We start from the raw sequence: 171,280 nt of genomic DNA, 5'->3' as shown, positions 1-171,280 counted from the left end.
AGGTGTCCCTCCTTTACTAAGTTGGTAAAAGAATAAGGTTGCGCAACAAATGTACAACCTAATAAATATAAAATGTATATTTATACGAAACGTATTTTAAAACCTAAAAACGTCGTTTGTATATGAGATAGGGTTTTCGACAAAAAAAGCAAATGTGGACAACTATTTACCCACATGTGATTAAAACTGTCCACATGTTATACACAAATTGTGGATAAGATAAAGATGTGGAAAACTTATTCAAAGTGAAAACACAACTATAATATCAAAAAAAAGTGGCTATAGCAATGAATTTAAGAAAGTTATCCACAAAATCAATACCTTGTGGAATAAACTTGTCCACAACACGATATACTGTGTAAAAGTGTGAAAAAAGTTTGTGGATATAAAAAACGCGAAAAAATATTTATCCACAAGGAAATATAGGTGCTGTGAAAAAGTATGTGAATAGGTTCAAAATGAATATTTGATGAAAATTTCTAGAACCATTGACATTTTCCTAGTTAATTAACTATAATTTATAGGACTGTCTTTAACAGATATTCCTCAGGGAGGTGTCATATAATGAAAAGAACTTACCAACCAAATAAACGTAAGCGCAGCAAAGTACATGGTTTCCGCAGCCGTATGAGCACAGCGAACGGACGTAAAGTGCTAGCAGCTCGTCGTCGTAAAGGAAGAAAAGTATTATCTGCGTAGACCACTGATCGTTCAGTGGTCTTTTTTTCTAATAATAGTGAATTTCCGCTGATGAAATACAGGAGTGTCAATTGATATGAAGAAAAAACATCGTATAAAGAAGAATGATGAATTCCAGGCGGTTTTTCAAAAAGGAAAATCAAATGCAAATCGTCAGTTTGTTGTATACCAATTAGATAAAGAAGAACAGCCAAACTTTCGCATCGGCCTTTCTGTTAGCAAGAAAATAGGAAATGCAGTAGTTCGTAATCGAATTAAGCGCATGGTCCGTCAGGCTATTACAGAGTTAAAAGATGAGATAGCTTCTGGAAAAGATTTTGTTATAATAGCAAGGAAGCCTTGTGCAGAGATGACATATGAAGAAGTAAAGAAAAGCTTAATTCATGTCTTTAAACGCTCTGGTATGAAAAGAATAAAAAGGTAGCGTAAGGAAATGAATTACACTATATACATACCGATACAAGGAGGAGTAGGCTTTGAAAAAGAAATTAGGTTTACTAGCCATGGTCGTTGCATTAATGGCGATTGCCACCGGTTGTAGTGAAACGGGTCAGCCGATTACATCGAAAAGTACTGGGATTTGGAATGAATATTTCGTATATCCGCTTTCTCAGTTAATCACGTATTTTGCCGAATTATTTAACAGTAATTACGGTTTAGCAATTGTTATTACAACTCTTATCATTCGTTTTGCATTATTACCATTAATGATTAAACAAACGAAGAGTACAAAGGCAATGCAAGCGTTACAACCAGAAATGGTGAAGTTAAAAGAGAAATATAGTTCTAAAGATCAAGCAACACAGCAAAAACTACAACAAGAAATGATGCAGTTATATCAAAAGAATGGTGTAAATCCATTGGCAGGATGTTTACCGATATTTGTTCAGATGCCTATTTTATTCGCGTTTTATCATGCGATTATGAGAACAACAGCAATTAGTGAACATACATTTTTATGGTTTGATTTAGGAAAGGCAGATCCGTTCTATATCTTACCAGTCGTTGCAGCAATTACGACATTTATTCAGCAAAAGCTTGCAATGGCAGGAACAGCTGGTCAAAATCCACAAATGGCAATGATGCTTTGGCTTATGCCGATTATGATTTTAATCTTTGCAATTAACTTCCCAGCTGCATTATCACTTTACTGGGTTGTTGGTAATATCTTTGGTATTGCTCAAATGTACTTTATTAAAGGGCCAGAGATTAAGGCTAGTAAGGCTGGTAAAGCTGGAGGCTCAAGCAAGTGAGTGTAATTACTGCTAAAGGACAAACAGTCGAGCTGGCAGTAGAGGATGCTTTAAGGCAATTAAATACATCAAAAGATCGAGTAGATATAAATATTGTCGATGAGGGTAAAAGGGGATTCTTAGGTTTATTTGGGAATCGCCCTGCAGTAGTAGAAGTTGTATTGAAGAAAGATCCAATTCAAGAATGTGAAGAATATTTAAGAAATGTTATTCACGATATGGGTGTGGAAGTCGAGATTAGTAAAATTGTAAAAGGACGCGAAATCGAATTCACAATTTCTGGTGATAATGTAGGTGTTTTAATTGGGAAAAGAGGTAATACATTGAACTCTTTACAGTATTTAACAAAACTTGTCGCGAATCGTAACACGAAGCAGTATATCGGTATTACACTAGATGCTGAAAATTATCGTAGTAAAAGAAAAAGTACGTTAGAATCACTTTCTTATCGATTAGCGAAACAAGTATTTAATACGAAAAAAAGAGTTATTTTAGAACCGATGCCATCTTTTGAACGAAAAATTATTCATCAGGCATTATCAAATCATCAAGGTATCAATACAACTTCTGAAGGAAATGAACCACATCGGCATGTTGTAATATCTCCTAAATGACCGGTTGCTCAAATGAGTGCCGGTTTTTTTGAGCGGAAAATAGATGTGGATAACTAAAAAACACTAAACTTATCCACTGTGAATAAGTTTAGTGTTTTTTACATGGGGATATAATAAAATGAGTTATTCTTCTTTTGTAGATAGGTTCGTTATGGTATCCTAATAATTTAGTGAAAGAAATAATCATGTTGAAATAGAGATAAATAAGCAAGTGAGGTGAAAGGACATGGAATTTGATACAATTGCTGCGATTTCCACAGCGCTTGGAGAGGGTGCAATTGCCATTGTTCGAGTAAGTGGGGATGATGCGGTTGAGAAAGTTGATCGTATTTTTAAGGGGAAGGATTTAACAGAGGTTCCTTCTCACACTATTCATTATGGTCATATTGTTGATTTAGATACAAATCAAGTTATTGAAGAAGTTATGGTGTCTATTATGCGCGCACCAAGGACTTTTACACGTGAAAATATAGTGGAAATTAACTGTCACGGTGGACTTGTTTCAGTAAATAAAGTATTGCAACTTATTCTAGCACAAGGAGTACGATTGGCAGAGCCGGGCGAATTTACAAAACGTGCTTTTTTAAATGGACGTATCGACTTATCACAAGCAGAAGCTGTTATGGATTTGATTCGAGCAAAAACAGATCGTGCGATGAATGTAGCAATTAATCAAATGGAAGGGCGATTATCTAAATTAATTGGTCTTTTGCGTCAAGAAATATTAGAAACATTAGCTCATGTTGAGGTAAATATAGATTATCCAGAATACGATGATGTAGAAGAGATGACACATAATATTTTAATTGAGAAAGCGACGCATGTTCGTTCGGAAATCGAAAAAATATTAGAAACATCAAAACAAGGGAAAATTTTACGTGAAGGTATTGCTACAGCAATTATCGGTAGACCTAACGTTGGGAAATCATCGTTATTAAATAGTCTTGTTCAGGAGAAAAAGGCAATTGTAACTGATATTGCAGGAACAACTCGTGATGTTATTGAAGAGTACGTCAACGTGCGTGGTGTACCTCTTAAACTTATAGATACAGCCGGTATTCGGGAGACAGAAGATGTTGTTGAACGAATTGGTGTGGAACGTTCAAAAGAAATGATGAGCCAAGCGGATTTAGTATTAGTTGTTGTCAACTATAGCGAGGCTTTAACAAATGAGGATGAAGATCTATTCCGTGCGGTACAAGGAAAAGACTTTATTGTTATTGTGAATAAGACTGATTTACCGCAAGCGATTGATATGGAACGTGTTACAGAGTTAGCCGCGGGAAATCGTGTTATTACAACATCCTTAATTGAGGAACAAGGAATAGATGAACTCGAAAAGGCAATAGCTGATTTATTCTTTGAAGGAACAATCGATTCTGCAGATATGACATATGTTTCTAATGCGAGACATATTGGATTATTAACACAAGCAGGAAAAACAATCGGTGATGCAGTTGAGGCGATTGAAAATGGTGTACCAATTGATATGGTACAAATTGATTTAACAAGAACGTGGGAAATACTTGGTGAAATTACTGGGGACACAGTGCATGAAAGCTTAATTGACCAGTTGTTCTCTCAATTTTGTTTAGGAAAATAATATAGTGAAGTTGTAGAAAGATAGAGATTATTAGGAGGAATAAACAATGGGATACAATGCCGGTTCATACGATGTCATAGTAATCGGTGCAGGTCATGCAGGATGTGAAGCTGGTCTTGCGGCAGCACGAATGGGCTCAAAAACATTAATGTTAACAATTAATTTGGATATGGTAGCATTCATGCCATGTAACCCTTCTGTTGGTGGACCAGCAAAAGGGATTGTTGTTCGTGAAATTGATGCATTAGGCGGAGAAATGGGACGTAATATTGATAAAACTCATATTCAAATGCGTATGCTAAATACAGGTAAGGGACCAGCCGTACGTGCACTTCGAGCGCAAGCTGATAAATTCGCTTACCAACATGAATTAAAGAAAACAATTGAAGAAACACCAAACTTAACGTTGTTCCAAGGAATGGTAGAGCGTTTAATCGTTGAAGAAGGTGTATGTAAAGGGGTAGTTACACAAGCTGGTGCAGAATATACAGCAAAAACCGTTGTAATTACAACTGGAACATTTTTACGCGGCGAGATTATCATGGGCGACTTAAAATATTCAAGCGGTCCAAATAATCAGCAACCGTCTATTACATTATCTGAGCATTTAGAAGAACTTGGATTTGATCTTGTTAGATTTAAAACAGGGACACCTCCGCGTGTAAACAGTAATACAATTGACTACAGTAAAACAGAAATTCAACCAGGTGATGATAAGCCACGTGCGTTCTCTTTTGAAACAACGAAATTTATTATGGATCAAATTCCATGTTGGTTGACATATACAAGTACAGAAACACACCGTTTAATAGATGAAAATTTACATCGTTCAGCTATGTATTCTGGTATGATTAAAGGAACAGGCCCTAGATACTGTCCTTCTATTGAAGACAAAGTAGTAAGATTTAATGATAAACCACGTCATCAAATTTTCTTAGAGCCAGAAGGGCGTAATACACAAGAAGTATATGTACAAGGTTTATCCACAAGCTTACCAGAAGATGTACAACGTGACATGCTTAGAACAATTCCAGGCCTAGAAAATGTTGAAATGATGCGTACAGGTTATGCAATTGAATATGATGCAATTGTGCCAACACAACTATGGCCAACACTTGAAACGAAAAAGATTAAAAATTTATATACAGCAGGACAAATTAATGGAACTTCTGGTTACGAAGAGGCGGCCGGACAAGGGCTTATGGCTGGAATTAATGCAGCATGCCGTTCTTTAGGTAAAAAAGAAGTTGTTTTAGGTCGCGAGGATGCTTATATTGGCGTCTTAATTGATGATCTTGTAACGAAAGGTACAAATGAACCATATCGTTTATTAACGTCTCGTGCAGAATACCGTTTATTATTACGCCACGATAATGCTGATCTTCGTTTAACTGAAGTTGGTCGTGAAATTGGACTAATTAAAGAAGAGCGCTATGAGCGATTTACAAATAAAAAATTACAAATTGAACAGGAAAAGGAACGTTTAAGCAGCATTATTATTAAACCACGTCCTGAAGTTCAAGAATTAATTCGCAATATTGGCGGAAGTGAATTGAAAGATGGAATACGTGCAAGTGACTTATTACGTCGTCCAGAGATGACATATGAGCATATTCATCTTTTAGTACCAAGTGAAGTAGAATTAAGTGATGAAGTTAAAGAACAAGTTGAAATTCAGATTAAGTATGAAGGGTATATTGAAAAATCTTTACAGCAAGTAGAGCGTATGAAGAAAATGGAGAGTAAAAAAATCCCTGTAGATATTGATTATGATGCGATTTCTAGCCTTGCTTCAGAAGCTAGACAGAAATTGAAAGATGTTCGTCCACTTTCAATGGGGCAGGCTTCACGTATTTCTGGCGTAAATCCAGCGGATATTTCCATTTTACTTGTGTATATAGAACAAGGAAAAATTGCACGCGTATCGAACCAATAAATAGTAAGGAGATATTGCTAGATGAACATAGAACAATTTCAATCTATGCTAGAAGAGAAGGGAATCACCCTCTCTTCTAGACAGTTAGAGCAGTTCAAAATCTACTTTGAAACATTAGTAGAGTGGAATGAAAAAATGAACTTAACGGCTATTACAGAAAAAGAAGAAGTATATTTAAAACACTTTTTTGATTCCATTACAGCTGCTTTTTATTATGATTTTTCAAAACCATTCTCAATTTGTGATGTTGGTGCAGGGGCTGGATTCCCAAGTATTCCTTTAAAAATCTGTTTCCCGCACTTAAAAGTAACAATTGTAGATTCATTGCAAAAACGTATTAATTTCTTAAATCACTTAGCCCAAAAGTTAGAATTAAGTGATGTTGCATTTTGTCACGATCGTGCTGAAACATTTGGGAAAAAAGAAGGTGTACGTGAATCATACGATATTGTAATGGCACGTGCAGTTGCGCGTCTTTCTGTATTAAGTGAGCTATGTTTACCACTTGTAAAAGTTGGAGGAACATTCATTGCAATGAAAGGTGCAGCAGCAAACGAAGAAATTGAAAATGGCAAGTATGCTTTAGAGGTGCTAGGCGGAGAGTTGAAAGAGATGTCTACTTTCCAATTACCATTTGAAGAGAGTGAACGTAATATTTTATTAATCGAGAAAAAGCGCAAGACACCAAAGAAATATCCACGCAAACCGGGAACACCCAATAAATTACCTATTGAAAAATAAATCTTATTAGACGTAAGATTAAATTATATAAATGAAAACGTAAATGTTTCATAGGAAACATTTTATGGAGAATAGTCAATAGGCCTAAAAGGTGGTGGAATATGTATGAAAAATACGTTTTCTCGTTTATTTGGCTTTGGAGATAAAGAGAGCGAATTCGAATTACAAGACGAAAGCCATGAAGAGATAGATAAAAAGGTATATGAAGAAATACAAGAAATTCCGATAGTAAATATTACCCCTAACCGTTATCAACCAAGAACAGTTTTTGATGATGCGCGTATTGATGAGCTAGCATTAACAATTCGTACACATGGACTTATTCAACCGATTGTTGTAAGGCAATATGAGGATGATAAGTACGAGATTATTGCTGGAGAAAGACGTTTTCGCGCGGCAACAAAGTTAGGTTGGGAAAAGGTTCCTGCAATTATAAAGAATTTAAATGATACAGAGACAGCTTCTGTAGCTTTAATTGAAAACTTGCAACGTGAGGAACTAACGGCAATCGAGGAAGCTGTGGCATATCAAAAGCTGATTGAGTTACATAATTTAACACAAGAAGCATTGGCACAACGACTTGGAAAAGGACAATCTACAATCGCAAATAAGTTGCGCTTGTTAAAGTTGCCTGAAGAAATAAAAAGTGCATTATTAGAAAAAAGCATTACAGAACGTCATGCCCGCGCCCTCATTCCTTTAAAAAATGAGGAATTACAACTGAAGGTTTTACAGGAAATTGTGGAGAAACAACTAAATGTAAAGCAAACAGAAGAACGAATTGCGAAGTTACTAGAGGAAGCGAAACCGAAGCGTAAGGCAAAGCAAAAAGCAGTAAGTCGAGATACAAGGATTGCTATGAATACAATTAGACAATCTTTACAAATGGTTACTGAAAGTGGTTTGAATGTTAATTCTGAGGAAGAAGAATTTGATGAGTACTATCAAATTACAATTAAAATTCCAAAGAAAAAATAATAATGATGTGCTAGAGACCTTATCCTATTGGAGAGGTCTCTTTTACTATATTTTCTTGTTAAATGAAGAAGGAGTTTAGAAATAAATTTTGAAGTTTAATAAAGGACGTAAAAGAAAAAGTTTTATTTCATGTTACAATAAACGTAATTGTTACTAGAATAAGATAGAAAGGTTGAAAGTAGGTGACATCATGGGAAAAATCATTGCTATTGCTAATCAAAAAGGCGGTGTTGGAAAAACAACAACATCTGTTAATTTAGGGGCTGGATTGGCGCAAGTAGGTAAAAAAGTCCTTCTTGTGGATATTGATGCTCAAGGAAATGCAACGACTGGTGTGGGAATTGAAAAATCTGAATTAGATCAATGTATTTACAACGTTCTTGTGGAAGATGCAGATGTTCAAGGGGTTATACAGAAAACCGCAACTGAAAACTTAGATGTTCTACCCGCTACAATTCAATTGGCTGGTGCTGAAATTGAATTGGTACCGACTATTTCCCGGGAAGTACGTTTGCAAAGAGCATTACAGCCAGTTCGTGATGAATATGACTATATTATTATCGACTGTCCCCCATCTTTAGGGTTATTAACGATTAATGCATTAACAGCAGCAGATTCTGTTATTATTCCTGTACAGTGTGAATATTATGCACTAGAAGGGTTAAGTCAGCTATTAAATACAGTTCGACTTGTACAAAAACATTTAAATAAAAATTTAGCAATTCAAGGTGTATTGTTAACAATGTTGGATGCCCGTACAAATTTAGGGATTCAAGTTATAGATGAAGTGAAAAAGTATTTTAGGGATAAAGTATATCGCTCGATTATTCCGCGTAATGTACGCTTGAGCGAGGCTCCAAGTCATGGGAAACCTATTATGCAGTATGACGCTAAATCAAGAGGAGCAGAAGTGTATATAGATTTAGCAGAGGAAGTGATTGCAGGTGGCTAAAGGATTAGGAAGAGGAATTAATGTGTTTTTTCCTGATTTAGATGTGAAAGAAGAGGAAACAATTCAGGAGATTCTTGTAACTGAATTAAGGCCGAATCCATATCAACCGCGTAAACACTTTAATAAAGAGGCGATTCAGGAATTAGCAATTTCGATTAAGGAACACGGTATTCTACAACCATTAATTGCTAGGAAGAGTATTAAAGGATATGAAATTGTTGCAGGTGAAAGACGATTTCGTGCTGCAAAAGAGGCTGGTTTAGAAAAAGTACCTGCGGTTGTAAGACAATTAACTGAACAGCAAATGATGGAATTTGCTTTGTTAGAAAACTTACAACGAGAAGATTTAAATCCTATGGAAGAGGCAATGGCATACCAGATGTTAATGAATGAGCTAAATGTAACGCAAGAGCAATTAGCGAAACGTCTTGGTAAAAGCAGACCTTACATTGCAAATTATACTCGGTTATTAAGCCTACCTTCTTTCGTACAAGATATGATTGCAAATGGTCAACTTTCAATGGCTCATGGGAGAACTTTACTTACGATAAAAGATGAAGAACAATTGAAGTCCTTATTGAAACGCATTGAAAAAGAAGGATTAAATGTTCGTCAATTAGAGAAAATCGTCCAAGAGATTAATCAACACGTTTCACGTGAAACAAAAAAAGTGAAAAAAGAGCGAAATATATTTTTCGTAGAACGTGAAACGTTCTTAAGAGAAAAGTTTGGCACAGATGTGAAAATTAAAGAGACGAAAAAAGAAAAAGGTAAAATCGAAATTGAATTTTTTAATAAAGAAGATTTAAATCGTATTTTAGAACTATTAGCACAGAAAAATTAAAAAGCAAACCATCTTATTATTTATAGATGGTTTGCTTTTTTTAATGCGGATAATTTTTGATCCGTCTCTTTTATACTTTTTGCGATTACATCAGCCATTTTCATGACTAAACTTAATCTTGTATTTTGAAGAACGAAAAACTCCATAAACCCATTTAGATTGACGATACCGTGTATGTGCAAATCACCAACTGCAGGTAATTTCTTATTCATAGCAGCTCCAGGTTTACTAGGTCCCTTTCCAGTAGTGATTGATCCGATATTTTGGGACTTTCCTAAACATGCATCAACAGCAATTATAAATGCAGTAGGATATTCTTTCTGTATATTCTGAATTTTCTCTTCTAAATTTAGCGCATGTACTGGCTCATCTAGTGTACCGAATACTTGGAGGTTTTGGATGTCTATTTGTTCAAGTTTTGTACCAACTAATGGGCCGAGTGCGTCACCTGTAGAGCGATCTGTGCCGATACAAACGAGAATGAGTGGTATATTAGTTTTAATAGGAATATGGGTAAGTAAGAAATTACTGATTATCTCAGAGGCTTCTAGATCTTGGTGCATAACGTTTTGAGTTTCTTTCTCAAAAAATGGTAAGCGAAAACTTCCAATATTCATGAAGCACCCATCCTTTTAATAAATTTTCAATATATGTTATATGGTGAGGAAAATGGAAAGTTATAAGTGCGTAATTTTTGCAAAATGTGAATGAAAACGGAAATAATAGTACTAGTATATATCTATTCGTTCCATTTTATACCTGGATGTCGGGGATAAAATAGGATTAAAATCATAAAATTTTTTCAGCAATTAGGGGACTTCTGATACAATAATAAGGGTAACTAAAAAGAAATTTTAGCTAGAGAGGTAGAGGTACATGGATTTATTAGCGAAGTGGTTTAATTCTATGAAACAGTATTTATTAGATGCTGATCGTTGGGCTCATATTGGAGTTGCGACATTAAAAATATGTATTATTTTAACAATTGGTGCAGTTGTTGTGCGAATTGCAAGGGCGGTTGTACGAAATGCGTTTCGTATGGGGAGTCGTTCTCCAATTCAAATTTCAGAACGTCGTACAGTTACAGTAGCGAAATTACTTGAAAATATTGTAGCGTACGTTGTTATGTTCATTATGCTAATTGCGATTTTAGGTGTGTTTGATATTAATGCATCAGGTTTATTAGCGGGTGCTGGGGTAATTGGTTTAGCAGTCGGATTTGGTGCTCAAAGTTTAGTGAAAGACGTTATTACAGGTTTATTTATTTTGTTAGAAGATCAGTTTTCAGTTGGCGATTATGTTAAAATCGGTCAATTTGAAGGAGTCGTTTTAGAAATTGGACTTCGTACAACGAAAGTAAAGAGTTGGACAGGTGAAATTCATACTTTACCAAATGGAAGTATTATTCAAGTTACTAACTACTCAGTTAGTAATAGTGTAGCGTTTGTTGATGTATCTATTTCATATGAGGCTGATATTGCGAAAGCAGAGCAAGTTATTGAAGATTTATTAGTAGAATTACCTTCAAAGTACGAAAAAATGGTAACAACGCCTCAATTATTAGGTGTGCAAACATTAGCAGCATCAGAAGTTATATTACGTGTTATTGCTGAAGTAGAACCGATGCAACATGCAGTTATTGCAAGGGCACTTCGTAAAGAGATTAAAAATCGTCTTGATTTACATGGAATTGAAATTCCATATCCACGTATGGTTTTATATAATCGTGAAGAATTAGTTAGTGGAAAAGCAATTTAGTATGGAGAGGAGTTTGGAGAATGGAGCAAAAGGAATATAACTTGTATGATGTTGTGGAAATGAAGAAAGCCCATCCATGTGGCGAGAATCGTTGGAAAATTATTCGTATGGGAATGGATATCCGCATTAAGTGCGAGGGGTGTGACCATTCAGTAATGATTCCTCGAAGAGAGTTTGATCGTAAGGTGAAAAAAATACTTGTGAAGCACGAAGAATAGAGGGAGAGTAACAGTTACAGTAGGTAACTGTTACTTTTTTTCGTTTGGCGGAAACTTGTCATTTTTTTCGTTACTATCTATAATGATGAAAGATTGAGACATAGGAGTGAAAAATATGGGATTAACGGCTGGGATTGTTGGATTACCTAACGTAGGGAAGTCCACTTTATTTAATGCAATTACACAAGCAGGAGCAGAATCTGCGAACTATCCATTCTGTACAATTGATCCAAACGTAGGGATTGTAGAAGTACCAGATGAGCGTTTAAATAAATTAACGGAATTAGTAGAACCGAAAAAGACTGTTCCGACTGTATTCGAGTTTACTGATATTGCAGGTATCGTAAAAGGTGCTAGTAAAGGTGAAGGTTTAGGAAATAAATTCTTATCTCACATTCGTCAAGTAGATGCAATTTGCCAAGTTGTTCGTTGTTTTGAAGACGAAAATATTACGCACGTTTCAGGGAAAGTAGATCCAATTGATGATATTGAAACAATCAATTTAGAGCTAATTTTAGCGGACTTAGAGTCTGTTGATAAGCGTATCGAGCGTGTTGCGAAATTAGCAAGACAAAAAGATAAAGAAGCGGTATATGAGCATGAAATTTTAGTTCGTTTAAAAGAAGCTTTTGAAGAGGGAAAACCAGCTCGTACTGTTGAATTTACAGAAGAGCAGATGAAGATTGTTAAAGGCCTTCATTTACTTACAACAAAAGAAATGTTATACGTAGCGAATGTAAGTGAAGACGATATTATCGATCCTTCGGAAAATAAATACGTACAAATGGTAAAAGAATTTGCAGCAAATGAAAATTCTCAAGTAATCGTTGTATGTGCAAAAATCGAATCAGAAATCGCTGAATTAGACGAAGAAGAGAAAAAAGTATTCCTTGAAGAATTAGGAATTGAAGAGTCTGGTTTAGATCAATTAATTCGTGCAGCATATGACCTATTAGGACTTGCTACTTACTTCACAGCTGGCGTTCAAGAAGTACGTGCTTGGACATTTAAACAAGGAATGAAGGCACCACAATGTGCTGGTGTTATTCATACAGACTTTGAGCGTGGATTTATTCGTGCAGAAACAGTTTCTTACGATGACTTAATGACAAACGGTTCTATGACAGCTGCAAAAGAAGCTGGAAAAGTACGTTTAGAAGGAAAAGAATATATCGTAAAAGACGGAGATGTTATGCACTTCCGTTTTAACGTTTAATTTAATATTTCCTAGGAAAAATAAAGATATGAGCTTGGCAAATATATTATATGTTTGCCAAGTTTTTTATGTATTGGTGAGTTGATTCATATAACTTACTATGATATAATCTAAACTCGTGAGTAATTACTATAAATTAATTGCTCCTTGCCCATTACGGGCCGTTTAGACCAAAAGGAGGTGAAAGTGTAATGAGAAAGTACGAAATTATGTACATCATTCGTCCTGGCGTTGAAGAAGAAGCTCAAAAGGCTTTAGTTGAACGTTTTGCAGGTGTTTTAACAAACAATGGTGCAGAAATCATTAACACGAAAGAGTGGGGTAAGCGTCGTTTAGCTTACGAAATCAACGACTTACGTGAAGGTTTCTACATGATCTTAAACGTGAAATCTAACGCAGAAGCGATTAACGAATTCGACCGTTTAGCTAAGATCAACGAAGACATCCTTCGTCATATCGTTGTTAAAGAAGAAGAAAAATAATTGATATATAAGGGAGAGTGGTTCGATTGATGAATCGTGTTATCCTCGTTGGTCGTTTAACTAAGGACCCTGACTTACGTTACACGCCCAATGGTGTCGCAGTAGCTACTTTTACGTTAGCTGTGAATCGCGCATTTGCCAATCAGCAAGGTGAGCGTGAAGCTGACTTTATTAATTGTGTAATATGGCGTAAACAAGCAGAAAACGTAGCAAATTATTTGAAAAAAGGTAGCTTAGCAGGCGTAGATGGACGTCTTCAAACTCGTAATTACGAGGGACAAGATGGTAAACGTGTATACGTAACAGAAGTTCTTGCGGAAAGCGTGCAATTTTTAGAGCCGCGTAATGGCGGTGGGGAGCAACGTGGTTCATTTAATCAGCAACCATCAGGAGCTGGTTTCGGTAACCAAGGCTCTAACCCATTTGGTCAATCTAGTAATTCAGGTAACCAAGGTAATTCTGGATTTACGAAGAATGACGATCCATTTTCAAATGTAGGTCAACCGATCGACATTTCCGACGACGATTTACCGTTCTAATACAGTAAATTTGTTAGTTTTAACAAAGAATGGAGGGAAATAGACATGGCAGGACGCAAAGGTGGACGTGCGAAACGTCGTAAGGTGTGTTTCTTCACAGCTAACGGCATCACTCGCATTGACTATAAAGATGTTGATTTATTAAAACGTTTCGTTTCTGAGCGTGGTAAAATTTTACCTCGTCGTGTAACAGGAACAAGCGCAAAATACCAACGCAAACTTACAGTTGCAATTAAACGTGCTCGTCAAATGGCACTTTTACCATATGTTGGTGAATAATAGCGTATGAAATGCACAGTAGAGTGGGACTCTACTGTGCATTTTGCTATGCTTTTCTTTTTGAAAGAGAGGTTAAAATGTGAAACAAACAAAGTTTATTACAGAAGGTGCAGCATTATTAGCTATATATGCAATTTTATTGCTTATATCTATGTTCCGATTTTGGGTACAGTTGTAACTTTTGCGTTGCCGTTACCATTTATACTATTAATGATAAGACATAAACTATCTAATGTGCTCGTGATTTTTGTAGCGGCACTTTTTGTTACTATTATTGTGAGTCAACCGCTGAATTTAGTGAAGACAATTATGTTTGGATTGATAGGGATTGTTTTAGGATATATGTATAAAACAAGAAAAAAGCCAGTGGAAATCTTAATAGCGGGGACGCTTGCATACTTAATTGGTTTTGTACTTATTTATGTTGCGAGTATAAAGTTTTTCAACATAGATATAATGAAGCAAATGCAAAGTATGTTTAGTGAAAGTATGGCGAAAAGCGAAAAGATAGTAAGTGCTACAGGTATGCCGATTAGTAAGGAACAAAAAGAGTTACTTGCACAAATGAATGATATATTACAATCGTTACTTCCAAGTATACTTGTGCTAGTTTCAGTATGTTTTTCTTGGATTACAGTGATAATATCAGGTAGTGTTTTGAAAAAGTTAAAACATGAAGTTATATCTTGGCCTAAATTTAAAGATATACAATTACCAAAGAGTATCATTTGGTATTACGTTATATTTATTTTGTTAGCAACTTTTATAAAAGTAGAACCAACATCATATTTACATATGGTATTTTCTAACCTAAATGTCATATTTGCACTATTGCTTGTACTGCAAGGTCTGACATTTATCGCCTTTTTAGCGTATAGAAAAGGTTTTACTAAAGGGGTTCCTATTATTAGTTTTATTGCATGCATGTTTATTCCGATGCTGTTTCCTCTTGTGACAATCTTAGGTATAATTGACTTAGGGATTTCATTGCGTTCTAAAATAGGGGGATAAAATAATATTCCTTATACTATTTTAATCTGTTTAACTAACTGGAAGGTAAGTTAGTTTTACTTTATAGGAGTTGTATACATGCCTGAATTTGATAAGAAACAGTGGTTTTTATATCCTGTTTATGTATTGGCATTTTTTGTGTTTGTGCTCATTTCAATTCTCTGTTATTTTCATTTAATTATGGGTATAGCTGCTTTTGTCATTTTTTGTATCGTATTCTTTATCGTTATACGATTTGAACTTAATTTTCAAAGGAATTTCGAAAAGCATACGACAGATATGATTACAAGAGTAAAGAAAGTAAGTAATGAAGCATTTAACCAAATGCCGATTGGTATTTTGTTATACAATAAGGATTATGGGATTGATTGGGCAAATCCTTATTTATCTTCATGTCTGGGACAGCACGCATTAGCTGGATGGCACCTTTACGATGTATCAGAAACATTACTTCTTTTCATTAAAGGAGAAACTTCTGATGATATAGTCTCTTTAAATAATCGAAAGTTTCGCGTTTTTGTAAGGAAAGAAGAAAAGTTAATTTATTTCTTTGATGTAACGGAACAAACAGAAATCGAAAAGATGTACGAGGATCAAAGGACTGTTTTAGCTGTCATCTATTTGGATAATTATGATGAAGTTACACAAGGATTAGATGATCAATTACGTACGAATATAACAAGTCTTGTGACATCGCGACTAAATGAATGGGCACTTAAGTATGGTGCTTATTTAAAACGTGCATCTTCAGAAAGATTCTTCGTTGTGCTAAATGAAAGTATTTTGACGCAGATGGAGAAAGGGAAATTTAGCATTTTAGATCAGGTGCGTGAAGAAACATCTAAAAGGAATATACCACTTACATTAAGTGTGGGTGTCGGATCAGGTGATTTACCTTTATCAGAGCTTGGAGCAATGGCTCAATCTGGTTTAGATCTTGCGCTTGGGCGTGGGGGAGACCAAGTAGCTATTAAACAAGCGACAGGTAAAGTTAAGTTCTATGGAGGTAAGACAAATCCGGTTGAAAAACGTACCCGTGTACGCGCCAGGGTCATTTCGCATGCGTTAAAGGATTTAGTATTAGAAAGTAGTAATGTCATTATTATGGGGCATAGGGCTCCTGATATGGACGCAATTGGTGCTGCGATTGGTATTTTAAAAGTAGCTCAATTAAATGAGCGTAAAGGATATATTGTGTTAGATGAAAATGATTCCGATAAAGGAATTAAGCGTTTGATGGACAAAGTGAAACAAAATGAGGAGTTATGGTCTCATTTTATTACTCCAGAGCAAGCGATGGAATTTGCAAATGATGAGTCGTTACTTGTTGTTGTCGATACGCATAAACCTTCTATGGTGATGGAGCAAAAACTGTTACATAAAATTGAAAATGTGGTAGTTATTGATCATCATCGCCGTGGAGAAGATTTTATTGAAGACCCATTGCTAGTTTATATGGAACCATATGCTTCTTCAACAGCAGAATTGGTTACAGAATTACTTGAGTATCAACCTAAAAATTTAAAGATGACAATGTTAGAAGCGACGGCATTGTTAGCGGGTATTATTGTCGACACGAAAAGTTTCACATTCCGGACAGGGGCTCGTACATTTGATGCTGCTTCTTATTTACGCTCACATGGTGCAGATACTGTACTTGTACAAGAACTTTTAAAGGAAGATATGGATCAGTATTTACGGGTTGCAAAAGCTATAAAAAATGCGTACATTTATAAAAATGGAATTGCGATTGCTAAAGTTGATAGTGATGATTACTACGATCAAGTGCTTATTGCGCAATCGGCAGACACGTTATTAACGATGACAGGGATTATTGCATCATTTGTTGTTGCGAAACGTGGCGAGAACCTCATTGGAATTAGCAGCAGGTCTTTAGGTGAAGTGAATGTGCAGCTAATTATGGAAAACTTAGGCGGTGGCGGGCATTTGACGAATGCAGCCACACAGATGAAAAATGTTACAGTAGATGAAGCTGAGGAGAAGCTTCGATTTGTTATTGATGACTATTTACAGGGAGGCACACAATCATGAAAGTAATTTTTCTAAAAGACGTAAAAGGTAAAGGTAAAAAAGGAGAAGTAAAAAACGTACCAGATGGCTATGCAAATAACTTCTTACTAAAACAAGGATTAGCTGCTGAAGCAACAAATAGCAGTATGAAAACTTTAGAAGCTCAAAAGCGTAAAGAAGAAAAAGATGCAGCAGCAGAGCTTGAAAATGCAAAAGAGTTAAAAGAGACTTTAGAGAAATTAACTGTAGAATTAAAGGCGAAATCTGGAGAAGGTGGCCGTTTATTTGGTTCTATCACAAGCAAACAAATCGTAGATGCAATGCAAAAATCACACAAGATTAAACTTGATAAACGTAAATTTGAAATGGACGATGCAATCCGCGCGTTAGGTTATACAAACGTTACTGTGAAATTGCATCCACAAGTAACAGCAACAGTAAAAGTTCATGTTAGTGAACAATAAAAATAAATTAAGCAAGGAGGATTGCGTATGAGTGATGTACTTGCTGATCGTACCCCTCCGCATAATATAGAGGCTGAGCAGGCGGTTTTAGGGGCCATATTGATTGATCAAGATGCGTTAACTTCAGCATCAGAGTTATTGGTACCTGATTCGTTCTATCGAACGAAACATCAAAAGATTTTTGAAGTCATGCTTGGGCTATCTGATAAGGGAGAGCCGATTGACTTAGTAATGATGACATCAGCAATGGCTGATCAAGGATTACTAGAAGAGGTTGGTGGGGTTTCTTACTTAGCAGAGTTAGCAGAAGTTGTGCCAACTGCAGCTAACGTAGAATATTACGCACGCATCATCGCTGAAAAGGCGCTTTTACGTCGTTTAATTCGCACGGCGACTCATATTGTATCGGATGGATACGAGAGAGAAGATGATGTGGATGGTCTTTTAAACGAGGCTGAGAAAAAAATATTAGAAGTATCCCATCAAACGAATGCAAAAGCATTCCAAAACATTAAAGATGTTCTTGTAGATGCTTATGACAAAATTGAACTTTTGCATAATCAAAAGGGTGAAGTTACTGGGATACCAACTGGGTTTACTGAATTAGATAAGATGACAGCAGGTTTCCAACGAAATGATTTAATTATCGTGGCAGCACGTCCATCAGTAGGGAAAACGGCATTTTCATTAAATATTGCACAAAACGTAGCGACGAAAACGGATGAAAATGTAGCGATTTTTAGTTTGGAGATGGGTGCTGATCAGCTTGTTATGCGTATGCTTTGTGCAGAAGGGAATATTGATGCACAAAGACTTCGTACTGGTTCATTAACTTCCGATGATTGGGCAAAATTAACAATGGCAATGGGGAGTCTCTCAAATGCTGGTATATATATTGATGATACGCCAGGTATTAAAGTAAATGAGATTCGAGCAAAATGTCGTAGATTAAAGCAAGAACAAGGTCTTGGTATGATTTTGATTGACTATTTGCAGCTTATTCAAGGAAGTGGGAAATCAGGTGAGAACCGTCAGCAGGAAGTATCTGAGATTTCTCGTACCTTAAAAGGGATTGCGCGTGAATTGCAAGTGCCTGTTATTGCTTTATCACAGTTATCTCGTGGTGTAGAATCTCGTCAAGATAAACGCCCGATGATGTCTGATATTCGTGAATCTGGAAGTATTGAGCAGGATGCTGATATTGTAGCTTTCCTATATCGTGAAGACTACTATGATCGAGAAACGGAAAACAAAAATACAATTGAAATTATTATTGCAAAACAACGTAACGGTCCAGTAGGTTCAGTGGAACTTGCATTCGTCAAAGAGTTCAATAAGTTCGTTAACTTAGAACGTCGTTTTGAGGATGGACATGCTCCACCGGCATAAAGGCAGTATAAAAAAGAAACACATTTCTTATAATAAGATGTGTTTCTTTTTTTTTATAAGAAAGATAAGGCTTTCATAAGTTAAATATATAATTCTTACGAACGAAAATGTTTTTTTGTGAAAAAATGTTCGCTTTTCGGTTGACTTCTCTTTCGGTTTTGGTACAATTATATTGTTTGAATAGATCGTTTGAAAATTGCGGAGGTGCTTTAATAATGTCTTCAGTAGTAGTTGTAGGAACACAATGGGGCGACGAAGGAAAAGGTAAAATCACTGATTTTCTTTCTGAGCATGCGGAAGTAGTTGCAAGATATCAAGGTGGAAATAACGCGGGACATACAATTGTTTTCGGCGGAGTTAAATATAAATTACACTTAATTCCATCTGGTATTTTCTATAAAGAGAAAATTTGTGTAATCGGAAACGGATTAGTAGTAGATCCAAAAGCATTACTTGAAGAGTTAAAATACTTACACGATCGTGGTGTAAGTACTGATAATTTACGTGTAAGTAACCGTGCACATGTTATTTTACCTTACCACTTAAAACAAGATGAGTTAGAAGAAGCAAGTAAAGGTGATAACAAAATCGGTACAACGAAAAAAGGTATCGGTCCTGCATATATGGATAAAGCTGCTCGTATTGGTATTCGTATGGCTGATCTTTTAGACCGTGAAGCATTTAAAGAGAAGCTTGAGCGCAATTTAGTAGAAAAAAATCGTTTATTTGAAAAAATGTACGATACAGAAGGTTTCACTGTAGAAGAAATTTTCGAAGAGTACTTCGAGTACGGGCAACAAATCGCGCAATATGTATGTGATACGTCTGTTGTATTAAATGATGCATTAGATAATAATCACCGTGTATTATTTGAAGGTGCGCAAGGTGTTATGCTTGATATTGACCACGGTACGTACCCGTTCGTTACATCTTCTAACCCAATTGCTGGTGGTGTAACAGTTGGAACTGGAGTTGGTCCTGCGAAAGTTACTCGCGTTGTAGGTGTATGTAAAGCATATACAAGCCGCGTTGGTGATGGTCCATTCCCTACTGAGCTTCATGATGAAATTGGTCATCAAATTCGTGAAGTTGGTCGCGAGTATGGAACGACAACTGGTCGTCCACGCCGCGTAGGTTGGTTCGATAGCGTTGTTGTAAGACATGCACGTCGTGTTAGTGGTTTAACGGATCTATCATTAAATTCTATCGACGTTTTAACAGGTATTCCAACTCTTAAAATTTGTGTAGCTTACAAATACAATGGCGAAGTTATTGATGAAGTTCCAGCTAACTTAAACATTTTAGCGAAATGTGAGCCTGTATATGAAGAGCTTCCAGGTTGGGAAGAAGATATTACTGGTGTAAAATCATTAGATGAACTTCCTGAAAATGCACGAAAATACGTAGAACGTGTTTCTGAGTTAACAGGAATTCAAATATCTATGTTCTCAGTTGGACCAGATCGTAACCAAACAAATATTGTTCGTAACGTATACGAAGCTTAATTAACATTTTTTAGAAAAAACTCATGTCTGCATGAGTTTTTTCTTATTCTTTTATAAAAAAACAAAAAAAGTATTGCAATAAATACAGAATACATGTTATGATACATCTTGTCGTCACGAAAATATGACGTTGGTGAGTATGAGCCATTAGCTCAGTTGGTAGAGCATCTGACTTTTAATCAGAGGGTCGAAGGTTCGAGTCCTTCATGGCTCACCATTTTATTTTTCGTGGCCCGTTGGTCAAGTGGTTAAGACACCGCCCTTTCACGGCGGTAACACGGGTTCGAATCCCGTACGGGTCATGTTTTTTTTGCTTATTTTTGGTCCCGTGGTGTAGTGGTTAACATGCCTGCCTGTCACGCAGGAGATCGCCGGTTCGACCCCGGTCGGGACCGCCACTTTTGTTTATACCACCATTAGTGGTTTTATATATAGTTTTGGCTCGGTAGCTCAGTCGGTAGAGCAGAGGACTGAAAATCCTCGTGTCGGCGGTTCGATTCCGTCCCGAGCCACTCTCAGGATATTAAGTGGGCCCACTTAATATCCTTTTTATTTATGTAATTTTACAAAACTGAGTAGTTATTTTAAAATAGAACGAGGAGCCTCTAGCAGTTGAAGCTAGAGGTTTTTCTATAGATCGTATAGGATGCCGTGTAAAAGTGGATCATACATGAGTCTATGAGAATAGAGGAGAAAATACTTAAACAAAGGATGCGGTCATATAGGACATACTATGTAAACATCAATATGTTTAGGGATTATTGACCATATTTTTATAAGGAGGAAATAGACGATGATGGGAAAGAAAATTTTAGTAGTTGATGATGAAAAGCCGATTGCAGATATTTTGAAGTTTAACCTAGAAAAAGAAGGTTTTGAAATAGTAATGGCGCATGATGGTGATGAAGCAATTGAAAAGGCTAATGAAGAGCAACCAGATATGGTTTTATTAGATATTATGCTACCAGGTAAAGATGGCTTAGAGGTTTGCCGTGAAATACGTAAAAGCTCAGAAATGCCGATTATTATGCTTACAGCAAAGGACTCTGAGATTGATAAAGTATTAGGGCTTGAGCTTGGGGCAGATGATTATGTAACGAAGCCATTTAGTACGAGGGAATTACTTGCTCGTGTGAAGGCGAATTTACGCCGCCATCAACAAGGTGGTGCTGCGGAAAAAGAAGAAAATACAGAAATGGTTATTGGACCAATTGTGATTAATCCAAATGCATATAGTGTAACGAAGCGTGAGGAAAATATCGAGCTTACACATCGTGAATTTGAGTTGCTACATTATTTAGCGAAACATTTAGGACAAGTTATGACACGCGAACATTTATTACAAACAGTTTGGGGTTATGACTATTTTGGAGATGTGCGCACAGTAGACGTTACAGTACGTCGTTTGCGTGAAAAAATTGAAGATAATCCAAGCCATCCTACTTTAATTGTAACTAGACGTGGAGTAGGGTATTACTTGCGTGACCCAGAGCAGGAATAGTATATGAAGAAAGTTGGTTTTTTTCAATCTATTCATTTAAAATTTGTGCTTATATATATGCTATTAATATTAATAGCGATGCAAGTTATTGGAGTATATTTCGTAAGGGAATTAGAGAAGAGCTTAGTACAAGGTTTTAGGGATTCTTTAACGCAGCAAACAAACTTATTATCATATAATTTGAAGCAAGAGTTTAAAAAAAGTTATACAAAAGCAGAAACAGAGTCAACAGATGAAACGATTAAAACTTCAATTCGAAAATTTGCCTCTGATCAGAAGAAAGTTATACAAGAGGTAAGTGTATTTGATTCGCACAGAAAGTTACTGGCTATTTCAGATGAATCAAAGCAGAATAAGGTGAATCGAACATCAACTGATATAGCTGTTCAGCGAGTGTTAGTACAAAAAAAGCCGGAAGTGAAAATTGAGAAGGATGGTAGTACAGGTCATCGTGTTCAAGTTATGCTTACTCCGATTCTAGATGATAACGGTAAGGATGCGCTTGGTGTTATTTACATTGTGGCATCTATGGAAGATGTATATAAACAAATGAAGGATATAAATCAAATTTTTGCTACGGGAACAGTAATTGCTTTATTAGTAACGGCCGTACTTGGAATTTTATTGGCTCAAACAATTACAAGACCAATTTCAGATATGCGGAGACAAGCAATCGAAATGGCAAAAGGAAATTATTCGAGAAAAGTAAAAGTGCATAGCCATGATGAAATTGGACAACTGGCATTATCCTTCAATAATTTATCAAAAAAATTACAACAAGCTCGTTCTTCTACAGAAAGTGAAAGGCGTAAATTATCATCTGTTTTATCACATATGACAGATGGAGTAATTGCTACTGATCGAAAAGGGGATATTATTTTACTAAATGACCCTGCGGAAAAGATGTTAAATGTTTCTCGTGAAACAGCGCTCGATCAATCTGTTTTAGAGGTATTAGGGATACAGGAAGAATTTACGCTCGATCATTTATATGAAGAGCCAGATTCTGTTTTATTAGATTTTAGTACGAGAAATGAACCATATATTTTACGTGCTAGTTTCTCTGTTATTCAAAAAGAAACAGGGAAGGCAAACGGCTTAATTGCTGTACTATATGATGTAACAGAGCAGGAACGTATAGAACGGGAACGCCGTGAGTTTGTGGCAAATGTCTCTCATGAATTAAGGACGCCATTAACGACGATGCGCAGTTATTTAGAGGCACTTACAGATGGAGCATGGCAGGATCCAAATATTGCACCACAATTTTTAACGGTTACACAAGAAGAAACAGAAAGAATGATTAGACTTGTAAATGCGTTGTTACAGCTATCTAAATTGGATAGTACAGAGCATCGTTTAATGAAAGAATGGGTCGACTTTACTGATTTCTTTAATAATATTATTGATCGCTTTGAAATGTCTAAAGAGCAAAATGTAAGTTTCAAACGATCTTTCTCTAAGAAATCTAGATTTATTGATATGGATACTGACAAAATTACTCAAGTGCTGTATAACATTATTTCTAACGCATTAAAGTATTCACCAGAAGGTGGAACAGTAACATATCGTTTACGTGATCGCGGTGATTTATTAGAAATTAGTGTAAGTGACCCAGGAATGGGTATTCCAAAAGAAAACGTTGATAAAATCTTTGAACGTTTTTATCGCGTAGATAAAGCTCGTTCAAGACAAATGGGTGGTACTGGGCTTGGATTAGCAATTGCAAAAGAAATGATTGAGGCACATGGTGGCTCTATTTGGGCGAAGAGTGAAGAAGGAAAAGGGACAACTATTTATTTCACGTTACCAATGGCAGCAGATGAAGAGGACGATTGGGAATGAGTATGGAAAACTTTAAAACAATAGTTTTAATTAACCTAGTTGTAATTAGCCTATTTCTTACTTTTAATCTATGGACGTATGTGCCAGATTCTACATCCATGCAAAACGCGAAATTTGTACAGGGGAATGAAGGAATGAACCAAACTAAAATTTCCGATGTTGTCCGTCCTACTTCTATCATCGTGCATAAAGATAAAAATCATTATGGGAGCAGAAGAGAGGCAGATATAGAATCAATCTATAAGCCCCTGGAAGTAGGGGAACTACATGATTTTAGAGAGATATCAATCACTAAGGGTGATTTCCTTTCATATGTGCATGGTGAAGGGAAAGTTGAACTTGTTTTCCCTACCGATATCCCATTTGATGCAGTTAAATCCATGTTTAACATGAAAGAGAAAAGTACAGATAAGCCTAAACACTTTAATCGTATTCTCCTTGATCCTTCTAGAAGTAAGGATCAAGAAATTAAAATTAACTTTGTTTCTGATGGTGATAACTTTAAAATATACGAGGCAAAATTAAGTGGCTTGTATTTAAAAGATATTGTAAATGCCCAAAATCAATTTATAGTATCAGCAAAACCTTATTTTGATTATCAACTCAATGATATGAAAAAATTATTTTTACCAGATGGAACGACAGAGTTAAGCAATATAACATATATTTCATCTAATTTAGCAGTTGATACGTTTAAGAATGCTCTGTTTAGTGATCCTCGTTATTTAAGTCCGATTACCGAGATGTCGAAAGAAACATTTACAGATGGTATTAGATCCATGGAAATTGAAAACGATCGTCACATGCTAAAGTATAAAAACTCTTCTGTCTTAACTGAGAAAACGATAGATAATTTAATGCTTTTACAAAAAAGCTTTGAATTTGTAAGTGGTCACAGTGGGAGTTTGGATTCATATCGTTTGGACTATATGAATAAAGGAGAGACAGTATTTCGCTTAAATGAAGATGGATATCCAGTATTCAATGCAGATGGATTAGCGGAATTAAGACAAGTATGGGGATCAGAAGGAGTAATGGAATATGAAAGACCGTTGCTGTCTTTAAATACTAAAGGTATAGAACAGAAGGTTACTCTTCCGTCAGGGCATGTTGTAATAGCATCCCTAGAAAATAATCCAGAGATAAAGAAACAAGTAATTAAGGATATTGGCATTGGATACAAGTTATCACTAGATGGGCAAGTGGTTCGACTACAACCAATTTGGTATGTAAAGCTTGTTGAAGATGAAACAGGTAAACAGAAAATCTATGAGTGGAGTGAGGGAGGACTAAATGGATTGGGATCGGATTAAAACCATATTTATTGTGACCTTTTTTGTTTTGGACCTCTTTCTCATTTTCCAATTCATTCAAAAGCAAGATAGTAATCAATTGGAGCTTATTGCAGAAACAAAGATAGATCAAGAATTAAAAGCAAATAAAATTACGATGGGAAATATCCCTAAAGAACCGAAAAAAGAGTCATTTATTAGAGCGGAAAATAAAGCCTTTAAAGAAGAAGATATACAGTCTTTGAAAAATCAAACGGTGCATATACAAAATATGTACAAGATAGAAAGTAAGCTAAAAGAGCCTTTTTTAAATACGAAATCATTATCAAAAGATAAGTATAATGAATTTTTGAAGAACTATGTATTGGATGGACAAAAATATGAATTTGGAGCGGTGAAAGACTCTAAAATTTATTTCTTCCAAAAATATAAAGATAAGCCTATTTTCTATAATAATCAGGCGATGATTGTTGTGGAATTAAATGAAAAAAATGAACTTGTTTCATATACGCAGACAATGCTAACTGATTTAAAAGAAATGGGCGAAGGTGAAAAAACGAAAGAGCAAGAAATTATTACGGCTCAAACAGCTTTAGAAAATTTGTATTTAAAAAATAAAATTCATGGAAATACGCATGTTAAAGAAGCGCAAATTGGTTATGCCACTCTTACCGCATCTACTTCTAATAACCAAGTACTTGCTCCAACGTGGAATTTAAAAACGGAGCAGAAGCAGGACTTCTTTGTGAATGCAATTGAAGGACAAGTTATGGAATTAGGAGAAAAGGAAAATCAAGTGGTTGATGAACATACTGGAGTGAGAAAGAATGGGGTTGCATTTTAGCGTACTTGCAAGTGGAAGTACAGGAAATATGCTATACGTAGGAACCGATGAAAAAAAATTACTAGTCGACGCAGGTTTAAGTGGTAAAGCAACAGAGGCTTTATTTAAACAAGCAGAACTGAATATAAATGATGTATCAGGTATTCTTGTAACGCATGAGCATAGTGATCATATTAAAGGATTAGGTGTACTGGCACGTAAATATGATTTACCTGTTTATGCGAATGAGAAAACATGGAATGCAATGGAACATTTAATAGGAAATATCCCAACTGAACAAAAGTTTATTTTCTCAGTTGGTGATGTGAAAACCTTTGGTGATATTGAAGTCGAGTCATTTGGAGTTTCTCATGATGCGGCAGAACCGATGTTTTATGCTTTCCATAACAATAATAGGAAGTTAGCGCTTATTACAGATACGGGATACGTAAGTGACCGTATGAAAGGCGTTATTAAGGGAGCTAATGCTTTCGTATTTGAAAGTAATCATGATGTAGAAATGCTTCGTATGGGACGTTATCCATGGAGCATTAAACGACGTATTTTAAGTGACGTTGGGCATGTTTGTAATGAGGATGCTGCATTAGCGATGGCAGATGTAATTACAGATGAGACAAAGCATATTTATTTAGCCCATTTAAGCTTAGATAATAACATGAAAGAACTAGCGCGTATGTCAGTATCACAAGTACTAGAGGAAAAAGGATTTGGAGTGGGTGAATCCTTTGAAATTCACGATACAGATCCAAAAATGCCTACAAAAATTCAATACGTATAATTCTTCATTTTAGTAAACAATAAAGGTGAATATAGTTGTTTTCAGGAAGATAGGTGAACAAATATGTCCTTTATTGATGAAGAAAATTATCGTATGAAACGTGCAGGAAAAAAGAAGCACAAAGGTATAGTTCTTTCTAGTATAGCGGGAACAATTGTAGGAGCTTCTTTATTCGCGTTTGGAGCGCCTTTATTTTCAAATTCTGCTGATACGCTTCCGCAAGCTGAAGCAAGCGGAAGTAATATGGCCGAAGCTCAAGGGATTAAACAGATTAGCTTTGTAGATGCTGTTGATCGTGCATCTGAAGCTGTTGTGGGTGTTATTAACATTCAACGAGATAACTTTTCAGAGGCAGATTCAGAGGCCGGTACAGGATCAGGAGTAATTTATAAAAAGACAGCTGGTCAAGCTTATATTGTAACGAATAATCATGTTGTAGCTGGAGCGAATCGTATTGAAGTAAGTCTAAGTGACGGTAAGAAGGTTCCTGGAAAAGTATTAGGAACCGATGTAGTCACAGACTTAGCTGTATTAGAAATAGATGCAAAGCATGTGAAAAAAATAATTGAAATTGGCGATTCTAATACTGTTCGCAGAGGAGAGCCAGTTATTGCGATTGGAAACCCACTTGGACTGCAATTTTCTGGAACAGTTACACAAGGTATTATTTCAGCTAATGAACGTATTGTCCCTGTAGATTTAGATCAAGATGGACATTATGATTGGCAAGTAGAAGTGTTACAAACAGATGCAGCGATTAATCCGGGGAATAGTGGCGGTGCGCTTGTAAATGCAGCAGGACAATTAATTGGTATTAATTCAATGAAAATTGCTGCAAAAGAAGTAGAAGGAATCGGCCTTGCTATTCCGGTGACTAGAGCTGTTCCGATTATGAATGAACTTGAGAAGTATGGAAAAGTAAGAAGACCATATGTTGGGATTGAACTTAGGTCATTAAATGAAATTCCAAACTATTATTGGTCAAAAACATTACATTTACCAGGTACTGTAACAGAGGGAGTTTGTATTTTGGATGTGAAAAGTCCTTCGCCAGGTGCGGATGCTGGTTTAAGAGAACATGATGTTATTGTGGCGGTAGATGGAAAACCGATTCGCGATATTATTGGATTCCGTACGGCCTTATATGATAAGGAAATTAATGATAAAATGACTCTTACGTTTTATCGTGGCACAAAAAGAGTAACAACAACAGTGAAATTAGGCATTCAAAAGTATTAAAAACAGGAGGGCCTACCTCCTGTTTTCTATTGTAGAAAAGTGAGGTGAAGAAAATGAATTTACCTTGTTGTTTAGAGCATGTTGAATTAGCGTTAGATATTATTGTGGATGAGTGTGAAGTCGCGCCAGTTATCAACAATGTGGATAACTCGGAAAAAGAGAAAAAAACATGTGAATTTTGTCAAAATGAGGCGACATATGTTGTATCGAACACAGATTCTCACACAACATGTGGGTAGTATTTGTGGATATGTGGATAAGTTTTGTGGATAACATGTTTGTAAGGTGGAGGATACGTGTGAATATCTCGATTATTTCAATTGGGAAATTAAAAGAAAAATATTTGAAACAAGGTATAGCAGAATACTTAAAACGATTATCTGCATACGCAAAAGTAGAAGTAATTGAATTGCCTGATGAAAAGGCGCCAGAAAATTTAAGTGAAGCAGAAATGTTAATTGTAAAGGAAAAAGAAGGTATACGTATACTGGATAAAATTTCGGATGACACGCATGTGATTGCATTAGCTATAGAAGGAAAGCAAAAGTCATCAGAAGAATTCGCGATAAGTCTAGATCGCCTTGCTACATACGGAAAGAGTAAAGTCGCATTTGTAATTGGTGGATCACTTGGACTAAGCTCAGAAGTGATGAAGCGTTCAAATGAATCACTTTCTTTTTCAAAGATGACATTACCACACCAATTAATGCGATTAGTGTTGCTTGAGCAAGTGTATAGAGCATTTCGAATTAATCGTGGGGAACCGTATCATAAGTAATGTATTCTATATAAAACACTGATATTATCATATTTATTTTATTATGCCTATAACTGGAGGCTATGTGAATGGTAAGTGATCAGACGAGATATTCTAGGCTCGCGAATATAACAAAAATAATAAATACGAAATTAGAACTACGTGACGTATTGCAGCGTGTGACAATGGCGATATCAGAGGAGATTGTTAGGTGCGACGCTGTTGGAATTTATTTACCCCAGGAAGATGGAACATTTAGAGGGTTTGCAGGAAAACCAGAGACTATAAATGGTGTAACGCTCGATACTCAAGTAATTGATCCTGAAATAGACTTACTGGCAAAAGAAGTTATTGAAACGAAAAGAACCATCTATATTCCTGATACCTCAAAGGATCATCGACCAGATCCGAGACCGGTTAATGCATTCAAAATTAAGTCCTTATTAGCTCTGCCTATCTCATTTGGGCAAGAGTTATTTGGTCTAGTTTTTTTATTTGATTATGGAATTCCGATGAACTTAACAGATTCAGAAATTCAAAGTGTTGAAGCTTATGTAAATATGGCTGCGGTTGCAATTCAAAACGCAAATAATTTAAAACAAAAGGAAAACCTTATTGCTGAGAAACAACTGTTACTAAATGTTACACGTGATTTATCGATGTGTTCCTCGATACAGGAGAGTTTTGATAAATGCTTTTTTTACCTAGAACAGATTTTAGAGAGTAAAAATATGACTGCTCATCTTCTAGATCCGCTAGATAAAACAACAATTAAAACAACGAAATTAAGTAAGGACTGTCATTGGACAGAAGCGGATTGGACAGAGAAAAGCTATGAAGCCAAGATCCAAGAGGTTATTCAAACAAAAAATATAGATAGTAAGGGTCTATTGATGATTCCATTGGTTTCAATGGGAGAAGTATTAGGGGTAATCGTCGTTGGCAAAGAAGGAAAAGCTCACAATTATGATGATTCCCAACTTCAACTAGCAAAATCTATCGTTGATGCCACAGCCCCTACGTTTTCGAATTTGTTGTATATGGATCAACTAGAGAGCATAGTGGAAGAGCGAACGAGAGAGTTAGCTGCTGCTAATGAAAAAGTTACAAGTGTGATTGAATGTATTACGGATGGATTTTTTATTTTAAATAATAAATGGGAATTTACGTACGTAAATAAGTACCAATATTTTCCGCAAAGAAAAACAGCAAAAGATGTATTAGGAAAGAATATATGGAATGTTTTCCCGAGTGAAATTGACACAGTTATGTATAAGGAATTTCATCGTGCGATGTCAGAGCGAACTACAGTTCATTTCGAATTTCTTTCTACTGCAGATGAATATTGGCACGAAGTTATTGCATACCCATATGATGATGGTATTTGTTGTATTTTTAAAAACATAACGGAAAAAAAGAAATATGAACAGGAATTGAAAAGATTATCCAATATAGATTTAATAGGGCAAATGGCAGCAGGTATCAGCCATGAAATTAGAAATCCAATGACAACAGTACTGGGATTTTTACAGTTATTAAAAGAAGAGAATACCTATGAGAAACATAATAAGTACTTTTATTTAATGATTGAAGAACTTAACCGTGCCAATTCTATTATTACTGAATTTCTCTCAATGGGTAATACAAGGAAATTGGATTTGCAGATGTTAGATTTAAATTCAATTATCCGCGATATTATTCCTTTAATAAAGATTGATACGTACAATCAAAATAAATATATTCAAGTCGATACAAATGACATTCCAGAATTACTTTTAAATCGTAATGAGATACGGCAATTATTAATGAATCTATATCGTAATGGCTTAGAAGCGATGAATACAGGGAAAGTTCTAACCATTAGCACTTACAAGGAAGGTCAAAATTGTGTGGTGCTTGCAGTGCGGGATCAAGGAAAAGGTATCAGGCCTGAAGTATTAGAGAAACTGGGTACGCCGTTTTACACGACCAAAGATAATGGAACTGGATTGGGGTTAGGTGTATGTTATGCCATCGCTGCCCGCCATAATGCAAAAATAGAAATTCAAACAGGATCGGAAGGCACTACCTTTTTTGTTAAATTTAATTATGAAAATAATAAAAAATAACCTTATTTAGAATAGTTACGATGAACCGTATCATAAATAAATTTATTCTTTGTATATAAAAGGATAAAAAGACCATTGGACAAAAATTACCGATGGTCTTTTAAATATTATTAGATGGTATGTAGATTTCCTAAAATAAGTATGTTTCTATTTCCATAAAAATATGCTGTAATATGAAGAGGAAAAAGTATAAGTAGTTAGAGAAGTGAGGAATTAAAGGTGAAGAAGTTTAAGAAGTTTTACTTGGAGATTACGAGTGTATGTAATCTTGCGTGTAGCTTTTGTCCGCCGACGGAAAGGCAGAAGCAATTCATTTCTGTGGAGGATTTTGCTAAAAGATTAGACCAAATTAAACCTCACACAGACTACATTTATTTGCACGTGAAGGGTGAGCCGTTGCTCCATCCGAAAATAGATCAACTATTAGACTTAAGTCATGAAAAAGGGTTTAAAGTTAATATTACAACGAACGGAACGTTAATTAATAAGAGAAGACATAGGCTGTTAAATAAGCCTGCGTTAAGACAAATGAATTTTTCACTGCATAGTTTTGATGGACATCCAGGTTCGCAAGATAAAGAGGGCTATGTAAGGAGTATACTTTCCTTCATTAGGGAAGCGACAAGTCAATCAGATTTAATTGTATCGTTAAGGTTATGGAATTTATCTCAGGATAATAAAACAAATGCTGAAATCCAGAAAAATAGAGAGTTATTATCTATAATTGAAAATGAATTTGATCTATCTTATCAAATTGAAGAGAAGCTTACACCAGGAAAAGGTATAAAAATTGCAGAACGTGTCTTTATTAATCAAGACTATGAATTCCAGTGGCCAGCATTACATGAGGAAGAGGATGATGGGAAAGGATTCTGTCATGGACTTCGTAATCAAGCGGGTATTTTAGCGAATGGAACAGTTATTCCTTGTTGTTTAGATGGTGAAGGGATTATTAACCTTGGGAATATTAATAATGATTCATTTTCTAACATTATTGAAGGTGAAAGAGCAACAAACATTGTCGATGGATTTTCGAAAAGAGTTGCGGTTGAAGAACTTTGCAGGAAATGTGGATATCGCAAACGGTTTGGGAAGTAAATATGAAATAAGCCCTCATTAAAGCGAGGGCTTATTTTTTTATTCTTGATAAGAATGCTCTAATTCATCAATTAATGAACCAGCGTAAGAAACAGCTTTACGGATTGCATCTGGTTTTGACATATCTACTCCGGCATGTTTCATTAGTTCAAGTGGTTTCATTGTACCACCAGCACGAAGCACATCTAACCAGCGATCAATAGCAGGTTGTCTTTCCTCTTTAATCATTTGAGCTACTGCAGTGGATGCAGTGAGGCCTGCGGAATATGTATAAGCATATAGACCCATATAATAATGAGGTTGACGCATCCAAGTTAAGCCTGCACCTTCATCGATTTCTACAGAATCTCCCCAGAATGTCGATAGGACATTCGTTTTGATTTCAGTTAAAGTTGTAGCTGTAAGGGCCTGTCCTTCTTCTGCTAGAGTATATACTCTACGTTGATATTCACCCTCAAGTAAGTGAGTAACAAAGTTGTGATAATATGTGTCAAGTAGTTGCAGAATAACCCATCTGCGCATTCTCTTATCGTCAGTAGTCGCTAGTAAATGCTGAGCTAATAGTAATTCATTCATAGTTGATGGTGCTTCAACAAAGTACATAGATGGGCGTACGTTCATAATACGTTGATTTTTATTTGCTAAATAAAAATGACCAGCATGTCCAAATTCATGTGCTAATGTAAAGCATCCGCGCATCGTATTTTGCCATGTAATTAAAATATAGGGATGAGAGCCGTATGGACTTGAGCAAAATGCTCCTGTTGATTTACCTACGTTATCTGCAAGATCTACCCATCTTTCTTTGAATCCTTTTTCGATTATGGAACTATATTCATCGCCTAATATTTTTAAAGAATCTTGAATGAGCGTGCCTGCGTCTTCATAAGTAATCGACGGATTAAATTCGGGATCTAAAGGTGCATGTAAGTCACAGAAAAGCATTTGATCGAGTCCTAATACTTTCCTTTTTAAATCTGCAAAACGGCGCATATGAGGTGCTAGTTCTTTATAAATAATATCAAGTTGGTTGTTATACATTTCAAGTGGAACCTTTTGTGGTTCTAATAGCATATGGGTAACAGATTCATATTTACGTAAACGAGAAAGTGTTACTTGTTTTTTTACTTCAGTAGCATATGTTGTGGCAATTGTATTTTTATATCGTTTTAGTGTGGAAACAAATGATGAATATGCTTTTCGACGTATATATGTGCTTGGAGAAAATTCATATTTGCTTTCAACTAATGAGAATGAAACAGGAAGTTCGTTTCCTTGTTCGTCTTGTATAGAAGTGAAATCCATATCGGCCAATTTAGTCATGCCGTAAATTTTGTATGGAGAACTATGAACTTCGCCAAGTGCAGCAAGTGCTTCTTCTGTTTCAGGAGAGAGTGTGTGCTGTCTTTTTTGTAGTATTTCTAGTAACGATTTACGGAAAGGTTCAAGTTTTGTTTCTTCAGTTAAATATTTTTCAATTGTTCCTTCGTCGAATGAGAGGATTTCATTATGAATAAAGGATAGTGCAGTATGTACTTTCGTCCATAAAGCAGAAATTTTGGAAGAGTTCGCTTGAATACTTGGATTTGTACGATCAGTAGATTCTTTTAAATTTGCATATGAGTATAGTTTTGTTAACGTCATTAAAAGCTCTTCTTCTAAAAGTAGGCAATTTAATAAAGTGTGGGAGCTAGTATGTAAATGCCCTTTAAATGAATCAAGTTTCTGTATATCATTTTCCAATGCGTTTAATGCAGCATGCCATTCGGCATCAGAATTATACAAATCGGATAAATCCCATGTTAGTTCAGCAGGTACCTCTGCGCGATTAAGGCGATTTTCCATTACATTTTTCAAGTCGTATCTCCTCCTTATTAAGACCATCTAAACACATAATACTAGAAAATTCAGTTAATTAAAATATTTTACATTTTTATATACAAAAAAGAAGGACAAGCATGAAAATGCTTGTCCTTCGAGTTAATTTAAGAATTAATATACTTTGTCACCATTGAAAATCGAGTTTTTCACGACAACATAATCTACAGTACGAATAGCGTCTAATTTTGTTCCGCCAGCGTAAGAGATAGAAGATTGAAGATCTTGTTCCATTTCGATTAACGTATCTTCTAAAGAACCTTTATGCTCAACGAACATTTTCTTACCTTCAACGTTTTTCTTCTCACCCTTTTGGAATTCAGAAGCAGAACCGAAGTATTCTTTATAAAGTTTGCCATCTCTTTCAATTGTTTCCCCTGGAGACTCTTCGTGACCAGCGAATAGAGAACCGATCATGACCATAGTTGCCCCAAATCGAATAGATTTAGCTACGTCGCCGTGTGTACGAATACCACCATCAGCGATAATTGGCTTACTTGCAGCTTTTGCACACCAGCGAAGTGCAGCTAGCTGCCAACCACCAGTTCCGAAGCCTGTTTTAATTTTAGTAATACAAACTTTACCAGGTCCAATACCAACTTTTGTTGCATCGGCACCAGCATTTTCTAATTCTCTTACCGCTTCTGGAGTTCCAACGTTTCCAGCGATAACGAAGCTCTCTGGTAAATGTTTTTTAATATGTTGAATCATGTTGATCACAGCATTAGAATGACCGTGTGCGATATCAATCGTGATATATTCAGGTGTAAGTTGCTCAGCAGCTAATTGTTGTACGAATTCATATTCGTCCTCTTTTACACCAACGCTGATAGAAGCGATTAATCCACGTGATTGCATATCTCTAATGAATGAGATTCGTTTCTCTGGTTGGAAACGATGCATGATATAAAAGTAGTTGTTCTCAGCTAAATAAGTTGCAATTCTTTCATCAATAATCGTTTGCATATTTGCAGGCACGACAGGTAATTTAAATTTATGTTTTCCTAAAGTGACAGTTGTATCACATTCAGAGCGGCTATTTACAATACATTTTGCAGGAATTAATTGAATATCTTCATAGTCAAATACGTTTTCCATCATTTACACCCCTAAAATACGAATATTTTATTTTTATTAATCAAAAATGTTCGTCCATAGGATAATTTACATTATTTTTATTAAGAAGTCAAAGGATTTCTTAACATTTTTTAAAAAAGTAGATTTTACATCTAAAAAAAAACGTTAAAAACGAATTTAAAACGTTTTTTTGTTTTTATTGTTCGTTTATGGGAAGGGTTGAAAAATTAAGATAATTATACAAGGTTGTATGTATTCTTTTTATTTTTTTGAGTGGATGTAGGATACTATAATAAGGTTAATGCTAACAATACGAGAAAAAGATGTTATCAAGTAGTTGAACAATATATGAAATGAAAAGGTTTATTTCTATATAAAAAGATGAATCTGGCATGATTCACCTTTTATGTGAGGTTTCAAGTATAATAAGTAGGGTGATAGTAACGTATACAAAAGATAAAAAAGAAAATAATACAGAATAAAATGAGGTTAATATATGAGTAAAAAAAGTTTTTCTGATTATAAATTAAGTAAGGAAATTGTAAGGGCACTTACTGGGTTAGGGTATGATCATCCAACGGAAGTACAAGGTGAGGTTATTCCAGTTGCATTACAAAAGAAGGATCTTGTTGTGAAATCCCAGACTGGAAGTGGAAAAACAGCTTCATTTGGTATTCCACTTTGTGAAATGGTGGAGTGGGAAGAGAATAAACCACAAGCATTAGTTTTAACACCAACGAGAGAGCTTGCGGTACAGGTAAAAGAAGATATTACAAATATAGGTCGATTCAAAAGGATTAAGGCTGCGGCAGTTTATGGGAAATCTCCATTTGCACGTCAAAAATTAGAATTAAAGCAAAAGACACATATTGTAGTTGGGACTCCTGGTCGTGTGTTGGATCATATTGAGAAGGGTACCCTTTCTTTAGAGTGTTTGAAGTATTTAGTTATTGATGAAGCAGATGAGATGCTAAATATGGGCTTTATCGATCAAGTAGAGGCAATTATTGATGAATTACCTACAAAAAGAATGACAATGTTATTTTCAGCAACACTTCCAGAAGATGTTGAGAAATTGTCTCGTACATATATGAATTCACCAACTCATATTGAAATTAAAGCGGCTGGGATTACGACGGATAAAATTGAACATACTCTTTTTGAGGTGATAGAAGACGAGAAGCTTTCACTACTTAAAGATGTAACAACGATTGAGAATCCTGATAGCTGTATTATTTTCTGCCGTACACAAGAAAATGTAGATCATGTATATAGACAATTAAAACGAGCTAACTATCCTTGTGACAAAATACATGGTGGTATGGTACAAGAAGATCGTTTTGAAGTCATGGATGATTTTAGAAAAGGAAAATTCCGTTATTTAGTAGCAACAGATGTAGCTGCGAGAGGAATTGATATTGATAATATTACACATGTTATTAATTATGATATTCCACTTGAAAAAGAAAGCTATGTACATCGTACTGGAAGAACGGGACGAGCTGGAAATAGTGGAAAAGCTATTACATTTATAACACCATATGAAAATAGATTTTTAGAAGAGATTGAGGAGTATATTGGATTTGAAATTCCAAAGGCAATTGGACCTTCAAAAGAAGAAGTTATGAAAGAGAAAGCTGCATTTGAAGAAAAGATACATGCTAAACCAATTATAAAGAAAGATAAAAATGCAGACATCAACAAAGGCATTATGAAGCTGTACTTTAATGGCGGGAAGAAAAAGAAAATTAGGGCGGTAGATTTCGTCGGTACAATTGCTAAAATTAAAGGTGTTACAGCAGAAGATATAGGCATTATTACGATACAGGATAATGTTTCTTACGTTGAAATATTAAATGGAAAAGGACCACTTGTCTTGAAAGTCATGAAGACTACAACGATTAAAGGGAAACAACTAAAAGTTCATGAAGCAATTAAGTAAATAAAAAACTATCCACTTTAATAGGTGGATAGTTTTTTATTTATGATTCTTTTAAATCATCCACTAGTTGCTCCGCTAAACGTCTATACATATTACTCATAGTCACGAAGGATGTTAGTAGTAGAAATTTTTCTAGCTTTGTATCTTCTAAGGAAGAAATCTCATTTACTTCTGTAACACGGTTATTTACGTCTTGTTTAAAGCTTTCGACATTGCTTTCAGTAAGAGCAAGATAATTTTTGTATAACGTATTTAATTCGAATGAATCATCATTTAATAAGGAGTCATTTATAGTTTCTAATGAACTTTTTATGTCGTTAATGGAGAGAGCTCCCTTTAATTGATAAATTAGGCTAATTAAAATCATATGCTCTTTTGAATACTTTTTATTTTTGATGGGGATGAATAGTTTTCCTTTTGCGTAATTATTAATCATCGTTTTGGTTAATACTTTTTCATCATCAGTTCTCGTTGTATCTGCATAAGTATTCTCAAATAGTTGAACAACTTGATCTACATATAAGTCAACATTTGGAATATCCTCAAGTTTAATGTTTTTTTCTAAATGCAATGTCTCAAGTAATTCATTTATATTTTCCACGTAGAATCCCTCACTTTTATAACTTAGTGGAACTTAATGTTTAATATATCTTTAAATATGGTATTACGAAACAAATGAATTGTAAATGTTGACCTTAAAAAGAAATGTGTATATAATTACATGTAGTTATTAAAACTACATGTAATTATATGAGGGGTGTTATTATGAATGCTTATGTAAGGGAACCAGTTAATGCATTTACTCACTTAGGTGGAGCGATATTATCATTTATTGCCTTATTAGCTATGCTTGTGAAAGTTTCTATCAAGATGCCATCATTTGCTGCAATTACAGCTGTTATTTTGTTTGGTATTGGAATGATGGTCCTTTATACGGCGTCAGCTGTGTATCATAGTGTTGTGGCCAATGAACGTGTTATTTACTTCTTTAGGAAGCTAGATCATTCTATGATTTTTATATTAATTGCAGGTACATATGCACCCTTTTGCTTAATTACATTAAATTCAGCAAGTGGTTTACTATTATTTTGTTTAGTCTATGCAACTGCGATTTGTGGCATTGTATTTAAAATGTTTTGGTTTAATTGTCCAAGATGGTTATCGACAGCAATTTATATTACGATGGGTTGGTTAATTGTGTTATTCTTTGCACCGTTAGCTGAGAATTTAAGTACAGGAGGCATTATTTTCTTAGTACTTGGGGGCATTTTTTATACAATTGGTGGATTTATTTATGGAACAAAGCCAAAATGGTTAGAGTTTAAATATATGGGGCATCATGAAATTTTTCATGTTTTTGTATTATTAGGTAGTCTTGCGCATTTTCTAAGTGTATATTGTTATGTAATTTAATAAAAAAACGCCACATAATAAAAATTATGTGGCGTTTTTTTATTAACTGATTAGAATCGTATATGTTATAAAATTATTATGGGATAAAATGTAAGTTTCTGTGTTCGCATGTTAAACATAGGATAAGAAATATGTGATATACTTTGAGAAGTTTATAATGAATGAAATATGGAGGACTATAATTATGGCAATACTTGTAACAGGTGGAGCAGGATATATTGGTAGTCATACATGTGTAGAATTACTAAATAGCGGTTACGAAGTTATAGTAGTGGATAACCTTTCGAATAGCTCGGTAGAATCTATAAATCGAGTGAAAGAAATAACAGGAAAACAATTTAAGTTTTATAAAGAAGATGTTTTAAATCGCGAAGCGCTTGACGCAATTTTTGAAGAAAATGCAATTGAAGCAGTTATTCACTTTGCAGGATTTAAAGCTGTAGGGGAGTCAGTAGCGATTCCATTAACATATTATCATAACAACATTACAAGCACGTTAGTGCTATGTGAAGTAATGCAGAAACATAATGTAAAGAAGATAATCTTTAGTTCATCTGCAACTGTATATGGTATCCCGGAAACGTCACCGATTACGGAGGAGTTTCCATTAAGTGCAACAAATCCATATGGTCAAACGAAATTAATGATTGAGCAAATTATGCGTGATGTAGCATTTGCAGATGCAGAATGGAGTATCGCGTTACTTCGCTATTTCAATCCATTTGGTGCACACGAAAGTGGGCGTATCGGAGAAGATCCAAATGGAATCCCAAATAACTTAATGCCATATGTAACGCAAGTAGCGGTAGGTAAGTTAAAAGAATTAAGCGTATTCGGAAATGACTATCCAACGAAAGATGGAACAGGAGTCCGTGATTACATCCATGTTGTGGACTTAGCAAATGGTCACGTAAAGGCGCTTGAGAAAGTACTGAGTACAACGGGAGTAGATGCTTATAACCTGGGCACAGGTATGGGCTATAGTGTACTAGAGATGGTTGAAGCGTTTGAAAAAGTTTCGGGTAAGAAAGTTCCTTATAAAATTACAGAGCGTCGCCCAGGTGATGTGGCAGTATGTTTTGCTGATGCATCGAAAGCAAAGCGTGAATTAGGCTGGGAGGCAACACGCGGATTAGAAGAAATGTGTGCAGATTCTTGGAAATGGCAATCAAATAATAAAAATGGCTATTTAGAAGTTTAATGATGAATATAAAAAAATGACCTTTGCATAAAAGCAAGAGGTCATTTTTTATTAATTTTATTAGCGAACCTAGAAAAGAACGTTCGCTGTTTTAAATGATGTGATTTTACAATATCTTATGCTAGAAGGTAGTAGAATGAGATAGAGGAATGTATTATTTTATTAATTTTTTATAGAAATTGAAAGCGTATTATTGAAAAGTATTCCAACACTTGTATCATTGCTAGAGTCCGTTTATAATCAAGGAATCCTAGTTCATGTTTTAATAGGATTATTTATTATTGAAAGCGTTTTAAGTTCGCTCCTTTTTGAGGTAGGAGGTCTGACTTATTTGGATGAAAAATTATGTATGTAGTTTTAAATGGGAAGAAAAATAATATAAGTATCACTTTATAGTGTGGGGAGGTTAAAAGTGTGAAAGGTAAAGATTTTCACACGAATATATATGGGTTATGTAGGATTATTACTTTCAGGGGCAGCTTTATTTTTAAATAGTCTTGTTATATTAGGGAAAGCAGAGATGAAAAGTGCGGGTGTTTTTAATTTATTTGTGGGTGCACTACAAATTATTATTCCGTTTTATTTGATCATGATTTCTGACCAAAGCAATTGGACAGTGTATTCATATGCGGCTACTTTCTTATTTGGATTAACTTATTTATATGTAGGTGTTACTTTTATAAAAGGAATGGATAGTAGTGGTCTAGGATGGTTTTGTATTTGGGTAGCAATTATAGCCTTATTCTATATGGTTGTTTCATTTGTTCAATTCCATGATGTTGTTAATGCGTTAACGTGGTTTATGTGGGCATTACTTTGGTATTTATTCTTTGTATTAAATACACAAAAGAAGAACATTAATCAATATCTTGGAAGGATTGCCTTCGTACAATCATGGGTAACATTGACTTTACCTTCACTCTTTTATTTTATGGGAGTGTGGGGAGAGGGATTTGTATATGAACTATGGGTTTATGTATCAGTAATTTCTATTTTGTACTTCTGTTATTGTATTTATAAATATCGAGTACGTTAATATATTTTCTGTAGAAAAGCATGGAATCGTTAAACGAATTCCATGCTTTTTATATGTTGGCACTTATAATAGAGAGGTAGTATTTTACAATTTGCTAAAATGGGGATGATGAAGTTGAAAAAAGTATTGGTGCTAGGGGGAACAAGATTTTTTGGTAAACATTTAGTAGAAGCACTTTTGCAAGAGGGGCACGATGTAACGATTGCGACGAGGGGAGTTACTGAAGATTCTTTTGGTAGCGCAGTAAAAAGAATAATTATTGATAGAGAAGATGGAAAGCTACTAGAAAAGCGTCTAGAAGGAAAAAGTTATGATATTGTATACGATAATTTATGCTATAGCTCGAATGCAGCGAAGATAATATGTGAAGTGTTACGAGGGAAAACGAAGAAATATGTTATGACATCTTCAATGGCCGTCTATGAACCTGCCCTAAGCTTATCAGAAGAAGACTTTAATCCGTACGATTATGCAATCGCGTATGGAGATAGGAATGACTTCAATTATGGTGAAGGAAAGAGATTAGCTGAAGCCGTTGTATTTCAACAAGCAACATTCCCAGTTGTTGCAGTTCGTTTTCCAGTTGTTATTGGAGAAAACGATTATACGAAAAGGTTACAATTTTACGTTGAATGTATTGTGAACCAAAAACCTATCGTTGTGGATCATGTAGATGGAACTTTGTCATTTATACATGAAAAAGAGGCAGGAGAGTTTCTAGCTTGGTGCGGAATGGAAAATGTGAAAGGGCCAATTAACGCCTGTAGTAACGGGGTAGTTTCTACGGAAGAAATTATTCATTTCATAGAAGAGAAGACAGGAATAAAAGCACTCATTCAGAAAGCTGGGGAAAATATAGCTCCTTATAATGAGGTAACTAACTGTACATTACATAATGGAAAGGCTCGTGAATTCGGATTTTTGTTCCGAGAGCTGAAACTAGAAATGAAAAATGTTTTAAAACATTATATAAATACAATGAAGTAATCATAAATCCCCCGGTGGCAATCCGGGGGATTCTGGAGGATTTCGACAATACTGATTTTACATTACCAAATTTACCTTATACGTACGACTAATGTTTTTGTGATTGAATTGCTTGTAAATACTTCTCGTTTACTTGGTCCCAGTTTACTGTATGCCACCAGTTGGTAACAAACTCTGGGCGCCTATTTTGATACTTTAAATAATAAGCATGTTCCCATACATCAATTACGAGTAAGGGGATTTTCCCTTCTTGCAAAGGCGTATCTTGATTTGGTGTACTCATAACAGAGAGTTCCTCACCGTCAAGAACAAGCCATCCATAGCCACTTCCAAAACGACTAATAGCTGCTTTGGAAAGTTGATCTTTTAAGTTGTCAAAGGTATTGAAATAATAATCAATTACTTTTGCAACGTCTCCATTAGGCTCACCGCCACCTCGTGGGCTCATCACTTCCCAAAAAAGACTATGACAATAGTGACCACCACCGTTATTTCGTACAGCTGTAACAATTTCCTTCGGTAAAGCATCTAAATTACATAGCAATTCTTCTAAAGATTTATTATGTAATTCAGTATAATTTTCTAAAGTAGCATTTAAATTGTTTACGTATGTCGCATGGTGCTTTCCATGATGAATGGAAAGTGTATTGCTATCAATATGTGGCTCTAGTTCATCATAGTCATATGAAAGCTTTGGCAATTGAAATGAAGACATAACATTACCTCCTTTCCACTTAAAAAGTTGGTCTAGGTAAAAATACTTTACCTGAGTCAAAAATACACCCATTTTCCATATAAGTCAATAGTAAGTCCATTAATTTTCTGAAAAATATTACAATAAAAGTAACACTCTCACTTTCATTTGTGACTCCTATCCTTTTTGCTTATACTGTAAAGTAGCAGGGTTTTGTTGAAATAGAAGGAGATTGTTTATGAGTAAAACGAAACAATTAATAGAGGAAGCAAGTAATTTTATTACGATTTGTTATAAGGAGCTTCATAAAGAACAATTGATAGAAGAACGTATAAAAGAAATTCAAATTGAGATAGAAAAGACAGGGACATATGAGCATACATTTGAAGAACTTGTTCATGGTTCACGAATGGCATGGCGTAACAGTAATAGATGTATTGGAAGACTATTTTGGAGTAAGATGCACATATTAGATGCGCGCGAAGTAAATGATGAAGAGGGTGTATATAATGCATTAATTCATCATATTAAATATGCAACGAACGACGGGAAAGTTAAACCAACCATTACGATTTTTAAGCAATATCAAGGTGAGGAAAATAATATAAGAATTTATAATCACCAATTGATTCGATATGCAGGATATAAAACAGAAACGGGAGTGATTGGTGATTCTCATTCCGCTACATTTACGGGCTTTTGTCAGGGGCTTGGTTGGCAAGGAGAAGGTACGAATTTCGATGTATTGCCACTTGTGTTCTCTATAAACGGGAAGGCGCCTACATATAAAGAAATTCCGAGAGAAGAAGTAAAAGAAGTGCCAATTGAACACCCAGAATACCCTATTTCATCACTTGGAGTAAAATGGTATGGTGTTCCAATGATTTCAGATATGCGTTTAGAAATTGGTGGTATTTCTTATACAGCCGCTCCGTTCAATGGATGGTATATGGGAACAGAAATTGGGGCGCGTAACTTAGCAGATCATGATCGTTATAATTTACTTCCGGCTGTTGCGGAGATGATGGATTTAGATACATCGAGAAACGGTACCTTATGGAAAGATAAGGCGCTAATTGAGTTGAATATTGCCGTACTACACTCCTTTAAAAAACAAGGAGTTAGTATTGTTGATCACCATACTGCTGCACAACAATTTCAGCAATTTGAGAAGCAAGAAGCTGCTTGTGGTCGTGTTGTAACAGGTAATTGGGTATGGCTTATTCCGCCATTATCTCCAGCTACCACTCACATTTATCATAAACCGTATCCGAATGAAATTTTGAAGCCAAATTTCTTTCATAAATAATATTTAGTGTAGGTTTTTTCTGTGAAATATAATTTTTTTTAATTACTGTTATGTAGCAAATGGAAGCCTTTACTCTCGGTTATTTTTGGAAGAGGCTTTTTGAACCAAGGAGTACCTTATGTTATAATCAAATTTCTGTTTCGAAGACCTTATAGAAATATAAGGTCTTTTGTTTTGCTTTTTTATGTAAGAGGAAGAGGATTTTTCTTTTTAATAAGGGATTTGGCATATTTTTAGGGACAACATAAGTATGTGGGAAGTCGATAAAATGTTATGCATATATAATTATTATGTTTTGGGTTTAAACAATAAAACATAATAAAGTTGTTTTTTTTGATTGCTGAGGAAGGAGGAAGTATAAATGAGGATGAAGAGTCGAAAAACTGATTGGCCTGTATTTATTATTAGTGGTGGTTCACTTTTATTATTTGTAATTGCAGTTTTTTTGAACAAGGATTATGTAGAGAGTGCGATTAATAAAAGTTTCGCTTTTTCAATTAAATATTTCGGTGCCTTCTGGCAAGTTTTATTATTAGGTACATTTATTGTTGCGATGTGTATGGCTTTCTCCAAATATGGGAGAGTTAAGCTTGGGGGATTAGAAAAACCTGAGATTAGTACGGCAAAATGGCTTGCTATTATTATGTCTACATTACTTGCTGGAGGTGGCGTTTTTTGGGCAGCAGCAGAGCCAATGTATCATTTGATGACGGTGCCACCAATACATGATGGTATATCTGCTGGAACGAAAGAAGCAGTCATGCCTGCTTTAGCACAAAGTTATATGCATTGGGGATTTTTAGCATGGACGATTTTAGGTACAATTAGTGCGGTAGTTATGATGTATGGACATTATCATAAAGATATGCCGCTAAAACCTCGAACACTTTTATATCCTATTTTTGGGGAAAAATTAAGAAAGAGCCTGCTTGGAACGATAATTGATGCAGCTGCAATTATTGCAGTAGCTGCAGGTACAATTGGCCCAATTGGATTTTTAGGTTTACAAGCAAGTTATGGATTACAAGAATTATTTGGAGTTTCTGATGTGTTTACTACTCAATTAGCAATTATTGTTTGTGTGGTGGCCGTGTCTACCATATCGGCAGTAACAGGTATTGATAAAGGGATTCAAATTATAAGTAATTTAAATGTTAGATTAGCAATTGTGTTAATGGCATTCATATTACTATTTGGGCCAGGTGGATTTATTATTGATTCGTTTGTTTCTTCGTTTGGATTTTATGTAAATGAGTTTATACCGATGAGCACATACCGTGGTGATACAAGTTGGTTAGGATCTTGGACAATCTTTTTCTGGGGATGGTTTATTGGATACGGACCAATGATGGCAATTTTAGTGAGTCGAATTTCAAGAGGGAGAACGATTCGAGAAATCATCGTTGCAATTGGAATTATCGCACCTATTATTACAACATTTTGGTTTACTATATTAGGTGGATCAGGCGTGTTTTATGAGTTGATGAATCCTGGGTCTATCTCGGACGCATTAAGTGAATCTGGTATGCCGGCAGCTATGATTGCAATTACAGGGCAATTGCCACTTTCTAATATTATTGGACCAGCATTTCTTTTATTAACAATTTTATTTGTAGTGACAACAGGAGATTCAATGGCGTATTCCATTTCAATGGCAGTGACTGGAGACGGAGATCCTAGAATTAGTTTGCGAATTTTTTGGTCGCTTATTATGGGCGCAGTTGCAGCAATTCTTTTATATATGGGTGAAGGAAGTATTAATGCGCTACAATCGTTTATCGTGGTGACGGCAGTTCCGGTATCAATTTTGTTATTCCCAATGCTATGGTTAGCGCCTAAAGTTGCGGGAGAATTAGCATTAAAACAAGGTATTGTAAAAGAAGAAGATAAAACTGCATTCTTATTTCAGAAGGCTAGTAAATCAAAATAAATAAAAACGTAAAAGAGGAAGCATCTTAAATGAGATGCTTCCTCTTTTACGTTTAATCTAATACTTTTCCCTTTGTTTCTGGTACACATAGTAGCATTGTAATTAACCCGATTGGGTAGATGATAAAAATCAAGGACAATGCTCCAAGTAGGTTGCCACCTGTAGCAAGTAAGCCGATAATAACAGGCCCCAATCCAGCTAACCCACGTCCTGTACCGAAAATAAAGTTTTCGGCGGTAGAGCGAGCTTCAGCAGGATAGTTTTCAGCTAAAATTGCTCCAAATCCTCCCATCATTCCATTTGCAAAGAATCCAAGCAATGCACTTCCCCATAATAATAATGTTGAATCTGTGAATAAGAAGAAGTAAATGAGACAGTATACTGTACCGCCAATATAATAGATTGCAAAAGTTTTACGGCGACCAATTTTATCAGCTAGAATACCAAAGATTGCAATTCCAATTAGCATACCGATGGTAGAAATGAACATCCAGCCACTTGCTTTTGCTAATGTATAGTTATATTTATTTGCTAAAATAGTGGGCATCCATGTGAAGATTCCGTAATATCCGAAGTTTTGGATGAACGACATAATAATAAGACCAATTGTTGTAATTGTTACTTTTTTATTGGCAAATAACTTTCGAAGTGGAAATTTTTTTATATGTTTTAGTTGTTCTGCTTCAGTAGTTGTTAATTTACCTGCAGCTTCTTTTTGCAATAGTTCCTTTTTGTAGCGTTGTTTTTGCTCCCATATTTTCGGTTCACTTAAACTTTTACGGACATAGACAGCTAGTAAAGCTGGAATTAATCCAAATAAGAAAACGGCTCTCCATCCAAAGTGTGGGACAATAAATGCTGGAAGGAGTGAAGCAATCAGTACACCAAATTGCCATCCAAGTGCAACAACAGATGTCGCTTTAGCGCGCATTTCTTTAGACCATGTTTCTGTTACGATGGCCATTCCGATTCCGAATTCACCACCAACTCCCATTCCAACTAAAAAGCGCAGAATTAATAATTGCCAGTAGTCTGTTGCGAAATAAATGAGTGCGGTTGCTAGTGAAAACAGTAAGATTGTGAAGGCCATTGTACGAATACGGCCAAATAAATCAGCAATAAATCCAAATAAATAAGAACCAATTAACATTCCTATTGTGGTAGCTAAAGTTAAGTTTCCACCTTCAACAGGACTTAAGTGAAACTCTTTTAAAATATAGACAAGTACGAAAGATAATAGCAACATATCTAAACCTTCTGCTGCATATCCTAGCGCAGAACCAAATAATGTTTTATATCTTTTCGCTTTTGTCTCCTCTGTTGTTTGTTGTACATCAGTAGTGACGTTCATTATTACTCCTCCTTATTTTCTACAGTCGCTATGGAAGAATAACAAAAGGCCTTCTCACCTGATATGATGAGAAGGCCAAAAAAGCATACGTATCCCCAAGAAAAGAACATACGTATATTGTATTCCGACTTCCTTCTCAACCTCACGGGGTTGGGTTAAAGGACTGTATTATATTACTTTATTTTTAGCACTCTTCTATATGTATTGTCAAATAAAGAGGAAGTTATTATGTGTAAAATATTTCAAAAAACATTTCGTTCTTCTTGACGCCGACTTCATTATTTTCCCATAATAAAACTAACTAAATAAAAAGGAATGAATCAAAGATGCTAAATTTAGTACTCATGATGATTGAACGAGTCGGACTTATAGTTATTTTAGGATTTTTACTCTCTCATATTAAAACTTTCAGACGCCTCCTTCATAAACAGGATGGCTATGTAGATAAGCTTAAGCTTATTTGTATTTTTTCGGTATTTACAATTGTAAGCAATTACACTGGGATTGAAATAGCAGGAAATACGATTATGAATGAAAATTGGTTACAAGGTGTTTCATCATCGAGTACCATTGCAAATACACGTATTATGGGTGTTGGAATTAGTGGATTGCTTGGTGGTCCTATCGTCGGAATTGGGGTAGGATCAATTGCTGGTATTCACCGTTATATGCTTGGAGGGACGACAGCTCTAAGTTGTGCAATCTCTTCAATTTTAGCAGGCGTTATAACTGGTTATATCGGATACATTTTTAAAAAATATAACCGTACAATTACCCCTAAGTTTTCAGCGATTTTAAGTGTTTTTATCGTTTCTTTAGAAATGATTATGATCCTATTAATTGTAGAGGATGGAATGAGCATTGTGAAAACAATTGCGATACCAATGATCCTTGTAAATAGTTTTGGAAGTTTTATTTTACTTTCTATGATACAAGCTATTTTGCGTCAGGAAGAGAACGCAAAGGCACTTCAGACTCATAAGGTATTACGTATTGCAGATAAAACGTTACCATATTTTCGCCAAGGCTTAACAGAAGAATCGTGTAAGCATGTGGCACAAATTATTCACCGCTTTACAGGAACAGATGCGGTATCCTTAACAGATACAGAGAAAATATTAGCTCATGTTGGATTAGCATCAGATCACCATATTCCGTCACATAGTTTAATAACTGGTTTGTCGAAAGAAGTGTTACACACAGGGAAAATAATGAAAGCAAAATCACGTGAGGTTATTAATTGTCAACATGAAGGCTGCCCTTTGCAAGCGGCGATTGTTATTCCACTAACTTCACATGGAAATACAATAGGGACATTAAAACTGTATTTCAAAAATCCTAACCAGTTAAGTCGTGTGGAAGAGGAATTAGCAGAAGGATTAGCAAAAATATTCTCTACACAACTTGAATTAGGTGAAGCTGAGTTGCAAAGTAAATTATTGCAAGATGCGGAAATAAAGGCATTACAAGCACAAATTAACCCGCATTTTTTATTTAATGCGATTAATACAGTATCAGCTTTATGCCGAACAGATGTAGAAAAAGCAAGGAAGTTATTATTACAGCTTAGCGTATATTTCCGATGTAATTTGCAAGGGGCACGTCAGTTATTGATTCCACTAGAACAAGAATTAAACCATGTACAGGCATATTTATCCTTAGAACAAGCAAGGTTCCCAAATAAGTATGAGGTAAAGATGTATATTGAGGACGAGCTAAAGACAACTTTAGTACCACCATTTGTTCTTCAACTATTGGTTGAAAATGCATTGCGACACGCTTTTCCGAAGAAGCAACCAGTATGTGAAGTAGAAGTGCATGTTTTTGAAAAAGAGGGTATGGTTCATTTTGAAGTAAAAGATAATGGGCAGGGAATTGAGGAAGAACGTTTAGAACAATTAGGAAAGATGGTAGTTTCGTCAAAGAAAGGGACTGGAACAGCTTTATATAATATTAATGAACGTCTTATTGGATTATTTGGAAAAGAAACGATGCTTCATATCGAAAGTGAATTAAATGAGGGGACAGAGATTACTTTTGTTATTCCAAAAAAAGTAGGGGAGGAAGAGCAGATTGTTAAAAGTATTAGTAGTTGACGATGAAATGTTAGCACGTGATGAACTAAAGTATTTATTAGAGAGAACGAAAGAAGTTGAGATAATTGGTGAGGCTGATTGTGTGGAAGACGCATTAGAAGAACTAATGCAAAGTAGACCAGATATTGTGTTTTTAGATATTCAATTATCCGATGATAACGGATTTGAAATCGCCAATATATTAAAGAAGATGAAAAATCCACCTGCAATTGTATTTGCTACTGCCTATGATCAATATGCACTGCAAGCATTTGAAGTAGATGCGTTAGACTACATTTTAAAACCATTTGATGAAGAGCGTATTGTGCAGACATTAAAGAAGTATAAAAAACAAAAACAATCGCAAATAGAAACGAAGCACGAAATAAAGGGGACAGATGTAACAGTAGAGATGCATAAATTAGCATTACCAATTGAAGAATCAATCGTACTTGTTAATATTGAAGATATTGTATATGTAGGACTTGTGGACGGAAAAGTGACAGTAAAAACAATGAGGGAAACATATGTAACACACGATACACTTGTGATTTTGGAAAAGAAGTTGCCGCAAGTAAGTTTCATGCGTGTTCATCGTAGCTTTATTGCAAATATTAATCATATTACTGAAATTCAGCCATGGTTTAACTCTACTTATAATTTAATCATGAAAGAAGGATCAAAAGTACCTGTTAGTCGTACATATGCAAAAGAACTCAAGAAGCTGCTTCGTATTTAAGGAGCAGCTTTTGTATTTCATCCTTTTATATTTGTAACTGATTCTGTATATTTGACGCTCTGTTATGTAAACGCTTACTCGGGCGGTTATATCCTATACAATAAAGGTACCAAATCGAAAGAGGTGGCCAAAATGAGTACGAAAAAAGTATATAGTTTCTTATCACAAGCATTCATATTCTCAGCTATTATGTTAATTTCTAATATTATTGCAACACATTTACCAATTCCAATGCCTTCATCGGTAATCGGGTTAGTTATTTTATTTAGTCTATTATGTTTAAAAGTTATTAAATTGGAGCAAGTTGAATCACTCGGAACAGCTTTAACAGGTATTATTGGATTCTTATTCGTCCCATCAGGTATTTCAGTTATTAATTCTCTTGGTGTAATGGGACAATACTTTGTACAAATTTTAACTGTAATTGTTGTAGCAACAGTTATTTTACTCGCTGTAACAGGATTATTTGCACAATTTATTTTAGGAAAAGATGAAAAAGAAACAGAAGATACAAAAGAATTGAAAGTAGTAAATAAAGGACGCAAGCACGGAAAGGTTGCGTAACCATTGTATTTATATATTGTTGGGAGGTAATGAACATGGCAAGCACAATGACTCCATATTTCGGAATCGTCGTTTCATTAATCGCATACGGAATCGGAACATTATTATTCAAGCATTCAAAAGGGTTCTTCCTATTTACACCATTATTCGTGGCGATGGTATTAGGGATTGTATTTCTAAAGGTAGGTAACTTTACTTTTGAAGAATATAATACTGGCGGAAAAATGATTAGTTTCTTCTTAGAGCCAGCAACAATTGCATTCGCTATCCCACTATATAAACAAGTTGATAAGTTGAAAAAATATTGGTGGCAAATTTTATCAGCTATCGTGGTTGGATCTATTTGCTCAGTAATTGTCGTGTTCATTGTTGCAAAAGCAATCGGTTTAGATACAGCAGTAATGAATTCAATGCTACCACAAGCAGCAACAACAGCAATTGCGTTACCAATTTCAGAAAGTATTGGTGGTATTCCAGCAATTACATCGTTTGCAGTTATTTTCAACGCAGTTATCGTATACGCATTAGGAGCATTATTCTTAAAAACATTTAGAGTGAAACATCCGATTGCAAAAGGTTTAGCACTTGGAACAGCGGGTCATGCATTAGGAGTTGCAGTAGGAATTGAAATGGGTGAGGTAGAGGCAGCGATGGCAAGTATTGCTGTAACGGTAGTTGGGGTTGTAACAGTAGTTGTCATCCCAATGTTCATGCCATTCATTGGATAGTAAAACTTACTTAAAAAATAAGAAAAGCAAGCTATTTGTAGGACAGATTTCTACTGATAGCTTGCTTTTTATGTTACAGTAGTGGTAAGACCTATTAAAAAATGTAAGTTTCCTTAAATCTTCATTAATACTATGTAGAATACGTTTTGAATTAGGTCATTGTATTGTAAAATAAGAAGTAGGCTACTATATACCTGGTAAGGTAGGCATATAATGAGTTTATAAAAATCTTAATATGAATGAATAATTAAAAGTAGAAAAGAGAGAGAAATCTACTTATTAACGTTTTAGTTTATAGGACAGGAGAGAGTATTCGTCGATTATGCAAATAAAAAACCTGTTTCAAAGCAAAGGATTCCAGAGGTTACTCGTATTAGTAATACTTGCTCTCGTGTTATACGGGCTGCAAAGTATGTTGAATTTAATATTAATTACGTTTATTCTCACGTATTTAATGGATCGATTCCAAAAGTTTATTTCACGCAAATTAGATCATTTCATGCCTATTAATCGAAAAATTATTATAGCGTTTCTATATGTAATGTTAATTGGTGGAATTGCTATTACGCTATTTAAATATTTACCAGTATTGACGATACAAATTTCACAACTGATTTACCAATTCAATGTATTTTTAAGAAACCCACCAGATAGTGAACTAATTAAGTATGCAGTTAATGCTGTCAATCATATGGAGCTTTCTAAATATGTAGGACAAGGCGTAGACATTTTGTATAAATCGATTACGAATGTTGGTAAATTTGGCCTTCAAGTTTTACTTTCTTTAATTTTGAGTTTGTTTTTCTTATTAGAAAAATCTCGTATTGTCGGTTTTACTGCAAAGTTTAAAGAAAGCAGGCTTGCAATTTTCTATACTGAAATTGAGTACTTCGGAAAGAAATTTGCACGTTCATTTGGAAAGGTAATCGAAGCGCAATTTTTAATTGCTGTTGTTAACTGTGTTCTTTCAGTTATCGCATTATGGATATTAGGATTCCCACAATTATTAGGTTTAGCGTTAATGATTTTCTTGCTTGGCTTAATTCCAGTAGCAGGGGTTATCATTTCGTTATTCCCACTTTGTATGATTGCTTACAATATTGGCGGTATCATGTACGTTGTTTATATTTTGGTTATCGTAACAGTGATTCATGCGCTTGAAAGTTACGTATTAAACCCGAAGTTTATGTCGCAAAAAACAAATTTACCGATTTTCTATACATTTATGGTATTAATCTTCTCAGAACACTTCTTAGGTGTATGGGGATTAATTATCGGTATTCCAATCTTCATCTTCTTATTAGATGTTTTAGACGTGACAAGTGATGAAATGGAGAAGGATGTTGGAAAAAATAAAGTGAAGTAAAGAAAAAGCATCGATGTTCGGTGCTTTTTCTTTTATAATATGATGTTTCTTATGCCATACTGTAAGCAGAACATAGAATAGGGGTGAAGTAATGGCTGTAAATGAAAAGGTAGAATTGGCTACATTTGCTGGAGGGTGCTTCTGGTGTATGGTTTCGCCATTTGAAGAGATGGAAGGGATTATAAAGGTTGTTTCTGGCTATACAGGTGGTCATAAAGAGAATCCAACGTATAAAGAAGTATGTTCAGAAACGACGGGACATTATGAGGCAGTACAAATTACATTTGATGCAAATAAAATGCCGTATGAGGAATTGTTAAATATATATTGGAGACAAATTGATCCGACCGATATTGGTGGACAATTCCACGACCGCGGACAGTCTTATGAAACGGTGATTTTTTATCATAATGAAGAACAACATAAAAAAGCAGAGACCTCAAAAGAAGAGCTTGAGCAGAGTGGACGCTTTTCAAAACCAATTGCGACAAAAATACTACCAGCAGCTACATTTTATCCAGCTGAAGAATATCACCAAGGATACCATAAGAAAAACACATTCCGCTATGAGTTATATCGTAAAGGCTCAGGACGAGATGCTTTTATTAAGCAACATTGGCCAAAGGATAATGCTCATTTAAAAGAAAAACTCAATGAGATGCAGTATTATGTAACACAGGAAAATGGTACAGAACCACCATTTCGAAATGAGTATTGGAACCATAAAGAGGAAGGTCTTTATGTAGACATCGTTTCAGGTGAGCCGTTGTTTACTTCTCTAGATAAATTTGATAGTGGATGTGGATGGCCTAGTTTTACAAAACCAGTGGTGTCAGCAAGTGTGAAAGAAAAGATGGATGTGAGTCATAATATGACACGTACAGAAGTGAGAAGTAAAGAAGGAGATTCACATCTTGGGCACGTATTTCCAGATGGTCCAGGACCAAATGGCCTTCGTTACTGTATTAATTCCGCAGCTCTTCGATTTATTCCAAAAGAGGAATTAGAGAAAGAAGGCTATGGCGATTTCCTAATCTTGTTTGGAAATAAAAAATAACCTCGCAGTTAGCGAGGTTATTTTTTTGTTATTTTGTTTTTTTCTTTTTAAATTTGCTTAATACTTCATAAACGATTGGAACAATAAGAAGTGTTAATAACGTTGAACTTGTTAATCCACCAATTACCGTTACGCCAAGTCCTTTAGAAATTAAGCCACTACCTTCAAATCCTAATGCAAGCGGGATAAGAGCACCGATTGTTGCAATTGCAGTCATTAAAATTGGACGAAGGCGTGTTGCACCAGCTTCTAATAAAGCTTCACGTGTTGATAGTCCTTCATTTTCCTTATGAATAACGCGGTCGATAAGCACGATTGCGTTTGTTACAACGATACCGATTAACATAAGCGCACCAATCATTGCAGATACACTTAATGTTTCACCAGAGATTAATAAGGCAACAAGAGCCCCAATAATTGTAAATGGTAGCGAGAATAAAATTGCGAATGGTGCTAGGGCACCACCAAATGTAACGACAAGAACGAAGTATACAATGGCAATCGCAGCTAACATCGCTAGGCCAAGTTGCTTGAATGATTCTTGAATATCTTTAGTAACACCGCCCATAGAAACATCTACACCAGAAGGAAGATCCATTTTATCTACTTCTTTTTGTACTGCAGCAGATGCTTTTGAAACGTCATCAGATGTTAATTTGGCACTAACCTCTGCATAAACACGTCCATCTCGGTGTGTTACTGTATTCGATGTTTCACCTTCTTTTACAGTCATAACATCTTTCACAGCTACTTCATTACCAAGTGGTGTTGTAATTTTGCGATTTGTTAAGTCATCGATTGTTTCATAATTTTGTTTTTCAGCTTCTACATATACATTGATATCTTTACCGTCTTTTTTAATTGTTGTCAGAACAGGACGATCATGTTGATTAGAAAGTCCCATTCCAATTTGAGCAGCCGTTAAGCCCATTTTACTCAGCTTTTCTTGATCTGCGACTAAAGTGTACTCTGCATATGTTTTTGCAATACTAGAATCTATATCTTTTAAGTCTTTATTTTTCTTCATGATATTTTGAATATCTTTTACGACAGGCTTAATGTCTTCTGAGCTATCTCCATAAACGTATAGTTTAATTTCGTTACTACCGCCACTTGCTCCGAAGTCTTGGTTTTTCCATTCGCCTTTGCCAGACATCTTCTGTAAATCTTTAACGACTTGTTCTTTCTCTTTTTCAAAGTTTTTCGTGTCGTTATCATATTGCACGAAGAACATTGCTTGGTTTGATTGACCAGGACTCATTGGATTCTCTCCACCTAATGAGAACTGAATTGTTTTGACGTCTTTATTATCTTGGAAGTGCTTCTCAGCTTTTGTTGCAATTTTTTCAACGTCTTCTAACGTTTGACCTGGTTCAGGATTATATGTTGCAATAATCATTTTTTCTTCTTCAGAAGGTAAGAAACTTACACCGATAACTGGTACAAGTGCAAGACTACCAACTAATAGAAGGACAGCGATACTTGATGTAATAATTTTGTGATTTAAAGCCCATGCAAGTATGCGTTTATACCCATTTGCTAATTTACTTGGTTTTTCTTCATGATGTACTTCTTTTTCCCTCATGCTCTCTTTCTTAAATAAGGAATGAGCTAGCATCGGTACGATTGTAACTGCTACTAGTAATGATGCTAATAAAGCGAAGACGATAGTTAAGGCGAATGGTAAGAACATTTCACCAATCATACCTTTTACTAGTCCAAGCGGTAAAAATACAGCAATTGTTACAATGGTGGAAGACATAATCGGGATAAACATTTCTTTCGTAGCTTCACGAATTAAATCTTTTCCACGTAATTTCTCTTCTGATAACGACATACGTCGGTAAATATTTTCAATAACAACAATTGAGTCATCGACAACGCGGCCTATAGCAACGGTCATTGCTCCAAGTGTCATAATGTTAAGCGTAATATCCATTTGCTTTATGACTAAAACAGCAATTAATAAAGAAAGTGGTATTGAAACGACAGAAATTAACGTTGTTCGAATATTTCGTAGGAACAGCATAATAATAACAATCGCAAAGATAGCACCGAAAATTGCTTTGCTCAGCATTGTTTCAACTGATTTTTCAATAGGTGCACCTTGGTCGAATGTTGAAATGATCTCTAAATCTTTATATTTTTTCTCAAGATCTTTTACTTTATCTTTTACTGCATTTACAACATCAACTGTATTTGCATCAGAGGCCTTCACAATTTGAATTCCAATTGCTTCTTTTCCATTTGTTCGAGAAATAGATTCTGCTTTCCCAACTTCTTTAATGTCAGCAATTTCGTCTAATGTAACTGTTGGAATCCCGTTCATAGCAGCTGGATTCATTTGCGGCGTTTGTGCACCAGCGCCAGCATTTTGACTACCTTGACCGTTAGGTGAGGAAGGTATAGCTGGGATTTTAAGTTCTTTTAACGCTTTAATCGTTGTAATATTGCCATCTACAACAACTGATTTTTCCGTGTCTTTAAATGTGTATAAGCCAAGTGGTAAAGATACATCCGATCCCTTAATCACATTTTTTACGGTATCTTCACTTAGTCCTAGTTCTTTCATTTTATCTTTCTTGAAGACAAGCTGTACTTCATCTACTTGTTGGCCAGCAATTTGAACAGATGCAACACCATCAAGTCCTTTTAATCCTGGTACAACATTTTTTTCTACATTTTCAGTTAAGGTAGCTAAAGATTCATTCTTACTTGCCACGCTTAACGAAATAACTGGAAAGGCATTGAAGTTTACTCGTGAAACTTTAGGATCTTTAACACCTTCTGGGAGTTTTACATTTGTGAGAGCTTCTTTAATTTCTGTTTCTGCTTTTTCCATATTTTTATCAAAATCGTATTCTACTTGAATAGAAGATGCGTTTTGAAAAGATGATGAACTCACAACGTTAACACCGCTTAAATTTTGTAGTTGTTCTTCCATCGGCTTTGAAACTTTATCAGCTACTTCTTCTGGTGTAGCACCAGGATAGACCGTAGTTACTGTCACAATCGGTGTTGTAATATCAGGGATTGTTTCCAGCTTCATATTGAGTCCAGAGTAGATCCCCGCAATAGTAATAATAATGGTTAGTAGCCAAACTGCGAACTTATTTTTTAACGAGAAATTGATGATTTTGTTCATGTTTGCGCTCCCTTTTTATTATATTGACCAACTGGTCAGTCTAATACATAATATAACTGACCATTCGGTCAATCGTCAATAAAAAGAGATGGTATAATACATTTATAATAAGATGCGAGATTAAATTTAGGAGAGAAGATATGAAAGAAAAAGAGCGTTTAATTATAGAATCGGCTATGAAGTTATTTGCTACTAAGGGTGTAAATGCGACATCAGTGCAGGAAATTGTGACAGCTAGTGGTATATCTAAGAGAGCTTTTTACTTATATTTTAAATCGAAAGATGAGCTTTTATTAGCGACACTTCGATATTATTATGACAAAATCCAAAAGAAAATGCTGGATATTGAACAAGAGTTTTTATTACCACGTGAAAAATTTGCAAAACAATTACATTGTCAGTTTAATGATATACAAAAGCATAAAGAATTTATTATTATGCATGCGAGAGAAAATGCGATTCCGTTTAATAAAGAAGTAGAAGAATTTATGATGCGGATGAAGTTAGAGTCTCATGCATTTTATCGGAATAGTTTATTGTCCATTTATGGTGAAAAGGTTATGCCATATTTATTGGATTTAGTAATTATGGTAGAAGGCATATGCCGTGGGTATTTAGAATTAATTATTTTACAAGCACCAGAAATTGATTTATCGTATGTAGCTGCTTTTATTTTAAAAAGAGTAGATAATTTAGTAAATGGCTTAGTAGAATCTTCGGAAGAACCTATTTTACATGAAGAAAAGCTTGGAGAATTCCTTTGTAAATCAGAGCTTATTAAGGAACAAGTTAAAGAACATTTTTTAAAAGAGATTATTGTATTTAAGCGCACTTTAGCTGATCAATTAGAGGATGATGAGCTGTTGGTTACATTAGATGTTTTAGAGGCGGAAATACGATTGCTTAATCCAAGAATTCCGGTAATTAGAGGTATGTTAGCAAATTTAGAGGCGTATCCGGAATTAAAAGAATTTCGATTACGCCTTATAGGATACTACAATATAAAAAATTCTTAATAAAAATAAGTAAAAAACTCCTTGTCTACACAAGGAGTTTTTTCTTAAAGACTACTTACTATTTTGAGACCATTCTTCAACATCCCAAACTTTTGTGATCCAATCTTCATAGAAGTCCGGTTCGTGACATACAAGGAGAATTGTTCCTTTATATGCTTTCATAGCCTTCTTAAGTTCCGCTTTTGCTGTAACATCAAGATGGTTTGTCGGCTCATCAAATAATAGCCAGTTACTTTCCTCACCCATTAGCTTACATAAACGAACTTTTGCTTGTTCTCCACCACTTAATTGACTTAATGGGCGAGAAATATGTTCATTTTTTAATCCGCATTTTGCTAACATCGCACGAATTTGATGCTGGTCTAGGCCAGGGAATGTATTCCATACATCATCAATTGGTGTTATATTATCAGCTTTAACTTCTTGTTCAAAGTATGCAGGCTCTAAGAAGTCACCAAGACTTGTTTTACCGCTTAAAGGTTTAATTTTACCTAAGATTGTTTTTAGCAACGTTGATTTACCAACACCGTTACATCCAACAATAGCAATTTTTTCACCACGTTCAATCGTCATTGATAGCTTTGGTAGTAGAGGATGCGTATATCCGATTTCTACATTTTCACCTTCAAAGACGAAGCGACTACTTGCGCGACTTTCTTTAAATGAGAATTCAGGTTTAATCGCTGTTTCTGGGCGATCAATAAGTTCCATGCGATCAAGTTGTTTTTGACGACTCTTTGCACGACCTGTCGTTGAATAACGAGCCTTGTTCTTTGCAATGAAGTCTTCTTGCTTTTTGATAAACTCGCGCTGTTTTTCATAAGCGTTTATATGTTGATTTTTATTGATTTCTGCTAGTTCTAGGAATTTTTCATATGTCGCTGTATAGCGTGTCATTTTTGTGAATTCTAGATGGAAAATAACATCAACACATTTGTTCATAAATTCCGTATCATGAGAAATTAATAAGAATGCATGTGGATATTCTTTCAAATAATTTGTTAACCAATGAATATGTTCAACGTCTAAATAGTTAGTAGGTTCATCAAGCAATAACACTTCTGGCTGTTCAAGTAATAGCTTTGCAAGCAATACCTTTGTACGTTGTCCACCACTTAATGCTGAAACATCACGATCTAAACCAATTGCATCAATTCCAAGACCACGTGCAGCCTCTTCAATTTTCATATCTAGTAAGTAGAAACCACCTGCTTCAAGTGCATCTTGTATTTCTGCCATTTGCTCAAGAAGTTCTTCTAGTTCTTCTGGTGTAGCAGTTCCCATTTTTTCTGTAACTTCATTTAAAGCTTTTTCCTTTTCGAATAACGGTAAAAATGCATCCGCTAGTACGTCACGGATTGTACGCCCAGGTGTTAAAACAGTATGCTGATCTAAGTAGCCGTAATGTGTGCCCGGTGTCCATTCTACGCGACCTTGGTCATGAATAAGCTGACCAGTAATGATATTCATGAATGTTGATTTACCAACACCGTTTGCACCAACTAATCCAACGTGCTCACCTGCTAATAATCGCATAGATACATCTTTAAATAATGTACGATCGCCAAATGTATGTCCTAATTTTTCAACTGTTAATAAGCTCATAGTATCCTCCGTCCAACTTGAAATAGTACCTTGAATCATGATACTAAATTCTTTCATATAATGCTATCATTTCAAAATGTATATTTTTTCAAAAGAAGTGTTTGTAAATGTTAGTATATAAAAAAGTTACTTCTCCTACAGAAGTAACTTTTTGGTTATGCCTTTTGTTTAACTTCACTAACTTTCTTTTCAGCTACAATAAAATGCGGTCTACGTTTTGTTTCATAATAAATACGACCGATATATTCACCAATAACACCTAGGAATATGAGTTGAATACCGCCAATAAATAGTATAGCGGAAATGAGAGTAAAGTAACCAGGAACTTCCACACCACCGAGGATGATTTGAACGAACGTAGTGATTACGTATAAAAGTCCTAAAATGGTTGTTAGTAATCCAAGATATATAGATAGACGTAACGGTTTATTATTGAATGAAATTACACCATCAATTCCATAATTTAATAATTTCGAGAAGGTCCATTTACTCTCTCCATCAGAACGTAATACATTTTCATATTCAATGATTAATTCGTTATAACCGATCCAAGAAAATAAGCCCTTTGAAAATCGGTTGTATTCACTTAAAGATAATAAAGAATCTACTGCTCTTCGACTTAAAAGTCTAAAGTCACCAATACCGTCTACTAATTCAATATCTACAAATTTATTCATCACTTTATAGTAAAGACGAGAGACGAAAGAGCGAACGGGTGAATCACCAGTTCTTGTTCTTTTTGCAATGACTTGGTCGTAGCCGTCGTTATATCCTTCTAACAGTTCTTTTATTAACGTAGGAGGGTGTTGTAAGTCAGCATCCATAATAACAATTGCATCGCCTGTAGCATATTTTAAACCAGCTAACATTGCAGCTTCTTTTCCGAAGTTTCGACTAAATGATATGTAGTGTACCGATGAATCTGCACTAGCTAAATCACGTAAAATATTTAAAGTATCATCTTTACTACCATCATTAACAAAAACAAATTCATAATCGGTAGTTAATTTATGAATTTCAAGGGAAGTCTCTGAATAAAAGGCTCGAAGCACCTTTTCTTCATTGTAGCATGGTACAACTATTGAAAGGGTCATGTTTGACACTCCTTGTTTGTAGTGGATTAAAATAATATTTAGATATTATTTTAGGAAGCTATCTAAATAGATAGCTTCATGATTCATTAAGTGCTCATTATTGCTTTTTAAAAGAAAATTTTCGTCGTGCTTTTGGATTTTTGAAAATTAGTAAAGCTATACAGATAATTAGTGAGATGATTGATATAGTCATACCTAATTTGAAGTAAGGTGTAACGTAAGTCATTTCGATTACATGTGAACCTTTTGTAATTGGAACACCGATAAAGGCAGAATTCGCTTTCGTAAATTCTGTTTCTTTCCCATCAATTTTTATAGTCCAGCCTTTACTATATGGGACAGATAGATATAAGAGCCCGTCTTTATTTGATTTGATATCCCCTTTTAAATAATTGTTCTTATAATAAATATTTTCAAGCCTATTTTCAGTTAGTTTTTTTGTTTCTTTTTGTATACTTTCATAGTTTACAATATTTGCTTGCAAGTCACCTAATTCATACTCACCTGCCATATCAATAGAGATAGTTAGGTTTTCTGGACGCTCATTGCCCAAATTGTAAACAAACCTTTCTAACGGATAAGAGTATGCACCAGCATCGTCCCCTTTTCCTATCGTTTTTCCATTAACAGTTGCATTGAATGTGCCTGCATTTTTTAATTTTAATTCTATCAGTAGATCACCAGGTGTATCAGGATAATTGATAGGTACAATCATATTTCCAAAGCCATGAACAATTAGTTTATTTTCTTGTTTTTTCATGTTTTCGAATTTTGCTTTTTCCGTTTTAATAGATACTGCCTTTGATTTAAGGTCTTGTTTATTAAAATGGTTTAATGAAAATTCTTTTGTATTATTAACGACAACAGCATGTAATAATAATTGATCACGCTGAGCGAAGTTTAATTTAGAAAATTCTTCTTCACTTATAGCCGAATCATATACATATCCTAACGGTAAAGCATAGTCATTTTTGTAAATATTATATGGTCCTACTTGCTGTAATAGTTTATATCCATAAGGTACATTCTTTGAATCTGTATCAGCACTTAATACGCGATATTTTATACCTAGCATATTTTCGAGTAGTAGTCGACTATCAGCTTGATAAAACATTGAAGGTGTATCGTACATTTGGAATACGCCATATTTATTTTTCATAAAGTCATGGACATAATAATTAACCAAGCTTTGATACGTACTTACGCCATGATATCCTTGTAGCATTGGTGTGTTATATTCGCTATATGGATTAAGAATACGATAAAAGTCTTTATCATTTTCTTGTATGTAGCGAATTGCAGCAATTTCTTCTTGATTATCATAGCCTGGTTCGTGTAACTTTTCAGTTGAAATCTGGCTCTGTCCGTAAACTGTGCTAAGTATATTATTCGCATACATATAATTCATAGAAATTGTGCTAACGAGTACGTTCAATACAACTAAAAATTGTATGAAAGGTTTAGAAATATAACGCCATAAACATACTGTAATAACAGAAAGAACGACAGTTCCGAGTAAAATGTTATCAACGTCTTGTAAAGGTTTATCAGTTACATTTATATTTGCCTTTCTATAAAATGCATAAATGAATAATCCAATAGACACTAATAAACTTATTAAATAAGGTAATTTGTAGTCTTTCTTATGAATAATCATCCAATCTAGAATGTATGCAATTGTTTGGGCAATTACAAATACAAATAAATAAAACCATCTAGATTGCATTGCTGAAAAACCATTAAACATAGAATATGTATATGGAAGCATAAACAGAATGAACATGAATAACGTAAAGAATACTTTATTCTTTACGAGTTTATCACGTATAAACATTCCAAATACGATTAAGAATAAAATTAAAGCTGGTAAAGCTAATTGATGATTTTCAGCATTATACATGAAGAAAATATTTTCCATTAAATCTTTATAAAATTTATCTTCAAATAATAATGGTATCTCAAACTTTTTTGATAGTCGATCAGCGCTAAATACGGCATTAACTGATGGGAGGAAGCAAACGGCGGCTAAACCGAGTGATAATCCGTACAATAAACCGATTCTAATATAATAAGTTAGAAAAGAGACAATCGTTTTATTTTGTTGTGTCGCAAAGTATTGGAATAATGCATAAATAAATATGAAAATACTTGTGATAAAAGCAAAATAAAAGTTTGATGCTACCATTAAAGTAGCAGCGATTAGGAAAAGGCCGTGCTTCTTTTCAATAATATATTTATCAAGTCCCCATATTACTAATGGTAAAAATACAATGGCATCAGCCATGAAATCCCATAGTAAAGAGTGGCGGATGAAAGTAATACAGCCACCATATATAATAGCAGCAACAAAAGATGAGAATGCTGTTTTATTATGGTAACGTAAAGAACCATACATGAATACCATAGCTAAAAAGTTTTTTAAAATACTCATGTATAATTTCACGTCATATACTTGCTCAAGACTTAGTTTAGGTAGTAACAGTGTAATCCAGAAAAACGGTGATGTGCTGTAATAATAACTAAACTCTCCAAATAAATCTCCACCTAATCCATAATCAAAAGACCAAAAAAGGTTGCCATCTTTAAAGGCATGTTGTAGAAGAAACGTAAAAAAGCCAAATTGACGTAACGCATCCCCTGTACCAGAAAAGGCTTGATTAGATGTTAAAAAGAAATAATGAAAAGCAAAAGCGCACAATAATAATATTGGCATAATTATCATTGTTTTCTTGGAAAAGAATTTATTATTCGGCTTTATGCTCATAAAAATTGATAATCCTCCTTTGAAAGTCGTTACATGTAACAACTAGTTTTTAGGTAGCATATAAAAACACACCAATTTTTAAAGGTGTGTTCTTTAGTTTTAACATGAGAAAATATATATTTTTGTTGAAGCATATATATTTTTACAAGCGTTGAAGTTCATAGTTTACATGTAATTTAGTATAAGGCATTTTCAGAAAGTAAGTCAATTTGAGCTGGAATATATAGCATTTTTTTACTGAAGAAAAATGATGGTATATAAAAAAAGCAAAAAGCTTTTCCATTTTTAAATAGGAAAAGCTTTTTGCTTTTAAGCATGTTTGCGAATGAGCTTTTGTTTTATAAACCCTAAAACAAATCCACGTATTTGAGGATCAATTCCAATTCCAATTATACCGTATAGTATACCAGTAAGAGTTAAAGCAATTAGTGGCGGTAAGTTGATTAATGCAATTCGGTATATACCGTAACTAATAATAAAGGCTAAGGAATTAAATATAACTCCTTTAACTAATAATTGCATGCCTTTACGAATAAAGAGGGTAAATCCGATTAATAGTGTAATTTCGGTAAGGATAGCTGCGGCAGCTGCTCCCATCATTCCATATTTACTACCTAATACAATATAACCTATGATGGCAACAACTAATCCAATAGTCATTGTTGTTGCACGTTTCCATTGCTGGCCAATCGTTGTTAAATTATCGGCTAGTGGATAGTTAATTGATTGTAAAATAACCATGAACGCTAGAATAGCAAGAGCGTCACCGGCGGGAGCGTATTCTTCTCCTAATAAACTAACAATCCAGAAACTTGGATCCGCAATAAAGGGGATAGAAATTCCCATTCCTAAAAAAGACATAAGTTTTAATTCAAAACTTGATAATTTTCTATGTTCTTCAATATTTTTCTCATTACCAAAAGCAAAAAGCCTTGGATAAAAGGCCGCTGCAATTACCCCAGGTATTTGATATAGTACAGCAGGTATTTTAGATGCAGCACCAAAGAATCCAACTTGATTATACGTTGAAACCTTTTCTAATATAATAGGGCCCAATTGTGGTAAGAGCATAATGATGATGCCATTGATTGTAAAAATAAGTAGTTGATCTAAAATGCCTTTATCCCAACCCTTATGGACCTTCGTATAACGTATTGTCATTATAAAGGCGATAACACCTGTTACAAGACTAGATACCCCGTACATGGCAGCAACCATCATAAGTGACCATTGGAAAGACATCCCTAGTAATAGGGCAGCAGCAGCAGTTACACCTTGTAGTACAGAAATAATAGCTGTAAATTGCATGCGTTCTGTTACTTGGAAGTAAGCCATTCCAACACCTTGTAAGGTTGCTCCGAACATTGTTGGTAGAACAACCCAATATACCATCGCGCGTAAGTAAGCATCGGGATAGAAGAACTGGGCAAAAATAGCGAAAAGTACAGAAATTACGATAGCTAATATTAAACGAATACGTAAGTAACTACTTATTAGCACGCTAATATTAGCATCGCTTCTCGTTCCTTCACGCATAAACGTATGTGTTAAACCTGCATCTGTAAAGTAACAAATAACAGCTGAAACTGCTAACGCAGTTGTAAACATACCGTAATCACTTGGAGAAACATACCTTGCAAAGAAAATTGTTGCAATAGCCAGTACAAAACGGACAGTAATGTTTCCTACAAACAGGTAGGATGCGTTTTTTAGAATTTTATTTGTTTTCATGAGAAAAGACCTTTCTATTCTTTAGGACCCGGTTAGCTTGTCCTATTTGTAAATTTGATTTGTTCACAGAAAGAGAGAGTATCGTTATATTTTCAGTTTAAGAAAACAGAAATTTAATTCGTACAAACCAAAGCATTGCATATAGTTTTTTACTACGTTTTCCATTCTTTGAATAGATTTTACGGCAATATTTCTTTATATCTTTTTTGATTAATTGAACTTGTGATTTATCTAATTGAGAGTTTTCTTTAATATATATACAAGCGTTATTGATGACTGTATAAGGGAATAAATAAGTCTCAAGAATTTCAATAAGTAACTGAGAATCTTTTGTAATGAAATCTTGAGATTTATTATGTACCCATTCCTTCATACGATTGAATACTTCCAGCTCTTTTGTCGTTTTTAATTCATAATCTTTATACTTAGAAGAAAGATTTCCTTCTGATAAGATTCTATAATAAGTTAAGTATTCATGGACATAACATACATTTGTCACACTCATAAGTTTAAATAAAAACTCTAAATCTTCGCCCCAACTACATTCTGGTGTAAAACGAATGTTATGATCCATTACGATGGATCGTTTGAAAATCCAAGTACTTGTTTGAGCAACAACTTGATGCGTTAGGAATGCTTTTGCCATATCACCTTTAATAAAGTTTGTTGTATGTTCAACCTTCTCGCCTGTTTCTTCGTAGAAATTCATATAACCACAATAGCAAGCGTCCATGTTGTTTTTATGCATACTTTCGACTTGCTTCTCAATTTTAGTTGGATGCCATAAGTCATCGCTATCAAGAAAAGCGACATATTCTCCGCTAGCATTTTCAATACCCGTATTACGAGCTACTGAAACACCTTGGTTTTTTTGATGAACGTATTTTACTTGCCCTGGATATTTTTCAGCAAGGTTTTTCACAATAGAAGGTGATTGATCTTTACTTCCATCATCTACAATTACAATTTCGATATTTTTATATGTTTGATCTAGTATTGACTGCATCGTTTCTTCAATATATTTTTCCGTGTTATACAGGGGTATGACAACAGAAACAAGTTGCTTTTGTTCCATCATAGAATTTTTATCTCCTCAAGTTTTTTATGTCTTGCATCATATATACAAGCCTTTTGAAAGGAAGAAGATTACAAGAACATCTGTATAAGTTTAACGCATATAAACTTTGTAAATCAACTTTCTATTAAAAAGGTGGCGGGAAGTTAGATTCTTATGGTTAATTCTCGTATTTCAAACAGCTTTATCATGTCTATTGCATATAACTTCTTATTCATGTCATTTTAACTTATTAGTTAAGTAGGATGTATCTATCGTAACGATTGTGAAGGCGAATAAATTATTATTAAGAATAAAAAACCTCTTAATTTTTGCAATAAATTAAGAGGTTTTTTTATATTAGCTATGAAATATTAGGTTAGTCTTTGTCTGGCTCAGTTGCATTTAATTTTTGCTTTAGTAACGCATAATCTTGCGTTAATGTTACAAGTTGATGATGTTGTTTAGAAATTTTTCTTGTTAGGTCAAAAATTAAGATGAAACAGAATAATAGTCCAAATAAGAATAAAATGGAAGGGGGATATTCTACTTTTAATAGTTTTCCAATCCAGTTTATAATTTTATCGGTAGAACTTAAAATAGCCATTGCAATACAAACGAAAATCCATAAAACAGCATATTTCGTTTCTAAAGTTCCACGGCGAATGGAATTAATAATTAATAATAATAATAATAAAATAAAGATGAATGAAAAGGTAATTATAGGCATTTATTATCAACCTTTCACGATTTTTTGCATCAATATAGCAAGACTTACTTTAATCATGTAATATGCAGATTTAAAAGGTGTGATAGAAGATTGTCCACCTTGTCGCTCTTGCATATTTACAGATATTTCATTAATACGAAGTTTTTTCTTTTTTAAATGAATAAGAACTTCTGGTTCTGGATAATCTTTTGGATAGTTGTGTGCAAAAATTTTAATTACTTCTCGATTGATAGCACGATATCCAGAAGTTGGATCCATAAATGTTTGTTTTGTTAGTACTTTCAATAGGGCAGTAAAATAAAAAATACCGATCCTTCTGGAAATACTACCTTTATATGCTGTTTTTTCTGTAAAACGTGACCCTAGCACCATATCGCATTCATCTTCAGCGATTGGCTTTATAATTTTATATAAATCATCTGGATTATGTTGTCCATCAGCATCGAACTGAATCGCAATATCATATCCGTTCTCATATGCGTATTTATATCCAGTTTGTACAGCTGAGCGAATACCTAGGTTATATGGTAAATTCACAAGGTGAACAGGAAAATCTTGTACGATTTGAGCTGTTTTATCGTGTGATCCATCATTAATAACACAAATGCTTAATCCTGTAAAATGCTGTTTTAGTTTTAATAGTCTTGTTAATGTATCTGCAATTGCTTCTTCCTCGTTATACGCTGGAATAATAATTAACGTTTTTGGTATTGAAATTGGTACTTCAATAGTCATTACCGCACCATCCCTTATATACTTAATCATATTATGGTTATTTTTAAACGAACTTTATTTAATATACCATTAACAGTATAACAAAATAAAGGAAAAGCTGGTGCATGATTTAGGAGAACAGATTGAGAATAAAATGGTAAGAGGTGATATTTTGTATAAAAAAATACATGCAAGGAAGAAAAAATCTGTGCATGTATATGGAAGAGTATTGTATTAAATATTCCAAGGTTTATTTAAAGTTAAAACCTCAGCCATTTCTTTGCTTTTTAAACGTCCTTTTTTTCTATTTTCCGCACGTTCTGAACCGGTTGTGTATAACCAATGTTCTTCCTCAGTTTCAGGTAGTACTTGTGGTACGGACGAAGGTTTTCCATCTTTTATTGCTACAAATGTAATGAAGCAAGTAGCAGCAATTCTACGCTCGCCGGCTAATAAATTTTCTGCAATTACTTTTACGAAAACTTCCATTGAAGATTTCCCTGTATAACATACGAATGCTTCATAACAAACAGAATCAGCTTGGTGAATTGGAGTTAAAAAATCAACTGAATCAATAGATGCTGTTACGCAATGTTTACGACTATGTCTTGCAGCCGCAATTGAAGCAATACTATCAATTTCTGCTAATAATTTCCCCCCAAAAAGTGTTTGGTGATTATTTAAATCGTTAGGAAAAACACGTGTTGTCTTAATTGCTTTAGATTCTCGCATGAATTTCTTTTCCATATATTCAGCCCCTATAGTCTGTTTTCAATCAGAATAATATGTGTAAGCTTAGTACTCATATTAGATATTTAATGAAGTAAAGTGTAGTCCAAAAGAGTATTATTTAAACTTCTGTATTTGTATTCATGTAACTGAAAGAAAATTTATTTTATCTAAAATGTAGTGTAAAAGAGGATTCGCTTACATTGCAAGTAAAAAGTAATGACTATGTATTTGTCATAGAAATTCTCTATCAGCCGTGTACCCATTCATGATAGAATCGTTTTGTTATGAATGGAAATAGAGGTGCAATGGACATATGAATCATATACAAACAAATTTTTCATCTTTCTTCAATAAAATTACGATCGGTGCGATGTTCGCATTTTTTGTTTATAGTTGTTGGGCAGCATTTGAGACAAGTAAGCAATTCTTTGGAGGAAGTACAACAAGTGTAACAATCATATTAGCAATTTTTATCATACTCATTTTGTTAGTGGCATCAATTCTACAATATCGTTTTACAGATAAACAATTTCTTATTTTTCTTATAAGTATATCTATAGTTGTGAGACTTAGTATGCTGTTATTTGTAGACGCTCCAATAATTGGTGATCTGAAAGTGATGTATGAGTCTGCAAAGCAGATTGCAATTGGTAATAATATAGAGACTGTAACTCATTTGCCTTTTATTATATATGAGTCAGTAATTATTCGTATATTTGGTGATACATTATTCGCTTTACAACTATTTAATGTGTTATTTTGCGCAGGAACCGCATTTTTTATTTATCGTATTGCAGCAATGGTTTTTGGAGAAGAATGCGGTCGTATTGCTTCTATCTTTTATGCTCTGTATATTCCAAATATATTCATGAGTTCCGTATTAACTCCTGAGTCACTTGCAATATTTTTATTTTATTTTGCTTGTTACATACTTTTATATAAAGGATTAGATCATCCTTATATGTGGGTATTTTCAGCGATTTTATTTGCATTTAGTAATATGATTTTCCCAATGGGATTATTTCTTCCTATTTTTATCACGGTATATGTATTATTAATCGAAGTATTTCAATCAGCAACGAAACAAAAGGTGTTACTAAAGATGATAGGGATACTTATTCTATTTTATAGTGCCCATTTTGGTGTGAATTATGGAATTAAGACAATGGGAATGTCACAATATACGATTGCGAATGAGACGTATGTTCAATCTGTTTTAATTGGAAAAACGCAACATGAAGAAAAAATATCGAAAAATCAAAGTGTAACAGAGCATATTGATCAAAAGTTAAAAGAGATTGAGGGAGAAAGATTTAAACTTTTAGAACCGATGATAAATCAGTTTTCAGATGAGGGGATAAATTCTATTCTTTTCAAATATGAAAAACTGATATATATAGCCGTAACATTGTTTATGACTATAGCTCTATTACACTTCCTTATTAAGAAACAACAAAATGAGGGATATATGTTGTTCTTATTTTTAATTAGTGGATACGTATTGTTAAAGCTCTTCCAAGTAGATATGGCATATTACAATGTAATTATGCCAGCATTGTTTATTTTGCAGAGCTTTGGTGTTTATATGAGTTATGTGTATTGTCAAAAAATATTTTTCAGAAAATAAAAAGAATCCATTCTGGATTCTTTTTTTGATGGAAGATGAAATTTAGTAGTTAGTACAGATGAAAAGTATGCTTGACTACTAAATTTCATCTTATCGATTTAGTTCTAGTTGCAAATTATCGGCTGTTAGAGCCATTTGTGAGGAATCATCTTGAATTCCTTTCATTACTTGTGAAATAGCTTGTAGTTCGTGTTCAATTTTCTTATTCTGTTCTTTTGAGTTAGACATATCTTTTACGATTTCTTGGAAGTATCGATCTGTTGCCGACATACTATCTGTTCCTTCCGATACGAGAGAGCTAATTTGTTTCACAGAAGACGAGACACGAGTAATTTGTTCATTTGTTTTTTCGACGAGCTTTGTAACGTTAAATATAGATTCTTTCGTTTGCTCTGATAATTTTCGGATTTCGCCAGCAACAACAGAAAACCCTTTCCCAAATTCTCCAGCACGTGCCGACTCAATAGCAGCATTTAGTGCGAGTAAATTTGTTTGCTCCGCAATCGATTTAACAATATCTATGATTTCATTAATTTTGTTAGAAATATTGAGAAGTTCATGAGTATCTGTAATAATCGTTTCCATATTCATTTGAATAGATCCCATTCGTTTGTTTTGCTGGTTTAATTGTTCTTTCCCTTTATTCGCTTTTTCTTCAGATGTTGTAGCTAATGATGTACCTGTTTTAGCAATCTCTACAATAGTTTCAGATTTGGCGGTTAGTTTTTGAATAGAAGAGCTTGTTTTTCAGATACAGCAGCTAGTTCTGTTGCGATATGCGTAATTGTCATAGCAGTTAATTCTTTTTCTTTCTCATGCTCTTTTTGCATTCTTTCATATTCAGATTCATAAGCTGCAAGAACAAGTTCTTGTTCAAGAGTGAATAATTTATTTATAACATTTATAGAATATGAAAAATCATCGATTGTCGTTATTTTTGTTTGCAAAATCTTCATGATAGAGCGGAATAATTCTTGATAAGCAGCAGTATACCATTTTCGATGTAAACCAATTTGTACATGCCTTTTGGCAATCCTAACACGCTGTTCAATAAAATCTTCATGCATATTGCCGCTGAATAATTCTTTAATATGTGTTTTTAAAGTTTGTTTTAGTTTTGGAATAGAGCTGTAACGCTCAATAATAGTAATTAAATTAGGTTGTTTTGTAATGTTGGCATAGAATTTTTCAGTAATCCAATCAATTTCTGCATAAATAAAAGGCTGTAGTACTTTTACAACTTGTAAATCTTCTTTTGAAATATGTAGCATATCCATTTGAATTTTTAATTCAGAATTAGTAGGTACATTAAAAGTTATTTGTTGGTTCTTACTTAATTCGATTATACTGGCATTTGTTTTATTAATATTTTTTTTGAAAACCCCAAGCATCATTCTTCCCCCTGTATATAAAACGTTTTCAATTTTAAAACTAATATAGAGTAATTATATATGCTTATATATAATTACTCTATATTAGTTCGTTGAATAGTATATAAATTAAGAGAATTCTATCTAGAATTCTCTTAATGGCCTTTATTAATTTTAGCATGTGTTTTAAAGAAAACAGGGAAATGCACATTATATATTACAGTGACGACACGAATAACGAATGTTACTAATAAACAAACATAGAAAGCTAATACGTGCGCCCCCATAGCGTGTGTGATTAGGAAGCTAATTGCTCCTAAGATAGAAGCGATTGCGTAAATCTCTTTTCGGAATACGTAAGGGATATCTTGAGCACAAATGTCACGCAAAATACCGCCTCCAATACCTGTAATGACTCCCATTGAAACAACTAGAAATGAGGCGTCAACATGATGTGACATTGCCGCATTTGCACCAATAGCTGTAAAAACGCCTAAGCCAACAGCATCAGAAAGCATAATAACGACTTGAAGTTTATTGATACGCTCAAAAAACATACAAGTAAATAATGCTGATAATACACTTACGAAAAAGTAAATGGGTTTTACAAATGCGACAGGGGGCAGGTTACCAATCATGATATCACGAATAATACCGCCGCCGAGCGCAGTGGCTACAGCTAAACAAAGGACACCAAATAAATCTAAATCTTTTTTTAAACCAACTAATGTACCAGAAATGGCAGCGGCGATAATGCCAAGAAACGTAAATATATCGATTAATAACATGGCCTTAATCCCTTCCTCTTAAAGATGTTCCAGAGAAAAAATATACACTAAAGTATTGGAAATAACAATTACTTTTCGCTACATGTAGAAAAACGGATAAAATTCATAAAGAAAGCGTTTGAAAATGTTTGGAAAATAACCATAAAGTAATCTGAAAAAGATATGAAAAGATTAATTTTACATTTTTTGATGTTGTTCATTTGGTAAAATATTACAATTAGAGGTGGGATGTTTATATTTGTATAAAATGATAAAAAAATATGTATATACTGACAAAAATAAGGGGATGGTTGTTAGATAGATTTTGTAAAAATAGGGGAGTATAGCTAAAGGACGATGATTTCTATTACTTATTAATACTTGTCCTGGCTAGTTTTAGCTGGAAAAATAGTTCTCGATTTGAATATGAGTTATGTTATAATTGCTAGGTGTGTTTGAATGATAAAAAATTATGATTAAAAGATAATGTTAAGATTTTGTATGGAGGTCTTGGAATGTTAGCAAATCAAGCTAGGGTTAGATTTGAGCATTTTTTGCTCTTTTTTATTATTTTACAGCCTGTTTTAGATTTATTAACGTCTCTTAGCATCACTTTATTAAAGTCAAATGCTACCGTTGGAATTTTAGTAAGATTCCTTATTATGGCTGTTGGTGGTATTTACATTTTAATTCAGGCAAAAGAGAAGGAAAATAGAAAGTTTTTAATTTATCTTATATTATTAGCCGGAGTTTTAGGGATAGGGTTTATTAATAACAAACTAGTTAAAAATCCTATTGTACTTGGTGAAGAGGTTAAATTTGTTGCGAAAGCATTATATATATATATCATGCTGGGATCATATATTTTAGCTTTAAAATCATTGAAAAAGACAGTTAATATTAGTGATAAGGTTCGAAATAGTATTGTATATTCTACATTAATCATTAACGCAATTATGGTTATTTCTATTTCAACATCTACTGACTTTGGTAGTTATGAATGGATGAAGGTTGGTTCTCGAGGTTGGTTCTATGCAGGGAATGAACTAGGTTCAATCTTAGCTATTATTTTCCCTATTGTGGTACTATATTCTATTCAAAAAACAAAGAGCTGGAAACACATTTTATATTGGATTCCATCACTTTTAATGATTTATTCGCTAATTCAAGTCGGTACAAAAGTTGGAATGGGCTCAATTGGTGCTACGTTAGGGGCAGCAATCGGAATCATTGTACTACAATTATTATTTGATAGAAAAAATCCGAACAAAAAATCCCTTGCGCTTAATGCAGTAATTGCTATGGTCCTATTAGCTGGTGTAGTTGGGACGTTTAAACAAACACCATTAGCACAAAATATGGGTATTCACAATAATTATTTATCAGAGCAAAATGTGGCACAGCAAGGTCAAAAAGAAAAAGAAATTAAAGAGAAGCTGAAAAAAGAGCAAGAACTTAAAGCAAAAGAAGAAAATCATCATAAAGTTGAAAAGCCAGAAGAAAAGGCGAAGATAGAAGAGGAAGTTAAGAAAGAGCTTGAGAAAGAGCAAAAGAAAGAAAATCAAGAAAATCTTATTTTCAGTGGACGTCAAGTATATGAAGAAAGACATAAGCAGTTCTTTAAAGAAGCGCCAATGTCACAAAAGTTATTAGGAATGGGTTATGCAGGTAACTTTAAATACAATGAACAAAAGCAGCCAGATCCAAAACTAATTGAAATGGACTTCCATGATTGGTTTTATGATTTCGGGATTATTGGCTTTGTATTACTAATGATTCCATTTATTTATTACGGGCTAAGAATTTTACTAGCATTTGCTACGAGATTTAAGGACATATTCAATATAAAATATGGAATGATTTCAGCAAGCTTATTGTTAGCGTTAGGTATTGCTTATATTGCAGGACATATTTTAACAGCACCAGGAGTTGGGATTTACTTTGTAGTGGTGTTAGCTTATCTAATAGTAGACCTAGAAATTGAATGATAAAAATAAAAGCTAACTTTTGTTAGCTTTTATTTTTTAGTACAGTAAAATAAAAATAGATGGAAACGTAGCGAGGATTTAAAGGAGGAAAAAATATGAGAATATTGCATATGAATGCAGGAGCAGAAGATGGGGGAGGGAAAACACATATTATTTCACTTCTCGATCAGTTTCCAACTGGTGAAGTAGAATTAGCAGTATTTGAAGATGGAATTGTTGCGAAGGAAGCAAGGGAGTTAGGGATAAAAGTCCATGTGTTTTCACAAAAATCGCGCTATGATTTATCCATTTTAAAGAATATAAGTGAATTTATTAATAAAGAAAAATTTGATGTAGTTCATACACATGGCCCTAGGGCTAATTTCTATGTTTCTTTAATGAAAAAGAGAATAAAGGCAAAATGGGTAACGACTATTCATAGTGATCCATTTCAAGACTTTACTAAACAGGGCTTAAAAGGTTGGATTTTTACGAAATTAAATTTGAAAGCCTTAAAAAATATAGACTTATTTTTCGTTGTAACAAATAGATTGAAAAAAAGCCTGGCAGCATTAGGTATTTCAAATGAAAAGATGCATGTTATTTATAATGGAATTGAATACGATAAGGAAAAAGCAGAAGGCTATAATAAAAAAGAAATGTTCAATATTGATGAAGATGTATTTACGGCAATCCAAGTAGCACGATTACATCCTGTCAAAGGACATGAAGTTTTATTCGATGCGTTACAACAAACAAAATTAGAGAAAATTAAAGTATTATTAGTTGGCGATGGCCCATTAGAAGAAAATCTAAAGTCATTAGCTACTGAAAAAGGGATTAACGATAAAGTAGAGTTTTTAGGACATCGTCAAGATGTAAAACAATTATTTGCGTCGTCACATGTAAATTTATTAACTTCCCATAGTGAAGGGTTCCCACTAGTTTTATTAGAAGCGGCAAATCAACGCGTACCATCAATTGTGACTAGGGCTGGAGAAATTGAACCATTAATCGTAGATGAAACTTACGGATGGATTGTGCCAACAGGTGATGGAAAGGCATTAGCATTAGCTTTAGAAGAAGCGTATGATAAGTGGAAAACTGGAGAGTTAGCAGCAATGGGTAAACATATTTATGAGCATGCTACTATGAACTTCTCACTTCAAAAACTATATGAAGATACAAAGGAAACATATAAGCAATTAATAGCGAAAAACTTGTAATGATAGAGAGGATAGTTAACTATGGCAGTACAAACAGTTGATATTCTAGGCGTTCCTTTTTCTACAATGACAATGGATGAAACGGTCCAATATTTAAAAGAACAACTAGAAGCGGAGCGAATTCATACGTTTCAGGTAGTAACAGCAAACCCTGAAATTGTTATGTGCGCAAAAAAGGATGAAAAGTTCTATCAAACATTATTGAATACAGATTTAATTACACCTGATGGTATTGGGGTTGTAAAGGCAAGCGGGATGCTTGGTACACCTTTAAAAGAACGTGTAGCAGGTTTTGATTTAATGTGTAATTTACTTGCGAAGTTATCAGAAGATAGTAAGCCGGTATCTGTTTTCTTATTAGGTGCAAAGCCGCATGTTGTACAAGCTGCAGCAGATCATTTAACAAAGACATATTCAGCTGTATCCATCGCCGGTATACAAGATGGTTATTTTAAACAAGAAGACGAAGAGAATATTATTTCTCGCATTCAAGAAGCAAAACCAGATTTATTACTTGTTGCACTTGGTTTCCCGAGACAAGAGAACTTTATCCAAAACAATAAGCATCGTTTAGAAACGAAAATGGCTGTTGGAGTGGGTGGAAGTTTAGACGTATGGGCTGGAGAGGTAAAACGTGCACCAAAATGGATTCAAGCGATTCATTTAGAGTGGTTTTATAGATTATGCAGTAATCCAACACGCTGGCGTCGTCAGTTAGTATTAGCGGAATTTTTAAAAGAAGTAATGCGTTCGAAAAAGTAGCGAAATATCGCTGCTTTTTTTATTTGTTCATTTTTAATAAATTGAAACTTTAATCAGTGAGGCATCCCCACTGATTATTAGCTCTCACCAATCGGGATAGACGTTTTACTTTTTGGGAATGATGAAGGAGAATTTTTTACACAAAAGTATTTTACTTATACAATTCACACATGTAAAATTATGTGTAAAGACACCTGTGTGAGGAGGACTTCTAGTGGGCAAGGTAAAAGAAATTTCGAAGCGCAAACTACTTGGTATAGCTGGGCTTGGATGGCTATTTGATGCAATGGATGTTGGAATGCTTTCATTTGTAATGGTAGCCTTGCAAAAGGATTGGGGATTAAGTACGCAAGAAATGGGCTGGATAGGCAGTATTAACTCAATCGGTATGGCAGTAGGAGCGCTTATTTTTGGGATACTATCAGATAAAATAGGGCGAAAATCAGTCTTTATTATTACATTATTATTATTTTCTATCGGTAGTGGTTTAACTGCATTAACAACAACACTTGCGATGTTTCTCGTTTTACGCTTTTTAATTGGTATGGGGCTTGGCGGAGAGCTTCCGGTTGCCTCTACACTAGTATCAGAGAGTGTTGAAGCGCATGAGCGTGGGAAAATTGTTGTTTTATTAGAAAGTTTTTGGGCAGGTGGATGGCTAATTGCAGCTCTTATCTCGTATTTTGTTATTCCTAAATATGGTTGGGAAGTTGCGATGGTATTGAGTGCAGTTCCAGCATTATATGCTTTATATTTAAGATGGAATTTACCGGATTCCCCAAGGTTCCAAAAAGTTGAAAAAAGGCCATCTGTTATTGAAAATATAAAATCAGTTTGGTCTGGGGAATATCGTAAAGCAACAATTATGCTATGGATTCTATGGTTTTGTGTTGTTTTTTCCTATTATGGAATGTTCCTTTGGTTACCGAGTGTAATGGTGCTAAAAGGATTTAGTTTAATAAAAAGTTTCCAATACGTACTTATTATGACATTAGCTCAACTTCCAGGATATTTCACAGCTGCTTGGTTTATTGAACGTCTCGGTCGTAAATTTGTTTTGGTTACGTATTTAATCGGGACAGCTTGCAGTGCTTATTTGTTTGGGGTTGCGGATTCATTAACAGTATTAATCGTGGCAGGTATGTTACTATCCTTCTTTAACTTAGGTGCTTGGGGAGCATTATACGCCTATACACCTGAGCAGTATCCAACGGTTATTCGTGGTACAGGTGCAGGAATGGCAGCAGCATTTGGTCGTATTGGTGGTATTCTTGGGCCACTATTAGTGGGATATTTAGTTGCCTCAGAAGCTTCACTATCATTAATATTTACGATTTTCTGTGGATCAATTTTAATTGGTGTATTCGCTGTAATAATACTTGGACAGGAAACGAAGCAACGAGAATTAGTATAAAGTGAAAATTTAAACGTATCCTGGATCGTTTATCATCCTACACTACTCGGCTCTTTATAGGCAGTTAGTACGGGATAAAGGGGGAGAGGAAACCGAAGTGGTTTCCTTTTTTCTGTTTTTTTAGATAAATAATGGTATAGTAAGAAAAAGGGATTATTTCTTATAAAAGCGAATGTATACAACAGGACATATGGACAAAGAATTAGGTGGTTGAAGAAATGAAAATTTTACTGATTATGGAAGAGGCAGAAGAGAGAAGAGAGTTAGCTGAAAATTTCACTGAAAATATGAGAAATGTAGAATGTTTTGAAGCAAAGACAGGAACAGAATCTTTATTTATGATGAAAAAACATATACCAGACTTTGTTTTTTTAAGTTCCAAATTACTAGATGGTACTGGTTTTGAATATGCAAGTTTATTACGAGAAATAAATTGCTATACAAAATTTATTTTTGTAGGTGAAAACATAGAAGAATCTATTACAGCTTTTCGTTTCCAAGCACTTTATTATTTATTGCGACCATTTCGTGAAGAAGATTTACAATTTCTTTTATATAAAATAGGTAAAGAACAAGGTGAGAAAGCAAAGAGTTATTTGCGAAAACTACCGATAGAAAGTCAAGAGGGCATACGATATATTCTTCCAGAAGATATCGTATATGTAAGTAAAAATAAAGAAAATAAAACTGTTTCAATTTACACAACGAATAATCAGTATATTTCAACATATACACTTCAGGAATTAGAAAATAAGCTAAATGCATATGATTTTTTACGTGTACATAAAAGCTATTTAATTAATATGTCATATGTAAAAGAACTGAAACCTTATTATAATGGCACGTATAATTTGTATTTAGATAGGTATGATGAGCAACCGATTCCAGTCAGTCGTAATTATGTAAAACGCCTTCGAAATAACATTGAATTATAGTAGATAATGAGAGTATTTTAACATGATAAACTGAAAATCCTTCATGATAGGGAGGATTCAAGTTAAATATTCAGAAAATTTAGTACAATCTCCACTAAGAAATAGTATTGGGGGAATTGTATGTGAAGACATTGAAATCGATCTTACTTTGGGGCGTTATTACAGCAGTAGGAGCAGGTGCTTTTGGGGTAATAGCTTTATCACAAGGTGAAACCATTAATGCTGTATGGCTCTTAGTAGCTGCCGTATGTGTATATGCAGTTGCTTATCGCTTTTATAGTAGATTTATAGCGAGAAAGGTTTTTAATTTAGATGATAATCGGCAAACACCAGCCCATACATTAAATGATGGGAAAGACTATGTTCCAACAAATAAGTGGGTATTGTTTGGACATCACTTTGCAGCGATTGCTGGAGCGGGACCTTTAGTAGGACCGATTTTAGCGGCACAAATGGGGTATTTACCAGGGACCATTTGGATTATTGTTGGGGTAGTTGTTGCGGGGGCTGTCCAAGATTTTGTTATTTTATTTGCTTCAATGAGACGTAATGGTAAATCGTTAGGAGAAATGATTAAAGATGAGATTGGACCTGTTACAGGACTAATTGCAATGATAGGTATTTTAGGAATTATGATTATTTTATTAGCAGTATTAGCGTTGGTCGTAGTAAAGGCACTAATCGGAAGTCCTTGGGGAATGTTTACGATAGCAGCAACGATTCCTATCGCTATTTTAATGGGAGTTTATATGCGCTATATTAGGCCTGGTCGTGTTGGAGAAGGATCAGTAATCGGTATTATCCTACTTATTTTATCTCTTGTTGGAGGACAGTATGTAGCAGAAAATCCAACACTTGCAAGTATGTTCACATTTAGTGGTGAAACAATTGCTATTATGCTTATTGTATATGGATTTATTGCATCTGCATTACCAGTTTGGATGCTTTTAGCACCACGTGATTATTTAAGTACATTTTTAAAAGTTGGAACAATTGTAGGGTTAGCAATCGGTATCTTAATTGTAGCACCAGATTTACAAATGCCAGCAGTTTCGAAATTTATTGATGGAACTGGTCCTGTGTTCTCTGGAAACTTATTCCCATTCTTATTTATTACTATTGCTTGCGGTGCAGTGTCTGGATTCCATGCTCTCGTTTCATCAGGTACGACGCCGAAGATGATTGAGCAAGAGGGACACGCACAGCCAATCGGTTATGGAGCAATGTTAATGGAGTCGTTTGTAGCAGCGATGGCGATGATTGCAGCTTGTGTATTAACACCGGGAACGTATTTTGCAATTAATAGTCCCGCAGCACTTATCGGTACAGATGTCTCGCAGGCAGCTCAAGTTATTTCCTCATGGGGATTTGCTATTACACCAAATGAACTAAAAGATCTCGCTGTAAATGTTGGAGAGCAAACGATTTTATCACGTACAGGTGGTGCGCCAACATTAGCGATAGGTATGGCATATATTTTCTCACAAGTAATAGGTGGAACGGCCATGATGGCATTTTGGTATCATTTTGCGATTCTCTTTGAAGCCCTATTTATTTTAACAACGATTGATGCCGGAACGCGTGTCGGCCGATTTATGATTCAAGATATTTTAGGGCATGTATATAAGCCATTTGGGAAAACGGATTCTACATTAGCGAATGTAATCGCTACAACATTATGTGTATTAGGGTGGGGATATTTCTTATACCAAGGGGTAATAGATCCGCTCGGTGGAATTAATACATTATGGCCACTTTTCGGTATTGCAAATCAAATGCTAGCAGGTATTGCATTATTACTTGGAACGACAATTTTGTTCAAAATGGGAAAAAAGGCGTACGTTTGGGTAACACTTATTCCAACTGTCGGGTTGCTGATTGTAACAATGACGGCGGGGTATCAAAAGCTATTTCATGAAAATCCTAAAATTGGATTTCTATCGCATGCAAAGGTATTTCAGAGAGCATTAGATGAGGGAAAAGTGTTAGCGCCAGCTAAAAATGTCGCTCAAATGAAGCAAATTATTTTCAATGATTATATTGATGCAGCGCTTTGTGGGATTTTTATGATAGTTGTAATCGCTGTGTTAATTTCAGCACTTCGAATTTGGATACAAGTATTAAGAAATAAGCCAATGCCGTTAAAGGAGGCACCATATATTCCGAGAGATGAAAGTGAGTCGAGGAACTATGCTTAAAAAGCTGTGGCAAGTATGGAGGGAAAGAAAACGCTTTATTAGTTTGCTCGTTGGGGTACCAAGTTATGAAGTATATGTGGAGCATATGAAAAAGCATCATCCTGAAGAAGAGGTTTTATGTCAAAAGCAATTTTTTGCTGAGGCACAAGAAGCAAGATTTAACGCAAAGGGTGGAAAAATATCACGCTGTTGTTAATGAAAAAGGGCGAGTTTTCGCCCTTTTTATTTTTTTGCTGTTTCACGTGGAACAGCAAAAAATAAATAAAAACTTTGGGAATTATAGGGATTTCGTATACAATAAAGTAAGGAAAGGGATAGATAGAAAAGTAAGGAGATCATTTTATGTTAAAGGACTTATTTGTAAATACAACAATTATTCTTTCCTTTATTTTTGTTGGAGGTCAGCTTTTAAGAGATAAGCCGTTAAAAGAAGGATTCTCTTTTGGGCAGAAATGTGTAGTAGGCATTTTTACTGGGATACTAGGTATATTACTAATGTATTTCGGTGTTCGTGTTGGTACCATCCTATTGGATTTACGCTACTTAGCTGTTATTCTAGCTGTTATTATTGGAGGGCCGATAGCGAGTACCATAACAATTATTATGATTTTAGTAACTAGACTGTTGTTTATGGATTATTCATTAGCTTCTCAAGTGGCCTTTTATACAATCATTGCGATAGGAATAGGGAGTATCTTTATTTCGCGTATGAAGCTTTCTTTAGGGGAAAAGTGGGTATGGTTACACGCATATATTTTATCTATTCTAATCCCAGCGTTATATATATGGTTAATTAAAGAGATCCACATAGTGGGATTATATTTAATTTCTAGTATTATTACAGGTTACATAACATTCATAAGTGCAAATTATGTTTTACAATCCAATGAGCTATTTCAAACGATGAAGCAATACGCAACGATAGATGCATTGACAGGTCTAGGAAACGTAAGACAGTTTGATTTAGAGATGAATCGTCATATTAGTAATAAACACTTGAAAAATGATTCACTTTGTTTACTACTTATAGATATTGACCATTTTAAGCATGTAAATGATACGTATGGGCACCCAGCGGGAGACGAAGTGTTAAAACAAGTAGGGCATATTTTGCGAGAAATGTCAGCATTTCCGGATTTGGTTTTTCGAAAGGGTGGAGAGGAGTTTGCGCTTTTGATACCAAGGAAAGGAATAGCTTATGGAATTCATGTTGGGGAACAAACTCGTATAGCTGTTGAAAAACATTCATTTGAATTGTTAGATGGAACAAAAATAAAAATTACAGTTTCGGTAGGGGTTTCAGAGTATGAAGGGGCATCAGAGCAATTTATTCAAGCGGCGGATGATGCGTTATACTACTCGAAACGAAATGGTAGAAATAAGGTCAGCTCTGCATCTTAAAGATAAGATGACCGGAAGACATAAAGCTTATAAAAAACACTCACAGAGGCAATGTATGAACCTTGTGAGTGTTTTTATTTATATATTAGACAAGTTCTTTTGATACAACGAATTTACGATATGCACCATGGTGAGTTGGACCTACGTATTCGTTAATTTTGAATGAGTAACGAATAGCAGCTGTGATGAATTCTTTAGCAGTTTTTACTGCTTCTTTCACAGGTTTTCCTTTTGCAAGTTCTGCTGTAATTGCAGCAGAATATGTGCAACCTGCGCCGTGTGTATTTGTAGTATCAATTTTTTCTGATTCTAAAAGATCGAATGTTTCTCCATCATATAGGACGTCGATTGCAGTTTCCGTACCAAGTTTGCTTCCGCCTTTAATTAGTACGTATTTGGCACCTAAAGCGTGGATTTTCTTCGCTGCTTCTTTCATGTCCTCAAGAGAATTAATTTTCACACCGCTTAATTGGTAAGCTTCAAATAAGTTTGGCGTTACAACTAATGCCTTTGGCACAAGAACGTCACGTAAGCAATCGTTCGTTTCAGGGTGTAATGCTTCATCTGCACCTTTACATACCATAACAGGGTCAACTACTACATTTTTGAAATTGTGCTTTTCGATTGTTTCTGCAACCATTTCAATAATTTCTACTGATCCAAGCATACCTGTTTTTAAAGCGTCTACGCCAACACCTTCAATTGTTGTTTCTAATTGTGGTTTTAATGTAGAAGCTGGGATTGGAAATACGTTATGTGCCCAACCGTTATGTGGATCCATCGTTACGATTGTTGTAAGAGATGTCATTCCGTATACGCCCAGTTCTTGGAATGTTTTTAAATCTGCTTGTATACCAGCACCGCCACTTGTGTCAGAACCAGCGATAGTAAGTGCTTTATTTAATGTCATTATGAAAGCCCCCTCGAGTGATATAATGAAAACTATGTTTTCACCATTATATCAATGTTACGAATAAGTACAAAGTGAAAAGTAGATGATTTATTTTAAGAGCTATTTAAAATCTTGTATGCAGGAGAATGAGTATGTTTCGAGATAATCGTACGAATGAATTAGTTATATTAAAGGAAATTGCAGAAACATTAAATACATCAAATGATACATATCATGTATTGCAAGCTGTCCTCGAGAAATTGCTAAGTGTAACAGGTTTAACGACAGGATGGATTTTTCTTGCGGATGAAAATGGGAAGTATACGAAGTTAATTGATTATCAATTACCAGAGGCACTTACATATAAAAATAAACGCCCGATGTGCGAAGGTGAATGTTGGTGTTTACGAGGTTTTGTAGATGGAAAATTAGAGAGAGCCGTTAATATTATTGAATGTAAAAGAATTAATAATGCAGTTGAATATAATTGGGGGGATACGGAGGGCATTCTTCATCATGCTACGGTTCCTTTAAAAGCTGGGGGAGAAAAATTTGGGGTGTTAAATGTTGCAAGTCCGGGTAAAACACATTTTTCAGAAGAAGAATTAGTATTACTCCAATCGGTTGCCTTCCAAATTGGTACGGCTTTAAAGCGAACAAAATTATATGAAAATGAAAAGAGAAGAGCACATTATTATGTGAAATTAGAGCGTTTCATTCAAGATTTAAAAATGATTCATAAGTTTAATGTACTACCTGAAAAGGTGGTAAATCACGTAGGTGAAGTATTTCAATGGAATCAAGTAGCGCTTTTTATTAGGGAGGAAAAAGAATTATCTCTGCGAGCGTCTTACGTTCAGGAAGAGTTACAAGAGGATGTAAAAGAGGCGGCCAAGAAGGCGTTAGAACAAGATGAACCAGTTCTAATAAAACATCAAATAGGACATAATGTACATCTAAATCGAGCTGTTATTGCTACACCAATACATATTCAAAGCCATATATTTGGTGTTTTATGTGTTAGTTTGAATAATGGAGAGTTTGATGCTAATACAATAGATGTAATTCAAGCATTATCGAACCATGTTTCGTTAATAATAGAGAATTTGAGGTTAAACGAGCAGCGCCGTGAACTTGTACGAATGGAAGAAAGAAATCGGTTAGCAAGAGATTTACATGATTCTGTTTCGCAAAAATTATTTTCATTAACCTTCATGACAAAAGGCGCCGAGGCAGTTTTAAAAGGTAAAAATGAAAAGGTAGATCAATCTTTGCATGAGATGCGTGAACTTGCGCAAGGAGCTTTGAAAGAAATGAGGACATTAATTTGGCAGCTTCGTCCGGCAGGATTAGAAAAAGGATTATTGCCAGCTCTAAAGCAGTACGGTGAAAATTTGGGACTGAAAATTAGGGAGCAAGTTACGGGTGTTCGTGATTTACCTCGTGTAGTAGAAGAAGCTTTGTGGCGCATAGGCCAAGAAGCACTGAACAATGTAAGTAAGCATGCAGGTGTAAAAGAAGCGACGATTTATTTTACAGTGAATGAGAAAAATGTATCATTAGAAATAGTTGATCAAGGAAAGGGCTTTGTGGAAAAGAATATAAAAGAAAAGAAATCACTAGGTATGACTACGATGCGTGAAAGAGTAGAATTAGTTGGTGGAACAATTAAAATTGTAAGTAGTAATAAACGAACGAGCGTAAAAGTAAATGTACCATTATGATGTGAAAATGAGGGAAGTTTGTGAAAATAAAAGTATTGTTAGTTGATGATCATACAGTCGTTTTAAAAGGATTAGCATTTTTCTTAAGTACACAGGAAGATTTAGAGTTAGTTGGAGAAGCGAATAATGGGAAAGAAGCGTTAGTGAAAGTAGGAGAAACAAATCCCGATGTTATATTAATGGATTTATATATGCCTGAAATGGATGGTGTTGAGGCGACGGCATATATAAAAAAAGAGTATCCAAATGTGAAAGTAATTGTATTAACTAGCTTTTCTGATCAGGCGCATGTGTTACCTGCATTAAGGGCTGGAGCAAGTGGGTATATTTTAAAAGATGTAGAACCAGATCAGCTTGTTGAGGCTATTCGAAGCGCATATAAAGGTAATATTCAATTACATCCGGATATAGCAAATGCTCTTCTCTCTCAAACATTACCTGTAGAAGAAAAGGAAGAAGAACCTTCTATTCAAGTGGATGTGCTAACAGCGAGAGAAAATGAAGTATTGCAGCTATTAGCGAAAGGGATGAGCAATAAGGAAATTGCATCTGTTTTAGTTATTACAGAAAAGACGGTTAAGGCGCATGTAAGTAGCATTTTGAGTAAGTTGAATTTATCTGATCGTACGCAAGCGGCATTATATGCAGTTAAAAATGGAATTGTATAAGACGAAAGTCGTAAGACCAAGTTCGCCTTTAGAAGGTGGACTTTTTTTATGGAAAAATACGTCTATGTGAGGACGAAATTGTCTTTATATAAAGATAAAATATGTTTGTAAGCAACAAAACAACAATTACAAGGGATACCTTTTTTGAAAGCATATAACAACATAAGAGTGAGTACTAGGAGGAATAAATAATGGCAACAGTTTTATTCGTTAAAGCAAATAACCGTCCAGCGGAACAAGCAGTTAGTGTAAAATTATATGAGGCATTTTTAGTGAACTATAAAGAAGCACACCCAAATGATACAGTAGTAGAAATTGATTTATATAAAGAAGAATTACCATACGTAGGCGTAGACATGATCAATGGTACATTCAAGGTAGGTAAAGGATTTGATTTAACAGAAGAAGAAGCAAAAGCAGTAGCAGTTGCTGATAAGTATTTAAATCAATTCCTAGAAGCTGATAAAGTTGTTTTCGGCTTCCCATTATGGAACTTAACGATTCCAGCAGTATTGCACACATATATTGATTATTTAAACCGTGCTGGTAAAACGTTCAAATATACGCCAGAGGGTCCAGTTGGCCTAATCGGAGATAAGAAGATTGCATTATTAAATGCACGAGGCGGCGTATATTCAGAAGGGCCAGCAGCTGAGGTAGAAATGGCTGTTAAATATGTAGCAAGTATGATGGGCTTCTTCGGCGCAACAAACATGGAAACAGTAGTTATTGAAGGACATAACCAATTCCCAGATAAAGCAGAAGAAATTATTGCTGCAGGTCTTGAAGAAGCAGCTAAAGTAGCAAGTAAATTTTAATTAAAATTATACTCGTCACTCGAAAAAACAGCATTAACGTTTATATGTTAATGCTGTTTTTTTATATTTTTAGTTCATCAGCAAGTTTTTCTAATGTATTTCGATCTTTTATATAATATGTTCGGCCTTCTTTTCTTAAATAATTTTGTTGGCAAAACTGATTTAATACATATAAAAGATGACGGTAGCTGACATTTAAATATTCCGAGGCCTCGGTATGCTTTTCTATATAACAATTATTTTGCTCTGTTAATAAAATAAAAGCAGCTAATCGATTTTCAAAAGGATAACTATAGTTTTTTGCGTAATTTTCAGTGCGAGTAATTGTCTTTTCTCCAATAAATTTACATAAGTGCTGTAAAAACGTTGCATCTTGTAATAAAAGTTGCTGACAATCTTTAAGAGGAAGTGCCAAACACACACAATCTTCTAGTACTTCAACGGACTTAGTAATATTTTCTACTCCTATTAATCCTAATTCCCCGATAAAAGATGGTGCTTGAATAAAATTAATTAATGAAACCTTCCCGTTTTTATGACTCATATATATTTTGGCTCTCCCAGAAATTAAGTAATAGAGATAAGGGAGAGCATTTCCTTCACTACATATCATCTCTTTCGTTTGAAAAGAATGCAGCTCTACATATGGCAAGACATGAAATGAAAATAGGGTATGGAATTGATGGATTCGCATGTATTGATAAATTTCTTCCTCATTTTTGCTGATTTTCATATTTTCACCCCTATGTATAGTATGAGATATCTCCTATTATCTTTACAAGAAGGAATGATACGATTTATGTAAATTTGTTTTTGTAGAAAAGAGAGTGTGATGAATTTATGAAAAAATATAAAACATTGTTATTTGATGTAGATGATACATTACTAGACTTCCAAAAGGCTGAAAAAGTGGCTTTACGGGTACTTTTTGAAGAGAAGGGAATCCCTTTAACAGATGAGATAGAGGCTCGTTATAAAAAAATAAATAAAGGTCTTTGGGATGCTTTTGAAAAAGGTGAACTATCACGCAATGAAGTTGTAAATACACGATTCTCTCTGTTGTTTAAAGAGTATGGAGAAGAAGTAAATGGAATATTATTCGAAAATAATTATCGTAACTACTTAGAAGAAGGAAATCAACTCATGCAAGGTGCATTTGAATTTATAAATCAAATTCAAGGGGAGTATGAATTGTATATAGTGACAAATGGTGTTTCTAAGACGCAAGATAAACGTTTGCGCAATGCAGGGTTACATTCATTATTTAAAGATGTCTTTGTTTCGGAAGATACAGGTTTTCAAAAACCGATGAAAGAGTATTTTGATTATGTTTTTGAACGGATTCCTAACTTTGCACCTGAAGAAGGGCTGATTATTGGGGATTCATTAAGCGCTGATATTAAAGGTGGATATGTAGCGGGAATTGATACTTGTTGGTTTAATCCAGAAAGGAAATTAAATGATAGTGGGATTATACCGACATATGAAGTGCATAATTTTGAGGAGTTAGAAGCGTTATTGAAGCAGCATGTGTAATAAAAAAATAGACAGTGGAGCTTTCGTCCCCACTGCCTATTTTTATTAATTTTTATTTTCGTTATGTTTTGGGAGTGGAAAGGCATTCCCGATAGCAGCTGCACCAAGCATGGGCAATAGTAAATTAAGCGGGAAAAACATAAGTAATAGTAATGTTATAGCTATTGGCTTTCGTAACGCATAGCTTGAAATTGCTGTTGTTACGATGGCAACAGATGCTACTGGATCTATAGGAAGAATAGATGCTACAGCGTATCCGATACTTGACCCAGAAAATATAATTGGGAAGATATGTCCACCTCGCCACCCTGTGTTCAAACAAACGGCAGTAATGCATAACTTTAAAATCCCTGAAAGAAGTAGTATCCAAAAAGATAAATGGCTCCATTCAACAACTAATTCTTTTAATTGATGTTCCCCTGAAAATAATGTGTACGGAAGAAAGGTTCCCGCAATTCCTAATAAAATACCACCGATAATTCCGAGTGTCAGCTTGTATTCTCTAAAAGGGTGAATTAACTTTTCTAATGTGAATTCTAACTTGAAATAAAAGAAACCAACTATAGCACCGATACTAGCAAGTGGAAGAAATGCAATCCATTCATTGAAAGAAAGTGTACCTTCTCCGAAATCAACAATAAAGGATCCACGATTATCAAGTTTACTCAGTAGTAAATAAACAGAAAAACCTGCGAAAGTAGTAGCTAAGTATACAATCGCTTTTTTTCCTTTAGAAAAAGCAGCAATTTCTTCCCCCTCATTTTCATTTGGTGCTAAATAACCGAATAATGGTGCGTTAAAAATGACACTTAAAGTAGCGCCAATTCCGATCTCGGTTAGCTCATTCATACCCTTTAAGGCAAATTTAAAGCGATCCCCTACCCATGTGCACAGTCCGCCTATAATTCCAACTAGTGCGGCTTCTGGACCAAGACTAGCACCGAAAATTAAAACAATAATCGCTGTTAAAGTAGCCCGATGGACAAAGCGATATTCGATTCGACCAGTTTTTTTATATTCAGCCATTACTTCAGGCATAAGGCGTGGGTATGTACCGAAATGTTTTTGTGATAGACCAACAAGGACCCCGCCAATTATTGTTACGCAAAGGGTGTAATAAGAGGGAAAAGAGAGAACTTCAGGCAAGTATCCCCAAATAAAGTGGATTCCAATATTTATTGTGACTAAAAATAACCAGACTGTAGCTCCTACTATAGATCCTAGAAGAATGCCATATAGAGCAAGTATGTAATGCATATCTTTTTTATTTGTCATGTTATACCTCCGTTATGTAAATCTTAGTAGGGAAAAAAGTGAAATATACTAGTGAAAAATGGATTGAATATATATAGTATCTTTTTGAGAAGATGGCCTATTCAACATATAGGCTAACTTTTGGGGAATTTGAATTTATAGGTTAAATTACTTATTTAATTTTATAGACTGATTTGAGGTTTTTAAAGGTCTTTTTTGAAATAGACTAGAATATATTTCTTTTGTTGCTTTATATGAAACTGTTAACATTTATTTTAGAACATTCAGAAAAACTGTTTGACATTAGGAAATTATTGCTATAAAATCAACGGTAATTGCATAGTCTTATCAAGAAAAGGTGGAGGGACAGGCCCGATGAAACCTTGGCAACAGCCGTATAACGGAATTGTGCCAAATCCTGCAGGTAGTATCCTGAGAGATAAGAAAGAGCCTTTAGAGCGTGTTTTCAAACTGCTCCTTTCTTGTTTTCAGGAAAGGGGCAGTTTTTTATTTTGTATAAAAGAAAGGAGAATGAGAGATGGGAGAATCATGGGGAAAAGGAACAATTTGTGTGCAAGGTGGCTATACACCAAAGAATGGTGAACCACGTGTTTTACCACTTTATCAAAGCACAACGTATAAATACGATACTTCGGATGATTTAGCAGCTCTATTTAACTTAGAGGCAGAAGGATATATTTATACACGTATTGGAAACCCTACTTTAGCAGCATTTGAGCAGAAGTTATCAGATTTAGAAGGCGGTGTAGGAGCTGTTGCAACGGCTTCTGGGCAAGCAGCTATTATGCTCGCAGTTTTAAATATTTGTAGTAGTGGGGATCATTTACTTTGCTCTTCAACTGTTTACGGGGGAACGTTTAATTTATTTGGGGTGAGTTTACGTAAGCTTGGCATTGATGTTACGTTCTTTAATCCAAATTTAACGGCAGATGAAATCACGGCGCTTGCTAATGACAAGACGAAACTTATCTATGCAGAATCGTTAGGAAATCCAGCGATGAATGTTTTAAATTTTAAAGAATTTTCAGCTGCCGCTAAAGAATTAGAGGTACCTTTTATCGTTGATAATACATTAGCAACTCCTTATTTATGCCAGGCGTTTGAACATGGGGCAAATATTATTGTTCATTCTACGACGAAGTATATCGATGGGCATGCGAGCTCCTTAGGCGGTATTGTAATTGACGGTGGAAACTTTGATTGGACAAATGGAAAGTATCCTGAACTTGTTGAACCAGATCCAAGTTATCACGGTGTAAGTTACGTTCAAAACTTTGGTGCAGCAGCGTATATTGTGAAAGCACGTGTTCAGCTATTAAGAGATTATGGAAATTGTATGAGCCCATTCAATGCATATATTAGCAATATTGGCTTAGAAACATTGCATTTACGAATGGAACGTCATAGTGAAAATGCTCTTGCAGTTGCTAAGTGGCTTGCTAATCATGAACGTATTGAATGGGTGAATTATCCAGGCTTAGATAGTAATGAAAATTACTCATTAGCACAACAGTACTTGAAAAAAGGTGCTAGTGGTGTTTTAACTTTCGGTATTAAAGGCGGATTAGAAGCAGCAAAAGAATTTATCGCAAATGTAAAACTAGCAACTCTTGTAACGCACGTAGCTGATGCACGAACTTGCGTTATACATCCTGCTAGTACGACGCATAGACAATTAAATGCTGAAGATCAGCGTTTAGCGGGTGTTACATCTGATTTAATTCGTTTATCGGTTGGTATAGAAGATGTTTCTGATATTATTGCAGATTTGGAAGCAGCTCTAGTTGGAGGCAAAACACATGCCGATCATAATTGATAAAGATTTACCGGCTCGCAAAGTGTTGCAAAAAGAAAATATTTTTGTAATGACGAAGGAGCGGGCAGAAACACAAGATATACGTGCTTTAAAAATTGCTATATTAAATTTAATGCCAACGAAACAAGATACAGAGGCGCAATTACTTCGCTTAATTGGAAACACACCGTTACAATTAGATGTTCATTTGCTTCATATGGAATCACATCTATCGCGTAATGTAACGCAAGAACATTTAACAAGCTTTTATAAAACGTTTCGTGATATTGAAAATGAAAAGTTTGATGGGCTCATTATTACAGGAGCGCCAGTGGAGACCCTTGCTTTTGAAGAGGTAGATTATTGGGAAGAGCTTAAACATATTATGGAGTATTCAAAAACGAATGTAACATCTACGCTCCATATTTGCTGGGGGGCACAGGCTGGCTTGTACTATCATTATGGTGTTCCAAAGTATCCCCTTAAGGAAAAAGTGTTCGGTGTATTTGAACATGAAGTTTGCGAGCAACATGTGAAATTATTACAAGGATTTGATGAATTGTTTTTTGCTCCGCATTCTCGTCATACAGAAGTACGAGAGAATGATATTAGAGGAGTGAAAGAATTAACATTGTTAGCAAACTCTGAAGAAGCAGGTGTTCACCTTGTTATTGGGTCAGAAGGAAGGCAAGTGTTTGCCCTTGGACATAGCGAATATAGTTGTGAGACGTTAAAACAAGAATACGAACGAGATCGTGACAAGGGATTAAATATTGATGTGCCAAAAAACTATTTTAAACATAATAATCCAGATGAAAAGCCGCTTGTTAGGTGGAGGAGTCATGGTAATTTATTGTTTTCTAATTGGTTGAATTATTACGTGTATCAAGAAACCCCTTATATATTGTAAAGAAAGATTGTGTAACACGTGGCAACGTTTTCCTTGTAAAGATTAACCTTTATTTTTCCGAATGTTCAAAATACATTGTTTTTCATATTTTTTACTCATATAATTTCATCTAAACACAATTTTTGAGGGGTGGACAGTACTATGAAAGAAATTCAAGTTGGGTTATTAGGTCTTGGGACAGTTGGCAGTGGTGTGGTTCGTATTATTACGGATCATCAAGAACGACTCATACACCAAGTAGGTTGTCCGGTGAAGGTAACGAAAGTATTAGTGCAAAACATTGAGAAAGAGAGAGAGGTAGAGGTACCTTCTACTCTATTAACACAAGATGCAAATGAAATTTTAGATAATCCAAATATTGATGTTGTTATTGAAGTGATGGGTGGCATTGATGATGCAAAATCATATATTTTACAAGCTTTAAAAAGCGGAAAGCATGTTGTAACTGCAAATAAAGACTTAATGGCATTACATGGAGCTGAATTATTAGCGACAGCAAAAGATAATAAGGCTGATTTATTCTATGAGGCGAGTGTGGCAGGGGGAATTCCAATTTTACGCAGTATCGTAGAAGGACTTTCTTCAGATCTTATTACGAAAGTAATGGGAATTGTAAATGGAACAACAAATTTTATTTTGACGAAAATGTCAGACGAAGGGAGAGCATATAACGACGTGTTAAAAGAAGCCCAACAACTTGGATTTGCAGAAGCAGATCCAACATCAGATGTAGAAGGTTTAGATGCAGCAAGAAAAATGACGATTTTAGCTACCCTCGGTTTCTCTACAAATGTAGAGCTTGGAGATGTGAAAGTAAAAGGTATTACCTCTATTACAGAGGAAGATATTGAATACAGTAAGAGCTTAGGTTATACAATTAAATTAATCGGTCTTGCAAAACGAGATGGTGAAAAATTGGAGGTTACAGTTGAACCAACTTTACTTCCAAATACACATCCTCTTGCAGCAGTACAAAATGAATATAACGCTGTGTATGTGTACGGTGAAGCAGTTGGGGAAACGATGTTTTATGGACCAGGCGCAGGAAGTTTACCGACAGCTACAGCTGTTGTTTCGGATTTAGTTGCTGTAATGCAAAATATTAGATTAGGGGTAACAGGAAATAGTGCTGTAGTCCCACAATATCAAAAAGTATTAAAAGAGCCAGACGAAATTGTCGTGAAAAAGTTTTTAAGACTGCATGTAAAAGACGAAATTGGTGTATTTGCAAAAATTACTTCATTGTTCTCTGAGCGCGGAGTTAGCTTTGAGAAAATTATTCAAATGCCGCTTGAAGAGAAAGGAAAGGCTGAAATTGTAATTGTAACGCATCGTGCGTCTCTTGCTGATTATGATTATATTCTACATACGTTGCAAGGGTATGAAGAAATAGATTGTTTGAAAGCGAACTATCGAATTGAAGGGGATGCTAAGTAGTATCTCTTACCATAAAACAGAAAGAGCCTATTAAGCAGCTTGCTTAATAGGCTCTTTTCTATTTAAAATCTGCGTACCAACTTGAATAAATGCTTGGATAATCCAGCCTGTTGTAAAGGATAAGATGATTGTTCCAAAATAGATAGGTCCATCTAATAAAAAGCTTAACGTTAAAAATAAAAAGGCTAATGAAATCTCTGTTCTTCTAAACGTCCATTTTTTCTTCTCGGCAACCGTTAAAACGAAAGCTTCTTGAGGCGCTGCACAAAGGTTTGTAGAGACGTAAAGACCAATTCCAGCTCCAACGAATAGATTTCCGCAAATAAGTGTTATATATTTTGGAAGAGAGCGGATAGCGTCCATAATAGTTGTAATGGAACCAATCCAATCAACAAAAAGAGAAATAAGAACCATCGTTACAATTGTACCGATTGTAATTTGTTTTTTATTCCAAAAGAGTACGATAAGTGTAAAGGCAAAGTTAATCATGAAAATCCAAAAACCAATACTTATCCCAAAATTTTGATATAGTGCAATAAAGAAGGAATCATAAGGGCTAAGTCCAAAGGAAGTAATTGTCGTCATCATATTAATACCGATGGCAAGAATGAGTAAACCGCCAATGAAAAATATATATTCTAATTTGAATCGAAGCATAGTTGTATATCCTTTCTAAATGTATTTGCTAGGAAAGGATATATTGTGGAAAGCTTACCAGGTCAAGGGAGAATTTTTGTGAAAAGGGGAAAATGAGATGACAAATATAAGAAAGATTGCTGAACTTGCTGGAGTATCTGTTTCAACTGTTTCACGTGTACTAAATAATCATCCGTACGTAAATGAACAGAAACGAAAAGAAATTTTAGCGATTATAGAAGAATTAAATTACACGCAAAACGTGAATGCAATTCATTTAGTGAAAGGAAAAACAAATGTAATTGGCGTTTTATTGCCACACGTAAATGATCAATATTATAGCGCTATTATCGAGGGGATATCAAAAGAGACAGCAAAGAATAATTATAATATGATGCTTTGTCAGACGAATTATAGTGAAGAAAGAGAACTAGAAATTTTGAATATGTTAAAAATGAAAAAGCTTGATGGGGTTATTATTTGTTCTCGGACAAATAGTAAGGAGAAGCTTGAAGAATATACGAAATTCGGCCCGATTGTTATGTGTGAAGAAATAGATTCAAAATGCATTTCAAGTGTACATATCGATTACTACAAAGTATTTTCACGTGGGATGAAAAGCTTAATAGATGCCGGTCATACACGTATTGGATATTGTATTGGAAGAAGTAATAGTGTTAATAGCCAAAGACGAAAGAAGGCGTATAAAGATTCGCTTCAACAGAGTATCGTAACACCGTTAGAGACCTGGAAATTTGAAGGTTGTTTTACAGTGGAAGATGGACGCAATGTAATTAGAGAATGGGCTCATATGTCAGTAAAACCGACAGCGTTCCTTGTATCTTGTAACCATATTGCAGCGGGGATGGTTACAGAAGCAAAAAAACAAGGAATTCGTATTCCAGAGGATATTACGATTATCGGGTGTGATGATCAAGAGGTGGCAGATATATTGGGTATAACGACGATTTCGCATTCTAGTAAAAACGTTGGAGTAAAAGCGTTTGAATTATTATATGAAAAGATTAATGAAGAGAAACTAGATGTGAAGCATATAGAGTTATTACCAGAGTTAATAGATAGAGAAACGACATAATTGAGAAGGTGTGAAAATCGCTTTTCAAAATTTCGTTTGGTATAATTATGGACAATCTATGAGGGCTAAAAGGGGTTTTGATATGAGATCAAAAGTAGTAAAAGTAATTCTACTCATTACAATTGCATCTTTCTGTTTATTTGCATATGGCTTTGTTTCAGGTGTAAATGATGTATTAAATCCGAAAGCTTCAAATTTAATTAAAAAGACCGATGTAGTGGCAAAAGAGAAAAAGAAAACGGGAACGTTACAAATCGTTAGTTTAGGTGATTCATTAACGCGTGGCGTTGGTGATAAAGAAGGAATTGGCTATGTTGGGCGAATGAAAGAGGATTTACAAAAAGATTATAAGCAAAAAATTGCATTAACAAATTTAGCAGTTAGTGGTGCAAAAATGCCCGATTTATTAAAACAAATTGAAAGTAATGGCGCTCAATATTCAATTAAGCAAGCAGATGTAATTGTGTTAACGATTGGTGGAAATGATTTGTTCCCAGGCTGGGAATCACTTGGGAAAATAGATTTAGAGACGTATCGTCCTGACACAGAGACGTTTCAAAATGAAGCAAAGAAAATTATAGAAGAAATTCGTAAATTAAATACAGATAGTCCGATTTTTTGGCTTGGTTTATACAATCCTTTTGAAGATGTAGAAGATTTAAAAGGGTCTTCAAACATTGTTGTGGACTGGAATGCATCTTTAGAGAAATTAGCGCTAAACGATAAAAATGTGTATATTACACCGACATTTGATTTATTCCAAAACCGCGGGAAAGATTTATTATACTCTGATCATTTTCATCCGAACGAAGTAGGTTATACGTATATGGCAGAACGTTTAGTTCAAAATGTTGTAAGTAAATTAAAACTAGAACAAGGAGGGGTAAAATGACGACGATACTTTCCGTACGAGACTTGAAGAAGGTAATTGGAAAGAAGACTCTTGTAGAGAATATTTCCTTTGATGTAAAGCAAGGAGAAGTGTTCGGGTTCTTAGGACCAAATGGTGCTGGAAAGACGACTACCATTCGAATGTTAGTCGGATTGATTAAGGCGACAGAAGGTACGATTTCTATCGGTGGTTATTTGATTAAGGAAAATTTCAGAAAAGCGATGCGTCAAATTGGGAGTATCGTTGAAAACCCAGAGTTGTATACATATTTAACGGGATGGGAAAATTTAAAGCAATTTGCTCGTATGTTAGGTGATATATCAGATGAACGTATTATTGAAATTGCTGAAATGGTTCATTTAGATGAAAGAATTCATGACAAGGTAAAAACGTACTCACTTGGTATGAAACAACGTCTTGGAATTGCGCAGGCGCTCCTTGGAAATCCGAAATTGCTCATATTAGATGAACCAACGAATGGTTTAGATCCAGCAGGGATTAGAGAACTTAGGGAATTTATACATAAGCTTGTAAAAGAAGAAAATATGAGCGTGTTTATTTCAAGCCACTTGCTAAGTGAAGTGCAAATGATATGCGATCGCGTTGCTATTATTCATAAAGGAAAGATGATAACAGTTGCCAAGGTTGAAGAATTAATTAAAACAGCAAGTGATCGTGTAGAATGGATTGTTACACCGATTTCTAAGGCGAAAGATATGCTAGAAGCGGCCGAAGAAGTAAGGGAAGTGAGTGTAGAAGGCGATCGATTACTATGCCGCATGGATATTGCATCTATAAGTAGTTGGAATAAACACTTTGTCGCAAATGAAATAGATGTACATAGCGTTAAGGAGCTTGTATTTACGCTAGAAGATTTATTTATTGAACTCACAAGGGGTGAGCAGCATGCGTGAATTTGCGAATCTAGTTTTAAATGAATCAGAAAAGATTTACCGCAAGAAACGTATTTTTGTTGTCATGCTTATTTTAGCAATCTTGATCCCGCTTTTTGTGTATGCGCAGTATCGTGAAATAGAAACGACACAAAAAAGACTCGGTACAACTGATTGGAAGGTTTCATTGCAACAGCAAATTGTTGATTCTCAGAACCGGTTGAACAATTCTAGGTTGCCAGAAGAATGGCGTGATTGGTTAAAGGTAAGGGTTGAGCAACAACAATATTATTTAGATCATGATATTAATCCGATGGCACCGGGTGCACCGACTTTTGTCAGAGCATTTATTGAACAAGGAATTACATTATTTATTCCGCTTCTCGTAATGATTGTCGCCATTGATATCGTTTCAGGAGAACGAAGTGATGGGACGATGAAGATGTTACTTACGCGGCCGATTCGGCGCTGGAAAATACTCCTTAGTAAATACGTGACGATGTTATTTTTCATTTCGCTCATACTGTTTCTTGTAGGTTTGTTTGCTTACATATTATCAGGGCTTGTATTTGGGTACTCGGGATGGAATTTACCTGTTTTAACAGGATTCGTCATTGATAAGGAAACGTTAAATACGAACTTTGTACATCTTATTCCGCAGTGGCAATACATCTTAATGGCGTATGGACTAGCCTGGTTTGTTGCTATCGTTGTCGGAACTATATCATTTATGGTCTCTGTTTTAATTCGTAATACACCAGCTGGTATGGGCGTTATGCTAGCTGCATTAATTGCAGGCGGTATTTTAAGCTCGTTCGCAACATCTTGGGAAGGCGCCAAATATATTTTTAGTGTGAATTTATCATTAACGGATTATTTATCAGGAAAATTACCTGCATTACAAGGTTTATCGATGGGATTTTCTTTGATGAATTTAACTGTTTGGGCAGTTGTTTCTCTTGTTATTTCGTTCGTAGTATTTACAAGACAGGATATGGTGAATTAATTAGACAGGAAGTGACAGTATGGAAAATGTTTTAAAGAATGATTGGGAGCCACTATTGGCACCAGAATTCGAGAAAGAGTATTATCTTACTCTATCCAGTTTTTTGACAGAAGAATACAGCACGCATGTTGTTTATCCGAAGGTAGAAGATATTTTTAACGCTCTTCAGTATACAAGTTATGAAAATACAAAGGTTGTCATTTTAGGGCAAGATCCATATCATGGACCGAATCAAGCGCATGGTTTAAGCTTTTCTGTGCAACCTGGTGTTAAAACACCACCGTCATTGTTAAATATGTATAAAGAACTTCGAGATGAATATGGTTATGAAATCCCGAATAACGGTTATTTAGTAAAATGGGCGGAACAAGGAGTATTATTACTAAATACCGTATTAACAGTTCGTCAAGGCGAAGCAAATTCTCATAAGGGAAAAGGATGGGAGCACTTCACAGATCGTGTAATTGAACTGTTGAACGAACGTGAAAAGCCAGTTATTTTCATATTGTGGGGGCGCCATGCGCAGGCGAAGAAGAAATTAATTACGAATCCGAATCATCATATTATCGAATCTGTACATCCAAGCCCATTATCGGCAAGACGTGGTTTCTTTGGTAGTAAGCCATATTCTAAAATAAATACGATTTTAGCTAATATGGGCGAAAGAGAAATTGATTGGGAAATTCCAAATTTATAAATAGAAAAGGTAGTTAACAGTTGTTAACTACCTTTTTATTATCATTGTTGCTCGTTCTTTAATTTTGCATCTAGTACAAAAGTACCAAATGGGATAACTGATGAAACGAATGCTCCAAGTGCCCATAAAATTGATTTACGGTGTACGATTGTTACTTGAATTACTGCAAAGATGAATAGAATAAATAGAACACCATGAGCCATGCCTGTAATTTTAACAGCTGTTGCAAATCCTGCGAAATATTTCAATGGCATTGCTACAAATAATAGTAATAGGAAAGAAATACCTTCAACTAGTCCAATTGCTCTTAATCGTCCGATTGGTGTAGATAACATAAAGTAGCCTCCTTTAACGTATGCTTGTATATAGTAAATTTGTATTCTTTTTCAAAATAAAATAGTCTATTTTGTTTCATTATATACAAAAAGAAAGTTTACACTACGAGAATAGTGCAAAGTTCAAAATATAGTCACAAAAGCATGAGAATTTAAATAAAAACCTATTTGAAGTATTTGACTTCAAATAGGTTTTGTGAATGAAAATATTAAACAAGTACATCCGTTTTTAAAACGAATTTCTCTACAACTTTTGCAACACCATCGTTCATATTTGTATCTGTTACGTAGTTTGCAATTTCTTTAATATCATCAGGTGCATTTCCCATTGCAACGCCAAGACCAGCAAATTCAATCATTGCTTGGTCGTTATAGCTATCGCCCATTGCGATAACTTCTTCACGCTTAATGCCAAGCTTTTGAATCAGTTTGTTTAAGCTCGTTCCTTTTGTAACACCGGCTTCTGTAAATTCTAAGAAGAATGGTTTTGAACGCATCACGCTTAATTGGCCTTCTAGTTGTTTTTGTAGTTTCTTTTCAACTTCAACAAGGCGTTCAGCCTCTTTATTCATTAATACTTTTACTACAGGCTCTTTAACTGCGGCTTTAAAGTCATCTACTACAACAATTGGCATACCGGTAATATCGCCCTCAATTTCAGTATAAGGATTATTTTCTTCCGTTACGATATCATCGCCCATATAAGTATGAATCCATACATCTTCAGTTTGACTAATTTCAAATAGGTTGTGAACGATTTCAGGAGATAGCGTACTACTAAAGATTTCTTCGTTTGTTTTACAGTTAATAATTTTTGCACCATTAAAAGATAGAATGAAACTGCCGTATTCTTCTAAACGAAGTTCTTTGGCTACATTGCGCATACCAAACGTTGGACGTCCAGAAGCAAGTACAACCTTTACACCTTGCTCTTGTGCAGTCATTAACGCTTCTTTCGTACGAGGTGAAATAGTATGGTCATCACGTAATAAAGTATCATCTAAATCTAAAACAATCATTTTATAAGTCATATAGAAAATTCCTTTCTTTAATTGAAATCAAAATACATGTTCATGAAGATGTTGAGGAATAATAGTAAGACATCAAACCTCTTTGAAAAGAAGTAGATAAATTATTATGAGTTGTTGCTCATAATATTGGTTAATAATCATTGGGGAAGAATAAAACCCCAATGATTAAAGTTTGATTTTATCGTAACAACTCTAAAGGTAGAGTGCAATAATGGAAGTTTTCCAATTTAAGATATTTGTTTTGCAACGGAACGAGAAAATAGTATTTCTAGCAAGATTGCTATTACAGATCCAAGAACGAGACCATTACTTAAAAACGATGCTAGAAATGGTGGAAGTGTGGAATATGCTCCTGCTGGAACAAACATAACTCCGACTCCTGTAAAGATTGAAAGACCGGCTACTTTAAATAATCGTTCTTTATCCTGGACAGTTTCGTATTCTCGAAAGGCGAGACCAATCATGCTTGCGAATACAGGATAAATAGCGGCATAACCAACTGCAACAGGGATTGCCGCAAAGAATGAAGTAATCTTTGGAAATATACTAACGACAATAATAAAGCTTGACCCTAATATAAACGGGAGACGTTTATAAATATTAGTCGTTGCAATAAAACCTGCTGATCCAGAAATAGCGACAGGCCCAATAGCTGAAAATAGGCCGCCTAGCAATTGGTTGATTCCTGTGATAATGCCAGCTTGTTTAAAACGATCTGATGCAGCGTTTTCTTCATATTTAGAGACAACCTTTTGTACAACGCGAATACTTGCTAACATATTTGTTAGAAGTAAGAGTGTAACGAAAATGACCGTAATTACCATGTTCCATTCAACACGAGGCATTCCGAAAACAAATAAGGATGGAAAACGGATTATGTCTGTCACTGGTGTTATTGGATTAGATAATCCGAAACATGCGAATAATATCCAGCCGCATACGATACTGAAAAGAACGGAATATTGTCCAATAATAGGTAGCTTCATGATGAAAAAGGATAGTAAAATAACAATGAGTGAAAGAATAAATACGTTAGGTTGTACTTCTGTATGTTTTCCATCAAGGCCAAACATTCCCTTTAAGAAGGAGCCACTAAGCTGCGCGACAAGAAGAAATAAATACGTTCCAATGACTGTCGGTGTAAAATAGCGAACAAGTTTATCAATAAGTCCAAAAACGCTAAGAATAATACAAATAATACCGCTTAATAAGAAAGCATATTGAAGAACTTTAAGTGTCTCATTGCTTGATCCAAATAGCACGACGCCTAAACTTGCGTAAAGGGAGAAAATTCCCCACCAAAGGCCAGCAGGACCTTCTTGAATAGGAAGTTTATGCCCAAATATAGCTTGCAAGAGACCAGCAAAACCTAGAACAAATAACGTTCTTTGTACGAATGCGATAGCTTCAGCACCATCAAGACCATAACTAGTTGCGACACTAATTGGTACAATAAGGCTTCCAGCTAAAATAAATAGTGCCCATTGTAAGGCGGAAAGAAATGTCTTCATTATATCAACCTCTTTCATAGATTCCGTATCTAGTATATACGTATTTTATTTCCACTGGCAAAGATTGTAGATAGAGAAAAGAGTTGAAACACGGTATGAATGCACGTAAGCAATTATGGATAGCAGTTATATGTATGACTTTTGTTGTAATTCTAGGAACGATAGGATTTATGACGATTGAAGAGATTAGTTTGTTTCAAGCATTTTGGATGACAATGATTACTGTATTGACTGTTGGATACGGAGATGCCGTTCCTGTAACGCAAGCGGGGAAAGTATTTGCGCTTCTTATTATTCCTGTTGGCGTAGGTATTGTTACGTATGCAATTGGGGTAGTGGCAGCTATGATTATTGAAGGGAATTTATTTCATGCAGTACGGAGGAAGAAGATGGATAAACAAATAGCGCAGTTGAAAAATCATATTATAGTATGTGGTTGCGGTAGAGTGGGGCTTCAAGTTGTACATGAATTGCAAGAAAAGAATATTCCATTTGTCGTTGTTGATAAAGATGAAAGTATATTGGAGCAGGAAAAGCTTTTATTTGTACATGGAGATGCAACGGAAGATCAAGTATTACATAATGCCGGAATTTTAAAAGCAGCTGGTTTAGTTGCTATTGTTGCAAATGATGCCGAAAATGTATTTATTACATTAACAGCAAGAGGGTTAAACGATACGATTAAAATTGTGGCGAGATCTGAAAAGCCAGAAACTGAAGAGAAATTAAGGCGTGCCGGTGCAAATAAGGTTATTAATCCATCTAGTATGGCAGGTATTCATATCGCAAAAGGTATTGCAAATCCATTAACCGTTCATTATATTGATACAGTGTTGTATGGAATAGAACAGTCATTTGTCATTGAAGAAATTCTAGTTGGAAAAGATTCAATATTAGTTGGTAAATCTTTACTAGAGAGTAATGTAAGGAATCAGTTTGATGTAACAATATTAGCGATTTCAAGAAATGGGGATATTATACATAATCCAGCAGGGCAGGAAAAATTGAAAGAACGTGATATGATAATAGTATTTGGTTCAGTAGAGAAATTGGGACAATTCGAGAAAGAATTACAAAGTACGAGGTGATAAGGAATGCAAATATCTAGCGGCAAGATTTTAAATAAAATGGCGAATGAAATTGCGAAGGCGAAAAGTAGTGAAGGACAAAAGTCAAAAGAACATTTATTAGTTGTGCGTGCTTTATGTGACTTATTATTAGATGAACAAGTTGAAACATCTACATATAGAGAACCGCAAATTCCATCGCAAGTAATTGAATCACAACCAGTAACAACTATGCAACCAATTGCACCTGTTTCTGGGGAGCCAGTATATATAAAAGAAAGTGATGCAAACGGTAACTCTTTATTTGATTTTTAGAAGATAAATCGTTTGGCTTATATGAAAAAATTGCTTATGATAAAGGTAAAAAAGGGGAATTAAGATGAAAATTTTCTTTTTACTAGGTTGTATTGCAGCGGGGCTATCTGTTGCGTTAGGGGCCTTTGGAGCACACGGTTTAGAAAATAAAATTTCTGCAAAAATGTTAGAAGTGTGGAAAACAGGCGTTACATATCAAATGTTTCATGCAGGTGGACTATTCGTAGTTGCTTTATTGATGGATAAGGTTCAATCAGCACTTTTAACTACTGCTGGTTGGCTAATGGTAGCTGGAATTATTATGTTCTCAGGTAGTTTGTATGCATTAAGTACGACAGGTATTAAGTTCTTTGGTCCAATTACACCTCTTGGTGGTGTAGCGTTTATTGTGGCGTGGATTCTAGTAGGGACTGCAGTTGTAAAAGGATTATAAAAAACAAAAGCTGGCATTTGCCAGCTTTTTTTATGGTCTTGGAGTATAAGTTGCTTGTTGACTAGGTAAATACGTAATTTCTTCTGGAAATTCTACGTAATCTAAGTAGATCATTAGTAGTAAATAGCGTTTTCCTGATTGCGGTTCACTAATAACGATATGGTCACGGCCAGCTGCTTCAATAATACCTGTATAAGATTGTGTGCCAAGGGAACTGCCACGTTCATAGGTCATTACAACCGTAGCTTGCTTACCTTTGTTTAAACGAAGGATATTTTCAATATAGGATTGCTCTAGAGGTAACATGCCTTGAGAAATTGCATATTGAGCTTGCGCAGCTTGAGCTGTTTGTTGTTGCATCGCTTGCTGCTGTTGTTGAGTCATTTGTTGCGGTTGTACATAAGTTCCAGATGGTTGATAAAAACCTGTTCCATAGTACGGATTTTGTTGCTGTGCCATTCAAAAATCCCTCCTCATTTTTATTCCTTAATATACGCTAGGGCAGTCTCCAGCAGATGGCTGGAAGAAGCAGTGCTTTTTAAAGCGACCAGAGTTTTGTTGGTTATACCAAGTTGGTGGACATGCACCTTCAGGTCTAAAGAACCATAAGGCAAAGTTGGCAGGCCAAAAACGTTGCCCTTGAATGGTCCGTCTCGCTAGGGCAATATCTTGTTCGCGTGCCCGTTGATAAAAATATCCTTTTTGCGTTGCTTCAAAACCGCCGGGGTTTTGATAAACCATTTGACGTAAATTACGAATGCTTTTAAAGTCTAAACAATTTCCGCGGACACGATTTACCCCAACGTTTCCGACCATTAACATTCCTTGTTGCCCTTCTCCTTCGGCTTCAGCACGCATCAGTCTAGCCAACAACTTTACATCTTCTTCGTTATAAGCAATAACGCCCATTATGTGTCACCTCTCTTTTTGTAATACCTTTTGGAAAGAGGTTTATCCCGCATTAACGGGCAGTGAGACTCCTGCCCTAAAATTTGGTTGAAGTAAAGAAATTAGATGGGAGATCAAACTGCCCGTAAACGCCCGATTAGTTCAACTAATAATCAGCGGGTGATTCCCCCACTGATTAAAGTTTCACTTTATCTCTAGATGAAGTGTGTAACAATTACTAGTTCATACGTATGAGGAAAAGGACTCAGATATGACAACCAAACGAAGTTTTACATTGAGAGTGGAAAATAAAAAAAGCTAGCGTGAGCCAGCTTTTTTATTAAAAAACTTTAGACCATAAGTTTGAGAAGAAATCACCAATAGAGCGCATTGTTAACACAAACCAATTTGCTTTTTCAACTTCCTCTGTCGTTTTTGCAGTAACTTTCATACTTTTACTACCGTCTAAGAAACCATATTTATCAGTTGATTCTAAAGTAATTGAGCCTACTTTGGTATCTTTCTTAATAGGAGCAACTAAATGTCCATCTTCAGAAAGAGATTTATCTAATTCAGTTCCAATTTTATAAGGCTCTTTGCTACCTTTTTTCGCAATTACTGTTATTTCTTTTTCGGGTGCAACAGTTACTTGGTCTTCTTTCCCTTTTACTACAGAGATTGTATTGTTTTTATTAACTTTTAGTTTTTGTTTTTCAAAGTTATTAAATCCATATTCGATTAATTCACGAGATTCCGTGAAACGTTCATCCATTGATTTTGTTTTAATAATAACCGAGATAAGACGTACATCACCACGTTTAGCAGTAATGGTAAATCCGTATCCAGCTGTATCAGAACTTCCGGTTTTTAAACCATCAGTACCTTCATAAGCGAAAGCAGCTCCTGGTAACATCCAATTCCAGTTTTCCATACGAATTGGTTTTGGGTGATTGTCTGGGAAGTTTCTAAATCTTTGTTTTGTATCCTCTAGCATTTCTGGATACTTTGTAATCATTGCTTTTGAAAGCATACCCATATCACGAGCTGACATAGAGTTTTCTGCATTTGGATCAGTACCCTCAGGATGTTTTCCTTTTAAGTCAGCGTTATTTAAGCCAGTAGCGTTTACAAATTTATATTTCTTTAATCCTAGCTTTTTAGCATGTTCATTTGCAAGATTTAAGAAGTTTTTCTCACTTCCTGCAAGAAGTTCTGCTAAAGCAATACTAGATCCATTTGCAGAGAATATAACAATAGAATGATATAATTCTTTTACAGTATATTGACGTCCTTTTTCGAACGGTACATTAGAGAATTCATTATTACGAGAGACTTCATAAGCGTAATCAGAAATATTTACTTTCGTATCCCATGTGATTTTTCCTTCTTTAATTGCTTCTAAAACAGCGTAAACAACAATTAATTTTGACATACTAGCAATAGCTAGCAATTCATCTGGATTTTGCTCGTGAAGTATTTTTCCTGTATCTGCATCAAATAAAAGTGCAGCCGCCGCCTCAATATGTATTTTTTCTTCCGCATGGGATGTTGTTACTCCTAAGGAAGAAATTGACAATACAAGCAATAGTAAAATAGACAAGATTTTTTTCATATAGATTATCACCTTCGCATCGTTATTTAGCATATAGCTCGTATCATTTTAGCATATCTTTACATATAAAAAGGTTACAATTTTACAAGAAATTTGAAAAAATGTTGGTTTTTCTTCAAAAGTGCAGAAAAAAGGAGATTTTTGAGGATAAATATAGAGAAGAATAAAAAAAGGAACGAATTTCGTTCCTTTTCACCATTTATATGTGTAAAAATTTCTCTACTTTTTCGTCTTGTAAAATGTTTCCAACGAAGAATGTTCCAAATTCACCATAACGAGCACTTACTTCATCGAAGCGCATTTCGTATATAAGTTTCTTAAATTGAAGAACATCGTCAGCGAATAATGTTACGCCCCATTCGAAATCATCGAATCCAACAGATCCTGAAATCACTTGGCGTACTTTACCTGCGTATTGACGACCAATTTTACTATGGCTGTACATCATTTTTTTACGTTCTTCCATAGGAAGCATGTACCAGTTGTCATCACCTTGGCGACGCTTATCCATTGGATAGAAGCAAATATGATTTGCTTTCGGTAATTCAGGATATAAACGAGCTAAAATTTGCGGGTTTTGGTATGGATCCTCATCAGCTGGAAGGTAGTTGCTTAATTCAACAACAGATACGTAAGAATATGCAGGAACCATATATTCAGCTAAAGTTGTTTTATTCAATTCTGTCTCAATTTCATTTAACTCTTCCATTGTTGGACGTAAAATCATAAGCATAATATCAGCTTTTTGGCCAACAACTGTATACATTGCGTGACTACCTTTTTTCGCAGTAGCTACTTCGTTCCATTTTTCAACGACATTTAAAAATTCAGACACTGCTTGTCCGCGTTCGTCGCTAGATAATGTTTTCCATGCAGCCCAATCAATAGAACGTAAATCATGTAAACAATACCAGCCATCTAACGTTGTTGTTGCTTCACTCATTCTATTCACCTCAGTTAATGATAGTTTTACACGTTAACTATAGCATATATAGTTTTAAAATCATCTATATAAAACCTTGGCGCATAAAATTGTCACATTTAAGTGTTTAAGCAAGGTGAATTTAACGGCTGAATTTTATGAAAATATAATCATTTTTATTTTATCTATTTTTTGGGAGCTATAAGTTTAAAATATAGAAGAAAAGCAGTATTCTTAAAGATAGAGTTTTTTTAACATATGTAGGAGGGTTTATTCGTGAGCAACTTATTTACAACAGTAAAAGAAAAAGTTCAAGGAAAAGGCATTTCTATCGTACTTCCTGAAGGAACTGATGAAAGAATTTTAGGCGCTGCAGAGCGTTTAGCAAAAGAAGAGTTAGTAAAACCAATCTTAGTTGGTAATAAGGAAGAAATTAGCGCAAAAGCTGCTAGCATGAATTTAACATTAGCAGGCGTTGATATTTACGACCCAGCTACATACGAAGAAATGGATGCAATGGTAGCATCTTTCGTTGAACGCCGTAAAGGTAAAGCGACTGAAGAAGACGCTCGCAAAATCCTTAAAGACGAAAACTACTTCGGTACAATGCTTGTATACATGGGCAAAGCACACGGTTTAGTAAGTGGTGCAGCTCACTCTACAGCTGATACAGTTCGTCCAGCACTTCAAATTATTAAAACAAAACCAGGCGTTACAAAAACTTCTGGCGTATTCATCATGGTACGTGAAGAAGAGAAATATGTATTCGCTGATTGCGCAATTAACATTGCACCAAACAGCCAAGATTTAGCTGAAATCGGTATCGAAAGTGCGAAAACTGCTGAGTTATTCGGCATTGATCCACGTGTTGCTATGTTAAGCTTCTCTACAAAAGGTTCTGCGAAATCTCCAGAAACAGAAAAAGTTGTAGAAGCAACTCGCATTGCAAAAGAAATGGCTCCTGAGTTAACTTTAGATGGAGAATTCCAATTCGATGCTGCATTCGTACCATCTGTAGCTGAGAAAAAAGCTCCAGGTTCTACAATTAAAGGTGATGCTAACGTATTCGTATTCCCAAGCTTAGAAGCTGGCAATATCGGCTACAAAATCGCTCAACGTTTAGGTAACTTCGAAGCAGTAGGACCAATCTTACAAGGCTTAAACATGCCTGTAAATGATCTGTCTCGTGGATGTAACGAAGAAGAAGTGTACAAGTTAGCTTTAATTACAGCAGCTCAAGCACTTTAATTCTATAATGAATTGAAATAAAGACCGTCGCTATTATAGCGACGGTCTTTATTTTTCTAAGCCAAGTGCTTTATTATTACGATCAATAATACGTTGTAAATTCGTCTCATATAAAGGAATCTCGTCTATTGTTAATTGAGATGTTGTTAACTTTGGAGCGAATTGCTGCAATGTTTTTAAAAGACGCATCATTAAATCTTGTACTGTAATGGTTTCGCCAAGTAATTCTGAGAGTGAGGCCATCGTACTTGGTACAATTTCAGGGTACGTAAAGCGTGTTTCTTCCCCTTGAATTGCTAGGTTGTAGAAATCACGAACGAGTGCGGCACGCTCAGAGCCACTTCCGGTAGCACAGAGGTAAATTTGGACAGCGACACCCCCGCGAATACGACGTTGTGAAATACCAGCGAATTTTTGATCGCGAATACTTAAGTCATAACTACCAGGACAGTAAGAGCCAACAATTTCTTTTGCCTCGATAGTAACGTCGTAATCCTTTAACATCTCCTTAATCAAATGCCACATTGTATCGTATCCAAGATCGATATCGATACCTTTTTCTGTTTCTTGAAATAAAAGTGATACATTTAAAACACCTTCATCAAGCACGACCGCAAGCCCGCCAGAATTACGAACAATGACATTGAAGTTGTTTTGTTTTAAAAAAGAAATACCTTCTTCTAAATGCGGAAGGCGTGAATCTTGAATGCCAAGGACAATTGTATTGTGATGAACCCAAGAACGCATTGTTGCGGCTGACTTGCCATTTCCAATGCTTGTGCATAATGTGTCATCCATTGCGAATGACTGAAGTGCATGGAATGTTGGTCCTAAACTAGATTGATCTACAATGCGCCACTCTGGCTGAGATAAAATGGAACGGGAATTGCTCATATAACTAACCCCTTATCTTTAAAATGACAATCTCTATTATAGCAAAAAATGAAGAATGGAGTTTTCTCACATATAAAGGGGGAGCTTAGAGGTGAAATAATAAAAAGGATGCATTACATGCATCCTTCTTATTCTGCAATTTTTTCTAAATTACCGTTTCGGTCCATTCGGAAAGATGTTTGAGAACGTTCTTCGTCATCCATGACTGCCAATTTACGAGCACGGTTCATAATGTTCATAAGTGTTTCGTAATCTTCTTGTACAGTATGAGATTGCTTTTCTAATTTTTCTAGTTTCTTTTCTAGTTCCTCATTCCGAAGGATTTGTGCTTTAATTTCTTGTTTCAATCTCGTATTCTCGTTTTCAAGAGCTGTCACTTTTATATTTGAAGATCCGACTGTTTGTAAAAAATAAATAACATCTTGCATCGTCATAGAGCTTCTTGCAGCAGGAGCAGTAGATTCTTGATATGGAATAGCTTCTTTATATTGTACGATTGATTCTTCTTGTACTAATTCTTCATAATCAGTTATCGAATCTGAAGCTGGTGGTGTATAAAGTAAACGTTTTTTCGCTTGTTCACCGCTTGCAGCACGCATTTTATCTTTACGATGTTTTTTTGCTAGTTGAAGAGCTTGTTCATAGCTATAGCGAACAACGGCATTCCAGCGGAAACCACAAGCAGCAGATGTACGATTTAACTGATCCCCTACTTCCTCAAATGCATTTAATTGCGTACTTCCTTCTCTAACATGACGAAGTACCGTTTCAGCAAGTAATAAATCATCCTCATCTGTCCAAGCATCTTGTCTTACTTTCATAGATTCAACTCCCTTTCTTTTTATGAACTTCCTATTTTTATAATGGGCAAAAAAATAAACTTTTATACAAAGCTTTTAAAAATATGGTAGATTTCGATGAAAGGTAAAAATTTTCCCATGAATGGTGAGCGCTTCTGTAGGAGAGCATATAAATATGTAGCAATATGTAGAGAATAGGCTTTGTAGGGAAACTTGCAACGAGCTTCAAAGAGCGGTAAAATACCATTTAGTGTTTATTTTTAAATGTACTTGAGAAAAGTTTAAAATAGAGGAAGTGTTATATAATGGGAAACGAGTTTCGCGTGTGCGATGACTGTCAGGCAACGAACGTTAAAACGTTAGTTCCGAAGCTAAAAAAAGTAGATTCATGTGCAACGATTGAAGTTGGATGTCAGTCTTACTGTGGTCCTGGTCGTAAAAAATCATTCGCATTTGTAAATAACCGTCCAGTTGCGGCTCCAACAGAAGATGAGTTAATCGTGAAAATTGAAGCAAAGTTAAATAAGTAAGAAAAAGAAGAGTGAAAAGATTCCTCTTCTTTTTTTATGCCCATAAGAGGAATGGTTTATTCTGCGAAAGTAATCTTGTGTGGATGAACGTTTTCTAAAGGATGGACATAACTTTTGTATTAAAATTCCAGTTTATATAAATTTATATTTCAAAATAATGGTTGACAGTCTTTTAAAGCGATAGGTAGAATAGAAGTGTCTGATTCTGAGAATCATTATCAGGGAAATAACAATTCACCTAATTTTTTTATTACTATTTGAGAATAAATTTCATTTCAATAAATATATGTTGTTGGTTAGGATGGTTGAGGGATGGAAGCGAGCGCAAGCAGTATAGAACAGCAAGAAGAGAATGTTAAAGAGATTAAGAGCAGACCGCTCATCGCTTCTATTATTTTAGTAGCGGGTACAATTTTGTTAGCTTTAAGCATGGCAGTTTCTATTTCTTTTGGGGCTGCAGATATTAGTTTAAAGACTGTATGGCAAGCTGTATTTCAGTTTGATGGATCTATTACACATCATAACGTAATTCAAGAGCTTCGCATGCCTAGAGCAATAGGGGGCGTAGTTGCAGGTGCCTTTTTAGCGGTATCAGGAGCAATTATGCAAGGTATGACGCGAAATCCACTTGCTTCACCATCGTTAATGGGGATTACAGATGGAGCTGTATTTGGAATTGCAATTATGTATGCATTTTTCCCTAATTCACCTTATTTAATGTTTGTTATCGCATCTTTTATTGGAGCTGCGTTTGGTGCAAGCATTGTATATGGAATTGGATCTTCTTCACCAGGTGGATTAACACCTGTGAAATTAGCTTTAGCAGGTGCAGCTATTAGTGCTTTATTAGGGGCAATTTCATCTGGAATCGCATTGTATTTCAATCTTGCCCAAGAGGTGAGTATGTGGAATGCAGGCGGAGTCGCTGGAGTGAAATGGCAAAGTATTAATATGTTAGTGCCAATTGGCCTTGTTTGTCTTTTTATCGCAATTATGATGTCAAGATATATTACAATTTTGAGCTTCGGTGAAGAAATTGCAATTGGACTTGGTCAAAATACGACATTGATTAAATTTATCGGAACAGTACTTGTTCTTGTTTTAACGGGTTCCGCAGTTTCCATGGCAGGATCAGTTGGATTTGTTGGTCTTGTAATTCCGCATATGACTCGTTTCCTCGTAGGCTCGGACTATAGATGGGTTATTCCATGTTCTGCGGTCTTAGGTGGGCTGTTAATTGAATGTGCAGATATGTTATCTCGCGTTATTAACCCGCCATTTGAAACGCCAATTGGAGCAATTACAGCGCTAATTGGGGTTCCATTCTTCCTCTACTTAGCACGTAATGAAGGGAGAGGAAAGATGTGAGGACGAGTGTCTTAACAAAAAAGAACATTTCTATATTAACGATTTTAGTAGGACTAATCGTTTCTATATTTCTTATTAGTTTAAATACAGGAACTTTTAAAATCCCGCCAATGGACGTATTAAAGTCATTGGTTGGACTAGGGGCTGAAGATCAGTCTGTTATTTTATTTGAATTCCGTATGCCGCGTATGGTAATTGCTATACTAGTCGGATCTGCTTTAGCTATGTCAGGCGCGATTTTGCAAGGTTTATCACGAAATCCGCTTGCTGATCCAGGTATTATAGGTATTAATGCTGGAGCGGGATTAACAGTTGTTATATTCGTCTACTTCTTCTTCGGAAAAGTAGGGACTGGTACATTTTTATCTGTATTCATTCTTCCATTCTTCGCACTAGTTGGAGCGATATTAGCAGCGGTAATTATTTATTTACTAGCATGGAAAGACGGCGTTTCATCGACTCGATTAATACTAGTCGGTATTGCCGTTGCAGCTGGATTTGGAGCTGTTAGTTTAATTTTCTCTATGAAGATGACATCTAACGATTTTCGTTTTGCTACGATTTGGCTGGCGGGAAGTCTATGGGGGACAGATTGGAAATTCGTATTAAGTGTACTTCCATGGATGGTTATTTTCTTACCGCTTGCTATAAGTAAAGCACACATATTAAATGTAATGAACCTAGGCGATTCTACAGCAGTTGGCCTTGGTGTAAACGTAGAAAAAGAAAGACGTAAATTATTATTTATTGCAGTTTGTTTAGCAGGTGCATCTGTTGCTGTTGCCGGCGGAATTGGCTTTATCGGTTTAATGGCCCCGCATTTAGCAAGGCGCCTTGTTGGTGGTAAACATCAAATTATGTTGCCCACAGCTGCGCTAATAGGAACGTTTTTACTTTTATTCGCAGACGTAATTTCAAGAAGTGTACTAACAACTTCAGAAATACCAGTCGGTCTTGTTATTTCTGTAATTGGTGCACCGTATTTCATTTATTTACTTATGAGGACAAAATAAAGGGAGGCTTTTCGTATGGCAACTTTAGCGGTGGATGCGGTATCTGTTGGCTATAATGAAGGTTTAATTATTGATGGGTTAACAGTTGAAATTCCGGAAGGGAAAATTACAACAATTATTGGACCAAATGGTTGTGGGAAGTCCACATTATTAAAAACGGCGTCTCGTATTTTGAAGGCAAAGCAAGGTACTGTTTATCTTGACGGAAAAGCAATTGAGAAACAGCCAACGAAAGAAATTGCAAAGAAAATGGCGATTTTACCACAAACTGCAGAAGTGCCAACGGGTCTTACTGTATTTGAGCTTGTGTCATATGGAAGATTCCCTCATCAAAAAGGGTTTGGCACGTTGAAAGAAGAGGATTATCGCTACATTAACTGGGCACTTGAAGTGACAGGAATGAAAGAATTTGCGAATCGTCCAGCAGAAGCGCTATCAGGCGGTCAACGTCAACGTGTTTGGATTGCAATGGCTCTTGCACAAGGAACAGAATTACTTGTATTGGATGAACCAACGACGTACTTAGATATGGCTCATCAATTAGAAGTATTAAACTTATTGAAAAAGTTAAATGAAGAAGAAGGTAGAACGATTGTTATGGTTATCCATGACTTAAATCACGCTTCTCGTTTCTCAGATCATATGATTGCATTAAAAGCAGGTAAGTTAATGAAACAAGGAACGCCAGATGAAGTTATGACAAGTGAAACACTTCGTAACGTATTTGAGATTGAAGCTCAAATCGTTCCATGTCCAGTAAACTGTAAGCCAATTTGTTTAACATATGATTTAGCGATGATTAGTAATCAATTGCGTAAAAAAGCATAAGTAGAACCCCCTCGTGAAGAGGGGGACTTCTAATGGACGTTGAGCTTCTTATATAAGAATGGGAAGTTGAACGCCCGTTAGAATGGGTTATTAACAACAATTAATAAATATATATTAATTAATTGTTATTTTTGTTTCTTATAGTTCGTTGTAACTTATAAGATAAATACAGCTAGAAGGAGTGGGAACATGAAGAATTTTAAAATGGCACTATTAGCAATGGTACTAGTTGTGACTTCTGTACTATTTGCAGCTTGTTCTAACAAAGAAGAAGAAAAGAAAGCAGATGCAAAGACTGAAGAGCGCACTGTAAAACATGCAAAAGGGGAAATTAAAATTCCTGCAAACCCAAAGAAAATTGCTGACCTTAGTGGTTCAACAGAAGAATTATTAATTTTCGGTATGAAACCGGTTATTACTGCTAATACATCTCAAGAAAAAATTGATGCACATATTGAAAAGAAACTAAAAGACGTTAAACCAGTTGGTTCTGCTTGGGGCGATAAAATTAACATCGAAGCAGTAGCTGCTGCAAAACCAGATTTAATTCTTGTAAATAATCGTCAAGAAAAGATTTATGATCAATTATCTAAAATTGCACCAACAGTTATGTTAAATACTCCATTAGATCAATGGCGTCCAAAATTTGAAGAAGTAGGTCAAATCTTCGGTAAAGAAAAAGAAACAAAAGAATGGTTCAAAAAGTATGATGAAAAAGCAAGCAAATTACATGACAAAATCGTTGCTAAAACTGGTGAAGCAACATTTATGAAAATGGCTGCATATCCAAATGCTTTCCGCGTATACGGTGACTACGGTTACGGTAGCGTAATCTTTAATGATTTAAAACTACCAGCAGTTAAAGGTACACCAACTGATAAACCGTTAGTACAAGTACAAAAAGAAGCTTTAATCGATTACAACCCAGATTACTTATTCGTGTTTACAACTGGTGACGGTTCTCAGCGCTTGAAAGAATTCCAAGAAGAATCAATTTGGAAAAACATGAACGCTGTTAAAAACAACCACGTATTTACAATTAAAAATGAAGACTTAAACAAAGGTTACTTCCCACTTGGGAAAGATATGATCTTAGACGAAGTTGCTGAATTCGTTTTAGGTAAATAATGTATAAAGGAAATCACTTTTACTTCGGTAAAGGTGATTTTTTCTTTTTATAAAGGGAATTAATACAGTCTTTCATTTCTTTCTGTTTCTCATTTCGTTTATAATATAAAGTAAGAATGTAGTAAAGAAAGGGGGATGTCGGAAAGTGGTATATTTAAACGACAAACTCAGCGAAACAAAAGTGTTTAAAGACCCAGTACATAAATATGTGCACGTGCGTGATCGTGTTATTTGGGATTTAATCGGAACGAAAGAATTTCAACGCTTGCGCCGTATTAAGCAGCTTGGAACGACATTTTTTACATTTCACGGTGCAGAGCATAGTCGCTTTACTCATTCGTTAGGTGTATACGAAATTATTCGTCGTATGATTGATGATGTGTTTGATGGCAGACCAAATTGGAATGCTGAAGATAGATTGTTATGTTTATGTGCGGCATTACTTCATGATGTCGGCCACGGCCCATTTTCTCACTCGTTTGAAAAAGTATTTTCATTAGATCATGAGAAATTTACGCAAAAGATTATCGTTGGCGATACGGAGATTAATGATGTATTAAGTCGTGTTGATAAGGAGTTTCCACAAAAGGTAGCAGATGTAATTGCAAAAACGTCTACTAATAAATTAGCGATTAGTATGATTTCGAGTCAAATTGATGCGGATCGTATGGATTATTTATTAAGAGATGCTTATTTTACAGGCGTAAAGTACGGAAACTTCGATATGGAACGTATACTGCGTGTAATGCGTCCGTATGGGAATCAAGTAGTCATTAAAAATAGTGGTATGCATGCTGTTGAGCATTACATTATGAGTCGTTATCAAATGTATTGGCAAGTATATTTCCACCCGGTAACGCGAAGTGCAGAAGTTATTTTAACGAAGATTTTACACCGTGCGAAATCACTGCACGAGAAGTATTATACATTTAAAAATCATCCTGTTCATTTCTATTCTTTATTTGAAGAAGAAGTAACAGTAGAGGATTATTTAAAGTTAGACGAGAACGTTATGTATTACTACTTCCAAGTATGGCAGGAAGAAGAAGATCCAATTTTAAGCGATTTATGTCGCCGTTTTATGAATCGAAATCTATTTAAATATGTAGAGTTTACAGATAAACACGGTTTAGATAATTGGATGGAATTAAGTAGTTTATTTAAAAAGATTGGACTTGATCCGGAGTATTATTTAGTAGTTGATTCAACATCAGACTTACCGTATGACTTTTATCGTGCAGGAGAAGAAGAAGAGCGTCTACCAATCCTACTTCTTATGCCAAACGGAGAGCTTAGAGAGCTTTCACGTGAGTCGGATATTGTTGAGGCGATTACAGGTAAGAAAAGAACGGATCAAAAGCTATTCTATCCACATGATTTAATCTATGAAGATGGAAGAAAAGGAAAATATAAAGAGAGAATTATTGAGTTGTTAGAAGGAAAGAAATAAGAAGCAGCTAATGGCTGCTTCTTATGAAAAAACTTGAAATTATTTGTCGCTTAAGCGTTTTCCGCCAACTGCATAATGGTTTTTAGACATTTCTTCGATGAAAACAACGATGTTTTCTTCAGGAGCACCAGTTGTTTCGCTTACTGCTGCTGTTACTTTCTCAGCAAGAGCTTTCTTTTGTTCTTCTGTGCGTCCTTCTAGCATTTTCACTGTTACGTATGGCATGTACAATCGCTCCTTTTATGTAAGTTACACTCTTATTATAGCGGATTATGGGGAAGAACAATCGAAAAAACAAATAATTTCTTTTTTGACATATGGAAGAGGAGATGAAGTATGGATCAGTTATTTAGATATCCATTGCACGAAATTCCGTTAGTAGCAATGGCAATTATTATTGCACTATCCGTTCATGAATTTGCACATGCATATGTTGCATATAAATTTGGGGACGATACAGCAAAGAGACAAGGGCGTTTAACGTTATCACCGATGGCCCATTTAGACCCTATCGGTTTGATTGCAGTATTAATTCTTGGATTCGGTTGGGCAAGACCAGTTCCTGTTAACCCATATAACTTTAAAAGACCGCGTCTGGCAGGTATATTAGTTTCAATTGCAGGGCCGATTAGTAACTTAATTTTAAGTGCAATTGGTTTAATTATTTGGTATAGCTTATTAAAATTTGGTGTATTATACTCAATTCCATCTGCAGTGGCAGATACGTTAGCTCAATTTTTCCAGATTTTTATTATGCTGAATATCGTTTTACTTGTATTTAACTTATTACCAATCCCGCCACTTGATGGATATCGAGTTGTGGAAGATTTAGCGCCAGCAAATATTCGCGCGAAAATGACACAGTATGAAAAATACGGGGCAATTGCGTTATTAATTCTCGTTATTACACCGCTTAGTAATTATACAATTCAACCTATTTTTCAGGTAGTTATTCCGCATGTATTTGTATTTTTAGATAGCATCATTGCGCCTATTTTTGGCCTTTTATAATTTTTAAGTGAGGAGGATTTTACATATGACAGAGAAAAAGAAAAAAATCGGTTTTAATATCGTGAAAAATGATTCAACAGATGGACATGGTGGATTTGGTGTTGGGGCATTAAGCTTAGAAAACATTTCACCTGTATTTGTTGATGTACTAGAGAAGACTGCATTCGTTGATATCGGTGCGATGCATGCGCGTAGTACAGTAGAAAAAGGTATTAAGTTTTTAACAAATAAAGATGAAGTTCCAAATGGAAAACCATTTTGGCTTGTATGGGTAACAATTGAAAGAACTGCGACAGGTGCGTATTACGCAGGTGTAACAGCTTGTGAAATGACAGTTGACCGTGAGATTCGCCGCGGATATAAATCACTTCCAGAACACGTAAATAAAATGGATAAATCATTGAAGCGTCACATTATGGTTGACCATATGGATGAATCATCTAAAAAGGTACTTGGTACGTTCTTGAAAGAACATAATGAAGCGATTTGGAACGAATCTAGTGAAGAATTGCGCCGTGCATTATTAAGTGAATAAAAAATAGCTGACGGGTGCCCGTCAGCTATTTTTTTTTACCAAGGAAGATATTTGTTCCACCAACTTGTTTTTTTCTTTTCTTCAGTCGTTTTTTCAAATTCTTCTTTATCATCGACGTGATCCATACAATATTCAGTCGGTTCGGTACCTTTAGCGAAATACATTTTCACAGAAATAGGACAATTTTTTGTAGCAATTTTACCGTTCTCTGGATTGATATTAACCGCTACGACGTCACTTGGTTGTTTAAATTCTTTTTTAGGCTGTCCATCTAAGCCTTTCTCCATCGTATCAGTCCATATTTTCTTCGCATATCCTTGTTCTGCTACGTTTGAAATAGATTTAGGTTGATCATATCCGACCCATACACCTGTTACGATTTGCGGAGTAAATCCGATCATCCAACTATCCGTTTCAGTAGAACCAGATTTGCCGGCATATGTTCTTGATAATTTTGATAACATCGATTGGCCAGTTACAGCAGCATAACTGCTTAGTTTCTTATTAAACATACCAGTCATCATTTCTTCCATTACAAACGCTTTGCTCTTGTCGAGAACTTGTTTACTCTCTAAATGAGCATCGTATAATATATTTCCTTCATGATCCATAATGCGGCGAATGAAAGTAGGTTTTACTTCTTTTCCACCGTTTGCGAACATGCTATAAGCGTTAACCATTTCAATTGGTTTTACTGGTGATGTACCGAGAGCTAGAGAAGGTACATCTTTTAATGCACTTGTAATTCCAAATTGTTTCGCTGTTTTTGCAAGCGCGTCATCTCCTAAAAACAAATTCGTTTTCACAGCATATATGTTATCAGAGACTGCGAGAGCTTGTGCCATCGTTACGAAATCATCGGCATAATAATCTTTATAGTTCTTCGGTTTATACTTTGAAACGCCGTCACCTAAGGTGAATACAGTATATTCGCTTTTTAAGCGCGTAGCAGGCGTGAATCCTCGTTCTAATGCCGCATAATATAGAAATGGCTTAAATGTAGAACCAGGCTGACGAATGGCCTGTGTAGCCCTGTTAAATTGACTCGTAGTATAATCGGTTCCGCCAACAAGAGCAGCCACTTCACCTGTCGTTGGATTCATAGAGACGAGAGCAGTTTGTATGTTTGTTGTGTCAGGTATATGATCCTTTACAGCTTGTTCTGCTACAGCTTGTAGTTTAGGGTCTAGCGTTGTATAAATTCGTAAGCCACCTCGTTGTAAAGCTTGTTCGTCTAATCCGACATCACGAAGAAGCGAAGCTTGTACAGCATCTTGGAAATATGGTGCGACCTCTGCTACTTTTTTCGTATCTAATGAGGCAAAAGTTAGTGTTTCTTTCTTCGCTAAGGCTGCTTGTTGCTTCGTAATATATCCTTGCTTTACCATTTCATCTAATATGAGAGCTTGTCGTCCTTTAGCACGATCCTCTTTCAAAAAGGGAGAATAGACACTTGGCCCTTTCGGGATACCTGCCAGCATACTAGCTTCTGCTAATGTTAACTCTTTTGCCGTTTTATCGAAATATAGACGGGACGCAGCTTCGATGCCATAAGCGCCATGTCCGTAATAAATTGTATTTAAATATCCTTCTAAAATATGATTTTTATTATAGTTTACTTCAAGGCGGATAGTGTACATTGCCTCTAACAATTTTCGTTTCCACGTTTTATCATGATCTAAATACAGATTACGCGCGTATTGTTGTGTAATTGTACTAGCTCCTTGTACCTTTGCCATCGCTTTTAAATCAGCAACAATTGCACCTGCAATCCGTTTCAAATCGAAGCCGTGATGTTTATAAAATCTTTGATCTTCAATAGAAAGGGTCGCTTCTTTTACATAAGGTGAAATTTCATTAAGAGAGACATTGTAACGTTTTTGAATTTCGTTACTTTGTCCAATAACAGTATCATCGTTTGCGTAAAAGACGCTTGTTTGCGGGACCGCAACAGGAGGAGGTCCCATAATTTTTGCAACTATAATAATAACAAAAAAAGAAAAAACGAAGAAAAGGACGCACGAAAACATTGCGGTGAAGAAAAGACGTTTATATTTTTTAAGTTTTGGATTCATAGTTTGATCCATCTTTTTTCAGCCCCTCATTAATACAAGCGTTATTGTATTAGTATTGAGGGTTTTCGTTTATTTTAAACAATGAAATTTCGAAAATAAAAAAGCCCTTTCCATTAAGAAAGGAGCTCAAAGGCACGTGCTGGCCAATCGGTAATGATGACATCTACACCATAATCAATCATAGTTTGTAAATCTTTGTATTCATTAATTGTATATGGACGGAAAACATATCCTTGCTCTTGTGCTAACTGCACAAATTCTTTCGTTAATAACTGGAAGTTTGGATGTAATCCACTTGCTTCTCTATGTTTTGCTTCGGAAATTGGATCAGCAAGTGGTGTATCATATAAAATTGCTCTTGGGATTTCAGGAGCAATTTCTGCTAATAATGAAACAGAGTCATGGTTAAATGATGAAAATACAATTTGATTAGAAAGATGATATTCACGCACAAGTGCAACAGCTTTTTCCTCAATATTTGGGTAATGAATAACATCTGTCTTTAATTCAATATTTAGTTGTAAGTTCGTTGTGGAAAGCCAAATGAAAACCTCACGCAACGTTGGGATTTTTGCTTCATGGAAAGAAGGGTCTTTATAGCTACCAGCGTCCAATAATTGTAGTTCCTCTACCGTTTTTTCAGAAACAGGTCCAACGCCATTTGTTGTACGATCGACGGTTTCATCGTGAATTACGACAAGTTCACCATCTTTTGATAAGTGGACATCGAGTTCAATTCCGTGAGCACCAATGCGTTCTGCTTCTTGGAAGGCAATCATCGTATTTTCGGGATGTGTTCCTTTTACTCCGCGGTGAGCGAAAATAAGTGGTTTACTCATGTGAAATTCTCCTTATTATCTCTTTTCTTTTATTATGAAACTGCTTTAGGGAAAATACAATTGAATATGACAAACATTTACAAAAGTCTAACAGTTGCAGAAAAGTTAACGTTAACGTAAAATGTAATAATCAAGTGAAGGGAGGAATAAACATGTATAAAATTGATGAAGTAACAAAGCAAGTCGGTTTAACAAAACGTACACTTCGTTATTATGAGGAAATTGGTTTAATTCATCCCCCAGAACGTAGTGAGGGAAATATCCGTCTGTATACGGATGAGGATATTGCCAGAATTAAAAGAATTGTAGAAGCGAAAGAAGTGCTAGGAATCACACTTCAAGAAATGCAGCATTTCTTATCACTAAAAGAAAGAATGGAGCAAAGAAGAAATAGCGAAAACCCTCGTGATCGTGAAGTGATTCAAGAAATTAAAGATATGCTTGAAAAACAAGTGCAAACGTTAGACGAAAAAATGGAGCAAATGCAACGTGTAAAGGCAGAACTAGAAGATAGTTTACATCGTGCAGTAACATTTTTAGAGAGCACAAAAGGAGAGTAATCAAAATGGAGAGCAAACAAAAACTAGGGAGATTGATTACAGTGGTGGCTACCTTCCTTGCCTTTTCGGGTATAGGAGTAGTCGACCCAATTTTGCCGATTATTGCAGAGAAAATTGGTGCATCGCATTGGCAAGTTGAAATGTTATTTACCGCTTATATTTTAACGATGGCAATTATGATGTTACCAGCTGGTATATTTGCATCGAGATTTGGTGATAAACGGATGATGACAATCGGTCTTGCGATTGTGACTGTATTTGCGTTTATATGTGGTATGTCGCAAACGATTGCTCAATTATCTCTTTTCCGCGCTGGATGGGGATTAGGGAATGCGATGTTCTTCGCGACGGCGATGACTTTATTGATTGCATTAAGTAAAGAAGTTCATGAAGCAGTAGGATTATACGAAGCAGCTATCGGCTTAGGTATGGCTGGCGGACCGTTATTAGGCGGGATATTAGGTGGTCATTCTTGGCGTTATCCGTTTTTCGCGACGAGTATTTTAATTTTCTTAGCATTTATTTTAGTATTCTTTTTTGTAAAAGAACCAGAACGAAAAGTGAAGCGTAAGGCTGCTGGCGTAGGGGAATTACTTAACCTGGTGAAGTATAAACCATTTATGCAAGGTGCCATTTCAGGGATGCTATACTACTACGGATTTTTTGTCGTGTTAGCATATTCACCACTTATTATGCATTTATCAGCTATTCAATTAGGCTTTGTATTTTGCGGATGGGGACTCGCGTTAGCTTACGGTTCTGCAATTTTAGCACATAAGCTAGAAGGGAAATATGAACCAAAAACATTATTGAAGGGTAGTTTACTCATATTTGCGATTTTCTTAATTGCACTATTCTTTGTGAAAATTATGTGGTTACAAATTACTCTTATCGTTTTATCAGGATTGGCATCTGGCTTAAACAATGCATTATATACAAGTTATGTAATGGATATTTCACCTTATGAAAGATCTGTTACGTCAGGTGTTTATAACTTTGTTCGTTGGTTAGGTGGTGCGATTGCTCCGATTTTATCAGGAATTATCGGTCATACTGTTTCACCACAAAGTCCGTTTTTAGTAGGTGGAATTGTTGTGTTAGTTGGTTGTATTATGATCCTAATTCCAATTCGTAAACCATTAGAAATAGAGACAAAAACCCTTTCTTAAGAAAGGGTTTTCTTTCCTTTTACGGTGCAAACCCTTTCCACACATATGTTAGAACCCTCTGACTAAAATATATTTTCGGTATTTTTGTACTTTTAACTATACATTTTGGATGTTTTGTTTTATTTTTGTTAGGGGACATTAATGATGTCCCTATTATAAATTTGCATTGAAAGGCGTGATTGTACGATGGAACTATGGTTCACTGAGAAACAAACAAAACATTTTGGGATTACGGCGCGTATTAACCGCACATTACATACGGAGCAAACAGAATTCCAAAAACTTGATATGGTCGAAACGGAAGAGTTCGGAAACATGCTTATTTTAGATGGCATGGTTATGACAACAGAAAAGGACGAGTTCGTTTATCACGAAATGGTAGCACACGTACCTTTATTTACACATCCAAACCCTGAAAACGTATTAGTTGTTGGTGGCGGTGATGGTGGTGTTATTCGTGAAGTGTTAAAACACCCAAGTGTAAAGAAAGCAACTCTTGTTGAAATCGATGGAAAAGTAATTGAGTACTCTAAACAATACTTACCATCAATTGCAGGCGCATTAGATAATGAGCGTGTAGAAGTAAAAGTAGGAGACGGTTTCCTACATATCGCAGAAAGCGAAAATGAATACGATGTAATTATGGTAGATTCTACTGAGCCAGTAGGACCAGCAGTAAACCTATTTACAAAAGGCTTCTACGCTGGAATTTCAAAAGCGTTAAAAGAAGATGGTATTTTCGTTGCACAAACGGACAACCCTTGGTTTACACCAGAACTAATTACAACTGTGTTTAAAGACGTAAAAGAGATCTTCCCAATCACTCGTTTATACACAGCAAACATTCCAACTTACCCAAGTGGTCTTTGGACGTTCACAATTGGATCTAAAAAACATGATCCATTAGAAGTAAGTGAAGAGCGTTTCCACGAAATCGAAACGAAATACTACACAAAAGAATTACACAATGCAGCATTCGCATTACCGAAATTTGTTGGCGATTTAATTAAGTAAGAGAATTGTATCAAACAAATAAAGTGTAAGTAGCTCATTTAAGGTGTTTGTCCAGAAGACTTGAACATGCTAGCTACTTACACTTCTGTAGAGAAAATCGTCTTCTTGTTGTTAAAAAGAAGACCCGGTAAATCGAGAAAGAGGAGCAATTCGCTCCAAATTTGAGAAATAGTGAAAGGTTGGGATACCTTAAGTTCCACATAAGGAGGAAAAGAATATGCGTTTTGATGAAGCTTATTCAGGTAAAGTATTTATTAAAAGTCATCCAAGTTTTGAAGAGTCAAAGGTAGTTATTTATGGGATGCCTATGGATTGGACAGTAAGTTACCGTCCGGGATCTCGTTTTGGCCCTGCACGTATTCGTGAAGTATCAATCGGTCTTGAAGAATATAGCCCGTATTTAGATCGTGAACTAGAAGAGGTAAAATATTTTGATGCGGGTGATATCCCATTACCATTCGGAAACGCACAACGCAGCTTAGACATGATTGAAGAGTATGTATCAAAACTTTTAGATGCCGATAAGTTTCCACTAGGTCTCGGCGGTGAGCACCTAGTGTCTTGGCCAATTTTTAAGGCAATGGCAAAAAAATATCCGGATTTAGCAATCATCCACATGGATGCTCATACTGATTTACGTGAATCGTATGAAGGGGAGCCTTTATCCCACTCTACACCAATTCGTAAAGTGTGTGATTTAATTGGTCCGGAAAACGTATATTCTTTCGGAATTCGTTCTGGAATGAAGGAAGAATTTGAATGGGCGAAAGAAGTAGGTATGAACTTATACAAATTTGACGTATTAGAACCGTTAAAAGAAGTATTACCGAAACTTGCTGGCCGCCCAGTCTATGTCACAATCGACATTGATGTATTAGACCCAGCTCACGCTCCAGGAACAGGAACGTTAGAAGCTGGCGGTATCACATCTAAAGAATTATTAGATTCCATCGTAGCAATTGCAAATTCAAATATAAATGTAGTTGGAGCAGACTTGGTAGAAGTAGCTCCAGTCTACGACCATAGTGATCAAACACCAGTCGCAGCAAGCAAATTCGTGCGGGAAATGCTACTCGGTTGGGTGAAGTAAAAGCGGAATCGGCTCGCCCAGAATGTGAGGGGGATGGAGCTTCAGACATAGAGGCGTTTTTTGCCTCGAAGGAAGAAGCGAAGCCATCGATCATTCTAGCCGATGCAGCTAGATAAAATAAAAGTGAAGCCGACTGTTTAGGCCCGGTGGCTAAGGTTCTTTCCTGCAAAAGGTGCTTTTTACCTTTTGGCAGAGAAGGTTCTTAGACGTAAGGGCCTAGGAGGTGTAACTGGATGAAATAAAAGCGGAAGCGGCTCGCTCAGAATATGAGGGGGATGGAGCTTCAGACGTAGAGGCGCTTTTTGCCTCGAAGGAAGAAGCGAAGCCACCGATCATTCTAGCCGATGCAGCTAGATAAAGTAAGAGCCCCCTATATGATTAGAGGGCTCTTATTTTGTCGTTATATGTCGGTAAGTCGATATATTAAAAAAATCGCTGATATAATTTCATTTACCGTTATGCGACACAAAAAAGAGCTATTCCTAAACGATGGGAATAGCTCTTTTTCTTATGCAACCTTCTCTTCCGAAGTAACTCCGCGAATTTCATCAGCAGAGCGGATCGGATATTTACGGAACACAATAGATCCGATGTATCCGACAATAGTGGTAACGATTCCACATAATATAGCAGCAATTGTTACTTTTACAACGTCATTAAATCCGAATAAGACAAGAAGTCCTGGGATGGGTGATGCTGTTCCTGGTGCATTATTAACGAGCTGGAACAGAGAGGTAATAATACCAGCAAGTGCACCGCCAACGAAGTTTGTCGCATAAATTGGAATCGGATTTGCTGAAACAACATCGGCTTGTGTTAAAGGCTCGATTGCTACAGCAATTGTATCTTTCTTTGAACAAATTTTTAATCGTTTAAAGAAAATAAAGTTCATTGGGGCTGAAGCTGCTACAGCCAGACTACCAATTGCCATTGGTAAACCTGTTAATCCAAGCATTGCAGTTAGTGCCATAGAACTCAGTGGAGAGGTAGAAATAACTGTTATTAATCCACCAAGCATAATACCCATAATGATAGGACTTTCTGTAGTTGCAACTGAAATCATAGAACCGATTTTACCAAGTGTGGCGTTAACGAGCGGATCCATAAGCATTGCCATTCCGCGTGAGATTGGTGCAGCGATAAATAGGATTGCTAAAAATTCCACACCAGCTGGTAATTTCTTTTCGAGAAATTTCACGACGAAGGCACAAACGTATCCAGCGAAAAATCCTGGTAAAATACCGAATCCACTAGTAGCGATACCAATTAAAACAGCATATACGGGGGAAACACCGATTGCTAATGCGACTAAAATCGCTGCTGCGACACCGCTCATACTACCGGAAGCTTCTCCTACTGATTGTAAAAAGTCATTATGAAACATTTCTCCACCTATATAACGGTGAAATGCTTCAATAAGAAAACTTGCAATTGCTGCATTAGCTAAAGCACCCATCGCCTTCATTCCGTAAGGCGCACGGTAACTGAAAAGTGTAAATAGACAAAGTACAACAAGTAATAGTGCTAAACCTTGCAAGATAGCCATTTGAAAACTGTCTCCTTTGATTTTTGTAATAAAAATTCGTATCATTCAATAATAATATAAAAGTGTATGAAACGGAAAAATTTTTTCTTGGGAACTGGCTGTAAGAAAAAATCCCTTACAATAATGTAAGGAAAGTGTAAGACTTTTAGATAGAGTATAGTATGCTCTTTTCCGTATAATACAAGTATAGATATAATACTAGCGAGAAAGAAGTGCAAACAGGAGGTTCATGTATGAAATTGGTAATTAAAGTTTTAGCTGTATTCGCCATTATTCTAGGTGGAACAGCGTATTATTTGAACACAAAAACAGAAGGTGTACATGCTTTTGTAGACAACTTCTTTTCAAATAAAGAAATACAAGATTATTATGCGGTTATAGATAAAGGTGAGAAAAAAGACGGAGAATACTTGTATACTTTTAAAGGGTATACAGAAGATGGAAAGTTACAGGTTATTAAAAGAATGATGAACCGTGAATTGCATACGGGGGCGTTTATAAAAATTTATGCAAAAGGTATGCAAGGAAAAGGATGGGCTGAAATCCCGAAAGAATCCATTCCGCAAAAAGCGTTGGAAAAAATAGAAAAACCATAAAAGGAGCGACTCATTCGCTCCTTTTTTAGTACGTTAAAATAGTGATAGATGTCTTCTCTTTGTGAGAAATAATTTTTGCACGTCCACCAATTGGAAAAGTGAAAATCGGGGTTGTATGCCCGAAACTTGCGTTTGCAATGATAGGGATATGTGCAAGTTCAGGTTTTGAAGCAATCATTTCTTGAATGTCTTCTATCGTACATTCTGCACCTTTTTGCATCTTTCCTATAACGATTCCCTTTATGTATTCAAAACCTTGCTGCTGCATAAGGGAATGTAAATAACGATCAAAAGTTTTAAGAGTAGATGTTCCAGTTAAACTATCTTCTTCAATAAATAAAATTTTCTCCTTTAAATTTGGCATATATGGTGTACCTTGCAGTAAGTTAAATGTGCTCATATTGCCACCGATAATATCTCCCGTAGCTTCTCCTTCTTGAATTGAAACATATCCTTCATTTTTAATAAATTCTCGATTTTCCTGATCTATATACCAAGAATCATCGCTCCATGTTTCAGATGGAAGGACTTCAATAGGCTCATTAGAAGTTAAGCACTTTAAAAAGTAATCGGTTGTATACCCGAGCCCTTTCTCCATTCCAAACGAAGAGAAATGGGGTCCTGAGTATGTAACAAGCCCTGTTTTTGCGTAAATTGCATTATTTAAGGCAGTAATATCAGAATAACCACAGAAAAATTTCGGGTTTTCACGAATTAAATCATAATCGAGATGTTTCAATAAACCATTTGAGTTGTATCCGCCAAGTGTAGTCAAAATAGCTTTTACATTAGGGTCTCGAAATGCTTCATGGAGGTCTTGAATGCGGGAAGAAATAGAGGAGGAAGCAAATCGATCTATCTCATCAGCATATTTTGAGAATGTAACTTGAAAGCCCATGTCAGTTAATCTTTTTATAGCAAGTTTTCTATTTTCATTTGAAACAATACTTAAACTACACGATGGTGAAATCACTCGTATTTCAGCACCCTTTTTTAACTTTGTTGGTATCACTACATTCACCTCTTTAATTGAAAGAATATTTAGATTTAAAAAATATTTTATCATATGAAATAAAGTAGAAGTGAATTATTTTTTGAAATGGAGTTTTCCTGATTTTTCAGCAGACAGACAGAGTCTTTTTTTGATATGATAGGAAAAGTGATTTATTATAAGTAGTATTTAATATCTATAACATTTGAAAGGTGTGCAAGACGTGGAGAAACAACTTGCAGGCTTGCCGGTACACGTTCATTTCGTAACAGAAATCCGTGAAGGGGCGAGGAAGGAAACCGTTGCTTTTGAAGCAAATGGTCAATACTATGTAAAAGGTCAAGGTACATATGTAACATTCCAGGAGCCGAACGAACAAGGCGAAGTGAAAACAATTATTAAAATTCAAGATGAACAAGTTCTCATTATGCGTTCAGGTGCTGTTTCTATGCGTCAGACGCATGTGAAAGGTGAATGGACAACTGGTACGTATACGAGTGAACTTGGTACGTTTGCATTGCAAACAAAGACTGATAACGTTCTTTTTAAATGGTCGGATGAAAAGAAAAAAGGACAACTCTTCTTAACGTACGCATTGCTTCTAAGTGAACAAGAAGCTGGCAGATATACTATTACAATTAATTTGAAGGAGGCAAAATAATGAATTCCTTAGAACAGGTAAAAGGATTGATTAAAGAAGAAATTCAGGCTGCTGTATTAAAGGCAGAATTAGCGACAGAAGAACAAATTCCAAACGTTGTATTAGAATCTCCAAAAGATAAAACAAATGGTGACTTCTCTACAAATATGGCAATGCAACTTGCACGCGTTGCGAAAAAAGCACCTCGTATGATTGCAGAAGAACTAGTTGCAAACTTCGATAAAGCAAAAGCTTCTATTGAAAAAATCGAAATCGCTGGTCCTGGTTTTATTAACTTCTATATGGATAATAGCTACTTAACAGATTTAATTCCAACAATCGTAAGCGCTGGTGAAGCTTACGGTGAAACGAATACTGGTAAAGGTGAAAAAGTACAAGTTGAGTTCGTATCTGCGAATCCAACAGGTGACCTTCACTTAGGACATGCACGCGGTGCGGCAGTAGGTGACACTTTATGTAACCTATTAGCAAAAGCAGGATACGATGTATCTCGTGAGTACTACATTAATGACGCTGGTAACCAAATTCATAACTTAGCTCTTTCTGTTGAAGCTCGTTACATGCAAGCTTTAGGCTTAGAAAAAGAAATGCCAGAAGACGGATACCATGGTGCGGATATCATTGGAATTGGTAAACGTTTAGCAGAAGAATTCGGTGATCGTTATGCGAAAGCTGATGAAAAAGAAAGCTATGAATTCTACCGTGAGTACGGTTTAAAATATGAATTAGCAAAACTTCAAAAAGACTTAGAAAGCTTCCGCGTTAAATTTGATGTATGGTTCTCAGAAACATCATTATACAAAAACGGGAAAATTGATCAAGCACTTGCTGTATTAAAAGAGCGCGATGAGATCTTTGAAGAAGACGGTGCAACTTGGTTCCGTTCAATGACTTACGGTGACGATAAAAACCGTGTATTAATTAAAAATGATGGTTCTTACACATACTTAACGCCAGATATCGCGTATCATCGTGATAAATTAGAGCGTGGTTTCGATAAGTTAATTAACATTTGGGGTGCTGACCATCACGGTTATATTCCACGTATGAAAGCTGCTATTCAAGCACTTGGTTACGATAAAGACACGCTTGAAGTAGAAATCATCCAAATGGTACAACTATACCAAAATGGTGAAAAAATGAAGATGAGTAAGCGTACGGGTAAAGCAGTTACACTTCGTGAGCTTATGGAAGAAGTAGGCGTGGACGCAATGCGTTACTTCTTCGCAATGCGTAGCGGTGACTCTCATTTAGACTTCGATATGGACTTAGCTGTATCAAAATCTAATGAAAACCCAGTATACTATGCACAATACGCTCACGCTCGCGTATGCAGCATCCTTCGCCAAGGTGAAGAATTAGGATTAGCTACAGGCGGAGATGTGAACTACAAACTTGTTACTTCTGAAAAAGAAGTAGAGTTACTGAAAAAACTTGGTGAATTCCCAGCGGTAGTTGCGGATGCAGCACAAAAACGTCTACCACACCGTATTACAAACTATGCATTTGAATTAGCAGCAACATTACACAGCTTCTACAATGCAGAAAAAGTATTAAACCAAGATAATTTAGAATTAAGTAAAGCTCGTTACGAGTTAATGAAAGCAGTACGCACTACACTTCAAAATGCATTAGCAATTGTAGGAGTATCTGCACCAGAAAAAATGTAATAAAGAAAAGCGGAAGCGGCTCGTTTAGAATAGGAGGGGGATGGAGCTCCTGACAGAAAGGCGTACTTTGCCTCGGAGGAAGGCGCGAAGCCACCGAGTATTCTAGCCGCTGGAGCTGGACAATAAAGAAAAGCGGAAGCGGACTTTCGTTTTTAAATAAAAGGCAATCACACGATGTTGTGATTGCCTTTTTATGTGGAGATAATAAAAAAATAAAATTTTATCAAACAAAAAGGGAATTTGCGTCGTCTTATATAAATGACAGGAGGCTTATGATGGAAGAAAAGGTAGAAGAATTAATTGATATATATAAGAAGCAAATATATTCCTTATGCTATAAGTTAGCAAAGACGAAAGAAGACGCGGAAGATATTTTTCAAGAGACATGGATAAAAGTTTTTTCATCGCGGCACCAACTTTCTTACGTGGAGAATTATAAAAAATGGATTACTACAATTTGTGTTCATACGTTTTATGATTTTTATCGTAAGAAAAAAAGGTGGAAAGATCGAATATTGGATTTGTTTCATAAAGAGGATGGTGAAGAAATAGATTTCGCAGATGATGTGAATATATCAGAAGAATTTATTCAAAAAGTGGAAGCGGAAATGATACGGGAAGTTATACAGCTATTGAATGAAAAATATAAAACCGTGCTCGTACTCTACTATTATGAACAATACTCTTATAAAGAAATGAGCGAAATATTAAATATACCGATTGGTACGGTAAAGTATCGGCTTAATTATGGGAAAAAGAAAATGCGAGAACATTTGGAGGGGTTCGTTCATGAAGGAAGATAAATTTGAACAGAAAATAAAGAGCAGTTTAGCAGAAGAGATAGCTCCAAGCGAAGAGCTAATAAATAACACGAAGCAGGGCGTGCGAAAGGCTCAGAAGTTAGAGAGGAAATGGATGATTTGTATTCACACCATTTGGATTGTTTTGTTAACAATTGTTATAGAACAATTTGTCACTCATTTGGATTATAAAATTCCTATGTTAATAGCCATTGTGATTATGATGCATGTATACATTCCGATATATGTTGTAATACAGTCATTTTTAAAGAAGGAGTATAAATTACATGAAAGAGTTCGCTAATCCGTTTGTACTATTTGAAGTAGCTGGAGTGACGATGTTTTTAGCTTTTATAGCACTTTTAATATGTGTTGCATCATGGGTATATACAGATGCTAAAGCACATCAAATGAGCAAAGGATGGAGTATTTTAGCAGTTATATTGCCATTCTTTATTGGGTTTTTATTATATATGGTAAGAAGAAGTAAAAAGAAAGTTGAAGGAGAATATAAGATGAACTTTGTTAAAAAACAGAAAGTAACATTAGTTGCGATATTGGCAAGTACAATGTTTGTATTACTTAGTGGTTTTGCTTTTGCACAAACGTTAGATGACGCGTGGAAAGCAGGAGATATATATTTAGAAAATGAGAAGCAAGGGGAGACAAGTTACGAGGCGAAATTCTCATCATGGGATATTGCCGGTAAAGATATTGAACTTCAGTATGAGAAGGACACAGAAGTGACATTTTCTTATGAGACAGATGCAAAACGAGGGAACTTATGCTTTAGCGTGTATGAAAGACGAGGAGAAGGTATAAAAGAGTTAAAGGAAATCTGTGAATCGAAAAAAGGTAGTTTTACAGTTACTTTAAAAGCAAATGAAGAGTATGTATTGAATATAAGCGGATTAAAAGTGAAAGATGGATTCGTAAAAGTGAATTGGCAAGAGAAATAAAAGGGGCCCTATAAAGGACCTCTTTTTTATTGAATAGTATAAGTAACAGAAAAACTAACAGGACTATAGTAAACGTAAGGTGCATGAAATTGAACATACATATTTCCATCTGTTTTTGCAGTGAAAATTCGGCCGTAACCATCAGAATAACGTCCAATTAGGTTATGATTTGAGTCATAAACACTGTAACTAGGAGTTTTGCTGTTAGGATGAATTGTTAGTTCTTGTCCTTTTTGAAGGAAAATAGGTTCTTGTTCAGAACTACCTCCAGTTTGCAAAGAATAAAATTTTGTAAAGCTTTGTTCTTGAGCGGCAGCAGCGACTTTTGTTTCAGGAATAAACGCAGTAGCTCCAGTAATTCCTGCTAAAGTTAATGCACCTGCTAAAATCATTTTTTTCATAATAGAAAAAGCCTCCTTATTAGTTGTAATCGATTTTGTTACAGTTAATATTGTATACGATAATGGGTAGGATAAAATATGCTTTTATGCATATATATTTTTTCTCAATAAAAGACCACTGATAAAATCAGTGGTCTTTTAAATGATTAAGCAGCTTTCTGTTCAGTTTGAGGAACAGGTTTTTGAAGCGAGTTATAAACTCCTGTTCCGATAACGTCTAATGCCATTCTCATTCGTTCAGGTGAAATGTTTTCTAATACGTTATCTTGAGGTGTATGGTATACCTTCTCAATATGATAGATTAATGGATTCCAACTATCGACACCCATCCAAATGAATAGAGCAGCAGGAATACTAGCTTCAGCAAATGGAACATGATCACTAGAACCGAATTTACCTTGTAGGACGAGGTCATTATTTAGTTGTTTACCTGCTTGCAAGGCAGCGTCTGTTACAAAGTTTGTAGAGCCATCAGGTGTCATAGCGTATAAATTCTTTGCTTTATCATAATTTGTTGCAACCATGTCGGCGTTAAAGACACCTAAAATACGGTCGCGTTCTTTTTGGGATAGACTATTCACGTAATAATCCGAACCAAGTAATCCAGTTTCTTCAGAACCAAAGGTAATAAAGCGAATTTCTTTATCAGTTTCTACATTTTGAAAAGCACGAGCTAGTTCTAATACTAATCCAGTTCCAGAAGCATTATCATTTGCGCCAGGTGCTCCGACAACACTATCATAGTGCGAGCTTACAACGACTGCTTTCTCATTACCTGTACTCTTTTTTGGTTTCTTTTTGGCGATAATATTTAGAGATGTTAATTTAGATTCATGTCTCGCTTTTAGGGAAAGAATTGTTGTCCCTTTTTTAGCGATTTCTTCTTTAAATGCATTTCCTTGCGCATAAGCAAGACCAAAGACAGGGATAGATTGCTTTTTCGTTAGGCGGGGATTGAAGGTTTGTCCATAATTTCCGCGTCCGCCAATTAAACTGTATAAAAGAACACCTTTTGCACCTTTGCTAACAGCATTTTCAACTTGTTTATTATAGTCTGTAACTGTCGTTCCTCTTTCAAATAAAACAATTTTACCGTTTACTTCATTTGGAATATCTTCTAATTTTGTCCCACCTTGAACAAAGATAAGGGGAGCTGTAACAGCTTCTGTAGAAATGAGTGCATTAGGAGCAGCACCAGCTTGCCAATTACGTTTTGTTGATAGTGGTGATTCAATGAATCCAACGTATTGATCGGGCACCTGAAATGGTTGATATTCTACGTCATAGCCCATTGATTTAAGCTGCATACCAATGTAACGAGAAGCCCATTCTTCGGATTTTGTTCCACCGGGGCGAGGACCAATTGTTTCAGATAAGAAACGAACATGTTCAATCGCGCGGTTTGGATCAATCTGTTTTGTAATAGATGGAGTTTGTGTAACCTCTGACGTGGAATCCGCTTTTGCTTGCCCAATTGGAGCTAAGCTAACAGCGAGTGATACAGCAAGCAAAGAGCTTACTATTTTTTGTTTCAATGATTTTCTCATTTTTCCCTCTCCTATTCTTCTATTCTCTCTGACTGACAAAAGAAGACGGATAATGATTTTATTTTACCTTTGCACCTTTTATTTTTCAATATTCTGACATTGAGAAATAAAAACGATATATGCATATTTGCATATTTTTGAGGGAGATATGTATGCTATCATTTTAAACGAAGGTTCGCTTTCTACTCTGAAAGCTCCTACATTGCATGAATCTAGTGTACCCAAACTTTAGATTATGTAGAGGAATGGAATCACTGTAGGGTTTCATTTCTCATGTTTGAATCAGTTGATGGTAATTATGTTTCCGCATTTCATAATTATTATCAGTGATATATGTAAGGCATCCATATGAAAATAAGAGGCTGTTCAAAGGTTTTCCGTACTTTTGGGCAGCCTCACCCCGTTAAAAGGACGATACTTTATGTATCGTCCTTTTTGTATAAAAAAACATCCAATCAATTGGGAGATTGATTGGATGTGAAAAAATTATTAATAATTTTTTTTGCGTTTTGTAGCCAAAATACTTAATAATCCAGCTAGTAGAAGAAGGATACCTACTGTTTGTGTAGGGTCTTCTTTATGACCTGTATTTGGAAGGTGTTTATCCGTATTTCGATCATCTTGCTGTTTGTTATCTGTTTTATTCGATGTTTCTTCGGAAGTTCCGTTTTCGTGTTTCTCAGATATTTCATTGCCTTTGTTTTCTTCTTTATTTGGAGGAGTAACTGGCTTGTCATCTCCACCTGAAGAAGATTCAATTTTTTTATTTGAAACTGTAATTTGTAGTGGCGTAGCTTGGGCTTTATCAATTGTAAAGTTTATTGGTGATGCATCTAATTGATAGCCTTTAGGAGCCTTTGTTTCTACTAATTGATAAGTACCAGGTTTCAAATCATTTACGATTACTTTTCCGTGTTGATCTGTTTTTAAACCTTCTCGGATAACTTTTCCATCTTGGTCTAAAATATTGAAAATGGCACCTTCAAGTGTTCCATGGTGATCAATATCAACTTTAGTTAACTCAATTGAACCTGTTGTTAAACTATTTAAGGCTGTAACAGAGGTAACCTGAGATTGTCCTTTCGTAATTGTGAAAGGAATTGGTTTAACGTTTAAATCATAGCCAGTTGGAGCTTTCGTTTCAATGAACTGATAGTCACCTGGACGTAAATTAGAAACAGAAATCTTACCATCTTTATCAGTAGTTAAGTCGGTGCGAACGTCTTTGCCGTTCATATCCACAATTTTAAAGATAGCCCCTTTAAGAGTAGTGCCATCGATGTCATCAACTTTAATTAATTCAACTGCACCTTTCGTTAAGCTATTCGTAGCAGTAACAGAAGCTTTAGCAGTTTGACTCTTTTCAATAGTAAACTTGATAGGATTTTGATTTAAGTCATAATGCTTAGGAGCTTTCGTTTCAATGAACTGATAATCTCCCGGACGTAAATCAGAAACAGAAATCTTACCATCTCTATCAGTAGTTAGATCAGAACGAACATCCTTGCCGTCCATATCTACAATTTTAAAGATAGCCCCTTCAAGAGTAGTACCATCGATGTCATCAACTTTAGTTAATTCAACTGCGCCTTTAGTTAAGCTGTTAGTAGCAGTAACAGAGGCGATTTTTTCTTGGCCTTTTTTAACTGTGAACTTAATAGGTGTGTCGTTTAAGTCATAGTGTTCAGGAGCTTTTGTTTCAATAAACTCATAGTCTCCTGGTGGTAATTCATCCACAACTAAACGGCCGTTTTTATCAGTAGTTAAATCGGTACGAACATCGTGTCCATCCTTATTAACAATTTTAAATACTGCACCTTCAAGTGTTGTGTTTTGCTTGGCATCATCAACTTTAATTAACTCCACACTACCTTTCGTTAAGCTATTAATAGCTGTAACGAAGACATGCTTTGTTTGACTTCTTTCGATTGTGAACTTAATTGGTTCTTCATTTAAGTCGTAATGTTTAGGAGCTTTCGTTTCAATAAATTGATAGTCTCCTGGTTGTAGGTCTTTCGCGATGATTTTACCATCTTTATTTGTAACTAAATTCGTACGAATGTCGTTACCATTCATATCAGTAATTTTAAATACCGCACCTTCTAGCATCTCTTTTTTATCTACAGAGTCAATTTTCGTTAATTCCACGCCACCTTTTGTTAGGCCGTTCTTAGCAGTAACAGAAGCGTGAGTTAGTTGACTTCTCTCGATAGTGAAATCGATAGGTGTTTTATTTAAATCGTAATCTTTCGGAGCTTTCGTTTCAATGAACTGATAATCTCCCGGACGTAAATCAGAAACAGAAATCTTTCCATCTTTATCAGTAGTTAAATCAGAACGAACAATTTTACCCTTCGCATCGATGATGTTAAACACTGCATCAGAAAGTTTTGTATCTGGGTTTATATCATCCACTTTTATTAATTCTACAGCACCCTCAGTTAAGCTATTTGTAGCAGTAACTTGGAGCATTTCTTTTTGGCTTTTCTTAATTGTAAACTTAATAGGTGTACTATCTAATTTATAGTGTTCAGGAGCTTTCGTTTCAATAAACTGATAGTCCCCAGGACGTAAGTCAGAAACAGAAATTTTTCCATGTACATCTGTTGTAAGCTCAGTGCGAATGTCGTTACCATTCATATCAGTAATTTTAAATATCGCATCTTTAAGAGCAGTACCATCTACATCATCAACTTTAGAAAGTTCCACAGCGCCTTTCGTTAAGCTATTTGTAGCTGTAACGGAGATAGGATCAGCTTGGCTCTTTGTGATTGTGAATGGAATTGGCTCTTTGTTTAAATCATAGTGTTTCGGAGCCGTTGTCTCGATGAATTGATAATCACCAGGACGTAGGTTAGAAACGCTAATTTTACCTTGTTGATTCGTAACAAGATCTTTGCGAATTACAGTGCCATTCATATCCACAATTTTAAATACTGCGCCTTCAAGAGTAGTGCCATCGACTTCATCCACTTTAGAAAGTTCCACGCCGCCTTTTGTTAAACTATTTTCCATAGTAACGGTAGCAATATCTTTTTGGCTTTTTTCAATTGTAAATATAATTGGTTTTTTGTCTAAATCATAGTGTTCAGGAGCCGTTATTTCAACGAATTGATACGTACCAGGACGTAAGTTTTCGATAACGATTTTACCTTCACTGTTTGTTTTTAAATCTGTTTTAAGTACTTTGCCATCTTGATCTAGTAAATTAAATACCGCATCGGCAAGTTTTGTTTGAGTGTTTAAATCATCAACTTTAAGTAATTCGATACTACCTTGTTTTAAGCTATTTGTAGCAGTTAAAGAAATATCTTTCTTCTGTCCTTTTTCAATAGTGAATTTGATTGGTGTTTCATCTAAAACGTAATGCTTAGGAGCTTTCGTTTCGATGAATTGGTAATCACCAGGACGTAGGTCGTTAATTTCGATTATTCCTTGTTCATTTGTAACAAGGTTTTTATGAACTACATCACCGTTCATATTAACAATTTTAAATACTGCATCTTTAAGAACAGTGCCATCAACATCGTCTACTTTAGAAAGTTTAACTGCACCCTTTGTTAAAGCATTTGTAGCAGTGACATGAAGGGTTTCAGTTTGGCTCTTTTTAATTGTAAATACGATAGGTTTTTTATCTAAATCGTAATGTTCAGGAGCAATTGTTTCAACGAATTGATACGTACCAGGACGTAGATTTTCAACAACAATTTTACCTTCATCATTTGTTTTTAAGCCTTCTTCAACTAGCTCCCCGTCTGCATCTAATAAATTAAATACGGCGTTAGCAAGTTTTGTATTCATATCAATATCGTCAATCTTTGTTAGTTCAACGCTACCGTTTTTCAAAGCATTTTTGCTTGTAACATTGATCTCTTTCGTTTGACTTCTTTCAATTGTAAATGGAATCGTTGTTTCATCTAATACATAGTGCTCAGGAGCTTTTGTTTCAATGAACTGATAGTCTCCAGGGCGTAAATCAGAAACAGAAATTTTACCGTTTTTATCTGTAACGAGATTCGTATGAACTTCCTTACCATTCATATCAACAATCTTAAAAATTGCACCTTCGAGCATCGTACGATCGATGTCATCAATTTTTGTTAATGTTACTGCACCTTTCTTTAAACTGTTAGTAGCAGTAACAGTAATATTCTCTTTTTGACTTTTTTCGATAGTGAACGGAATAGGGTCTTTGCTTAAGGTATAGTCTTTTGGAGCTTTTACTTCAATAAATTGATAGTCTCCAGGACGTAAATCAGAAGCAGAAATTTTACCGTTTTTATCAGTCGTTAAACCTTTTCGAATTACCTTTTTAGTATCATGAGCGTCAACGATTATAAATTCTGCACCTTCAAGAGTAGTGCTATCAATATCATCAACTTTTGTTAAAGTGACGCCACCTGTAAGTAAACTATTTTTTACAGTAACAGGGATAGGAAGATCTTCCTTACTACCTTTTTTAATTGTGAACTTAATAGGTGTTTTGTCTAATTTATAATGTTCAGGGGCTTTTGTTTCGATAAATTGATAATCCCCTGGTGCTAAATCAGGAATAACTAATACTCCGTGATCATCTGTTGTTAAATCTTTCATAATTTCTTTGCCAGTTGCGTCTTGCAATGTGAATACAGCGCCGGCAAGAGCTTTACTACTTTCCACATCATCTTCTTTAATCAGTTTAACTTTTCCTTTCGTTAAACTATTTTTAAATGTAAGTGGAAGAAGTTTTTGTTGTCCTTTTTCGATTGTAAATTCAATTGGTTCTACATTTACATCGTAATAAGTTGGAGCCTTTGTTTCGATAAGTTTATAGTTACCAGGACGTAAGTCATCTACAACTAGCATTCCTTTACTATTCGTAACAAGGTCCGTACGAACATCTTCATTAGTATCTCTATTAACGATTTTAAATACTGCACCTTCAAGTGTTTCCTTTTCATCTGCAGCATTCACTTTTGTTAACTCAATACCGCCTTTTGTTAAGCTGTTTTTAGCGGTAACAGTAGCCTGAGTTGTTTGACTTTCTGTAATCGTAAATTTAATTGGTTTTGTATTTTTGTCGTAATACTTCGGTGCTGTTACTTCGATAAATTTATAATCGCCAGGGCGTAAGCCAGTAGCGATAGCTTTACCATCCGCACCAGTTTTTACATTTTCGCGAATAACTTTCTTTTCATCATTTGCATCAACAATTTTAAATACAGCACCTTCAAGAGCTGTACCATCGATATCATCAACTTTTGTTAATTCAACATCTCCTGGTTTTAAAGCATTTTCAGCTTTCACAAGTAGAGTTTCTTTCTGACTTCTATCGATTGTAAATTCAATAGGTTCTGCTCGTAAAACGTAATGTTCAGGAGCAGCTATTTCAATAAATTTATACGTACCAGGACGTAGGTTACTAACTTTAACTTTACCGTGTTTATCAGTAGTTAAGTTAGTGTGAGGGGAAACGTCATTATTATTTGTATCGACAAGTTTGAATACAGCACCTTCTAGTGGTTTTTTCTCACCAAACTCATCAACTTTTAATAATTCAACCTCGCCCGTTTTTAAGCTGTTATTTGCCGTAACAGTAGCAAGAGCTTGTTGGCTTTTATCAATTGTAAACTCGATAGGGTTTGTACTTAACGTATAATCCTTAGGAGCTTCTGTTTCGATAAATTTATAAACACCAGGCTCTAGATCTTTAACGGTAACTTTTCCATCTGAACCTGTTTTTATATTTTCACGAATTACTTGTTTCTCGTCATTCGCATCGACAATTTTAAATACAGCACCTTCAAGGGCAGTGCCATCGACATCATCGACTTTTGTTAAAGTGACACCACCTTTAATGAGGTGATTCGTCGCAGTAACAGTAACTGCTTTCTTTTGACTTTTTATAATTGTAAACTCAATTGGTTTTTTATCTATGTCGTAATCTTTAGGTGCTTTTTCTTCGACAAATTGATAGTCTCCAGGGCGTAAATCTTTTGCTTCGATTTGTCCTTGATCATTTGTCGTTAATTTTTCATATCCACGAATTACTTTGTTATATCGATCGCGTACACTGAACTCCGCACCTGCTAAAGTTTTTCCATCTTTATCGAATTTTGTTAAAATGGCCGATCCTGGAATCAAACTGTTTATTGCAGTTCGGTTTATTACTGTTGTTTGATCTTCTTTGATTGTGAATTGAATAGGTGTACTGTCTAATTTATAATGCTCAGGAGCAGTTGTTTCTTGTAAGTAGTAAGTTCCTGGTTTTAAATTATCTACAGTAATTTGTCCTTGATTATTTGTTGTTAATTTTTCGTGTTCTGAAATTATTTTTTTGTCTTTATCAAGTAGTGTGAAAACGGCACCTTGCAGTGTGACGTTTTTATTCAGGTCATCAGACTTTGTTAAAACTACTTTACCGACAAACTTCTTATTTGCAAGTTTATATGTTGTAGTCTCTTGTGTACCAAGTTCAACAATTTTCCCTTGTTTTAAATCCCAGCTAATTACATAGCCTTCAGGAGCCTTTGTTTCTTTTAATAAATATTTATCGCGTTTTAAATTATTAAATTTAGCGATACCGTCTTTGTCTGTTGTAATTTTACGGATAACAGTTTTACCTGTACGATCGTATAAAGTAAATTCTGCCCCACCTAATAGTGCGTTCTTATTGTCGTTATCTACCTTTATAATTTCAAGGTTTCCACGGCCTTTAGTAGCAGATCCTCCGCCTGAACCAGAAGACATTCTCACTTCAATCGTTTCAGTAGTTTCTGTGTTTTTAACTGTCAACTTATTGCCTGTGATTTTCGCTTTATTACTTACTTTTTCTTTATCGTCTGCATTAATAAGTGAGCGATATTCTAAAATATAAGCTCGATCAATTTTTTTCAAGAAGGCAATTTCGAAATGTTGCTTTCCGGTATTATTGTCTGTTGTTATTTTGAGTTTATAGTCTGTTCCTTCTTTTAATTCGTTTACTGTATCTTTTGTTAAATTTCCATATGGATCAACAGTTGTAGGATATAAGTGGAATGAATCTTCCACAATTACCTGATTTTCGGTTGGGTCATCTGTTACAACGGCATCTGCAATGGTTGATTGGCTTTCGTTAATTGCGATACTCCAATTAATATAGTTGTCGTCTTGCACAGCTTTTTTAGTAACGAAGCTACCACCTTTATTTACTTGAGTGTCACCTGTAAGGGTGTTTACGATTTTAGAGCCATCTTTTAAATCTGCCTCGTTTTTGTAGGTGCCTTGGATAAGTTCACCATCAAGGCTTGTTTTAAAGATAATATAGTAAGGTGAATTAATTGATTGTTTGAAATGAACCTTTAGGGTGTTTTTATTTTTCTCTGTAGGTTCTTCAAGTTCATATTTCTCAGTTGGTACAGCATTACCAGGTTGTGCATTATCAGGATTTCCATTTAGAATCATATCGCGCACTTCAATGGATCCAGGCACTAATTTTTGTTTATCTTGTATTACGTCTATAACATAAGGATCTTTAATCTCAACATTATTATAGTTAAAGCCTATTATCCAAGTAATTTCCTTCGTTTGGGCGTTATAAGAACCGTATTTATAACCATTTGCCTTTGTGAAAGTATCAGGATCGAAATTAGCTTCAACTTTATTTGATTGTGGATTAGAATCCGTATCTATCCAAGAAAGGTTACCTGTATTTTTAAATGAAGTTTTACCACTTTCTAGCTTTGTATAATCAAAGTCTGTCGTATATTTTACGACTAATGTCTTTGTCATATTAGACTGATACGTACCTATAAGAGTAATTTTGAAGCCTTTATCTGTTACATCTAAAACATAGTCAGTCCCAGCTTGAAGGGTATAATTTCCGTCTTTAATTTCTAGTTTCTTATCTTTTAATTGTAATCCACCATGATCAAAGGTGTCCGTAATAATCGCGTTGCTTAATGGATAGTTGTTATTATTTACTATAATTGTCCAAGTTGTTGTTTTGTCTTTATAATTTGTTTCAGCTTTATTATTAGATTTAATAATATTTTGCTGCTTGAAGCTAGCTTCATTTTCTTTACTTGAATCATTATCAGCTGTAACTTTATTTTTTACTTTTCCATCTTCTATAACTTTATTAGTTGGCTTGGTTTTATAGGTAATCACATAAGCACTATTAATATCATCATTAAACTGTAAATCGAATCCATTCTTCTTGTTACTTACAGTGTAATTATTAACAGCGTCTCCTGTTACAAGCGTTCCTTTTTCATTATATGAAGCGTTTTTTACAACAATAGAATTTGCATCTAGTTCGTGTGTATCGTCAAAAATATCTTTTAAAATCGCATCTGCTTTTTTGATCTCTCTTTGATCACCATTGTAAGTAATTGTCCACTCAATTGTTTGCGTCTTTGGATCATATTTACTTGTTTTATTTAAGTGTGTACCACGAGAAACCGTTACAGTAGAACTTGCGTTTTGTTGCTTTTGATTATCACTCGTTATCGTAACGTTATTTCGGAAACTTTTAATATTTTCATCAGTAATTTTTGTGGCATATTCGATTTGATATGCTTTATTGATAGAATCTTTGAAAGCAATCTCCAATTTTGAGCCATCTGATGAAATAATATTGTAATCTGTTGGCTCAGCTTCTGCACCACGCGTTACATTCCCATTAACATCAACTTCTAAATAATAAACTTTAATAGAATCTTTATTTAAGCTTGTACCCTGTGGAATGTTATCTTTAAAAACAGCGTTTTTAAGGGTGTCTTTCGTTTTGTTCATCTCTACTTTCCAATTAATTTCATTTGTATTAATTGGTCTATCAGGTAAACCCTTTTTATTCGTAGCTGTTTGTACATTAGGCTTAAAGTCAACTGTAATAGAAACATCCTTATCTTTAATCGGGAAAGGAATTTCTTGTGTTGTTGTACCTTTAATTTCAGCTTTATTAAATTCTGTCTTTAATTGTAGGTTACCAGCAACATCTGGATGCTCTTCAACATAATCGTTGAATGTCATCGTGACTTTTCCATCTTTTGTAACAGTAAAATTACCAATTTGATGGTTTTCACTATCATATAAAGGACTGTTAATTGTATTGTAAATCTTAAAATGTTTAGGAAGATCAAAAATATAGTAATCTCCATTTTTCACATTCATTGATTTTAAAAGTTCCCATGTAAACTCAATATTGGCAGGGGAATCTGTACTTGGACGGTTATCCTCTGTAAATGGTTTTCCGTCTTTATCCGTCAATTTTACACTGGTTAAAATGTTTGTTGTTATTTGCTTTGGACCTGAATTTGTATTCTCAGCAGGGTCGCTTGATAGCTTTTGTTCTGGATTGTCAGTAGCAATTTTAGCTGCTGGGTTTTGTTCCGGATTATCAGTGGCAGTTTTAGCTGCTGGGTTTTGTTCCGGATTATCGGTAACAGTTTTAGTTGCTGGGTTTTGTTCCGGATTATCAGTGGCAGTTTTAGCTGCTGGGTTTTGTTCCGGATTATCAGTAACAGTTTTAGTTGCTGGATCTTGCTCCGGATTGTCAGTAACAGGTTTAGTTACTGGATCTTGCGCTTGTTTATTAGTATCCTGTTTGGTGCCATCTTCTTTAGAGTTTTCTACTTGAACAGGAACTGATATAGGCTGAACCATTGTTCCTAAAGGAAAAGCGATTTGAACTGATTTTTCCCCAGGTTTTAAAGTTGAGTTAAACACGGTATCAACTTTAATTTTTCCTTTAGCGTCTTTCAAATTTTCTACTTGATCATTAAATATTAATTTTAATTTATTATCTTTAGCTGTTATAAAATATTGACCAATATTTTTTTGATCTGTTACTAAATCCCCTTGCAAATCTTTAGATACTTTTAATGCAAGTGGTATTTGAACTACTGCTGTATCATTTGCGTGTGCAACTTGTTGATCTTTTATTGACCAAGCGTATTCTACTTGAATGGTTGATCCTATCTTTATTAAATTGTTAGGATTTTTTGATTCGTCAATAATATGATTCGTTGCATCTTTCATTTCAACAGTGTCAAATAAGGAATCTCCTGTTAAGGTTTCCGCTCTTACTTGATTGTATGGAAAACTAGCAAGTTGCGAAAATAGTACGAATACAATTAAACATACATTAAAAAGTTTTTTCATTTTTCCTCCTCTGAACATTCATTTGTCCATTGGGGACTTATTCCACATGAACAAATGGAATATTAAAAGTATTTGTTATAAGCTATTTATTTTTGTTATCCCTCCGTTTCTATACGCGTTCTCAGACAAACAGAATTATGTTCAAAGCAATATTATTTAACGTAAAACAAAATGTATATTTACACAGTTCTATGGAAATATACACAATTCGACAAAAAATGTCGAAAAAAATACTGATATAAATAATGATATCAGACCTTTATATGTGAGATAGTTTTCATGTATATCTAGTAAAAAAGAATGGTTATAAAGGTAAGTTTTACGATACATACTAACCAAGGTAGTGTATCCCTTTGTGAAGGCTTATTTTTGCCTTAAAGTTATGTGGAAATAAAAATCTAGATAGGGTTGGTTTTGGTCAGAATGAAGACAATATGTACTTTGAAAATAGTCATTTATTTTGTCTAAAGAGAGTTGTGCGACTAGTGGACCGAAGTTGAAAGGTGATAGTTTCTTACATTGTTAGAGAAATATAAGGATTACAGAATATTCGACTAACACGTTACTACGGTCATTTTTGAGCCTGTTTAAACAATAAGAAAGAAGGTGTTTTACTCCTTAGTTACAATATCTTTTTAGTAAAGATAAGCTTAAGTAACCTCCGCTAAAGATTATATACTTAAATGATAAAGAGTTCAACAATGGTTCACATATTTTCCCAAAAATAAAAACGGCTGTTTTATGTGGAATAAATCTACAAAACAGCCGTTTTTGGTATTAGATTTCTGTTAAGATTATTGGCTCGCCGCGTGTTACGACAACAGTATGTTCACATTGTGCAACAAGACTTTTATCAGGTGTAACGAATGTCCAACCGTCGTCACCACGTTCAATAATATGATCAGCTTTCATAGAGATGAACGGTTCTACAGCGATAACAAGACCGTCTTTTAGAAGCGCATTATCCATTGGATCATAGTAACTTAAAATGTGATTTGGTGCTTCATGTAAGCTAAGACCAATGCCGTGACCAGTTAAGTTTTGAATAACATTGTATCCACTTTTATGTGCGAAGTTTGAAACAGCACGACCAATTTGATTTTGTTTTGAGCCAGCTCTAACCTTTTTCATTGCTGCCCAAAATGCATCAACTGCTGCTTGGCAAAGTTTTTCTTTTGCCTCGTCTTCTCCAAGAACAAATGAAATGCCTGTATCTGCATAATAGCCATCAAGTGCAGCAGATACATCGACGTTTACTAAGTCGCCTTCTTTTAATACACGATCTCCTGGAATACCATGAGCAACTTCCTCATTTACACTAATGCAAGTTACACCTGGGAAATCATATTCTTTTTCAGGTGCAGAAATAGCACCATGCTCATCTAATATTTTTTTACCGATCAAATCAAGCTCTTTCGTTGTCATACCTGGCTTCGCTTGTTTTTTCATTTCTTCACGTGCAAGCGCAACGATGCGGCCGATTTTTCGTAAGCCTTCTAAATCTTGTTCATTACGAATAATCATGAAAACCACTGTCCTTCCTCGAATATATATCTTATCCGATTGTATCATGTTTATTTTCGTCCTGCTACTCGCTTGCGGTATGCGGGTTGATTCCTCTCATAAAGAATACATGACAATTGTCATATCGATGTCATGACGCATCATACTTTTTCCTAAGTTTTCCAAGTAATACAATGTAAATATAAGAAACAGCGGGGGTGGAGAGATGGAAAAGATTATTGAAGTAAATGGTGTTTCTAAAACATTTAAACATAAAAACGCAGTAAATAATGTTTCATTTCATGTAAATAAAGGGGAAATAGTAGCGTTACTTGGTCCGAATGGTGCGGGGAAAACAACGACGATGTCGATGATGCTTGGATTAAAGGACCCAACAGAAGGTAAGGTCTTTATATTTGGAAAGAGTCCAAAGCATAGAGATGTTCGTAATAGCCTCGGTGCGATGCTGCAAGAAGTAAGTGTCATTGATAGTATTACGGTGGAAGAGGCAATTGAGTTATTCCGTAGTTATTATACGAATCCTATAGCGAAAGAAACGTTACTGCAGTTATCAAATTTAGAATCAGAGCGAAAGCAAAGATGTGAGAAGTTATCAGGTGGGCAAAAAAGAAGGTTAAACTTTGCGCTTGCACTTGCGGGAAATCCAGATTTGTTATTTTTAGATGAGCCGACAGTCGGAATGGATATTACGTCTCGAAGAACGTTTTGGGAAACGATTCGAAAGTTAGCAAGTGAAGGGAAAACGATTATTTTAACGACGCATTATTTAGAAGAAGCAGATGCTTTAGCAAATCGTATCTTATTATTTGCGAACGGAAAGATTATCGCAGATGGTACACCAGACGAAATGAAAGCAACAATTTCGAGAAAAACAATCACATTTTACTCAAAGGAAAGCATTCCTACAAAATTACTAAAGGAATTACCAAATGTAACAGAAGTAAAGTCAAACGAAGGACGCTTCATTTTAACAACGGAGGATACGGATGCAACTTTAAAAGCCATTTATCAAAGGAGTTTACCTGTAACAGATGTTTCAGTTGAACGTGGAAGTCTTGATGAGGCATTTGAAAAATTCGTTGTAAATCAGAAGGAGGAAATCGCATGAGAGCGTTATGGATGCAGTGCAAAATAGAAATTTTACGTACATTCCGCAATAAATTATTTATCTTTTTCTCATTATTAATGCCTGTTATGTTTTACTACATTTTCACAAATGTTGTTCAAGTACCACAAAACGGAGATGCGTGGAAAGCACATTATTTAATTTCGATGGCAACTTTCAGTATTGTAGGGACTGCACTCTTTAGTTTCGGTGTGAGACTTTCTCAGGAAAGAGGGCAAGGATGGACACATCTTCTAAAAATTACACCGCTTCCAGAGGGAGCATATTTAACAGCAAAAATTATCGCTCAAACAGTAGTAAATGCTTTTTCAATATTAGTTATCTTTATTGCAGGGATACTAATTAATCATGTTGAGTTAACGGTAGGGCAATGGATTGGTGCGGGGTTATGGTTATTGTTAGGGGTAACACCATTTTTAGCGTTAGGAACAGTAATAGGTTCCATTAAGAAGGCGGACGCAGCTGCTGGCTTAGCAAATATTTTAAATATGAGTTTAGCTATAGTTGGCGGGTTGTGGATGCCGATTGAAATATTCCCAAAAATATTAAGAACGATTGGTGAATGGACACCGACATACCATTTCGGAAGTGGTGCGTGGGATATTGTAGCTGGAAAATCAATTGGATGGGAAAATATCGCGGTATTAGGAGGTTATTTCCTTATATTTGTTGTAGTATCAATATATATAAGAAAAAGACAGGAAGCGGTATAAATGATAAAGAAGAAGAGGATTGAGATTTTTCCGAAACATATGGGATTTTTTCCGTACATGTGGTTTGTTTATCTATTATTTCCAATTTATCACTTAGCACAAGCATCAGGATGGAAGCTTGTGCTAGGAAGCAGTATGTTGATACTTTTTATTATCACATACCGTCAGCTATATTTTGTTCAGAAGACGTTTATTTTATGGGCATGCATTCAAATGATACTCATCTTTTTATTTGCTTTATTTTATAATCCTTTTATGATATTTTTTGGCTTTTTCACAGCAAGTGCGATGGGATTTGCGCCAAATAAGAAAGTATTTCGAGTGCTGTTATGCTCGTTAGTTATAATGCTTGGAGCATTTTTATTTGTAAATATGAATCAACTAACAACTACAAGTTTAGTAAATATCGTTCCGATGTTTATCTTAATGCTTCTTACGCCATTTGGTATGCGTAATTTTAATCAGAAAAAGATGTTAAGAAATCAATTAGATGAGGCGAACGAGCAAATTAAAGATTTAGTAAAACGTGAAGAACGGCAGCGAATTGCAAGAGATCTTCATGACACATTAGGGCATACCTTATCTCTTATTACTTTAAAAAGCCAGCTCGTTGAGAAGTTAATTGTGAAAAATCCAGAGCGTGCAAGTGCGGAAGCGAAGGAAATTACACAAACTTCTCGTACCGCCTTAAAACAGCTTAGAGAATTAATTTCTGATATGCGTATGATTACGGTAGAAGAAGAGCTAGAGCAAATAAAAGCGATCTTACAAGCAGCTAATATTGAATTAGAAGTGAGGCAAGAAGCAAGATCGAGCTCGTTATCACCAATTGAACAAAATATTGTCGGGATGTGTTTACGTGAGGCCGTTACAAATGTTGTAAAACATAGTAAGGCAACGCGGTGCGCAGTTTCTGTATTAGAATCACAAGGTGAACTGATTTTGAAAGTAGAAGATAACGGAATCGGTTTAACAGATCAAAATCATGATGGAAATGGTATTCGCGGTATGAAAGAACGAATTGCTCTTATTGATGGATTTGTTGAACTAGGTACAATCAATCCAGGGACGTTATTAACGGTAAAAGTTCCAGTTGTTATTAGAACAGGAAAAGATGAGGTGAGGGCATGATTCGAATTATTATTGCAGAAGACCAGCGGATGCTTCGTGGTGCATTAGGGGCCCTGCTTGATCTAGAAGATGATATCGAAGTAATTGGGCAAGCTGCGAACGGGGAAGAGGCGTTAAAATTAATTGAATCGTTAAAGCCAGATGTAAGTATTATGGATATTGAAATGCCGATTCAAAGTGGATTGGATGTCGCTGAGACTTTAAAGAAAGAAAAATCATCATGCAAAGTAATGATTTTAACAACATTTGCACGGCCGGGATATTTTGAAAGAGCAATGAAAGCTGGTGTGCACGGCTATTTATTAAAGGATAGCCCAAGTGAAGATTTAGCGGCAGCAATTCGTAATGTAATGAAGGGGAAACGAGAGGTCTCCCAAGATTTAATGTTTGGCTTATGGCAGGAGCAAAATCCGTTGTCAGATCGCGAAAAGGAAGTACTGTTGCTTGCGAAAGAAGGAAAGACGGCAAACGAAATTGCGAAGGCACTTTATCTTTCGCCGGGTACAGTACGTAATTATATTTCTGAAGTATTAGCGAAGCTTGATGCGAAAAATAGAATTGAGGCAATTACAATTGCGGAAGAAAAGGGTTGGATATAAAAAGAAGGTTATCTATGAGAGGTAACCTTCTTTTTATAATTATTGTACTTCTATTACTTGATTTACTTTTTGTAACGGTTTGTAACCGTGTGCTTCAAATGCCTTTGCAAATTCATTTGATACGGCAGTGCCATATAAATCTTTTGAAGCTTGTACGATATGAGATTGAAGTGATTCAAAGTCTTCAGCGGAAGTTGCATAATTTTGCAATGCACGCATAACAACTTTACTTACTTTTTCATTTCCTTGTTTTTGAACAGCAATACCGTTATATGTTTTACCTTCAGCTAATTGATATAATACGTGACTGATAATACCAGAATTCACGTGTGATTCTTGATTATTACCATCGTTATAGAAATCTTGTAAATTTGTATATAGTTTATGACCGCCGTCACCAATTTCCCTTGGGATATCACGAATTGTTAGGCCACCTAATGTATCGCCCATAATCCAGTTTCCTTTATCTTTCTTTACGTAATATTCGATTTGTGTACCCCAGAAATCCGCTAATCCCTCGTTTAGTGCAGATGTTTCAGCGCTTGGATATCTCACAACTTTATTTTTCGTCGTGCCACTGAATACAGCATGTCCAAATTCATGAGCTGTTACATCAAGAGCGGATGTTAGTTTTCCGTCTAAACCATCACCAAATACCATTTGGTTCCAAGCGGGATGCCAAAATGCATTTACATAGTCTTCTTTTACACCATCACTAACTTCAGTAGAATCAAAACCGTGTACACTAGCAACAACTTTTGAATCTTTATTGTCGTAACTTTTTAGATTATGTTCTTTCTTAAAGTAATCGTAAATATCACTCATGTTCTTCATAGCGCCCGCGGCTTCTTTATCTGCAAAATTAGGAGTACTACTTGAAATTAGTGTCCCTGGATAACCAGCTTGACTATATCCTCCAAGGGAATCGGCGTAGTTTGCATTATAAATATAAATACCATTTCCGCGTGATAAATCCGCTAAATAAAATTTTCCATCAGTTCCTTTGGCAATATTGAAAGAGATGTTTTCTTGAAGTGCATTTTTCCCAGTTCCTTGCTCACTTGCAGGGGATAATCTAGGTGATGTTACTTGATTTATAGTCTTATTCTCTTTGTTTTTAATGAATTTTTCTTGAAAAAGTACTTCGCCAGTTTTTAAATCAACGATAGCATTGCCGTTTATAATTTGTTCATTGTTTTCATAAGTAAATGTAATAACAGTTGCGAATGTATAATAGCCATCTTTTTTCTTATAAACAACGGTTTCGCTAGAGAATTCAGTCTCAACTGCATCGCTTGGAATTTGAACTATATCGCGTAATTTAGATTTTACTTCATTTTTCGACAAAAAATTTGTTATAGTAAGATTAGGTTGTTGATTTAAATTTTGAATAACTTTACCACTAACAGTTGTGATCACTCCATTTTTATCTACTTTTACAATGAGATCTTGGCCATATACTTTATAGTTTTTATATGTTTGTGCAAGGCGAACTTCGGTTTGATTTTCTTTGGTTTCTTTATTGGTAGGTTGGAAATCTACATTTTTTTCAGTAGTGACTTGTTCTTGTTGAGCTTTCGCCCCATTTACCTCACCTTTTAAATACTTTTTAGCAATATTTTCTTTCGTATCATTTTGAGGTTGTGTTAATTTCCCGATTGTTAAACCAGGCTGAGCAATTTCAACTTTGACTGCACTTTTGTCTAATTCTTGAGCATGAATAGCTTCTGTTGATAAAGGGCAAAGAAGACCGAATGTAACGAAAGCACTAGCAAGTTTTCTATAATTCATCTATAACACTCCTAATCTATTATTGTATGTGAGATGAATTGTATGAAAAATTTGCCGAATTTTATATATATTATGCATTATTTCATATCAAAAATTGTCGAATTCACATTATTGTAGTGGTATGACAACTTAACAAATTAGATTGTTATAATGGGATGGTGAGTAAGTATGCACGCAGAGAAATTAGGAAGTGAAATTAAGAAAATTAGAGTGTTGAGAGGATTAACACAAAAACAGTTATCTGAGAACATATGTCATCAATCGGAAGTGAGCAGAATTGAATCGGGTGCGGTATACCCAAGTATGGATATATTGCAAGGTATTGCAGCAAAGTTACAAGTTCCCATTATTCATTTTTATGAGGTACTCATTTATTCCGATATTGAGAGGAAAAAGCAGTTAAAAGATCAAATCATTATGCTTTGTAAGCAAAAGAAATATAAAGAAATTTATAATAAAGTATGGAATGAGTTGAAAAAGGAAGAATATCATCCTGAGTTTCAGCAATTTCTTCAATGGCAATATCATGTAGCAGCGTATGTATTGAAGAAAAGTGATTATGAATATTGCATTTTAGAATTGAAAAAATTATTAAATCAACAATTAACTGGGATTGATGTGTACCAAAATCTTTATATAGAGAATGCAATTGCAAATATTTATGCTGAAAATGGTTACTTTAAGAAGGGCATGGAGTTATTTGAAGGTATATTAAAGCAATTAGAGGCATTACCTGAAAATAAAGAGTTTGATGTGAAGGTAAGACATAATTATGCGAAAACATTATACTTAGATAATCAATATGAAGAGGCTCTTTATCAAATAAATAAAGCTATTGAAATATCGTGTCGAATTAATAGTATGGCATTGATTGGGCAGCTATACTATCAAAAAGGTGAATGTTTAGAAAAGCTAGGCTACGATGAGGTAGAGAGTGAAGAAGCTTATGAAAAAGCTTATTTCTTTTTTGATATACTAGAAATGCATACGTATAAAGAAAAGTTTATGAAAAAAATGACGAAATAAAATAACGCAAAAACTAAATATGCATAATTGCATAATGTATGGATAAATTTTCATGATATATTAAAAGAAAAAATGTGGGTGATGGAATATGAAGAAACTACTTATCGGTAGTCTATTAACGTTAGCAATGACATGGGGTATTTCATTAGCGGATACAGCTTTAGAGAAAAGCCAAGTAATTTCTCATGATGATCAAGAGGTACAATTAGCTTCAGATATGCCTTTTGAGTTTTAAAAAAAAACAACCGTCTTACTTAGACGGTTGTTTTTTTATGTAGTAACATCCAAACGTCTTTACTAGAAACAGGTTTGCTAATAAAGAATCCTTGAATGTGATCACAATTTTGTTTATGTAAAAATTCCCATTCTTCTTCCGTTTCTACACCTTCTGCAATCACTTTTAAATTTAGTTGCTTTGATAGTGTAATAATGGAAGAGACAATTGCTTCTTCTAAAGGACTAGTTGTAATTCCACAAATAAACTCTCGAGCGATTTTTAATGTGTTGATTGGATATTTTGTTAAATAAGCTAAAGAACTATAACCAGTTCCAAAGTCGTCGATTGAAATTTGAATACCGAGATTTTGAAGTTGTTCGAGTTTTGCAACTACAGATTGATTTTGATTAATTGCGATGCTTTCCGTAATTTCAATATCTAGTGCTTCTGGTTTCAGTTCTGTTTCTTCCAATACCTTTGAAATAGTTGGGATTAAATCTGCATGGTTAAATTGAACAACAGATAGATTTACACCAACTTTTAAGTGAGAGAAACCTTGATTATGCCATCTTTTTGCCTCTAAACAAGCAGTACGTAAAATCCAATTGCCAAGTTCAATAATAAAACCAGTTTCCTCTGCTAGAGGGATAAATTGGGCAGGAGATACGATACCGAGTTTTGGATGCTTCCAACGTATTAATGCTTCAAAACCGATAATTTGTTTTGTTTTTGTGCTTACTTGTGGCTGGTATTCAAGGAAAAATTCATTTTGTTGTAATGCTTTTGAAAGTTCACCTTCTAAGAATTGAATTTCATTTTGAGCGATACTCATTTCTTTTGAGAAGAAAACAAATCTGTTTTTTCCATTTGCTTTCGCACGATACATAGCCATATCAGCATTTTTCATTAACTCATTTACATCAGTTCCATAATCAGGGTACATCGCAATTCCGATACTTGGTGTAATAGAGAGTTCTTCGCCTTGAATGAAGAATGGTTTGTTTAAAATAGTTAAAATCTGTTCAGCTATAAAAATTGCACTTTTTTCTGAGTACATTTCTGGCAATAGAATTGTAAACTCATCTCCACCTTGGCGAGCGACGATATCTTTTGAACGCAAGCAACCGCGTAATCTTTTTGCTACTTCAATTAATAATAAATCTCCAACGTCATGGCCAAGTCTATCGTTAATTTTTTTAAATCGATCTAAATCAAGGAATATGACGGCGACATCATTTGCGTTAGTTTGGGCTGTATTTAAAATGGCTTTTAAATCTTTTTCGAACTTTCGACGATTTGGTAATCCAGTAAGTGCATCGTGAAAGGCTAAATGTTCTACTTGTTTTTGTTTTTCATATAAGGTGGTAATATCACGTGCTATCCCAAACATTCCGACCACTTCTTTGTTTATAAAAGTAGGGATAAGTGTAATATGGAGATAATAATAATAGCCTTCTTGTTCTTTTGTACGAACTTCTAACGTTTGTGGCCTACCTTCCTTTGTAATTTGTAAAGCCTTCTTTAGTAGTTCGTGGTCTTTTGAATCAATGAAGTGTACCAGAGAATAGCTTGCCACTTCGCAATAATAGGCAGTAAATAAGCTTTCGCACGCCTTATTAGATTGTTGAAAAATGCCATTCATATTTAAAGAGAAAACGGCATCGGGATGGTCCTCGAATAAAGATTTATAACGTTGTTCACTTTTTGATAATGCAAATGCACCTTCTTCAACTTCGTCCTCTAGTTGTGTAGTCAACTGTTCATATGTATGAATTAGTGCTTGATTATCTTTCCACATGTAAAGTTGCCGCAAGAATAACAAAATAAGTGATAATACGAGACCGATTAACATGAATTTATCATCCCAAGGTTGAATGATAATAAAAGAAAAAGTAATAATTATACTAAAATAAGGTAGTATAAAACGTACATAATCGAATCGATAATATTTTGTTTTCGTTTCATGCTGCATTGGTTTATCTAAAATATATAGTATGGAAGAAAGTCCAATTAATAAAATAGAAGCAGTGTGTATTAAATAATTAATTTCAGCAGAAGTTTTCATCCCAAAATTCAATTGAAACAGATGAATATAACCGTATACGAGTATAATAGTGAAACCGATAATTAATGCAATTCTACTAGAAGAATATTGTTCTCTTCTATATAGGCTAATAACGGCGTAAATTACTAATGATTGTGCAATGAAATACCCAATTAAAATCCAAGTATCCTTTGTTAACATGCGGAAGCTTGAAAGGTCTAAGATAAAAGTTAAGGTGAAATAAATGTTCATAATAATAATAAAGATGCTATCGAATGAAAATTGAGAAAGCCCCTTAATAGAATAATTTTTTATAAACTTTATAGCAAATCCAACAAAGAGCAAAATATATTGTATGATAAAAAAAGGTAATGCTTTATATGAAAATATAGATTGATCATGTATAGAAAGTGAACTAAGAAATAGGGTTATCTCCATAACTAATCCACATAGGCAAGTGCATAGTAATAAAATCCAAAATAGTTTATCACTGCGTTTCATTCTCTTAATAGCTTTATATAAACAGTGACAAGAAAAAAGTGCAGCGAAACAGAATAAGAAAAGAATTCCAATCTCCTTTATATGCGACTCATTTGGAATAAAGAGTATCCAAAGAGCAAATATAGATATGTATATTATGACAAATTGTACATATTTTTTTTGATTAATCATATTATGACTCCGTTTCAATAAAGTTGAATCTCGAGGGAATGCTAATTTAAATAATAGCATATAAAATAGGATGTTTTTTACTATAAAAATTACTTTTTTGAAAAAATGGTGCAAAGTTACAATTTACCACTGTAACATTGCACCACTTATTCTTTTAATTCCTCTTATAGCAGAAAGTTCATCTATTAATTGGAATAATGCTAAGTCTTTTTGTTTACTTTCAATCATAATATCGAAATTATGATTGTGTTTTTTTGCAATGTGTAAGAAAGGCTTAATAAACTCTAAATCGATATATTCAGCATGAGCCCTAAATTCTTTTTCCGATCTCGGGGAGGAAATGTGAACTTTAGGAGAGATATTTGTATGTGACCAAGTTTCAAAAATTGCAGGAAGCAACTCTTCTAGTGGTTCCTCGCAAAGATTGGCCATATGATGATGATAATCAAATACAAATGGAATATTTTCTTTTTGGCAAATTGATAAAGTTTCAGCGGTTGTATAGGTTTTATCATCATTTTCAAGAGTCATTTGTTTTTTTATATGTGTAGGAAGTTTTTTTATGTTTTCATGGAAGCGCTCAATTGCCTTTTCTTTATTTCCATAGGCTCCACCTACATGAATATTAATGTAAGAAGAATCTGCAATGCCTATAGCATCCAATATTTTATAATGATAAGTCATATCCGTAATAGCGTTAGTAGTAATATGTGGCTTGTCGCTTGTAAATAGCGTAAATTGATTTGGATGAAAACTTATTCGTAAATTGTGTTCTTTAATTAAAGCCCCTATTTTACGCCAAAGTAGTGTGAATACCCCAATATAGTCAAACTCGACTTCGGGATGTGTTGCAAGTGGGACGATGGAAGACGATAGGCGATATAGTGGGATTTCATGCGCTATATTGTAATGAAGGATACGTATTGTGTGCTCTAAATTTTGCCTTATAACATGGTACAGTTTGTCTTCTCGCTCTTGCTTGCTGAGTTTCTTAAAGCTTGTAAACGTCATTGTTTTGGCAGGAGAACAGTCCCAGAGTGCCATTGCATGTGAGACATATCCAAACCGTATAAGCATATGAGATACACCTCTTTTATTCATTGTCTTTCCTATAAAAAGAAAGCAAACATTGTTCCAATCCATTCCTTTCCTCTATCGATAAGAGAAGGCGGGTTTACATCGCTATAGGAAAGTACAGATGCATTCTCTAGATCTTCATCGAATTTCTTTTTTACTGTTTGAATGAAATGTTTATTATATAACAGGCAGTTTATTTCATGGTTAATATATAAACTTCTCATATCAAAGTTTGCTGTTCCGATATCGCAAATATCATCGTCTACTATAATAATTTTGGCGTGAAAAAAACCTTGTTGAAATGCATAAATATTGCAACCAGCCTGTATTAATTTTCGGCAGTACGGAAATTTGGCTTCTCGAACAAGAGGGTGATCAGCTTTTTCTGGAACAAGAATTGTGATTTGAACCCCTCTTTCTCTTGCTTTTAATAAGGCATTCATAATTTTTTTTCCAGGAATGAAATATGGTGTACCGATACAGATTTCTTTTTTTGCCGCGTTAATTAAATGTAAAAAAGTATGCTGTAAATAAGCCCCATCAGTCGGAATAAATTGATGCAGGATGGTACCTGGGTTTTGTTTTGGAAAATAAAGAGAAGCATCTAATAAATTTTGTTTCGTATCATCAAACCAGTCATGCAAAAATTGCTTTTGTAAATCTTGAACCCCTTCTCCTGTAAGACGTAAATGGTAGTCTCGCCATAATCCTAAATATTCATTATGCCCTAGATACTCTTCACCGATATTAAATCCCCCGATATAGCCGGTTTTCCCATCAATCACTGTAATTTTCCTATGATTTCGTTGATTGGCAGAAAAGAAAGGCAGAGGAAATTTTACCTTATGACAAAATGAAAAAGATACACCATGTTTTTGCAGGGAGCGAATAGCTTCGTTTGATAAAGAATGGCTGCCAAATCGATCAAGTAAAAGTCGTACTTCAATTCCTTCCTGAGCCTTATCAATCAGCAATTTTAAAAATTCACGACTGATTTTATCGTTTTTTACAATGAAGAATAAAATATGAATGTGATGCTGTGCTTGTTTTATATCAGTAAATAAAGCGTCATACAAATCTTTCCCGTATGTATAAAGGTGAAAATCACTTTGACGTAAAGGGAAAGTGCGAGAGCTTACTCGTTTTAAATGAAGAAGTCTCCCGTATGAAAGGTCAATTGTAATCCAAAGAGCAACGGATATTAACAAAAGAGATAAGTAGAGCATTAGTGAATTCCCTCCTTCGCATTCTTTTCACCTTCAGTGTGTTACAAATGATACGGGTAGCACGGCTGTTATTATAAATTTCTTTAGAGGATAGATCTTGTACTGGTTAAAGTGTCACTTTATCCCGCTTTAACGGGCAGTAAGCTTCCTATTTCAAAAATTGATGAATAAGCAGAAGCTAGTTTGGAAATCAACTGCCCGTAAAAGCCCGATTGGTTCAACTAATAATCAGCGGGGGATGAACCACCCCTGCTGATTAAAGTTTCACTTTATAGTTTCACCGAAATAAACAGCTTTATGAAAAAATGTGTTGTTCTATAACAAAAAACTGTTGACTGAATGCTCACTCATTATATAATGGGGATAGGGGATATAATTCAGAAAATTATATATTTTTGAAGATTCAAAAAAGAAAGAAGGCTTACAAAGAGAGGGGTAGCATAAAAATGAATAGCTTACTGATCATTAATTGGCTGGCTGCCATTGCTGTTATTGCTTATGCAGGATATTTGTTTGTATATCTTATACGGACGAGAATGGCCTACATACAGTTAGGGAAAAAGATTGAATTTGACCGTCGTTTTAAAGAGCGTTGGGATCTCCTTAAGGTCAATGTTTTCGGTCAGAAAAAGCTGCTGAAAGATAAGAAAAGCGGCATCATTCACGTTATGTTCTTTTACGGATTTATTCTTGTCCAATTTGGAGCAATTGACTTCGTTTGGAAAGGACTCGCACCAGGATCACATCTTCCACTTGGACCACTATACCCTGCATTTACATTCTTCCAGGAAATTGTCACACTTGTTATTTTAATTGCAGTATTTTGGGCTTTTCATAGACGTTATGTAGAAAAGCTTGTTCGTTTAAAACGTAACTTCAAATCAGGTCTTGTTCTTATTTTTATCGGTGGTTTAATGATTTCTGTGCTACTTGGTAACGGTATGGGACTTATATGGCATGGCGAGGAGCTTTCATGGAGTGAACCAATTGCTTCTGCAATCGCTTACGTTTTTAGCGGGATAAATGAAACCGTAGCCATTTCAGTGTTCTATTTTTCTTGGTGGGTGCATTTACTAATTTTGTTAACGTTTTTAGTGTATGTTCCACAATCAAAACATGCGCATTTAATTGCAGGACCAGCTAATGTATTCTTCGGTCGTCTTTCAAACCCAGGGAAGCTTGAAAAGATTGATTTTGAAGATGAAACGCAAGAAACATTTGGTGTTGGTAAAATTGAAGACTTTAGACAAAATCAACTTATTGACTTATACGCTTGTGTAGAGTGTGGCCGTTGTACAAATATGTGTCCGGCAACAGGAACAGGAAAAATGTTATCACCGATGGACTTAATTTTAAAACTTCGCGATCATTTAACTGATAAAGGAGCTGCGGTAACATCAAAAGCACCGTGGGTTCCAGTAGTTGCCTTCAATAATACACAAGGAAATCAGTTAGCGATGATGGCAGCTGGAAAAGGGCAACAAGAATCAGCGTCTACAACGCTCGCTTACGATCCGAGTTTAATCGGAGATGTTATTACAGAAGAAGAGATCTGGGCATGTACAACGTGCCGTAACTGTGAAGATCAATGCCCAGTTATGAATGAGCATGTTGACAAAATTATTGACTTACGTCGATATCTCGTTTTGACTGAAGGAAAAATGGACGCGGAAGCACAACGCGCGATGACAAATATCGAGCGTCAAGGAAATCCGTGGGGGCTGAACCGTAAAGAGCGTGAAACATGGCGCCAAGGTGATGACGAAGTAACAGTTCCAACTGTAAAAGAAAAATCAAAAGCTGGGGAGGAATTCGAGTATTTATTCTGGGTTGGTTCAATGGGATCATACGACAATCGTAGTCAGAAGATTGCGATATCGTTTGCGAAGTTAATGAACGAAGCAGGCATTTCATTCGCAATTCTCGGTAATAAAGAAAAGAATTCTGGAGATACACCACGCCGCCTTGGAAATGAATTTGTATTCCAAGAGATGGCGACAAAGAATATCGAAGAATTTGAAAAGGCAGGAGTGAAGAAAATCGTTACGATTGATCCTCATGCTTATAACACATTTAAAAATGAGTATCCGGACTTTGGCTTGCAAGCAGAAGTCTATCATCATACAGAATTGTTAGCTCAGTGGGTGAAAGAAGGGCGCTTAAAGCCTGTTCACGCTATTGAAGAAACAGTTACGTACCATGATTCCTGTTATTTAGGAAGATACAACGAAGTGTATGAAGCGCCACGTGACATTTTGAAAGCGATTCCTGGAGTGAATCTTGTAGAAATGGCACGTAACCGTGAAACGGGAATGTGCTGTGGCGCAGGTGGTGGCTTAATGTGGATGGAAGAAACAACAGGTTCACGTATTAACGTTGCTCGTACAGAACAAGCATTAGCTGTACAGCCATCCATTATCGGTACAGGTTGTCCATATTGCTTAACGATGATCAGTGATGGAACGAAAGCGAAAGAGGTAGAAGAGAAGGTTCAAACTCTTGATGTGACAGAGATTTTAGAACGATCTGTTATCGGACAGAAAAAAGAAGCGATGTAGTTTGTAAGAATGTATACAACTTTAGAAAGAGGTGCAATGATTGCACCTCTTCTCAACGTAGGGATACCGAGCGAGCGCTCAGTGTTAAAAAATGAAATGGGGGAAAGAAACATGAGTAAAACAGTTATTTTAAGTGCTGCAAGAACACCAGTTGGAAAATTTGGAGGATCTTTAAAAGATGTAAAAGCGGCGGAACTTGGAGGAATTGCAATTAAAGCAGCGCTTGAAAGAGCAAATGTTGCGGCTAGTGATGTTGAAGAAGTTATATTTGGAACGGTTATTCAAGGTGGACAGGGGCAAATTCCATCGCGCCAAGCTGCAAGGGCTGCTGGAATCCCATGGGAAGTGCAGACGGAAACAGTGAATAAAGTTTGTGCATCAGGACTTCGTGCGGTTACGTTGGCGGATCAGATTATTCGTACTGGCGATCAATCACTAATTGTAGCTGGCGGTATGGAGTCGATGAGTAACAGTCCTTACATTTTACGCGGAGCAAGATGGGGATACAGAATGGGCAATAACGAAGTTGTTGATTTAAACGTTGCTGACGGTTTAACATGTGCATTTTCAGGTACACACATGGGCGTTTATGGCGGAGAAGTTGCGAAGGAAGATGGAATTTCTCGCGAAGCGCAAGATGAATGGGCATATCGTAGCCATCAGCGTGCGGTTTCAGCGCATAAAGAAGGGCGTTTTGAAGAGGAAATCGTGCCAGTAACGATTCCGCAAAGAAAAGGCGATCCTATTGTCGTTGCAAAGGATGAGGCGCCACGTGAAGATACAACGATTGAAAAGTTAGCAAAGTTAAAACCTGTATTTGATAAGACAGCGACGGTGACAGCTGGTAATGCGCCGGGACTAAATGATGGTGGTGCCGCACTTGTATTAATGAGCGAAGACAGAGCGAAGCAAGAAGGAAGAAAGCCATTAGCGACAATTTTGGCGCATACAGCAATTGCAGTGGAATCTAAAGATTTCCCAAGAACGCCAGGTTATGCAATTAACGCATTGCTTGAAAAAACAGGCAAGAAAATTGAAGACATCGATTTATTCGAGATTAATGAAGCATTTGCAGCGGTAGCAATTGCAAGTACAGAAATCGCAGGAATTGATCCGGAAAAATTGAATGTAAATGGCGGCGCGGTAGCGATGGGACATCCAATTGGAGCAAGCGGAGCGCGCATTATCGTTACACTAATCCATGCACTTAAGCAGCGCGGCGGCGGAATTGGAATTGCTTCGATTTGTAGCGGTGGCGGTCAAGGGGACGCAGTGATGATTGAAGTCCACTAATTAAAGTTCGAGGGTATAAAATTTATTAACAATTAAGGGGGAAGAAAAAATGGGTGTACAAAACATTGTTGTAATTGGTGCAGGGCAAATGGGATCAGGAATTGCACAAGTATGTGCAATGGCAGGATATGACGTGAAGGTACAAGATTTAAAGCAAGAGCAATTAGATAGAGGAATGGCTATCATTACGAAAAACTTAGCGCGCCAAGTAGAAAAAGGACGCATGAAGGAAGAAGAGAAGGAAGCGACATTAAATCGTCTTACAGTAACGCTTGATTTAGATTGTGTGAAAGAAGCGGATCTTATTATTGAAGCAGCTGTTGAGAAAATGGATATTAAAAAGAAAATCTTTGCGAATCTAGATGAAATTGCTCCAGAACACGCAATTTTAGCGACGAATACGTCATCTCTGCCAATTACAGAAATTGCAGCGGTAACGAAGCGTCCGGAAAAAGTAATCGGTATGCACTTTATGAATCCAGTTCCAGTTATGAAGCTTGTTGAGATTATTCGTGGTTTGGCTACCGATGATGCGGTATATGAAGCAATTGAAGATATTACGAAAAAAATTGGGAAAGTACCAGTTGAAGTGAATGATTTCCCAGGTTTTGTATCAAACCGCATTTTACTACCGATGATTAACGAAGCAATTTATACGTTATATGAAGGTGTAGCGACGAAAGAAGCAATTGATGAAGTCATGAAGCTTGGTATGAACCATCCGATGGGGCCTTTGACACTCGCTGATTTTATCGGTTTAGATACGTGTTTATACATTATGGAAGTGTTGCATGAAGGATTAGGAGATAGTAAATATCGCCCATGTCCATTATTACGTAAGTATGTGAATGCAGGATGGTTAGGGCGTAAAACAGGTCGTGGATTCTACGTTTACGAATAAATGCCCCCTTTGTTACAACATAGTGGTCTTACCAAATTATTTAAAGGATATATAGCAAATGGAGGCGGAATATATGAACTTTCGTTTTAATGAAGAGCAGCAAATGATGAGGAAAATGGTTCGGGATTTTGCACAGAAGGAAATAGCTCCCTTTGTTCCTAGTATGGAACAAGGGGTGTTCCCGAAAGAGATTTTGCAAAAGATGGGTGAGCTTGGATTAATGGGTATTCCAGCGCCTGCAAAATACGGCGGGGCAGAAATGGACTTTATTTCTTACATTCTAGCAATTGAGGAAATCTCAAAGGTAAGTGCAACAGTTGGTGTAATTTTAGCTGTACATACGTCAGTTGGAATGAATCCGATTTTATATTTTGGAACAGAAGAACAGAAGAAAAAATATGTTTCTAAACTTGCAACCGGGGAATATTTAGGTGCATTTGCTTTAACAGAGCCAAATGCAGGATCAGATGCAGGGAGTTTGAAATCAAGAGCTGTGAAAAAAGGTGATCATTATATTATTAATGGATCGAAAGTGTTTATTACAAACGGTGGTGAAGCAAGTACATACATCGTATTCGCTTCTACAAATCCAGAGGCAGGAAAAAGTGGTATTTCTGCATTTATAGTAGAGAAAGATACACCTGGTTTAATCATTGGAAAAGATGAACATAAGATGGGACTTCTCGGTTCTCGTACAGTACAACTTACTTTTGAAGATATGAAAGTGCCAGCTGAGAATTTACTTGGGGAAGAAGGACAAGGATTCAAAGTGGCGATGGCGAATTTAGATGTTGGGCGAATTGGAATCGGTGCGCAGGCTTTAGGAATTGCTGAAGCGGCGCTTGGCTGTGCAATTGATTATGCAAAAGAAAGAGAGCAATTCGGGAAGCCAATTGCGGCGCAGCAAGGGATTGGCTTCAAGCTTGCAGATATGGCAACAAGTGTCGAGGCAGCAAGGTTACTCGTATATAGAGCGGCATCTCTTAGGGCACAAGGATTACCATGCGGTAAAGAAGCATCTATTGCGAAATTATTTGCTTCTAAGACAGCGGTTGAAGTCGCGATTGAGGCGGTGCAAGTATTTGGTGGTTACGGTTATACGAAAGACTATCCAGTAGAACGATTTTTCCGTGATGCGAAAATTACGCAAATATATGAAGGAACAAGTGAAATACAGAAACTTGTTATTAGCCGTGCTTTATAAAAGGGCGAGGGGGAGACGGAGATGCATTTTAAACTATCAGAAGAACATGAAATGATAAGAAAAATGGTTCGAGATTTTGCTAAAAATGAAGTGGCACCAACAGCAGCTGAGCGTGATGAAGAAGAGCGATTTGATCGAGAGTTATTTGATCAAATGGCAGAGATTGGTTTAACTGGTATTCCATGGCCTGAAGAGTACGGTGGAATTGGAAGCGATTACTTAGCATACGTAATCGCTATTGAAGAATTATCTCGCGTTTGTGCTTCAACAGGTGTAACACTGTCTGCGCATACTTCACTTGCGGGATGGCCAATTTTTAAATTTGGGACGGAAGAGCAAAAGCAAAAGTTTTTACGGCCGATGGCTGAAGGGAAGAAAATTGGTGCATACGGCTTAACGGAACCAGGATCTGGATCGGATGCTGGTGGAATGAAGACAATCGCAAAGAGAGATGGCGATCATTATATTTTAAATGGATCAAAAATTTTCATTACAAATGGCGGTATTGCTGATATTTATGTTGTTTTTGCGCTAACTGATCCTGAATCGAAGCAGCGCGGTACGAGTGCATTTATTGTAGAAAGTGATACACCGGGATTTTCAGTTGGGAAGAAGGAGAGCAAGCTAGGGATTCGCTCTTCACCAACGACTGAAATTATGTTTGAAGATTGCCGTATTCCTGTAGAGAATCTACTTGGAGGAGAGGGGCAAGGGTTTAAAGTTGCGATGCAAACATTAGATGGAGGTCGTAACGGTATTGCGGCGCAAGCTGTTGGGATTGCACAAGGGGCTTTAGATGCTTCTGTAGAATATGCAAGGGAGCGCCATCAGTTTGGAAAACCAATTGCGGCGCAGCAAGGGATTGGCTTTAAACTTGCGGATATGGCAACAGATGTAGAAGCAGCACGCCTTTTAACATATCAAGCGGCTTGGCTTGAATCAGAAGGGCTTCCGTATGGAAAAGAATCAGCGATGTCAAAAGTATTTGCAGGCGATGCAGCGATGAAGGTGACGACTGAAGCGGTGCAAGTATTTGGTGGTTACGGTTATACGAAAGATTATCCAGTAGAGCGTTATATGCGAGATGCAAAGATTACACAAATATATGAAGGAACACAAGAGATTCAGAGGCTTGTAATTTCTCGTATGTTAACGAAGTAGGAACGAAAGCGTAGGTATTTTCCTACGCTTTTTCCTTCCAAAAAATAATAGAGAGAGGTGAAGGGAATGGTTAAACATAATGTGCATGCATCGGTGAAAGATGAAAAATTAGTTGCGTTAAGACGTGAACAAATGATTAAAGGTGCGGTGCAACTGTTTAAACAAAAAGGATTTCCGCGTACAACAACGAGAGAGATTGCAAAAGCGGCTGGGTTTAGTATAGGGACACTTTATGAGTACATTCGTACCAAAGATGATGTTTTATATTTAGTTTGTGATAGTATATATGAACATGTAAAAGAAAGATTAGAGGAAGTAGTTTGTACAGAAAAAGGGAGTGTAGAAAGTTTAAAGATAGCAATAACGAATTACTTTAAAGTGATGGACGAATTACAGGAAGAAGTATTGATAATGTATCAAGAGGTACGCTTTTTACCGAAAGAATCACTTCCGTATGTATTAGAAAAGGAGTTTCAAATGGTAGGAATGTTCGAGAATATTTTAGAACAGTGTACGGAAAATGGAACATTTACATTAAATAAAAAAGAAATACAGCTTCTTGCCCATAATATTTTTATACAAGGACAGATGTGGGGATTTAGACGCTGGGCGCTGCAAAAACTGTATACGCTCGAAGAATATACAGAAATGCAAATTAGGTATGTATTGCAAGGGGCCCATATGCTTCCGAAATAAGGAACAGACAAATTATAATTTTACTACCCTATAAAAGTTTCCCGTTTTTTTTGTAGCATATTTGTGCGACTTTTGTTTATAATGAATAGTATGGATTTTTTTAAGCAGGCCGTTATATATAAGGTTATATTTGATGAAAGGAAGTGCCGCATAAGTGGATTTTAAGCAATATTCACCAGAAGAGCTAAAAGAATGTTCAATGATTGAAGTTGTACATAGCGTTTTAGGGGATAAAAAACAAGCAACGACATTCAACGAGTTGGTTCAAGAAATCGCTCAAGTGCTGGGACTATCTCAAGAGCAAGTTAATGCGAAAATCGCACAATTTTATACAGACTTAAACATCGATGGACGTTTCATTAATTTAGGAGAAAATCGTTGGGGACTACGCAGCTGGTACCCATATGAGCAAATTGATGAAGAAATCTTGCCTCAACCAAAACCGAAGAAGAAACGTAAAGTTGAAGAAGACGGTTTTGACGACTACATTGAAGAAGACGAAGATGACTTCGACGATGCAGACGTAAGTGAAGATGAAGACGATGTAGAAGATTTGGACAAGGTTCTTGAAGAAGAAGACGGTTTTGACGACGATCTTGATGATTTAGACGAAGATGACGACGACTTCGCTGAAGAAGAACTTGAGTATGATGAAACTGAAGAAGAAGAAGAGGAAGAACTGTAGTTCTTGACTTTTCATTATCGTCCATGTAGAATCATTTTTGGGCTCTTTAAAAAAGGACGATAATACTTTTAAAGTGTAAATATAAAAGAAAATTGCTCCCTACTTATTACTTTTTGTGATGAGGGGAGCAATTTTCTTTTTTGTTTTTTGTTTAGAAAATAAAAAGAGTCTAACAATAAGATGGATACAGTGTTATCTACATACGTTGCGCTTTGCAACGGTGATTATATAACAGCAAAATAGAAGGGAGCTTTTTCATGACTAAGTATATTTTTGTAACAGGCGGTGTAGTATCGTCTTTAGGAAAAGGTATTACAGCAGCATCTCTTGGAAGACTTTTAAAAAATCGTGGTTTAAACGTAACGATTCAAAAGTTTGATCCATACATTAACGTAGACCCAGGGACTATGAGCCCATACCAACACGGTGAGGTATTCGTAACAGATGATGGCGCTGAAACTGACTTAGACCTTGGTCACTATGAGCGTTTCATCGACATTAACTTAAACAAATACAGCAACGTAACAACAGGTAAAATTTACTCTTCAGTTCTTCAAAAAGAGCGTCGCGGTGAATATTTAGGAGGAACAGTTCAAGTTATTCCTCACATTACTAACGAAATTAAAGAGCGCGTATATCGTTCTGGCCGTGAAACAAATGCGGATGTTGTTATTACAGAAATCGGTGGAACTGTTGGTGATATCGAGTCTCTACCATTCTTAGAAGCAATCCGTCAAATTAAGAGCGACATCGGTCGTGACAATGTAATGTACATTCACTGTACGTTAATCCCGTACTTAAAAGCAGCGGGTGAAATGAAGACAAAACCAACACAACATAGTGTTAAAGAACTTCGTAGCTTAGGTATTCAACCAAACATTATCGTTGTTCGTACAGAAATGCCTGTTTCTCAAGATATGAAAGACAAGCTTGCATTATTCTGTGACATCGATACAAAAGCAGTTATCGAAGCTCGCGATGCAGATACTTTATATGCGGTTCCATTATCTCTTCAAGAACAAAACATGGACCAAATCGTTTGTGATCACTTAAAATTAGACAATCCAGCTGCAGATATGACAGAGTGGACTGCGCTAGTTAACAAAGTGCGTAATCTTTCTAAGAAAACAAAAATCGCTCTTGTTGGTAAATATGTAGAACTTCAAGATGCTTATATTTCTGTTGTAGAAGCACTTCGTCATGCTGGTTACTCATTCGACACAGATGTAGAAGTAAAATGGGTAAATGCTGAGCATGTAACAGCAGAAAACGTAAAAGAATTAGTTGGCGATACAGATGGTATCCTTGTACCAGGTGGCTTCGGCGATCGTGGTGTAGAAGGTAAAATCGTTGCGATTCAATATGCTCGTGAAAACAAAGTTCCATTCTTAGGAATTTGCTTAGGTATGCAACTTGCATCAATCGAATTCGCACGTAATGTATTAGGTTTAGAAGGTGCTAACTCTTCTGAAATCAACCCTGACACACCATATGCAATCATCGACTTATTACCAGAACAAAAAGATGTAGAGGACCTAGGTGGTACACTTCGTCTTGGTCTATACCCATGTAAGCTTGCTGAAGAAACAAATGCTTACAATGCTTATAATGAGCCGGTTGTATATGAGCGTCATCGTCATCGTTATGAGTTCAACAACCAGTTCCGTCCTGATATGGAAAAAGAAGGATTTGTATTCTCTGGTACAAGCCCAGACGGCCGTCTAGTTGAAATCATTGAATTAAAAGACCACCCTTGGTTCGTGGCAGCACAGTTCCACCCAGAACTTGTTTCTCGTCCAAACCGTCCACAACCATTGTTCCATGACTTCGTAAGAGCTTCTATTACGAATAAAGAGAGCAAGTAATAAAAAAAGCGCCTGAAATAAGGCGCTTTTTTTAATATTCATTTAACATTTCATCGATTGTAAATTTGATTCCGTGATAAGCAAATAAAGCTACTATTAAACTTGGGAATCCGTAGCGATTACCTTCATCGTCTGGAATAAGACCTTTTAACAGTTTTGTATCAATATGTACGTCTGTATATCGTTCGAGTGATTCCGTACCTTCTTGAAGAGCAGAAATGCCGACAATAGAGTGTCCCTCTTCTTGTAGTTTTTTTGCAATTTCTACAACCGCTTCATCTGTTGAAAAACGGCTAATAAGAAGTACACGATCTGCAGAAGTTACTTCTACTTCTTTACCATTTTCAAATAAGCGTTTTGCTTGCTTCATTGGTTCAGCACCGAATAGTGCCTCGGCAACAACGCCCTCCATTTCATTTGTACCATGTAAATAAATGAAACCATCGCCAACTAGTGCTTGAGCAAGTAAACGAGCGCTATCTTCTATATTCATTTCTTCTTTTTGAGAAACTCTGGAGAAATAACCACTTAATTGAGTTGAAAAAATTTTTAACATAATGTTACTCCCTTCGTACGTGTTTGCCGGCTTTCATTATAATTTATTTTTTTAGAAAGGTGAAATCGTAGGGTAGCATAACAAAATAGGAAACGGTAAAATAAGAAAGAATAGGAAGGAATTTGCCAAAGAATAGCGAAAATAAATCGTTAAGATATAAGAAGCTTTAAATCTTGTACTTACACAGAAAGGTTGGGAATTATGGAAGGTAAAATTTTAATCGTTGATGATCAATATGGGATTCGTGTGTTATTACATGAAGTGTTCCAAAAAGAAGGTTATCAGACATTCCAAGCAGCGAATGGATTTCAAGCTTTAGATATCGTGAAAAAAGATAATCCAGATTTAGTAGTGTTAGATATGAAAATTCCAGGCATGGATGGTATAGAGATTTTAAAGCATGTAAAAGAAATTGATGAGAGTATTAAAGTAATTTTAATGACTGCTTATGGAGAGCTTGATATGATCCAAGAAGCAAAAGATTTAGGAGCTTTAATGCATTTTGCTAAACCATTTGATATTGATGAAATTCGTCAAGCTGTGAGAAATGAGCTCGCTGTAGAGGCGTAAAAATGAATTTTTTATAAAAAATATGGAAAAAAGCGTTTACATGGACTATTGTGCAGGTGAATACGGTTGAGTTTTTGAGTACAAGTTGTTATCCTATTGAGTGTAGAAAAAAGTCCGGTATGTAGATATACATATTTTACCTTATTCTGGTCATACTACCAGCGATAAGAACTTATCGGATACAAAAAACGTTTTTTAGGAGGATTCACCATGCCTTTAGTTTCTATGAAAGAAATGCTAAACAAAGCACTAGAAGGAAAATACGCAGTTGGTCAATTCAACATGAACAACTTAGAGTGGACTCAAGCTATCTTAGCTGCTGCGGAAGAAGAAAAATCTCCTGTAATCCTAGGTGTATCTGAGGGTGCAGCTCGTCATATGACTGGTTTCAAAACAGTTGTAGCTATGGTTAAAGCTTTAATCGAAGAAATGAACATCACTGTTCCTGTAGCGATTCACCTTGACCATGGTTCAAGCTTCGAAAAATGTAAAGAAGCAATTGATGCAGGTTTCACATCTGTAATGATCGACGCTTCTCACCACCCATTCGAAGAAAACGTTGAAACTACTAAACAAGTAGTAGAATACGCACACGCTCGTAACGTATCTGTTGAAGCTGAGCTTGGAACAGTTGGCGGACAAGAAGACGACGTAATCGCTGAAGGCGTAATTTACGCTGACCCAGCAGAGTGTAAGCACCTTGTTGAAGCAACAGGTATCGATTGCCTAGCTCCAGCTTTAGGTTCTGTACACGGTCCTTACAAAGGTGAGCCTAACTTAGGATTCGCTGAAATGGAACAAGTTCGTGACTTCACTGGCGTACCTTTAGTATTACATGGTGGTACTGGTATCCCAACTGCTGATATCGAAAAAGCTATCTCTTTAGGTACTTCAAAAATCAACGTAAACACTGAGAACCAAATCGAGTTTACAAAAGCTGTTCGTGAAGTATTAAACAAAGACCAAGAAGTTTACGATCCTCGTAAATTTATCGGACCTGGCCGCGACGCTATCAAAGCAACTGTTATTGGTAAAATTCGCGAATTCGGTTCTAACGGTAAAGCGTAAGAATAAAATTCCGTTTTGGAAACCGTCTAGTCTTTTAGACGGTTTCCTTTCGTTGTATAATGAAAGCGTGAACAAGTCTAAAGATTTTATCATTTTTGGTTTTTAAATAGAAAATAATGTGCATAGTCCTATTAATAAATGTGATAACGTATCTAAATTGATAAAGTGAATTCGATGAATAGTTGATCTTTATCTATTCGTGCTACAGGAGAAATGAAGATAATGGTTTCCTATTTATTGAGTTTTGGGATGGAAAGAGTAATTGAGATTCTTAAGGGGAGCTTTCTATAAAAAGATAGAAAGTAAATACATTCACAAGAAGGGAGCTCAATATGGAAAAATTGCTAATTGAAGGCGGAAGAGCTTTAAATGGAACAATTCGAGTAAGTGGTGCAAAGAACAGTGCCGTTGCATTAATTCCAGCGACAATTTTAGCAGATACTCCAGTAACTATTGGTGGTGTCCCTAATATTTCGGACGTGAAAATGTTAGGAGACTTACTAGAGGAAATTGGAGGGAAAGTAACTTATGGACAGGAGGAAGAGATGGTAGTCGATCCTTCTAACATGGTTGCAATGCCTTTGCCAAATGGAAAAGTGAAAAAATTGCGCGCTTCTTATTATTTAATGGGTGCAATGCTTGGCCGTTTTAAAAAAGCTGTTATTGGGCTTCCGGGTGGATGTCATTTAGGACCGAGGCCGATTGATCAGCATATTAAAGGGTTTGAAGCGCTAGGTGCACATGTTACGAATGAACAAGGTGCCATCTATTTAAGAGCAGATGAGCTACGCGGGGCACGTATTTATTTAGATGTTGTTAGTGTAGGAGCTACGATTAATATTATGCTAGCAGCTGTACGAGCGAAAGGTAGAACTGTTATTGAAAATGCAGCGAAAGAGCCTGAGATCATTGATGTAGCTACATTGTTAACAAGCATGGGAGCACGTATTAAAGGTGCTGGTACTGATGTAATCCGAATAGATGGTGTTGACTCTTTACATGGTTGTCACCATACTATCATTCCAGATCGTATTGAAGCTGGTACGTATATGATTCTAGGAGCTGCATCAGGAGGAGAAGTAACGGTTGATAACGTTATTCCTCAGCATTTAGAATCAGTTACTGCAAAGCTAAGAGAAGCTGGTGTTCAAGTTGAAACGAACGATGATCAAATTACGGTGAACGGTAATAGAAAGTTAAAAGTAGTTGATATCAAAACGCTTGTATATCCAGGTTTTCCAACGGATTTACAACAGCCGTTTACGACGCTTTTAACAAAGGCACACGGGACGGGAGTTGTAACAGATACAATTTACGGTGCCCGTTTCAAACACATTGATGAACTACGTCGTATGAATGCTCAAATTAAAGTAGAGGGTCGTTCGGCAATTGTAACTGGTCCTGTGTTACTGCAAGGTGCAAAAGTGAAGGCGAGTGATTTACGAGCAGGAGCGGCACTTGTTATTGCAGGGTTAATGGCAGATGGAATTACAGAAGTAACAGGACTTGAGCATATTGATCGAGGTTATGAGAATATAGTGGACAAGCTTAAAGGGCTTGGTGCAAACATTTGGCGAGAACAAATGACAAAGCAAGAAATTGAAGAAATGAAGAACGCATAAGTGATACTTCCGCAAGGGGGAAGCGAAGCATCACTACTTGCGGAAGTACACTTTATAGAAAAACACGGTTCACAAAATACGGCAGAAATATAAAGGCTTAAAGGAGAGGGATTATCGTGGAAAGAAGTTTATCTATGGAGTTAGTACGTGTAACAGAGGCTGCAGCTTTATCATCAGCGCGTTGGATGGGGCGCGGGAAAAAGGATGAGGCAGACGGTGCAGCAACATCAGCTATGCGTGATGTATTTGATACAATTCCGATGAAAGGTACAGTTGTAATTGGTGAAGGTGAGATGGATGAAGCACCAATGCTATATATCGGAGAGAAATTAGGTACAGGATATGGACCACGTGTAGACGTTGCGGTTGATCCTTTAGAAGGGACAAACATCGTAGCAGCTGGTGGCTGGAATGCTCTTGCTGTCATTGCAATTGCAGACCACGGTAATTTGTTACATGCCCCTGACATGTACATGGATAAAATCGCGGTTGGCCCAGAAGCAGTTGGGGCGGTCGACATTGATGCGCCTATTATTGATAACTTACGTGCAGTTGCGAAAGCGAAAAATAAAGATATTGAAGATGTTGTAGCGACAGTTTTAAATCGTCCACGTCATCAAGAAATTATCGAAGAAATTCGTAAAGCTGGTGCGCGCATTAAATTGATTAATGATGGAGATGTAGCTGGAGCGATTAATACAGCGTTTGATCGTACAGGTGTAGATATTTTATTTGGGTCTGGTGGAGCACCTGAAGGTGTATTAGCAGCAGTTGCTTTAAAATGTTTAGGTGGAGAAATTCACGGAAAACTATTGCCACAAAACGAAGCTGAATTAGCACGTTGTAAAAAAATGGGCATAGAAGACATTAATCGTATCCTTCGCATGGAGGACTTAGTAAAAGGTGACGATGCAATCTTTGCAGCAACAGGCGTAACAGATGGAGAACTATTACGCGGTGTTCAATTTAAAGGTAGCGTAGGAACAACGCAATCCCTTGTTATGCGCGCAAAATCAGGCACAGTTCGCTTCGTAGATGGTCGTCATAGCTTAAATAAAAAACCGAACTTGGTTATTAAATAAAAAGCGTAAGCAGCTCGTTCAGAATGGGAGGGGGATGGAGCTTCTGACGTAGAGGCGCTTTTTGCC

At 35.5% G+C, this 171,280-nt stretch carries 148 protein-coding genes, 4 tRNA genes, 3 pseudogenes and 1 riboswitch; of the genes and pseudogenes, 111 read left to right on the top strand and 44 right to left on the bottom strand.

Features of this window, described 5'->3' with window-relative positions; translation table 11 throughout:
- The first annotated feature begins 564 nt into the window (after nt 1-564).
- From rpmH to spo0J, 10 genes are all read left to right on the top strand, one after another.
- Nucleotides 565-699 carry a 50S ribosomal protein L34 gene (rpmH, locus tag NST90_RS26085; protein WP_000831901.1) on the top strand — a complete coding sequence of 45 codons (135 nt, stop codon included), beginning with the start codon at nt 565-567 and terminating at the stop codon, nt 697-699.
- Between the two features lie 76 nt (nt 700-775).
- Nucleotides 776-1,123, top strand: a complete 348-nt coding sequence (rnpA, locus tag NST90_RS26080) for a ribonuclease P protein component (protein ID WP_025710391.1) — start codon at nt 776-778, stop codon at nt 1,121-1,123.
- A 52-nt stretch (nt 1,124-1,175) separates the two neighbouring features.
- Nucleotides 1,176-1,952, top strand: a complete 777-nt coding sequence (gene spoIIIJ, locus NST90_RS26075; protein ID WP_025710390.1) for a YidC family membrane integrase SpoIIIJ — start codon at nt 1,176-1,178, stop codon at nt 1,950-1,952.
- Nucleotides 1,949-2,566, top strand: coding sequence for an RNA-binding cell elongation regulator Jag/EloR (gene jag / locus NST90_RS26070; RefSeq protein WP_000111516.1), 618 nt, complete (start codon nt 1,949-1,951; stop codon nt 2,564-2,566). Before spoIIIJ ends, jag begins: the two co-directional genes overlap by 4 nt.
- Before the next feature lie 226 nt (nt 2,567-2,792).
- Nucleotides 2,793-4,169 (top strand): tRNA uridine-5-carboxymethylaminomethyl(34) synthesis GTPase MnmE, encoded by a 1,377-nt coding sequence (mnmE, locus tag NST90_RS26065; protein ID WP_000393757.1) that lies wholly within the window; start codon nt 2,793-2,795, stop codon nt 4,167-4,169.
- Nucleotides 4,170-4,215: 46 nt separating this feature from the next.
- The gene (gene mnmG / locus NST90_RS26060) at nt 4,216-6,105 is read left to right on the top strand and encodes a tRNA uridine-5-carboxymethylaminomethyl(34) synthesis enzyme MnmG (protein WP_000541031.1); all 1,890 of its coding nucleotides are present in this window, start codon (nt 4,216-4,218) and stop codon (nt 6,103-6,105) included.
- A gap of 21 nt (nt 6,106-6,126) precedes the next feature.
- A complete protein-coding gene (rsmG, locus tag NST90_RS26055; RefSeq protein WP_001019628.1) occupies nt 6,127-6,846 on the top strand; it encodes a 16S rRNA (guanine(527)-N(7))-methyltransferase RsmG in 720 nt (239 codons plus the stop codon).
- A 105-nt stretch (nt 6,847-6,951) separates the two neighbouring features.
- A complete protein-coding gene (gene noc, locus NST90_RS26050) occupies nt 6,952-7,824 on the top strand; it encodes a nucleoid occlusion protein (protein WP_000799016.1) in 873 nt (290 codons plus the stop codon).
- A gap of 190 nt (nt 7,825-8,014) precedes the next feature.
- On the top strand, nt 8,015-8,776 hold the full coding sequence (gene soj / locus NST90_RS26045) for a sporulation initiation inhibitor protein Soj (protein WP_000516114.1): 762 nt from the start codon (nt 8,015-8,017) through the stop codon (nt 8,774-8,776).
- The gene (gene spo0J, locus NST90_RS26040; RefSeq protein ID WP_001051832.1) at nt 8,769-9,620 is read left to right on the top strand and encodes a stage 0 sporulation protein Spo0J; all 852 of its coding nucleotides are present in this window, start codon (nt 8,769-8,771) and stop codon (nt 9,618-9,620) included. Before soj ends, spo0J begins: the two co-directional genes overlap by 8 nt.
- Before the next feature lie 20 nt (nt 9,621-9,640).
- On the opposite strand, the gene yyaC is transcribed toward spo0J, so the two are convergent.
- Entirely contained in the window at nt 9,641-10,237 is a 597-nt protein-coding gene (yyaC, locus tag NST90_RS26035) for a spore protease YyaC (protein WP_001020714.1), read from the bottom strand.
- Nucleotides 10,238-10,496: 259 nt separating this feature from the next.
- Here yyaC and NST90_RS26030 point away from each other — a divergent pair, with 259 nt between their 5' ends.
- The 25 genes and pseudogenes from NST90_RS26030 to NST90_RS25910 all read left to right on the top strand — a co-directional run bounded on the left by NST90_RS26030 (nt 10,497) and on the right by NST90_RS25910 (nt 31,974).
- Nucleotides 10,497-11,378 (top strand): mechanosensitive ion channel family protein, encoded by an 882-nt coding sequence (locus tag NST90_RS26030; RefSeq protein WP_000364814.1) that lies wholly within the window; start codon nt 10,497-10,499, stop codon nt 11,376-11,378.
- Nucleotides 11,379-11,398: 20 nt separating this feature from the next.
- A complete protein-coding gene (locus NST90_RS26025; protein ID WP_000435485.1) occupies nt 11,399-11,596 on the top strand; it encodes a DUF951 domain-containing protein in 198 nt (65 codons plus the stop codon).
- A gap of 115 nt (nt 11,597-11,711) precedes the next feature.
- Nucleotides 11,712-12,812, top strand: a complete 1,101-nt coding sequence (ychF, locus tag NST90_RS26020; protein WP_000524657.1) for a redox-regulated ATPase YchF — start codon at nt 11,712-11,714, stop codon at nt 12,810-12,812.
- Between the two features lie 191 nt (nt 12,813-13,003).
- On the top strand, nt 13,004-13,294 hold the full coding sequence (gene rpsF / locus NST90_RS26015; RefSeq protein ID WP_001233778.1) for a 30S ribosomal protein S6: 291 nt from the start codon (nt 13,004-13,006) through the stop codon (nt 13,292-13,294).
- A 26-nt stretch (nt 13,295-13,320) separates the two neighbouring features.
- Nucleotides 13,321-13,833 (top strand): single-stranded DNA-binding protein, encoded by a 513-nt coding sequence (gene ssb / locus NST90_RS26010; RefSeq protein WP_000981966.1) that lies wholly within the window; start codon nt 13,321-13,323, stop codon nt 13,831-13,833.
- A gap of 45 nt (nt 13,834-13,878) precedes the next feature.
- Entirely contained in the window at nt 13,879-14,112 is a 234-nt protein-coding gene (gene rpsR, locus NST90_RS26005; protein WP_000918873.1) for a 30S ribosomal protein S18, read from the top strand.
- A 79-nt stretch (nt 14,113-14,191) separates the two neighbouring features.
- Nucleotides 14,192-15,123, top strand: a pseudogene (locus NST90_RS26000) (YybS family protein).
- Nucleotides 15,124-15,201: 78 nt separating this feature from the next.
- The gene (locus tag NST90_RS25995) at nt 15,202-17,175 is read left to right on the top strand and encodes a DHH family phosphoesterase (RefSeq protein ID WP_001113785.1); all 1,974 of its coding nucleotides are present in this window, start codon (nt 15,202-15,204) and stop codon (nt 17,173-17,175) included.
- Nucleotides 17,172-17,618 carry a 50S ribosomal protein L9 gene (gene rplI / locus NST90_RS25990; RefSeq protein WP_000864228.1) on the top strand — a complete coding sequence of 149 codons (447 nt, stop codon included), beginning with the start codon at nt 17,172-17,174 and terminating at the stop codon, nt 17,616-17,618. Before NST90_RS25995 ends, rplI begins: the two co-directional genes overlap by 4 nt.
- Nucleotides 17,619-17,645: 27 nt before the next feature.
- Nucleotides 17,646-19,007 carry a replicative DNA helicase gene (dnaB, locus tag NST90_RS25985; RefSeq protein WP_001286148.1) on the top strand — a complete coding sequence of 454 codons (1,362 nt, stop codon included), beginning with the start codon at nt 17,646-17,648 and terminating at the stop codon, nt 19,005-19,007.
- A gap of 215 nt (nt 19,008-19,222) precedes the next feature.
- Nucleotides 19,223-20,512, top strand: coding sequence for an adenylosuccinate synthase (locus tag NST90_RS25980; RefSeq protein ID WP_000100238.1), 1,290 nt, complete (start codon nt 19,223-19,225; stop codon nt 20,510-20,512).
- A 141-nt stretch (nt 20,513-20,653) separates the two neighbouring features.
- Nucleotides 20,654-20,729, top strand: a tRNA-Lys gene (locus NST90_RS25975).
- A gap of 13 nt (nt 20,730-20,742) precedes the next feature.
- Nucleotides 20,743-20,814, top strand: a tRNA-Glu gene (locus tag NST90_RS25970).
- 20 nt (nt 20,815-20,834) lie between these two features.
- Nucleotides 20,835-20,910: transfer RNA gene (locus NST90_RS25965), tRNA-Asp, on the top strand.
- Nucleotides 20,911-20,951: 41 nt separating this feature from the next.
- Nucleotides 20,952-21,024, top strand: a tRNA-Phe gene (locus NST90_RS25960).
- A 281-nt stretch (nt 21,025-21,305) separates the two neighbouring features.
- Nucleotides 21,306-22,013, top strand: a complete 708-nt coding sequence (gene walR, locus NST90_RS25955; protein WP_000971865.1) for a cell wall metabolism DNA-binding response regulator WalR — start codon at nt 21,306-21,308, stop codon at nt 22,011-22,013.
- A 3-nt stretch (nt 22,014-22,016) separates the two neighbouring features.
- The gene (walK, locus tag NST90_RS25950) at nt 22,017-23,858 is read left to right on the top strand and encodes a cell wall metabolism sensor histidine kinase WalK (RefSeq protein WP_283748290.1); all 1,842 of its coding nucleotides are present in this window, start codon (nt 22,017-22,019) and stop codon (nt 23,856-23,858) included.
- Complete coding sequence (yycH, locus tag NST90_RS25945) at nt 23,855-25,171, top strand: two-component system activity regulator YycH (protein WP_283748289.1); 1,317 nt, start codon at nt 23,855-23,857, stop codon at nt 25,169-25,171. The genes walK and yycH overlap by 4 nt, the downstream gene beginning before the upstream one ends.
- Entirely contained in the window at nt 25,152-25,994 is an 843-nt protein-coding gene (locus NST90_RS25940; protein WP_000383740.1) for a two-component system regulatory protein YycI, read from the top strand. Before yycH ends, NST90_RS25940 begins: the two co-directional genes overlap by 20 nt.
- The gene (locus NST90_RS25935; RefSeq protein WP_000522837.1) at nt 25,978-26,772 is read left to right on the top strand and encodes an MBL fold metallo-hydrolase; all 795 of its coding nucleotides are present in this window, start codon (nt 25,978-25,980) and stop codon (nt 26,770-26,772) included. The genes NST90_RS25940 and NST90_RS25935 overlap by 17 nt, the downstream gene beginning before the upstream one ends.
- A gap of 63 nt (nt 26,773-26,835) precedes the next feature.
- Nucleotides 26,836-28,011, top strand: a complete 1,176-nt coding sequence (locus NST90_RS25930; RefSeq protein WP_025709642.1) for a S1C family serine protease — start codon at nt 26,836-26,838, stop codon at nt 28,009-28,011.
- Nucleotides 28,012-28,064: 53 nt separating this feature from the next.
- The gene (locus NST90_RS25925; protein WP_001052828.1) at nt 28,065-28,250 is read left to right on the top strand and encodes a CxxH/CxxC protein; all 186 of its coding nucleotides are present in this window, start codon (nt 28,065-28,067) and stop codon (nt 28,248-28,250) included.
- A 59-nt stretch (nt 28,251-28,309) separates the two neighbouring features.
- Nucleotides 28,310-28,789, top strand: a complete 480-nt coding sequence (gene rlmH / locus NST90_RS25920; RefSeq protein ID WP_001027000.1) for a 23S rRNA (pseudouridine(1915)-N(3))-methyltransferase RlmH — start codon at nt 28,310-28,312, stop codon at nt 28,787-28,789.
- Nucleotides 28,790-28,857: 68 nt separating this feature from the next.
- On the top strand, nt 28,858-30,876 hold the full coding sequence (locus NST90_RS25915) for a GAF domain-containing sensor histidine kinase (RefSeq protein WP_000253117.1): 2,019 nt from the start codon (nt 28,858-28,860) through the stop codon (nt 30,874-30,876).
- A gap of 219 nt (nt 30,877-31,095) precedes the next feature.
- Nucleotides 31,096-31,974, top strand: a complete 879-nt coding sequence (locus NST90_RS25910; protein ID WP_025709643.1) for a radical SAM/SPASM domain-containing protein — start codon at nt 31,096-31,098, stop codon at nt 31,972-31,974.
- A 39-nt stretch (nt 31,975-32,013) separates the two neighbouring features.
- Here NST90_RS25910 and pepF read toward each other — a convergent pair whose 3' ends face one another.
- Nucleotides 32,014-33,831 carry an oligoendopeptidase F gene (gene pepF / locus NST90_RS25905; protein WP_025709644.1) on the bottom strand — a complete coding sequence of 606 codons (1,818 nt, stop codon included), beginning with the start codon at nt 33,829-33,831 and terminating at the stop codon, nt 32,014-32,016.
- Between the two features lie 135 nt (nt 33,832-33,966).
- Nucleotides 33,967-34,950 (bottom strand): GMP reductase, encoded by a 984-nt coding sequence (gene guaC / locus NST90_RS25900; RefSeq protein ID WP_000432447.1) that lies wholly within the window; start codon nt 34,948-34,950, stop codon nt 33,967-33,969.
- A gap of 475 nt (nt 34,951-35,425) precedes the next feature.
- Between guaC and dbpA the strand changes: the two genes are divergently transcribed.
- Nucleotides 35,426-36,871, top strand: a complete 1,446-nt coding sequence (gene dbpA, locus NST90_RS25895) for an ATP-dependent RNA helicase DbpA (protein WP_000039350.1) — start codon at nt 35,426-35,428, stop codon at nt 36,869-36,871.
- A 40-nt stretch (nt 36,872-36,911) separates the two neighbouring features.
- On the opposite strand, the gene NST90_RS25890 is transcribed toward dbpA, so the two are convergent.
- Nucleotides 36,912-37,472, bottom strand: coding sequence for a DUF1836 domain-containing protein (locus NST90_RS25890; protein WP_000427879.1), 561 nt, complete (start codon nt 37,470-37,472; stop codon nt 36,912-36,914).
- A gap of 164 nt (nt 37,473-37,636) precedes the next feature.
- Between NST90_RS25890 and NST90_RS25885 the strand changes: the two genes are divergently transcribed.
- The 4 genes from NST90_RS25885 (at nt 37,637) to NST90_RS25870 (ending at nt 41,508) form a co-directional block, all read left to right on the top strand.
- Nucleotides 37,637-38,284, top strand: a complete 648-nt coding sequence (locus NST90_RS25885; protein ID WP_000995363.1) for a hemolysin III family protein — start codon at nt 37,637-37,639, stop codon at nt 38,282-38,284.
- A gap of 184 nt (nt 38,285-38,468) precedes the next feature.
- On the top strand, nt 38,469-39,485 hold the full coding sequence (gene galE / locus NST90_RS25880) for a UDP-glucose 4-epimerase GalE (RefSeq protein WP_000996540.1): 1,017 nt from the start codon (nt 38,469-38,471) through the stop codon (nt 39,483-39,485).
- Nucleotides 39,486-39,930: 445 nt separating this feature from the next.
- Entirely contained in the window at nt 39,931-40,521 is a 591-nt protein-coding gene (locus NST90_RS25875; RefSeq protein WP_000542569.1) for an AmiS/UreI family transporter, read from the top strand.
- A gap of 99 nt (nt 40,522-40,620) precedes the next feature.
- Nucleotides 40,621-41,508, top strand: coding sequence for an NAD-dependent epimerase/dehydratase family protein (locus NST90_RS25870; RefSeq protein ID WP_002025132.1), 888 nt, complete (start codon nt 40,621-40,623; stop codon nt 41,506-41,508).
- 88 nt (nt 41,509-41,596) lie between these two features.
- Here NST90_RS25870 and sodA read toward each other — a convergent pair whose 3' ends face one another.
- Nucleotides 41,597-42,223: a superoxide dismutase [Mn] gene (gene sodA, locus NST90_RS25865; RefSeq protein WP_000094037.1), complete on the bottom strand. Its 627-nt coding sequence runs from the start codon at nt 42,221-42,223 to the stop codon at nt 41,597-41,599.
- 217 nt (nt 42,224-42,440) lie between these two features.
- On the opposite strand from sodA, the gene NST90_RS25860 reads away from it, so the two are divergent.
- Both NST90_RS25860 and NST90_RS25855 read left to right on the top strand, forming a co-directional pair.
- Nucleotides 42,441-43,511, top strand: a complete 1,071-nt coding sequence (locus NST90_RS25860) for a nitric oxide synthase oxygenase (protein ID WP_025709645.1) — start codon at nt 42,441-42,443, stop codon at nt 43,509-43,511.
- Nucleotides 43,512-43,872: 361 nt separating this feature from the next.
- Nucleotides 43,873-45,441, top strand: a complete 1,569-nt coding sequence (locus NST90_RS25855) for a BCCT family transporter (protein ID WP_001242445.1) — start codon at nt 43,873-43,875, stop codon at nt 45,439-45,441.
- A 52-nt stretch (nt 45,442-45,493) separates the two neighbouring features.
- Here NST90_RS25855 and NST90_RS25850 read toward each other — a convergent pair whose 3' ends face one another.
- Nucleotides 45,494-46,792: an MFS transporter gene (locus tag NST90_RS25850; RefSeq protein ID WP_046393132.1), complete on the bottom strand. Its 1,299-nt coding sequence runs from the start codon at nt 46,790-46,792 to the stop codon at nt 45,494-45,496.
- Nucleotides 46,793-47,118: 326 nt separating this feature from the next.
- Between NST90_RS25850 and lytS the strand changes: the two genes are divergently transcribed.
- From lytS to msrB, 7 genes and pseudogenes are all read left to right on the top strand, one after another.
- The gene (lytS, locus tag NST90_RS25845; RefSeq protein ID WP_000933561.1) at nt 47,119-48,888 is read left to right on the top strand and encodes a two-component system sensor histidine kinase LytS; all 1,770 of its coding nucleotides are present in this window, start codon (nt 47,119-47,121) and stop codon (nt 48,886-48,888) included.
- Entirely contained in the window at nt 48,866-49,606 is a 741-nt protein-coding gene (locus NST90_RS25840; protein ID WP_000921843.1) for a LytTR family DNA-binding domain-containing protein, read from the top strand. Before lytS ends, NST90_RS25840 begins: the two co-directional genes overlap by 23 nt.
- A 132-nt stretch (nt 49,607-49,738) precedes the next feature.
- Entirely contained in the window at nt 49,739-50,170 is a 432-nt protein-coding gene (gene lrgA / locus NST90_RS25835) for an antiholin-like murein hydrolase modulator LrgA (protein ID WP_000104901.1), read from the top strand.
- Nucleotides 50,171-50,205: 35 nt separating this feature from the next.
- Nucleotides 50,206-50,898, top strand: a complete 693-nt coding sequence (gene lrgB / locus NST90_RS25830) for an antiholin-like protein LrgB (RefSeq protein WP_000168869.1) — start codon at nt 50,206-50,208, stop codon at nt 50,896-50,898.
- Nucleotides 50,899-51,220: 322 nt separating this feature from the next.
- Entirely contained in the window at nt 51,221-52,264 is a 1,044-nt protein-coding gene (locus tag NST90_RS25825) for an AI-2E family transporter (protein WP_001166010.1), read from the top strand.
- A 91-nt stretch (nt 52,265-52,355) separates the two neighbouring features.
- A pseudogene (gene msrA, locus NST90_RS25820) lies at nt 52,356-52,823 on the top strand (peptide-methionine (S)-S-oxide reductase MsrA); the annotation flags it as partial.
- Between the two features lie 45 nt (nt 52,824-52,868).
- Nucleotides 52,869-53,321 carry a peptide-methionine (R)-S-oxide reductase MsrB gene (gene msrB, locus NST90_RS25815; protein ID WP_255256834.1) on the top strand — a complete coding sequence of 151 codons (453 nt, stop codon included), beginning with the start codon at nt 52,869-52,871 and terminating at the stop codon, nt 53,319-53,321.
- A gap of 28 nt (nt 53,322-53,349) precedes the next feature.
- On the opposite strand, the gene NST90_RS25810 is transcribed toward msrB, so the two are convergent.
- Nucleotides 53,350-56,466 (bottom strand): efflux RND transporter permease subunit, encoded by a 3,117-nt coding sequence (locus NST90_RS25810; protein WP_283748288.1) that lies wholly within the window; start codon nt 56,464-56,466, stop codon nt 53,350-53,352.
- 140 nt (nt 56,467-56,606) lie between these two features.
- Here NST90_RS25810 and NST90_RS25805 point away from each other — a divergent pair, with 140 nt between their 5' ends.
- Nucleotides 56,607-57,482 (top strand): TetR/AcrR family transcriptional regulator, encoded by an 876-nt coding sequence (locus tag NST90_RS25805; protein ID WP_283748287.1) that lies wholly within the window; start codon nt 56,607-56,609, stop codon nt 57,480-57,482.
- A gap of 51 nt (nt 57,483-57,533) precedes the next feature.
- On the opposite strand, the gene NST90_RS25800 is transcribed toward NST90_RS25805, so the two are convergent.
- From NST90_RS25800 to NST90_RS25765, 8 genes are all read right to left on the bottom strand, one after another.
- The gene (locus tag NST90_RS25800) at nt 57,534-59,087 is read right to left on the bottom strand and encodes an ABC-F family ATP-binding cassette domain-containing protein (protein WP_000055410.1); all 1,554 of its coding nucleotides are present in this window, start codon (nt 59,085-59,087) and stop codon (nt 57,534-57,536) included.
- A gap of 155 nt (nt 59,088-59,242) precedes the next feature.
- Complete coding sequence (locus tag NST90_RS25795) at nt 59,243-60,181, bottom strand: glycosyltransferase family 2 protein (RefSeq protein ID WP_000175825.1); 939 nt, start codon at nt 60,179-60,181, stop codon at nt 59,243-59,245.
- A gap of 97 nt (nt 60,182-60,278) precedes the next feature.
- Nucleotides 60,279-62,945: a YfhO family protein gene (locus NST90_RS25790; protein ID WP_046393131.1), complete on the bottom strand. Its 2,667-nt coding sequence runs from the start codon at nt 62,943-62,945 to the stop codon at nt 60,279-60,281.
- A gap of 309 nt (nt 62,946-63,254) precedes the next feature.
- Nucleotides 63,255-64,676 carry an oligosaccharide flippase family protein gene (locus tag NST90_RS25785; RefSeq protein WP_046393130.1) on the bottom strand — a complete coding sequence of 474 codons (1,422 nt, stop codon included), beginning with the start codon at nt 64,674-64,676 and terminating at the stop codon, nt 63,255-63,257.
- Between the two features lie 97 nt (nt 64,677-64,773).
- Entirely contained in the window at nt 64,774-65,754 is a 981-nt protein-coding gene (locus NST90_RS25780) for a glycosyltransferase family A protein (RefSeq protein WP_000970530.1), read from the bottom strand.
- 355 nt (nt 65,755-66,109) lie between these two features.
- Nucleotides 66,110-66,460 (bottom strand): DUF2304 domain-containing protein, encoded by a 351-nt coding sequence (locus NST90_RS25775; RefSeq protein WP_001121774.1) that lies wholly within the window; start codon nt 66,458-66,460, stop codon nt 66,110-66,112.
- A gap of 6 nt (nt 66,461-66,466) precedes the next feature.
- A complete protein-coding gene (locus NST90_RS25770; RefSeq protein WP_283748286.1) occupies nt 66,467-67,195 on the bottom strand; it encodes a glycosyltransferase family 2 protein in 729 nt (242 codons plus the stop codon).
- 213 nt (nt 67,196-67,408) lie between these two features.
- The gene (locus NST90_RS25765) at nt 67,409-67,921 is read right to left on the bottom strand and encodes an acyl-CoA thioesterase (RefSeq protein ID WP_000412123.1); all 513 of its coding nucleotides are present in this window, start codon (nt 67,919-67,921) and stop codon (nt 67,409-67,411) included.
- A gap of 298 nt (nt 67,922-68,219) precedes the next feature.
- Here NST90_RS25765 and NST90_RS25760 point away from each other — a divergent pair, with 298 nt between their 5' ends.
- On the top strand, nt 68,220-69,533 hold the full coding sequence (locus NST90_RS25760) for a glycosyltransferase family 39 protein (RefSeq protein WP_046393128.1): 1,314 nt from the start codon (nt 68,220-68,222) through the stop codon (nt 69,531-69,533).
- Between the two features lie 90 nt (nt 69,534-69,623).
- Here NST90_RS25760 and NST90_RS25755 read toward each other — a convergent pair.
- Together NST90_RS25755 and NST90_RS25750 are read right to left on the bottom strand one after the other, a co-directional pair.
- Nucleotides 69,624-70,924: pseudogene (locus NST90_RS25755) on the bottom strand (globin-coupled sensor protein).
- Between the two features lie 134 nt (nt 70,925-71,058).
- On the bottom strand, nt 71,059-71,691 hold the full coding sequence (locus NST90_RS25750; RefSeq protein ID WP_000924371.1) for a trimeric intracellular cation channel family protein: 633 nt from the start codon (nt 71,689-71,691) through the stop codon (nt 71,059-71,061).
- A 494-nt stretch (nt 71,692-72,185) separates the two neighbouring features.
- Here NST90_RS25750 and NST90_RS25745 point away from each other — a divergent pair, with 494 nt between their 5' ends.
- The 8 genes from NST90_RS25745 to NST90_RS25710 all read left to right on the top strand — a co-directional run bounded on the left by NST90_RS25745 (nt 72,186) and on the right by NST90_RS25710 (nt 81,573).
- Nucleotides 72,186-73,658 carry an O-antigen ligase family protein gene (locus NST90_RS25745; protein WP_000880755.1) on the top strand — a complete coding sequence of 491 codons (1,473 nt, stop codon included), beginning with the start codon at nt 72,186-72,188 and terminating at the stop codon, nt 73,656-73,658.
- A 95-nt stretch (nt 73,659-73,753) separates the two neighbouring features.
- Nucleotides 73,754-74,863 carry a glycosyltransferase family 4 protein gene (locus tag NST90_RS25740; protein ID WP_001221227.1) on the top strand — a complete coding sequence of 370 codons (1,110 nt, stop codon included), beginning with the start codon at nt 73,754-73,756 and terminating at the stop codon, nt 74,861-74,863.
- Nucleotides 74,864-74,884: 21 nt separating this feature from the next.
- On the top strand, nt 74,885-75,625 hold the full coding sequence (locus NST90_RS25735; protein WP_000290745.1) for a WecB/TagA/CpsF family glycosyltransferase: 741 nt from the start codon (nt 74,885-74,887) through the stop codon (nt 75,623-75,625).
- Nucleotides 75,626-75,839: 214 nt separating this feature from the next.
- Entirely contained in the window at nt 75,840-77,039 is a 1,200-nt protein-coding gene (locus NST90_RS25730) for an MFS transporter (RefSeq protein ID WP_000521077.1), read from the top strand.
- Nucleotides 77,040-77,257: 218 nt separating this feature from the next.
- Entirely contained in the window at nt 77,258-77,974 is a 717-nt protein-coding gene (locus NST90_RS25725; protein WP_046393127.1) for a LytTR family DNA-binding domain-containing protein, read from the top strand.
- A gap of 122 nt (nt 77,975-78,096) precedes the next feature.
- Nucleotides 78,097-80,172, top strand: a complete 2,076-nt coding sequence (gene cstA / locus NST90_RS25720) for a carbon starvation protein CstA (protein ID WP_000854314.1) — start codon at nt 78,097-78,099, stop codon at nt 80,170-80,172.
- Entirely contained in the window at nt 80,165-80,368 is a 204-nt protein-coding gene (locus NST90_RS25715; protein WP_000914505.1) for a YbdD/YjiX family protein, read from the top strand. Before cstA ends, NST90_RS25715 begins: the two co-directional genes overlap by 8 nt.
- 146 nt (nt 80,369-80,514) lie before the next feature.
- Nucleotides 80,515-81,573: a diguanylate cyclase gene (locus NST90_RS25710; RefSeq protein WP_000910190.1), complete on the top strand. Its 1,059-nt coding sequence runs from the start codon at nt 80,515-80,517 to the stop codon at nt 81,571-81,573.
- An 85-nt stretch (nt 81,574-81,658) separates the two neighbouring features.
- On the opposite strand, the gene pdxK is transcribed toward NST90_RS25710, so the two are convergent.
- A complete protein-coding gene (gene pdxK / locus NST90_RS25705; protein WP_000174252.1) occupies nt 81,659-82,483 on the bottom strand; it encodes a pyridoxine/pyridoxal/pyridoxamine kinase in 825 nt (274 codons plus the stop codon).
- Nucleotides 82,484-82,617: 134 nt separating this feature from the next.
- Here pdxK and NST90_RS25700 point away from each other — a divergent pair, with 134 nt between their 5' ends.
- The 3 genes from NST90_RS25700 (at nt 82,618) to NST90_RS25690 (ending at nt 85,675) form a co-directional block, all read left to right on the top strand.
- Complete coding sequence (locus NST90_RS25700; RefSeq protein WP_046393126.1) at nt 82,618-84,189, top strand: GAF domain-containing sensor histidine kinase; 1,572 nt, start codon at nt 82,618-82,620, stop codon at nt 84,187-84,189.
- A gap of 20 nt (nt 84,190-84,209) precedes the next feature.
- Entirely contained in the window at nt 84,210-84,857 is a 648-nt protein-coding gene (locus tag NST90_RS25695) for a response regulator transcription factor (RefSeq protein ID WP_000695799.1), read from the top strand.
- A 191-nt stretch (nt 84,858-85,048) separates the two neighbouring features.
- Nucleotides 85,049-85,675, top strand: coding sequence for an FMN-dependent NADH-azoreductase (locus NST90_RS25690; protein WP_046393125.1), 627 nt, complete (start codon nt 85,049-85,051; stop codon nt 85,673-85,675).
- Nucleotides 85,676-85,736: 61 nt separating this feature from the next.
- Here the strand turns inward: NST90_RS25690 and NST90_RS25685 are convergent, their stop codons facing one another.
- A complete protein-coding gene (locus tag NST90_RS25685; protein WP_006921968.1) occupies nt 85,737-86,408 on the bottom strand; it encodes a transcriptional regulator YeiL in 672 nt (223 codons plus the stop codon).
- A gap of 107 nt (nt 86,409-86,515) precedes the next feature.
- Between NST90_RS25685 and NST90_RS25680 the strand changes: the two genes are divergently transcribed.
- Nucleotides 86,516-87,211, top strand: coding sequence for a YjjG family noncanonical pyrimidine nucleotidase (locus tag NST90_RS25680; RefSeq protein ID WP_000760196.1), 696 nt, complete (start codon nt 86,516-86,518; stop codon nt 87,209-87,211).
- 45 nt (nt 87,212-87,256) lie between these two features.
- On the opposite strand, the gene NST90_RS25675 is transcribed toward NST90_RS25680, so the two are convergent.
- A complete protein-coding gene (locus NST90_RS25675; RefSeq protein WP_000182456.1) occupies nt 87,257-88,486 on the bottom strand; it encodes a chloride channel protein in 1,230 nt (409 codons plus the stop codon).
- Nucleotides 88,487-88,807: 321 nt separating this feature from the next.
- Nucleotides 88,808-88,911: riboswitch (SAM riboswitch) on the top strand.
- A 92-nt stretch (nt 88,912-89,003) separates the two neighbouring features.
- Here NST90_RS25675 and NST90_RS25670 point away from each other — a divergent pair.
- From NST90_RS25670 to NST90_RS25660, 3 genes are all read left to right on the top strand, one after another.
- Nucleotides 89,004-90,302, top strand: coding sequence for a bifunctional O-acetylhomoserine aminocarboxypropyltransferase/cysteine synthase (locus tag NST90_RS25670; RefSeq protein WP_000504780.1), 1,299 nt, complete (start codon nt 89,004-89,006; stop codon nt 90,300-90,302).
- Nucleotides 90,286-91,191 (top strand): homoserine O-succinyltransferase, encoded by a 906-nt coding sequence (gene metA / locus NST90_RS25665; protein ID WP_006921973.1) that lies wholly within the window; start codon nt 90,286-90,288, stop codon nt 91,189-91,191. Before NST90_RS25670 ends, metA begins: the two co-directional genes overlap by 17 nt.
- 141 nt (nt 91,192-91,332) lie before the next feature.
- On the top strand, nt 91,333-92,628 hold the full coding sequence (locus NST90_RS25660; RefSeq protein WP_000659109.1) for a homoserine dehydrogenase: 1,296 nt from the start codon (nt 91,333-91,335) through the stop codon (nt 92,626-92,628).
- A gap of 30 nt (nt 92,629-92,658) precedes the next feature.
- On the opposite strand, the gene NST90_RS25655 is transcribed toward NST90_RS25660, so the two are convergent.
- Complete coding sequence (locus NST90_RS25655) at nt 92,659-93,285, bottom strand: YitT family protein (RefSeq protein WP_000943411.1); 627 nt, start codon at nt 93,283-93,285, stop codon at nt 92,659-92,661.
- Nucleotides 93,286-93,382: 97 nt separating this feature from the next.
- Here NST90_RS25655 and NST90_RS25650 point away from each other — a divergent pair, with 97 nt between their 5' ends.
- From NST90_RS25650 to NST90_RS25630, 5 genes are read left to right on the top strand one after another with little or no spacing between them, the layout of a single operon-like run.
- The gene (locus NST90_RS25650) at nt 93,383-94,360 is read left to right on the top strand and encodes a LacI family DNA-binding transcriptional regulator (protein ID WP_044306627.1); all 978 of its coding nucleotides are present in this window, start codon (nt 93,383-93,385) and stop codon (nt 94,358-94,360) included.
- A gap of 10 nt (nt 94,361-94,370) precedes the next feature.
- The gene (locus NST90_RS25645) at nt 94,371-95,252 is read left to right on the top strand and encodes an SGNH/GDSL hydrolase family protein (protein ID WP_002022849.1); all 882 of its coding nucleotides are present in this window, start codon (nt 94,371-94,373) and stop codon (nt 95,250-95,252) included.
- Nucleotides 95,249-96,166 carry an ABC transporter ATP-binding protein gene (locus NST90_RS25640; protein ID WP_016123903.1) on the top strand — a complete coding sequence of 306 codons (918 nt, stop codon included), beginning with the start codon at nt 95,249-95,251 and terminating at the stop codon, nt 96,164-96,166. The genes NST90_RS25645 and NST90_RS25640 overlap by 4 nt, the downstream gene beginning before the upstream one ends.
- Entirely contained in the window at nt 96,159-97,151 is a 993-nt protein-coding gene (locus NST90_RS25635; protein ID WP_001206477.1) for an ABC transporter permease subunit, read from the top strand. Before NST90_RS25640 ends, NST90_RS25635 begins: the two co-directional genes overlap by 8 nt.
- 19 nt (nt 97,152-97,170) lie before the next feature.
- Nucleotides 97,171-97,848: a uracil-DNA glycosylase gene (locus NST90_RS25630; RefSeq protein ID WP_000432519.1), complete on the top strand. Its 678-nt coding sequence runs from the start codon at nt 97,171-97,173 to the stop codon at nt 97,846-97,848.
- Nucleotides 97,849-97,889: 41 nt separating this feature from the next.
- Here NST90_RS25630 and NST90_RS25625 read toward each other — a convergent pair whose 3' ends face one another.
- The 3 genes from NST90_RS25625 to NST90_RS25615 form a co-directional block, all read right to left on the bottom strand.
- The gene (locus tag NST90_RS25625) at nt 97,890-98,183 is read right to left on the bottom strand and encodes a DUF3817 domain-containing protein (RefSeq protein WP_000953396.1); all 294 of its coding nucleotides are present in this window, start codon (nt 98,181-98,183) and stop codon (nt 97,890-97,892) included.
- A 209-nt stretch (nt 98,184-98,392) separates the two neighbouring features.
- Complete coding sequence (locus tag NST90_RS25620; protein WP_000221395.1) at nt 98,393-99,214, bottom strand: Cof-type HAD-IIB family hydrolase; 822 nt, start codon at nt 99,212-99,214, stop codon at nt 98,393-98,395.
- 227 nt (nt 99,215-99,441) lie between these two features.
- The gene (locus NST90_RS25615) at nt 99,442-100,725 is read right to left on the bottom strand and encodes a purine/pyrimidine permease (protein WP_044306628.1); all 1,284 of its coding nucleotides are present in this window, start codon (nt 100,723-100,725) and stop codon (nt 99,442-99,444) included.
- Between the two features lie 95 nt (nt 100,726-100,820).
- On the opposite strand from NST90_RS25615, the gene NST90_RS25610 reads away from it, so the two are divergent.
- From NST90_RS25610 to NST90_RS25600, 3 genes are all read left to right on the top strand, one after another.
- Nucleotides 100,821-101,813 (top strand): potassium channel protein, encoded by a 993-nt coding sequence (locus NST90_RS25610; RefSeq protein WP_000993980.1) that lies wholly within the window; start codon nt 100,821-100,823, stop codon nt 101,811-101,813.
- Nucleotides 101,814-101,819: 6 nt separating this feature from the next.
- The gene (locus NST90_RS25605) at nt 101,820-102,107 is read left to right on the top strand and encodes a YwdI family protein (protein ID WP_025709656.1); all 288 of its coding nucleotides are present in this window, start codon (nt 101,820-101,822) and stop codon (nt 102,105-102,107) included.
- A gap of 64 nt (nt 102,108-102,171) precedes the next feature.
- Nucleotides 102,172-102,540: a DUF423 domain-containing protein gene (locus NST90_RS25600; RefSeq protein WP_025709657.1), complete on the top strand. Its 369-nt coding sequence runs from the start codon at nt 102,172-102,174 to the stop codon at nt 102,538-102,540.
- Nucleotides 102,541-102,570: 30 nt separating this feature from the next.
- Here the strand turns inward: NST90_RS25600 and gerQ are convergent, their stop codons facing one another.
- The 4 genes from gerQ to hemQ form a co-directional block, all read right to left on the bottom strand.
- Nucleotides 102,571-102,999: a spore coat protein GerQ gene (gerQ, locus tag NST90_RS25595; protein WP_000068652.1), complete on the bottom strand. Its 429-nt coding sequence runs from the start codon at nt 102,997-102,999 to the stop codon at nt 102,571-102,573.
- A gap of 27 nt (nt 103,000-103,026) precedes the next feature.
- Entirely contained in the window at nt 103,027-103,449 is a 423-nt protein-coding gene (cwlJ, locus tag NST90_RS25590) for a cell wall hydrolase CwlJ (protein WP_000538167.1), read from the bottom strand.
- Between the two features lie 319 nt (nt 103,450-103,768).
- The gene (locus NST90_RS25585; RefSeq protein WP_000722870.1) at nt 103,769-105,040 is read right to left on the bottom strand and encodes a serine hydrolase; all 1,272 of its coding nucleotides are present in this window, start codon (nt 105,038-105,040) and stop codon (nt 103,769-103,771) included.
- A 199-nt stretch (nt 105,041-105,239) separates the two neighbouring features.
- The gene (gene hemQ / locus NST90_RS25580) at nt 105,240-105,983 is read right to left on the bottom strand and encodes a hydrogen peroxide-dependent heme synthase (protein WP_001287598.1); all 744 of its coding nucleotides are present in this window, start codon (nt 105,981-105,983) and stop codon (nt 105,240-105,242) included.
- A gap of 255 nt (nt 105,984-106,238) precedes the next feature.
- On the opposite strand from hemQ, the gene pta reads away from it, so the two are divergent.
- Entirely contained in the window at nt 106,239-107,210 is a 972-nt protein-coding gene (gene pta / locus NST90_RS25575; protein WP_000067215.1) for a phosphate acetyltransferase, read from the top strand.
- A gap of 48 nt (nt 107,211-107,258) precedes the next feature.
- Here pta and NST90_RS25570 read toward each other — a convergent pair whose 3' ends face one another.
- Together NST90_RS25570 and NST90_RS25565 are read right to left on the bottom strand one after the other, a co-directional pair.
- Nucleotides 107,259-108,104 (bottom strand): biotin/lipoate A/B protein ligase family protein, encoded by an 846-nt coding sequence (locus NST90_RS25570; protein WP_000071951.1) that lies wholly within the window; start codon nt 108,102-108,104, stop codon nt 107,259-107,261.
- Nucleotides 108,105-108,232: 128 nt separating this feature from the next.
- Complete coding sequence (locus NST90_RS25565; RefSeq protein WP_000868358.1) at nt 108,233-108,925, bottom strand: RsfA family transcriptional regulator; 693 nt, start codon at nt 108,923-108,925, stop codon at nt 108,233-108,235.
- A 284-nt stretch (nt 108,926-109,209) separates the two neighbouring features.
- Here NST90_RS25565 and NST90_RS25560 point away from each other — a divergent pair, with 284 nt between their 5' ends.
- The 6 genes from NST90_RS25560 (at nt 109,210) to NST90_RS25535 (ending at nt 115,221) form a co-directional block, all read left to right on the top strand.
- Nucleotides 109,210-109,434, top strand: a complete 225-nt coding sequence (locus NST90_RS25560) for a DUF1450 domain-containing protein (RefSeq protein ID WP_000526079.1) — start codon at nt 109,210-109,212, stop codon at nt 109,432-109,434.
- Between the two features lie 312 nt (nt 109,435-109,746).
- Nucleotides 109,747-110,802: an iron ABC transporter permease gene (locus NST90_RS25555; RefSeq protein WP_000388294.1), complete on the top strand. Its 1,056-nt coding sequence runs from the start codon at nt 109,747-109,749 to the stop codon at nt 110,800-110,802.
- Nucleotides 110,799-111,815, top strand: a complete 1,017-nt coding sequence (locus NST90_RS25550; protein WP_001260757.1) for an iron ABC transporter permease — start codon at nt 110,799-110,801, stop codon at nt 111,813-111,815. Before NST90_RS25555 ends, NST90_RS25550 begins: the two co-directional genes overlap by 4 nt.
- 15 nt (nt 111,816-111,830) lie before the next feature.
- The gene (locus tag NST90_RS25545; RefSeq protein WP_000212068.1) at nt 111,831-112,643 is read left to right on the top strand and encodes an ABC transporter ATP-binding protein; all 813 of its coding nucleotides are present in this window, start codon (nt 111,831-111,833) and stop codon (nt 112,641-112,643) included.
- Between the two features lie 189 nt (nt 112,644-112,832).
- A complete protein-coding gene (locus tag NST90_RS25540; protein WP_000787724.1) occupies nt 112,833-113,771 on the top strand; it encodes an ABC transporter substrate-binding protein in 939 nt (312 codons plus the stop codon).
- 145 nt (nt 113,772-113,916) lie between these two features.
- Entirely contained in the window at nt 113,917-115,221 is a 1,305-nt protein-coding gene (locus NST90_RS25535; protein ID WP_000262730.1) for an HD domain-containing protein, read from the top strand.
- A 39-nt stretch (nt 115,222-115,260) separates the two neighbouring features.
- Here NST90_RS25535 and NST90_RS25530 read toward each other — a convergent pair whose 3' ends face one another.
- Nucleotides 115,261-115,446, bottom strand: coding sequence for a 2-hydroxymuconate tautomerase (locus NST90_RS25530; protein ID WP_001147171.1), 186 nt, complete (start codon nt 115,444-115,446; stop codon nt 115,261-115,263).
- Nucleotides 115,447-115,557: 111 nt separating this feature from the next.
- Here NST90_RS25530 and NST90_RS25525 point away from each other — a divergent pair, with 111 nt between their 5' ends.
- Nucleotides 115,558-116,232, top strand: coding sequence for a site-2 protease family protein (locus NST90_RS25525; protein WP_000372445.1), 675 nt, complete (start codon nt 115,558-115,560; stop codon nt 116,230-116,232).
- 25 nt (nt 116,233-116,257) lie between these two features.
- Entirely contained in the window at nt 116,258-116,767 is a 510-nt protein-coding gene (locus tag NST90_RS25520) for a YwhD family protein (RefSeq protein ID WP_000136678.1), read from the top strand.
- 35 nt (nt 116,768-116,802) lie between these two features.
- On the opposite strand, the gene NST90_RS25515 is transcribed toward NST90_RS25520, so the two are convergent.
- Entirely contained in the window at nt 116,803-118,854 is a 2,052-nt protein-coding gene (locus tag NST90_RS25515; RefSeq protein WP_000372950.1) for a PBP1A family penicillin-binding protein, read from the bottom strand.
- Nucleotides 118,855-118,955: 101 nt separating this feature from the next.
- Nucleotides 118,956-119,681: a glycerophosphodiester phosphodiesterase gene (locus tag NST90_RS25510; protein WP_000042789.1), complete on the bottom strand. Its 726-nt coding sequence runs from the start codon at nt 119,679-119,681 to the stop codon at nt 118,956-118,958.
- Nucleotides 119,682-119,833: 152 nt separating this feature from the next.
- Between NST90_RS25510 and NST90_RS25505 the strand changes: the two genes are divergently transcribed.
- From NST90_RS25505 to speB, 4 genes are all read left to right on the top strand, one after another.
- On the top strand, nt 119,834-120,241 hold the full coding sequence (locus tag NST90_RS25505; RefSeq protein ID WP_000276560.1) for a MerR family transcriptional regulator: 408 nt from the start codon (nt 119,834-119,836) through the stop codon (nt 120,239-120,241).
- Nucleotides 120,242-120,246: 5 nt separating this feature from the next.
- Nucleotides 120,247-121,410, top strand: a complete 1,164-nt coding sequence (locus tag NST90_RS25500) for an MFS transporter (protein ID WP_088867989.1) — start codon at nt 120,247-120,249, stop codon at nt 121,408-121,410.
- 186 nt (nt 121,411-121,596) lie between these two features.
- A complete protein-coding gene (gene speE / locus NST90_RS25495) occupies nt 121,597-122,424 on the top strand; it encodes a polyamine aminopropyltransferase (RefSeq protein WP_000424696.1) in 828 nt (275 codons plus the stop codon).
- A 217-nt stretch (nt 122,425-122,641) separates the two neighbouring features.
- Nucleotides 122,642-123,514 (top strand): agmatinase, encoded by an 873-nt coding sequence (speB, locus tag NST90_RS25490; RefSeq protein WP_001209831.1) that lies wholly within the window; start codon nt 122,642-122,644, stop codon nt 123,512-123,514.
- 508 nt (nt 123,515-124,022) lie between these two features.
- Here the strand turns inward: speB and NST90_RS25485 are convergent.
- On the bottom strand, nt 124,023-125,060 hold the full coding sequence (locus NST90_RS25485) for a PTS sugar transporter subunit IIC (protein WP_000996319.1): 1,038 nt from the start codon (nt 125,058-125,060) through the stop codon (nt 124,023-124,025).
- 233 nt (nt 125,061-125,293) lie between these two features.
- On the opposite strand from NST90_RS25485, the gene NST90_RS25480 reads away from it, so the two are divergent.
- Nucleotides 125,294-125,656, top strand: a complete 363-nt coding sequence (locus NST90_RS25480; protein WP_000779921.1) for a YxeA family protein — start codon at nt 125,294-125,296, stop codon at nt 125,654-125,656.
- Between the two features lie 25 nt (nt 125,657-125,681).
- On the opposite strand, the gene NST90_RS25475 is transcribed toward NST90_RS25480, so the two are convergent.
- Complete coding sequence (locus NST90_RS25475; protein WP_006922030.1) at nt 125,682-126,668, bottom strand: S66 peptidase family protein; 987 nt, start codon at nt 126,666-126,668, stop codon at nt 125,682-125,684.
- Between the two features lie 202 nt (nt 126,669-126,870).
- Between NST90_RS25475 and NST90_RS25470 the strand changes: the two genes are divergently transcribed.
- The 5 genes from NST90_RS25470 to NST90_RS25450 all read left to right on the top strand — a co-directional run bounded on the left by NST90_RS25470 (nt 126,871) and on the right by NST90_RS25450 (nt 130,737).
- A complete protein-coding gene (locus NST90_RS25470; protein WP_000414867.1) occupies nt 126,871-127,308 on the top strand; it encodes a DUF1934 domain-containing protein in 438 nt (145 codons plus the stop codon).
- On the top strand, nt 127,308-128,978 hold the full coding sequence (gene argS / locus NST90_RS25465; RefSeq protein ID WP_001086468.1) for an arginine--tRNA ligase: 1,671 nt from the start codon (nt 127,308-127,310) through the stop codon (nt 128,976-128,978). Before NST90_RS25470 ends, argS begins: the two co-directional genes overlap by 1 nt.
- A 275-nt stretch (nt 128,979-129,253) precedes the next feature.
- Nucleotides 129,254-129,781, top strand: a complete 528-nt coding sequence (locus NST90_RS25460) for an RNA polymerase sigma factor (RefSeq protein ID WP_049106874.1) — start codon at nt 129,254-129,256, stop codon at nt 129,779-129,781.
- Entirely contained in the window at nt 129,768-130,082 is a 315-nt protein-coding gene (locus NST90_RS25455; RefSeq protein ID WP_025709662.1) for a hypothetical protein, read from the top strand. The genes NST90_RS25460 and NST90_RS25455 overlap by 14 nt, the downstream gene beginning before the upstream one ends.
- Entirely contained in the window at nt 130,066-130,737 is a 672-nt protein-coding gene (locus tag NST90_RS25450) for a hypothetical protein (RefSeq protein WP_025709663.1), read from the top strand. Before NST90_RS25455 ends, NST90_RS25450 begins: the two co-directional genes overlap by 17 nt.
- 26 nt (nt 130,738-130,763) lie before the next feature.
- Here NST90_RS25450 and NST90_RS25445 read toward each other — a convergent pair whose 3' ends face one another.
- From NST90_RS25445 to map, 4 genes are all read right to left on the bottom strand, one after another.
- A complete protein-coding gene (locus tag NST90_RS25445) occupies nt 130,764-131,138 on the bottom strand; it encodes a hypothetical protein (RefSeq protein WP_000738221.1) in 375 nt (124 codons plus the stop codon).
- A 146-nt stretch (nt 131,139-131,284) separates the two neighbouring features.
- Nucleotides 131,285-132,685, bottom strand: a complete 1,401-nt coding sequence (locus tag NST90_RS25440) for a M28 family metallopeptidase (RefSeq protein ID WP_088867988.1) — start codon at nt 132,683-132,685, stop codon at nt 131,285-131,287.
- Between the two features lie 489 nt (nt 132,686-133,174).
- Nucleotides 133,175-142,807: a SpaA isopeptide-forming pilin-related protein gene (locus NST90_RS25435; RefSeq protein WP_141547934.1), complete on the bottom strand. Its 9,633-nt coding sequence runs from the start codon at nt 142,805-142,807 to the stop codon at nt 133,175-133,177.
- A 777-nt stretch (nt 142,808-143,584) separates the two neighbouring features.
- Nucleotides 143,585-144,379 (bottom strand): type I methionyl aminopeptidase, encoded by a 795-nt coding sequence (gene map / locus NST90_RS25430; protein ID WP_100617878.1) that lies wholly within the window; start codon nt 144,377-144,379, stop codon nt 143,585-143,587.
- 157 nt (nt 144,380-144,536) lie between these two features.
- Between map and NST90_RS25425 the strand changes: the two genes are divergently transcribed.
- Genes NST90_RS25425 through NST90_RS25410 form a run of 4 tightly spaced genes read left to right on the top strand, consistent with a single transcriptional unit; the run spans nt 144,537 to nt 147,900 of the window.
- Nucleotides 144,537-145,439: an ABC transporter ATP-binding protein gene (locus NST90_RS25425; RefSeq protein ID WP_046393115.1), complete on the top strand. Its 903-nt coding sequence runs from the start codon at nt 144,537-144,539 to the stop codon at nt 145,437-145,439.
- The gene (locus NST90_RS25420) at nt 145,436-146,170 is read left to right on the top strand and encodes an ABC transporter permease (RefSeq protein WP_001202430.1); all 735 of its coding nucleotides are present in this window, start codon (nt 145,436-145,438) and stop codon (nt 146,168-146,170) included. Before NST90_RS25425 ends, NST90_RS25420 begins: the two co-directional genes overlap by 4 nt.
- On the top strand, nt 146,171-147,301 hold the full coding sequence (locus NST90_RS25415; protein WP_046393113.1) for a sensor histidine kinase: 1,131 nt from the start codon (nt 146,171-146,173) through the stop codon (nt 147,299-147,301).
- The gene (locus NST90_RS25410; protein ID WP_000619259.1) at nt 147,298-147,900 is read left to right on the top strand and encodes a response regulator transcription factor; all 603 of its coding nucleotides are present in this window, start codon (nt 147,298-147,300) and stop codon (nt 147,898-147,900) included. Before NST90_RS25415 ends, NST90_RS25410 begins: the two co-directional genes overlap by 4 nt.
- Before the next feature lie 39 nt (nt 147,901-147,939).
- Here NST90_RS25410 and NST90_RS25405 read toward each other — a convergent pair whose 3' ends face one another.
- Nucleotides 147,940-149,691 carry a M4 family metallopeptidase gene (locus NST90_RS25405; protein WP_016123892.1) on the bottom strand — a complete coding sequence of 584 codons (1,752 nt, stop codon included), beginning with the start codon at nt 149,689-149,691 and terminating at the stop codon, nt 147,940-147,942.
- Between the two features lie 168 nt (nt 149,692-149,859).
- Between NST90_RS25405 and NST90_RS25400 the strand changes: the two genes are divergently transcribed.
- Nucleotides 149,860-150,717 (top strand): helix-turn-helix domain-containing protein, encoded by an 858-nt coding sequence (locus NST90_RS25400; protein WP_000542908.1) that lies wholly within the window; start codon nt 149,860-149,862, stop codon nt 150,715-150,717.
- An 88-nt stretch (nt 150,718-150,805) separates the two neighbouring features.
- A complete protein-coding gene (locus tag NST90_RS25395) occupies nt 150,806-150,952 on the top strand; it encodes a quorum-sensing peptide PapR (RefSeq protein ID WP_000734744.1) in 147 nt (48 codons plus the stop codon).
- Nucleotides 150,953-150,971: 19 nt separating this feature from the next.
- Here NST90_RS25395 and NST90_RS25390 read toward each other — a convergent pair whose 3' ends face one another.
- From NST90_RS25390 to cls, 3 genes are all read right to left on the bottom strand, one after another.
- The gene (locus NST90_RS25390) at nt 150,972-153,650 is read right to left on the bottom strand and encodes a DUF4084 domain-containing protein (RefSeq protein WP_016123891.1); all 2,679 of its coding nucleotides are present in this window, start codon (nt 153,648-153,650) and stop codon (nt 150,972-150,974) included.
- A 123-nt stretch (nt 153,651-153,773) separates the two neighbouring features.
- Complete coding sequence (gene uvsE, locus NST90_RS25385; RefSeq protein WP_046393175.1) at nt 153,774-154,727, bottom strand: UV DNA damage repair endonuclease UvsE; 954 nt, start codon at nt 154,725-154,727, stop codon at nt 153,774-153,776.
- A gap of 32 nt (nt 154,728-154,759) precedes the next feature.
- Complete coding sequence (gene cls, locus NST90_RS25380) at nt 154,760-155,953, bottom strand: cardiolipin synthase (RefSeq protein WP_259638539.1); 1,194 nt, start codon at nt 155,951-155,953, stop codon at nt 154,760-154,762.
- 446 nt (nt 155,954-156,399) lie between these two features.
- Here cls and NST90_RS25375 point away from each other — a divergent pair, with 446 nt between their 5' ends.
- From NST90_RS25375 to pyrG, 8 genes are all read left to right on the top strand, one after another.
- The gene (locus tag NST90_RS25375; protein WP_001086776.1) at nt 156,400-158,511 is read left to right on the top strand and encodes a (Fe-S)-binding protein; all 2,112 of its coding nucleotides are present in this window, start codon (nt 156,400-156,402) and stop codon (nt 158,509-158,511) included.
- A 9-nt stretch (nt 158,512-158,520) separates the two neighbouring features.
- A complete protein-coding gene (locus tag NST90_RS25370; protein WP_002025101.1) occupies nt 158,521-159,804 on the top strand; it encodes an acetyl-CoA C-acetyltransferase in 1,284 nt (427 codons plus the stop codon).
- 49 nt (nt 159,805-159,853) lie between these two features.
- Nucleotides 159,854-160,705, top strand: a complete 852-nt coding sequence (locus NST90_RS25365; protein WP_000538880.1) for a 3-hydroxybutyryl-CoA dehydrogenase — start codon at nt 159,854-159,856, stop codon at nt 160,703-160,705.
- 73 nt (nt 160,706-160,778) lie between these two features.
- Complete coding sequence (locus NST90_RS25360; protein WP_001011179.1) at nt 160,779-161,909, top strand: acyl-CoA dehydrogenase; 1,131 nt, start codon at nt 160,779-160,781, stop codon at nt 161,907-161,909.
- 21 nt (nt 161,910-161,930) lie between these two features.
- Complete coding sequence (gene acdA / locus NST90_RS25355) at nt 161,931-163,070, top strand: acyl-CoA dehydrogenase AcdA (RefSeq protein ID WP_000545538.1); 1,140 nt, start codon at nt 161,931-161,933, stop codon at nt 163,068-163,070.
- Nucleotides 163,071-163,136: 66 nt separating this feature from the next.
- The gene (locus tag NST90_RS25350) at nt 163,137-163,766 is read left to right on the top strand and encodes a TetR/AcrR family transcriptional regulator (RefSeq protein WP_000238605.1); all 630 of its coding nucleotides are present in this window, start codon (nt 163,137-163,139) and stop codon (nt 163,764-163,766) included.
- Between the two features lie 154 nt (nt 163,767-163,920).
- Entirely contained in the window at nt 163,921-164,451 is a 531-nt protein-coding gene (rpoE, locus tag NST90_RS25345; RefSeq protein WP_283748285.1) for a DNA-directed RNA polymerase subunit delta, read from the top strand.
- Nucleotides 164,452-164,708: 257 nt separating this feature from the next.
- Nucleotides 164,709-166,316: a CTP synthase gene (gene pyrG / locus NST90_RS25340; RefSeq protein WP_000170460.1), complete on the top strand. Its 1,608-nt coding sequence runs from the start codon at nt 164,709-164,711 to the stop codon at nt 166,314-166,316.
- 31 nt (nt 166,317-166,347) lie between these two features.
- On the opposite strand, the gene NST90_RS25335 is transcribed toward pyrG, so the two are convergent.
- Nucleotides 166,348-166,872, bottom strand: a complete 525-nt coding sequence (locus tag NST90_RS25335) for a DUF2529 domain-containing protein (protein WP_000912404.1) — start codon at nt 166,870-166,872, stop codon at nt 166,348-166,350.
- Nucleotides 166,873-167,073: 201 nt separating this feature from the next.
- Here NST90_RS25335 and spo0F point away from each other — a divergent pair, with 201 nt between their 5' ends.
- The 4 genes from spo0F (at nt 167,074) to glpX (ending at nt 171,214) form a co-directional block, all read left to right on the top strand.
- A complete protein-coding gene (gene spo0F, locus NST90_RS25330; protein WP_000398594.1) occupies nt 167,074-167,442 on the top strand; it encodes a sporulation initiation phosphotransferase Spo0F in 369 nt (122 codons plus the stop codon).
- Between the two features lie 210 nt (nt 167,443-167,652).
- Nucleotides 167,653-168,510, top strand: a complete 858-nt coding sequence (locus NST90_RS25325) for a class II fructose-bisphosphate aldolase (RefSeq protein ID WP_001131855.1) — start codon at nt 167,653-167,655, stop codon at nt 168,508-168,510.
- A 332-nt stretch (nt 168,511-168,842) separates the two neighbouring features.
- The gene (murA, locus tag NST90_RS25320; RefSeq protein WP_000413254.1) at nt 168,843-170,132 is read left to right on the top strand and encodes a UDP-N-acetylglucosamine 1-carboxyvinyltransferase; all 1,290 of its coding nucleotides are present in this window, start codon (nt 168,843-168,845) and stop codon (nt 170,130-170,132) included.
- A 116-nt stretch (nt 170,133-170,248) separates the two neighbouring features.
- Nucleotides 170,249-171,214 (top strand): class II fructose-bisphosphatase, encoded by a 966-nt coding sequence (glpX, locus tag NST90_RS25315; protein WP_000442340.1) that lies wholly within the window; start codon nt 170,249-170,251, stop codon nt 171,212-171,214.
- Nucleotides 171,215-171,280: the final 66 nt, after the last annotated feature.

This window comes from Bacillus sp. FSL E2-8900, assembly GCF_037966225.1.
GTDB classification, from domain to species: domain Bacteria; phylum Bacillota; class Bacilli; order Bacillales; family Bacillaceae_G; genus Bacillus_A; species Bacillus_A cereus.
This window is presented reverse-complemented; position numbering and strand designations above follow the sequence as displayed.

Excerpts from the sequence above, each read along its gene's own strand:
- rpmH (WP_000831901.1), top strand. The coding sequence starts at position 565 with ATGAAAAGAACTTACCAACCAAATAAACGTAAGCGCAGCAAAGTACAT.
- rnpA (WP_025710391.1), top strand. The coding sequence starts at position 776 with ATGAAGAAAAAACATCGTATAAAGAAGAATGATGAATTCCAGGCGGTT.
- mnmE (WP_000393757.1), top strand. The coding sequence starts at position 2,793 with ATGGAATTTGATACAATTGCTGCGATTTCCACAGCGCTTGGAGAGGGT.
- mnmG (WP_000541031.1), top strand. The coding sequence starts at position 4,216 with ATGGGATACAATGCCGGTTCATACGATGTCATAGTAATCGGTGCAGGT.
- rsmG (WP_001019628.1), top strand. The coding sequence starts at position 6,127 with ATGAACATAGAACAATTTCAATCTATGCTAGAAGAGAAGGGAATCACC.
- noc (WP_000799016.1), top strand. The coding sequence starts at position 6,952 with ATGAAAAATACGTTTTCTCGTTTATTTGGCTTTGGAGATAAAGAGAGC.
- soj (WP_000516114.1), top strand. The coding sequence starts at position 8,015 with ATGGGAAAAATCATTGCTATTGCTAATCAAAAAGGCGGTGTTGGAAAA.
- yyaC (WP_001020714.1), bottom strand. The coding sequence starts at position 10,237 with ATGAATATTGGAAGTTTTCGCTTACCATTTTTTGAGAAAGAAACTCAA.
- NST90_RS26030 (WP_000364814.1), top strand. The coding sequence starts at position 10,497 with ATGGATTTATTAGCGAAGTGGTTTAATTCTATGAAACAGTATTTATTA.
- NST90_RS26025 (WP_000435485.1), top strand. The coding sequence starts at position 11,399 with ATGGAGCAAAAGGAATATAACTTGTATGATGTTGTGGAAATGAAGAAA.
- ychF (WP_000524657.1), top strand. The coding sequence starts at position 11,712 with ATGGGATTAACGGCTGGGATTGTTGGATTACCTAACGTAGGGAAGTCC.
- rpsF (WP_001233778.1), top strand. The coding sequence starts at position 13,004 with ATGAGAAAGTACGAAATTATGTACATCATTCGTCCTGGCGTTGAAGAA.
- rpsR (WP_000918873.1), top strand. The coding sequence starts at position 13,879 with ATGGCAGGACGCAAAGGTGGACGTGCGAAACGTCGTAAGGTGTGTTTC.
- NST90_RS25995 (WP_001113785.1), top strand. The coding sequence starts at position 15,202 with ATGCCTGAATTTGATAAGAAACAGTGGTTTTTATATCCTGTTTATGTA.
- rplI (WP_000864228.1), top strand. The coding sequence starts at position 17,172 with ATGAAAGTAATTTTTCTAAAAGACGTAAAAGGTAAAGGTAAAAAAGGA.
- dnaB (WP_001286148.1), top strand. The coding sequence starts at position 17,646 with ATGAGTGATGTACTTGCTGATCGTACCCCTCCGCATAATATAGAGGCT.
- NST90_RS25980 (WP_000100238.1), top strand. The coding sequence starts at position 19,223 with ATGTCTTCAGTAGTAGTTGTAGGAACACAATGGGGCGACGAAGGAAAA.
- walR (WP_000971865.1), top strand. The coding sequence starts at position 21,306 with ATGATGGGAAAGAAAATTTTAGTAGTTGATGATGAAAAGCCGATTGCA.
- walK (WP_283748290.1), top strand. The coding sequence starts at position 22,017 with ATGAAGAAAGTTGGTTTTTTTCAATCTATTCATTTAAAATTTGTGCTT.
- yycH (WP_283748289.1), top strand. The coding sequence starts at position 23,855 with ATGAGTATGGAAAACTTTAAAACAATAGTTTTAATTAACCTAGTTGTA.
- NST90_RS25940 (WP_000383740.1), top strand. The coding sequence starts at position 25,152 with ATGGATTGGGATCGGATTAAAACCATATTTATTGTGACCTTTTTTGTT.
- NST90_RS25935 (WP_000522837.1), top strand. The coding sequence starts at position 25,978 with ATGGGGTTGCATTTTAGCGTACTTGCAAGTGGAAGTACAGGAAATATG.
- NST90_RS25930 (WP_025709642.1), top strand. The coding sequence starts at position 26,836 with ATGTCCTTTATTGATGAAGAAAATTATCGTATGAAACGTGCAGGAAAA.
- NST90_RS25925 (WP_001052828.1), top strand. The coding sequence starts at position 28,065 with ATGAATTTACCTTGTTGTTTAGAGCATGTTGAATTAGCGTTAGATATT.
- NST90_RS25915 (WP_000253117.1), top strand. The coding sequence starts at position 28,858 with ATGGTAAGTGATCAGACGAGATATTCTAGGCTCGCGAATATAACAAAA.
- guaC (WP_000432447.1), bottom strand. The coding sequence starts at position 34,950 with ATGGAAAACGTATTTGACTATGAAGATATTCAATTAATTCCTGCAAAA.
- dbpA (WP_000039350.1), top strand. The coding sequence starts at position 35,426 with ATGAGTAAAAAAAGTTTTTCTGATTATAAATTAAGTAAGGAAATTGTA.
- NST90_RS25885 (WP_000995363.1), top strand. The coding sequence starts at position 37,637 with ATGAATGCTTATGTAAGGGAACCAGTTAATGCATTTACTCACTTAGGT.
- galE (WP_000996540.1), top strand. The coding sequence starts at position 38,469 with ATGGCAATACTTGTAACAGGTGGAGCAGGATATATTGGTAGTCATACA.
- NST90_RS25875 (WP_000542569.1), top strand. The coding sequence starts at position 39,931 with ATGGGTTATGTAGGATTATTACTTTCAGGGGCAGCTTTATTTTTAAAT.
- NST90_RS25870 (WP_002025132.1), top strand. The coding sequence starts at position 40,621 with ATGGGGATGATGAAGTTGAAAAAAGTATTGGTGCTAGGGGGAACAAGA.
- sodA (WP_000094037.1), bottom strand. The coding sequence starts at position 42,223 with ATGTCTTCATTTCAATTGCCAAAGCTTTCATATGACTATGATGAACTA.
- NST90_RS25860 (WP_025709645.1), top strand. The coding sequence starts at position 42,441 with ATGAGTAAAACGAAACAATTAATAGAGGAAGCAAGTAATTTTATTACG.
- NST90_RS25855 (WP_001242445.1), top strand. The coding sequence starts at position 43,873 with ATGAGGATGAAGAGTCGAAAAACTGATTGGCCTGTATTTATTATTAGT.
- NST90_RS25850 (WP_046393132.1), bottom strand. The coding sequence starts at position 46,792 with ATGAACGTCACTACTGATGTACAACAAACAACAGAGGAGACAAAAGCG.
- lytS (WP_000933561.1), top strand. The coding sequence starts at position 47,119 with ATGCTAAATTTAGTACTCATGATGATTGAACGAGTCGGACTTATAGTT.
- lrgA (WP_000104901.1), top strand. The coding sequence starts at position 49,739 with ATGAGTACGAAAAAAGTATATAGTTTCTTATCACAAGCATTCATATTC.
- lrgB (WP_000168869.1), top strand. The coding sequence starts at position 50,206 with ATGGCAAGCACAATGACTCCATATTTCGGAATCGTCGTTTCATTAATC.
- NST90_RS25825 (WP_001166010.1), top strand. The coding sequence starts at position 51,221 with ATGCAAATAAAAAACCTGTTTCAAAGCAAAGGATTCCAGAGGTTACTC.
- NST90_RS25810 (WP_283748288.1), bottom strand. The coding sequence starts at position 56,466 with ATGAACAAAATCATCAATTTCTCGTTAAAAAATAAGTTCGCAGTTTGG.
- NST90_RS25805 (WP_283748287.1), top strand. The coding sequence starts at position 56,607 with ATGAAAGAAAAAGAGCGTTTAATTATAGAATCGGCTATGAAGTTATTT.
- NST90_RS25800 (WP_000055410.1), bottom strand. The coding sequence starts at position 59,087 with ATGAGCTTATTAACAGTTGAAAAATTAGGACATACATTTGGCGATCGT.
- NST90_RS25795 (WP_000175825.1), bottom strand. The coding sequence starts at position 60,181 with ATGACCCTTTCAATAGTTGTACCATGCTACAATGAAGAAAAGGTGCTT.
- NST90_RS25790 (WP_046393131.1), bottom strand. The coding sequence starts at position 62,945 with ATGAGCATAAAGCCGAATAATAAATTCTTTTCCAAGAAAACAATGATA.
- NST90_RS25785 (WP_046393130.1), bottom strand. The coding sequence starts at position 64,676 with ATGAAAACAAATAAAATTCTAAAAAACGCATCCTACCTGTTTGTAGGA.
- NST90_RS25780 (WP_000970530.1), bottom strand. The coding sequence starts at position 65,754 with ATGATGGAACAAAAGCAACTTGTTTCTGTTGTCATACCCCTGTATAAC.
- NST90_RS25775 (WP_001121774.1), bottom strand. The coding sequence starts at position 66,460 with ATGCCTATAATTACCTTTTCATTCATCTTTATTTTATTATTATTATTA.
- NST90_RS25770 (WP_283748286.1), bottom strand. The coding sequence starts at position 67,195 with ATGACTATTGAAGTACCAATTTCAATACCAAAAACGTTAATTATTATT.
- NST90_RS25765 (WP_000412123.1), bottom strand. The coding sequence starts at position 67,921 with ATGGAAAAGAAATTCATGCGAGAATCTAAAGCAATTAAGACAACACGT.
- NST90_RS25760 (WP_046393128.1), top strand. The coding sequence starts at position 68,220 with ATGAATCATATACAAACAAATTTTTCATCTTTCTTCAATAAAATTACG.
- NST90_RS25750 (WP_000924371.1), bottom strand. The coding sequence starts at position 71,691 with ATGTTATTAATCGATATATTTACGTTTCTTGGCATTATCGCCGCTGCC.
- NST90_RS25745 (WP_000880755.1), top strand. The coding sequence starts at position 72,186 with ATGTTAGCAAATCAAGCTAGGGTTAGATTTGAGCATTTTTTGCTCTTT.
- NST90_RS25740 (WP_001221227.1), top strand. The coding sequence starts at position 73,754 with ATGAGAATATTGCATATGAATGCAGGAGCAGAAGATGGGGGAGGGAAA.
- NST90_RS25735 (WP_000290745.1), top strand. The coding sequence starts at position 74,885 with ATGGCAGTACAAACAGTTGATATTCTAGGCGTTCCTTTTTCTACAATG.
- NST90_RS25725 (WP_046393127.1), top strand. The coding sequence starts at position 77,258 with ATGAAAATTTTACTGATTATGGAAGAGGCAGAAGAGAGAAGAGAGTTA.
- NST90_RS25715 (WP_000914505.1), top strand. The coding sequence starts at position 80,165 with ATGCTTAAAAAGCTGTGGCAAGTATGGAGGGAAAGAAAACGCTTTATT.
- NST90_RS25710 (WP_000910190.1), top strand. The coding sequence starts at position 80,515 with ATGTTAAAGGACTTATTTGTAAATACAACAATTATTCTTTCCTTTATT.
- pdxK (WP_000174252.1), bottom strand. The coding sequence starts at position 82,483 with ATGACATTAAATAAAGCACTTACTATCGCTGGTTCTGACACAAGTGGC.
- NST90_RS25700 (WP_046393126.1), top strand. The coding sequence starts at position 82,618 with ATGTTTCGAGATAATCGTACGAATGAATTAGTTATATTAAAGGAAATT.
- NST90_RS25690 (WP_046393125.1), top strand. The coding sequence starts at position 85,049 with ATGGCAACAGTTTTATTCGTTAAAGCAAATAACCGTCCAGCGGAACAA.
- NST90_RS25685 (WP_006921968.1), bottom strand. The coding sequence starts at position 86,408 with ATGAAAATCAGCAAAAATGAGGAAGAAATTTATCAATACATGCGAATC.
- NST90_RS25680 (WP_000760196.1), top strand. The coding sequence starts at position 86,516 with ATGAAAAAATATAAAACATTGTTATTTGATGTAGATGATACATTACTA.
- NST90_RS25675 (WP_000182456.1), bottom strand. The coding sequence starts at position 88,486 with ATGACAAATAAAAAAGATATGCATTACATACTTGCTCTATATGGCATT.
- NST90_RS25670 (WP_000504780.1), top strand. The coding sequence starts at position 89,004 with ATGGGAGAATCATGGGGAAAAGGAACAATTTGTGTGCAAGGTGGCTAT.
- metA (WP_006921973.1), top strand. The coding sequence starts at position 90,286 with ATGCCGATCATAATTGATAAAGATTTACCGGCTCGCAAAGTGTTGCAA.
- NST90_RS25660 (WP_000659109.1), top strand. The coding sequence starts at position 91,333 with ATGAAAGAAATTCAAGTTGGGTTATTAGGTCTTGGGACAGTTGGCAGT.
- NST90_RS25655 (WP_000943411.1), bottom strand. The coding sequence starts at position 93,285 with ATGCTTCGATTCAAATTAGAATATATATTTTTCATTGGCGGTTTACTC.
- NST90_RS25650 (WP_044306627.1), top strand. The coding sequence starts at position 93,383 with ATGACAAATATAAGAAAGATTGCTGAACTTGCTGGAGTATCTGTTTCA.
- NST90_RS25640 (WP_016123903.1), top strand. The coding sequence starts at position 95,249 with ATGACGACGATACTTTCCGTACGAGACTTGAAGAAGGTAATTGGAAAG.
- NST90_RS25635 (WP_001206477.1), top strand. The coding sequence starts at position 96,159 with ATGCGTGAATTTGCGAATCTAGTTTTAAATGAATCAGAAAAGATTTAC.
- NST90_RS25630 (WP_000432519.1), top strand. The coding sequence starts at position 97,171 with ATGGAAAATGTTTTAAAGAATGATTGGGAGCCACTATTGGCACCAGAA.
- NST90_RS25625 (WP_000953396.1), bottom strand. The coding sequence starts at position 98,183 with ATGTTATCTACACCAATCGGACGATTAAGAGCAATTGGACTAGTTGAA.
- NST90_RS25620 (WP_000221395.1), bottom strand. The coding sequence starts at position 99,214 with ATGACTTATAAAATGATTGTTTTAGATTTAGATGATACTTTATTACGT.
- NST90_RS25615 (WP_044306628.1), bottom strand. The coding sequence starts at position 100,725 with ATGAAGACATTTCTTTCCGCCTTACAATGGGCACTATTTATTTTAGCT.
- NST90_RS25610 (WP_000993980.1), top strand. The coding sequence starts at position 100,821 with ATGAATGCACGTAAGCAATTATGGATAGCAGTTATATGTATGACTTTT.
- NST90_RS25605 (WP_025709656.1), top strand. The coding sequence starts at position 101,820 with ATGCAAATATCTAGCGGCAAGATTTTAAATAAAATGGCGAATGAAATT.
- NST90_RS25600 (WP_025709657.1), top strand. The coding sequence starts at position 102,172 with ATGAAAATTTTCTTTTTACTAGGTTGTATTGCAGCGGGGCTATCTGTT.
- gerQ (WP_000068652.1), bottom strand. The coding sequence starts at position 102,999 with ATGGCACAGCAACAAAATCCGTACTATGGAACAGGTTTTTATCAACCA.
- cwlJ (WP_000538167.1), bottom strand. The coding sequence starts at position 103,449 with ATGGGCGTTATTGCTTATAACGAAGAAGATGTAAAGTTGTTGGCTAGA.
- NST90_RS25585 (WP_000722870.1), bottom strand. The coding sequence starts at position 105,040 with ATGAAAAAAATCTTGTCTATTTTACTATTGCTTGTATTGTCAATTTCT.
- hemQ (WP_001287598.1), bottom strand. The coding sequence starts at position 105,983 with ATGAGTGAAGCAACAACAACGTTAGATGGCTGGTATTGTTTACATGAT.
- NST90_RS25570 (WP_000071951.1), bottom strand. The coding sequence starts at position 108,104 with ATGAGCAATTCCCGTTCCATTTTATCTCAGCCAGAGTGGCGCATTGTA.
- NST90_RS25565 (WP_000868358.1), bottom strand. The coding sequence starts at position 108,925 with ATGAAAGTAAGACAAGATGCTTGGACAGATGAGGATGATTTATTACTT.
- NST90_RS25560 (WP_000526079.1), top strand. The coding sequence starts at position 109,210 with ATGGGAAACGAGTTTCGCGTGTGCGATGACTGTCAGGCAACGAACGTT.
- NST90_RS25555 (WP_000388294.1), top strand. The coding sequence starts at position 109,747 with ATGGAAGCGAGCGCAAGCAGTATAGAACAGCAAGAAGAGAATGTTAAA.
- NST90_RS25545 (WP_000212068.1), top strand. The coding sequence starts at position 111,831 with ATGGCAACTTTAGCGGTGGATGCGGTATCTGTTGGCTATAATGAAGGT.
- NST90_RS25540 (WP_000787724.1), top strand. The coding sequence starts at position 112,833 with ATGAAGAATTTTAAAATGGCACTATTAGCAATGGTACTAGTTGTGACT.
- NST90_RS25530 (WP_001147171.1), bottom strand. The coding sequence starts at position 115,446 with ATGCCATACGTAACAGTGAAAATGCTAGAAGGACGCACAGAAGAACAA.
- NST90_RS25525 (WP_000372445.1), top strand. The coding sequence starts at position 115,558 with ATGGATCAGTTATTTAGATATCCATTGCACGAAATTCCGTTAGTAGCA.
- NST90_RS25520 (WP_000136678.1), top strand. The coding sequence starts at position 116,258 with ATGACAGAGAAAAAGAAAAAAATCGGTTTTAATATCGTGAAAAATGAT.
- NST90_RS25515 (WP_000372950.1), bottom strand. The coding sequence starts at position 118,854 with ATGGATCAAACTATGAATCCAAAACTTAAAAAATATAAACGTCTTTTC.
- NST90_RS25510 (WP_000042789.1), bottom strand. The coding sequence starts at position 119,681 with ATGAGTAAACCACTTATTTTCGCTCACCGCGGAGTAAAAGGAACACAT.
- NST90_RS25505 (WP_000276560.1), top strand. The coding sequence starts at position 119,834 with ATGTATAAAATTGATGAAGTAACAAAGCAAGTCGGTTTAACAAAACGT.
- NST90_RS25500 (WP_088867989.1), top strand. The coding sequence starts at position 120,247 with ATGGAGAGCAAACAAAAACTAGGGAGATTGATTACAGTGGTGGCTACC.
- speE (WP_000424696.1), top strand. The coding sequence starts at position 121,597 with ATGGAACTATGGTTCACTGAGAAACAAACAAAACATTTTGGGATTACG.
- speB (WP_001209831.1), top strand. The coding sequence starts at position 122,642 with ATGCGTTTTGATGAAGCTTATTCAGGTAAAGTATTTATTAAAAGTCAT.
- NST90_RS25485 (WP_000996319.1), bottom strand. The coding sequence starts at position 125,060 with ATGGCTATCTTGCAAGGTTTAGCACTATTACTTGTTGTACTTTGTCTA.
- NST90_RS25480 (WP_000779921.1), top strand. The coding sequence starts at position 125,294 with ATGAAATTGGTAATTAAAGTTTTAGCTGTATTCGCCATTATTCTAGGT.
- argS (WP_001086468.1), top strand. The coding sequence starts at position 127,308 with ATGAATTCCTTAGAACAGGTAAAAGGATTGATTAAAGAAGAAATTCAG.
- NST90_RS25460 (WP_049106874.1), top strand. The coding sequence starts at position 129,254 with ATGGAAGAAAAGGTAGAAGAATTAATTGATATATATAAGAAGCAAATA.
- NST90_RS25455 (WP_025709662.1), top strand. The coding sequence starts at position 129,768 with ATGAAGGAAGATAAATTTGAACAGAAAATAAAGAGCAGTTTAGCAGAA.
- NST90_RS25450 (WP_025709663.1), top strand. The coding sequence starts at position 130,066 with ATGAAAGAGTTCGCTAATCCGTTTGTACTATTTGAAGTAGCTGGAGTG.
- NST90_RS25445 (WP_000738221.1), bottom strand. The coding sequence starts at position 131,138 with ATGAAAAAAATGATTTTAGCAGGTGCATTAACTTTAGCAGGAATTACT.
- NST90_RS25440 (WP_088867988.1), bottom strand. The coding sequence starts at position 132,685 with ATGAGAAAATCATTGAAACAAAAAATAGTAAGCTCTTTGCTTGCTGTA.
- NST90_RS25435 (WP_141547934.1), bottom strand. The coding sequence starts at position 142,807 with ATGAAAAAACTTTTTAATGTATGTTTAATTGTATTCGTACTATTTTCG.
- map (WP_100617878.1), bottom strand. The coding sequence starts at position 144,379 with ATGATACAATCGGATAAGATATATATTCGAGGAAGGACAGTGGTTTTC.
- NST90_RS25425 (WP_046393115.1), top strand. The coding sequence starts at position 144,537 with ATGGAAAAGATTATTGAAGTAAATGGTGTTTCTAAAACATTTAAACAT.
- NST90_RS25420 (WP_001202430.1), top strand. The coding sequence starts at position 145,436 with ATGAGAGCGTTATGGATGCAGTGCAAAATAGAAATTTTACGTACATTC.
- NST90_RS25415 (WP_046393113.1), top strand. The coding sequence starts at position 146,171 with ATGATAAAGAAGAAGAGGATTGAGATTTTTCCGAAACATATGGGATTT.
- NST90_RS25410 (WP_000619259.1), top strand. The coding sequence starts at position 147,298 with ATGATTCGAATTATTATTGCAGAAGACCAGCGGATGCTTCGTGGTGCA.
- NST90_RS25405 (WP_016123892.1), bottom strand. The coding sequence starts at position 149,691 with ATGAATTATAGAAAACTTGCTAGTGCTTTCGTTACATTCGGTCTTCTT.
- NST90_RS25400 (WP_000542908.1), top strand. The coding sequence starts at position 149,860 with ATGCACGCAGAGAAATTAGGAAGTGAAATTAAGAAAATTAGAGTGTTG.
- NST90_RS25395 (WP_000734744.1), top strand. The coding sequence starts at position 150,806 with ATGAAGAAACTACTTATCGGTAGTCTATTAACGTTAGCAATGACATGG.
- NST90_RS25390 (WP_016123891.1), bottom strand. The coding sequence starts at position 153,650 with ATGATTAATCAAAAAAAATATGTACAATTTGTCATAATATACATATCT.
- uvsE (WP_046393175.1), bottom strand. The coding sequence starts at position 154,727 with ATGCTTATACGGTTTGGATATGTCTCACATGCAATGGCACTCTGGGAC.
- cls (WP_259638539.1), bottom strand. The coding sequence starts at position 155,953 with ATGCTCTACTTATCTCTTTTGTTAATATCCGTTGCTCTTTGGATTACA.
- NST90_RS25375 (WP_001086776.1), top strand. The coding sequence starts at position 156,400 with ATGAATAGCTTACTGATCATTAATTGGCTGGCTGCCATTGCTGTTATT.
- NST90_RS25370 (WP_002025101.1), top strand. The coding sequence starts at position 158,521 with ATGTATACAACTTTAGAAAGAGGTGCAATGATTGCACCTCTTCTCAAC.
- NST90_RS25365 (WP_000538880.1), top strand. The coding sequence starts at position 159,854 with ATGGGTGTACAAAACATTGTTGTAATTGGTGCAGGGCAAATGGGATCA.
- NST90_RS25360 (WP_001011179.1), top strand. The coding sequence starts at position 160,779 with ATGAACTTTCGTTTTAATGAAGAGCAGCAAATGATGAGGAAAATGGTT.
- acdA (WP_000545538.1), top strand. The coding sequence starts at position 161,931 with ATGCATTTTAAACTATCAGAAGAACATGAAATGATAAGAAAAATGGTT.
- NST90_RS25350 (WP_000238605.1), top strand. The coding sequence starts at position 163,137 with ATGGTTAAACATAATGTGCATGCATCGGTGAAAGATGAAAAATTAGTT.
- pyrG (WP_000170460.1), top strand. The coding sequence starts at position 164,709 with ATGACTAAGTATATTTTTGTAACAGGCGGTGTAGTATCGTCTTTAGGA.
- NST90_RS25335 (WP_000912404.1), bottom strand. The coding sequence starts at position 166,872 with ATGTTAAAAATTTTTTCAACTCAATTAAGTGGTTATTTCTCCAGAGTT.
- spo0F (WP_000398594.1), top strand. The coding sequence starts at position 167,074 with ATGGAAGGTAAAATTTTAATCGTTGATGATCAATATGGGATTCGTGTG.
- NST90_RS25325 (WP_001131855.1), top strand. The coding sequence starts at position 167,653 with ATGCCTTTAGTTTCTATGAAAGAAATGCTAAACAAAGCACTAGAAGGA.
- murA (WP_000413254.1), top strand. The coding sequence starts at position 168,843 with ATGGAAAAATTGCTAATTGAAGGCGGAAGAGCTTTAAATGGAACAATT.